Origin of the sequence: Hungatella effluvii, assembly GCF_003201875.1 — a bacterium.
GTDB lineage: Bacteria > Bacillota > Clostridia > Lachnospirales > Lachnospiraceae > Hungatella > Hungatella effluvii.
On sequence record NZ_QJKD01000003.1, the window covers coordinates 403,699 to 607,747 of the forward strand.

General features: G+C 48.4%; 171 protein-coding genes, 1 tRNA gene, 4 pseudogenes and 1 riboswitch. Of the genes and pseudogenes, 37 read left to right on the plus strand and 139 right to left on the minus strand.

The window, feature by feature from the left end; translation table 11 throughout:
* Positions 1–121: 121 nt before the first annotated feature.
* The 6 genes from DFR60_RS07715 to DFR60_RS07740 all read right to left on the minus strand — a co-directional run bounded on the left by DFR60_RS07715 (position 122) and on the right by DFR60_RS07740 (position 4,859).
* Positions 122–610, minus strand: a complete 489-nt coding sequence (locus DFR60_RS07715; RefSeq protein WP_110322372.1) for a dihydrofolate reductase — start codon at positions 608–610, stop codon at positions 122–124.
* Between the two features lie 34 nt (positions 611–644).
* A complete protein-coding gene (locus tag DFR60_RS07720) occupies positions 645–1,277 on the minus strand; it encodes a hypothetical protein (RefSeq protein WP_110322373.1) in 633 nt (210 codons plus the stop codon).
* Between the two features lie 27 nt (positions 1,278–1,304).
* Positions 1,305–1,808 (minus strand): dihydrofolate reductase, encoded by a 504-nt coding sequence (locus tag DFR60_RS07725; RefSeq protein WP_110322374.1) that lies wholly within the window; start codon positions 1,806–1,808, stop codon positions 1,305–1,307.
* A 470-nt stretch (positions 1,809–2,278) separates the two neighbouring features.
* On the minus strand, positions 2,279–3,589 hold the full coding sequence (locus tag DFR60_RS07730) for a M56 family metallopeptidase (RefSeq protein WP_110322375.1): 1,311 nt from the start codon (positions 3,587–3,589) through the stop codon (positions 2,279–2,281).
* A 10-nt stretch (positions 3,590–3,599) separates the two neighbouring features.
* Positions 3,600–3,959: a BlaI/MecI/CopY family transcriptional regulator gene (locus DFR60_RS07735; protein WP_167437545.1), complete on the minus strand. Its 360-nt coding sequence runs from the start codon at positions 3,957–3,959 to the stop codon at positions 3,600–3,602.
* 330 nt (positions 3,960–4,289) lie between these two features.
* The gene (locus DFR60_RS07740; protein WP_110322377.1) at positions 4,290–4,859 is read right to left on the minus strand and encodes a hypothetical protein; all 570 of its coding nucleotides are present in this window, start codon (positions 4,857–4,859) and stop codon (positions 4,290–4,292) included.
* A gap of 573 nt (positions 4,860–5,432) precedes the next feature.
* Here DFR60_RS07740 and thyA point away from each other — a divergent pair.
* On the plus strand, positions 5,433–6,263 hold the full coding sequence (thyA, locus tag DFR60_RS07745; protein WP_110322378.1) for a thymidylate synthase: 831 nt from the start codon (positions 5,433–5,435) through the stop codon (positions 6,261–6,263).
* 105 nt (positions 6,264–6,368) lie between these two features.
* Here thyA and DFR60_RS07750 read toward each other — a convergent pair whose 3' ends face one another.
* Positions 6,369–6,620 carry a hypothetical protein gene (locus DFR60_RS07750; protein WP_110322379.1) on the minus strand — a complete coding sequence of 84 codons (252 nt, stop codon included), beginning with the start codon at positions 6,618–6,620 and terminating at the stop codon, positions 6,369–6,371.
* 87 nt (positions 6,621–6,707) lie between these two features.
* Here DFR60_RS07750 and DFR60_RS07755 point away from each other — a divergent pair, with 87 nt between their 5' ends.
* Positions 6,708–7,703 carry a sensor histidine kinase gene (locus tag DFR60_RS07755; RefSeq protein ID WP_110322380.1) on the plus strand — a complete coding sequence of 332 codons (996 nt, stop codon included), beginning with the start codon at positions 6,708–6,710 and terminating at the stop codon, positions 7,701–7,703.
* Positions 7,704–7,764: 61 nt separating this feature from the next.
* On the opposite strand, the gene DFR60_RS07760 is transcribed toward DFR60_RS07755, so the two are convergent.
* From DFR60_RS07760 to DFR60_RS07775, 4 genes are all read right to left on the minus strand, one after another.
* The gene (locus DFR60_RS07760; RefSeq protein WP_110322381.1) at positions 7,765–9,390 is read right to left on the minus strand and encodes a mannitol dehydrogenase family protein; all 1,626 of its coding nucleotides are present in this window, start codon (positions 9,388–9,390) and stop codon (positions 7,765–7,767) included.
* A gap of 17 nt (positions 9,391–9,407) precedes the next feature.
* Complete coding sequence (locus tag DFR60_RS07765) at positions 9,408–10,148, minus strand: GntR family transcriptional regulator (RefSeq protein ID WP_110322382.1); 741 nt, start codon at positions 10,146–10,148, stop codon at positions 9,408–9,410.
* Positions 10,141–11,205, minus strand: coding sequence for a mannonate dehydratase (gene uxuA, locus DFR60_RS07770; protein ID WP_110322383.1), 1,065 nt, complete (start codon positions 11,203–11,205; stop codon positions 10,141–10,143). Before uxuA ends, DFR60_RS07765 begins: the two co-directional genes overlap by 8 nt.
* 304 nt (positions 11,206–11,509) lie before the next feature.
* Positions 11,510–11,812, minus strand: a complete 303-nt coding sequence (locus DFR60_RS07775) for a hypothetical protein (RefSeq protein WP_110322384.1) — start codon at positions 11,810–11,812, stop codon at positions 11,510–11,512.
* Between the two features lie 365 nt (positions 11,813–12,177).
* Between DFR60_RS07775 and DFR60_RS07780 the strand changes: the two genes are divergently transcribed.
* Both DFR60_RS07780 and DFR60_RS07785 read left to right on the plus strand, forming a co-directional pair.
* Positions 12,178–13,566, plus strand: a complete 1,389-nt coding sequence (locus DFR60_RS07780; protein ID WP_110322385.1) for an MATE family efflux transporter — start codon at positions 12,178–12,180, stop codon at positions 13,564–13,566.
* Positions 13,559–14,182 (plus strand): cytidylate kinase-like family protein, encoded by a 624-nt coding sequence (locus DFR60_RS07785; protein ID WP_110322386.1) that lies wholly within the window; start codon positions 13,559–13,561, stop codon positions 14,180–14,182. The genes DFR60_RS07780 and DFR60_RS07785 overlap by 8 nt, the downstream gene beginning before the upstream one ends.
* Positions 14,183–14,268: 86 nt before the next feature.
* Here DFR60_RS07785 and DFR60_RS07790 read toward each other — a convergent pair whose 3' ends face one another.
* The 14 genes from DFR60_RS07790 to DFR60_RS07855 all read right to left on the minus strand — a co-directional run bounded on the left by DFR60_RS07790 (position 14,269) and on the right by DFR60_RS07855 (position 26,056).
* Positions 14,269–14,805, minus strand: a complete 537-nt coding sequence (locus DFR60_RS07790; protein ID WP_110322387.1) for a flavodoxin family protein — start codon at positions 14,803–14,805, stop codon at positions 14,269–14,271.
* A gap of 76 nt (positions 14,806–14,881) precedes the next feature.
* On the minus strand, positions 14,882–15,085 hold the full coding sequence (locus DFR60_RS07795; RefSeq protein WP_110322388.1) for a hypothetical protein: 204 nt from the start codon (positions 15,083–15,085) through the stop codon (positions 14,882–14,884).
* Positions 15,086–15,121: 36 nt separating this feature from the next.
* Positions 15,122–16,105, minus strand: a complete 984-nt coding sequence (locus DFR60_RS07800; RefSeq protein ID WP_243005002.1) for a sigma-70 family RNA polymerase sigma factor — start codon at positions 16,103–16,105, stop codon at positions 15,122–15,124.
* Positions 16,106–16,147: 42 nt separating this feature from the next.
* A complete protein-coding gene (locus DFR60_RS07805) occupies positions 16,148–16,660 on the minus strand; it encodes a CarD family transcriptional regulator (protein WP_002602812.1) in 513 nt (170 codons plus the stop codon).
* 65 nt (positions 16,661–16,725) lie between these two features.
* Positions 16,726–16,944, minus strand: coding sequence for a protein pyrBI (locus DFR60_RS07810; RefSeq protein WP_110322389.1), 219 nt, complete (start codon positions 16,942–16,944; stop codon positions 16,726–16,728).
* Between the two features lie 138 nt (positions 16,945–17,082).
* The gene (locus tag DFR60_RS07815; protein WP_110322390.1) at positions 17,083–17,823 is read right to left on the minus strand and encodes a MarR family winged helix-turn-helix transcriptional regulator; all 741 of its coding nucleotides are present in this window, start codon (positions 17,821–17,823) and stop codon (positions 17,083–17,085) included.
* A gap of 238 nt (positions 17,824–18,061) precedes the next feature.
* Complete coding sequence (locus tag DFR60_RS07820) at positions 18,062–18,331, minus strand: DUF3781 domain-containing protein (protein WP_110322391.1); 270 nt, start codon at positions 18,329–18,331, stop codon at positions 18,062–18,064.
* A gap of 10 nt (positions 18,332–18,341) precedes the next feature.
* On the minus strand, positions 18,342–18,926 hold the full coding sequence (locus DFR60_RS07825) for a sce7726 family protein (protein WP_110322392.1): 585 nt from the start codon (positions 18,924–18,926) through the stop codon (positions 18,342–18,344).
* Between the two features lie 206 nt (positions 18,927–19,132).
* Positions 19,133–20,182 (minus strand): 16S rRNA (cytosine(1402)-N(4))-methyltransferase RsmH, encoded by a 1,050-nt coding sequence (gene rsmH, locus DFR60_RS07830; protein ID WP_110322393.1) that lies wholly within the window; start codon positions 20,180–20,182, stop codon positions 19,133–19,135.
* A 63-nt stretch (positions 20,183–20,245) separates the two neighbouring features.
* Positions 20,246–21,382, minus strand: a complete 1,137-nt coding sequence (locus DFR60_RS07835; protein ID WP_146218584.1) for a hypothetical protein — start codon at positions 21,380–21,382, stop codon at positions 20,246–20,248.
* Positions 21,383–21,618: 236 nt separating this feature from the next.
* Positions 21,619–22,617, minus strand: coding sequence for an SPL family radical SAM protein (locus DFR60_RS07840; RefSeq protein ID WP_110322395.1), 999 nt, complete (start codon positions 22,615–22,617; stop codon positions 21,619–21,621).
* A 97-nt stretch (positions 22,618–22,714) separates the two neighbouring features.
* Complete coding sequence (locus DFR60_RS07845) at positions 22,715–24,229, minus strand: ABC transporter substrate-binding protein (RefSeq protein WP_110322396.1); 1,515 nt, start codon at positions 24,227–24,229, stop codon at positions 22,715–22,717.
* 27 nt (positions 24,230–24,256) lie between these two features.
* Complete coding sequence (locus DFR60_RS07850; protein ID WP_002602803.1) at positions 24,257–25,099, minus strand: carbohydrate ABC transporter permease; 843 nt, start codon at positions 25,097–25,099, stop codon at positions 24,257–24,259.
* A gap of 9 nt (positions 25,100–25,108) precedes the next feature.
* Entirely contained in the window at positions 25,109–26,056 is a 948-nt protein-coding gene (locus tag DFR60_RS07855) for a carbohydrate ABC transporter permease (RefSeq protein WP_110322397.1), read from the minus strand.
* A 249-nt stretch (positions 26,057–26,305) separates the two neighbouring features.
* Here DFR60_RS07855 and DFR60_RS07860 point away from each other — a divergent pair, with 249 nt between their 5' ends.
* From DFR60_RS07860 to DFR60_RS07870, 3 genes are all read left to right on the plus strand, one after another.
* Entirely contained in the window at positions 26,306–28,222 is a 1,917-nt protein-coding gene (locus tag DFR60_RS07860; protein ID WP_110322398.1) for a DUF4838 domain-containing protein, read from the plus strand.
* Between the two features lie 109 nt (positions 28,223–28,331).
* On the plus strand, positions 28,332–29,537 hold the full coding sequence (locus DFR60_RS07865; protein ID WP_110322399.1) for an ROK family transcriptional regulator: 1,206 nt from the start codon (positions 28,332–28,334) through the stop codon (positions 29,535–29,537).
* 41 nt (positions 29,538–29,578) lie between these two features.
* Positions 29,579–30,616, plus strand: coding sequence for a hypothetical protein (locus tag DFR60_RS07870; RefSeq protein WP_110322400.1), 1,038 nt, complete (start codon positions 29,579–29,581; stop codon positions 30,614–30,616).
* 119 nt (positions 30,617–30,735) lie between these two features.
* On the opposite strand, the gene DFR60_RS07875 is transcribed toward DFR60_RS07870, so the two are convergent.
* Positions 30,736–31,587, minus strand: a complete 852-nt coding sequence (locus tag DFR60_RS07875; protein ID WP_002602798.1) for a YitT family protein — start codon at positions 31,585–31,587, stop codon at positions 30,736–30,738.
* A gap of 47 nt (positions 31,588–31,634) precedes the next feature.
* The gene (locus tag DFR60_RS07880; protein WP_110322401.1) at positions 31,635–33,527 is read right to left on the minus strand and encodes an aryl-sulfate sulfotransferase; all 1,893 of its coding nucleotides are present in this window, start codon (positions 33,525–33,527) and stop codon (positions 31,635–31,637) included.
* Between the two features lie 135 nt (positions 33,528–33,662).
* Between DFR60_RS07880 and DFR60_RS07885 the strand changes: the two genes are divergently transcribed.
* Entirely contained in the window at positions 33,663–34,319 is a 657-nt protein-coding gene (locus DFR60_RS07885; RefSeq protein ID WP_110322402.1) for a Crp/Fnr family transcriptional regulator, read from the plus strand.
* A gap of 811 nt (positions 34,320–35,130) precedes the next feature.
* Here DFR60_RS07885 and nhaC read toward each other — a convergent pair.
* The 7 genes and pseudogenes from nhaC to DFR60_RS07925 form a co-directional block, all read right to left on the minus strand.
* On the minus strand, positions 35,131–36,531 hold the full coding sequence (gene nhaC, locus DFR60_RS07895; RefSeq protein ID WP_110322404.1) for a Na+/H+ antiporter NhaC: 1,401 nt from the start codon (positions 36,529–36,531) through the stop codon (positions 35,131–35,133).
* Between the two features lie 158 nt (positions 36,532–36,689).
* Positions 36,690–38,222, minus strand: a pseudogene (locus DFR60_RS07900) (HRDC domain-containing protein); the annotation flags it as partial.
* A gap of 194 nt (positions 38,223–38,416) precedes the next feature.
* Complete coding sequence (locus tag DFR60_RS07905) at positions 38,417–39,637, minus strand: hypothetical protein (RefSeq protein ID WP_110322405.1); 1,221 nt, start codon at positions 39,635–39,637, stop codon at positions 38,417–38,419.
* Between the two features lie 135 nt (positions 39,638–39,772).
* A pseudogene (gene tnpA / locus DFR60_RS07910) lies at positions 39,773–40,215 on the minus strand (IS200/IS605 family transposase).
* A 44-nt stretch (positions 40,216–40,259) separates the two neighbouring features.
* A pseudogene (locus tag DFR60_RS07915) lies at positions 40,260–41,540 on the minus strand (HRDC domain-containing protein); the annotation flags it as partial.
* Between the two features lie 119 nt (positions 41,541–41,659).
* Entirely contained in the window at positions 41,660–42,235 is a 576-nt protein-coding gene (locus DFR60_RS07920) for an ADP-ribosyltransferase (protein ID WP_110322407.1), read from the minus strand.
* A 149-nt stretch (positions 42,236–42,384) separates the two neighbouring features.
* Positions 42,385–43,047, minus strand: a complete 663-nt coding sequence (locus DFR60_RS07925) for a toll/interleukin-1 receptor domain-containing protein (RefSeq protein WP_110322408.1) — start codon at positions 43,045–43,047, stop codon at positions 42,385–42,387.
* Between the two features lie 341 nt (positions 43,048–43,388).
* Here DFR60_RS07925 and DFR60_RS07930 point away from each other — a divergent pair, with 341 nt between their 5' ends.
* Positions 43,389–44,840 carry a DDE-type integrase/transposase/recombinase gene (locus tag DFR60_RS07930; RefSeq protein ID WP_110322409.1) on the plus strand — a complete coding sequence of 484 codons (1,452 nt, stop codon included), beginning with the start codon at positions 43,389–43,391 and terminating at the stop codon, positions 44,838–44,840.
* 379 nt (positions 44,841–45,219) lie between these two features.
* Here the strand turns inward: DFR60_RS07930 and recQ are convergent, their stop codons facing one another.
* From recQ to DFR60_RS08000, 15 genes are all read right to left on the minus strand, one after another.
* A complete protein-coding gene (recQ, locus tag DFR60_RS07935) occupies positions 45,220–47,721 on the minus strand; it encodes a DNA helicase RecQ (protein WP_110322410.1) in 2,502 nt (833 codons plus the stop codon).
* 84 nt (positions 47,722–47,805) lie between these two features.
* Positions 47,806–48,168: a response regulator gene (locus tag DFR60_RS07940; RefSeq protein WP_110322411.1), complete on the minus strand. Its 363-nt coding sequence runs from the start codon at positions 48,166–48,168 to the stop codon at positions 47,806–47,808.
* A 255-nt stretch (positions 48,169–48,423) separates the two neighbouring features.
* Positions 48,424–48,642: a heparinase II/III family protein gene (locus DFR60_RS31400; protein WP_110322412.1), complete on the minus strand. Its 219-nt coding sequence runs from the start codon at positions 48,640–48,642 to the stop codon at positions 48,424–48,426.
* On the minus strand, positions 48,567–48,791 hold the full coding sequence (locus DFR60_RS30305; RefSeq protein ID WP_167437525.1) for a hypothetical protein: 225 nt from the start codon (positions 48,789–48,791) through the stop codon (positions 48,567–48,569). Before DFR60_RS30305 ends, DFR60_RS31400 begins: the two co-directional genes overlap by 76 nt.
* Before the next feature lie 13 nt (positions 48,792–48,804).
* Positions 48,805–49,050, minus strand: coding sequence for an ABC transporter permease family protein (locus DFR60_RS07950; protein WP_432764104.1), 246 nt, complete (start codon positions 49,048–49,050; stop codon positions 48,805–48,807).
* 189 nt (positions 49,051–49,239) lie between these two features.
* Positions 49,240–50,901, minus strand: coding sequence for a hydroxylamine reductase (gene hcp / locus DFR60_RS07955; RefSeq protein WP_110322413.1), 1,662 nt, complete (start codon positions 50,899–50,901; stop codon positions 49,240–49,242).
* A gap of 161 nt (positions 50,902–51,062) precedes the next feature.
* Entirely contained in the window at positions 51,063–51,443 is a 381-nt protein-coding gene (locus DFR60_RS07960; RefSeq protein WP_110322414.1) for a MerR family transcriptional regulator, read from the minus strand.
* A gap of 18 nt (positions 51,444–51,461) precedes the next feature.
* Entirely contained in the window at positions 51,462–52,367 is a 906-nt protein-coding gene (locus tag DFR60_RS07965; RefSeq protein WP_110322415.1) for a DUF362 domain-containing protein, read from the minus strand.
* A gap of 12 nt (positions 52,368–52,379) precedes the next feature.
* On the minus strand, positions 52,380–52,850 hold the full coding sequence (locus DFR60_RS07970; protein WP_002602782.1) for a flavodoxin: 471 nt from the start codon (positions 52,848–52,850) through the stop codon (positions 52,380–52,382).
* A gap of 420 nt (positions 52,851–53,270) precedes the next feature.
* Entirely contained in the window at positions 53,271–54,881 is a 1,611-nt protein-coding gene (locus tag DFR60_RS07975; protein ID WP_110322416.1) for a mannitol dehydrogenase family protein, read from the minus strand.
* A gap of 333 nt (positions 54,882–55,214) precedes the next feature.
* Positions 55,215–56,477, minus strand: a complete 1,263-nt coding sequence (locus DFR60_RS07980) for an MFS transporter (RefSeq protein WP_110322417.1) — start codon at positions 56,475–56,477, stop codon at positions 55,215–55,217.
* Positions 56,478–56,585: 108 nt separating this feature from the next.
* Entirely contained in the window at positions 56,586–58,670 is a 2,085-nt protein-coding gene (locus DFR60_RS07985; protein WP_110322418.1) for a glycoside hydrolase family 36 protein, read from the minus strand.
* 15 nt (positions 58,671–58,685) lie between these two features.
* On the minus strand, positions 58,686–59,516 hold the full coding sequence (locus tag DFR60_RS07990) for a carbohydrate ABC transporter permease (RefSeq protein WP_002602755.1): 831 nt from the start codon (positions 59,514–59,516) through the stop codon (positions 58,686–58,688).
* Positions 59,517–59,528: 12 nt separating this feature from the next.
* Entirely contained in the window at positions 59,529–60,416 is an 888-nt protein-coding gene (locus DFR60_RS07995; RefSeq protein WP_110322419.1) for a carbohydrate ABC transporter permease, read from the minus strand.
* A gap of 4 nt (positions 60,417–60,420) precedes the next feature.
* Positions 60,421–61,770 (minus strand): ABC transporter substrate-binding protein, encoded by a 1,350-nt coding sequence (locus tag DFR60_RS08000; RefSeq protein ID WP_110322420.1) that lies wholly within the window; start codon positions 61,768–61,770, stop codon positions 60,421–60,423.
* 316 nt (positions 61,771–62,086) lie between these two features.
* Here DFR60_RS08000 and DFR60_RS08005 point away from each other — a divergent pair, with 316 nt between their 5' ends.
* The 5 genes from DFR60_RS08005 (at position 62,087) to DFR60_RS08025 (ending at position 66,601) form a co-directional block, all read left to right on the plus strand.
* A complete protein-coding gene (locus DFR60_RS08005; protein ID WP_002602752.1) occupies positions 62,087–62,926 on the plus strand; it encodes an AraC family transcriptional regulator in 840 nt (279 codons plus the stop codon).
* A 142-nt stretch (positions 62,927–63,068) separates the two neighbouring features.
* Positions 63,069–63,653: a TetR/AcrR family transcriptional regulator gene (locus tag DFR60_RS08010; RefSeq protein WP_110322421.1), complete on the plus strand. Its 585-nt coding sequence runs from the start codon at positions 63,069–63,071 to the stop codon at positions 63,651–63,653.
* 12 nt (positions 63,654–63,665) lie between these two features.
* Complete coding sequence (locus tag DFR60_RS08015; RefSeq protein ID WP_110322422.1) at positions 63,666–64,496, plus strand: class I SAM-dependent methyltransferase; 831 nt, start codon at positions 63,666–63,668, stop codon at positions 64,494–64,496.
* A 73-nt stretch (positions 64,497–64,569) separates the two neighbouring features.
* Positions 64,570–65,220: a response regulator transcription factor gene (locus tag DFR60_RS08020; protein ID WP_110322423.1), complete on the plus strand. Its 651-nt coding sequence runs from the start codon at positions 64,570–64,572 to the stop codon at positions 65,218–65,220.
* A complete protein-coding gene (locus DFR60_RS08025; protein WP_110322424.1) occupies positions 65,213–66,601 on the plus strand; it encodes a sensor histidine kinase in 1,389 nt (462 codons plus the stop codon). Before DFR60_RS08020 ends, DFR60_RS08025 begins: the two co-directional genes overlap by 8 nt.
* On the opposite strand, the gene DFR60_RS08030 is transcribed toward DFR60_RS08025, so the two are convergent.
* Positions 66,591–67,289, minus strand: a complete 699-nt coding sequence (locus DFR60_RS08030; protein WP_110322425.1) for a phosphatase PAP2 family protein — start codon at positions 67,287–67,289, stop codon at positions 66,591–66,593. The genes DFR60_RS08025 and DFR60_RS08030 overlap by 11 nt on opposite strands.
* Positions 67,290–67,440: 151 nt before the next feature.
* Complete coding sequence (locus tag DFR60_RS08035) at positions 67,441–68,076, minus strand: helix-turn-helix domain-containing protein (protein ID WP_110322426.1); 636 nt, start codon at positions 68,074–68,076, stop codon at positions 67,441–67,443.
* Positions 68,077–68,404: 328 nt separating this feature from the next.
* On the opposite strand from DFR60_RS08035, the gene DFR60_RS08040 reads away from it, so the two are divergent.
* Positions 68,405–70,768: a glycoside hydrolase gene (locus DFR60_RS08040; protein WP_110322427.1), complete on the plus strand. Its 2,364-nt coding sequence runs from the start codon at positions 68,405–68,407 to the stop codon at positions 70,766–70,768.
* Positions 70,769–70,911: 143 nt separating this feature from the next.
* Here the strand turns inward: DFR60_RS08040 and DFR60_RS08045 are convergent, their stop codons facing one another.
* The 4 genes from DFR60_RS08045 to DFR60_RS31405 all read right to left on the minus strand — a co-directional run bounded on the left by DFR60_RS08045 (position 70,912) and on the right by DFR60_RS31405 (position 77,654).
* The gene (locus DFR60_RS08045; RefSeq protein ID WP_110322428.1) at positions 70,912–71,856 is read right to left on the minus strand and encodes an N-acetylglucosamine kinase; all 945 of its coding nucleotides are present in this window, start codon (positions 71,854–71,856) and stop codon (positions 70,912–70,914) included.
* 310 nt (positions 71,857–72,166) lie between these two features.
* On the minus strand, positions 72,167–74,356 hold the full coding sequence (locus DFR60_RS08050) for an ATP-dependent helicase (RefSeq protein WP_110322429.1): 2,190 nt from the start codon (positions 74,354–74,356) through the stop codon (positions 72,167–72,169).
* Positions 74,357–77,095 carry a DEAD/DEAH box helicase gene (locus DFR60_RS08055; protein WP_110322430.1) on the minus strand — a complete coding sequence of 913 codons (2,739 nt, stop codon included), beginning with the start codon at positions 77,093–77,095 and terminating at the stop codon, positions 74,357–74,359.
* A gap of 277 nt (positions 77,096–77,372) precedes the next feature.
* The gene (locus tag DFR60_RS31405) at positions 77,373–77,654 is read right to left on the minus strand and encodes a DUF6783 domain-containing protein (RefSeq protein WP_432764105.1); all 282 of its coding nucleotides are present in this window, start codon (positions 77,652–77,654) and stop codon (positions 77,373–77,375) included.
* Positions 77,655–77,762: 108 nt separating this feature from the next.
* Between DFR60_RS31405 and mgtA the strand changes: the two genes are divergently transcribed.
* On the plus strand, positions 77,763–80,417 hold the full coding sequence (gene mgtA / locus DFR60_RS08065) for a magnesium-translocating P-type ATPase (RefSeq protein ID WP_110322432.1): 2,655 nt from the start codon (positions 77,763–77,765) through the stop codon (positions 80,415–80,417).
* Between the two features lie 118 nt (positions 80,418–80,535).
* Here the strand turns inward: mgtA and dgoD (DFR60_RS08070) are convergent, their stop codons facing one another.
* The 10 genes from dgoD (DFR60_RS08070) to DFR60_RS08115 all read right to left on the minus strand — a co-directional run bounded on the left by dgoD (DFR60_RS08070) (position 80,536) and on the right by DFR60_RS08115 (position 92,990).
* Complete coding sequence (gene dgoD, locus DFR60_RS08070) at positions 80,536–81,675, minus strand: galactonate dehydratase (RefSeq protein ID WP_341457929.1); 1,140 nt, start codon at positions 81,673–81,675, stop codon at positions 80,536–80,538.
* Between the two features lie 5 nt (positions 81,676–81,680).
* Positions 81,681–82,322, minus strand: coding sequence for a bifunctional 4-hydroxy-2-oxoglutarate aldolase/2-dehydro-3-deoxy-phosphogluconate aldolase (locus DFR60_RS08075; protein WP_110322434.1), 642 nt, complete (start codon positions 82,320–82,322; stop codon positions 81,681–81,683).
* A 22-nt stretch (positions 82,323–82,344) separates the two neighbouring features.
* The gene (locus DFR60_RS08080; RefSeq protein ID WP_110322435.1) at positions 82,345–83,295 is read right to left on the minus strand and encodes a sugar kinase; all 951 of its coding nucleotides are present in this window, start codon (positions 83,293–83,295) and stop codon (positions 82,345–82,347) included.
* Positions 83,296–83,306: 11 nt separating this feature from the next.
* A complete protein-coding gene (gene dgoD, locus DFR60_RS08085) occupies positions 83,307–84,458 on the minus strand; it encodes a galactonate dehydratase (protein WP_110322436.1) in 1,152 nt (383 codons plus the stop codon).
* A gap of 7 nt (positions 84,459–84,465) precedes the next feature.
* Positions 84,466–85,293, minus strand: coding sequence for a carbohydrate ABC transporter permease (locus DFR60_RS08090; RefSeq protein ID WP_110322437.1), 828 nt, complete (start codon positions 85,291–85,293; stop codon positions 84,466–84,468).
* On the minus strand, positions 85,287–86,168 hold the full coding sequence (locus DFR60_RS08095) for a carbohydrate ABC transporter permease (protein ID WP_110322438.1): 882 nt from the start codon (positions 86,166–86,168) through the stop codon (positions 85,287–85,289). The genes DFR60_RS08090 and DFR60_RS08095 overlap by 7 nt, the downstream gene beginning before the upstream one ends.
* 86 nt (positions 86,169–86,254) lie before the next feature.
* Positions 86,255–87,586: an ABC transporter substrate-binding protein gene (locus DFR60_RS08100; protein WP_167437547.1), complete on the minus strand. Its 1,332-nt coding sequence runs from the start codon at positions 87,584–87,586 to the stop codon at positions 86,255–86,257.
* Between the two features lie 80 nt (positions 87,587–87,666).
* Entirely contained in the window at positions 87,667–89,574 is a 1,908-nt protein-coding gene (locus tag DFR60_RS08105) for a hypothetical protein (protein WP_110322440.1), read from the minus strand.
* 82 nt (positions 89,575–89,656) lie between these two features.
* The gene (locus DFR60_RS08110; protein ID WP_110322441.1) at positions 89,657–91,171 is read right to left on the minus strand and encodes a response regulator transcription factor; all 1,515 of its coding nucleotides are present in this window, start codon (positions 91,169–91,171) and stop codon (positions 89,657–89,659) included.
* 49 nt (positions 91,172–91,220) lie between these two features.
* Positions 91,221–92,990: a cache domain-containing sensor histidine kinase gene (locus DFR60_RS08115; protein WP_167437548.1), complete on the minus strand. Its 1,770-nt coding sequence runs from the start codon at positions 92,988–92,990 to the stop codon at positions 91,221–91,223.
* A gap of 239 nt (positions 92,991–93,229) precedes the next feature.
* Here DFR60_RS08115 and DFR60_RS08120 point away from each other — a divergent pair, with 239 nt between their 5' ends.
* A complete protein-coding gene (locus DFR60_RS08120; protein WP_110322443.1) occupies positions 93,230–93,820 on the plus strand; it encodes a hypothetical protein in 591 nt (196 codons plus the stop codon).
* Between the two features lie 145 nt (positions 93,821–93,965).
* On the opposite strand, the gene DFR60_RS08125 is transcribed toward DFR60_RS08120, so the two are convergent.
* From DFR60_RS08125 to DFR60_RS08230, 21 genes are all read right to left on the minus strand, one after another.
* Positions 93,966–94,889: a transketolase family protein gene (locus DFR60_RS08125; protein ID WP_110322444.1), complete on the minus strand. Its 924-nt coding sequence runs from the start codon at positions 94,887–94,889 to the stop codon at positions 93,966–93,968.
* A gap of 12 nt (positions 94,890–94,901) precedes the next feature.
* Complete coding sequence (locus tag DFR60_RS08130; RefSeq protein WP_110322445.1) at positions 94,902–95,765, minus strand: transketolase; 864 nt, start codon at positions 95,763–95,765, stop codon at positions 94,902–94,904.
* Positions 95,758–96,663, minus strand: coding sequence for a sugar phosphate isomerase/epimerase family protein (locus DFR60_RS08135; protein WP_167437549.1), 906 nt, complete (start codon positions 96,661–96,663; stop codon positions 95,758–95,760). The genes DFR60_RS08130 and DFR60_RS08135 overlap by 8 nt, the downstream gene beginning before the upstream one ends.
* 33 nt (positions 96,664–96,696) lie before the next feature.
* On the minus strand, positions 96,697–97,809 hold the full coding sequence (locus tag DFR60_RS08140; protein WP_110322447.1) for a M42 family metallopeptidase: 1,113 nt from the start codon (positions 97,807–97,809) through the stop codon (positions 96,697–96,699).
* Between the two features lies 1 nt (position 97,810).
* Positions 97,811–98,443 (minus strand): ribulose-phosphate 3-epimerase, encoded by a 633-nt coding sequence (locus tag DFR60_RS08145; protein WP_167437550.1) that lies wholly within the window; start codon positions 98,441–98,443, stop codon positions 97,811–97,813.
* A gap of 35 nt (positions 98,444–98,478) precedes the next feature.
* A complete protein-coding gene (locus DFR60_RS08150; protein WP_055659290.1) occupies positions 98,479–99,222 on the minus strand; it encodes an ABC transporter ATP-binding protein in 744 nt (247 codons plus the stop codon).
* A 16-nt stretch (positions 99,223–99,238) separates the two neighbouring features.
* On the minus strand, positions 99,239–100,006 hold the full coding sequence (locus tag DFR60_RS08155) for an ABC transporter ATP-binding protein (RefSeq protein WP_110322449.1): 768 nt from the start codon (positions 100,004–100,006) through the stop codon (positions 99,239–99,241).
* A complete protein-coding gene (locus DFR60_RS08160) occupies positions 99,979–100,779 on the minus strand; it encodes an ABC transporter permease (protein ID WP_110322450.1) in 801 nt (266 codons plus the stop codon). Before DFR60_RS08160 ends, DFR60_RS08155 begins: the two co-directional genes overlap by 28 nt.
* Positions 100,779–101,555, minus strand: coding sequence for an ABC transporter permease (locus tag DFR60_RS08165; RefSeq protein WP_055659294.1), 777 nt, complete (start codon positions 101,553–101,555; stop codon positions 100,779–100,781). The genes DFR60_RS08160 and DFR60_RS08165 overlap by 1 nt, the downstream gene beginning before the upstream one ends.
* Positions 101,556–101,567: 12 nt before the next feature.
* On the minus strand, positions 101,568–102,764 hold the full coding sequence (locus DFR60_RS08170) for an ABC transporter substrate-binding protein (RefSeq protein ID WP_110322451.1): 1,197 nt from the start codon (positions 102,762–102,764) through the stop codon (positions 101,568–101,570).
* 19 nt (positions 102,765–102,783) lie between these two features.
* Positions 102,784–103,590, minus strand: a complete 807-nt coding sequence (locus tag DFR60_RS08175; protein ID WP_278321376.1) for a BtpA/SgcQ family protein — start codon at positions 103,588–103,590, stop codon at positions 102,784–102,786.
* A 28-nt stretch (positions 103,591–103,618) separates the two neighbouring features.
* Complete coding sequence (locus DFR60_RS08180; protein WP_243005003.1) at positions 103,619–104,407, minus strand: DeoR/GlpR family DNA-binding transcription regulator; 789 nt, start codon at positions 104,405–104,407, stop codon at positions 103,619–103,621.
* Positions 104,408–104,768: 361 nt separating this feature from the next.
* Positions 104,769–105,461, minus strand: a complete 693-nt coding sequence (locus DFR60_RS08185; RefSeq protein ID WP_243005004.1) for an MgtC/SapB family protein — start codon at positions 105,459–105,461, stop codon at positions 104,769–104,771.
* A gap of 202 nt (positions 105,462–105,663) precedes the next feature.
* Positions 105,664–106,341, minus strand: a complete 678-nt coding sequence (locus tag DFR60_RS08190) for an MgtC/SapB family protein (RefSeq protein ID WP_110322454.1) — start codon at positions 106,339–106,341, stop codon at positions 105,664–105,666.
* Between the two features lie 129 nt (positions 106,342–106,470).
* Complete coding sequence (locus DFR60_RS08195) at positions 106,471–108,219, minus strand: ABC transporter permease (RefSeq protein WP_110322455.1); 1,749 nt, start codon at positions 108,217–108,219, stop codon at positions 106,471–106,473.
* A 15-nt stretch (positions 108,220–108,234) separates the two neighbouring features.
* Entirely contained in the window at positions 108,235–109,239 is a 1,005-nt protein-coding gene (locus DFR60_RS08200; RefSeq protein ID WP_002602734.1) for an ABC transporter ATP-binding protein, read from the minus strand.
* Between the two features lie 65 nt (positions 109,240–109,304).
* Positions 109,305–110,444, minus strand: coding sequence for an extracellular solute-binding protein (locus tag DFR60_RS08205; RefSeq protein WP_110322456.1), 1,140 nt, complete (start codon positions 110,442–110,444; stop codon positions 109,305–109,307).
* Positions 110,445–110,454: 10 nt separating this feature from the next.
* Positions 110,455–111,294, minus strand: coding sequence for a glycerophosphodiester phosphodiesterase family protein (locus tag DFR60_RS08210; protein ID WP_110322457.1), 840 nt, complete (start codon positions 111,292–111,294; stop codon positions 110,455–110,457).
* 557 nt (positions 111,295–111,851) lie between these two features.
* On the minus strand, positions 111,852–114,065 hold the full coding sequence (locus DFR60_RS08215) for an extracellular solute-binding protein (protein WP_110322458.1): 2,214 nt from the start codon (positions 114,063–114,065) through the stop codon (positions 111,852–111,854).
* Between the two features lie 129 nt (positions 114,066–114,194).
* The gene (locus DFR60_RS08220; protein WP_110322459.1) at positions 114,195–115,460 is read right to left on the minus strand and encodes an HlyC/CorC family transporter; all 1,266 of its coding nucleotides are present in this window, start codon (positions 115,458–115,460) and stop codon (positions 114,195–114,197) included.
* Positions 115,461–115,807: 347 nt separating this feature from the next.
* Positions 115,808–116,110 carry an HPr family phosphocarrier protein gene (locus DFR60_RS08230; RefSeq protein ID WP_110322461.1) on the minus strand — a complete coding sequence of 101 codons (303 nt, stop codon included), beginning with the start codon at positions 116,108–116,110 and terminating at the stop codon, positions 115,808–115,810.
* Positions 116,111–116,502: 392 nt separating this feature from the next.
* On the opposite strand from DFR60_RS08230, the gene DFR60_RS08235 reads away from it, so the two are divergent.
* Positions 116,503–118,299, plus strand: coding sequence for a bifunctional 3'-5' exonuclease/DNA polymerase (locus tag DFR60_RS08235; RefSeq protein ID WP_110322462.1), 1,797 nt, complete (start codon positions 116,503–116,505; stop codon positions 118,297–118,299).
* A 104-nt stretch (positions 118,300–118,403) separates the two neighbouring features.
* Here the strand turns inward: DFR60_RS08235 and DFR60_RS08240 are convergent, their stop codons facing one another.
* The 18 genes from DFR60_RS08240 to ssnA form a co-directional block, all read right to left on the minus strand.
* Complete coding sequence (locus DFR60_RS08240) at positions 118,404–119,075, minus strand: hypothetical protein (protein WP_110322463.1); 672 nt, start codon at positions 119,073–119,075, stop codon at positions 118,404–118,406.
* 17 nt (positions 119,076–119,092) lie between these two features.
* Complete coding sequence (locus DFR60_RS08245) at positions 119,093–119,668, minus strand: nucleotidyltransferase family protein (protein ID WP_110322464.1); 576 nt, start codon at positions 119,666–119,668, stop codon at positions 119,093–119,095.
* A 17-nt stretch (positions 119,669–119,685) separates the two neighbouring features.
* Positions 119,686–120,732 (minus strand): sulfate/molybdate ABC transporter ATP-binding protein, encoded by a 1,047-nt coding sequence (locus DFR60_RS08250; protein WP_110322465.1) that lies wholly within the window; start codon positions 120,730–120,732, stop codon positions 119,686–119,688.
* Positions 120,733–120,741: 9 nt separating this feature from the next.
* Positions 120,742–121,410 (minus strand): molybdate ABC transporter permease subunit, encoded by a 669-nt coding sequence (gene modB, locus DFR60_RS08255; protein ID WP_110322466.1) that lies wholly within the window; start codon positions 121,408–121,410, stop codon positions 120,742–120,744.
* A gap of 45 nt (positions 121,411–121,455) precedes the next feature.
* Complete coding sequence (gene modA, locus DFR60_RS08260) at positions 121,456–122,274, minus strand: molybdate ABC transporter substrate-binding protein (protein WP_110322467.1); 819 nt, start codon at positions 122,272–122,274, stop codon at positions 121,456–121,458.
* Positions 122,274–123,074: a selenium-dependent molybdenum cofactor biosynthesis protein YqeB gene (gene yqeB / locus DFR60_RS08265; protein WP_110322468.1), complete on the minus strand. Its 801-nt coding sequence runs from the start codon at positions 123,072–123,074 to the stop codon at positions 122,274–122,276. The genes modA and yqeB overlap by 1 nt, the downstream gene beginning before the upstream one ends.
* A 192-nt stretch (positions 123,075–123,266) precedes the next feature.
* The gene (locus DFR60_RS08270; RefSeq protein WP_110322469.1) at positions 123,267–123,758 is read right to left on the minus strand and encodes a MogA/MoaB family molybdenum cofactor biosynthesis protein; all 492 of its coding nucleotides are present in this window, start codon (positions 123,756–123,758) and stop codon (positions 123,267–123,269) included.
* The gene (locus tag DFR60_RS08275) at positions 123,737–124,180 is read right to left on the minus strand and encodes an MOSC domain-containing protein (RefSeq protein WP_110322470.1); all 444 of its coding nucleotides are present in this window, start codon (positions 124,178–124,180) and stop codon (positions 123,737–123,739) included. The genes DFR60_RS08270 and DFR60_RS08275 overlap by 22 nt, the downstream gene beginning before the upstream one ends.
* A 4-nt stretch (positions 124,181–124,184) precedes the next feature.
* Positions 124,185–125,189 (minus strand): GTP 3',8-cyclase MoaA, encoded by a 1,005-nt coding sequence (gene moaA, locus DFR60_RS08280; protein ID WP_110322471.1) that lies wholly within the window; start codon positions 125,187–125,189, stop codon positions 124,185–124,187.
* Positions 125,186–125,674, minus strand: coding sequence for a cyclic pyranopterin monophosphate synthase MoaC (gene moaC / locus DFR60_RS08285; RefSeq protein WP_110322472.1), 489 nt, complete (start codon positions 125,672–125,674; stop codon positions 125,186–125,188). Before moaC ends, moaA begins: the two co-directional genes overlap by 4 nt.
* Before the next feature lies 1 nt (position 125,675).
* Positions 125,676–126,710, minus strand: coding sequence for a molybdopterin-binding protein (locus tag DFR60_RS08290; RefSeq protein ID WP_110322537.1), 1,035 nt, complete (start codon positions 126,708–126,710; stop codon positions 125,676–125,678).
* A gap of 314 nt (positions 126,711–127,024) precedes the next feature.
* Positions 127,025–127,369, minus strand: a complete 345-nt coding sequence (locus DFR60_RS08300; protein ID WP_110322473.1) for a winged helix-turn-helix domain-containing protein — start codon at positions 127,367–127,369, stop codon at positions 127,025–127,027.
* A 21-nt stretch (positions 127,370–127,390) separates the two neighbouring features.
* Positions 127,391–128,167, minus strand: a complete 777-nt coding sequence (yqeC, locus tag DFR60_RS08305; RefSeq protein WP_110322474.1) for a selenium cofactor biosynthesis protein YqeC — start codon at positions 128,165–128,167, stop codon at positions 127,391–127,393.
* Between the two features lie 57 nt (positions 128,168–128,224).
* Positions 128,225–129,601: a dihydropyrimidinase gene (gene hydA / locus DFR60_RS08310; protein ID WP_110322475.1), complete on the minus strand. Its 1,377-nt coding sequence runs from the start codon at positions 129,599–129,601 to the stop codon at positions 128,225–128,227.
* 28 nt (positions 129,602–129,629) lie between these two features.
* Positions 129,630–130,139, minus strand: coding sequence for a pyridoxamine 5'-phosphate oxidase family protein (locus DFR60_RS08315; RefSeq protein WP_110322476.1), 510 nt, complete (start codon positions 130,137–130,139; stop codon positions 129,630–129,632).
* 198 nt (positions 130,140–130,337) lie between these two features.
* Positions 130,338–132,905, minus strand: coding sequence for a selenium-dependent xanthine dehydrogenase (xdh, locus tag DFR60_RS08320; protein WP_110322477.1), 2,568 nt, complete (start codon positions 132,903–132,905; stop codon positions 130,338–130,340).
* 17 nt (positions 132,906–132,922) lie between these two features.
* Positions 132,923–135,913, minus strand: a complete 2,991-nt coding sequence (gene ygfK, locus DFR60_RS08325; RefSeq protein ID WP_110322478.1) for a putative selenate reductase subunit YgfK — start codon at positions 135,911–135,913, stop codon at positions 132,923–132,925.
* Positions 135,914–136,525: 612 nt separating this feature from the next.
* A complete protein-coding gene (gene ssnA, locus DFR60_RS08330) occupies positions 136,526–137,860 on the minus strand; it encodes a putative aminohydrolase SsnA (RefSeq protein ID WP_055659339.1) in 1,335 nt (444 codons plus the stop codon).
* Between the two features lie 333 nt (positions 137,861–138,193).
* On the opposite strand from ssnA, the gene DFR60_RS08335 reads away from it, so the two are divergent.
* The 9 genes and pseudogenes from DFR60_RS08335 to DFR60_RS08375 form a co-directional block, all read left to right on the plus strand.
* Positions 138,194–138,841, plus strand: coding sequence for a helix-turn-helix transcriptional regulator (locus DFR60_RS08335; RefSeq protein ID WP_110322479.1), 648 nt, complete (start codon positions 138,194–138,196; stop codon positions 138,839–138,841).
* A gap of 57 nt (positions 138,842–138,898) precedes the next feature.
* A complete protein-coding gene (dpaL, locus tag DFR60_RS08340; protein ID WP_110322480.1) occupies positions 138,899–140,104 on the plus strand; it encodes a diaminopropionate ammonia-lyase in 1,206 nt (401 codons plus the stop codon).
* A 47-nt stretch (positions 140,105–140,151) separates the two neighbouring features.
* The gene (locus DFR60_RS08345; RefSeq protein WP_055659343.1) at positions 140,152–141,465 is read left to right on the plus strand and encodes a YgeY family selenium metabolism-linked hydrolase; all 1,314 of its coding nucleotides are present in this window, start codon (positions 140,152–140,154) and stop codon (positions 141,463–141,465) included.
* A 192-nt stretch (positions 141,466–141,657) separates the two neighbouring features.
* A complete protein-coding gene (gene ygeW / locus DFR60_RS08350) occupies positions 141,658–142,851 on the plus strand; it encodes a knotted carbamoyltransferase YgeW (RefSeq protein WP_055659345.1) in 1,194 nt (397 codons plus the stop codon).
* Positions 142,852–142,942: 91 nt separating this feature from the next.
* On the plus strand, positions 142,943–143,887 hold the full coding sequence (gene arcC / locus DFR60_RS08355) for a carbamate kinase (protein ID WP_002602705.1): 945 nt from the start codon (positions 142,943–142,945) through the stop codon (positions 143,885–143,887).
* Between the two features lie 226 nt (positions 143,888–144,113).
* Complete coding sequence (locus DFR60_RS08360; protein WP_110322481.1) at positions 144,114–145,454, plus strand: uracil-xanthine permease family protein; 1,341 nt, start codon at positions 144,114–144,116, stop codon at positions 145,452–145,454.
* Positions 145,455–145,565: 111 nt separating this feature from the next.
* On the plus strand, positions 145,566–146,399 hold the full coding sequence (locus DFR60_RS08365; protein WP_110322482.1) for an AraC family transcriptional regulator: 834 nt from the start codon (positions 145,566–145,568) through the stop codon (positions 146,397–146,399).
* 100 nt (positions 146,400–146,499) lie between these two features.
* On the plus strand, positions 146,500–147,045 hold the full coding sequence (locus tag DFR60_RS08370; RefSeq protein WP_110322483.1) for a DUF6144 family protein: 546 nt from the start codon (positions 146,500–146,502) through the stop codon (positions 147,043–147,045).
* A gap of 138 nt (positions 147,046–147,183) precedes the next feature.
* Positions 147,184–147,573 (plus strand): annotated as a pseudogene (locus DFR60_RS08375) (MFS transporter); the annotation flags it as partial.
* A 57-nt stretch (positions 147,574–147,630) separates the two neighbouring features.
* Here DFR60_RS08375 and DFR60_RS08380 read toward each other — a convergent pair.
* Together DFR60_RS08380 and DFR60_RS08385 are read right to left on the minus strand one after the other, a co-directional pair.
* Positions 147,631–148,170 (minus strand): methylated-DNA--[protein]-cysteine S-methyltransferase, encoded by a 540-nt coding sequence (locus tag DFR60_RS08380; RefSeq protein ID WP_110322485.1) that lies wholly within the window; start codon positions 148,168–148,170, stop codon positions 147,631–147,633.
* A 17-nt stretch (positions 148,171–148,187) separates the two neighbouring features.
* Entirely contained in the window at positions 148,188–149,192 is a 1,005-nt protein-coding gene (locus DFR60_RS08385; RefSeq protein ID WP_110322486.1) for a Gfo/Idh/MocA family protein, read from the minus strand.
* Positions 149,193–149,391: 199 nt separating this feature from the next.
* Here DFR60_RS08385 and DFR60_RS08390 point away from each other — a divergent pair, with 199 nt between their 5' ends.
* Positions 149,392–150,135 (plus strand): hypothetical protein, encoded by a 744-nt coding sequence (locus tag DFR60_RS08390; RefSeq protein WP_110322487.1) that lies wholly within the window; start codon positions 149,392–149,394, stop codon positions 150,133–150,135.
* 133 nt (positions 150,136–150,268) lie between these two features.
* A complete protein-coding gene (locus DFR60_RS08395) occupies positions 150,269–150,853 on the plus strand; it encodes a GNAT family N-acetyltransferase (RefSeq protein ID WP_341457924.1) in 585 nt (194 codons plus the stop codon).
* A gap of 55 nt (positions 150,854–150,908) precedes the next feature.
* On the opposite strand, the gene DFR60_RS08400 is transcribed toward DFR60_RS08395, so the two are convergent.
* The 8 genes from DFR60_RS08400 to DFR60_RS08435 form a co-directional block, all read right to left on the minus strand.
* Positions 150,909–151,262 (minus strand): DUF1801 domain-containing protein, encoded by a 354-nt coding sequence (locus DFR60_RS08400; RefSeq protein ID WP_110322489.1) that lies wholly within the window; start codon positions 151,260–151,262, stop codon positions 150,909–150,911.
* Between the two features lie 158 nt (positions 151,263–151,420).
* Complete coding sequence (locus DFR60_RS08405) at positions 151,421–153,046, minus strand: glycoside hydrolase family 13 protein (protein ID WP_110322490.1); 1,626 nt, start codon at positions 153,044–153,046, stop codon at positions 151,421–151,423.
* 69 nt (positions 153,047–153,115) lie between these two features.
* Positions 153,116–155,374: a glycogen/starch/alpha-glucan phosphorylase gene (locus tag DFR60_RS08410; protein ID WP_110322538.1), complete on the minus strand. Its 2,259-nt coding sequence runs from the start codon at positions 155,372–155,374 to the stop codon at positions 153,116–153,118.
* Between the two features lie 20 nt (positions 155,375–155,394).
* On the minus strand, positions 155,395–157,347 hold the full coding sequence (locus tag DFR60_RS08415) for an amylo-alpha-1,6-glucosidase (RefSeq protein WP_110322491.1): 1,953 nt from the start codon (positions 157,345–157,347) through the stop codon (positions 155,395–155,397).
* On the minus strand, positions 157,316–159,388 hold the full coding sequence (gene pulA / locus DFR60_RS08420; RefSeq protein ID WP_243005005.1) for a type I pullulanase: 2,073 nt from the start codon (positions 159,386–159,388) through the stop codon (positions 157,316–157,318). The genes DFR60_RS08415 and pulA overlap by 32 nt, the downstream gene beginning before the upstream one ends.
* A gap of 23 nt (positions 159,389–159,411) precedes the next feature.
* Positions 159,412–160,278 carry a sugar ABC transporter permease gene (locus DFR60_RS08425; protein ID WP_002602691.1) on the minus strand — a complete coding sequence of 289 codons (867 nt, stop codon included), beginning with the start codon at positions 160,276–160,278 and terminating at the stop codon, positions 159,412–159,414.
* A gap of 1 nt (position 160,279) precedes the next feature.
* Positions 160,280–161,656 carry a carbohydrate ABC transporter permease gene (locus tag DFR60_RS08430; protein ID WP_110322492.1) on the minus strand — a complete coding sequence of 459 codons (1,377 nt, stop codon included), beginning with the start codon at positions 161,654–161,656 and terminating at the stop codon, positions 160,280–160,282.
* Positions 161,657–161,668: 12 nt separating this feature from the next.
* Positions 161,669–162,910: an extracellular solute-binding protein gene (locus DFR60_RS08435; protein WP_110322493.1), complete on the minus strand. Its 1,242-nt coding sequence runs from the start codon at positions 162,908–162,910 to the stop codon at positions 161,669–161,671.
* Positions 162,911–163,309: 399 nt separating this feature from the next.
* Between DFR60_RS08435 and DFR60_RS08440 the strand changes: the two genes are divergently transcribed.
* Together DFR60_RS08440 and DFR60_RS08445 are read left to right on the plus strand one after the other, a co-directional pair.
* The gene (locus DFR60_RS08440; RefSeq protein ID WP_110322494.1) at positions 163,310–164,302 is read left to right on the plus strand and encodes a LacI family DNA-binding transcriptional regulator; all 993 of its coding nucleotides are present in this window, start codon (positions 163,310–163,312) and stop codon (positions 164,300–164,302) included.
* Positions 164,303–164,822: 520 nt separating this feature from the next.
* Positions 164,823–165,806, plus strand: a complete 984-nt coding sequence (locus DFR60_RS08445) for a PD-(D/E)XK nuclease family transposase (RefSeq protein ID WP_110322495.1) — start codon at positions 164,823–164,825, stop codon at positions 165,804–165,806.
* A 248-nt stretch (positions 165,807–166,054) separates the two neighbouring features.
* Here DFR60_RS08445 and DFR60_RS08450 read toward each other — a convergent pair whose 3' ends face one another.
* Genes DFR60_RS08450 through DFR60_RS31255 form a run of 3 tightly spaced genes read right to left on the minus strand, consistent with a single transcriptional unit; the run spans position 166,055 to position 169,019 of the window.
* On the minus strand, positions 166,055–167,398 hold the full coding sequence (locus tag DFR60_RS08450) for a uracil-xanthine permease family protein (RefSeq protein WP_110322496.1): 1,344 nt from the start codon (positions 167,396–167,398) through the stop codon (positions 166,055–166,057).
* A 10-nt stretch (positions 167,399–167,408) separates the two neighbouring features.
* Positions 167,409–168,770, minus strand: coding sequence for an 8-oxoguanine deaminase (locus tag DFR60_RS08455; RefSeq protein WP_110322497.1), 1,362 nt, complete (start codon positions 168,768–168,770; stop codon positions 167,409–167,411).
* Positions 168,771–168,812: 42 nt separating this feature from the next.
* The gene (locus DFR60_RS31255; RefSeq protein ID WP_341457925.1) at positions 168,813–169,019 is read right to left on the minus strand and encodes a DUF6783 domain-containing protein; all 207 of its coding nucleotides are present in this window, start codon (positions 169,017–169,019) and stop codon (positions 168,813–168,815) included.
* Here DFR60_RS31255 and DFR60_RS31260 point away from each other — a divergent pair.
* Positions 168,957–169,163 carry a DUF6783 domain-containing protein gene (locus DFR60_RS31260; protein WP_341457932.1) on the plus strand — a complete coding sequence of 69 codons (207 nt, stop codon included), beginning with the start codon at positions 168,957–168,959 and terminating at the stop codon, positions 169,161–169,163. The two genes, DFR60_RS31255 and DFR60_RS31260, sit on opposite strands and share 63 nt — an antisense overlap.
* Before the next feature lie 65 nt (positions 169,164–169,228).
* Here the strand turns inward: DFR60_RS31260 and DFR60_RS08465 are convergent, their stop codons facing one another.
* The 17 genes from DFR60_RS08465 to addB all read right to left on the minus strand — a co-directional run bounded on the left by DFR60_RS08465 (position 169,229) and on the right by addB (position 191,638).
* On the minus strand, positions 169,229–170,182 hold the full coding sequence (locus tag DFR60_RS08465; protein ID WP_110322499.1) for a ketopantoate reductase family protein: 954 nt from the start codon (positions 170,180–170,182) through the stop codon (positions 169,229–169,231).
* On the minus strand, positions 170,179–170,682 hold the full coding sequence (locus DFR60_RS08470) for a DUF6896 domain-containing protein (protein WP_432764106.1): 504 nt from the start codon (positions 170,680–170,682) through the stop codon (positions 170,179–170,181). Before DFR60_RS08470 ends, DFR60_RS08465 begins: the two co-directional genes overlap by 4 nt.
* A 15-nt stretch (positions 170,683–170,697) precedes the next feature.
* A complete protein-coding gene (locus DFR60_RS08475) occupies positions 170,698–171,051 on the minus strand; it encodes a DUF6896 domain-containing protein (protein WP_110322501.1) in 354 nt (117 codons plus the stop codon).
* Between the two features lie 272 nt (positions 171,052–171,323).
* Positions 171,324–171,815, minus strand: a complete 492-nt coding sequence (gene xdhC, locus DFR60_RS08480) for a xanthine dehydrogenase subunit XdhC (protein ID WP_002602682.1) — start codon at positions 171,813–171,815, stop codon at positions 171,324–171,326.
* Positions 171,808–172,695: a xanthine dehydrogenase subunit XdhB gene (xdhB, locus tag DFR60_RS08485; RefSeq protein WP_110322502.1), complete on the minus strand. Its 888-nt coding sequence runs from the start codon at positions 172,693–172,695 to the stop codon at positions 171,808–171,810. Before xdhB ends, xdhC begins: the two co-directional genes overlap by 8 nt.
* An 18-nt stretch (positions 172,696–172,713) precedes the next feature.
* Positions 172,714–175,002 (minus strand): xanthine dehydrogenase subunit XdhA, encoded by a 2,289-nt coding sequence (gene xdhA, locus DFR60_RS08490; RefSeq protein WP_110322503.1) that lies wholly within the window; start codon positions 175,000–175,002, stop codon positions 172,714–172,716.
* A 207-nt stretch (positions 175,003–175,209) separates the two neighbouring features.
* Positions 175,210–176,604, minus strand: coding sequence for an NCS2 family permease (locus tag DFR60_RS08495; protein ID WP_110322504.1), 1,395 nt, complete (start codon positions 176,602–176,604; stop codon positions 175,210–175,212).
* Positions 176,605–176,750: 146 nt separating this feature from the next.
* Positions 176,751–178,031 (minus strand): amidohydrolase family protein, encoded by a 1,281-nt coding sequence (locus tag DFR60_RS08500; protein WP_110322505.1) that lies wholly within the window; start codon positions 178,029–178,031, stop codon positions 176,751–176,753.
* Positions 178,032–178,173: 142 nt separating this feature from the next.
* Positions 178,174–178,269, minus strand: a riboswitch (purine riboswitch).
* Positions 178,270–178,540: 271 nt separating this feature from the next.
* On the minus strand, positions 178,541–178,777 hold the full coding sequence (locus DFR60_RS08505; protein WP_002602677.1) for a putative Se/S carrier protein: 237 nt from the start codon (positions 178,775–178,777) through the stop codon (positions 178,541–178,543).
* Between the two features lie 6 nt (positions 178,778–178,783).
* A complete protein-coding gene (locus DFR60_RS08510; RefSeq protein WP_110322506.1) occupies positions 178,784–178,993 on the minus strand; it encodes a sulfurtransferase TusA family protein in 210 nt (69 codons plus the stop codon).
* 34 nt (positions 178,994–179,027) lie between these two features.
* Positions 179,028–180,125, minus strand: coding sequence for a YedE family putative selenium transporter (gene yedE, locus DFR60_RS08515; RefSeq protein ID WP_110322507.1), 1,098 nt, complete (start codon positions 180,123–180,125; stop codon positions 179,028–179,030).
* Between the two features lie 198 nt (positions 180,126–180,323).
* Positions 180,324–181,229 (minus strand): selenium metabolism-associated LysR family transcriptional regulator, encoded by a 906-nt coding sequence (locus DFR60_RS08520; RefSeq protein ID WP_110322508.1) that lies wholly within the window; start codon positions 181,227–181,229, stop codon positions 180,324–180,326.
* Between the two features lie 76 nt (positions 181,230–181,305).
* Positions 181,306–182,439, minus strand: coding sequence for an aminotransferase class V-fold PLP-dependent enzyme (locus DFR60_RS08525; RefSeq protein WP_110322509.1), 1,134 nt, complete (start codon positions 182,437–182,439; stop codon positions 181,306–181,308).
* Positions 182,440–182,443: 4 nt separating this feature from the next.
* Positions 182,444–183,490, minus strand: a complete 1,047-nt coding sequence (selD, locus tag DFR60_RS08530; protein ID WP_110322510.1) for a selenide, water dikinase SelD — start codon at positions 183,488–183,490, stop codon at positions 182,444–182,446.
* Between the two features lie 125 nt (positions 183,491–183,615).
* Positions 183,616–184,464, minus strand: a complete 849-nt coding sequence (locus tag DFR60_RS08535) for a hypothetical protein (protein ID WP_110322511.1) — start codon at positions 184,462–184,464, stop codon at positions 183,616–183,618.
* 33 nt (positions 184,465–184,497) lie between these two features.
* On the minus strand, positions 184,498–188,190 hold the full coding sequence (gene addA / locus DFR60_RS08540; RefSeq protein WP_110322512.1) for a helicase-exonuclease AddAB subunit AddA: 3,693 nt from the start codon (positions 188,188–188,190) through the stop codon (positions 184,498–184,500).
* Positions 188,180–191,638, minus strand: a complete 3,459-nt coding sequence (gene addB / locus DFR60_RS08545; RefSeq protein WP_110322513.1) for a helicase-exonuclease AddAB subunit AddB — start codon at positions 191,636–191,638, stop codon at positions 188,180–188,182. The genes addA and addB overlap by 11 nt, the downstream gene beginning before the upstream one ends.
* 187 nt (positions 191,639–191,825) lie before the next feature.
* On the opposite strand from addB, the gene DFR60_RS08550 reads away from it, so the two are divergent.
* The gene (locus DFR60_RS08550; RefSeq protein ID WP_002602667.1) at positions 191,826–192,266 is read left to right on the plus strand and encodes an FMN-binding protein; all 441 of its coding nucleotides are present in this window, start codon (positions 191,826–191,828) and stop codon (positions 192,264–192,266) included.
* An 88-nt stretch (positions 192,267–192,354) separates the two neighbouring features.
* Positions 192,355–193,749: an MATE family efflux transporter gene (locus tag DFR60_RS08555; RefSeq protein ID WP_110322514.1), complete on the plus strand. Its 1,395-nt coding sequence runs from the start codon at positions 192,355–192,357 to the stop codon at positions 193,747–193,749.
* Between the two features lie 42 nt (positions 193,750–193,791).
* Here DFR60_RS08555 and DFR60_RS08560 read toward each other — a convergent pair whose 3' ends face one another.
* A complete protein-coding gene (locus tag DFR60_RS08560) occupies positions 193,792–194,664 on the minus strand; it encodes a YitT family protein (protein ID WP_110322515.1) in 873 nt (290 codons plus the stop codon).
* Between the two features lie 185 nt (positions 194,665–194,849).
* Between DFR60_RS08560 and DFR60_RS08565 the strand changes: the two genes are divergently transcribed.
* A tRNA-Val gene (locus DFR60_RS08565) sits at positions 194,850–194,922 on the plus strand.
* Between the two features lie 216 nt (positions 194,923–195,138).
* On the opposite strand, the gene DFR60_RS08570 is transcribed toward DFR60_RS08565, so the two are convergent.
* On the minus strand, positions 195,139–196,104 hold the full coding sequence (locus DFR60_RS08570; protein WP_110322516.1) for a helix-turn-helix transcriptional regulator: 966 nt from the start codon (positions 196,102–196,104) through the stop codon (positions 195,139–195,141).
* A 621-nt stretch (positions 196,105–196,725) separates the two neighbouring features.
* On the opposite strand from DFR60_RS08570, the gene DFR60_RS08575 reads away from it, so the two are divergent.
* On the plus strand, positions 196,726–198,135 hold the full coding sequence (locus tag DFR60_RS08575) for a spore germination protein (RefSeq protein ID WP_029466790.1): 1,410 nt from the start codon (positions 196,726–196,728) through the stop codon (positions 198,133–198,135).
* 352 nt (positions 198,136–198,487) lie between these two features.
* On the opposite strand, the gene DFR60_RS08580 is transcribed toward DFR60_RS08575, so the two are convergent.
* Entirely contained in the window at positions 198,488–198,814 is a 327-nt protein-coding gene (locus DFR60_RS08580) for a cupin domain-containing protein (RefSeq protein WP_110322517.1), read from the minus strand.
* Positions 198,815–199,060: 246 nt separating this feature from the next.
* Between DFR60_RS08580 and DFR60_RS08585 the strand changes: the two genes are divergently transcribed.
* Complete coding sequence (locus DFR60_RS08585; protein ID WP_110322518.1) at positions 199,061–199,471, plus strand: DUF3842 family protein; 411 nt, start codon at positions 199,061–199,063, stop codon at positions 199,469–199,471.
* A gap of 102 nt (positions 199,472–199,573) precedes the next feature.
* On the opposite strand, the gene DFR60_RS30310 is transcribed toward DFR60_RS08585, so the two are convergent.
* Positions 199,574–200,995, minus strand: a complete 1,422-nt coding sequence (locus DFR60_RS30310) for a doubled motif LPXTG anchor domain-containing protein (RefSeq protein WP_167437551.1) — start codon at positions 200,993–200,995, stop codon at positions 199,574–199,576.
* Between the two features lie 621 nt (positions 200,996–201,616).
* Positions 201,617–204,049: doubled motif LPXTG anchor domain-containing protein (locus DFR60_RS08595; protein ID WP_146218586.1), on the minus strand; the 2,433-nt coding region annotated here is incomplete at its 5' end.

Consider the following 204,049-nt stretch of genomic DNA (forward strand, 5'->3'; position numbering starts at 1 on the left):
CTTCCCCAACAATCAGGAGAAATGGTACTCTTATCATCTTACCATCTAATTTCCAACCTGACAATATGAATTCTTAAAAATAAAGGATAAACTTACTGCTGTTCCTGCGGCCTGGTTTGGCTCATTTCTTCTGATACATCCGGAAACTGTAACACAGATTAAAGTAGGTATGCTCATCACTCTCAGCGGTAAGGCTCCACTCCCCGGACTTGTCTAAGTCGGGAAAATGGGTATCGGCGCTGTATTCGTAATCGATAAAGGTTGCGTGGACGGTGTCACAGTAAGGCAGGAATTGATCATAGATACTGCTGCCGCCGATGATGAATACGGAGGCCTGGGGGTACTGCTTCAAAAATTCAAGAGACTCTTCCAGAGAGTGGCAGACGACCGCGCCTTTTACCTGGTAATTCCGGTCTTTTGACAGAATCACGTTGATTCGGCCGTACAGCGGCTGCTTTCCCGGAAGGGTCTCAAAGGTTTTTCGTCCCATCACGATGATTCCCCCTAAAGTCTCCTCCCGCAAAAGGCGCTGGTCCTCCGGGATGGAGACCAGGAGCTGGCCCTGATTTCCGATCGCCCAGTTTTTGTCAACGGTTACTAATATGTTCATGATAACCTCTTTTCCTGTTTTTCCGCGAAGCGGATCATGCTTCTTCGTCTTCTTCCGCCACTATCAGCTCCTTTGCATAAGGAAGCGTCATGATCCAGTCGCAGAAGGTGTGCCACTCGGCAAGCTTGTGGTTTCTTCTCGCAAAGTACATATTAATTAAGGATTCATAGTTCATGGTACACGTCCTCATCTGGTTGTAGCTGGACGGGAGCAGCTGGATCATATCGTACCAGTCGTCCTTGCTCTTCGTCTCCAGATAGCGGTTCCGCACCTTCTCTAAATACTCCACCATCTGATTCATGAATTCCAGGGTCTCCGGAGTCATGTGGTCGTGGCTGAAATCATCTATGGAAAACGGTTTGCTGTGAATCTTGTGCATCGTGCTGGTAGAGTTTGCCACGGTGGCAACTTTATAGGTATCGTACTCCTTCCACCAGTACAGCGGCGCGGTGATATCCACGGATACGAAAATCTGCCGGATGTATTTGCGGTGGTCACTGCCTGCATTTCTTAACCGTCTGGCCAGGTTCTTATCATTGGGTCCCAGCACAAAATTACCGTCTTCGTCGTAGCCACTGTCCATACGCCCCCAACTGTTCATGGGATTTCTCGCGCCCCGGATAGCATTTTCAAAATTCATTACGCTTGTTCTCTCGCAGTTTAACATTCTTTTGTCCTCCGTCCTGGTCTGATTTTATCGATTCAGGCAATTCCTGTTTTTGTAAGTACAGAATGCAAAATGCAGCCCCTCATACTCTTTCTCTTCCCCTGTCTCCGTCTCTTCCCAGCCTTCCTGACTGTCGAGATTCACAAACCAGGTGTCAGCACCGAAATCCCGTTTCATCCTGGTCACATACGCAGTATCACAATATGGAAGAAACTGCTCATAGACGCTCTGACCGCCAATAATATAGACATCGTCGCTGTCATACTCCTTCAGCTGCTTTAAGGCATCATCTACACTGCGGCAGACGATGAGTCCCTCGCCGTTCATGGTATCGTCCGATGTCAGAACGATGTTAATCCTGTTTTTCAATGGCTTCGCATCCGGAAAGCTCTGCAGCGTTTTTCTGCCCATAACGACCACTTTCCCTTTTGTAACCGTTCTGAAAAATTTCATATCTTCGGGAAGATGGGTCAATAATTTTCCGTCTTTCCCAATCCCCCACGCTTCGTCAACTGCAACAATCGCTTTCATGTAGTTTCCTCCTGTCCTGTTTCTAAACATCATTATATACAAATATTTCTTTTTTGCAAATTATTTTCGATGGCTCGTAAATCTCATTTACCAATTGGCGTCCGTCTAAGCAAAAATAAAACCGGGTCCCTCAAGCCCCGGTTTTACATGTAAATCAACGGTCCATTCTACTTCTGTGTAAAACGCTCCAAGTACGCTTCCGCATTTCCTCCTTGATCTGCCTTTTATAGGCTTCGTCTATCAGCTTGTCAGAAAACGTCAAAATACCTGCAAGCGCTTCCACCATAGGCAGGGAGTTTTTGCTTGCTATTCCTCCCTTCTGTTTAGCCCTCCATGCATTTCCGCGCCATCCGTTAATTAATATAGCCTGCTACCTCAAATGCTCATAAAGGAGCCGATCTGACGCATCAAGCTATACCTGTTTAAATATTCTGTTTCTTCTGATAGACTTCCGCTTGAAATAAGGTGATTTAGTGTGGACAATTTGCATATTTTGTTTCGCTGATAAAGGAACCCAAAACAATAGTTCCACATTTTCTGCAACGTTGAGCATCGTAAGCCTTTGTTACGCAGCTTCCATCTTTATTTTTTGTGTGTTTTTCGTATACCCCATCAACCAAGTCATGCTGACAATTTATTTTAGCATCATTGCCAGAGGGAGATACTTTGTAAATATGACCATCAATATCAGTAAATTGAGTATCATATTCCATCTGCTGTTCAACAAGTGTATTGAATTCTTTAAAAGTCACAGACTGATTTGAATTCATCGGGACGTAATCATTCTGAAGCTGTCCTTCAAAAACCAATGTTTTAGGGCTCTGATACGCAAGGGCTGGAATGCTGCTAATAAAAACCATCCCGACTGTAAGTAAAATTGCTAATTGTGATTTTTTGCTATTCCTCATAAGAATATAATTAATCCTTTCTTTAATGGTATTTTTGTTAGTACTGAACGGTGATATATAGGGGTTGATGTGGCTGTCTCCGAGAGACGCTAAATTAACAATTAGATAAGCATATTTTTTTCTATCATTCCCACTTAGTGTACTGGTAACAGACTCATCGCATGCAAGTTCACAAAACCTATTTAAATAGGAATCCAATAGATAAACCAGCGGATTGAACCAAAAAATTCTAACCACTACTACTTGGAGAAATTTGATAAAGGCATCATGCCCTTTAATATGATATAATTCATGTTGAATAATTAATTCCTGTTTATATAAATCGGATATGGTAGGCATGACTATAATCGGATCATCTATAAGTCCCATGGTGAATGGGGAGATCTCCATATTAGTTACATATATTCGTATGTTCTTGTTTATGCTTAGAAGCCGCATATGCTTTTTTAGCATATTTAACGTTTCAGGATCAGTAGACTTCTGTATAGTATTCAGGACACGCTGTCTAAAAATGTATTGCTTCCGCAGGCACACAATGAACATTATTACGCTGATAGAAAACCATACCAACAATATTATTAAATTATTTCTATAAGTTGAATTTATAGAAAATCCTACGGGTGTAACGACAAAGGTTTGTATCTTTCCACTTATCGATAAATCCATCATATTTACGGTTGGAAAATAGTAATTTATCACCGTAAAAATTAATGTTTTTACAGAACCCAATGGGAGGATAGAGAAGAACAGGGCAACTTTTAAAATAAGATATTTGTTCTTCTGGCTAAATGCATCGCCCATAAAGTGTTCGATGACAATAAATAATAATAATAAGCTATTGCTCGATAATAACATAGAAAAGATTAAATTCATATGGCCACCATTAGGCTAAATCGTCAATATACTTTTTGAGATCTTCTGCCTCACATTCTGTAATCTTCTGATTTCCTGTTAATGATGATAGGAATTTTTTTAAGGAACCATCAAACATTTCACTTAAAACTTCTTTAGCCAGTTCCTGTTCATATTCTTTTCTGCTCAAAGCATACATATATTTTTTGTCGTGTTTGACAAGAAGGCCTTTATCGGTCATACGTGTTAAAAAGGTGTTTACAGTCTGGCGTTTGCTAGGTCGGCCATTTTCGTTAAAATATATCCAAAATTCTGCTGCGGATGTCCATTCCCCATTATCCCAAAGATAATTTAAAATTTCTGTTTCTATTTCTGTGAGTTCAAGTTTCATTTTTAATATCCCCTCAAATAATATTACAATTGCTTTTCTACTTCGTATATTACTACGTGAATGTAGTAATGTCAATACGGAGCACTGTAAAGTAATAAGTATTATAATAAAGATTATTGAGGCACAAGGAACCATAATGCAGGCAGTTTCATCGCCTGATTATGGTTCCTTGTATTAAATGAATTTACAATGTTCTTATTTTTTAAATTTGTTTTTTATTATAAATATAATTATAGATAATAAAGTAACAAATGTAAGAATTACTAATAAAATCATAATATTAATATTAGGCATAGAACTTCCCTTCCTAAACTACATTTTAATTCACTATTACCATGTAGTTGTAACGACGCCAGAATGGCTTACGGTAACTTTTAGCGTCATAGTGCCATTAAAAAGTGATACTCCATATGCGTCAAGAAGTGAACATTTTGCACTACCTGTAACGCGCGCAGGCGAAGATGCAGAAGAGGTTGCTCTTCCTATAGTAACAGAAGAACTCTTTATATTAACAACAAATGCATATACTAATAAATCTCCTGCATTTGAGATAGTCCAACCACCATTAGAGCTTTTTGATAAATCAAAAGTAAATGACATACCAAAAGCGCCGTAACTCATATATGATTCCCAAAAACCCTCCACAGCATCTTTTGTTTCACTTCCGCGGGTCTGAGGTTTGGGGGTGTATTTGTTAATAACCTCAACAGTTTGGCCATTACTGTCTGTAAAAGTCTTTTTCTCCGTGAAAGGTTTTGTAAGGTCATATGAATTCAAATCATATGTAATACCTTCGGGGATTGCCGGGGTTGCCGGGGTTGCAGCCAAAGCATTTGAGCATGTCCCGAGCAACATTAAACCAGTAAGAATTAAGCTAACCATTTTTTTAAATTTTTTCATAATAAATTACCTCTTTCCAATACCTTTTTAGGTATCTATATTATTACTCTATCTATGTGTAATAGGTATTTAATTTAATCTTTTATTATTTCACTTCATTATTCAATGGAATCACCTACCTTAATGTATATTATTTGGCTGGAATCACAGATTCGGCGTTATTACTACGCATTGTAGTAATTGCATTGTAACATATTGTCAAAATGATGTCAATATATACATTTCTTAAGTTTCTGCAATCTCAGCCCTTTTTGAAACGGGCACGCCTGCCTGTTCTGTGGCCTCTTACCTTCGCAAAGAGAAGAAATGGACCCCGAAGGATTCCGTTTAGGAAGATTTATTCATTCTGAACTTATATTTTGCGGAAACTCAAGAATACGATTACAACGTAGGAACCACAAACAGAGAAAGAAGCATTTTTTCACACGTCACAAACAGGACTCTGATTATTTTCATGAGATACCTGTTCGAATCGAGCGGTATCTGGTATAATTAAAACGGCCGCAGGCGGATTAAATATACGCCCCCCTGCCGCCGGTTACTGAATTACTTACAGGATCATGGAGGAATATCATGAGTTACGCAGATACTTTATTCATACAGAATTGCAGAGAAATTTTATCAAACGGCGTATGGGATACGGACAGCGAGGTGCGTCCGGTCTGGGAGGATGGCGCTCCCGCCCATACCATAAAGAAATTCGGCATCATCAACCGTTACGATCTGTCAAAGGAGTTTCCCATCCTGACGCTCCGCCGGACCGCGTTTAAATCCGCAATCGGTGAGCTGCTTTGGATCTGGCAGAAAAAATCCAGCAACATTCACGACTTAAGCAGCCACATCTGGGACTCCTGGGCCGATGAGAACGGAAGCATCGGAAAGGCATACGGCTACCAGCTGGGAATTAAGCATAAATACAAAGAGGGCGAGTTCGATCAGGTGGACCGGGTTCTCTATGATCTGAAGCACAACCCACTAAGCCGCAGGATCATTACCAGCCTGTATAATCATCAGGATCTTCACGAGATGAATCTCTATCCCTGCGCCTACAGCATGACATTCAACGTATCCGGGAATGTGCTGAACGGGATTTTAAACCAACGCTCCCAGGACATGCTGACCGCAAACAACTGGAATGTCACTCAGTACGCGGTTCTGCTTCACATGTTCGCCCAGGTCAGCGGCTTAGAGGCCGGAGAACTGGTCCATGTCATCGCGGACGCCCATATTTACGACAGACATGTGCCGATTGTTAAGGAAATAATTGAAAAAGTGCCCTATGAGGCACCGACGTTCCTTATGAACCGGGAGGTTCAGGATTTCTATCAGTTTACGAAAGAGCATTTCCGGCTGGAGGATTATCAATACCATACGTTTACGGATAAGATTCCGGTTGCCATCTAGAATCGCAGAAAAAGAATACCAGAAAGAACAATTCAGAAAGAAGATCAGTATTTCGGTGTCTGTACAGAAAAAAACGACAGGCATCGGAATACTGATCTTCTGTTTTTAAATATACTGGGTCATATTTTCATATTTTCTGTAAGTAATCTCTTCATTCCCTGCCCTTAACCTTCCCTTCTCTCTATCATAAGCAGGCTTCCTCTCTTTGCATGCCAGCAGAAATTCTTCCAGACTTCCATAATCTTTCCGGCTTACGCAGATACAGACGTAAGCAGTATCCCTGCTTTTTCCCCTGTATTCGCATTGAAACATCAGGTCATCATAAGCCGCAAACGGGTCGCTGCACCAAAGTGCCACGTATCCGCCGCCGGCGCTGCCGGCCAGCCACGTCTCTTCTATTTATTTCATATGAAAATCTGGAGGACGGCCAATATACATGGGTAAATGGAATCTGCTATCCGTTTTTGTGATCTTAAGGTAGTACATATCAGCCGAAAATCCGCACTCACCGGCGATATTCAGGAATTCCGGTCTTTCTTTTTTATGGTATGGCTGTTCTGTTCTGCCGCAGCTGCCCTGCTGGCCTTCGGCCTGTCCCATTTCCTGACAAGGGATATTAAAACGCTGGGAGATATTATTGCTCAAATCAACTGCCGTTCCTACCAGACAAAGATCGTATTTCCCCGCTCTGATGAGATCAGCCTGCTGGGAAAACAATTGAACCAGATGTATGATACGATTCAGCTCCAGTTACTGCAGATTAAAGAAGAGGAACAGAAAAAAGCCAGGGCGGAGATTCAGATGATGTCGGAACAGATCAATCCGCACTTTCTGTATAATACACTGGAATGTATTCATTTTCAAATATTAAACGGACACTCCGATACGGCGGGAAGTATGCTGGAAAGCCTGGGACGCTATCTGCGGATCACGTTAAGTGTGGGGCAAACCTTCATTTCTGTCGAAAAGGAGGCAGAACACGTTACCTCTTACATGGAGATCATGAACCGTCATTCCAGGGAGGGCGTTCATTTCGCCTGTCATATCGATACGCATCTGAAAAACTGCAAAATTATGAAGGTACTTCTTCAGCCGCTTGCTGAGAACTGCTTAAAGCACGGCTTTGGAAACATGAATCTGGAGACATGGCCTGTTGCGCCGCAGATCACAATATCCATCACCTTAGATCAGACTCACACCCACATAGTTATCGAGGTGTCCGACAACGGGAAAGGGATTGATATCCCCAGGGCCACAGCCTGTCTGACCGAGGAACAGCCGGAAGGCAGAGAGCATTTTGGTCTGAACAATATTTATCGCAGACTCATGGCGTGCTACGGCACAGAAGCCAATATATCCTTTGTCAGTATTCCCTATTTGAAGAACAGCGTCATCGTTACCATTCCGTATGACAGGAATGAATTTTCAAACACACCTTAATGCACAAAAATCCCCCCTGGTCTGTCGAGACCAGGGGGGATATAGAAGTCTGTTCCTAATTCTAAGATCGTGTGAAATGCTGTAAATATTTTCTAAGTGTCTCTCTCACCGCACCGGCTCCGGCGATTTCCTCCAGGAACATCGCTTCTGTCAGGCTGCCAATCCCGGCGTCATACAAATTAACACCAAAAATATTCTCATTGGAAAGAATCGGCTTCAGCTGCCCTGCATACGTCTCCGGCTTTCCCGCCTCAACGCCCTGCAGCCATCCTTTCAGTTCCGGAATCATCGGATCAGCCGAGAGCTCAAACGGGTTCAGCTCATCATCTACAGCCAACAGATAGCGGCACCATCCGGCAATCGCCAGCGGAATAAAGGTCAGCTTCTTCGCGTCGCCGTACCGTTCCACATACGATTTGATCGTCTCGCCGTACCGGATTCCCACCTTCTGGGAGGTGTCACTTGCGATTCTCTGCGGCGCGTCCGGGATAAATGGATTCGGAAGCCTGTCATAGATGACTTCGTTCACAAAATCCTCCGGGGAAAGAATCTTCGGATCGGTCACCACCGGCATACCTTCTGTCAAACCAATTTTCTCCACCAGCGCCCTGAGCTCGGGATCCTTCATCTCCTCCGCGATCGAGGTGTAACCGAGAATACAGCCGTATACAGCCAGCGCCGTGTGCAGCGGATTTAAGCAGGTGGTTACCTTCATGCGCTCCACCCTGTTTACTGTATCCCTGTCTGTCATATAGACTCCCGCTTTTTCAAGCGCCGGCCTTCCTGCCGGGAACTTATCCTCAATCACCAGATACTGCGGCCCCTCCGCATTGACAAACGGTGCGATATACGTCCTCTTAGACGTGATCACCGGCTGCATGGCGGCGACTCCGTCAGTCTCCAGCTGCTCCGCCAGGGAAACGCTTGGTCTTGGCGTAATCTTATCGATCATGGACCAGGGGAACGCGATCTTTTCTTCGTTCTTTAAATATTCCAGGAAACCATCGTCTGCAAAGCCTTTTTTCTTCCATTCCTCCGCCATGGTGAGAATGGAATTTTGAAGCTTCTCTCCGTTATGGGAGCAGTTGTCCATACTGACAACGGCCAGCGGCGCGGCGCCCTGTCTGTACCGTTCCAGTAAAAGGGCGCAGACGACAGCCATGGCGCCGGCCGGATGCTCCGGTCCATTGTCGATATCGCTCTGAACGAATGGGAAATACGTCCCATCCGCCCCCTTCAGTGCATAGCCCTTTTCCGTGATGGTGAAGGATACCATCTGAAGAGATGGGCTTATAAAGATGGTGCGCAGGCGTTCCCATTCCTGTGCATCAGCGGAATCGGCCTTCACGCCTTCCGCGATCGAGGCGATCACCTTCTTCTCCGTGCTCCCGTCCGCCTTTAAGGTAATTAAAAGGGCCAGATCGTCGAACGGCTCATAGATCTTGTCCATGATGTCAAAATCAAAGGTTTCCGCCGCGATGATCCCCGTGTCGGCAAGACCTTCCTCCAGAAGCGCATCCTGAAGACCCGCGATGAAGCCGCGGAAGATATTACCCGCGCCGAAATGCACCCAGCCCGGCGCCTCCTTTGTCTTTTTCACCATTGCCGCCCGGTCATAGGAAGGAATCTCAATGCCCGCCTTCTTCCATGCCTGTCTTTCCTGTAATCCTGTATGTGTTAAATTCATCTTTACACCTCTCTCATTTATTCCCGCAATGCAGTGCTGACCAGAAAATCCTCGGCAAAGCCGTCGTTCTTCCGTTTTACCTCCGCCTCGCCGCTGGTAAACAGCTCCGCGTATTTCTCCACCAGGAACCGCTCCTCGTTCACCATTTTATTCAAATGAAGGGCCAGCTGCCGGTGCATCCGTTCTTCGTCACGCTCCAGGACGGCCTCCATCAGCTCTTTGTGCTGCTGCACCACTCCGTCGCTGATTCCGGTCTCCGTAAGGGAAAGCAGCCGGATACGGCGGTAATCGCCTGAGTTCGCATGGATGATGTGAGCGCAGGTATCCCGGTTTACTGCCTTGTAAAATACGGAGTGAAACACGATATCCTCCTCCAGAAATCCGCGGCAGTCCCTGTCCTTCACGATTTTTTCCTGCCGGTCCAGAGACGCCTTTAAGGCCGCAGCAGCCTCCGAAGCCCGGTCATGGTCATTCAAAGCCATGAATTCCAGCATGACCTCTTCTTCCACACAGCTTCTCAGAAAGCGTTCATTGTCGGCCCTCTGGAAATCGATCTTCGATACCATCGTTCCCTTCTGCGGCAGAAATGTGATGAGGCCCTCCTTAGAAAGCCGGATCAGCGCTTCCCTGACCGGGGTTCGCCCCGTCCCGTACGCATCACAGACGTCTTTTATGCTGAAAACCAGGCCGGGTCTCAGCTTCAAATCCAGGATATCCGTTCTGAGCACGTCATATATGAGGTCTTCCCGGCTACCCATTCTTTCTGATCGCTTCCCATAAGCCCTGTAAATACATCGCGCCCAATGCACGGTCGTACAGGCCGTAGCCAGGCATCGCATCCTCGCCCCAGATGGCACGGCCGTGATCCGGACGTATACAGCCGTCAAAGCCGGTGTCGTAAAGCGTCTTCATGATTTTATACATATCCATGGAGCCGTCGGAAGACAGATGCGCGGCCTCCTCGAAGTCCCGGTCGGAATTGTATTTTAAGTTCCTGACATGGGCAAAGGCTATTCTTCCCTTTGCGGCCTCGATGATGCCCGGAATATCATTGTTCTGATTGGAGCCCAGGGATCCGGTGCAGAGCGTCAGACCGTTGTACGGCTTATCGACTGCCTTTAAGAATTTTTCAATGTGGGCCTTATCCGTAATGATTCTCGGAAGTCCAAATATCGGCCACGCCGGATCGTCCGGATGGATTCCCATGCGGATGTCGTATTTCTCGCAGACCGGCCCGATAGCTTCCAGGAAATAAACGAGATTGGAGAACAGCTTCTCCTCATCGACATCCCGGTACATCGCAAATAAATCTGCCAGCCTGCCCATACGCTCTGGTTCCCATCCCGGCATGACATAACCGGCTGACATGGCTTCGATGGATTCCCTCATATGCTCCGGATCAATCTTGTCGATGATATCCTGATTGTAAGCGAGAACCGTGGAGCCGTCCGCCCTCTTTCTGGCCAGTTCGGAACGGGTCCAGTCAAACACAGGCATAAAGTTATAACACACCATATGAATGTCTTCCTCGCCCAGGCGTTCCAGCGTCGTGATGTAGTTGTCAATGTAGCGGTCTCTGTCCTTTGCCCCTGTCTTAATGTCGTCATGAACGTTGACCGATTCGATTCCAAGAATGGAAAGCCCCGCATCCTCCACGGTCTTCTTTAAGCTTCTGATCTCTTCCCTATCCCAGACCTCTCCCGGCTGTGTTCCGTAGAGTGTCGTGATGACGCCTCTCACGCCCGGGATCTGACGGATCTGTTCCAGAGTTACGGTGTCATAGCCTGGTCCATACCAGCGAAGTGACATATTCATATGATTTTCCTCCTGATGATAAATAAGATTGGTTTACAGCTTCCACTATACTGATATATTAGTACTAATATATCAGTTTGTACAGAGGATTTTTAACGGAATTCCACCTGTTTTTTTATGAAATATGTCTAATTAGCTTTCGCCAATTGCCCACCGGATATGTATAGAAGCTTGTTTTTCAAGAATTTTATACGTTTTACTGCAAAAGTCGCTCAATGCGGGAGCCGGGCTGCTTATCTCTCACAGCATTTACCGCCTGCAGCTTCCGGCTGCTCCTCCCAGATTCCCGCCGTCTATCAGACGCCTACTGTTTATCCGCAATCTTCGACATCACCATACCTGTGATCCCCATGAAAGCCAGTGCCGGCAGACAGCTGATCACCATCACTAAAAATCCAAACAGCCCCTTAAAATGGCTGATAAAAAGCAGACTCTCCGGCAGTGTTACCTTATCATAGATCCACTGGATCAGTTCCGGCGCCTTTAGTAACGAAATATCCATCAGTCCAATCTCCGCCATCAAAAATGCGGCCGATATCAAAAGAAAAGAGATAACCGCTGCCTTCTCTCCCTTACTTTCATCCTGTTTTACAGCTTCTGTGCTCATGTTTTGTCCTCCTGTCGCAGTCTTTTCTGTTACTGAACTGCATTATAAAGCCGGACTGTGTCTGGTTTGTGAAAATTTTATTATAAAACTGTGTTCTGGTTTTCGTACTTCCTGATATAAGCGCCGGCATTATCATTTCACTATGCGCATTTTTCACAAAATTTCTAAAAAATGAATTTTCTTCTTACATCCGCATTGTCCCATCGGTTATAATGATTCACAGCGGAAAAATCTTACCATTTCCGTTTTATCCATGCGTGTTTAATCAGAATAGATGTAAATCCAGCAATAACTGCGTGTAATCTATAAGCGGGAATCTTCCGCTTTGATTGCGCGCAGTTTTTATTCATAAGGAGTGATTATCTATGACAGAGACAAAACAAGATGCAAATGCCTATCTTGCATCAGAACCCATCGGCAGGCTGCTGCTGAAATTTTCAGTTCCCTGCGTACTTTCCATGCTGGTCAGCGCCCTCTATAACATCGTGGACCAGATTTTTATCGGGCAGAGCGTCGGTTACCTCGGAAATGCGGCAACTAATGTCGTCTATCCGTTCACCGTGGCTGCTCTGGCTCTGGCCCTGCTGGTTGGGGATGGAAGCGCAGCCAAATTAAGCCTCTCCCTCGGAAGCGGCGACAAGGAAACCAGCCACAAATGCATCGGCAATGGAATTCTGGCCACTGTAATCATCGGCCTCCTGCTGACCGTGACCGGCTTTCTGTTTATGGATCAGATTCTCCGCCTGTTTGGAGTGACGGAGGCCAGCTATCCCTATGCCAGAGAATACATGGAGGTCATTCTGCTCGGAATCCCTTTCTATATTATCGCCTCCGGCATGAATGCGGCGATCCGGGCCGACGGCTCCCCCGCTTATTCCATGTTCTCCACCGTAATCGGTGCGGTGCTGAACCTGATTCTTGACCCTGTCGCCATCTTCGTATTTCACATGGGTGTGCGGGGCGCAGCCATCGCTACCGTCATCGGTCAGGTGGTTTCCTGCTTCGTCACCATCCTCTATTTCCGGAAACCGAAATCCTTTCGCTTCTCGAAGGCCAGTTTTCTTCCGGATGGCCGGCTGCTGAGGCAGATCGGCCAGTTGGGCATCTCCAGCTTTATCACGCAGATTGCCATTGTCATCGTCATGAGTGTGTCCAACAACATGATCGGGCTCAAGGGGCCCCAGTCCATTTACGGGGCCGATATTCCCCTTTCCGTTGTAGGGATCGTTATGAAGGTCTTTGGCATCGTCATCGCATTTTCCGTGGGCATCGCGGTCAGCGGCCAGCCTATCGCCGGATATAATTACGGGGCCGGTAATTTTAAACGGGTCTTTGATACGTATCGCCATATCATCGCAGCCAACGCGGTGATCGGCATCATTGCCACACTGCTCTTCGAATTCTGTCCGCAGGTCATTGTCAGCCTGTTCGGCAGCGAGAGCGGTCTGTATAATGAATACGCAAATATGTGCTTCCGTATTTTCCTGGGAGGCATCCTGTTCTGCTGCGTACAGAAGGCCAGCAGTATTTTCCTGCAGTCGATCGGAAAACCGGTGAAGGCGACTGTCCTTTCCCTGTCCAGAGACGTCGTCTTCCTGGTTCCGGGCGTCATCCTGCTCTCGATGGCCTTCGGCGTCACGGGCATGCTGTGGGCGGCCCCCATTGCCGATGTGCTTTCTCTGATTCTTACAATTATTCTTGTCTCACACGAATATAAATGTTTAAAGCGAATGGAGGTCAGAACACATGAATAATCGAATCATCACCATAAGCCGGGAATTCGGCAGCGGCGGACGTACCATAGGAAAAATGGCGGCTGAGAAACTGGGAATCCCCTACTACGACAAGGATCTGGTCAAGAAAGTGGCCGTGGAGACGGGCTTTGATGAATCCTATATCGAGAAACAGGGCGAGGATGCTCCCTCGAAAAGCATCTTCGGATACGCCTTTGCCGCCAGAGGAATGAATGGAGCCATGAACGGGATGTCGGCCGACGATTTCCTTTGGGTAATCCAGAGAAATGTCATTCTGGACCTGGCGGAAAAAGGCCCCTGCGTCATCGTTGGAAGGTGTGCAGACTATATTTTAAAGGAACGGACGGACTGCCTCAATGTCTTCGTTCACGCCGCAGCTGAAACACGGGCCGAACGCATTGTCCGCCTTTACGGGGAAACGGAAAAAAGTCCTGCAAAACGCCTGGAGGAAAAAGATAAGAAGAGGGAAGTCTATTACAAATACTACACCGGGCAGGTATGGGGCATGGCAAAAAATTACGCCATCTCCCTGGACAGTGGAAAGCTGGGCCTAGACCAGTGTGTGGAGCTCATTACCGGGCTCACGAATCTCCGCCCGGAGGACGTAAAAAGGTAATACACCGGAGCGCTTCAACCGGCACAGAACAGAAAAAGCCGCTGTATCAGTATTTTTATCTGCTGATACAGCGGCTTCTTCTTCGGTTAAACTGACCTTCCAAGCACTTCTGCCTGGCTTAAATATTTGCTTTCCTTTATTTCCTCACGGCTTCCGCAGCCGAGCGCCAGGACGCTTCCCGCATTTTCCCAGCGAAGATAGCGGCACATCACATCAAATGTGGCGCTTATTCCTTCCATGGCCCAGTCCTCGCGGTCGGCTCCTGCCGCGAGCAAATAGGCCATTTTGGCTTCCGCCCTCAGTTCGGAATTCATGGCGTAGAAGCGGTCAATCACCTTCTTGATCTGCGAGGTAAAGCCAAAGTAATAGAGCGGCGTCACAAATACAATCGCATCTGCGTCGGAGAGCATCGGGTATGCATCCGCCATATCGTCATTGTGGACGCAGATTCCGTTATTCTTCCTGCAGTAATTACAGCCCAGACAGGATTTAATATCCATATGGGCCGCGTCAATCTCCTGGACAACGTGGCCAGCCGCCCGTGCTCCCTCCTCGAATTTCTTTGCCAGCAGCGATGTGGTGCCTTTTTCATGAGGACTTCCCTTAATGATAAGTACGTTCATGCGATTCCTCCTCCCTCTTTGGTTTGATCACGGAAATTCACGCAATACTTATCTTCATCTTACCGCCGGACAGATGTTAAGTCAATAGATCTTCCATCAGGTCTTCCTGCAGTTCCTCGTCCATCAGCTTCATGTTCCCTTCGGAAAATACCTGGGGATACGGGAAGCTCTTCATACCGAATATCTTTCCGAATTCTATGTATATCTTACCGCCGGACATGGCATAGATCGTTCCCGCTCCAAAACTCGTATGCTCAACCTTTTTATTTATAATCTTCATAAACACATCTCCTTTTTCAGACAGGGCATATTCACCCTACGCTTCCAAATACACCCTGAGATTCCGGATGTCCTGTTTTGCACGAAGCCGCCTCAAGGCCCTGGCTTCGATCTGGCGTATCCGCTCACGCGTCACATGGTACTCCTTCCCCACTTCCTCCAGCGTCCAGATCCGCCCATCCACAAAACCAAAACGCAGCTTTAAAATTTCCTGCTCCCGCTTGCTTAAATGGCCCAGGGCTTTCTCCACCTGGTCGTGAATAATGCCTGCCTCCACCTGCTCATACTGTTCCGGTACAGACTTGTCCGACAGAAAATCGATGACCTGGCCATCCCCCTCCTCTCCCACGGGCGCATCCAAAGAGATGGTATCCCCATAAAGCTGAAGGATATTTTCCACCTTCTTCTCCGGGATTTCCAGCATATCGGCAAGCTCACACGGCTCCGGATTCCTGCCGTTTTCCGATAAGAACTGTCTGGAGGCCTTCGTTAAGCGCCCCATCAGTTCCTTCGTATGGACGGGAAGACGGATGGTGCGCGCCTGGTCGGCGATCGCTCTGGTAATGGACTGACGAATCCACCACATGGCATAGGTGCTGAACTTATAGCCCCTGTGGCAGTCGAATTTCTCCACCGCCTTCACCAGGCCAATGTTCCCTTCCTGAATCAGGTCCAGGAAGGACATACCGCTGCCCTTCACATATCGCCTGGCAACGCTGACCACCAGGCGGAGATTGGCGCGCACCATACGGTCTCTCGCATCGTCATCACCCTGCTCTACCTTCAGGGCGAGTTCCGTCTCCTCCTCCGGACTCAGAAGCCGCACGCCTCCTATTTCTTTTAAATAGATATGGACGGAGTCCTCATAGAGATATTCGTCCTCCTCGCTAAACGCAGGCAGTTCCGATTCTTCCGTGAGTATTTCCCTGAGTTCTGCTGTATATTCTACTGTGCATTCTTCCAGGTGTTCTTTGTGTTTCTCCGCATTTACTGCTTCATCATTTTCAGGACTATCCAACATTCGGCCGCCTCCTCTCTTCTCTGCTACAGTCGTACCCGGTCTTTAAGCGGATTCCATTTCCCTTACTCTCCGGCCGATCAGCTCTTCCACCTGATCTTTTTCCACTCCAAGAGCCGCTGCAAATTCGCCGTATAAGAAATCTTCCGCCAGTTTGAGATATAAGTCGTCGCGCGCCGTATTCTTCCGTCCCTCGGCCAAACGTTTCTGCTTCTTTAAATACAGGGTCTTGATAATCTGCATCCAGCCCATACAGTCATTCTGCTTCATGATTTCCTTATATTTTTCCTCACGCCGTTTTTCATCCAGGACCCAAACAGTTTCTACCTGCGGAATCCTGTCAATCAGTTCCAGCGCGTCTTCCCTTGTAATCGCTCTGCGCAGGGAGCTTTTTTCGTTATCCACCGGCGTATAAATGGTATTTTTCTGTGCATAGAGCGGTTCCAGCGTGTAATAAAGCCGTCCCCGTTCCGCAATGCTGAGATCCAGAGGACCGATCGCTTTTATCACACAGATTCCATGATTTCCAAATACAACATGATCATTTACCGAAAACATAGTTTCCCTCCTGAAATTAAAATAGATGCTTTGGAATCTCATTTATTCCAAAGCATCAACGTTTGTTACTGCAGGTATCCGTCCGTACTGTAGGAGTTATACTGCTTCCTGATCTTCACCACCAGGGAGCCGTCCGCTTCCTTTGTCTTCTCTTCAATGACATATTTGACACTGCTCTTTTCCAGCTTTTTGCAAAAGATGATAAAATCCTGCTCCGGATCAGCCTCCTTCGTCGTATCAAATCTCATGGTCTGCAGTAAACATGCGCTTACAATTCGTCTCATGTTAAAACCTCCCTTTCCTATAGGTTTATTTTAACATCTTGGAAAATAAATTGTCAGCGTTTTTTTACCGTCAGGGAAAAGTTTGTTAAAAATTATCCATTCACAATTGCCTGTATATTGTGCATATTTACTATAGTTTTACGGTGTCTGGCCAGCTTCCCGGCCATGCATCCGCCGACCGTGTCCCCTGCCTCTGCAGCCTCGTTCACGCTCCGGGCCTTCCCAGCCGTCCAACAGCTTATCCAGCAGTTCCGCCAGCGTCTTCTTCTCCTCACCGCTCAAACAGGAAAAAAGTCCGGACGTCACATCTCCTCGTTCCTCTTCCATTCTGGAGGCAGCCTCCGTTCCCGCTTCCGTCAGTTTTACCTCCATCTGCCTCCGGTCATTCTCACTCTGGCTCCTCTCAATGAATCCGTCGGCTTCCACTTTATTTAAAATCTCGCTCAGTGATCCTGACCGCACCTCCAGGATATCCTGAAGCTCCCGCTGGGTAATGGTTCCACTCTCTAAAAGCACAGATAAGATTCTGGCCTGCCCCACTTTCTGCCCCATATTATAATGAAGAAAATGGCCGCAGGCGCGCAGCTGGCCCTGAAGCTTTTCTTCTATTACAAAACCGTGACGGCGCTCTCCCATTTCACAGTTTCTTCCATGGGCTTCCATGGATCTGCCCCTTCTGTGTTCCCCCAGTTTTCTCCTGCCGCCATGATTCTGCCGCCCCTCACCCTGGTGGTGGTTATGCTCACTCTCGTTTTGATTGCTTCGCTCGCTTCTGCCATTTTCTTCATTGCGGAAGTACGCCCTCCCTTTTCCGCACTGCAGCGCTCCGGCCTCACAGTGATTTGGACAGCATGGGCATGTTGTTTTATTTTCATCCATATAGAAATCCTCCTGTTTTGTTTGTTTATTAGTTCGTTACGTTTCAATTTATTAAGTATGTTTCAATTAGCTAGGTACCTTGTAATATCATCTTACACCTTCTCTGATCATTTGTCAAGGTACCTTGTAAATTATTTTTTTAGAATACATTTATTTAAATAAATCTTCTTTGCCGCAAAAAAATACCGCCAATCACATACATGCAATTGACGATAACCATCATCTGACTTTCATACAATCATTGTAATCTGCTGTTCCTGCGCTTATGAGCTGTAATAATCGTATAGCTGAACGCATTGACTGTTATGATACAGGCTTCATTCTCCGCATACCAGTTCTTTCCCTTTCTGGTTATACCAGTGTTTACGTTTTCAATCACCGCTCTGCACCACGCCACCACATCATCCGTATCCAATGTCAGATTCTTCTTAATCCGCACCACCCCCAAATCTGTGGTATGCAGTTTATCTATGTTCACAAGCAGTTCATTTCTATTATCACAATCCATCTTCCCTCTTTCATCCCTCCTCTTCCTCCAGAAGCGTATAATCCCGTTCAAATAATTCCTCACAGACCTCCAGCTTCAGCCGGTTCCACTCCAGCTTCTCCAACAGCTTTTCCCTCACAAACCGTTTGCTCTTCTGCCTGTAATGAGGCAAATGATTCTGTTCGATAATGTTCTGGAGCTCCGCCCGCCACAGAATGGCAAGCTGCAATTCCCGCTTCATTTTAGGATTCTGCAGCGCGGGACGCATTTCCTCAATCACGATCTCTCTGCCGTTCACAGACACGACCAGCACTCCCCAATAGGCCGGAATATGCTCTTCTACGTGTTTCGCGTGCGATCTGCCGATCACGACGTAATTCTCGTCACAGTATTTGTCGTAGTCACGGATCTGCCTCTTCAGACGCTCGTACGTATCCGCATCACTCTTAATCTCCAGCCCCGTGATTCTGCCCTCCGTCACCATCAAGACGTCAGCCCTCGATTTTCCGATGATTTTCTCCTCAAACATCCTTGCTTTCCCGAACCGCTCTTCCAGGTAGTCAAACAGGGGCTCCCTGATATCGCAGTCGTACAGCAGCGCATCCATTCTTTCCATATCCCATAACCTCGTCGTTTTGTCCTACAGAAATTATAGGTTCTGGCTCTTTCCCTGTCAAGAACAGTCGGCTTCTCCCCTCTTCTTCCTGAAAAATGCATAACGGTTCGCGGCCCACGAATCACCTCCTCCGGCAGAGCGGGCCGGGATATCCAGTATTATAACATGCTTTTAAACTTTAGCTGATTCGAATTCAACGGCCTTCCTCACGCCTTTACAGCCCATCTCATCTTCGTCGACCGCGCCCGTCCGTTCCTCAAGCACTCTTCCGCCGACGGCCGTATCACCTCGTCCGCGATCTCACTGTAAACGCCTTCCTTCTTCAGACGTTTAAAGGATTTCTTCACCAGCCTGTCCTCGCCGGAGTGGAAGGTCAGAATCGCCACACGGCCGCCCGGCGCCAGAACGTCCGGAAGCGCCTCTAAGAATGAGTAGAGCACTTCAAACTCGCTGTTCACATCGATCCGCAGCGCCTGAAATGTCCTCTGACACGATTTTTTCACCGCTTCCTTCCGGTCCGCTTCCGGCACTGCAGAGAGAGCCTTCTCAATCACCTGGCGGAGGTGCGTCGTCGTATCGATCGGATTGCCCTTTTTAATCTCCAGGACGACCGCTCTGGCGATCTCCTCCGCGTATGGCTCGTCCGCATTTTCCAGAAGCATCCCCTGCAGCTCTTCCTCGTCGATTGTACGCAGGCGTTCCGCGGCCGTGATTCCCTTCTCCGGATTCAGCCGCAGATCCAGCGGGCCTTCGGTTTTATAAGAAAATCCACGGTCGGGATTGTCGATCTGCATGGAAGATACGCCGAGATCCGCCAGCACAAAATCGAACGGTCCCACCTCCGCCCCCACGCGGCCGATATTCGCAAAATTCTCCTGAATTATCGTCAGTATTTCCGGGCCGAAGCCCTGGCTCTGCAGACGTTCCCGCGTCTTCACAAGCTCGATGGGATCGACATCAAGGGCGTAGAGATGGCCCTCCGACTGCAGGCACTTTAACATTTCCCGGGTATGGCCGCCGTAGCCAAGCGTGGCGTCAAGCCCCTTCTGCCCCGGCTTGATCTGAAGGAAATCAAGGATTTCCTGAACACAGATCGAGATATGCATCCCAGCCGGCGTACTTCCCTTGCTCACCACCTTCGCCACGGTATCGGCGTATTTCTCCGGCTGAAGCTCCTTATATTTTTCCTTATAATTTCTCGGATGAGTCCCTTTATACCGGACCCTGCGTTTATGTGTCTGCTCCTGATTCTCCATTTGTTCCTCTCTCCTCCTGTTCTCTTATCGAGTGCTCTTATCAAAATCGCCGCTTCCGCGCCCTTATCCGGCCTGAATCCCCGTTTCTCCCGGATACAGAACCGTCCGGTCCTCCGCGCTGTTTAACGTTACAATCCACAGGGCGCCGTCGCTTTCATTCAGCCAAATCTCGCCATTTCCCACGGCTACTCCCCTATAGTTCCACCAGATGGAATCCTCATCCATAAACTGACTGAGGCGCTCCTTAAAGTCTTCCGTGAAAATCTCATCGTAATACGTTAAAAATGCCTCCGGACTCTCTACCGTCACTTCCTGGTCCGGCAGAATCACTTTCCTCGGAAATGCAATCATCCGGGAGGCTTCCGCCTTTTCTCCCGCCTTTACATGGCCTGCAAATTTCTTTAGAAAGGCCCTCGCGTCCGTTTCCCGAATTCCGGTTATCTCATACATCTTGTCCTCACCGGCTCCGCTCTCCGGACTGGCGGAGTCCGTTTTTGCGCCGGTTCCGGCTTCCGCCGTTTTATCGGCCCCTTCCCCCTTGACGGGGGCTGTCCGGTTTTTTATAAAATCCATAATCGTGCTGATATTCTCGTTGGCGTGTGCCTCATCGACCGCTTCGGACAGTTCGGTGTCAATCACAAATTTCGTTCCGTCGCCCATAAAGATTCGCGTAGTGGGAAATGGAACCGCCGCCTGCGGACCCGCCCCCGTTATATACGAAAGAATAGCGATTACATCCTCATTTCCATCACCGTCAATGTCACGAAAAGATACCATATCCACCGATTCGAAGGTCCACGGTACACAGCCCTCATCCCATACATGAGGAAATTCATATAATATCTCATCATTTTTCGTCAAATAGAACGCGGCATCATCATGAACACGACCGGCCATGGGCGCATAGGAAACGAAACGGACATCTCCCCAGTTCTTCCATGTGACATCAAAGCTCTGTCCGGCAATAATCCGGCTGCCATTCAGCGTATGTTCTCCGCCCTCTTCCGCTTCTCCACCGGCACCGGCAGCAGCGGCCTCAGACGCAGAGACCGTCAACGGCTCCGTGGTCTGCGTTTCCTCTGCGGCCGACTGCTCCGCTGCAGTGCTATCTGCCGTTTGGCCATGGGAGCAGGCCGACAGAACTGCTGCCGACACTGCGCCTGCCAAAATTACGTATTTTATCTTATTTTTTCGTTTCATCCTTATCAAAATTTCCTTCCAGTCCTGCATCCTGTCATTCGATACGCCCGCCAAAACGGGCTTTCTTTTATCCCATGTAGTATAACACAGCCTAACCATGTCAGCAATCCTGTTGTGAAATCTGTTGTGAAATTTCCCGGGCCTCCGTACCGAAACGCGATTTCTTCAGCAGCAAAGCTTTCGCACCACAAAAACAGCGGAGGCCAGCACGCCTCCGCCATTTCACAAGTTTCATTTTACGCAATATATAGAATCTCCGTATCGCCCAGCGTCCTCTTTATCTCCTCCCGCAGGAATTTCTCTGCGTCCGCCCTCACCTCCGGCCGGTAGCAGTACTTTCCCCGGCCACGCCCCGTCATGAGTTCCTTGTCGTAGAGCTCCGGCGCAGCCGGAAATGCCTCTCCGTTAATCGCCCGATGCACAAAGCTGTATGTCATCAGGATAACCTCCAGAAACATCTCCTGCTTCATTTTCGATGAGAGGTGGTCTCTCAGCGTCTCAAGCAGCGTCCGGTACTCCTCTTTCCAGCCTTCCATGATGATGACCGGGGCAATCAGCAGGCCGCAGGGATAACTGGCGTCACACATCCGGTTTACCGCGTCGATCCGCTGCATCAGAGATGAGGTCCCCAGCTCAATTCTGCTGATGATGGGCTGCGGATTCACACTCATGCGGAAAATCGCTTTCCCCCGGTGATCCAGGTTCAGCAGCGGATCCACCATGTGAAATTTCGTCGGAAATGTAATATGGCCGCGGCCTCTTTCAGCAAACTGTGTGATCGTCCACTCCAGATTCCCCGTAATGGTATTTTCCAGCACAAGGTCGCTGTTGCTGCCGATCTCGAAGGTTTTCTCGGTATCGCTGCTGAAAGACACCTTGATCAGCCGGTCCATCATCTGCTCCCGGTTGACAAAAAGCCGCAGATACGAGCACTTATTGTAATTGCAGACCAGGTAGCAGTACAGGCACATGGCACTGCATCCGGAAGAGGTATAGGGAACCAGATAATCGGATACCTTATGATTCTCCACATACTTATGCGTCTTCCTGATCCCAATAATCAGGTTCCGCTTCATCCGCCCGAATTCCTTATTGGACTTCTCCTGCATCTCGGGAATTCGGTTGTGGCTCTCTATGGGAATCCACGGCAGTTCTTTAAACTGTTCCTTTAACTCCTTTCCCAACTGGTAATTCAATATCTCCGGCTCATAATAAACTTCATTAAAATGCTGCATACCGTCTCCGTTTCCTCCGGCTCACTTCCCACCGGAACGTTTTCTAACAGTATGCAGCAATGGCAAAAAATTATTCTTTTTTTATGGCATCCAGCCCCTATCTGCTCTTATAGAGATCGGCCGTATAATTCTCCATCGGATTCCAGTTTTTAAATTCAAAATCATCGGCGGACACATCGGCCCCCTTCGCCTTGGCGGCATCGATGGCTCTCATCCACTCTTCTTGTGTCTTATCTGAAAGTGTCTTTAACTCCGTCTTATAATCAATGTTCTGCGCCAGAATACCCTGTGCGATTTCCCCGAGTCCCGGAGTGATCGCGGAAACTTCTGCATAAACGTCAGCTGTGGCCGGATTTCCCACGATCGGATCTGGTGCCAGAGCCGCTTCCTCGTTGTTTAAATTGTAATACTGAAGCATAACGTCGTCGGTCATATGAGCCTTGTTGGCCGCGTCGATTACCGAGACAAATCCACCGTCTTCCACGAGACCCGCCTGATAATCCTCAGAATAGAGCGCGGTTAAATACTTGGCCGCCACATCCGGATGCTTGCAGTTTGCGGAAATTCCCATCCATGGCTGCGCTCCGATATAAGGAAGCTTGCCCTTCATTCCATCGTCCGGTGCCGGAAGCGCAATGACACCGAAATCCAGATCCGGGTTATCCTTGCGCCATGTGGAGATACACCATGCGCCCTGAATGATAAACGCCGCCTGATTCTGTGCAAACAGTGCGCGGGCCTCCGGTGCCTTGATGGAAACGGTATCCGGATGGAAGCATCCCTCTTTCACCAGTGTATCATAGAAATCAAATGCACTCTGCATTGCCTCGGAATTCAGCGTATTCTGCCCATCCACCAGAATCATCTGGGAAATGTCGCTGCACTTGCCGCCATCTAAGCTGGCCAGGGAGCGAAGCGCCAGCTCCAGACGGTTCGCCTGTGCGCCGCTGTCGATGATTCCAAAATACTTGCCATTTCCGGCGTCGCTTATCTTCCTGCACACGTCGATAAACTCGCTGCGGGTTTTCGGGAGCTGGCTCTCATCGATGCCTGCCTCTTTTAACACATTCTTATTGTAAAATACAAGGGTATTGATGATATTTGCCGATTCCGGAAGCACATACGTCTTGCCGTCAATGGTCGTGATTCCTTCATTCAGAGCGCCATCCGCGAACGTATTCAGGAAATCATCGGATACGTAATCATTCATTGGCATAAACCAGTTCTCCTTCAGGGCCGCGCTCAGCTTCATGCCGGAGGGAAGCGGGAATAAATCCGGTGCGTTCCCCGCCTTGATGGCGGAAATAACGGTCTCCTTGAACTGATCCGCAGTCAGAACCGTGTACTCGATCGTGACGTTGGGATTCTCCTCCATAAATTTCTTGTGGAAAGCCTCCCTGCGCTCCTTCGTACTGTCACTCCAGTCGATGATCTTTAATGTCACCTTTTCATCTGTCGGCGTATCCACGGCTTCGGTCTCTTCCTTTGCCTCTGTCACGGCTGCCGTCGTATTCGCGTCATCCTTTGTCTGCACCTTGACTCCGCAGGCGCTTAAGGATCCGGCCATAAGCACAGCCAGCACCGCCGCAAGGGCTCTCTTCACTTTTCTCATAAATATATCCTCCTTTATTTGATTTTCTTAACTCTTTACAGCTCCGGCGATACCATCTACAAAATACTTCTGCAGTGCAATGAACACGCAGATAACCGGCACGATTGCAATGCTGGCGCCGGCGGCGATGCCGGTCCAGTCAACGACATTTTCGCCTCGTAAGGCGTAGAGTCCCACAGCGAGCGTCCGCAGGGACGGATTGTTAAGCGTAATGATAAGGGGCAGCAAAAAGGAGTTCCATGTCCAGATAAACTGCATGATCACTACGGTTACCATGATCGGCTTGGCAAGCGGGAACATGACGCTGCCATACGTCTGAACGAAATTAGCGCCGTCAATGGTGGCCGCCTCTTCCATCTCTCCCGGAATGGAAGCATAGAAGCTGGAAAACAGCATCAGAAAGATGACATGGCCGCCGCCCGACTCCGCCAGGATCAGCCCCACCAGACTCTGGGACAGGCCGATGTTTTTTAACAGCTCATAGATCGGGATCACGGTAAATACCAGGGGGATCGTGATGCTGGCCATGAATATCTTCATGATTAAGCCCTTTCCCACAAAGGAGTAGCGGCCCATGACGTATCCGGCCAGGGAGGTGCTTAAGAGTACAATCACCACAACCGATACCGTTACGATGATGGAGTTTTTAAAGTAGATGCCGAAATTCGCGTTATTCCATGCGCGGATAAAATTGTCCAGGTTAAAGGACTGGGGAATCAGATTCAGCCCGCTGGCAAAAAATTCATTCTGCGTCTTGAAGGAAGCCGAAATCATCCAGAGAAACGGGTAGACCCACAGAAATGAAGCCACCGCCAGGACTGCGTAGAGGACCGTCTTCCCCACCTTGTTTAAAATCGATGTTTTTTCCATATGCCCCTCCTATATCGCGTTTTTCTTCTGAAACGCCGTCTTCACCACATTGCCCACTGTTCCGATCACCACGACAATGATTCCAAAGGTCATGGCTGCGGCGCTGGCGTAACCCAGCCGGGGCATTCCGCTGCTGCTGGCATAGGCCGTCCGGTATACGAAGGTAGCCGCCACATCCGTGGAGTAAAACGGTCCGCCATTGGTCATGGTCTGAATCAGATCGAATACCTTTAAGGAGCTGATGATACAGAGTACGGTAATCACGCCGCCGATCGGAATGATCAGAGGAAATACCACATGGAGAAATGTCTGCCACTTGTTCGCACCGTCGATGGTCGCCGCCTCATATACGTCCTGGGATACGCTCTGCAGCGCCGCCAGCCAGTAGATCATAAAGGTACCGGAATCCTTCCAGACACCGATGAGCACTACCACGATCAGCGCCGTGTTGGCATTGCCCAGCCAGTTTAATCCCCTTACTCCGAAGAGGGACAGAAACTGGTTGATGGAGCCTGTTCCTCCGAAAATGAACATCATGATAATTCCCACGATGGAAGCTGTCGTAATGACTGGCAGGAAGAACACAGTTCTGAAAAATGTGGCTCCCTTCTTTAATATACTGTTAAAGATATAGGCCAGGGCCAGAGAAATTACCAGCTGCAGCGGAACGGCCATGATCATGTACTTGAAGCTGTTAGCTACCGCGTTAAAAAAGTATTTGTCCTGTAACAGCTCTTTAAAGTTGTCCAGTCCGACGAACAGGGCGCTTGATGTCATTCCCGACCAATCCAGAGTCGAATAAAAAATACTGGAGAGTATCGGATACCCCTGAAACAATATGTAGAGTATCAGTGTGGGAATCATAAAGATCCAGCACCACATGTTTATGCGCCTTCTCTGCTTCTTTCTGCGGTCCACTGTTCTGGCCGGCGAAGCGGCTGAAAACTGTCCTTTCATGGAAAGCCCTCTCTTTCTTCCTGTTTAATTATTTTTTATAATCAATTAGGCATTGCTTTTGCTGGTTACAATATAACACTTTTCCGTATGGCATGCAATATAAAATCAAAAAATAAAGTGTTTTTGTTTATTGTATCACTTTTAAAGAAATTTTATTGTGCATTTTACACATATATTTTTATTCTTTCTTTTTGTTATAATAGTTATAAAATATAATCAATTAATCAGATACATTACAGGAGGATTTCCATGACGATCAACATTTTATATCCCTCACATTCCGGTTCGCCTGTTGTCTTTGCCGCGCAGGAACTGTCCCGGTGCCTGGCGGAAATAGTTGCGGATTCAATAATTATACTTAATAATCAGAATTGCGGGCCGGATGACGTCACGCTGCGGCTCGAATCGCTGGGAAACCCGAAAAACAGCGAGGACGCTTACTCCATCGACGTCACCTCAGCCGGAGGAATCATCTCGGGAAGCAATGACCGCAGCGTCCTTCTCGGCGTCTACAAATACTTATGGCTCCTTGGCTGCCGTTTTCCCGCTCCCGGTCAGAAGCATGAATACATACCTTCCTTATATAAGAAAGAACAGCTCTCCGCCTGCTGTCGGAAGAAAGCCGCGCTGCGCCACCGTGGCGTCTGTATCGAGGGAGCCAACTCACTGGAGAATATTCTGGACTTCATCGACTGGCTGCCAAAGATGGGATACAACAGCTTCTTTCTCCAGTTTCAGCTTCCCTATACCTTTATGGCCCGCTGGTATCACCACGAGATGAACCCGCTCTTAAAACCGGAGGAATTTACGAGAGAGACTGCCGCCGCCTTCGCGGAAAAGATCGAGGAGGCGCTTCAAACGCGCGGTCTTCTGCTCCATCAGGCGGGCCACGGCTGGACCGGCGATGTGCTCGGCTTCCCTTGTGCTGACTGGAAAGCCATTACCGAACCGCTGCCGCCGGAGACTAGCTCCCTCGCCGCCTGTGTAAATGGAAAGCGGGAATTATTTCACGGAGTGCCCATGAACACCAACCTCTGCTACTCCAACGAAACCGTTATCGAAAGTTTTTCCGACCGAGTTGCGGAATACTGTGTACAGCATCCCACCGTCTCCTGCCTCCATGTATGGCTGGCGGATGAATTTAACAATATCTGTGAATGTGAGGCCTGCCGTGCCCAGCTGCCCACAGACCAGTATATACGGCTGCTGAACCGGATCGACGAGAAGCTGACCAGTCTGCACCTCGACGCCAAAATCGTCTTTCTGCTCTATCAGGAGCTCCTGTGGCCGCCAGTAGAGGAAGCCTTCCGCAATCCGGACCGTTTTCTCCTGATGTTTGCCCCTATCAGCCGTACCTTTGAGCATTCCTACCAGCTGAGGGACAGCTACGGGCCCATTCCGGCCTATGAGCGGAACCGGATCACCCTTCCAGTGGGACTCGATGAGAACATGGTGTTCTTAAGATCGTGGCAGAACTATTTCCACGGGGAAAGCTTCGTATACGATTATCCGCTGGGCCGGGCACACTACGGTGATTTCGGCTATATCCACATTGCCGAAATCATCGGCCAGGACATCCGGAAGCTGAAACAGATGGGCATGGACGGTTATATCAGCTGCCAGGAGCTTCGGGAATGTCTCCCAAACGCATTTCCGGGCTACGTCATGGGCCGTATGCTCTTTGATGAGGACGTGACATTTGAAGAGCTGAAGGAAGAATACTTCAGCGCTGCCTACGGGCCGGGCTGGGAACGGGTTCTTTCCTATTTAACAAAACTGTCTTCCCTGTGCAGCTGCGACTACTTCAACGGAAAAGAAAACCGAAAGGATCCGAACGAGGCGGCAGCCATGAGGGAATTGATCAAATACGTGGATTGTACTCCCGTGTCCGGGACAGACGGTGCAGAGGGCCGCACGGCCGCGCAAAATTTATTTTGGAAATATCTTGACTACCACCGAGAATATAGTTTACGATTAGGGAAAGCGCTGATGAAGCTGGCCGAGGGAAACGAATCGGAAGCACAGGAATGCTGGCGGCAGTTCCAGAATATGGTCTGCGAACGGGAGACGGAATTCCAGGATTGCCTCGATGTTTACCGCGTTACCGAGGTTTCCACCAAATATACCGGTTTCCAGCTGGAAGAACCGCTCGTCAGCACACTTTAGAGCTTGTTTGAAACTAGTACAGCGTTGCATAAGTTCTGGTGAATGCTGTACTAGCTTTCCACATGCTCTGGTAATATTATAACGATGGAAGAATGAGGTTGCTGCAGCCATGTATAAGGGAAAAAAGAAGAAAGCCTCCAACCGGAGCCGGATATTGGAGTGTATTTACCGGAACGCGCCCATTGCCCGAACCGATATCGCAGAAGAGACCGAGATCACGCCCGCAACGGTAACCATGAACGTTACCACGCTGATTTCGGAAGGATTTGTAAAGGAGCTGGGAGAAGTCTCCACAGACGAGGGCTCCTCGGGCCGCAAACGGGTTCTGATCGATATCATACCCGGCAGGGCTTACAGCATCGGTTTGGAGTTTACCCAGAAGGCCCTGGTCATCTGCATTACTGACTTAAAAGGCCGCATCCGTTTCCAGCACGCGGAACCGTTTAACGAGGAGCTGGCCGGCAGGATCACCGACGCCATTATCGATGGTGTAAAGGGCCTGGTCGCAGAGTCCGGCATTTCCTGGGACGAAATCGTTGGAATCGGAGCCGCGGTTCCAGGCCATATGAACGGGAGCGCCTCCAGTCTCGTGACCAACCGGAAGACATGGCAGAATTTCGACCCGAAACGGATTGAGAAGGAGCTTCCGCTTCCCATCGTCTATGAAAACAACGCACGCTGCATGGCTCTTGGCGAATATCTCTTCTCCCCGCAGGAAAGCCCGGACAGCTTCGCCTTTTTCCATGTAGGCATGGGAATGTTCTGCGCCAACGTCGTGGACGGCGAGATGTTCCTCGGCGAGAACTACGTGGCCGGCGAGATCGGCCATACCATCGTCAGCGAGGGCGGCCGCCGCTGTGAGTGCGGCAAATACGGCTGTCTCCAGACGTACGCCAGCGAAAACCACCTGATCCGCAACGCAAGACTGCTGTACAAAAACACGCCGAACACCATATTGAGAAGCCTCGTCCCCGACGATTCCCTGATCACCATCGAGACGATCACCACCGCCTATTCCATGGGTGATCCTGTAATCGGAATGTATATCGCGGAGGCGTTAAAATACCTTGGCATCACCATTTCCAATATCGCCATCATCACCAACCCGGGCAAGATCTTTCTGCACGGCCAACTCTTTGACAACCAGGACATTCAGAACGAACTGATGGATTACATCGAACGCCAGCTGATCTTCGTGGACCGCACCTATGCAGGGAACGTGGAAATCCTGCCGTATGCGGCCGTGGACGGAGCCGTGGGCGCCAGCGCGCTGGCCATTCTGCGGTTCTTCATCCGGCCGGCTATGGGGGAATAAATATGGACCTTTCCCTTGCGTTTTATCTCTAAGGAGGCGCCATGCTGATAAAATCTGAGCCCTGTCCCTGGTGCGGGCAGGAAATAGAGAGTCCGCATTTAACCCGCGGAACCTGCGAACACTGCGGCAAGCCGTACCGCCCGGTCATTCTGCTCTATAACCGGTACCGTACCCGGCGAAGCGAGGTTCCTCTGCTGCAGGCATATGCCTTTTATATCATCACGTTCCTGATGTTTTTGTACATTGCTGTCAGCAACAGCCTTCGCAGATCCGGTATTGATTTTATCAGCATCGTATTTGTCGTCCTTTACGGAACGTTTTTCCTGTTTCGACGGCCGAAGGTCTATCTGGCTAAGGTCTCACTTAAGGAGGCCGAATCCGAAAAAGAGTACGGAGTATCAGAAAATGAAGCGAACCTGGGAAATGGAGAAGTGGGTAGCGTCGGGGCTGATCAGAAGGGGACCTATATATTTCTGGAAGGCCGGGGCACCCCCTCCTTCTATCACAGCAGAATGAAGATACAGCTTCTAAACCAGAAGGACTTTTCTCCCTCTGACGTTCTGGAAGTCACTATTCATATGAGGGAAGACGTTACCGAGGTCTTTATTGAGACCGATGAGAACACACCGGAGTGCCTTAAGAGTCCCGGTACCGAATTTCGGCTGTTTGCCGGGGATTACGAGACAAATGGAGTCACCATGCGGCCGTCGGACCAGAGGGCCGGTCTCTTTCAGGCAGAGTTTACTTTTACAAACGCAGATTTCACACCGGACAAACACGAGTATTACAGGGCCGTTATGATGCTTCCCGAGGGAGATGTACCATTTCACCTGATCCCAAACGCCTCAGACATTCTGGAAAACATGATATCCGGAAAAATGGTTTATGAGGTCATGCTCTTCAGCCCTTTCATGAAAGCAAGGGACCTTCCCATTCCGGCTTATTTTAACCTCTGCCGGAAGGATGGGACGTATCTTGGCGGAGGCACTGTAACGTATCACTTCGCAAACCGTCTTCTCTTCGAGGAGACAGGGACGGGAGTAAATACGGATTATGAATCTCGGAACCGGTGGTTGTAGAATGACAGAGATTGAAAACAGAAGGCAGAAAGCCGGGAGTTTAAGATAACGTCTTAAACTCCCGGCTTTCTGTTTGATTTATGCGTTTTGCTTCTGCTCTCTCTGTTCTCACTGCAATATCACACCAGATGCTTATCCAGCGTAAATCCCCGTCCTCTCACCTCGCGCACGCCGTTGATAATGATAAATGCCTTCGGATCGATCTCCTGCACGCAGTGATTCAAGTGGCTCATTTCCCGGTTCGGGAGCACGCAGAGAACTGCCTTCTGGTCCAGCTTTTCGAATCCGGTCTGGATTGGCAGGAAAGTGGAGCCCCGGTCCAAATCCTTCTGGATAATCTCATTGATCCGTTCATACTCCCGGCTGATAATCAGCACCTGCACATCACCCGCGCCGAATACCAGCACCTGGTTTAATACGATGGAGGTCAGCAGTACGGACATGATGCCGTAAAGGATCTCTTCCGTGTTGGAAAATATCATCTGAGACAGCAAAATAAAAATGTCAAAGAAGTACATGGACACCGCCACCGGAATCCGGAACTTCTTGTTGAGAATCAGCGGTGGAATATCCATACCTCCGGTGGAACCGCCCAGACGCATGACGATCCCCAGGCCCAGTCCGGTCAGCATGCCGCCGAACAGGGCCGCCAGAAGGCGGTCATTCGTCAGATGGCTGAATGCCTCGATCTTCAGAAACTGATTCAGAAACACGGGAAATACAAGTGTGCTGACAATGGTGGTCAGCGCAAACCGCTTTCCCAGAATGTAGAATCCCAGCAAAAACATGACCACATTGAGGGCTGCCACCGTCACCGATACGTCCAGATGTGCAAAATGCTGCACGCTTCTGGCGATTCCCGTGGCGCCTCCCACCAGGAAATGGTTGGGCATGGAAAACGCCGAGAGCCCCAGCGCAAAAATCCCATTTCCCACCACAATTCCAAGTATCTTTCCTATTTTCTTACTCATTGTCAGCTCACATCCCCTTTGTAATTATAGTACGCTGTTTCGTCCGCCTATCGTGCTTGCGGTATTTTCAGTCCGGTCTCATACTTGATGTCGTCGATAATCACGCGCACATCAAATGTGCCGTTCAGTCCTTCCTTGTCCACATTTAAGGTCACTTCCCTGTCGTCCTTTGGCAGGAAGGTACCGGAACACATGGCCAGGAATTTCTGTGCGCTGGTTGAGATGAAGTAACGGTGGATTTCTGCCGGATCATCCTCTTTTTCCAGCTGGAACATAACAAGCTGTCCCTTCTTAAACTTGGCCTTGAAAATGATGCGGTCGTCTTCTTCCGTGAGCACCGCCTCACAGGATTCCGGAAGCAGTTCTCCGGTGCTTTCTGCCGGAACCTCCGTATCAAATTCGCCCGTAACGCCCAGTTTTCCTACGACTCTTCCCTTTCCCAGATCGAGACTCCTTCCCTCCCGGTAAAGGCTCATCTTCTCCGCACGGTAATAGTTGGATGGCAGATGCATTTCATACATCAGCTCTCCGTCCATAATCTCCACAGTAATACTCTTTAATACGCATTCCGGATCCTCCAGATTCATATAAACCGGAAGTTCCTCGCATGTGACACCATGATTATACCCCATTCCACCGGAATGTACCAGATAGTAACCATCACGGTAGTATTCTACATTGGAAATGTAGGAGGAGAAGAAATCATTTTTCCGTTCCTTTCCAAACTGCCATACCTGCTCGATCGTCATCTTCTCGGTATCGATGTGATAGCGGACTCCCCGGGAAAAGTTGTCCCGGTTGAGTCTGTAATGTTCCTTATTCTTGGATCTCCAGTGACCATTATCAAACATCATGATATCGCCATCCGGAAGCATCATACAGGCGTGCTGCTCATACTGCCAGTCGAAATCTCCTTCGCCTGCCGGTGTAAAGAAATAGCGGCTCACCATGTCTTCCGGCCACCCTTCAGGATCTCCGATGATCCAGTTGAGCTCTCCCGTCTCGAAGTCAATATTGATAACCGCGTCCTGGTGTCTGCCGGACAGTGTCAGAGAGTTGGTTCGTTTGTCATACCACACTGCATTGTTGTGGAACCAGTCGTGTTCGGACCAGCTTCCGGATTTCGCCGCTTCCTGTGGAAGTACCTTTTTGTAATCCCAGGACTTGATGATTTCCCCGCTTCCGCGGTCCACCAGCACGCACATATCTTCCGCTGTGGCGGCATTTTTCTCCTGAGTCAGAATCAGGAGATTTCCATCCTCCATCTCGAACTGGTCGTGGTGATAGCCGCCGGGAATGCGGTACTCCGTGTATATTTTACCAACCAGGTCCATTTCGCAGACTCCCGCCGTGTAGTAAGGCATGTTCAAGAGCCGGTTGGAACCTATGAGAATTCGGCCGTTTGCCGCGGGCTTCATATCGAAGATAAACGGCTCCACCAGATGCCAGCGGCAGTCGCCGCGGTAGTCGTAGCCGCCCGCCAGCGAGTCCCCCGCCGGTGTCACGAACATGAGCTGCCCATTCATGTAGTCACTCGTCGTATTGATGTAATCCGCCTGATACGGCATATTTTCAATTTTTTCCGTTGTCACAGTCACGTTATAAGCAGTTCCATCTTCCAGCGTGATCACAACCGTATTGTCATACTCGGGATAAAGCCCCAGCACAGGGAGAATCTGTTCCTTTGCCTTCGGAAATGTATGGGTGATATCGCCCGCAGCTTCCTTTCCCTTAACGGTCAGTGTTACCGCCTCTTCCTTCTCTGTATTGAATAAAAGCAGGGCTGTCAGCGGATTGACAAAATAAGGATTTACCACCACATACGGATGCTCTGCGGTATATTTTCCCCCCTCGAGTTCTTTTCTCATAGCCGTTTCCTGCTCGTACTGACGCTCCACTAAGTGGCTGATTCGCTCATAGCCGATTGTTTTTCGTTCCATAGTAATTCCCCTCCTGTTATTTTGTTAAAATTATAACACTGTCTTCACGGTCAAAAAAATATCAGTTGCTATGATTTTTCTTTTTATTTGCCTGGTGCTGTGGTATAATAGGAATACTTATGAGAGGTACCCATTATGACGGAATCCAATATGAATTACATGAACGCCCTGCGCGGCCTTGGTACTCTGACCCATAAAAAAAAGCACGACTGTCTGTACAATCGTGCCCATATGGACAAATACGTATACTGCCTCGAAGAAGGACTCTGCGCCCTGCACAGCGTCTCTCCAGGCGGCAGAGAACGGATCTATCAGTATTTTCTCCCCGGTGATTTTGTCGGCTTCATACCGGCCTATGCCCGTTCTTATCCCGACGATACCTTTTACGCGTTTTCCATCACGGCCAAATCCGCCTGCACACTCTATCAGATCCCCTATTCTACCTTCCGGGAATTTGTAGAGGCGCATCCTGATTTCTATCGCTGGCTCTTTGAGACGGCGATCGCCCATTATGATAATGCGTTAAAGCATTGCTATGCGCTCCAGGATGGCGATAATTTCGTCAGCCTCTGCTGTGCCCTGACCGAACTGGCCATCTACGAGGACCCGCATTACGTCATACATAAGGATTTTTCCTACAGCGAGCTGGCGGGCTACCTGGGAATCCATACGATCACGGTGACACGGCTCATGGGAAAGTTAAAGGACATGGGGATCGTGAGCAAACGAGGGCATCAGACGGTAATCCAGGACATGGAACAGCTGACAGCGATGGCGCAGGCGCGGTGCTGAGACCGGCCGCTCTCCATCAGAGCGACCTGCCCAATTCGCGCGCCTCTTCCAGTGCGGGATTCCCCTAGATTTCCCCCTTCTCTCTCACTTCCCTTACCAGAACCATCCCCGCGTTCTCCAGTTTATTTCAATCCACATTCTGAGTCCAGAATACAAAACCCAGAATGACATAGTAGCTATGCTACCATTTTATCCGGTTGCCCGGATTGTTTTGACCTCATGTCAGTGGGGGATATCTGCCCGCCACTGCCGCTAAGTTTGTTTTTGTGATTCATCTCCCACCTATAGAGGCTGGGAGAATTCCCGTTAATTTTGTTAAAGAAGTCAAGGATCAGCTGATACTGTACTTTTGTCGAGTAAAAAACGGAGGGCAGAGCAGCACCTGCGACCAAAAGCAGTACCATCTTCTTTCATATAAATTGACAGATGCAGAGATTCTGGTAACTGCATCGCTGGTCTATTTTTACGGAATCAGTGCGCAACTGAAGGCAGTCGTTGAGCGCTTACATACACCGATGAGAAATAAGTTTAAAATAAATCAGCTGCATATCGTCTTCCTGAAAGTATTGATTCCCTTCCCTCGTTTTTGCTTCCTGTCAATATTACGATCTTACTCACTGCACATACTCCAATTCTATTTTATAATTGTTGATTCGATTGTAGCACGCAGAGTATCATTCAGCAACTCCTTTGAGCAACTATCCGTCAGCTGTTCACAGTCATTCCTGCCCCTTAAAAAGCAGAATACGCCAAAAGAAAAGGGTGCGGTTTGCTCCGCACCCTCTTTCCTCCGGCATATTCTGCCTGCGTTCTATTTTTTTTCATCGTTCACATGCTTGATCGAAATCCCCGTAAATCCATACAGAATCGAGAATACCGGCGTCAGCCACAGCAGCGGAACGAATCCGATATACTGCGCCCACGTAACCCCCAGGGTTCCCGCCATGTAAATACCATAGCCATGCCATGGAATCATAGGTCCTGCCAGTGTGCCGCTGTCCTCCAGACACCGGGAAAGAATTCTCGGCGCAACACCGCGCTCTTTAAAGAGGGGCTGCATCAGACGTCCGGTCAGTACATGGGACATCGGGCTGGAGCAGCTGACAATACTGGTTACATATCCGGTTAAAAGCGTTGCCAGCACCAGGGAACCGTCGCTGTTGATCCGCTTGATAAAGACGGAAAGAATATTGTTAAGAACACCCAGGCGGTCCAGCATTCCGCCCATTCCTACTGCAAAAGTGATAATAGCCACATATTGAAGCATGCTCGCCATACCGCCTCTGTTTAAGATGGATTTCAGCACAGTAATGTCTGTATCACTGGTAAATCCGTCATAACAAACCTTAAGGATCGACCGCACATCAACGCCCTGGACGAAAATCGCCACAAGCGCTCCCGCAATCGCACCGATTCCCAGCGCTTCAAACGCGCCTACCCGGAACATCAGGAGTGCAATAATCAAAATAGCCGGGATCAGAGTGGTCCAGCCGATGTGGAACGCGCCCTGTAAGTAATCAATGTAAATATTCAAATCCCCCGGATCATAGCCGCCATTGGTCTGCTGTATCCCCACTACGGTAAAGAAAATAATGCTGATGATCATCGGAGGAAGCGTCGTCCACAGCATACTCTTGATGTGGTCTCCCAGCTTCGCTCCCGCAACGGCAGGAGCCAGATTGGTCGTGTCGGAAAACGGGCTTAACTTATCACCGAACATGGCGCCGCAGATTACCGCTCCAGCGACCATTCCCGGATTGATTCCCATAGCATTGCCGATCGCCATCATGGCCACACCGGCGCTGCCCGCGGAGCCGTATGACGTTCCTGTCACCAGGCTTAATACCGCCGTAAAAATGAGAGTAAATGTCAGTAAAAATGCCGGATTGATGGATTTCAAACCGTACACAATGATGGTAGGAATCGTTCCAGACGCCATCCAGGTTCCGATCAGAACGCCGATCGCCATCAAAATGGTCATCGTAGGCAGAACCACCTTCAACGCGTCAAAAGCTCCTTCTTTTACATGCTCATAGTCAATCTTCAATACAATACAGAATACATAGATAATCAGCCAGCTGAAAAACAGCCCGATCATCGGTCCGCCGACCTTAAAGCGAATACAGACCGCTACCGCCGCCACAATTAACAGCAGAAGCACCGCCGACTGAATCCCGTTAAGCGTCTTTTGCTCCTTCTCTTTTGTTCCCATACAGTGTTGCCCTCCAATAGTTATTTTTTTAACACAGCTCGTATCCTATCATAGCTCAAACACTGTGTTAAAAAAATAACTCACGCTAGGATTTTGTTGAAAAAGATATATTTTTACTGATACCAGAAGAAAGTCTGATTTCAGGACAAATTCTGATTTCAGGATAAGTTCTGATCCCCAGCCAGAAGCCATGTTACGATTCCGCGCTGAGCCTTCTCCGTATAGTACAGGACCTCATATTCATTTCCTTTTTCACTGAGCCGTTTCTCCGCTTCAATTCCGAAGTTACCGCCCTCTTCCGTCAGCTTTTTTCTGCCCATTCCGTTGAAAAACTGTATCTCCCAGCACTTCTCCTCCATCAGCTTCTGCTCCACGGATTTTATAGTCAGACGCTTCATGGCCTCATCGTCCCTTAAATCGTTAATCTGTCCCACAAAATCACTTAGCGTTACCCGGTCCGAATAGTGAATCTGGTCTGCCAGTTCCTCTGTCATTACAAATTCTGATTTTGTTTTTGATGACTTTTTCTTAGTTTCCTTTTCCTCTGCTGAAGACGCCTTCTCCGGTAATGTATCTCCCGGCAGATCCGCTTTTTCCGGACTTCCGTTTTCCCACGCCGTAAGAGCCGCCTCCAGCGAGTAGTCCGGCAAATCCTCTTCCCCGCTGAAAAAGTACAGATCATCACCGTCGTCGTATCCGCTGTAATCGGGAACCGCTGCCGCTGTCCCGGCCGCTGCACCAGCCTCTGAACCAGTCGCTGCCCCAGCCTCTGCCTGGGTCTCCTTCTTCACACATGCAAGGAACCGCTCTCCGTATTTCGTATACTTAAATTCCCCTACCCCGGTCACCTTAAGCATCTCTTCTTTCGTCCCCGGCTTCACCATGCACATATGGGTCAGTGTCTTATCAGAGAAAACGATATACGGCGGAACCTTTTCCTCCTTCGCAATCTCCGCGCGCAGAGTCCGCAGCTTCTCAAACAGCGCTTCCTCGCGCTCTGTAAACTGTGCGCCGCCGAGGCCGGCCGCCAGCCCCTTTCGGCTCTTCTTTCCTTTTTCGCTCTTCACCTTTGCCGGATGTTCCTGTTCCTTTGCCATCTTCATGACAACCGGCTCTTCCTCTTCCAGTACCGCCTTCGACTTCTCCGTCAGCTTTACGATGGCGTATTCGTCATTGGTCACGCCCAGATACTCCTTGAGCTGAAGGTAATTCATCACCTGGCGGAGTTTATAGGTCGGCACTTTGGAAAGCTTTGCATAGTGGGGATTTTCATCCATACGGTACTGACGGATCTTTGCCGTATTGGCGCCGTGGACCGTATCGATAATCACGTTGGTCCCATACCGCTGCCTGCTGCTCTCCACGCATCCGATGAGTTCCACGGCAATCTCCGTCACGTCCACCGTCTCGAACTGACTCAGACAGTTGGAACAGTTTCCGCAGTAATTCTCTCCATATTCTCCGAAATACCGAAGGATATAATCTCTCAGGCACTCATTGGTAAAGCAGTAAAATGTCATCTTACGCAGCCGTTCCCGGTCTCTCTCCTGGACAATGGCACGGGTCACGGCATCCAGTTCCTGATTATCCCGGTTATTATCGATAAACAGCTGGTTTGTAATTACATCCTGGCCGCCATACAGCAGGATACACTCCGCCGGTTCCCCGTCTCTGCCAGCTCTGCCGGATTGTGTCAAGGTAATGACACGAAATAATTTATATTGTACCTCAGTCCAGCAATCAAAATATCAACCATTTTCTCCGCAGCATTATACACTTTGTCTACTCTTTCTCTGTAAATCTTAGTTGCCCATTCTAAGCCCCTACATCGGGTTTTAGCAAACAACTTAGGCATTATAACAGAAAATTAACAAATAATACACTGTCACCTTTTCAAATTTTTCTTAATCATTCTTTGCAATTCTAAACAAAATATCTCTCTTTCTATTTTTTCCATATCTGTCTTCGACTTATAATCTATCATTGCGATTTGATTCAATTCTCTACTAGGGTTCATACCTGTAATATATAACAATACATTCGATTTATCTGCCCACTCAGCATTTCGTAATTCCTCATTAATAACCCACATACGGAATCTAGGTCCTGCACCATTATGTTGCCAAACATGCTTAAAATCTGAAAACATTAAACCTTCCAACGATTCAGTATATACAATAATTGCTGTAATTTTCTCAAAAGCATCTGGTACAATTCCAATATCGGCTGCAACTTCTGGGTGTACTAGAATACCATTTACTGGATTTGTTAATAATGCCCACGCTTCCAAAAAGCTATTCGATGGAAAATCGCGATAGGACCAATTAATATAAAGTAAATTAAACTCATCTTTAAGTGGCACTGAAAATTTACCTGCAGCACTGTTAATAAAATCCCTAATTTTGAGCACACGAGGGTCCATATAGACTACATTGTGTTCAGCACAAAGCTTTTTAATTTCTTTACGTCCATCATTCGTAAGCATCACAGTTGGAATGACAATTTTCTCATTTATATGATTATCATGTGGAAATTCAGGTGACTTAACCTCGATATTAACTGTTACCAACCTTTCAGATTCTGCAGTTATTCCGCTATCACTTTTGCAGTTAATACTTCCTATAAATCTGGCTTCCGGATTCTTGTTATTAATTCCTGCAATAACTGCTGGCTCGTATATAACCTGTTCCCAATGCCATCGTGTAGCGTAAAATGAAAGGATCGAAACTTCTGAAAGTGCTTCGAAAAAAGTATCTTCTTTATAATGCTGTTTTCCAGCTGACATCTGATTTGTAATAAAACTCTTAATATTTTCAACTCCAAATTCTTGTATCAAAAACTGCATACGATTTGAAAAATTTATACAAAAGTTGATATTAAACGAAGAAATATTATTATTACCATTTAAATCTATTATACCTTGTTGATTAATATCATTCTCAATTAGCTGTTCTTTCCCCACAAAAGTCTCTAATCTGTTTTCAATAGCTTTAATCAAAAAGTGATCGTCAGAATACTCATCTAACCAGCCTTGCGTCCATGCGGTATGTAAAAAGCCACAAAGTTTTATATAGCCCTTTAATGGAAACGGTAAATTTCTACGCATAGCATTATCCTTTCTATCTAAAATTCTCTAATACAGTTTAATCTAAATAATATAGAATCAACTGCCCTGGTGCAAGCACAAAAGCGGGGGTATGTAAATTTCCCTGTCTCTACCTCTACTCAGTTTCAAACAAGCTTAATTGTCCCTCAACCCTGTATTTCGTAATAGTTTCTTATACTCATTCCCCTGATTTTTAACATAATTCGTTATTACTTCTTCGTTTCCATGCTCACTCACTGTCGATACATAATATCCCGATGACCAAAAATTCCCTCCCCATAATTTTTTCTTCACCTCTGTGCATCGGCTAAGCACTTCTTTCGCTGTTATGTTTTTTACGATCTTTACGATCTGAGTGGGGCTGTAACTCCGCACGGATTGTATGAGAAAGTGCACATGGTCTTTATCTATTCCTATCTCCAAAAATAAATGTCATAACGCTTGCTTATTTCTATACAGGTTTCTTTTATTACCTGTTCTACTTCGTCATCTACTACCACTCTCCGATATTTTGTTGGAAATACAAAATGATACATAAGCTTTGATACGTTGTGCGATTTGTGTATATTTTCACTCATCTACAACTCTCCTTTCCGCTTACATAGTATCACCTTTTTCTCTTTTAGATAAGCAAGTTACGATGCAAGCATCGGGGAACCAGCTCCTCCGTCATAACAAACTCCGTCTTGCCAGCCTTAGACTTTTTCTTTTTAACAGTGCTAATCTCGACAGGTATTTCCTCTTTTTTCACCGGTTTATTGGCCGCACTTTCCCAGGCAGCCATCGCGTCGTCTATTGACCAATCGTCAAACTCTCTGCTGTCGCTGCTGAAATACAGATCGTCACTGTTAAAATATCCATCGTCCTCTATACCATCTATTCCAATATTACCAGCAACGCTTTTCGCGTTCCCGGCAGCACCATTCCCCTTACTATTGCCAGTTCGATATCCAGCACCATTTCCCTTCTCAATTTCCTTATCCGCTACTGGCACAGCATAACCCTCCCCAACTTCAGCCTTCACACATGCCAAAAATCTCTCCCCATATTTATCAAACTTAAATTTTCCGACGCCGGACACCGTCAGCATATCCGTCTTCGTTCTTGGTTTCACGACACACATATGCACCAAAGTTTTATCAGAGAAAACGATATATGGAGGTACTTTCTCCTCTCTGGCAATCTCGCTGTGGAGCATCCGCAATTTTTCGAATAACGCTTCATCAGCCTCTGCTAACTCGATTCCCGCCATCTTTCCTTTCTTCGGCTTCTTCTCACGCTTAAACTTTGCCGGATGATCCTGTTCTTTTGTCATCTTCATCACTACCGGCTCACCTTCGTTCAGGACCTTTCCAGAATTGGCAGTCAGCTTAACAATTGCATATTCATCGTTCGTTACTGTCAAAAATTCCTGCAGAATGAGGTAATTCATCACCTGCCGCAGCTTAAATGTGGGGACTTTAGCCAGTACCGCATAATATGGATTGCTGTCCATTCGATACTGCCCTATCTTAGCCGTATTCGCCCAATGTACCGTATCTACAATCACATTTACTCCATACCACTGGTGACAGGAAAATACACAGCCAATTAATGCCTTCGCAATCTCCGTTACATCCACCTGCTCAAACTGGCTTAAGCAGTTGGAACAGTTTCCGCAGTAATTACTCCCGTACTCTCCAAAATACCGCAGTATGTAATCCCAAAGACACTCATTTGTAAAACAGTAAAACGTCATCTTCCACAGCCGTTCCCGGTCTCTCTCCTGGTCGATGGCATTGTTTACGCTATCCAGTTCCTGATTATCCCGGTTATTATCGATAAACAGCTGATTGGTAATCAAATTCTGACCGCCGTAAAGCAGGCTGCACTCCGCAGGCTCCCCGTCTCTGCCTACTCTTCCGAATTGTGTCAAGGTAATAACACGAAATTATCAAAATTAATTATTTAGTCACATTATGTTACTAATAGCAGTTCTAGACAATTATCTATCCTGGACACTATTTAATATAAAACAAAATCTCAAACTTTAAGCAATGTTACATATCCTAATTTTCCTAATACTTTAATGACTTTTATTAACTGGAATTGTTGATTTCTGTCTATCAATAATTCTTTCTCATTTCTATATAACCTAGTTAAATTATTTATATAAGCTACATGAGCACCTCTAGGAATGAGTAAAATCATATATCCAGCACTATTGCTTATTGGCCAGGTTTTTCTAATAATTTTTTTAACATGCATCCCTTTAAAATCATTCCTTTTAAAAATTTCTCCTTCTATTCTATTTTTCATATCTTCATTTTCGTGTCTTGCTAAATTCCGATATACAATAATATTATTGGATAATTTAGCTCTACTTAATGCCTGCGATATTATTTTCGCTTCCAATGATTCTTTTCCTTCTCTTAAGTTGGCATTAATGTTATTGCTTAAATTTATCTTTTTACGATATTTCTGAAATGCCTTTTTTTCTTTAAAAGATAGATTTTTACTCCAGGATACATACATCTTTTCTAACTCTTTACAAGACACCGCCCGATAAACAATTCCATTATATGAATAATCATCTATAATATATTTTTCTCTAAACATTTTTATCTACTCTTGTCATTAGTAACGCTAAATTCAACTATTACCAAAATATTTTATATTCAAAATTAAGCTCCGGCTCTTTTATATACCAATGTGAAGGCATATAAGAATTATGTTCTTGTGGTCGTTCAGTTCTCACATTCATAGGGCTACTTGATAATTTTTGAGTATAATATTTTTTCACAGTAGGATCTGAAATGAATAAATGTATATTTAATTGGCGCAATGACCTCAGTAGAAAAGAAATTTGCAAAATGTTGATTCTTGTTTGTCAAAACAGTCTTAATACAGTATTCTATTACTTCATCTTTAGCAAATTCGTGGTCAAAAACAACATTATAGTTCAAGTTCGTATCCCGCAAATCTAAATATTCTATTTCTACCCCACCCGTCATAGATGACAATGATATTTCTTCATCTGCAAACCAAGTGATTCTATTATGTATCTTGTTAAATCCGCTTTGTAGCACTCTACATCTACATAATTTTTGAAAAATAATTTCAGAGTCATTTACATAGTAATCATTATCAATCTGAATATGTTCAATATTATAATAAGCCGGATATCCTTTCACGGATTTTCTCAAATTAATATCTTTAACACCTGCTAAAATCTCGTTTTGAGCATCTTCTGTTTTGTCTACAATATCAATATATACAATGGGTGATAGAAGCCCTTCTAAGTTGACAGGAGCAATTCTAATTGGGATGATGCGTCGTTCATTTAAACGTATTTGTTCTGCCAATTTCACTGTCCATTCAGCTTCACACCATTTCGATTTCAAATAACTATCTGACAAAATAACTATCAATTTTTTTCATTCTTTAAGACTTTCGTTAATTTTTGTAACAAAATTATCTCCTGGCCTAAAATCCCATGCCTGAATGATTACACTATAATTTTCTGACTCCTATACTTCTGCAACCCAAGTTGCAAAATTAATATCTGTTCCTGTGTAGCTCACAAAAAAATCTTTCATAAATATACCTCCATTCATCTAAAGGTAGTGTCAAGTCTGACATCCCGTTTTTTATTAAAAACCTTGTATTTCCAAGGATTACACCACTTTTGAAAATAAAAAAGCAATGACCTCCCCTTTTTTGGTATAATGTAGTCACCACAACCAACATCACCAAAGGATTGATCATTGCTATGGATAACATTATACTCTATTTACTTACTGTAATTCAAGAACAATACAACACTATTTGCTGGCTCCTGAACTTTATCTGCAGATATATCCCTCTCAAGCAGTGGGCCTTCGATGATTCCCATTCACCTAAATACCAGAAGTTTTCCACTGACCGCCTCCCTGTCATCAAGCCCTTCATCAAACAAGACTGGCAGTTCCTCCTGGAATACTACCTCTGGAAGTATGGCAAAACCCTTAGACCGGTCCAGCGGCGCAATGGGAAATCCGTTCCTGAGGATATCGTCTGTCCCCTCTGTGGCGCTCCACACCACTATCTCTATGATAATAATGGTGGCAACGGACAATACCAGTGCAAGGTCTGTGGGCAGACCTTCGTCACCGGGGAGGTGGTTACTTCGCCGCTCCGCTTCGTGTGCCCTTACTGCGGGCACTCACTCGTCCCCAAGAAGGACCGGAAGTTCTTCCGCTTACACAAATGTGTCAATCCAAAGTGCTCCTTCTATCTGCATAGCCTCTCCAGGGTTGATAAACAACATCTGGACGAGGATTATGGTAAAAATAAATACAAGCTCCATTACCTCTACCGGGAATTCACCGTGGATTTCTTCCGCATGGACTTAGACTCCCTGCCAAAGAACGCTTCCTCCCTGAAGTTCTCCAAACATAACGCACACATCATGTCCCTGTGCCTTACCTTGCATGTGAACCTTCAGCTTTCCCTGAGAAAAACCGCTCAGGCTCTCTATGACCTCTATGGGATTAAAATCTCCCACCAGCAGGTTGCCAACTATGCCAGGACAGCCGCCATAGTCATCAAGCCCTTTGTCGATCACTATGAATACCCGAAGTCATCCGTGTTCACCGCTGACGAGACCTATATCAAGGTCCGGGGCATCAAAGGTTACATCTGGTTCATCATGGACGCCGCCTCCCGATCCCTCCTCGGCTATCAGGTTTCAGATAACCGCTCGGTCGGCCCATGTATCCTCGCCATGCGCATGGCTTTCCGGGGCATGAAAAGTCTCCCGGAGAAGTTCCGGTTCATTGCGGATGGCTACAGCGCCTATCCGCTGGCCGCCCTGCAGTTCGCTCGGGAACTGGGGGAAGGCTTCCAATTTGACATCACCCAGGTGATCGGTCTCACAAACGACGATGCCGTCTCCAAGGAGTTCCGTCCCTACAAACAGATGATCGAACGGCTCAACCGCACCTTCAAATCCACTTACCGGGTCAGCTGTGGCTACGATAATTACAATGGCGCCAACTACAACGTGGCGCTCTGGGTCGCCTACTACAACTTCCTGCGCCCTCATAAGCACAACCACTATCAGGTGCTCAATCAAGTCGCCATTCTGGAAGGCCCGGATAATATGCCCGGCAAATGGCAGCTCCTGATCCTGCTCGGACAGCAGACCATCCTCCGTCTGCAAGAACAGCAGGCATCCGGCTAAATCTGTTCTTAGATTCCAAACCGGAGGGACAAAACGCAGCCATCCCAAAGGGACCTGCCCTTGATGGCACGCCAAAACAATGCTATAATGCTGTGACAACGACGGTGAAACTTTATCTGTTCTTGAGTTCTTCGCCGTCGGTAAGACGTTCAGAGCATTGTTTTAGCGTGCCGTCAAGGGTGGCGGGAACGGCCAGTTTCTTACATATCTGCAGTTTTCAAGGTTCTAATGTTGCAGGTTCACTCGGCTTCGGGTTTTCATAAATCATTTGACACTACCCATCTAAATATTTACAACTCCATAAAGATGACATCATCGTGCCCTTGTCATCATCTCATCTTCTTATAGTAATAACGAAATACCCCCACATTTTATCTGCCTATTTTTCCAGCTCCAGCAACCACTCCACAATCCCCCTCTGTGCCTTCTCCGTATAATAAAACACATCATACTCGTTCCCCTTTTCACTCAATCGCTTCTCCGCCACGATCCCAAACGTTTCCCCCATCTCAGTCAAACTCTTCCGCTTCATCCCACTAATGAACCGTTCTTCAAAGCAACCGTCATCGATCAGCTTCTGTTCTACCGATTTAATCGTCAGGCGCTTCATAATCTCATCATCTCTAAGGTCATTGATCTGGCCTATAAAATCACTTAAAGACACCTGTTCTGAATAGTGAAGCTGCTCTGCCAACTCCTCCGTCATAACAAACTCCGTCTTGCCAGCCTTGGACTTTTTCTTTTTAACAGTGCTAATCTCGACAGGCATTTCCTCTTTTTTCACCGGTTCATTGGCCGCACTTTCCCAGGCAGCCATCGCGTCGTCTATTGACCAATCGTCAAACTCTCCACTGTCGCTGCTGAAATACAGATCGTCACTGTCAAAATATCCATCGTCCTCTATACCATCTATCCCAACATTACCAGCAACGCTTTTCGCGTTCCCGGCAGCACCATTTTCCTTACTATCTCCGGTTCGATATCCAACACCATTTCCCTTATCAATTTCCTTATCCGCTACTGGCGCAGCATAAACCTCCCCAACTTCAGCCTTCACACACGCCAAAAATCTTTCCCCATATTTATCAAACTTAAATTCTCCGACACCGGATACCGTCAGCATTTCCGTCTTCGTTCTTGGTTTCACAACACTCATATGCACCAAAGTTTTATCAGAGAAAACGATATATGGAGGTACTTTCTCCTCTCTGGCGATCTCGCTGCGAAGCATCCGCAGCTTATCGAATAACGCTTCATCAGCCTCTGATAACTCGACTCCCGCCATCTTACCTTTCTTCGGCTTCTTCTCACTCTTCACCTTCGCCGGATGATCCTGTTCTTTTGCCATCTTCATCACTACCGACTCACCTTCGTCCAGAACCTTTTCAGAATTGGCAGTCAGTTTGACAATTGCATATTCATCGTTCGTTACTGTCAAAAATTCCTGCAGCATAAGGTAATTCATCACCTGCCGCAGCTTAAATGTGGGGACTTTAGCCAGTACCGCATAATATGGATTACTGTCCATTCGATACTGCCGTATCTTAGCCGTATTCGCTCCGTGAACCGTATCTATAATCACATTTACTCCATACCGCTGGTGACAGGAAAATACACAGCCAATTAATGCCTTTGCAATCTCCGTTACATCCACAGTTTCAAACTGGCTGATACAATTCACACAATTACCGCAGTAATTGGAGCCATACTCACCAAAATATCGCAGTATGTAGTCGCGCAGACACTCATTCGTAAAGCAGTAGAACGTCATTTTGCGCAGCCGCTCCCTATCACGCTCCGCCACGATCTGCCGGGTTACCGGGTCCAACTCCTGATTATCCGTGTTGTTATCAATGAAGAACTGATTTGTAATCACATCCTGACCGTTATAGAATAAGATACACTCACCGGGTTCCTGATCTCTGGCGCAGCGTCCGATTTCCTGATAAAACGCCTCAATACTCTTCGGCATATTATAATGAATTACAAATCTCACATTGGATTTGTCAATTCCCATACCAAACGCATTCGTCGCAACCATAACCTGACAACGGTCATAGATGAAATCGTCCTGATTCTTCCGTCTCTCCGCATCACTCAAGCCCGCATGGTATCTTGTGACGGAAAAACCATCCTCTTTCAGTCTGTCACTTACCTCTTCCACCAATTTTCTGGTCAGACAATATACAATTCCGCATTGATCCGGATGGGTTTCCACAAAATTTTTTAACGCCGCATACCTGTCTTTCGGAGCCTGTACGCCTAAATATAAGTTGGGACGGTCGTAACCGGTAGTTACCACGGTCGGTTCGCGCAGCATAAGAATATCAATGATATCTTCCCTTACTTCCTTCGTAGCCGTAGCCGTGAAAGCGCTGACAATCGGCCTCTCCGGCAGCTTTTTGATAAATTCCACAATTTTCAAGTAGCTGGGACGGAAATCCTGCCCCCACTGCGATACACAGTGAGCCTCATCCACAGCCACCATTGCAATCTTACTATGTAATGCAAAGTCGAGAAACACATCCGTCTCCAGCCGCTCCGGAGCCACATAGATAATAGGATATTTTCCCTCTCTCGCATATTCCAAAGCCTTATAATACTGCCCCGCCGTCAGCGAGCTGTTTAAAAATGCCGCATGAATACCAACCTGGTTCAGCGTCGCCACCTGATCCTTCATCAGTGAGATCAACGGAGAGATGACCAGAGTAATTCCATCCATCATAAGCGCCGGTATCTGGAAACATAACGATTTCCCTGAACCGGTCGGCATAATGCCAAATACGTCCTTTCCCATTATTATACTGTCAATCAAAGTCTCTTGCCCTTCTCGAAAAGTATCGTATCCAAAATACTGTTTCAACACCTGATATTTATCCATTAAGTCCTTATCCTCTTATCGTTCTGTTATTGTTCCTAATGTTTAATATCATACCATTTTCATCATGAATTTACCATGGACTTTTTATATTTTACATTTTAATATCAGATCCAAAATTGCCTTTAGCACATAAAAAAACGGGAGAAAAACCATAACTGATACTTCTTCCGCTTTTAACTGTCTTCTATTCACTCTATAAAAACTATCATTACTTAGTATAATAAATCCAAAGCAGCTATCTAGATTTTGTAATATTTCTTCATTTGAATATTTTTTAAGTATATAATTAGATGGCCGTACCGAAGATATTTTATTAGCCTTTGATTCATAATCAGAATAAAACATAATAATTACTTTTGCATCTCGTTTGCGTATATTTCTGGCTGTCTCAACCCCATTTAATCCCTCACCGATACACATATCCAAAATAATTAGATCAAAATCCATATAGTTGTTTAACAGTTCTTCACCACTTAAATACTCAAAAAGTATTGGTTTTCGGGACAATATTTGCTTTTTTTAATGAGTTTTTCCAATTGCATTATATCATCTCTACAATCATCACATAGAGCTATCTTCATTCCTTTCTTCCCACCTTTCGCACTAACCTTAGCCCTCACAATCTCTAAAATCATTTATTATTGGTAAATGTACAAATAATAAATCTCCTTATCTGAGTGCACAAATCTTTATTTGAAATAATCATCTCATATCCCCTCTTATTTTAACAGTAGTTTTAGAAAGCCTCCAGGTAGTCTGCCTTTTTTCCTGTACATCACTCTGGCTCCGTATAAACTGCTGCACCAGGTCCAGCATACACGCCGCATACATTTCATTCCCTGTCATTAAGTACGCCTGGCCCAGGCAGATGAGAAAACGATGCCGGTTGAACTGCCATGTAAAATCCGGACCATATCCCATTCCATATCGAAGAGGAAAATGTGCCTCCTTACCGCATCGGCGGTCCGAAGTACGTACTCCGCCTCCTCTTGATTCAGCTTCCTGGCAAGCTCTGCCGTTTCCATGGAAGCCGGGCAGTAATAAGTCCGGAAAAATTCTTCTTTTTTCATCGTGTATCTACTTCTATCCCTTAACACACGAGGTTGCGATTCCTTCCACAAAGTATTTTTGCAGCAGCAGGAACATCATCAGTACCGGAATCAGGGATATGACGGTCCCCGCCATAATCAGTCCATATTCGCTGGAATACTGCCCGATTAAACGCTGAAGCCCAATCTGGATTGTTTTTTTCGACTCGCTCTTTAAATAAATCGTCGGTCCCAGGTAATCGTTCCAGGTTGCGACAAACATAAAAATCGTGAGGTCCATTTTTACCGGCAGTTTAAGGCGTATACCGATCTGACGCCGGCTGTATACCGCAGGAAATTCCGAAATCGGTTGTTCTAGAGCATGCATATGGGAGTAATGCATTTTCAAACACACCCTGACACGTCAGATTGAAAAAAAGCCAGGTATTTGATGTCCCTGGCTTTTTCTCTGTATGGTTCACTTTCATGCTTATGATTCAAAAAACAACTTCATATCGTCTTCCACCGTACCAATTCCGGCAATTCCGAACTGCTGAACCAGAACCTTCGCCACATTCGGCGATAAGAAGGCCGGCAGCGTCGGTCCCAGGTGGATATTCTTCACGCCGAGGGAAAGCAGGGCCAGCAGAACGATAACCGCCTTCTGCTCATACCATGCGATGTTGTAGATGATTGGCAGGTCGTTGATATCCTCCAGGTCGAATACCTCCTTTAACTTCAGAGCGATCACGGCCAGTGAGTAGCTGTCGTTGCACTGTCCGGCATCCAAAACGCGGGGAATTCCTCCGATATCGCCAAGATTCAGCTTGTTATACTTATACTTCGCACATCCGGCGGTTAAAATGACCGCGTCCTTTGGAAGCGCTTTGGCAAAATCCGTATAATAATTTCTCGATGGCGCCCGGCCGTCGCATCCTGCCATCACAACGAATTTTTTAATGGCTCCGCTTTTCACGGCTTCTACAATCGGCTCTGCCAGAGCAAGAACCTGATTATGGGCGAATCCGCCGACAATACTGCCTGTTTCCAGTTCCACCGGCGACGGACATTGTTTCGCCTGATTGATAATCTGCGAGAAATCTTTCTTTCCATCTTCGCCCGCTTCTATGTGCCTGCATCCCGGATATCCAACCGCTCCGGTCGTGTAGAGCCGTTCCTTATAGCTGTCTCTCGGCGGAACCAGGCAGTTGGTTGTCAGCAGAATCGGCCCGCCGAACGCCTCAAACTCTTCCTTCTGTTTCCACCATGCATTTCCGTAATTCCCCACAAAATGAGAGTATTTCTTAAAAGCCGGATAATAGTGGGCCGGAAGCATTTCTGAATGAGTGTAAACATCGATGCCGGTTCCGTCCGTCTGCTCCAGAAGCTGTTCCAGATCGTATAAATCATGGCCGGATACGAGAATTCCCGGATTCTTTCTGACCCCGATGCTGACCTCCGTAATCTCCGGATGGCCATATGAGGAGGTATTTGCCTCATCGAGAAGCGCCATGGCTGTCACTCCGTACTCTCCGGTCTCAAGGGCGAGCGCTGTCAGTTCCTCCGCGGTCAGCGCCGGATTCAGAGTCGCCGCCAGCGCCTTCTCTAAAAATGCCGCCGTGTCTCTTTTGCCGTCTGCCATGTTCCTGTTTTCCGCCTTTGCCTCCAGAGCCGCGGCATGCTTTAAGTAGGCTGCCATTCCCTTAAGTCCATAGGTAATCAGTTCCCTGAGACTGCGGATATCTTCATCATCCGTGGATAACACACCGACGCTTTTCGCCTTCTCTTCCATATGCTCCGCGTCATCCCAGAGAGCTGCTGGAGACATGGGTTCCGTTCCTGACAGGCTTTTTGCAAACTCTCTTTTCATTTCCAGCGTTTCTTTTATCTTCCGGATTATCGCCTCATCGTCAAAATTACCATTGGTAATCGTGATAAAGAGGTTTTCCACCACCTGGCTGTTTACCTCATCCGGAACGTTCTGATTCTCCTCCCGCATGCGTACCGCCACTTCTGAAAGCCCTTTCGTCACCCACACCAGCATATCCTGTAAAGCGGCCGTACGGGGCCCCTTTCCGCAGACACCTGATTTTGTACATCCGGCGCATCCCGCCGTCTCCTGGCACTGATAGCAAAACATCTTGTTCTCCATATTGTACTTCCTCCATTCTATATTTCCTGCTTTTTAATATCTACAATCAGCTTCTCTTGAATTCGTAATCAGCTTATCATAAAAAGCGGCCGCAGTATGTTGCAATTGCAACGGACTGCGGCCTTTTTTATTTTTTTAATTTATGAAATTGAAATGAAACTTCACAGCTCCTGCAGCCTTTTCTCCGTCACCATAAGCCCCTTTTCGTAGCGGTCGATCTTGGCGTTCAACCGGTCTAATGAGACCTGCATGGCGTTCATCCGCTCAACCAGCTGTTCTCTCTGTTCAACCAGAAGATTCTTCCTGGCATCAATCGTTAAGTCTCCCTGGCGAAACAGGGCTACATACTCGATCAGCGCCTCAATCTGAACTCCGGCCTTCCTCATACAGATCATTAGCTCAATCCATCCGCAAGAAGCGTCGTCATAATTACGAATTCCGCTTTTCGTCCGCGGAACGGGCGGAATCAGACCAATCCGCTCGTAATAGCGCAGTGTATCCGCAGTGATATCATATTTTTTGCTTACCTCTGCTATGGTCATTTTATCTCTCCTTCTGTTTCACTCATCCAGTGTATACAAAACATAGTTCCTCGTTCCGACTCCGATTGCTTCCGCGTGCTCCACGGTATGGATTCCGTGGCGTGACTCGATTCGCTCGATGAGTGCCGATCCGTCGGGAGCATCATAGACCTGATCCACGCAGGCCTGGTCTAAGGCCACCGGGTCTAAGGAAGCAAAGATTCCGATATCGTTCATTTCCGGCGGAGCCGGGTGGGAATCACAGTCGCAGTCCACCGAGAGATGGTTCATCACATTGATATAGAGGATGGAACCGTTCCTGTAATCGGCCACCGCCTTGGCCGCTTCCGCCATGGACTCCAGGAAATCATCCTGAGGTGTGTCGATTCCAAACCCGGTCGTTTCCTTTCCCGCACTGTGAATCAGACTCTTCCCCATAGCTGATGCAATACCAATGGACATATTTTTAAGCACACCGCCGAAGCCGCCCATGGCATGCCCCTTAAAATGAGCCAGATTTACGATAAAATTATAGTTTGCCAGATGCGAGCCCACCATGTCCTCTTTTAAATGAACACCGCCCGCCACCGGAATAGCGATGGAACCATCTGCATCCATAATATCATAAGGCGCGATGGTTGAAAAGCCATGCTCCTCCATTACTTTACAATGGGATTTGGTATCGGCCCTTCTTCCGCCGTATGCCGTGTTGCATTCCACAATCGTGCCGTTTACCTCTTTTACCAGCGGCTCTATCAGCTTGAATGACAGGAAATGATGGCCTCCCGGCTCTCCGCTGGAAATCTTCACCGCCGTTTTTCCCGCTGCCTTCATGCCTAATGCCCGGTAAGCGCGCATCAGGCCTTCCGGGCTGATATCCTTTGTCATGTATACGGTACCCGTCTCTTTCTTGGTGCTGTGTACCTGATTCATTACTATTTTCATCTGCTGCACCTCTCACACTTTCTTTATCCATTCCAAAATCCTTTTTTCCGGAGTTACAAGCCGCGCGCCGTCGAAACGGACATTTAAAATCTCCCCAATCTCAGAATCCGGACAGGCACCTTTTATGTCCTTCGCGGTATGGCCAATCCAGCCGCCGTTTGTGGCAAATGGCAGAATCGTCTTTCCGGCCAGCTTATACTGTGCCAAAAATGTCTTTACCGCCGGGGCATACGTATACCACCATACCGGCATTCCCAAAAATACGGTGTCATACTCCTCAGGATTCACTTCCAGCGGCAGGATCTCCGGCATAAATCCCCGTTTCACTTCGTCCTGCCCCTGATCCACCACCACATCGTAGTTCTCTGAATAGGGCACCACGGTCCTCAGCTCCGCCGCCCTAAATCCCGTCTCGCGCTGTACCATTTCCGCAATTTTTTTCGTATTTCCACTGTAGGAATAATAGATAATGACTGCTTTCATCGTGTTCTCCTTCCTTTTTGTATTACCACTGTACTACCTGGAGTTAACTCTAAGTCAAGAGGTTTTTTGCAGCTTTTCCCTTTTGCAGCTTTTTGTAAATCAAATAAGCAGTTACCTCAAATCCCCAAAAGATCAAAAAGGCAGCCAGAATTAATCTGACTGCCTCCTCACTTCACAATAACAAAACACCTTACCGCACATACATTATTTCAATACACATTCTGAGTTCAGTATACAAAACCCAGAATGACATAATAGCTATACTGCCATTTTATCCGGTTGTCCGGATTGTTTTGACCTCATGTCAGTGGGGAATATCTGCCCGCCACTGCCGCTAAGTTTGTTTTTGCGATTCATCTCCCACCTATAGAGGCCGGGAGAATTCTCGTTGATTTTGTTAAATTGCTGCAAACAGTACTCTTATTTCAAATACTTTCTCAACACCCCTCTGACCGCCCCCTTACCCGCGATCTCTTCCCGCACCATCTCTACAATATCGTCTCCGATTCCCGCTTCATACAGGTCGATACCGAAAATATTCGCGTTGCCCAGAATTGGCCGGAGCTGATCCTTTAAGCTGTCCGGATCTCCCCATGCGATTCCGGCCATCTGCTCCTGCAGCTCGGGAATCATGGGATCCGGGGAAAGCTCAAACGGTTTGCCGTCGTCATCGACAGCAAGCAGATACCGAAGCCAGCCAGCTATGGCCAGCTGAATCCCTTTCAGCTTTTCCGCGTCGCCGTATTTGTGAACGCAGGCCTTAATATTTTCCCCAAAACGGATTCCAACCATCTGTGAAGTATCCACTGCGATACGCTGCGGTGTATCCCCAAGATACGGATTAGAAAAACGCACATTGATGCACTCGTCAATAAACGCTTTCGGTGAAATAATACCGGGATCCTCTACAAACTCCATGCCTTCCTGCAGCCCCACCTTTTCAGCCAGCTTAACCAGCTCCGGATCACTCATCTGATCCGAAAAGAGCTTAAAGCCCAGCATACACCCGTACGGTGCCAGAGCGGTATGGATCGGGTTTAAGCAGACCGTAACCTTCATCCGCTCCGCCTTGTTCACAGTTTCGCGGCTAGTCATATAGACTCCGGCCTTCTCGAGAGCCGGACGTCCATTGGGGAAATGGTCCTCCACCACCAGATACTGCGGTTCTTCCGCATTTACAAAAGGTGCTATGTACGTCTGCTTATCGGTAACTACAATATCCATGTCCTCCACTCCGGCGTCCTGAAGCATCGCTCTCACCGCTTCACTCGGCCTCGGCGTGATCTTATCTATCATGGACCATGGAAATGCAATCTTCTCCTCGTCACTGATATAGCTTAAAAATTCCTCATCGACAAATCCCTTCTTTATCCATTCCCGGCCGATTTCCAGCACTGCGCTGCGAAGCTTCTCCCCATTATGGGAGCAGTTATCCATGGAAACAAGCGCCAGCGGCTTCGCTCCTGCCCGATACCGCTCAAGGAGCATGGCGGCTATGATCGCAACAGCCCCTGCTGCCCGGTCCGGACCATAGTCAATATCGTCCTGAATAAAGCGGTAATACTGTCCGTCCGCACCGCGCAGCGCATATCCCTTTTCCGTGATCGTAAAGGAAACCATCTGCAGACTCGGATTGGCAAAGATCTCTCTTAAGCGCTGCCTGTCATTCGTCCCGTCAGGCAGCCCCTTCAGTGCTTCCGTGAAACAGCCGAATACCCTTTTTTCTGTCGTTCCGTCGTTATTTAAGATCACCGACAGGGAAAGATTGTCGTAGGGCTTATAGATCCGGTCGATGGTTTCATAGTCAAATGTCTCCGCACAGACGATCCCCCGGTCCATCAATCCGTCTGTGATCAGACGATCCGCAATGCTGCCAATAAAAATACGAAAAATATTCCCAATACCAAAATGAACCCAGACTGGCGCTTCTTTTGTCCGCTGCGCCAGTTCTTCCAAATCATAGGATGGCAGTTCGATTCCTGCCTGACTCCATACTTGTTTGTCTTTTATTCCTTCTAAAGTAAGTTTCATATACGGCTCCTTTTGTAAAAAATGATCACTATCCCCGCTGCCATTTTACCCTCCGAAACAAAAAGCATCTGCAAATACATACTCGATCTACTCGTCCAATTACTCTAAAATGAACACCGCTGCATAAATCAAGTGTATCATAAACGCTGTTATTATTCAATTCATGATCGTATTTATCGGCCACACAGTAACAGTTCAGCCACACACTCAAACAAAGGTTTTACTCCATACCAAAAAGGACCGACTGTATTTGAATGCCACTCATCCAAACACCGATCTGTCCTTTTTCGCTCAAATAAATCAATCCATTGTTACGAAAATTCTTCTTTCTCTTTATCCCGCCGCCCTTACCGCTGTCCTGCACATAAACACCGTTCCAAACTGCGCCAGCGTCAACAGCAGCAGACTGAATATCTGGGCTTTTAAGGCTGCCCCCGACACCGTATTGATAAACGCGAATGCTCCAAGGCCGATACACCGCCCGGTCACCACGAATATCTCGTGAAACGCCAGAAGCTCCGGTGAAAAATCTTCGATCTCCTTCACACTCTGTGAGACATCGAAAAAGGTGGTATAGCAGGATATTTCAATCATACCGGCCAGAAATGCATTCACCGCCGCAAACAGAATCACCACAACCGGATTCAAAAAACAGTAGCAGATCATCGTAATTCCAGTCAGCCCGGTAACAGCCAGAAGCATAAACCTGCGCCGGTTATCCGGCCGGAAGGTATGGCTCATAAACCAGAAGGACAGGATCGACACAAGCCCCGTCAGAAGAGAATTACACCCGATCAGGAACTCGCTCTTAATGAGCTGATACAGAATAATGTTCAGAATGAACATAAAGGTTCCTTCCCTGACCCCCTTAACAGTCTCCCCCAGCAGTCCATAGAGAATCTGACGATTCTCTCCCATCAGCCGGATAAATGCCCCATACCGCACATTTCTCTTTTCCTTTTTTACCTCCCCCGGCAGTTTAAATACAGCGGCCATAGCAAGAAATGCAATGGCAAAAGCCAGTATAAAGATTGCCACATACCCCTTCACGCCGCCGATTGCAGACAGAATGCTGCCTGCCAGAAACGGTACGGTTAAGTTCACTCCCGCGCTCAGCGTGCTGATGATTCCCATTCCGCTGTCGCGGTTGGTGACATCCGTATAATCCAGAATCATATGACCATAGCTGATATAATAAAAGCCATCTGCCATTCCATTAAACAGCCCGAAAAGCATATAGCAGGTTCCCACATAAGGCTGAAACAGGATATAGCAGAGATAAAGGATATTATAACCAATGATTCCGACAGTGGCCGTCACACGGCATCCCGTCTTGTGCATGATCTGCGCTGAGACAGACATCGTCAGCGCACATGCCGCGAAGATCGCTCCATTATAAAACAGGGTGGAGTTTACATCTCCGGTCTGGTTCATCAAAAGGGTATTGATAAAAATAGCAGGTATCCTCGTAAATACCAGGAAAAGCGTATGTACCAGCAAAAACAGATAGTAATTATGGCTGAGCATCGTTCCCCCGAGCATGCACTTTACTTTCCATTTGATACCGCTTTTCCTATTTACCGTCTGTTCAGTCACATCTTCAACCTCACTTAACCTTTCCGGTTATTGACCACTTACTATTGCCTCCCGGCGTAAATACGCCGGGCGGCACCAGTACTGCACTTACGTAACGCTGTACTGACTTTATTCACCATCACGAGTTTCCGTGGCAATCAAAAACAGGCGTGCGCTTTTTGGAGCCAGGCTGACCGTTAAACAGTTTCCATTGACGGTAAATGAGGTCTCCTTCTTTTCCGGATAGATACAGGAGACTTCGGCTGCCGCACCGGATTTTCCTTTCAGGGGGATCTCAAATGATTTCTCCCCTTCACCCCCGGTTCTCCAAACTGCCAGATACTGTTTTCCGCCATTTGTCAGGCCATAGCTTATGTATTCGTCAGACATGGAGGCAAGACCGGTCGGCCAGCAGGGAATTCCTTCCCGGATATCTTTCCGGATCTTTTTATAGCAGGCGATTCCCTCCCGCACATACTGCATGCGCTGCTCCCCGATCTGCCCTAAATAACCGCTCTGGTGAATGCGGAACAGCATGGCATTTACCATGTTAAAGATCGTCTCCTCCTCGGTTCCTTCCACCAGCGGATAGGACCAGATTGCCGCCTGCTCCGGCGCGCATGCCGTCGCACAGTTTGCCGCAATCGCCGCCATTTTGATGTAATCCGTCTGGTCGGTTACAGACTGGATGCTCTGGCGTGCCAACATGGAATACTCCATTCTCATACCGCCGCTGCTGCAGTTTTCAATAATCAGGTCGGGATACGCCTCGAAAATCTCATCCAGCCATCCCAAATACGCCCTGGTATGAGAAAGCAGTCCCTCCCCCGCTGAATCCGCATGGTAATCGGTTCCTACGCCGGTATCAATATTGTAATCCATCTTGATATAGCCAACGCCGTATTCCTCTACCAGCCGTTTGATGACTCCGGTGGCATAGTCCCGTACCTCTTTATTTCTGAAGTCCAGCTGATACCTGCAGTGGTCAATGATGGGCCTGCCGTTTCTCTGGAAGAACCAGTCCCTGCTGACTCTGGAGGCCATAGGACAGTTGATCCCCATCACCTCCAGCTCCAGCCAGAGTCCCGGAACCATACCTTTATCCCGGATATAACGGATCACTTCCTCGATTCCTCCTGGAAAACGCCTGTCGCTGGGCAGCCACTCTCCGACTCCATCCCACCAGTGTCCGTCGGAATACCAGCCGCAGTCCACACAGAAATACTCGCAGCCCGATTCCGCGGCCGAATCGATCAGCGGCTTTAAGACCTCTGTGGTCGGATCACCCATCAGACAGTTCATATAATCGTTAAAGATGACCGGCAGCTTCTCGTTGTCCTCATTTTTCCTGCGGATTCTGCGCCTGTACTTCGTCAGCTCTGCGACTGCCTTCTGAAATTCTCCCTCTGCCGCCGATACCGTACACGGTACTGAGAAAAAGTGCTCATCCGGTTTTAAAAGCTTTAAAAATCCATTTTCCTGGTAAGTCGGTCCCCCTGCCTGGACATAAAGAGTTCCGCGGATATCGCTGACCTCCCAGTGCCACGATCCGCTCGTCTCGATCTGCCACATCACGGACTGATCCAGCTCTGTATTATAGTAGCAGCCCATGGGCAGATGTTCCACACACGCCCAGCTTCCCGTATTGGAGACAGCGATCCGTTTCATGGAAAAGGAATTTACCGCATCATATCCCAGCTCATTTAAGGTGTACTTTTTCCACTGAGCCTCGCCAAACCAGGTATTGTGCGGAATATAGAGAATTCCGGTTTTATCTCTGGCCCCTTCCGCCTGTTCCGTAAGCCCGGTTAAGGCAAACGAAGATACATACTCCAGCGCATACTCCTCCTCAGAATGGTTTACGACCTCATTGACAAAATTGACTGCAGCTATTCCGTCGTAGAACTGGATATGCGTAATCAGCTCCAGTCCTTTGTATTTCTGAATTACTTCCAGTTTTCTTCCGTAATCATTCCGGTAATCCCGGTAGTACTCATACGTCATGAGCAGGGACGGACTGCTGCCTGTGTGCTTCAGACCATGGTGGTCATTCTGATTGAAACCGCTGGCCTGAAGCTCCGCCAGAGTGTACACAGAGACGTCGTCATCTCCGATCTCCATCTCCTGAGGATGAGAGGAAAAATGCAGCAGCCTGACCGCTTCTCCCTTTTTCAACCCCAGATTTAAGTAAATTCCATTTTCAGCAATGTTCATGTCCAATTTTCTCCTTTACCCTTTAATACCGGTCTGCGCAATTCCTTCAATAAACTGTTTCTGGCACGCAATATATAACAGCAGCATGGGAACCGTGGCGATCACGCTGCCAGCCATCAGTGCGCCCTTATTGTTGTTGCAGATTCCCTGCAGGACGGTCAGTCCGGGCGCCAGAGGCATCCGGTTTAAATCATTGTTGGCGATGAGCGGCCACATTAAGTCCTTCCATGCAAACAGGGCGGTAAAAATCGCCAGCGAAGCCAGGCTGGACCGGGTCACCGGCACCATGATCTTAGTAAACACCTGCCACGGATTACACCCGTCAATCACGGCAGCCTCCTCCAGCTCCTTCGGCAGCGCCATATACTGCTGGCGCAGAAGGAACGTGCCAAACGCGCTGACCAGTGCCGGGAATATCAGTGCAAATACCGTATTTAACAGCTTGATCTTCGATAACATCATATACTGAGGTACAATAAAAATCTGTCCCGGTACCATCATCTGCATGAGTACCAGTGTGAACAGCAGCCTCTTAAACGGAAATTCCATCCTGGCAAATCCATATCCGGCCATACTGGAAAATATGACCGCGCAGATCACGCGCCCCAAAATCATCAGAATCGTATTCAGATACAGGCGCAGAAACGGAACTGCCTCCAGTGCCTGCTTATAATTTTCCAGATATCCGAAGCTCCCGGGAAGAATCTTCATGGGAATGGACATCTGCTCACCGACCGTTTTGAAGGAAGATAAAATCATCCACAGGAACGGAAACAGCATCACAATACTGCCCAGAATCAGAAGGAGATGGGTTACCACGTGTTTTTTACTGTTGTTTGCTTCCACTTTACTCCCCTCCTATTCATAATGGACCATTTTCTTCTGCGCCACAAACTGAAGTCCGGTGAAAATCAGAATCAGACACAGTGCGACAATTGAAATTGCCGAGGCATACGGCTTATCCTGTACGACAAACGCCTGCCTGTAATACTGGTACATGATTGTACGGACCGAGTCCATGGCCTTTGACGTATTTGCATTATAAAGCATATAAATCAAGTCAAACTGCGTCAGAGAGCCGATAAAGCCCGTTATCGTCAGGAAGAATACACTGGGAGAAATGAGCGGGACGGTAATCTTAAACAGCTTCACAAAGCCGCCCGCCCCGTCGATCTCCGCCGCCTCATAGTAGACTCTCGGCACATTGGTGATGGCCACGACCAGTATGATAATCTGCTGCCCCAGACCGCCCCATATGGCGATGATAATCACCGACATCAGCGCGTATTTTGGATCGTGCAGCCAGGAATGTGTCGCGCCGCCCAGACTCTTGATCACATAATTTAAAAAGCCGAATTCCGAGTTGTAAAGCCATGCCCATACCATGGTGACGGCCGCAGGCGCAGCCACCATGGGCGTAAAATAAATAACACGGTAAACGCTTCTTCCCCTGATCTCCCTGCTCATGAGCCATGCCAGAAGCAGGCTGATAAAGATACCGCCCGGTACGGAAACAGCGGAGAAAATAAGCGTATTTCTAAGTCCGATCCAGACCTCCCGGTCCTTTAGGACCCGTGTGAAATTATTCAGGCCGCTGAACACATACTCTTCAAAGCCTGTGCTGGTCGAAAAGCTCAGCAGAAGTGTTTTGAAGATCGGATAGATATTGAGAATCAGCAGTCCTATGATTGTCGGCGCAACAAAGAAGTAGCCCCACAGATACTTTTTATATTTTTGTTTGTTCATATTATTACTTCTCCGTTGCCAGAATTTCATTGATCTCTTTCGCAGCCTGGGTAAACGCCTCTTCTACGCTCGCTTCCCCGTTAAATATTTTCGCCACGTAAGTATTCATGACCTCGGACCATTTTGTCTTGCTCTCCGTTCCTACAAACTGTACCCCGTAATCCATGCTCTTCAAAATAGCACCGGTATCATATAAATCGTCATGTGCCTTTGCCCAGTCGGCATCTACCCCCGTAAATGCCGGAATGGCCGGCCCGTTAATGGAATCTAACATCCCCTGTTTGGAGCCTGCATAGGCGACAAACTTCTTTGCTGCTTCCATATTCTTACAGTCGCTGGGAACAGACAGCGCCAGGCCGTTCATCTGTGTGGCCTTGATGCCGGCAGGCCCTGCCGGAAGCTCTGTGATGGCAAACTTATCTTTTACAAGCTCATTTTCCGTGAAATAGCTCAGTTCCCAGTTGCCAAAGGTCTGCATGGCAACCGTACCCGTTGCAAATAACTCAATATAGTTGACTTCCGCCATCATTTCATTGGAAGGTGAATAGTTGGCGTTCATATTCATATACCACTCCATCGCCTCAATGGATTCCGGCTTGTCCAGCCCGGACTGGTGTGTTGTCTCGTCGATGATGCTGCCGCCGTTTTCATACAGGAAGTTTCCCCAGCCTTCCTGATCGTGGTTGTATGCGGCAAATCCATAGACGCCGTTTTCCTTATCGGTCAGCTTCTTCGCGGCTTCCTCCACATCGTTCCAGCTCCAGTCCGCGTTCGGATACTCTACACCCACTTGATCAAACAGCTCTTTATTGTATACAAGCACGACACAGTCCTTGTCCTTCGGCACTCCGTAATGGGCATCGCCAAATGTATACAGCTTCGTTACTCCCTCCGGATAATTATCGTAGCTGAAGGTATCATCGTACTGAGTTAAATCATCGAGCTGCGCCAGCTTGCCGCCGTTTACATACTTAGCGACTACGTTGGTATGCATGGTCACGATATCGGCCATATTTCCGCTGGTTGCCGCGGCCTCCAGTTTCGTCCAGTACTCCCCCCATGGGGTGATCTGTAAATCTACTTTGATATTCGGGTAAAGCTTCTGAAATCCGTCGATGGTATCCTGAATCTGCCCCCGCTGATTCTCATTCCATGTCACATAGGTGAGTGTAACTGCATCTCCCCCGCCGGCCGCTGCCTCTGTCGCTGCCCCCGCTGCTGCCTCTGTCGCTGCCCCCGCTGCCACCTCGCTGGTCTTGTCTGGAGTTGTACTGCCGCTTCCCCCTGACCCGCATGCGCATAAGGATACCACCATTGCCGCTGCAACAAAAAGTCCTGCCAAATTTTTCTTCATAGTAACTGCCCTCCAATTTTTTTATTTATTACCGCGGTCAACGAGCCAGGCAAACATGCCCACATGTCCATCCGCCGGCGGCCGCGAGAGTCAAAATCCCCGCTTCATACGGGTGATTGACTACTTTGGTTCACTGCTTTACATATATTAATATACACGGAATTCATGGATGTTTCTACCGTTTAAAATAAGGTCTTTTTTTATTAAGAAGCTATTATTTATTACATTTTTTTGACAGTGGGGATTTTATGCGGTAGGATAGATTGAGACGGTTATATGGAAGATCGAGAGGAATAAATAAAAAGGAGAAACTGCCATGGCATACGAAAACGCTTATCAAATTACGAATCCGGACTGCGTCCTTCTGCCCGAAGAGATCTGCTATATGAACTGGCAGAAATACTATATGGACTACCATCAGCATCCGGCCGGATCCATCGAGTTTAATTACATTGTAGAGGGAACCTGCTATTACGATATTGCAGGTGAAATTTATAATCTGAAGAAACGAAACCTGATGATCGTCAACGGAAATACGCCGCACAAGCTGATTTCCCCTGATTCCTGCATCAATATGAGTATTAATTACTATCAGTCTGAGCTTACGCCTTCCATCGGCACGCTCTCCGCCCTTGTCAAAGCCTATCCCTGCCTCGGCACATTTTTTCAGCACTTGAATACCGGCCTGGTAATTCAGAATGCGCGAAATATCTTTCACCTGCTGGAGGAGATCTGCAATGAGACCAATAATAAAAAAGACCCTTACTACTTAAATATTCTCGTCAATAAGGCTTTGATCGAGGTCGTCCGCCTTCTTTCCGCCGAAAAAAGCCCCACAGATACTTATGTGGAGCAGATCAAAAACTATATCAATTATCACTTTTTTTCCATTGAGAATATCGATGAGATCGCATCATATGTAGCGCTTAACAAGGTTTATCTTCAAAAAATCTTTCGCGAAAAGACGGGGCTTACGATCTGGAATTATCTGACTAAGTACCGCATGGAAAAGGCCGTATACTTTCTTCTCCACTCCGATACTCCGATCAGCGATATCGATGAGCTTGTGGGGATAAACTCCAGGCAGAACTTTTATCTGTTGTTTAAGAAGCAGTATGGGATGTCGCCCTCGGAGTATCGGAAGAGATTTAAATAAAATACGGCAGCAGTTTTTCCCGCCGCCCTGAACTGTTGCAAAATACAAATAATTTTCTCTCTTGACATTGTCTATCCAATATGTAACAATAGTTACACAACACTTGTGACACATCAATTCTAAAACAGAAAGGCAGACGCTTATGCCGCCAAAAGCAAAGATCACAAAAGAAATGATATTAAACACGGTCCTCAAGATCACGAAAGAAACAGGCTTCGAAGCAGTAAACGCAAGGAGTATTGCCGGCAGACTGCAGTGTTCTACCCGTCCGATCTTCACCTGCTACGAGAATATGGAGGAATTAAAAAAGGAATTTCTTGATTTTGCATACGAATACTATAACCGGTATGTGATCGATTTCAGTCATACTGAAGATGTAAGTCCCCCCTTATTATTGCCTCTTTCGTACCTTGCATTTGCAGAGGAAGAAACAAACTTATTTAAACTGTTATTTATCAACGATATGGATTTGAATATGACCGAGGCAAAGGATTTTTATCATGAATCCGATAATGAAAAAAGGGCGGCACTCTTTTCCAAAACCATTGGTGTAGAGTTAGAACGTGCAAAGGTAATCTTTTTGGATCTGTTCCTTTATACTCACGGCATAGCAGTCTTAACAGCGGCCAAAAAGATCTCATTTGACAGGAACCATGCGGAAAAGATGTTGATGAACCTGTTATCCGCCCTGATCCATCAGGAAAAACCAGACGCACCCCAGCGGTAGAAGGAGTCCCCTATGACAGCAAACCAATACTTAATTGATTTTTACAATCAATATGACGAAGACAGCCGGCTGGCCTTAAAGCATGGATCGGTTGAATTTCTCACCACAATGCGCTACATTGAAAAATATAGAAAGCCCGGTGACCGGGTGCTTGAAATCGGAGCCGGAACCGGCCGGTATTCTCATGCACTGGCACGTCAGGGCTGTGCCGTGGACGCGGTGGAACTGGTCGGCCATAACATCGATGTTTTCCGTAGTAACACCCAGGCAGGGGAGAACATAACGATTACCCAGGGCAACGCCATGGACCTGTCCGCATTTCCGGACAATAAATATGATATCACGCTTCTGCTAGGGCCGCTGTATCACCTTTACACCAAAGAGGATAAGCTGCAGGCTCTGCGCGAGGCGATTCGCGTTACAAAACCGGGCGGCGTGATCTTTGCTGCGTATGTGATATCCGACGGCTGCCTCCTTGATGAGGGCTTCCACCGCGGCAGCATTAACGTCGCCGAATATATAGAAAAAGGCCTGCTTGATTCCCGGACATTCGCCGCCAAGTCAGAGCCAAAGGATTTATTTGAGCTTGTAAGAAAAGAGGACATCGATGATTTGATCTCCGCCCTTCCTGTAACCCGTCTGCATTACGTCGCGGCAGATGGCTGTGCCTTATTTATGCGCGAAGCCGTAGATGCCATGGACCGCGACGCGTTTGAACTGTATTTAAAATACCATTTTGCGGTCTGTGAACGCGAGGATTTAGCGGGCATTACGAGTCATGCCATTGACATAGTAAAAAAGTCAGACACTCCTTGCACAAAATCTCAATCTATATTATCCTAATATAACAGCCATCATGGCCATGGCAGGCTTCCATTCCGGATACGCCAGCCAAATACCGGCAAAGGAGGCCGCCATGAGATTATTAATTGCAGAAGACGATCCTGAAATGCAGAAAATCCTAAAGCTTTATCTCCAGCGTGAAGGCTATCTGGTAAACGTGGTTTCCAACGGCCGTGCCGCCGTTGATTTCCTGACAGAGCACCCGGTTGATCTGGTACTGCTGGACTGGATGATGCCGGTTCAGGATGGAATTCAGACCTTAAAAGAGATCCGTCTTTTAAACATACCCGTAAAGGTTCTCATGCTGACGGCCAAGGGTGAAAACGAAAGCGAGATAGCCGGACTTTCCTGCGGCGCCGATGATTACCTGCGGAAACCATTTGACATACAGGTTCTTTTACTTCGCATAAAAAAACTGTGCAATGCGGCTGATGTCCTGCAGTTCCATGATATCCGCCTGAATCCGGTCACAATGGAAGTGACAAAAGACCATCAGAAGATGGTCCTCACCAAAACAGAGTTTGAACTTTTAAAATATTTTCTCTCCAATCCAAACATCGTATTATCACGGGAACAGCTTTTGAACCACGTGTGGGGGATGGATTTTGAGGGAGACCCCCGCACCGTTGATACGAGTATCCGCCGTCTTCGAAAAAAGATCGGCGAGGACCTCATCCGGACGCGTATCGGCATGGGCTACGTGATGGGAGGCGGCCATGACTAATGGAAAGCGACGCTTCCACCGGCTGTCCACCAAGTTCATCTGCGGTACGGCAGCGATTCTGGCCCTGATCCTGGCCGCCACACTTTTCGTCAACTCGAAGGTGGCGGCGCGGTACTATCTGCGTCAGCAGACAGAGTATGTCAGCCAGGCCGGCAGCCGCATCAGGGAATATTTAGACGCTGGAATGTCACCGGACGAAGCCGTCGCCAGCCTGGAAAGCTCTGATAATGTGCTGATCACGTACGCCGCCAATACTTCCGATTACGATGGGTTAAGCAGCAGTCTGCGGGACAAATTCCGCGAGAAGGGTCTCGGTTTTCAAAAATTCTGGTTATGGGATCAGGATTATCTGTCCGCCGTCCGGAAGGGTTCCCAGTTCCGCCTTTACCAGCAGGACAAGTTAAACTACGGTATTTTAGTCGAGTATATCCCGGTGGGCTCCAATTTGTATGCGGTCGCCGCCATTATTCCCAATACGGCGGACTTCATCGGGATTATCAACCGTTTCAGCATCCTGCTTCATGTCATTTCCCTGATTATCGCCGTGGTACTGCTGTATTTACTGGTAAAACATATCACCAATCCGCTGCGCCGCATGGAGCGTTTCTCGCAGGAGATCGCCCGTCAGGAGTACGGTTCCCTGCGTATCAGCACCCGCGATGAGCTGGAGCACGTTGCGGACAGCATGAACCAGATGAGCATTTCCATACAGCAGTATCAGAAAATGCTTCAGGCCAAAAATCAGCAGATGGAACAGCTTTTAAACGACGTGGCCCACGACTTAAAGACTCCCATCTCCCTGATCGGCATGTATTCCTCCGGAATCCAGGATGGGCTGGATGACGGCACCTTTTTAGAAACCATCATCCAGCAGAACAACCGGATGTCGCAGATGACAGAACGGCTTCTGAACCTGTCGGGAATCGAGCGGAAAGAACATCCGCTGACCACCATCAGGCTGGATCTGCTGCTTTCTGAATGCATCGGGGAGCAGAAGCTCTTTCTTTCCAAGCAGGGTCTTAGCCTAAACACAGCCGTCACACCGAATCTGGAAATCACGGGAAATGCAGAGCTGGTCACAGAACTGTTTTCCAACCTGCTCTCCAACGCGGTAAAATACGCCGCCTCCGGCACCGTACATGCAGAACTCGGCAAAAACGATGGGCAGTGCTGTTTTCGGATCACAAACGAACTTGGAAATGACGATCTGGACACAGAACGGATCTGGGAACCGTTCTATGTCGGAGAGCCCTCCCGCAACAAGGCGCTGTCCGGTACCGGACTCGGTCTGCCGATCGTCAAAAAAATCGCTGATACGTTCGGATATCAGGTCCGCTGTATACGGGAAGGCCATGTTATTACATTTGAAGTCATTTTCTAGAATCTGCCGTTCCTGCTCTGCCGGATCGTTCCTCTGTATATTGCAGAGCCAGACAGAACAGAGCGATCAGCGCCGCCGAAAGGATCACACCGGCCACAATATCAGTAAACCAGTGTACGCCAGAGAGCATTCTCCCGACTACCGTTAATACAAGGATCAGAACAGCCGCGGTATCCGCTGCCATCAGCCACCCTCGCCGCTTTCGCAGATAATCGTGAAATTCGATCATCGCCGTAGCCATAATGCAGATGGAGGCCATCGTATGGGAAGATGGGAAAGACGCCTCCAGTACTGACCCCTGTGTGAAAATGACGGGTCTGTAATTGATAACAACGACCTCGAAGAACACATAACAGGCCGCAAGGATACCGTAAAATGCACCCAGCACCAGAATCGGGACATCGACCTTCCGGATGCTTCTGCGTGTTATAAGCTGGAACAGCCCCACCATGGCAAATCCGAACGCAGTCGCCATGGCGGCGGCGCCCAGCCATTCGCTTACGTTATACCACAGCGGATTCACACCGAACAGTTCAAATACGAATTTGTTGACAGAAGCGAAACCGACGGACGACTGTTCCGGTCCGATCGGTCTTACATCAATCGTTTTAACCATAACCGTAAAAATTATAAAGAGTAAAAACAGACTTGCTGCCATGATGAGAGATTGTTTTGATTTCTTAAGCATTATCATGTATCCTTTCTTTTCATTACGAGATTGCTGCCTGCAGGCTGTATTGAGATTATCTGCTTTCCACTGAGAAAAGACAAGAAACTTACTATCACAATGGTAAAAAGGCCCCGACACGTATCGTGTCAGAGGCCTTTTTATCACGTTTTTACAAAGTTTTCGCCTGATGCTGTTTACGATTCATTATGTAATACAGCAACGTAATCTTCCATATGAAAAACAGAAACATCAGAACTGTCACATATGGTTCCCTCGCCGCAGCAAAAAAACAGATTGCCGCCGCGCTCAATGCGACCGAACCGTTGGTGACCCTGCTCAGCCACGCCTCTTTATCATAATGAGTCAAAATCAGCCTCATGATTCCTAAAACTATCAAAAAACAAAAAATACCCCAGTATATCCAGAGATTTATTTTTGTTGTATCCGTAAAGGACAATAGATTCACATGGTAGATATGTCCGCCCTCCGGCTTTCCGTACAGCGGTAAAAAAATGAAGGCGGCCGCCATTACATCGATAATTCCGCCCATCAGTCCGTATACCTTTTTTATATTGGAACGATTTTCACATTCCGCCAGACTGATCAGTTCGTCACCGGATAACAGATCATCTATGGAAACGGAAAATAGTTTTGAAATGCTCTTCAGCGATTCTATGTTGGGATATCCTTTGCCGCTCTCCCATTTCGATACAGCCGTCCTCGATACGAACAGCTGCTCTGCAAGCTGTTCCTGGGTGAGATTATTCTTTTTTCTGAGCTGCTGCAGCTTTTCGTTAAACTCCATTGTGGTCTCCTGATATGGTAATTGGTCTGTTAGTCTGGTATCGTAATCTTTCTGTATCTGTTGGAATTTGCCTTTACGGCCTGCTGATTTATTATAAGCGGACTCTGGAAGAAAAGCAACCGGCCATTCTGCTTTCCTTTTTCCATATCATTCCAGTCATGTAAATTGTCAATCCATGTCTATTTTGTCACATGAATGTAACAACCGAGCCTTATAATCCCTTTTGTATGAATCAAATGCCCGATATACAGCAATCATCGGCCGGATACGCATTCCTGTCCGCCCGATTCCCTGCGCGCAAAATGAAAAATCAAAAAAGGAGTATACAATGAAAAATTTACTGTCTAAAAAGCTGGGCCTGCTTCTGCCATTGACCCTGGCTTTAACCGGCTGTGCGTCCAACAGCCCGAATCCGGAACCGTCATCTGCGGCCGTCCCGGAGGAAATGGAGGTCTCTGAATCTCAATATACCGGACTTCCCTTTGATTTTGAGGTAGAGCCGGAAGAATTTACCCTGTCCTTTGAGGTGGAACAGACGCTTATAACGGCTGCTGCTAAGGGGGAACGAAGAACCGTACTGGACTACGGAAAAGTCGGCGATACCGTCAGCTGGCGCTATCCCGATGAGCAGATATCCGTTTCCCTGACTCCCGAAAAGGATTATTTAAGCGTGGTGATTACCTCGGAAAATGAGAACGACAATTCCTTTACATGGCCCGTTATCTCCGCAGATACCTACTATTTTCCCTTTGGCGAAGGCAAGAGGGTGCCTGCGGATGATCCGGCCTGGTTCGATTATTTAAATGGCCAGGAATTTCAGGTAATGGAGCAGCTTTCCATGCCGTTCTGGATCTCATCTGCCGGAAGCTACAACCTCCTGTTTGTTATGGAAGATCCTTACCGGACAGAGATGAATTTTACTTCGGATTCCCCCATTGCGTTCTCTGTCTCCCATCAGTATCCGGCGATCGATGATAACCGGACTAATAAATTTCGAATTTACATCACGGACAAAGATCCTGTCAGCGCGGCCAAGCTGTATCGCAATTACGTAATCGAGCAGGGACAGTTTACCACCCTGGAACAGAAAGCGGAGGCAAATCCCAATATCCGTAAGCTGTACGGAGCTCCTTTCATCTATCTTTGGGGTGATTTCGTGGTATCGGCGGATGATATCAACTGGCAGGCATTTCGAACGTCTCTTTCCTCTCCGGTTATGGAGTATTTTCTGTCATTTGCCGGACGCCTGGAAAATGGTCAGGAATTTACAGCTGTCCTGAAGGAAATACAGGGCCAGGACTACGTGGCAGAGTATCAGAAAAATGTAATCTGCAGCTACATCAGCCAGCTTTTGAAACGGGATGATTTCTGGGAGCCATCTACCTTTACGCAGCGCTCTTCAGAGTTAGAGGTTCTCCTGGCAAAAGGATATGGTAATTTAAGTGACACTGACCGGATTCAGGTTCACAAATATGCTGTCGCATCGAATTTACCGGAAGTATTTGCCGATGCCGGACAGTGGATGGATTCCCAGACGGTAACTCTGCTTCAGGAAATGAAGGAAGGCGGAATCGAACACGCATGGATCGGCCTTAACAGCTGGGAACAGGCGTATGGAAAACCGGAGCTGGTCGAAACCGCGGTCAGCCAGGATTATCTTATCGCCAGCTACGACTCCTACCATTCGATTCACGAGCCCGGCAGAGAACAGTGGATTACCGCTCAGTTTGACGATCAATCCCTTTATGGGAACGCTGTCATAACGGATCAGACCGGCAAACCGAAAAGCGGCTTTCAGAACGTCGGCCGCAAATTAAATCCCGCCCTGTCGCTTCCTGCCGTCAAAAACCGTATGGAAACCATCATGTCCAACCAGCTCCCGTTTAACTCCTGGTTTATCGACTGTGACGCAACCGGAGAGATCTATGACGATTACACACCTTCTCATATCACCACACAGGAGGAAGATCTTGCCGCCAGACTGGAACGTATGTCTTACATCAGGGACCAGTACCATCTCGTCATCGGCTCGGAGGGCGGCAATGATTTCGCAGCCTCTGATATTGCATACGCCCATGGAATAGAACTGAAGACATTTGCCTGGATGGATGAGGACATGAAAAAGAATCAGGACAGCAAATATTATATCGGAAAATACTACAATCCTAATGGTGGAGTCGCAGAACATTTCTCCAAACGGATTCCGGTAAAAGAACAGTATTATACCACCTTTGTGGACCCGAAATACGATATTCCGCTGTTCAAGCTCGTCTACAATGATTCTGTCATCACAAGCTACCACTGGGACTGGTCGACCTTCAAAATCAAGGGCGCGACTGCAGACCGTATGATACGGGAAATCCTTTACAACGTCCCTCCGCTCTATCACCTCGATGCGGTGGAATGGTCAGAGTACAAAGAAGACATTCTCCGCCACCAAACCGTCTGGTCGGACTTCAGCCAAGCGGCTGTCACCCGGGAAATGACTGGTTTTGAATATAAAAGCGGGGACGGCAGCGTGCAGAAAACCGTGTTCGGAGGAGATGGGGATGCTGTCGCGGTTGCGGTTGCTAATTTCGGTAATTCCTCTTATCAGTATGAGAATATCGAAATCCCGGCTCACTCTGTGCTTATTGAGATGAATGGGAGCCGGGAGGTCTATACGCCTTCGCTGGATCCAGAACACGTATGAAAATATAAATGATATATTGATGATCGCGAACCACATTTTCAATGTCTTTCGTTAGTACCATAAAAATCGGTTTCCTGCAAAACTACTGCAGGGAACCGATTTTTAACTCGCTGTATTTACGATTGCTGTTCCAATAACAATTTTTATCTGATCTTTCCCGCAAGCATCAAAGCCAGATCAAGCGCACTCGTCTCCGGAACAGCGACATCGATTTCCGGCATGACCTGTCTCACCCTTTTTACCACTTCATCTCTGATTATCTCGTTTTTAACCAGAACACTGCCCCACAGCCACAGATGAGGTTTTTCCTTCCCGCTCGCAAGAGACACCTGGCTCTGTCTGGTCCATCCGGCCTTACGGGCAGTATCTTCAATAAGTTTCCATATTTTCTCCGCACAGTCCTTAAGGATTCCTTCCGCCTGTGAATCTCCCTGTTTGGCGGCCTCACAGGCAATCATGGAAAAGCGGGCGATTTCCGACTTATCAAACAAATGCTCATTCACGAACAAATCAATCTTTTCCAGCGTATCCAGGCCGCTTTTTTCCATAAACATCCGGGTAAGATACGGGCATTTGGTCCTCTCGTCAAGATCCTCTGCTGCAAGTCTCATAGTCTGCATACCCAGATAAAATGCGCTTCCCTCATCGCTTAAGATATGATTCCAGCCCCCAGTCCTGTATATAGTGCGCTTCGCATCGATACCATAGCAGATGGAACCGGTACCGGATACCACTACCATCGACGGCCCCTCCTTCAAATACAGAAAGACCTCACAGTCATTGACTGCCCGGATACAGTCGGGCTTAAATCCCATTTCCTCGAAGATATCCCGGCACATCTTCTCATATCCCGGCGAATCAATTCCGCTTGCCGCCACACAAATTCCCATACAGTCCGATGGATTCAGTTCCAGCTCCTTCAGTGCCGGAAGCACCAGTGCCCGGCAGCGGCTCCGGCTCTTATCGTATCCGTCCGTATTGATGCTGCAGCCCGGCCCGGTGAATTCCCCGAGTATATTCCCGTCTCCGTCTTTCAGTTTTAATCTTCCATTCGTCCCGCCTATGTCCATTCCAGCATAATAGTTCATCAAAATTCCTCCCTTATTGTTGTAGCAGTTCAGCCCTCGCTTCCGGCAGCCACGGTCTGTCCCGGCGGTTTCGTTTCCCGGACCTTTCCAGTTCCGGTTTCGGGCATAAGCATTTCTAAATGTGCAGGATTTTTCTAAAAACCAGTGAAAATCCCCAAACTCGCTGCGCTCAAACAGGTGGGGATTTACCCTGAACGAAAAATTCTGCGCATTAAGAACTGCTAATGCCCTGCAAAGTCACAGGAAAGGTCCGGGAAACGAAACCGCCGGGACAGACCGTGGCTGCCGGAAGCGAGAGCTGAACTGTTATTTATTGTCCATCCAATATTTCCAGGCAGCTAAATGCCTTGATAAATTCTTTTCTTCCGTATCCTTCAAATTCTACGGTAATCATCGTGTCATCTTCTTCAACAACTTTGCCGCATCCGTATGTTTCGTGGCGAACCCGTATTTCAGCAGATGCAGATTCAATGTTTGGCGTTTTCTCCTCCATTTCCTTCATCCCATCTGCTTCCTCCACCTCCTCCGTTTCTGCCATCTTCTCCCCGTTTTCCTTCGCCATCTGTACCTGTCTCCGCAGCTCCTGTAAGCTGGCAGTTCCCGTCCGCCTCTCCGGCTCCTGTCCCTGCACCAGTTCTGACGGAATCATCCGGATATAACGGCTTTCCCCGGCCATCACACCGAAGATGTCAGGATTTGTATACCAGGAAAGCTCCAGATAATTTCTGGCCCGTGTAATTCCCACGAAAAACAGCCGCCTCTCCTCATCTTCCCCGTCTATCCCTTTCGTCCGCAGCGGAATCAGGCCATAATTCACACCAATGATAAAGACATGGGAAAACTCCAGTCCCTTTGAGGCATGGAGTGTCATCATTTTCACGCGGGCCTCTTCGGCGCCGTCCGCCTCAGGAAGCAGTTCCCGAGAAGTTCCATAAAGCGCTGCTGAATTCAGGAATTCCCGAAGCCCTTCCGGAAGCTTAAGGTCTTTTGCATTCATAAATGCAAACATGCGGTCCAGAAAATGCCGGACATTTGCCTTATCGTCCCTATAAGACGCTGCATTGGGTTTCAGTGAACAATCCAGATCAAAATACTCATAAAATGTATTCGTATCCTTTATCTCTGCGCCATTTCGGGCAAACGAAACCATCTTTTCGAAAAGCCCGGGCACCGCAGCTTTTTCTGATCCACTCTCAGAAGCTTCCTTTCGGCCGCCTAATCCCGCACAGCCTTCCTCTGCCAGTTTTTCCGCCTTCTTCGCAGAAATCCCCACTCCGTATTCCCGGCTGCTCAGAACGAAAACTGCTGCAGCGCGGTCGGCCGGGTCCGCCAGGAATCGCAGAAGCCGCAGGAGCCATTCCAGCACCGGGATTTCATGAATCCCCGTCTTTACGGCCACCTCATATGGAATTCCATTCTTTGAAAATACATCCTCCAGCACCTTAGACTGGCTCTGCAAGCGGTAAAATATGGCGATATCGTCAAAAGGGATCCCCTGTTTCTGCAGTTCACGGATCCGGTCAGTCAGATAACACGCTTCCTGAAAGGAGTCGTAGTGGTTCTTCACCACAATCTTTTCCCCGCCGCCTCTTATCCCTTCCAGAGCCCCGCCATTCTGCTGAAAACACCGGGCCGCCTCCAGAATCTCGTTGCAGGACCGGTAATTGACCGGGAGCGAAAGCTCTGCCGCCTGATACCGCGTCTTCAAAGTATAAAACAAGTTAAACGCGCTCCCACGCCAGCTGTAGATCACCTGATTGGGATCTCCAACCGCAAACAGTTTTGCTCCTTCTGCCATAAAGCAATCGATAAATTCCAGCTGTTTTCCATCGCAGTCCTGCACTTCGTCAACAATCACCCATTGAATATTTGCGGATCTCTCTTTCTCCCCTTCCTCTTTCGCCATCAGAAGGCAGGCATTTTTCATCAGATCCGAAAAAGTCATCTTATTTCGCCTGAGTTTTTCCTCCGTGAGAAGCACTGCCAGTATTTCCAGATCGTCCTGGCCGCCGGCCACTCCGGTATCGCCCGCCGCCGATACGCGCTCCGCTTCCGCCAGCCGCTTTCTCAGCCGGTTCTTGTACTTTATCTTCAGCTTCTTCTCCGCTATCAGCGCATGGGCCAGTTCCAGTTCCTCCTCCGGCTCCATCACCATGAAATCCTTCGTATATCCCAGAGTCTCCACTGGGAGCCTTTTTTTCAGAAGTCCCAGGGCCACGCCATGAAACGTCCCGAAGTTTTCCGTCTCCTCCGGCGTCACTGACGGGTCCGCACGCACAAGCCGCTCCCGTATTTCAGAAGCCGCCTTGTTTGTAAATGTAAGCACCACCATATCCCGGTAACTCACAGCCTTCACCTCATGGAGATAGAGAATCTTCGCAGTCAGCACCGTCGTTTTTCCGCTCCCCACATTCGCACTCACGAGGCAGGCTTTATTTTCATCGGTGACCGCTTCCCTCTGATAGGGGTTCAGCCTCTCCCATTCTCTTTCCCAGTCCACCTAATTCTCCTTTTTCTTAAGCTTATCAAGCCTCTGTTCAAGCTTTTTCCGCATATCGCTGTTGTCTCTGCTGTCGTCTCCGCTTCTGTCCCCGCCGTTTTCACCACAGCCATCGTCCCTGTTCTCTCTGTTTTCCCCTTTTTTCCGAACCTCCACCTCCAGTTCAAATTCTTTCGGTGCGTCCGTATAATAGGAAATCAGATTATTAAGGGCCTTTCGGTTTGTCTCTTCCATGATCCACTCCCGGTAAAATGGCTGATCCGTAATCAGAGCGAATCTCCTCCCCTCCGTCCTGACCGCATTCACCGTATTTAAGAAGGACGCAAACGGCTCCCCGTTTTTCAGCAGCATGGCGGTAAATGCCTTCCACTGCGCTTCCAGCTCGTCAAACCGAAATGGCTTCTGTATAAATGTCGATGGACCGTACGGCGCCATTTTCACATGTTTCGGCACTTCAGACTCCTCCAGCATATTCCTAAGCCCCCACAAAACCATACTTTTATCGAGATGGTAGTCACCGACACAGGCGGCGCAGCCGTCCTCGCAGGGACAGCCGCTCACCATGGCGATACCGTTTTCTATAATCTCCGGAATCAGCTCGTACGCTTTCTCGGCATATCCAAGACCGCCGGTATACTGATCGTAGAGAAAGAGAAATACGGACTCCTCAACGCTTTTTTCTGCATACACGGCGTTAGTGCTGACAGTCGTGCCGATGTCCTCCTGCTCCGTCATCGTTACCAGACGCGCTGCGTTTCGAATGGCGCAGCACAGCCCTTCAAAATGATTGTTGCGGATCATCTGCCCGTTTGGGCTCTGCTGCAGCAGACGGCGGTAGGCCGTTACCACATTACCCGGGAGCTTCAGCCAGACGCTCTCCGTTTCAAATTCTCTGGATAACGAAGGGTTAATCTGTTCATAACCCAGATTCTGATGATTATGAAACTGCAGCTTGCGGTACAGGGAAACCTGCGCGTTGACATTTACATCGCCGAACACCGCATCTATTCGTTTCCATGGCTTCTCTTTCCTGCCGTGAATGATCGTGATATCCGTATTCCCCATGGGTGTCGTATAGTAATTTCCATTAAACGGCACGGCACGGGCTGTCCTTGTCTCCAGATCCAGCGTCACCACCTGATACTGAATGCCGCCGTGTAAATAGACGGCTCCGGGATGAATCTCGCGGAACGCCTGCATCTCGTCCATCTCCGTGATCTCTTTTCCGCTGTCCTTTAAGAGCAGCTTGTACCGGTTGGGGTCAATATTGCGCAGGCTGTAATCTCCGGCCGGGAAGGAACCGCCCGACCACACGAATTTACCGTTCTGTCCGGTCAGCTCCTTTGCCCGCATCAGGACTGGAATCGTCTCGCCCAGATCCGGAAAGACAGAGGCGTCATCAAGCGTCAGGGGAATCTCCGCCGCAGCCGCCCTGATGTGGGAAAGTTCAATTAAAAGGTTGTTCTTGTCTACGACGGCGCTCTCACTGCTGTTTTCGAACAGCCATCCCGGGTTCGTTCCAATGTACTGATCGAAAGGCTGGCTGTCAAGAATCAGATAATTTGTGCATGCCCGGCCGCTTCTTCCGGCCCGGCCCGTCTGCTGCCAGAAGGATGCCCTCGTTCCCGGATATCCGGCCAGCACAGTGGCATCAATCTTACCAATATCGATACCAAGCTCCAGCGCATTGGTTGACACCAGCCCGCACAGCGCTCCTGTCACCATCTTGTGCTCGATCTCCTTACGCTCCGCAGGCGTGTAACCGCCCCGGTAACCGGATATTTTATCTGCCTGGGACGCACTGGCCGGACTTTCCGCTTCGAGACGGTCCCTCGCCTCCTTTAGAATTACCTCCACATTTCTTCGGGAGCGGGCAAATGCGATAAAATTCTTTCTCTGTTCCACCAGCTCCGGGATCAGCTCCGCCGCCACCGCCGTGGCCTGCACCTGTCCATAGTACTTTTTATCGTGCCCCAGAATCTTCGGAGGCTTGATCAGAAGGTAGGTCCGCTCTGCCGCAGGAGAGCCATCCCGCTCGATCCGCACGAATTTTCTTCCGCAGATCTCCTCCGCCAGTTCGACGGGATTGGCAATGGTGGCCGAACTGCACAGAAAGACCGGTGATGAACCGTAGTAGCGGCACACCCGGTGAAGCCGGCGGAATACATTGGCCAGATGGGACCCAAACACGCCTCTATAGGTGTGAAGCTCATCGATGACGACAAACTTCAGATTTGTAAAAATGAAATCGAATCCGAATTTACTGTGATTCGGCAAAAATGCACCATTCACCATCTCCGGGTTGGTCAGAATAATATTCGCTTCTTTCCGGATCCGGCTCCTCTCGCCCACGGGTGTGTCGCCGTCGTAAACTCCCGCCGAAATCCGGCTCTTTCCGAAATATTCAATGAATGGCTGGATCGCACGGTACTGATCACTGGCCAGCGCCTTCGTCGGATAGATGAAGACCGCCCGCGCCAGCGGATTCCTTAAAATCTCCTCGATAACAGGAAGCAGAAAGCCCAGCGTCTTTCCGCTGGCCGTAGATGTGGTAATCACCACGTTCTCCCGTTTCAACGACCTTAAAAACATCTCCGCCTGATGGATATAAAGCCCTCTCACCCCGTTTTTCTGCAGATATTCCCGCAGTTCCTCCGGAAGTTCCGCCGGGAAGCCGGCATAATGGGCACTCCGCTCCGGCATGGTTCTTCTGTAAATAATCAGATCATTGATATCCATAGTCATCTTCCTCCTGCATTACCTAAATATCATTATAACGCAAGAACGGATGTTTGGCACCATTTTTCTTATCGGATATTTTATCCTGACACTCGGTTGACACATCACGCCATGAATGCTATGATGGGCGTAGTCACTTCAAAATGTCCAGTCTATGTTACAGGGAGGTGAAACAATGGACGGCACCCCTCGAAGTCGTAAAAACGTCTTCAAAATCTCATATCACAACATGAACCGCGCAGGTACCACGAGATACGACCGGCCGTCTATTGTGCTTTTATAGGAATAGATGGAACTGTCGTTTCTTTTGCGCCGCCTTTCGGGGTGGTTTTTTTTGTGTAATAGGAAAAGTGTTCCTAGAGCGTGTTTGAAAATTGCTTTCTGTCAGATGTGCGTCACATTTTGTGGGAGATTTGTCCCGAATGAGCGCAGCGTAGTGGGCTACGTTAAGTGAATTCGGGGCAAATCTCCCGCGAAATGGGGCGTGCAGATGGCAGGAATGAATTTTCAAACACGCTCTAATACACAAAAAAACCTTCCGGCAGGGTGCGCACTCCACGTTAGGGAAATATGGCCGCTGGCACGGCCGCGTTCCGGTGCGGGAATCCGGCTGGCCGGATTCTATGTTGTTTTATGGGAACTCTATTATGGAAAGGAGTAATTCCCAATGAAACTCAATCAGAACATTTTCAGATTCAGAAAAAGAAACTCTCAGATTCAGCAGAAACAAAATGAAAGCGAAAAACTTCTTCGTAACTTTGCATTTCTCGATTTAAAAGACTTGTTTGACCATTTTTCCGTCTCCGGCTCGGGGCTGACTGCAAAGCAGGCGGAGCAGCTTCAGGAGGCGTATGGAAAAAATATCATTACAACCGGTCAGAGCAATACCACGCTTCACCGTCTGGTAAACGCGGTTGTCAATCCCTTCAATATTGTGCTGCTTATCATCGCCGTTATCACACTGTTTACAGATGTCATTTACTCCCAGCACCCGGATTACGTTACGGTATGCATTATCCTGTTTTTGGTAATCGTCTCCAGCCTGGTCGCATTTATCCAGGGAGAACGCTCCAACTCGGCGGCGGAAAAGCTTTCGAAGATGATTTCCAACAAGGCCGACGTCCTGCGTGATGGCGTGCAGACGGAAATTCCCATCGAGGACGTCGTTCCCGGAGATATGGTACGGCTTTCCGCCGGCGATATGATTCCGGCCGATATCCGCTTTGTTTTCACGAAAGATGCATTTGTCGCTCAAGGCTCACTTACCGGGGAATCGAATCCGGTGGAAAAATATGCGGATATCCGTTCAGACAGGGAAGACGCGCTGACCGACCTTCAAAACATCGGTTTTATGGGTACCAACATGGTAAGCGGCAGTGCAACCGGCATCGTCCTGGCCACAAACAACGAAACCTATTTTGGCTCCATGGCGAAATCCCTGTCCGGAGACCGGGCTAAAAACAGTTTTGAACGGGGCGTTGATTCTGTCAGCAGCCTTTTAATCCGGCTCATGCTGGTCATGGTGCCAGTCGTACTGCTCATTAACGGCTTTACAAAGGGAGATTGGGGCGACGCGCTTCTGTTCTCCATCACGATCGCCGTAGGCCTGACCCCGGAGATGCTGCCGGTCATCATGACCTCCACGCTGGCAAAAGGGGCTGTTCTCATGTCAAAGCATCAGGTTATCGTCAAAACCCTGGGAGCTATACAGACCTTTGGCGAAATGGATGTACTCTGCACCGACAAAACCGGCACCTTAACGGAAGACAGAATTATTCTGGAAAAATACATGAACGTAGTGGGGGATGACGATAACCGGACCCTGCGTCACGCATTTCTCAACAGCTATTTCCAGACGGGCCTTAAAAATCTGCTTGATCTGGCCATCATAAACCGGGCTCACGAAAACGGCATTGAAGCCATCTTAAACAGCTACACCCGGTTGGATGAGATCCCCTTCGACTTCTCCCGACGCAGAATGAGCGTGCTCCTGGAAGACCGGAACGGCAAGCAGCAGCTGGTAACCAAGGGAGCCGTGGAGGAGATGCTGGCAATCTGCACCTACGCAGAATGGAACGGCCAGATCCTTAAGCTGGACGAAACACTTTTACAGAAGGTTCGGGCTGTTTACGAACAGCACAACAGGGACGGACTCCGGATGATTGCGGTGGCGCAGAAAAATGATGTGGCAGGTGGGGAATTGAGCGTGGACGATGAGCGGGACCTGGTACTGATTGGTTTCGTAGGGTTTCTGGACCCGCCCAAGGAAAGTGCAAAGGCGGCGGTCACCGCCCTGGATAACCACGGCGTGCGGACTGTTGTTCTGACAGGCGACAGTGAAGGCGTTGCGGTCAAAGTATGCAGTAAGGTGGGCGTGGAGACTTCCCGCTATCTCACGGGAAAAGAAGTGGAGGCCATGGATGATGGCGCACTGTCAGAGTCTGTGGAACGCTGCAGTATTTTTGCGAAGCTGTCTCCTTCCCAAAAAGAGCGGGTAGTGAAAGCGCTTCAGATCAATGGACACACGGTCGGTTATATGGGTGACGGAATTAATGACGCGCCGCCGCTTCACCAGGCGGACGTAGGCATTTCCGTGGACACCGCTGTAGATATTGCGAAGGAAACCGCGGATATCATCCTGTTGAAGAAAGACCTGATGGTATTGGAGAAAGGCGTGGTGGCCGGCCGGAGAACCTTTGGGAATATCGTCAAATACATTAAAATGGCGGCTTCCGGCAATTTCGGAAATATGATATCGGTGATTGTCGCCTCCCTGTTCCTCCCCTTCCTTCCCATGCTGCCAGTTCAAATACTGACCCAAAACCTGCTTTGTGATTTTTCGCAGATGGGGATTCCGTTTGACAACGTAGATCCTGAATACTTACAAAAGCCGCGGAAATGGGAAACCCGGTCCATCAAATCCTTCATGGCCTTTATGGGGCCGCTGAGCTCTGTCTTCGACATCCTCTGTTTTGCGGTCATGTGGTGGATCATCAAAGCAAATACGCCGGCTATGGCCCCGCTGTTTCAGTGCGGCTGGTTCGTTTTCGGCACCGTATCCCAGGTCCTGGTCATTCACATGATCCGCAGCGGGAAAGTACCATTTGTACAGAGCATGGCCGCGAAGCCGCTGCTCCTGTCAACCACGATCGTCGCCCTGGCAGCCGTTCTGGTTGGATTCTCCGCTCTGGCCTCCGGCCTGGATATGGCTCCCCTGCCGCTTGGATTCCTGCCATGGCTGGTACTTCTACTTGCAGGCTACTGTCTGTCAACGCAGTTTTTTAAAGCAATTTATATTCGGAGGTTTGGGGAGTGGCTGTAAATTTAAAGACATATCTTTATACAGGCAACGTATGAGAAGTGCGGCTCTATGGTTATTTATTTACCAATAGAGCCGCACTCCCTTTTCATCTCTGTTTTCTCTTTGTCCCCAGTATCGGTTACCATTCTGCCACACTGCCATCCTGATGATGCCACACCGGATTTTTCCAATGATGAGGAGCCCCATTTTCTTCCACCACCAGTTCCCGGTTCACCAAAACTCCCAATCCAGGCTTTTGCGGCAGCTTCACATATCCGTTATCAAATGTAAAATCATCCTGATTATGCACATAATCCAGAACACTTTTCCCCACATTATAATGGATGCCTATACTCTGCTCCTGAATCACTGCATTATAACATACCGCATCCACCTGCAGACATGCAGACAGTGCAATAGGCCCAAGCGGACAGTGAGGGGCAAGTGCCACATCATAGGCTTCTGCCATGGACGCTATCTTTTTTACCTCTGTCAGCCCGCCAGCATGTGACAGATCCGGCTGAATGATAGAAATACCGCCGGCCTGAAACAACCGTTTGTAATCCCATCTGCTATAGAGACGTTCACCAGTCGCGATAGGAATACTGCAGCAGGCTGCAATTTCCTTGAAATCCTCCATCTGCTCACAGAGTACTGGCTCCTCTAGAAACATAGGATCGAATTCCTCCAGTTTTTTTGCCAGTACCTTGGCCATAGGTTTATGGACTCTTCCGTGAAAGTCAATAGCAATACCAAAATATTTATCGGTCTGTTCCCGGATAGAAGCTACCCGCTCCAATACTGCATCCACTTTTTTATAGCTGTCAATGTACTGCAGTTCCTCAGTCGCATTCATCTTCACTGCTGTAAATCCCGCTTCTTTACGCTCTCTGGCCGCCTTTCCCACATCCGCAGGCCGGTCTCCTCCAATCCAGGAATACACCTTCATGCTATGGCGGCAGGGACCTCCCATAAGCTCATAAGCAGGAACTCCATGGAATTTTCCTTTGATATCCCATAAAGCCTGGTCTATACCCGCTATGGCGCTCATAAGCACAGGGCCTCCACGGTAGAATGCACCACGGTATAGCAGATTCCAGATATTTTCTATATGCAGAGGATTCAATCCTGTTATATACTCTGCCATTTCCTCGACGCAGGCCTTTACTGTGGCAGCTTTTCCCTCTATTACAGCTTCCCCCCAGCCGGATATTCCTTCATCTGTGAGAACTTCAACAAAACACCACCTTGGCCTTACCAGCCAGGTATGTATCCCCACAATCTTCAAAGCAATCCCTCCTTTTTCAAAACATCAAGCTGCCCTTTTATATCAGTGGTAATCAGCTTCCATTTCTTTTGCAGAAATAACTCTTCCTTCACCAAAGAACTGCCTATTCCAACACCCGCAAAGCCATTTTTTAGATATTCAGCCGCATTTTTTAGACTGACACCTCCCACTGCAACAAAATCTGCCTGTGGAAATGGGCCCCTTAAGCTGTTTCTGTAACCTATGGAGAAAGCATTAGCGGGAAACAGTTTGAGGACATGAAATCCGTAGGACAGGCTCAATCCCACATCAGATGGTGTCAATATACCAGGCATGTATGCGATCTCTTGTTTTGCGCAGTACGCTATAACTTCCTGACAAGCGGAAGGTGACAGCATAAAATCTGCCCCCGCCTCCTCTGCTTCCCTGACCTCTCTCTCGGTCAGCACAGTTCCCGCACCCACTACAGAATCGCCTGGCAGTGTCCTTTTCATAAAGTATATCTGATCCCTTGCATGTTCCGTAGTAAATGATACTTCAAATGCCCGTATACCACCTTCATAAAGGCTCTCTGTATATGCCTGAAGCTCTTTCTCAGGAACATTGCGCAGGATTGCTATGATTTTATGCTTCGATACTATAGCCTTCATAATATCCATATTTTTTCCTCATCCTCTGCCTCTATCTAAGTATACATGTTTCATGATTTAATATCAGTTCCAGATCCTTTGCAGATATAAGTCCTTCAATATCTCCATGGGTCTGTGTAGCCATGGCACCTGCAACAGCGCCCATTTTTCCACATTGTTCAAGACCTTCCCGTTGAAGAATTCCGGCGATAAATCCCGCATTAAAGGCATCTCCTGCCCCAACCGGATCAACAGGACGGCAAGCAAACGGCGAAATATGAGACAGTTGTTTATCGTCACAAACCCAGGCGCCTTCTGCTCCGTTTTTCACAGCCAGATACCGAAGCTTTCCCCCTTTAAAAAGCAGATCAGCCAGCCGCTTCACATCTTCGATTCCATATAAAAATGCTCCTTCTTCCAGTCCCATCATCACGCATGAACTTTTGCTGATCAGATCCTTCATCATAGGCCTGAATTCTTCATCTTTCCAAAGTTTCTTTCTGATATTAGGATCAAAACAGATCAGAGTTTTTCCACCATCCGCCATATCCATGATGTCATATACCATCTGCCTGCAGTTTTTGCTGAGTAGTGGGGTGATACCCGTCAGATGTACGATATCTGCTGTTTGGATCGCCGTCTCATCCACATCTCCGGTGCACAGACAGGAGGCTGCAGAACGATCCCGGTAATAATGAACTGCTGTTTCCAGACCAGGACACATTTCTTTAAACATCACCCCTGTTCTATGGTTCTCATCCACAATAACTCCAGATGTATCCACACCTTCCGCCCTGACCATACGGATCAAAAACTCTCCAAATCCGTCAGCTCCCGTTCTGGTAATAAAAGAAGCGGAATGTCCCAGGCGGCTTATCCCTATGGCAGTATTACTCTCCGCACCTGCAATTCGCATAGAAAAATCGGGACCATAGCGCAAAAGTCCCTGCTCTTTTGGAACCAGAGATACCATAGTCTCTCCAACTGTCACAAATCGGCTCATAGCCCCTCCTTCTACCACTCTCCCATAGAATGGTCATCCTCAAAATAAAGAACCGGATTCGCCCAGTTACCATCATACTGCAGTTCTTTCACAGCATACTCATCCACATCAATTCCAAGTCCGGGACCTTTCGGCACATCGATATACCCCTCCTGTATCACAAATGGATTTTTTAACAGCCCTACTCCTAAGTCCAGCTTTTCTTCATGCGTTGGGTGCTCCTGTGCTGTAAAATTGGATATCGCTGTGTCCAGCTGAAGACATGCTGCGAGAGCTACCGGTCCAAGGGGATTATGGGGTGCTACAGATATATACTGATTAGCCGCCATGGCCGCAATCTTAAGCCCCTGTAAGATTCCTCCGCAATGGCAGAGATCCGGCTGAATAATATGCACTGCCCTTTTGTCAATCAATTCCCGGAAACCAAAGGTGGTAAACAGCCGTTCTCCTGCTGCGATAGGGATAACGGTTTTCTGGCTTACTTCTTTCATTACATCCACATTTTCCGGAAGAACAGGCTCTTCCACAAACATAGGATGATATGGCTCCAGCTCCTTCATCAGCAATGGAGCCATAGCCGGACTGACTCTGCCATGGAAATCAATGGCTATATCCACACAATTTCCGGCGGTCTCTCTCATTACTGCTATTCGGCTGACGATCTCTTCCACCTTCTTCCAGGTATCTACATGTCTGATAGGAGGATTCACCATAGATGTTTTTAATGCTGTAAAACCGTCATCTACTCTTTTTTTCACCCAATACTGCAGTTCCTCTCTTGAGGGATTGTCCTTAAACGGCACTGCATGGGCATACATTCGAACTCGATCCCTGCATCTGCCGCCTAAAAGCTGCCAGATCGGCACTCCCAGTTTTTTCCCCTTTATATCCCAGAGTGCCTGCTCGATCCCACTGATGGCACTGCATAAGACACCGCCTCCCCGATAGAAACCGCCTCTGTACATCCTGTTATAAAGCGCCTCGATATTGTCTGGATCTTCTCCAATCAGCCATGTGGAAAATACATGGATCATTTCCTCCACTACAGTGGCTTTCCCCTCCAGCGTAGGCTCTCCCCACCCGGTGATCCCTTCATCCGTACTGATTTTCACCAGCATCCACCTCGGACGGACCTGATAAATCTCAACATTTGTAATTTTCATTCTTCACTCATCCCTTCACTGCTCCGGCTGTCATACCAGATATAATCTGTTTTTGCATCAGCAGATAGAATACTAACATAGGGAACATAACGATGCACATAATGGCCAGCATCACGGACCAGTCCAGGCTGAATTCCCCGATACACTGGTGAAGCTCCAACAGCAGCGTCAGATTCTTTCTGGAACTTAAGAACAGGCTGGAAAGTACGAAATCATTCCAGATCCACATGGTCTGAAATATGATAAGTGTCGCGCTGGCCGGCTTCAAAAGCGGAAAAACCACCTTCCAGAACATCTGCCACGGCCTGGCCCCGTCGATCAGCGCTGATTCCTCCATATCTACCGGCATAGAACGGATGAAGCCCTGATACATAAATACTGCAAAGGATACCCCTGCCGCATATACCAGGATGAGTCCCGTCTTCGTATTGATCAAATGCATTTTCTTCATAACAGAAAATATCTGAACGATAAGCACCTGGGTGGGTACCATATAACCAATGAGAAAATAAACCGATAAGAATCTGGTGAGCCGGTTATCGAATCTGGTAATTGGATAAGCTGCAAGTCCCCCTAAGACTACGATTAAGAAAACCGATACGATTGTAATAACTGCCGAATTATAAAGGGACTGAAAAAATTTCATCTGCGTAAAAGCTTTTATGTAATTATCTAAAAACAAGGTATCCGGAAGTCCCCAGGGATCCTTTAGCATCTGGCTGTATGGTTTAAAAGAGTTAAGCACCATATAAATCATGGGACTCAAAAACACCAGTGTAAAGAGAACAAGCAGGATCTGCCAAACTGCCGAAGACCATCTTTTCTTATTCAGCATAAATTTTCCTCTCTCTTTCTGGAAACCCGCAGCTGAATCACTGCAACCACAAGAATCACTGCAAAAAAGACAACTGCCATGGCAGAAGATTTTCCTACCATTTTTTCCCCGATTCCTGTCTGGATAATGAGCTGCGTCATAAATGTGGTCCTGTAACCGGGACCGCCTCCTGTCAGTGCATAAGGCAGCGCATAGATTTTCAGCCCATCTATAATAATCAGCATCATACTGATGGTCATTGCAGGAGCCAAAAGCGGAAATGTTACATAACGGAATATGGCAAAGCCTGATGCACCGTCTATCTTTGCCGCCTCATAATACTCTTCTGAAATCCCCTGAAGCCTGGCCAGATAAATGCAGGCGTGCCAGCCGGTAAGCCTCCAGACATTGGCTATAATAATAGATACCATAGGAAGAAGCCCCTTAGATAGCCATTTTACAGGTTCAATACCCAAATTACCCAACAATGCATTCAGTACACCGTTTTTTGTAGGACCGAAAAACAGCTGAAAGATATAACCAATAATCAGTACACTGGGAACTGATGCAAAGAAAAAAGCGGACCGCAGGAAATTTCGGATTCGAAATCCTGCATGAAAAACCAGTGACAACGGTATAGCCAACGCCGTAATGATCACCGCATTAAAGAAACAGAATACAAAGGAATTTCCAAGAGCTGCCATCATAGCCTCTGACTGAAATATCCTGATATAATTTTTCAAACCCACAAAATCAATCTGTTTTGAGTACCCATCCCAGTTTGTAAAAGAATACGCAAAGCTCAGCACAATGGGCACGATGAGAATAACAGTATACAGCAAAAATGCGCCGATAATAAAATAAGTAAATTTCTTAAAAAATCTGGGATTAAGCATATCTATTCCTCCATATTGCAGATAATGCTGCGGCGGAGCATCTTAAACTGCAAAGATTATCTCCATCCGCAGCATTACTACAGCGCTTATTCGTCCTTCAACTCTTTTAACTTGTCCTGCATTTCCTGAATAAAGGTATTGCAGTCAATTTCCTTTAACAACAACTGCTGGCTTCCTGCAATCAGCTGCTGCTGAAGTCCTGTTCCATAGGTATCCCAGTTGCCCTGAGGAATATATACATTGATCTTGCCATCAGAGTATAAACCAGCGACCTCCTTGAGAATCGGATCAACATTTGACTCTACTCCATTCATGCCAATCACATATCCATTCATGTCCTGATACAACTGTACAATATCGTCTCTTGAAATGAAGTTTAAGAACAACTCCGACTGCTCCTGATACTTTGTTTCTGAACTGATGGCCATGGCACAGTCTACTGCACCGTATACCACCTTAATATCTGTGCCAGTTCCAGGCATAGGGAAGAATCCAATCTCAAATTCAGGATTTAACTTCTGTACTTCCTTCAGATGTCCTGCATGTCCCGCCAGCATACCAGCATTTCCAGTAGCAAACTCGCTGAAAAACTCCTGAGAGCTGACACTGACCAGATCTTCGTCGATGTAACCTGGAAGAATCAGATCCTGATACCATTTTTCGATGTAGGGACCCCAGCCGTCAGCAAATGTCTTCGTTCCATCAATTACTTCCTGATGATAATCCAAATCATTTGCCAGATAATCATTCATAAACGGCCCGAGAAAGCTATCCCAGAACCACTCCCCCCGTTCAATGATCGGTCTTGTACCATCTGCCTTTAAAGCTTCGCATACCGTCAGAAACTCATCCCATGTTGCAGGAGCTTTTAACCCAAGCTTCTCAAAAATATCCTTATTGTAAAAATATCCACCTACCCAGGTTGTCGGCGCAAAACCATAAACCTTACCGCCTTCTTCGTAAGTATTCTTATTAACCTCTACCAGTTTGGATACTGCCTCTGTTCCAGATATATCAGCACAATACCCATTTTTAATCATCTCAGATTTGTTCTCTGCTGCAATATAGAACACATCCGGAATCTCACCTGTAGAAGTCAGTACCTGCATCTTTTCCAGATAATCGGCCACAGGAGCCGCATATTGGAATTCCACTTTAATATCAGGATATTCCTTCTCAAAAGCGTCTAAAATCGGCTGGAACTTTTCCTGTGGATACCAGGATAAGAATGTCAGGGTACAGGGGGCCATTTCTGCCTTTTTAGTCTCGGTGTTCTGACTTTCCTTTACAGCCTCTGTCACTGCCTGTGTCGCTTCTGTCCCCTGTGCTGCGGTTGGTTCCCCCTGATTTCCTGCACATCCTGTCAACCCGCCAAGTAAGGATGCCGCCAGCAGTAAACCAAAAAATCTTTTTTTCATAACATACCTTCTTTCTTTTGTTTTCTGATTAAATTTTAGCATAACGATTTCTGTATGAACATGACTGATACTTTAACTCTTTAGCAAATATTCTTTTCCTCTTTGTCATATCCTACTCTCTTTGCTAAAAACTCTTTTCTCAATATTTTCAGCCTGAATGCATGATGCCATACTACCAGCCATTCTGATACGCCAAAGTATTCTCCCTTTTTCGTATGCCATCTGGTCTGTAAAAAGCCCTCATCCTGCGCTCCCCTTGGTCTTCTCTGTCCTTTAATCACCATTCGCCCGTCCGACATGTTATATAAGCTGTTATTCCAAACAGCTTCTGCGCGCTCTCTCCATACCGGATCTCCTGTCAGGCTGCTTAATTTCATCCATATTTCATAGAAAACAAGCCCATAACAATCAATATGGTGGTGCTGTACAGATACTGCGGTCCCACCTCTTGTAAGATAGCCCAGCTGCCCCAGTATAGAATTTTCAGGAAATACCACATCATAATGGTACTGCCAGGTGGCCAGGTAACGGCTCACCACCACCGCACGCTCCAAATCCAGTTCTTTTCCCTCTATTTCATAGAGCCGGACCGCTGTCTCCAGCAGCGGTATCGCTGATTCCTTATCTACGCAGCAGGTATCCAGAGCCCCCGCTGTAGTATATCCATGTTCCATAAACTCCCTGTAATAAAACTCAAATGCCTTTCTTGCCGCTGCCACATATTCCGGCTTCTTAAATTCCATGTAAGCACCGCACAACCCGCTTGCCAGATAACATCCTACGGTTCCATCCTGATCTGAACATGTACCATCATTATACCAGGCCTTCCCCAGCTTTCCGTCCTTTCGCTGTACTGACGTAATGAAATCGCAGAGCCGCTGCACTATTGTCAGATAGCTTTTTCTGTCAATTCCGGCTTCCAAAAGTACATGATAAGCTTCCAGATATTCCTCTATGACACTGTACAAATTAGCTGCATCATGTCTTTCATCCCTGTTTTCCGTATCGTCCTTATATTGTAAAACACGGTCATATCTGCATCGGAACAGCCCATTTGGCAGTACAGCCTTCTCAGCCCAGCAATCCAGTACCTTTAACCCCTTTAGAAGATCGGAGTTGTCCCCGTCAATCAAAGCTTTGCAGATTAGGGATACAGCCAGTGACGCATGCTGTCCCACCCAGCCAATCTCCAGATAATCTCGTTTCTGCTTCCAGCCTCCATTTTGCCAGGTCAGCCCCATAGCGAAACCAGCCAATCCATTCTCTTCAAAATAAGCGCTGTCCTTAATAAAGGAAAATCCCAGATCCCACACACTTCGCCTGTCCATTACAATCTGGCTTTCTCTTTTAAAATACTCCCACGCTTTTTGTACATATACATCATAATCATACCCCTCTGCAGATGAACGTTTTTTCAGTACCACTACCGCACTCACTCTGATGGTACCACTCTTATTTACATAAGGATCGATATAGTTCCGGTCTTCATAAGTATCTCTCGCACAGTAAATGACCGGCCCCTCCTGTTCCGGAAATAACAGCCTGGCAGTCATCTGTCCTTTTTCTTTTGTAAAGGAGCATGAGGCAGTTAAATTACTGGAAGGCTCTGCCCACATTCCAAATGCAGTCTTCTCGCTCTGACAATACAGTCCCGCCGGTATCCCGGCTCTATGCGAGGCAAACACCCACGGCTCTCCTTCATGAACCAGTCCTTTTGGTTCCAGACCATCTCCCCAGGAATTACCGTGATAAAGGACTCCTGGTATCATATAAAATCCCACCGGCTCCACCAGCTTAAGAGCCATATGTATGGTTTCAAAATCCTCCCTGTCACATTCCCCGCTAAATACTGTTCTGGTCCAGCAAAAGACCCCCTCCTCTATTTCTTGCCAGTCCTCCCGATAATGAAATCCGGAAAGCGGCTCTGCCACAGCCACTACCCTTCCCTCACAATAAATCTTCTGTTTTTCCACATAAAATAAGCTCATTTCTGTCTTCCTCCTTTTAAGAAGAGTATAAGAAATGAGCCTTCGGCAGGAAATGATGAAAACAACTTTTTCTTGCCTTATCTTATTGTATATCCATATAAAGTTTTTTATAAGCGGAAGGTGACACACCTACAATCTTGCTGAACGCCCTGGAAAAATGGTACTCACTTGAATAGCCAATGGCCTTAGCGATACCATAATTCGTATTATCCGTGTGTATCAACAGTTCCTTTGCTCTGGCAATCCTGACACGGATCACATAGTTCCATACTGACTCACCTGTCTCGTCCTTGTACAGCCTGGAAAGATAACTTTTCGAAATATTAAGAGAATCGGCCAGCACCTCAATGGAAAATGATTCATCAAAGCAGTTATTTCTGATCAAATTCTGTGCATTCGCAATGAGAAGAGCCGCCTTATTTCTGTGGAGCTCCTCCTCATCCAGTTCGCTTAAGCATCTTTCAAAAAGAGCTGCAAGCTGACTGCTGCGGATGATCTGTTTCTGCTCCTCTATTATTGTTTCTAACAGCTTTTCCTTAGGACTTCCCTGAACATAGGTTTTCATTGTAGAAATACACTGCAAAAAAATGTGTATGACCTCACTGCAGTCAGCATTATTCTTTGCACAGGAATCCAGCCACCCCCGGAACATCTCCTTCAGACGTTCTGTTTCCTGCGCTGCCAGCCATAACAGAATCTGTTCCTGGTTTATCTCCATCCCCCGTGCAGTGTCTCTGCATTCCCTCATAATTCCATGAGAAAGATAAGCCCCTTCTTCAGTATAAAACAACAAATTCAGAAAACCTTTACTGGCTCTGCAGGCTTCTGACAGAGATCCGGCCTCCTCCACGGTGCTGACACCACAAAGCAGCGTCCTGTCGCGTTCACAGTACTTCTGGCGTATTTGCTCCAAAGCCTTTTTCACTGTTTTTCTGTTCTCCAGATCGCCGCAAAGAAAAAGGGCAAAAAGTCCATCTCCTACAAACAGCAGAAAAACCTCTAAATCATCATAAGTCTTCATGTCCTGTTCCAGAAACACGATTTCATTACGAACTACCGCCTGGATACTAACTACCGCCCAGTAAGAATCCTCTTCCAGCTCCTTTCTTGCCGTTTCCCCTCCATGCTCATAGATCCGAATCAGTTGTTCTTCAACATACTTCCGCTGAAGACTGTCAAGTGAATACTTTAAATCCCTGATCTGTTCCTGATACTGGCTTCCTGATTCCAGCTTTTTCTGCAGTTCCAACAAACTGCTTAACAGCTCATCCCTGCTAACAGGCTTCAGTAAATAACCATCCACATCAAGCTTTACAGCCTTTTGTGCATATTCAAATTTATCGTATGCACTGAGAATCATGATTTTCACAGATGCGTTGATCAGACGGATTCTGGTTATAAATTCAATCCCCGATATCTGATCCATACAGATATCCGTAATAATGATATCCGGCTGTTCCCTGTAAAATAAGTTCATACCATCTCTGGCATTTTCCGCAGTTCCTACAATAGAAAAGCCATAAAACTCCCAGTCTATGATCTCCTTTAACATTTCAATCATGTACCGTTCATCATCTACCAGTAATACCTTTGTCACAGTTCCTTCCCCCCCGATTTTCTCTGATGCTGCATTACACAATGCAGTACTAGGGCCTTATAAAAGGCATATGTAACGTCACCGTCGTAAACTGACCCAGTTCACTGTCTATGTCAAGTCCATAACGATCTCCGTAACGCAGTTTCAGAATAGAGTACACATTATTCAGTCCTATATGTTCACTGACTACAGACATCTGCTCCAGATATCTTCGCAGTTCCTCCAAACGCGCTCTATTCATTCCCTTTCCGTTATCCGTTACACGAATATACAGTTCCTGGTTATCCACTGCTGCTTGAACTCTGATGACCGCCTCCATAAGTTCTCCTGCAAATCCATGCTTAATGCAGTTCTCTACCACCGGTTCTAAAATCATTCTGGGAATCTCTGCCTGAAGACTATCTTCATCGGCATCGATCTCATAGGTCAGCCTGTTCTCATATCTTAAACTGTAAATATCTAAGTAACATTTGATATATTGAAGCTCATCTCCAAGCCGCACCGTACTCTCGCTTCGAAAAGAATATCGCAGGATATAGCTGAGTCCGTTGATAATCGTCGTAATATTTTCTGTTTGATGATGATAAGACTGGTACTCGTTCAGCTGTAGTGTATTATACAGGAAATGCGGTGACAGCTGATTTGTCAAAACCTGGATCTGTGCATCCTTAGCTTTCAGTTCATATAAATAATTTTCATTAATCAGAGATTCCAGGCGCGTAATCATCTGTTCAATCTCAATGCTGAGTTCATTCACATTCTGTCCGCCTGCATTGTAGCTGTTCTTTCTGTAATCTCCCTGGTTAATCTTCATCTCTCTGATCATAAATGCAATGTTTTTAAGAGGTTTCAATATCAGTCTGGACAGCTGATTAGAAAAGAATGTGATAACGGCCAGCATTCCTGCGATAATTACGATATGAACCATAAATACCTTCTTTAAAAAACTATTAATGGTTTCATAGGATTCTGCATAATAATAAGTCCATCCTGTCACTTCAGACGTGACACTGGTCACATAATTTCCTCTGGCAAACAGAATCTCAAAGATGTTTTTCTTAGACGCTTCTGTTTCGTTGGACCTGTTTTTATCGTCCACAACCTCCTCTGCCAAAATCTTCTCATTTCCCTCCTCATATAGAATTTCCCCCTTCTCGTCCCGTATGAGTATCTTAGCCTGTTCTTCCTTCAAATTGTTATTCAGGATATTATTGATAGTTTCAGATTTTAAATCACAGATCACATAACCAATCCGGTTCTGTCCGGACCTAATCGGAAGCACCACGGAATAAACCTCGGAAAAGGAAGCAGACATATAATAATCCGTAGGGTGCTGTCCCGTAAAGGTAAGTCCGACTGGTCCTACACTGCTGTCTGCTAAATATCTGCTGTTAAGGAAATCATAATCGCCAATATACTTATCCGGACTTTCCCTATAAATATTATAGAGATAACCATTTACTCCCACCACAATTATATCATTAATAAAAGATTTGAAAGTCGTAATATTCTGCACAAAATCTTCCAGCTGATTTACTGTATCCAGCTTTTCCCGATTAGTCATCCCCTGATAATTCTTCAAAACCCTTTGAATACTGCTGTTTCTGGAAATCATGACCATAGGCGTTTTTACATCATCAAAGTAATAATCGATGGTACTTACCGCATTTACCAGATTGCTGTTCATGTCATCGATGATAATTTTATTATAACGGTTGGACAAATACGCAATCGTTCCGCTGCTGACAGCCAACATAATCATGATAAAGAACAGACTGATCTTTAAACTCAGTTCAAACTGCAGACTGTTTTTTTTCATTTGTGACACCCCCAATTCCATTCCATTGTAAACCAAATTGATGTGTTTCGCAATTTCAAGTCATAATTTCCCATATTATTCCATTATAATAATTTGATAAATATTTTTACCATTTTTTAAGAATTTGTTGATAGAGTATATATGCTATGGTATGGACAGGGAACACGGAAAATCACAAAACATGGCAGTTGTTATAACGATTTGTGATTATACCCTTTCCGCCACGAAAGGATATCCAAATGAATGAAATTTACGAAATTCTGGATCTAATCAAAATAAGGCCTGCAATGTATATCGGGGATCACAGCATTACAGCCCTGTACAGCTTCCTAAACGGGTATTCCATGGCTCTTAACCGGCTGTCTATCGAGGATCATACCGACACCTTGCTGCCGCTGCCGTTTTGGTTTTTTCATGAGTACGCCGCACGCCAATACGGCTATTATGAATCGACCTCCGGCTGGAGAAATATGATATTGGACCAAACCAACCACGATGAGAGCCAGGGGCTGGATGCGTTTTTTGTCATGTATGAACAGTTCAAATCCTTAAAAATAGTCCGTTACATGTATGCCGTGCTGGATATAAAGCACCAGCAGTTTTATGAAAAAGAGCCCCTATATCCCGATCCGGTAAAAGTCCATCTTGTAGAATTGGCGCCAGGGTATTTGCTGCTGATAGAAACAAAGGAGAAATACGTCCTGATCAACTCTCTCTATCCGAATAAACAGGCACCTCTGGACTATGCGGAACAATGTTTTGGCTCTATTACAAAGTGGAAATGTGAAGAAATTGGTAATCTGGTATTTGATAAGGAATTGGAATTTTAGACCATCCATTCATAAAAGAGACCAATACTGCATCATCCTGATAATATGAGAAAAAGCTGTAATTCAGCCAAATTCCATAAACCTGGAGCTTTGGCTGGATTACAGCTTTTTCTCTATTTGCATTCATATTCCATTAACTTTCTGCTTACTCCAATAATTCACGAATCCTGGCAGCAATACTATCTGCTGTCAAGCCATACATCTCAAATAAATCAGCGCTGGAGCCGGATCGTCCAAACTCATCTCTCATTCCCATCTTTAGAACTTTGCACGGACAGTGTTCTGTGACGTATTCGCTGACCGCTCCGCCAAGGCCGCCAATCGTGTTATGATCCTCTACAGTAAGAATACATGCTGTATCTGACACCGCAGCCTCTATCGCTTTCCCGTCAATCGGTTTGATGGAATACATATCAACAACCCTTACCCTGATCCCCTCTTTTATTAGCTGATCTGCTGCACGAACTGCAAAATCCACCATGCGGCCACAAGCCATAACAGTCAAACGGTCCCCATCTCGAAGTAGTCTGCTTCCTCCCAGTGTAAATTCCATATTCTCCGGATAATATTCCTGATTGATTTCCCGTCCGAATATCATATAAAATGGCCCGTCTGTCTCCGCCATCAAACGCGTAAGTTTTGCAGTCATATTTGGAGTGGACGGAGCCAGAACTCTAAGCCCTGGTATTGCGCGCATAATCGCCATATCTTCTATAGCCTGATGTGTCGCGCCGTCAAAGCCAGTTTCGAGCCCTGCATGAGTTCCCACTATTTTTACGCTATAACCATTATAACAAATCATATTTCTTACCTGATCAAGCGCCCTCATACTTGTAAATACTGCAAAGGAGGCCACAAACGGAATCATACCGCAGCTCGCTAATCCAGCAGCTATGGATACCATATTTTGCTCTGCAATCCCACATTCAAAAAAACGATCCGGAAAATCCTTAATGAACTCACCATAATTTAGTACATTTATGCAGTCAGAATCTACAACCGTAATCCGTTCATCCTCCATCGCCAGCTTGTGTACCATATTCCCATAAGCAACTCTGTTAGCTATCATATTTTCACCTCCTTAAGTGCGTAAGTTATTGAAATTAGTTCCTCCCTTTCCCAGTTCAGCCAATGCAGCGTCGTACTGTTCTTCTGTCGGTACAGCTCCGTGCCACTCCGCTTTTCCTTCCATAAAAGAAACTCCTTTTCCCTTAACCGTATTGGCAATAATCATAATCGGTTTATCCGGTTCACTCTTCTCTACTTGGCTTTCTTGTGTAACATGATCCAGTATCTCAATAATTTCAGAAATCGAATGACCGTTTATCTTGTAGGTTTTCCAGCCAAACGAGTCGAACTTATCTTTTATATCCCCCAGGGGCATAATCTCTTCATTTGTACCGCTCATCTGCACCTCATTATGGTCCAGAATCGTAATCAAACGATTTAATCGGTACTTTGAAGCAGCCATAGCAGCTTCCCATATCTGTCCTTCTTCAATTTCACCGTCTCCCAGCATACAATACACAAAAAAATCTTTTTTCATCGTCCTTGCAGCAAGAGCCATACCTACTGCGGCCGACAGTCCCTGTCCCAAAGGCCCCGATGACATATCAATTCCCGGCGTCTTAGGATTGGGGGCTCCCTGAAGATGGCTGTCTGCCTGGCGCAGATGACTCATCTCTTCCACGGAAAAAAATCCTCTTTTTGCCAAAGCAGCGTACAAGATCGGTGCCGAGTGCCCCTTACTCAGTACAAAGCGATCCCGATCCTCCCACCCAGGCCGTTCTGGATCTAACCGCATTTTATAAAAATAGAGAACTGCTATTATTTCGGCAGCAGATAGACAGCCTCCAATATGACCGGATTTCGCCCTGTATACAGATTCAATTGTTTCTATTCTGAGCTGATTTGCAATTGTTTTTAATTTCATTATATCATACATTGCTGTTACTCCTTTCCTCCAGCAATTGCTCTAAAGCCAGTGCACTTGCTTTTGCAGCAAATTCCGGATAATCCCATTTTTCATTTACCTCTGCGGTAATCCAGCCATTATATCCAATCTCGTGTAAGGCCTGCATCACTTTCACAAAATCAATGTCTCCGCTAAGCAAATTCACAAAACCCTGAACCGAGGAGCAGCCTTTTCTAAAATCTTTTATGTGAACCCGTTTAATGCGGGACCCCAGAATCCGGATCCATTGTTCCGGATACCCGGAGGGCTGTACATTGCCAATGTCAAAATACACCTGTACATAGCTGGAACCTATCTCATCAATAAACTGCCGCATTTCTAACGGTGACATTAAAAAATGGTTCCAGACATTTTCAATTCCCACCGTCACTCCCACCCTCTCAGCGATAGGAGCAATCTCCTCAAATGCCCGAAGTGAACGTTCATATGCTGTATTATAATCAATGATTTCCAGCCCCGGATGATAGTCCTCTTCTTCATGAGTTCGGAAGGAGGGATGAATTTCGTCAGAAATAAAGTCTGCTGTTACGAAGCCCGGCAGGGCTAATGCCACCTCGGAATTAAGCTCAGCTGCTATATAAAGCTGTTTTCGCAGCATCTCTCCGGCTTTTTTTCGCATCTGAGCATCATCGCTGGTGAAAGAGCATTTCCAGTTTAAACTGCTGCTTACTGAAATAATTTCTATCCCGGTCTCCTTCGCCGCCTGCCGGATCGTCATCAATTCTTCTTTCCTGCAATCCAGCTGCAGTTCCCCTTTTTCAACAATTACAAGTTCTATTCCCTCAAATCCCAATCTCTTTGCAAATTCCATCTTCTTCCTTAAATTCAACGTATGTGGAAGCGCCCAGTAATGGATACCTTTTTTCATATGCCCCTCCCTATCAGCCATGAATACACTTAATCACGAATCACTGAAGCAATCAATAGAATAGCGATTTATTGAAAACTCCGGCGTTATCGCCTTTGCGGAGGCTGCTGCCAACAAGCCAAGATTCTTAATATCGCTTAAGGAGCACGTCTCCACAGGTGAGTGAGTATATCTGGCCGGGTAGCCGAGATCCAGACAAGCCACTCCCTCATTTTCCATCTGAACGTAGGCTGATTCTGTTATAATTCCAAGAGATGCAAACCGCTGATGGGGGATATTTTCTCTCAAAGCACACTCCTCTGCAAGTCTGGCCAGACCTTCATGGGGAATCAGCCCATTTAAAGTTCCTCTCCCATGAAAATTATAAAAATTAATTGTCGGCCCTTTGCCAAGTGCATTCTGATATTTCGTTTTTAAATCCGGAGTATCTCCTGCAAGAACCACATCCAGCCCCATAGCCACCTCCGGTTTTAACCTTCTGGCTGCAAATGCAGCGCCTCGAATATTAAACTCCTCCCAAACGGTCCCGACGAAATGCACAGTTGAGGACGGCCTGTCTTCCCATAAACTCTCGGCGGCAAGAATCAGTGCGGTCAGCCCGCCACGGTCATCTAAAGCAGTACCACTTACTTTATCTCCTGCAAGAGGTTGAAAAGACGGTTCATAAATGGCAGGACAACCAACATCCACTCCCAGCGCCCTTACGTCCTGCTCTGATGCGGCTCCAATATCGACATAAAGATTCGTCACCATATCGACCTTGTATTTTTCTTCTGCTGAAGCCGCATGATGTGCTTTGTTTCCAATCAAACCAGGTATGAAATCACCATGCACCGTGCGTATCCATAGACGCAGTGCAGGCAACACCTTTTCCGGTATCCCCCCTAATCTGTCCAACTGGATATAGCCATCCGGTTCAATCCTTCTTACAATAAATCCCAGTTGATCTAAGTGGGCGTACATCATCACCGAAGGTGATTCAGGATCTGTACCGTCTAGCGTGGCCATCACATTCCCCATGCGGTCTAACATGATACGGTCAACAAACGGGCGTATTCTACTGGAAAATACCTCTGCAGCTCGTTTTTCGTAACCGGATGGAGCCGGTGCCAGGCAAAGTTCTTTTAATACCTCTTCTGCATTCATTCTATTCCTCCTTAAGTTCCTTAAGCATTTCTAACGGATCAGGGCTCTGAAATACCAGACGGCCTAAGACTGCCCCATGAACACCTGCTCTTTCAAGCTCCTGAAGCGTTTCCCTGGTCACGCCTCCATCTGCATACAATTCTACTCCTGCCGGAATATATCCGGCTAAACGGATTAAGCGTTCCACTGCAGGTCCATATACTTTTTCTTCTAAATAATCAGGCTCCGATGTCATGAGGAGCAGCTGATCCATATTTTCCAGAAAAGGATTTACTGCTTCTACTGGTGTTTTTATATTGACAGCCAGCCCCGTCCCCAATCCAAGGGCACGGCAGTGATTGAGAAAATAAAGTGGATAGTCAAGCGCTTCCAAGTGGGCTATCACAGAATCCACTCCGCAGGCGGCAAGACCGTCTAAATACGATTCTGGATGAGTGACCATTAAATGTACCTGAATATACCTTTTCCCCGCTTCTTTACATATCGCCCTGACAGTCTTCATTCCAAATGTAATATTGGGAACGAAGTTTCCATCCTCGATATCTATATGCAGATAAGGCCATGCCTCCAGATTCTTTAAGACCTCCCCTATTGCCAAAGGATCGGCTGATGCAATTGATGGCATCAGTTTCATTACTTTGTCCTCCTTATTGATATGCCTTTTCCCACTTACCACCATCTGATCTGCTCAGTCACATATTTTCTTAACTCAACAAATTGGGGATCCGTAAAGTCTCTCGGCCTCGCTAAGTCAACAATCAGTTCTTCTTTAATCGCAGCCGGCTTATTGGTCAGGATAATAATCCTGTCTGCAAGATAGACCGCTTCTTCAATATTATGAGTGATAAAAAGAACCGTACTTTCAAATTTTTTCCATAACCTGATCACTTCATCTTCCAGATAATAGCGCATTTTAATATCCATCTGTCCATAAGGCTCGTCCATCAAGAGCAGATCCGGATACAGGGCAAAACTTCGCCCGATTACGATTCGCTGTTCACTACTGGTAGATAATTGATGAGGATATTGTTTTCGGAACTTGGTAAGCCCTACCAATGAAAGAATTTCTTCTGTTCTTCGATAGATTTCCTCTTTAGGGAGCTTTTTCAATTTCATACCAAACATGATATTCTCTTCCACGGTAAGCCAGGGAATAGCAGATGGCTCCTGAAATGCAAAGGAAATATTATGTATCCTTGGATCCGCCGTTTTCCCGTCAATTAAAATTTCTCCCGATGTTGGTTCAATAAGCTGTGTTAGTAAATTTAAAAATGTTGTCTTTCCGCAGCCTGTAGGCCCTACTACACAGATAAATTCTCCTTTCTTTACTTTAAATGAAATATGATCCAGAACCTTTAAATCTCCGAAGTTTTTGGTAAGCTCTTTCACTTCAATTTTATAATTTTCTGTCATATACTGCACCCTTTTTCTATATTGACAAATCCGTGTTTTCTGAAATCTCACGGCGCATCTGCAAAAACCTACAGTCCATCATGTCTCTGGGGCGCGGTAAATCAACTTGATACACCTGCTTCACTCTTGCTGGACACTCCGTAAGAAGGATAATCCGGTCTCCCAGCATCAATGCCTCCTCAATATTATTTGTGACAAATAAAATAGTTCTCTTCTCCTGCTCCCAGATTCGCGCAATTTCCTCTTCCATATTATATCGGGTCTGTGCATCCAACTGTCCAAACGGTTCATCTAAAAGCAATATCTGTGGGTCATTTGCATAAGCTCTCGCAATTCCGACTCTCTGCTTCATACCACCGGATAAATGCTTTGGCAGATGCTCTTCAAAACCATGCAGCCCCACCAGATCAATGTAATGCTGAGCCTTTTTCCGTCGTTCACGCTTCGGTATTCCACGCATTTTAGGTCCCAGTTCTACATTTTCCATAACGTTTTTCCACGGAAGTGTCCCAATCTTTTGAAATACCATTCCCATATCTGGATTTGGTCCCACCACATTCTTACCGTCTAAACAAATATTTCCGTAATCGGGCTGCATTAGACCGGCAATCATATTTAAAATGACCGTCTTCCCGCAGTGACCAGGTCCCAGCAGGATCAGAAACTCATTATCCCGTACCGTAAGCGACAGTTCCCTCACCACCTCATGGTTCTTTCCGTTTTCCATGGAAAAGCATTTGCTTATATTCTGTATATCTAATCTGATTTTATATTCTCGCTCCATGGACATATCCGCCTTTCAAGAAGATCCGTGAAAATAGAAATTACAGTTCCAACAATAGCGATAACAATCATGCCAACCATAATAAGCGGAACATCAAAGGCATCCTGTCCTCTGGTAATCAAAAATCCCAGTCCTGCCTTAGCCCCTATCATCTCAGCCGCAAGAACGACCATTAGTCCGCCACTTGTAGCAGTTCTAAAGCCTGCAAATATCGACTGCATAGCCGATGGCAGCGCAATTTCGGTAAGCAGTTTTCTATCATTCGCATGGAACATTCTTCCTACGTCAAGGTATAATGGCTCCACTAAACGAATCCCGGTCGCGGTATTGACTACCACCGGTGTAAAGGTCCCAATAAATACAATAATAACTTTGGGAAACTCCCCAATACCAAACCACATAACAATCAAAGGAAGCCATGCGATCGGCGGAATGGGGCGAATAAATTCAAAAAGAGTACCGAAAATAGCATTAAAGGTTTTATTCCATCCGATTAATATACCGAACGGTATCCCAATCCCCAGAGAAAATATCAATGCTAAAAAAATACGTTTTAAACTCGCTAAAATATGCCCAAAGATCAGATATCCATTAATTGGCTTTTCGAAAGTTTTAACAAATCGTTTCATTACCAGATCTGGCCCAGGTACAAGATCCGAATTCCCTCTGGAAATCTGAACCCATAAGAGAAATAACAAAACCAATGACAATGCAGGCGCTATCGTATAAAAAATATGTCCGATACTCTTTTTCCAACCTGTAACTTTTTTCATCAGACAGTCCTCCATTTCACAAAAATATGCTCCAGCTTTGTGAATATCCATGAGAACGAAAAACCCAGGATTCCAATTGTAACCATTCCTAATACAATGATATCAACTCGCCCAAACTGCCGTCCCATATTAATCATATAACCAAGTCCAGCATTAGCAGCCAGTAGCTCTGCCGCTACCAATGTGCTCCATGCGGAGTTAAGTGCAATTCGTATTCCTGCAAAAGTCATGGGCAGAGAAGAGGGGATCCCTATTTTCAGAAATATCGTAAAGTCTGATGCCCCATACGTTTTCGCTACATTAATCAAAGTCTGATTAGTACTTTTAATTCCCGCTGTGGCATTAATTACACATGGGACAAAAGATGCAAAGAATATAATCATCGCTTTGGCCTCAAGGCCAATCCCAACCCACAGAATGGTCAGGGGAATCCACGCAATTGGGGGAATTGGGCGCATTATCTCAAATATAGGGCGAACAAAACGGCTGACTGTCCTATACCAGCCCATAAGCCAGCCCAAAGGAACCCCAATCACAATTGCAAGAAGCAGCCCACTGCATGCAACCTTTAAGCTGACCAGGATATTCGTCTGCAACAGAGAACCATCCGGGCTTTTATTATTCAGTTTATCAAACAAAGCCGCAAATACCTTTGTCGGCGCAGGCAGAATTTTATCTGATAGTATCCCGGCAGTAACAAAGCCCTGCCAGATGAGCAAAAAAGTCAGAACGCTGAGTACGGAGATTACCGCATACCGGTCTAAGATTTTTTTCATAATCTGCCACCTTTACTCCTTCATTGCCGCAATTTCATTGATGATATCTGCTTTAAAATAACCGCCCAACAATTTGGTATCATCACCTTTCTGATAGCTGCCGTTCTTGATATAGAATAACAATGGGTCGTTATGCATCGCTTCTATTAACAACATCGATCCATCTTCCGTTTTTTCATTAAAAAGTTTTACGTTGTCTGACAGGCTGTAATGGCGATTGTTTTCAAGAACTGTCCGGTTCTCTTCCAATGTACCTGTAGCTCCCGCTTCCTCATTAATTTCCGTAAACATTTCAACCGCCTTGTCAAAATGTTCCTCACTGCTGTAAATCCAATCAACGGTGGCAAAATAAAGTTCCATCCATTTTTTTATCGCTTTATATTTGGCCGGATCTTCATAACTTCTGGGATTCGCACACATAACCGTAGGCAATTCAATTCCCAGATCATTTGCACTCATAACCACAGTGTAGCTTTCCTTCATTTCATCCGCATATGTAAAACTGCCCCAAAGTGCTCCAATCTCCCCTTTATTTGCCCGAAGCGCCGTATTGATGCCTGGAACATCCATATGAGTCATTGCTACGTCAGTATCAGACAAGCCGAATTTGCTTAGGCCTGTAGATAAAACATAATGAAGTGTAGACCCTGTCGGAATCAAAATTTCTTTTCCTTTCCACGTATCTGCCGTCCCATAGATGCCTGGGTAATCTTTTAGCGTATTTCCTGCTGAAACAACATCTGAATCATTTTTTGCAAAAATGCGCAGGGAATCGTAATCTCTTGCCGCAGCTCCGATCACGACCATATCCTGGCTGATAACACCTGTCAGAACCCCTCCTAACCCAATCGTTCCACAGTCCCAGGAATCAGAAGCCATCGCCTCCACCATGACAGGTCCATTACCAAATGTCTCTATATTGGCTCGTATTCCTGCCTTTTCATATCCCCCCATTTTATCAATCATATAGATAATCATTCCATGATGGGAGCCAGTCAAATATCCGAAATTCAGCTCAGTCTCTGTTTCTAAGGGCTCAATTCCATCATAAATTCCTGCCTCTTCTTTTCCCGTTTCTTCTTTCCCGCTATTTCCTGCAACACCATTATTACCTGTCTTCTCTGCACTTTGGCTACATGCAGTGAGAGTTCCCAGAACTAATAACAGACTTAGTAAAAGACAAAAACATTTCTGTAACCTTCTCCTCATAAGATACACCTTCCCCTTCTTATCGAAATTCCTTAACAAGATCCATAAAAGCCTTCACTCGGTTATAATCAACTCCATTTTCAAATTTTCCATCTTTTTTAAACGTTGTTCCTACAATGGCACCATCTGCCACAGATAACTGAGTTGTAATATTTTCTATTCTGCACCCCGTATTCGCCAGCACCACAGTATTCGGCACAACCGATTTCACTTCACTCAAAATCTGAGTATCTGTACTTTCCCCTGCTGTCAGTCCGGAAACACATAAAGCATCCGGCCTGCAGTTAAACACGGTTGTCTTTGCCACTTCTCTGATATTGCGCTGCTCTACGTAAACAGCCGCTTCCGGAACTATATTAAACAGTAACTTAACATTCTGTGCGCCAACCGCATGTTGGTGGCGCACCGTCTCACCACAATTCGTATTCCATAATCCAAAATCACTGGCATAGACGCCAGTAAAAATCTCTCTCACAAAACAAGCCCCGGTAGCGACTGCCAGATCCAAAGATGCCTTGGCATCCCATAAAACATTTACCCCAAAAGGAACTGTAATTTCTGATTTTATCTCCCCGATTACGCGTCCCATTGCAGCAAGTGTTTCTTTCTTTACATCAGTAAGGTAAGGAAGGCTGAATTCATTAGAAAACATGACTGCATCCACCCCTCCATCCTGAAGCGCGTGCAGATCTTCACGAGCCTTCTCTATCACCCACTCCATTCCCTTTTCCTGGTCATAGCCACTGTCTCCCGGTAACGCCTGAAGATGACACATTGCAATAATAGGCTTTTCAGTTTTGAATACTTCTTTTAACCAATTCATCATAAACCCCTTTCTTTTTCAGGCATACACATTATGCCAAATATACATTCTTTACTTTTTCCTTCATTCTGTGCAGGCTGTTTTCATCGATAGCCTTATCAATAATCACCCCATCGATATCCGTCAGATCACAAACTTTAATTAACGCCATTCTGCCCAACTTACTGTGATCACCAATCAATATCACCTGCTTTCCAGCCTGAACCAGTAATCGCTTAATACTGGCCTCCATCACATTTGTATTGGAAATGCCGAAATCCACATCAATAGCATCTGCTCCCAGAAAAGCCTTGTCCACACGAATATTACGAACGTAATCTTCTACCATACTTCCCAAAAGCACATTATTATACCCCTGACGACGGATTCCTCCTGTTACAATCATAGTGGAGGTTGGGTGGAGAACTAAATTTCCTCCAATAAACAAGTCATAAGTAATTACTGTCAAATTAGGAATATCGGATAATTCACTTGCCAGGTAATAGGTTGTCGTTCCTGAATCCAACAGAATAGTGTCGCCCTCGTGCACAAAGGACGCCGCCAATTTAGCAATTTGCTTTTTTTCGTGCAGCATGATCGTCAGTTTCTCATTATGCTGCCATTCAAATGAAGAAGTATTATCATTCTTTCTGACTGCTCCCCCATGAGTCCTGACTAAAAGCCCCTGAGTGTCTAAATCATCCAGGTCCCGGCGTACCGTCGCATCTGATACGTCGAGGTAGTCTGCCAGTTCCTTAATTTGAACGCTGCCATGTTCCTTCATGTATTCCATTATCTTTTGCAGCCGGCCGGCTGGAATAATAGAAGTTTTTTGTTCCATGTTTCTTTCCTTTCCTGGTCTTTTTTTCTCTTTTGTATTTTTTGATTGTTTTTGAAATATTTTGTAACTTTCTGCTATATTTCACGTTTTTATTATCACATATGTGTCGAATAATGTCAATATTTTTTACAAAATTGACATTTTAACATTTTAGTTTGCAAATTTTGCACAAAGAGTCCGGCTTGCCGGACTCGTGCGCCGGAGCGCGGTTGCTTCAGCAACCAAATTTCCTTAGCGCGGAGTGCGCATCCCCGGAGTTTTTTTATTTCACAGGGCGAACTTTCCTGTGAAATAAAAAATCTTGGTTACAGACAATATAGTCTACAACCAAGATTTTAGTATTTTTTTACAAATCGATTTTTTAAGCCGTATACTTCACAAACTGAATCCCTTCCACCCCCTCCAGAAACTGAAGCACTGCCTCCCGGCTCTTATGTTCCGTATTCTTTAAGCTGATCACCGCCTTCTGGAAGCCTTTTCTCTTCTTTTCAATCTGCACCTCGCCAATCACCAGGCCTGCAGGTGAAAATTCCCGGACCAGATCCGTCATTTTGACCGCGTCGTCCAGTTCCACATACACGCTGAGCCAAACGTCATCAAAAATCAGATGGTACTCCAGCTTCTTCAGTTGCGTCATGGTGAGCGATACGGCCAGGGTGGCAATGATCCCGGCCTCATAGAAACCAATCCCAATGCTCAGCCCAATACACGCAGCAGTCCACAGGCCTGCTGCCGTTGTCAGCCCCTTAATCTTCGTCTTGCCCGAGATAATGATGCTCCCGGCGCCCAGGAAACCGATTCCGCTGACCACCTGTGCGCCCAGCCGCGCCGGATCACCGGTCTGGAAATGATAGTACATATACTGTCCGGTCAGCATGACCATGGCCGCGCCCATGCAGACCAGCATGTACGTCCGCATTCCGGCCGGCTGATGCGCTTTGCCCCTCTCAATTCCGATTACACCGCCGCAGACCATGGACATCACGATCCGCATGGTGATGGAAGCCAGATTGATGCCTTCCAGATACTCCACTGCCGCTGTCACTGTCTCCATGTATTCCCCTCTCATCCTGTGTTGAGCGGTCTCGGAAACTCCCTTGCGCCCATCTTTGTGGCTGATTTCCCGCCATATGCACACAAATTTATTCAACGTACACGCCGTGTACGCCTCGTAAATTTGTGTGCATCTGACGGGAAATCATCTCACAAATCTGAGCACAAGGAGTTTCCGAGACCGCTCGTGTTCTACAACCTGTTCAGACAGATACCCGTTTCACTGATTTTTTCTTTTTGAGTTCCCCTACCAGGAGGGCTGCGTCCAGCTCATCAGGCGCTTTTAAAACCGCACTCAGTACGCAGAGGGAATCCTCGTCGGCCAGCTTTATATTCTCCATTTTGCAGCCTGCGTCCTCTATGGTCTTATTAATATAGAAAAAGATATCTTCTTTGTCGCTGTCCTTATACTCGATCTCCAGCTCCCGCTCTTCTCCTGCCTTTCTGGAAAAATATCCCCGTCTTCCTAAAAACACCTCGGAAACCATCACAATAATCGTGGACACAGCGCCCAGCACATACATGCCGCAGCCCATGGCCATGCCTACTCCCACCGTGGCCCAGATACCGGCGGAGGTGGTGATTCCGCTCACATTGTTGTTGCGGAAAAAGATAATTCCCGAGCCGATAAATCCGACAGCTGTCACGATACCGGCCGCCACCCGGGACGGGTCAAGACGGACGTATTCGCCGAGAACATCATTGAAGCCGTACTTGGAGATGATCATCATAGTCGCGGCCGCAACCGAGATGATGACGTGTGTTCTGACGCCCGCCGTCTTCTTCCGGCTCTGCCGTTCATAACCGATCAGCCCGCCGCAGACAGCCGCCCCGAGGAGCCGGGCTACAAAAATCCATTGTTCCATTATAAATTCATTCAACTAATCCGCCTCCTGAAAAACAGGAATACCGCATGATTTCTTTCATGCGGCGCCCTGTAATGATCTTTTTTTGCCTTTTGATTTCTTTTTTTACCTTATGCTCTTATTCTTACCCTATTGATCTCTTCCTCATCCCTTCGCCACTCTCTTCTCAAACCGTCTCTGCTTCCATCTTCTGATGCGTTCCATTCCATCTCCCTGGCCGAAATACAGTGCCACAGAAGAGAGAATCATCAGAACGACCGTGTATACAAAGCCCATGGCCCTGGCATCGATGGATGCCGACTCATCCGAAGCGGCCTTCACGACGATGCCGAGAGGCTGGAACAGCGGATGGTACAGGAACACAGACAGATCGTAGTCCGATAACATCCCGTTGAAATTCAGGATAATGATGGACATAATCGCCGGGAAAATAACCGGAAGAATTACTTTTATCATCGTATAGAGCGTACCCGCACCCATACATTTCGCCGCTTCTTCCAGATCATTGTCGATGCTGAAGAACGCCGCCTTCACCATCCGGTAAGAGAAAGGCAGTTTGACGACTGTATAGCCCACAAGCATCAGTACCAGCGTTCCTACCATAACATAGTTAAATAGGATCGGCTGCCGCTCCCCGTAGGTCGTGGTCAGTCCCAACGCGATCAGGGTTGCCGGAAGAAGCCACGGAATCAGCATGCCCCATTCGAAGAATACGTCGTATTTATGCTTTGCCGTGCGCACAAACCGGGCGCAGATCACAGCCATCAGTACAGCCAGAACCGCAGCCAGCAGGGAGTATACAATACTGACGATGTACGGCTTGATCGCCTCTGCGCTCGTAAACAGCTTCTGGTAATTCGCCAGAGTGAACGAATTCAGAGTCAGATTGCCCGTCTTAATAGTCAGTGAATCACAGAATGAATATACGATAACCAGGATAATCGGTATCACATAGATGGCAAACATGGCGTAAGCGACCACATGGGCTGCCACGTTGAATACCGGATTGCTGATCTTCTGCTTCTTTAGCTTTGCCTTCGTCTTCGACACGGATATGTAGTTTCCGCCCTTTTCAATCCTGCTGAACACTGCCAGCAGAATCATCGTGGCAATGCCTAAGAGAACCGCAAGAAATGCCGCAACCTCCCTGGAAAAGCTGGATTTTGCAAATGTGATAATCATGGGGTTGATGGTCTGGAAATTCTCTCCGCCAACAATCAGAGGTGCCGACATGGCTCCCAGTCCGGTAAGGAACGTCAGGATGGTGATGGCGAAAAACGTAGGCTTTAACACCGGCATGACGATCTGGAAGAAGATTCTGCTTCCGGATGCCCCCATATTTTTCGCCGCCTCAATGGTATGGTAATCCAGACCGTGAATCGCATTCTTTAAAAACATCATATGATTCTGTGTACAGGAAAATGTCATAACGAACACGACTGCCCCATATCCCACAAACCAGTTCGGATTCATGCCCGGAAATATTGACACCAAAAGCTTTGTCAGCAGTCCGTTGGCCCCGTAGACGTATTTATAGCCGGATACCAGCACGACTCCGCCGTAGATCAGCGAGCTCATATATGCAAGTTTTAATACCCTGGCGCCCTTGATATCCCAGTATTCCGTCAGAAGAACGCTGAGCGTCCCCACGATGTTGACCGTAACCACCAGGGTGAACGCCAGAATGAAGCTGTTCACAAGACTCTTCATGGCTCTGGCGGAGCCGAATACCTTTCCGAACACTTCCGTGGAAAACTGACCATTTTTATAGAAGACACTGACCAGCAGGTTTAAGTTCGGATAGATGACAAATGCAACAATGGCCCATACAATGACAATCTTTAAAATCAGGGTCTGTATACTGAAAGACTTACTCTTGCTTCTCTGTTTCATACAAACTCCCTCCTTTTAAAATTGCATGATATCCCTGGGATTCATATAGATATCCAGTTCCTGGCCGATTTCCATGAACGGCTGTCCGTCATTGACGTGGATCACGCGGATCTCACATCCCATGACTTCAACGCGGTATTTCGTCATGACTCCGTTATAATCGTAATCCCGGATCACTCCATGCATCTTCGCATAGCCTGGAATTTCCTTTAAACTGATTCTCTCCAAACGCACATAGCCGCTCTTATTCCCATCCAGCGCATGGCCGGTCTGGGTCTCGACCTCACTTAAGACAGCAGCGTTCAGCCGGTTAATCTCACCGATAAAATCGCAGACAAATTCCGACCCGGAATGGTTATAGATGTTGTAAGGCTTATCCACCTGCTCCACAAATCCATTGTTAAACACGGCGATCCGGTCGGACAAAGTAAGAGCCTCCTCCTGATCGTGGGTAACGTATAAGGTAGTGATCCCCAGGTTCTTCTGCAGCTTTTTAAGTTCGCTCCGAAGGCCCACTCTCAGCTTGGCATCCAGGTTGGAAAGCGGCTCGTCGAGGCACAGAATCTTCGGTTCCAGAACAATCGCCCTGGCTAACGCCACTCTCTGCTGCTGCCCGCCGGATAATTCGGATACATTTCTCACCAGCTGCTCTGACTTAATCTCGATGACCTTCGCCACATCCTTGACCTTCCGGTCGATCTCCGCCGCTGAAAGCTTCTTCACCTTCAGGCCAAAAGCCAGGTTCTCATAGACGGTCATCGTCGGAAACAGGGCGTAGCTCTGAAATACCATCCCGATATTTCTTTTCTCTACCGGAGTGTGGGTAACATCCTTTCCATCGATCAGGATCTGTCCGGCACTGGGTTCGAGGAAGCCCACGAGAGCCCTCAGTGTCGTTGTCTTGCCACAGCCTGACGGCCCCAGAAATGTAAAGAACTCCCCATCGCCAACCGTTAAATTCAAATCCTTGATGGCTACAAAATCCCCGTATTTAATCTCAATATTTTTAAACTCAATCATCCTTTTCCTCTCCTTACAAAGAGGCGGTATCATTTATATTCATAAACCATACCGCCGTCCGTCATCTACTGTAAGAACTCAAGCTCACATTTTTCAACCCACTGATCTATATTCGCTGCTACGAATGCCCAATCCATATCCTGCGGATGTACCTGATCCATAAATTCCTTGATATCGGCCGGTGCTTCCTCCACTGCCTTAGGCTGGCACGGAATGGTACCGAACTGGTTCATCCACTCTGCCTGAACGTCAGCGGAACCGAACCAGTTGGCGAAATCTACGGCAAGATCGCGCTTCTTGGAACCTGTAATCATGGCCATCTGCTCGGTTACGTAGGGAACGCCAACTTCCGGAACCATGATCTGGAACTTATAATCTCTCTCTGTCTGATTCTGAAGAACGCCGCTTCCCCACATCTCTGTGATCGGAACTGTACCGGAGATCGCATTTCCTACGTAGTCCTCGCCCTGTACTTCCATGTGGCCGTTCTGAATCCAGTTTTTCACGAAATCCCATCCTTCATCGGAAATGCCGTACTCCCCATTATCATCTCTGTACCGAACAAGCAGGCTGGCAAGAATGGTCTTACCGGTGCCGCCGCCGAAGTTTAAGATGGTGTATTGATCCTTCCACTCCGGATTTACCAGGTCGGTGTAGTCCTTTGGCGGATTCTGGAGATCGGCATTCATCATATTGACAAGCGGCTGGATCACGATCGGATAATAGTATCCGTCCTTGTCGCCCAGTGTCATATCCACGTCGCCGGCCCAGGAAGGCTCCCATTGATCCAGAACGCTCTCTGTTTTCAGTTTCTCGTACTCAATGGAGTTCAGTCCAAATACCATATCTGCCTGCGGATTGTTCTTCTCTGCAATAATTCTGTTTGCCAGATCGCCGCCCTGAATCTGTACCACCTCTACATTATATCCGGCCGTTCCCGCCTTCTCCTTCAGCCATGCATCTCTGCCGTTGGAACCGGAGTTTGTGTAAATAATCAGCTTCTGGCTCTTATCCACGTCTCCGCCGGCCGCTGCCTTATCTCCCGCAGCCTCAGTATCTCCTGCCGCTTCTGTTTTCGCAGCTTCCTCCGTCCCTGCGGCTGTCGTGTCCGTCGTCGTATTCTTTGTTCCTGATCCGCAGGCTGCCAGTGACAGTACCATAGCTGCAGATAATCCGAGTGCCGCAAATTTCTTTAAGTTCTTCATAATTCTCCTCCTACTTTTCATTTGATTTATTTGATATGTATCCCTTTAACAACGCCGGCCAATCAGTTTGGATAATCTCGAATCCCAAGTCTATCAGCTTTCCCCATGTCTCATCGAAACCAATCTTAATGGCATTATTATCATCCAACAGCCCGGAGAGAATGATCTCATCATTTAAGGTAATCGCGTTCACCCAGGGAGCGATCCCCGCTTTTTTCAAACGACCCATGAATTCCGGGCTTAAGAATTCACTGTCCAGATCGGTAAAGATAAGCTCTGCCGCGGCCACATTGATATCGTACTTCTGAATGATATCCCATTCCTCCGGGCTCTTCATGATCGGCATATACATGATGCCGGTGCCGCTCTCTTCCAGTTCCTTTAAGAGTTCCTCCTCCACACCGGACTTTAAGAGAATCTGGTCCTTCATATCCATGCGGTCTAAAAGGGCGATGATCTCCTTCCAGTAAAACCAGGATCTGTCGATATTGATCAGGCACTTTCCGCGAAAATGCTCCAGCACATCTTCTAAATGTTCCAGCTTCTGTCCGCATACCTGCCGTAAGGAATTCAGCGTAAAGAGCTTCTCCACTTCCTCCGATGACATGGTTCGGATATCACGGTCAATTCCCAGTTCCAAAGGCTCTTCCCCATTATGGAATGCGTAAAATACTTTGTCCGTAGTCATGGACGCATCCACCTCGATCATATCCGCTCCATGAAGCAGTGCGTTCTTATATGCCAGACAGGTATTCTGCACCACGTTCCCACCGCACGTACCGCGATGAGCCGCAATCAAAATCCGGTTCTTATCGACGAGTTCTCTGATTGACTGATTCTTTGTGTACATTTTCCGTACCTCCTTGTCTCTATATCTATTTTATACACTATTTATTGGAACGTGTCAATAGTATTTCCAAATTATTTTGTTTATTTTACACAGTTATCACATGGATTTTACATTTTTTTGTGCATTTTATTATGTCTCCTTCTGCTTTTCGCAGTTAAAAAGCCCGTTTTATTTGGCACGTTCAAATAAATATATTTGTTTTCTGTGCTACATTTGACTTTAAAAGTTTTTATTTCTGTTTAGCTTTCACCTTTTAACACAAGTCTATCCTTGCCTCATAAAAGCAAAATAAAGAGTCCGGCGAGCCGGACTCTCGCGCCGGAGCGCGGTCGCTTCAGCGGCCATATTTCCTAAGCGCGGAGTGCACATCCCCCGGAGGGTTTTTGTTTCATAGGACGAACTTTCCTATGAAACAAAAAACACCGCGCAACAAATTTCAGGTATCCTATTACTTACCTAAAACTCATTGCGCGGCGCCTTGCATACTTTTTATTTCCATTGCTGCCGGTTATTTCTTTTTATCCACGCTCCGTAATTTCGCAGAGTGCGGCTACATCTCATATCGATGCCCGGTTTGAATTCCCGCTTGTTTCGTTAAATGCCCGATCACATTCCTCCTGCGCCTTCTCCAACGCATCATCCATCTCTTCGATTCCCGATGCGATGGATCGGATCGCCTTCCCCAGGATATCCTCAAACAGGAACTCATTGAAATCAGGATTTCTGTCATGTTTATAAAGCCTCCAGCCAGGTTCGAAGGATTTTTCCATGTTCTCGAGCCACGGATAGCGTTCCAGGATATCCATATTCCTGCTGATCTGGCGGTTGCAGACGTATCCGCCAAGATACGTGATGGTCTCCGCGATATCCTTCCGGTACAGCCACTTTAAGAAGCTCATGCACGCGTCATACTTTTTGCTGAATCTGGAGATTCCCACCGAGCCTCCGCCCGACAAGGGCTGCCCGCCCGGAACGGTGTCGCAGGCGATTCGTCCCAGCACCTTCGATTCCGGATTGTGAATCATCTCGGAGGCATAGTTGGAAAACACGATATGCATCGCCGTATTCCCCTCCGAGAACTGGCGGGTGGGTTCCCCCCACCACTGATAGATATCACTGCCCGCATACTTGCAGGTATCCAGATAATTGCGGATCGCCTGTTTCATCTCGGGGATCAGGATATTTACATTTCCCCGCGCATCGAAGATATCCTTCTTCAGTTCCCGGAAACGCGGCAAAAAATCGCACGCCGCCAGGAATGTTCTTCCGTAAGCGGTCACGGCTCCATACCTGGTTCTGGAATCGGGATTCTCTTTTCTCGTAAAAAATCTGGCCACTTCATTGTATTCTTCAAACGTCTTAGGAATCTCCAGACGCCGTTTGTATTTTTCGAAAAATTCCCTCTTGATCAGTTCATCCTCGAATAAATCCTTCCGGTAGAACAGCATCTGCACGCAGGCATCCAACGGAAACGCGTACTTGACACCATGAACCATGGAATAGTTTTCCGAGAGCGAGGGAAGAATCTGCTGCCGCAGCCACTTAACCGAAGAACTGGAGCTGTCGAAGGGCTGATAAATCTTATCGCCCAGCTCGGTCATCCACGCCATGTCGATGCGAACCAGATCATAGGGGCTGTTCTGCACGCAGGCCTGCGCCATCTTGTAATGCTCATCGTAGGAAACCTCGATCATATTGACCTTAATTCCGGTCTCCCTGGTAAAGGAAGGAAGCAGCATGCCGATGGCCTTGCTGGTCAGATTCTGGATGGTCAAAAAGCAGATGCTGTCTTTCTTACCAGCGGCCGGAAGCGGATTATCGTAGAATCCGTCATTTTCCATGATAATCTGCTGTTTCTGCACAGGTTCCGCCTCTTCCCCGCCGACATTTACGATCTGCTCCGCTATGTTTCTTCCCATCAGCTTATAATTCAGCTCATATCTGCACACGGCCGGATCCATTCCGATGCTCTTGCTGGTCAGCGCATATATAACCGGCATCTTCTTATCCGGATTATACTGATGGGCCACCCTCAAATAATCGGCGTCCTCCTGGCTCATGGCAATCACCGCGTCGAAATCCTCTTTCGATCCCAGGATATCAAAGGCCTTGTTAAACCACATGCTGTCGTCGCTTGGAAATATTTTGCAGGAGCAATTATCGTCCTCCAGTACATCCACCACACCGTTAATAAAGCTTTTATTGTTGGAATAGATGCTGTTCTCACAGAGCAGAGCCACATTCTGATGGCCATCCTCGATACACTTAACCGCGATATCCCGTCCCGCCTGCTCAAATCCAAAGGAAACGTAGACAGACGCGTCCGGCATTCCCTTCACCTTTCTTTCGGCAAAGAAAAACCTGGTATCTGAAGTGTATAATCCCCTGTTCTTAAGAAGCGAGCTGACCACCACCACTGCCATTGGATTTAAGGAGAGAGCCTTCTTTACCGCTTTTTCCTCGTCGCACTCCAGGTTATTGGTGGATATGAGTTCTATGCTGATATCGTACTCCCGCAGGTACTGTTCCAGCCCGTTATATAAATCATTGTAGCATTTTAAGCTGATCTTAGGCACAATGACGCATACTCTCCGTGCCGTACCGGCCCGCAGCTGCTGGGCCTGGACATTCATTTTATATCCCATCTCTTTGGCAATCCGCTCCACCAGCTGGATTTTTTCGGCGCTGACGTTTCCCCTCTTGTTTAACACATTGGAAACTGTGCCGTGGGATACCCCTGCTTTGGCGGCAATATCTTTGATCGTTGGCATAGGCTGCACCTCATTATTGGTTCGTTCAAATTTTATTATTTTCATTATAGCACGAGGGCAGAGAGTTTTCTATCTGTTTTTTGCAGGGACTTTGTGCAGGTCTTTAGAGAGGGACTTTCATGCACGTTTTTAAAACGAGGCCGCGCACGGTTCCATGACTTCCGCCTCCAGCACGATCCTCACCTGCTCCACTCTCCTGTCTTTCATCTTCATGACAGTTATGGTCATATTTTCATAATAGAGCACATCCCCTTCTTCCGGTATCCGCTCCGCCAGCTCCATCACCCATCCGCTTACGGTAAACGATTCAAACTCTTCCTCACCGCCCAGCTCCTCAAACAGCTTTTCCACGCTGGTATTGCCTAAAACCAGGTATTCCTGATCAGATATCTTCTCAATTTCCTGAACCACCACATCGTGTTCATCCCAGATTTCCCCCACCAGCTCCTCCAGAATATCTTCCAGAGTTACAATGCCCATGGTTCCTCCAAACTCATCGATTACCACCGCAATATGCATCTTATTTTTCTGAAGTTCCTTCAGGAGGACGTTAATTTTCTTACTCTTTGCCACATACAGCGCCGGTCGGACAATGGCCTCCACACCGCATACACCGCGATACACCTGATTATAAAAGTCCTTCTGGTAAATGATCCCGATAATATCGTCGATCTTATCCTTATAGACAGGGAGACGGGAGTATCCGGTCTCCCCAAACACCGCCGCTATCTCCTCTTTATCCGCATCGACGGGAATTCCTGTCACATCGACACGCGGGGTTGCGATATCCATGGCTTCCAGCTCTGTAAATTCAATGGCGCTCTTGATCAGGCTTCCTTCCTGTTCATCAATCCCGCCATCCTGTTTCGCCTCCTCCACGATGGCAAGCAGCTCCTCCTCCGTAATGCCGGAATCTCCCGAAGTCCGGATCAGTACTGACAGCAGCTTTTTCCACTGTTTGAATAAGTAATTAGCAGGTGTCAGCAGCACCATAAACGCATTTAAAAACGGGGCGGAGAACATGGCAAACTGCTCCGGGGACTCCTTGGCAATACTCTTCGGGGAGACCTCACCGAAGATCAGCACCACGATCGTCGTCACCACGGTAGATATACTGGCTCCCGCCTCATCGCCCAGGAGCTTCACAAATATGACCGTGGCCAGCGACGCACTTGCAATGTTGACGATGTTATTCCCGATCAGGATCGTAGACAGCAGCCCGTCATAGTTTTCGGACAGCTTTAACACCAGCCCTGCCCTCTTATTTCCCTTTTCCGCCATATTCTTGATCCGAATCCGGTTCAGCGAGGAAAACGCCGTCTCCGTCGCCGAGAAATACGCGGACATAATAATACATCCAATAATAATTATCAATGAGATACTCTGTTCTTCCATAAATTTTTCCTTCCTCTTTCTTCTTTTTTGACATATAGAGTCCGGCTTGACGGACTCTCGCACCAGGGCGCGGCGGCTTTTGCAGCAAAAAAGCATAGCCCGCCTTTCCCGAGGGAAACGCAGGTTATGCTCCTATGTCAACATTTCAATTATCATGTTCTTTTTTATCAACCGGTATGTAACTGTCGTATATGAGTTTGCCCGGTGTGTGTCAGGTTCAGCGTCACTGTCGGCGTCGTCCATGAAATGAGTAAATTCCTTTCTGCATAAAGCTGTGATATGAAAGAAATTATAAAGAACCCCAGCGTCATTGTCAAGAAGCGACCGCATTCCTTAACGCTTTCTTATCACCCTCGTTTCTGCATCTTTTTCGATGGACAGGACTGCACGTCCGGCTGGTTCACTGCACACGGAAATAACCGGTCAAGCGCCTCGATCGCCTCCTTAGCGTCACTGCCGTCTGCCACCACATAAAAACGCTCTCCCTTTTTCAATTCTCCCGCCTTCAGTATGCTCTTTCCATTAAAATGTTTCTCTTCATTTTCAACCGTAATGCTGCTTGTAAAACGGCTGGATATCAAAATCAGTTCCATCATCTGTTCCCTGGCCATTTTCTCTTCTGGCGCCAGATTGTACTCTCTGCTCTTCATTAATCTGTATCCGGTCCTTTCCCTATGATCATTCTATATAATGTCCTGCTCTGTCTGATTCTTTTACGTCTGATCATTTTCTCCAAATCTGTTTCGTTCAATACTGCCTTTCTTCTTCCATTTTATCTTTAAAATTAAATTTTTGTAAGCGAATTTGATCTGCCTTTTAAAACTTTGTCTATTTTACCTTATATCCAGGCTTTCTGCATTTGTATTTTTTTCCAAAGGTTACCGTTCATAGCCCTAGGGCGTGTTTGAAAATTCATTCCCGCCATCTGCACGCCCTAAAATAGTAAAATACCACATTAGCAATTGCATTTCTGTCCAAAATATAGTATACTGGAAAAACAAGAACATATGTTCTATTATAACAAAACAGAGAGGAGCCGTCAATGGAAAATAAAATCACGCTACCCCAGGCCACGCCAACAGACAATACCGGATCATCCATTGACTATCTGGTTATTTCTTCCCCCTCCGACACGCTTCCCTACCAGAAGGCAATAAAAGAAGCGCCGCTCCTCGCCATAGACACAGAGACTACCGGGCTCGACCCGCACCGCGACCGGCTCCGTCTGATCCAGATAAGCGCACCTGGTATTCCTGTGCTTGTCTTTGACTGTGCGGTATTTCTCCCTGATGGAATTTCCTGCTTAAGAGAGCTTCTGGACACCCCTTCGGAAAAGCTGTTCCACAATGCCAAGTTTGACTTACAGTTTCTCATGGGGATTGGAATCGAATGCTTTCCAGTCTTCGATACCATGCTGGCCGCTCAATTGCTCCGGCCATGCGGCGGTCCTTTGCGGGCGGGCCTGGCGGCGGTGGCGGACCACTATCTCGGCATCAGGATGGATAAGACAGAGCAGACAGGCCCCTGGGACAGCACCTCTCTGACCGGATCCCAGCTGGCCTATGCCGCGTTGGATGCAGGGATTCTGCTGAAGCTGTACGGTGTGATGAAGCCGCTCCTGGCTCATCACGGTCTCGACCGGATTGCCTCCATTGAGTTTGCCTGCGCTTCCGCCATCGCCCATACAGAATATGACGGAATCAATCTTGATCTGGAACAGTGGGATTCGCTGCGCAAGAAGACCGAGAAACAGTATAACGATGCTCTGGAGACCCTCTACACCTACAGCGGCACTCCCACGTACCAGCTGACCCTGTGGGGCGGTGAGGAAGCCCTGGACGTAAACTTTGAGAGCAATCCCTATGTGCTCAAACTACTGAACCGGTACGGAATCCCGGTCAACTCCACATCGCGAAGAAGCCTGGCTCCCTACCATAACCAGCCTTTGGTACAGGCGCTGACCGAATACAGAAGGCACTCCAAATCCCTCTCTTCCTTCCTCCATCCCATTCCGGCCCAGATTCATCCCGTGACTGGCCGGCTCCATCCCAAATACATGCAGATCGGCGCCTGGAGCGGAAGAATGAGCTGTTACAATCCCAATATTCAGCAGATTCCGCGGGAAGCCGATTTTCGCGGCTGCTTTACAGCACCCCATGGAAGAAAACTCGTTCTTGCCGATTACTCCCAGATCGAGCTGCGCGTAGCGGCACAGATTTCCGGTGACTCCAGAATGAAAAGTGCCTGTCAGAAAGGCGAGGATCTCCATGCCCTCACCGCCTCCCTGATTTCCAATGTTCCGATCAGTCAGGTAACAAAAGCGCAGCGTCAGGCTGCAAAGGCTGTGAATTTCGGTTTGATATTCGGTATGGGCGCGGAAGGACTCAGACAGTACTCGAGTCAGTCCTATGGCGTAGACATGACATTAGAAGAAGCAGAACAGTTTCGCAGTGCCTTCTTTCAGAATTACCACGGGATCAACTGGTGGCACCATGACTTAAGAGAGAGCCCTCCCCTGGAAGGCCGGACGCTCACAGGACGCAAGTTCCTGTTTTCCCCGAACACAGGTCTGGCCGATCTGGCCAACACTCCGGTTCAGGGCACGGCCGCCGATATTCTGAAATCTGCCCTCGGCCTTCTGGCCTCCCGGATCCGGGAAAGTGACAAGAAAATCGTAGGCATCGTCCACGACGAAATCCTGATGGAAGTCCCGGAGGAGGAAGTGGACGATGCGGTTGTTCTGTTAAAAAATACGATGGAAGAAGCCGCGCGTGCGATACTCCCTGATGTTCCCTGTGAAGCGGATGCAAAGGCCGCTGATTCCTGGGCAGGCAAGTAAAAAACCCCGTAGCAGGCTACGGGGTTTTTTACCCTCGCGGCAGTCGCCAAATGGACGCGCCAGCGTGTCCGTTTGGCTCGTTGCTCGCGGGAATAAAGCCGATCTCACCGGGTACACCGTCCTGTGCCGGGCTGCGCCAGCTTCATAAGACGCCGCGCCCTGGCACACACCTGTTTTCTGTCATTTTCCAGGTTACGTTCTGCGAAGGCTGCCATTTCCTCCCTATAGGCAGAATCCGGGAATTGTTCCAGAAAGCATTCCAGAATATGTCCCTTTGCAACATTCCGGCATTCCAGAGACGGCACACCGTGATGGAGAAACGTATGACCGTCTATATTCAAAAGAAGGGGAATGATCGTCGTTTCCTCTTCCGGACAGACCTTCAGGATCTTCCCAACACACGAGACTGCATTGCCGAATTCCGCAACCTGCTGTGACCGGAACGAGAGGAGATACTTCGCTCTCATTTTCCCCCAGATGTCCCTGCCTCCGGCTTCCAAAAGCCCTGGAAGCGTAAGAAGCATTCCCCACTTTATAAAATTATTCTCGCTGTCCAATAGCCCGATTAAGCGGTCCCCATATGGAAGAAGCATGGCCGGGCGCTCTTCGCTGATTTTCCGCACCGCCTTCTCCGCCTGATACTTAACGGCCGTTTTCTCCGTCTCCATAATCTCAATAAGAAGCGGTATCACCGAGTTGTCACGGTATCCCAGCTCCGCATACACCTTCGAATCTTCTTTTTTTCTCAGTTCCGTCATAAGCTGTTCCCGTTCCATCAATCATGCCCCCTTACTTATACAGGTCTCACATCGATATCCACAAGCTCCAGGCCATCATCCACTTCATGCAGATAGAGATCGTCTATATGCCTGCGCAGAACCCGTTTTCCTCCCACATCGCCTTCCAGCGCCAGAAGCTCATTCCTGTATGATTCTGAAAAAATCGCGGGGTTTCCAAACTCACCCATATTGCACAGACAGCCGATTCCTCTTTTGCTGTTTCTCCAGCCTTCGATCAGGCCCTCTATGGTGGCCGCCTTCAGATACGGCTGGTCACAGACCGCGAAGCAGTACGAGGCTTCTTCACCGTCCGGTGATGCCGCGGCTTCCAGGGCCAGGTGGATCGAATGAGAGATTCCCCGACTGCTCTGAACGTTCTCTACCACCACATACCCTCTTTTTTCCAGGTCTTCCATGATCTCCGGATACTGTGTTACTACGATTTTATCATCGAAAAGGCCATCCGGCAGTTTTTCCACCTCCTCCACGATATACTGATACATTGGCTTCCCGTGAAACGGGGTAAACAGCTTGTTTCCATCAAACCGCCTGCTGTCTCCTGCTGCCAGCAGTATAAGAGTCAGTTTCATCTGCCTAATCCTCCATTCTACCTGTCCTTTAAAAAGAAAATGCTCTCCTCCGGAACTACCAGGCGCTCCGGCACCTGCTCCTTCATATCATCCTTCCAGTGCCCTTTCGGTATCTTCCACCAGAGATCATTTTCCAGAATAAGCGTAACCTCAAAGGGGTCATCCAGAATCTGCTTCAGGCGGCATTCCATCACATTTTCCTTTTCCGACTCATGGGCGGCGGTAAAGTAATGGGCGCGTATTCCGATAAATGGCGTATCCTTTGGGACTTCCCTGTCTCTTATTATAACCTGAATATCCCAATTTGGCACGTAAAATGTGTGGGCATCCACATATTTGATATCCAGAATGTTCTTACATCCAGTCAGTTTAGCCGCCGACACAGTCTCAGGCTCTTTAAAGACAGCCTTTACGGCCCCCGACACCACAATTTCACCCTCGTTGATCACGTGGATTGTACTGCAGAAGCGATAGATCTCATCTCTGCTGTGGGTGACAAGGAGCACGTCACCGTCATAGTTTCTCAGTTCCTCCAGCTGTTCCAGCTGAAGCTTCTCCTTCAGATAGTAGTCCAGAGCGGAAAATGGTTCGTCCAGCATCAGCACCTCCGGCTTCGATGCCATAATCCTGGCCAGGGCGGCTCTCTGCTGCTGGCCGCCCGAAAGCCTGGAAGGATACCGGTCCGCCAGTTCGCCGATATGATACATGTCCAGATACCGCATGGCGGCTTCGCGCCGCTCTGACTTAGGGCAGGATAGGGCCATCTCCACATTTTCCCGTATGGTCATGTGGGGGAACAATGCATAGTTCTGAAACAGATAACCGACTCCCCTGTCCTGAATTTTTACGTTGATCCCTTTTGCCGAATCAAACAGCACACGGCCATTTAACTCGATTCTTCCCTCGTCCGGTGTGAAGATTCCCGCAATACACTTTAAGGTCATGCTCTTGCCGCATCCCGAGGCGCCTAAGATCCCTGTGATTCCGAAATCTCTCTCCGTGTCGAAGGCGACATTTAAAGTCATATCCCTCAATTTTTTCTTGATCTCTACCTTCAGACTCATGGCTCACTCCTACGAAAATTTCTTTTTGCCTGTGGCGGCCACATTCATGCCTGCCACAATGAGAAGGGATATGGCTACGATAATGATCACATATTTTCCCGCTCCCTCCATGTCTCCCGCCGCCACCTCAGAATAGATGGCAAGGGGCAGAGTCCGCGTCTTTCCCGCGATATTTCCAGCGATCATGGCCGTCGCTCCAAATTCTCCCAGTCCTCTGGCAAAGGCCAGAACTCCGCCCGAGAGAACTCCCGGCATAGCCATAGGCATAAGAATCTTCCAGAAAACCTTCCGTTCCGGTATCCCCAGGGTTCTCGCCGCGTTTAAGACATTTTCATCGACCAGTTCGAATGCGCCCCTAGCAGAACGGTACATAAGCGGAAATGATATCACCACCGCCGCAAGCACCGTTGCCTGCCAGGTAAACACGATTTTATAGCTGAATACAGCAAGAAGCAGCTTTCCTATCGGGCGCTTCACTCCAAATATGTAAAGCAGAAAGAACCCGGCCACCGTCGGAGGCAGAACGAGAGGAAGTGTGAGTACTCCGTCCAGTATAGCCTTTGCCCGTTCTGATTTCAGGGCAATCACCGCTCTGGCCGCCCATATCCCCAGAAAAAATGTGAAACTAATCGATATGACTGATGTTTTTAGTGAAATGAGAACCGGTGACAAATCCACTTGCTTCTCCTCCTTATCTCTGGCCCATTATGAACCCCCGGCGTTTTATTCTGCCGTTGCGAATCCGTTCTTTACAAAGATATCCATCGCTTCGCTGCTGGCCAGGAAATCGATAAATTTCTGTGCGCCCTCCGGATTTTCACAGTCTTTGATGATGCCTGCCGGATAAATCGCCTTCTTAACGCTTCCTTCCGGTGCTTCCGCCACGATCGTTACTTTATCGGTCTGCGCCGCGTCTGTTGCATATACGATTCCGGCCTTTGCACTTCCCTCTGCAACCCAGTTTAAAACCTCGGTTACGTTCGTTCCCAGGCTGGCCTTTGCAAGCACTTCGTCCCAGAGTCCCAGGTTGGTCAGCGCTTCCTTCGAATACTGGCCTACCGGCACGCTGTCCGGATCTCCGAGCGCTGCATTTTCGGCCTTTGCAATATCCTCGAAAGAGGAGTAGTTTCCTTCGTCACCGGTCGGTACGATGAAAACGATCTTGTTTTCCAGAAGATTCCTGACGCTTCCCTCCTGAATCATGCCTTCGTCGTTTAAAGCATCCATCTGTTTCGTCGCCGCCGAAAAGAATACGTCGATACCGGCGCCCTCTTCGATCTGGGTCTGAAGTTTTCCAGAACTGTCATACGTTCCCTCGATTGTAAAACCAGGGTTCTGCTTTTCAAATAATGGAATCAGTTCATCTCTCAAACAGGTTTCCAGGCTTGCTGCCGCTGCGATGGTCACAGTCTGTGCTTTTGTTGCTGCCTCTGCAGCTGCCTGTGTTGTCGTCTCCGGTTCAGCCTTTCCTGTTCCTCCACAAGCGGTAAGCGCCGCCATCGCCATTGTTAATGCGCCTGCTAATAAGATTGCTTTTTTCATTACCTTACTCCCCTTTTCTGCTTTATATGAAAGATGCCTTCCAGCACTCCGCCTCCTATGGCGGTTGCCTTATCGGAAATGGTCCAGCAGTGTTCGACGACCCCCCTTGGATCAATATCTCCCGATTTCATTCCCTCTGTCACTGCCACACCGTCCTGAAGCAGCCCTCGTACAACGCCTCCCACCTCTGCGTATATGGGATTTTCTCCGCTGTGTCCTACCACGTCACCCTTTTTAACCAACGTTCCGATCTTCACAGCTCCCGTAAATATACCGTCAGATGCGGCGCGAATGATGCGCTCCTTATCGTATCCTCCGATCATTCCGGGGACACCCGTATTCGGAAATGCACTGCCTTCCCAGATACAGCGTCCCAGATTGTGGCCGCGTTTCGTCTCCACCACCACATGACAGTCCTCACCAGCCGTAAATCCGGGGCCGACACCGATAACAATATCCGCATCCGACATTTTTGATCCCAGATTCACCTTGGCTAAGATAGCATCCACCACGATATCCGGTCTCCAGGATTTTAACGTCTCACACGACGGATCGACGATTACCGCCACCTTGTTCTGATTCACAGTATTATCTATTTCCTTCGTATTCCGGCAAAGTACCCCTTCGATATCTTCCACCAGGGCATTTCCTTCATAAACCGCCCGGGAAAATGCGACCGTTCTCCGCACGGTTGTGGGAACCGCGATTTCGGTCATCGCCACGGAAAAACCACAGCGATGCAGCCGGCAGGCGATTCCCGTTGCCAGATCTCCGGCCCCTTTTATCAAGACTTTTTCCACAACACTCTCTTCCTTTCAATCAATCTCTTTCTAGTATGACCCACACTAAATGCCTTGCTGGTTCGGTGAGGATGATTTTTCGAGAGTACAGGCGCAAAAACGTAGGCGTAATGGGGTTACGCTGAGGCTTTTGCGTCTGTGCTATCGGAAAATCAGACCAGCGAAACAGTAAGGTATTTGGTGTTGGTTATACTAATTCCTGGCGCACTCTCCGCCGCGTCCCGACAGGATGTCCAAACCATGCGGCAGCGTATCCAGCACGTATTCCAGGCTCTCCCGGACCGCCTTCGGGCTTCCCGGAAGATTGATAATCAGCGTGCCTCCGCGGATGACGCTTACCCCGCGGCTCAGCATGGCGCGTTTCGTCACGGTCATGCTGTAAGCGCGAATTGCCTCCGCGATTCCCGGAGCATTCCGCTCTGCTACCGCCATCGTGGCCTCCGGCGTCACATCCCGCCTGGAGAATCCGGTTCCGCCCGTCGTCAGCACCAGATCACACTGCACCTGGTCACTCAGGCGGATGAGCTCTGCCTTCAGCGCCTCTCCCTCATCCGGAAGCAGACTCTGAGCCACCACCTCATAGCCCGCTGACTCCAGAATTTCCTTTATCACGGCTCCGCTCTTATCTTCTCTCTCGCCTGCCGCGCCTTTATCGCTGAGCGTTACGATTCCTGCTCTGTACATACGTTTATTTCATCCCCTTCCTTCATCACGCCTCCGTGCAGCACCCGGGTAAAAATTCCGTTGGCAGGCATAATGCATTCCCCCATCTTCTTGAAAATCTCGCAGTGGCTGTGGCACTCCTTGCCAATCTGCGTCACCTCCAGAAGGATATCACCGCAGGACAGCCTCGTGCCCACAGGAAGGCGGACCAGGTCGATCCCCTTCACAATCACATTTTCACCGAAGGCGCCGTCGCCGATCTCGGCTCCCCGCTCCTTAAATGCCTGGATGGTCTCATAGGACAGCAGGCTCACCTGGCGGTGCCATTTTCCCGCATGCGCATCATTTTCAATGCCGAATTCCTCTATAAAATGTCCCTCTGAAATTCCCTTTTTCTGTGTCCCTTTTTTCTCGCTGATACAGACAGCCATAACCTGACCCATGTTTTTATCCTCCGATTTGATTCATATTTAAACATTTTTCCGTTGTACCGTCGGAAAGCGGCAGTTCTCCCTCACGTCCCTCCGGCGAAAGGAAGTGATGGCTTTCCGGTTTCACTCTGATCCACTGTTCCATCAGACCTCTTAATTCCTCATCGGATACGCCGCTGCGCAGCGGTGTCCGCAAATCGACTCCGGCCGGACTGTCGAGGCAAAGTTTTAAAAACCCATCCGACGTCAGTCTCACCCGGTTGCAGCTTCCGCAGAATTTGTGGTGAACGGCGCTGATCAGTCCGATACATCCCGCTCCCGATGCATAGGTGTAATAGACCGCCGGCCCATTTCCCCTCGGCTCCGTGCTTTCCCTTAAATCGCCGTATTCCTCAGAAAGGATTTTGAGCAGTTCCTCATTATCCATGGCGTGGTACTTTCTTCCCTGTCCGATGGGCATCATCTCGATAAAGCGGACAGGAATCCCGCTTTTCACCGAATATTCGGCGAAGGCGAGCACATCCTCCCTGCTCAAATGCTCCATCACCGCACAGTTTATCTTCACCTTCAGCCCGCTCCTGACAGCGGATTCAATCCCCTTCATGACATCCGCGAACCGGTCCCGCCTGGTAATCTGGCTGAAGCGTTCCGGATCCAGCGTATCCAGGCTGACATTGACGCTGGAAAGCCCTGCCTCCGCAAGCTCCGGAGCCATGTCCCCCAGCAGAAGGCCGTTCGTGGTCAACGTCACATCCTCCATTCCCTCGATCGCATTCAGTTCCCGGATCAGCTGGGAGACACCCTTTCTCACCAGCGGCTCCCCACCTGTCACCTTCACACGTCTGATCCCGAGTCTTGCCCCAGTCTCTGCGATCTTTAAAATCTCCTGGTAGGTGAGAATGTCTTCGTGGCGCATTAAGTCGATGCCTTCCTCCGGCATACAGTAGCGGCAGCGCAAATTGCACCGGTCCGTCACGGAAATGCGGATATAATCGATCTTTCTTCCATTGCCGTCTCTCATAGGCTCTCTCCGTCTTTCTGGTAGAGACCGCTCTTCCCGCCATCCTTCAGCAGGAGAGTGATATCCGTCATGGTCATGCCCCGGTCCATGGCCTTGCACATGTCGTAGATCGTGAGCAGAGCCACATTTACACCGGTCAGGGCTTCCATCTCCACGCCGGTCTTTCCGCTGGTCTTTACGGTACAGACGGCTTCCACCGCCCTCCTGTCATCATGGAGAATAAAATCCACCGTGCACTTCGTCAGCATCAGCACGTGGCAGAGCGGTATAAGATCAGAAGTTCGCTTCGCCCCCATGATTCCGGCCACGCGCGCCACGCCCAGCACGTCTCCTTTTTTGGCTGTTCCCTGTTTTATAGCCTCATAGACCTCACGGTTTACGTGAATAAAGCCATGTGCCGTTGCGATTCTGTCCGTCACGGCCTTCTCTCCAACGTCCACCATGCGGGCGTTGCCGTGTTCATCAAAATGTGTCAGTCCTTCCATCTTACCAGCCCTTTCCAAATCCGCAGTTGGGATAATGACAGACCTCGCAGGACAGACAGAGTCCGCCTCTTCCCAGTTTGTCCAGCTCTGTCTTCGTCACAGGATCATCCGCCATGAGGCGCGGCAGCACCAGGTCAAACACCGTGCGCCTGGCGTACATGACGCAGCCTGGAAGGCCTGCCACCGGTATCTGGCGGCCATCCTTTTCATAGTAGGCGAGCAGGAACATGGCGCCCGGAAGCACAGGCGCTCCGTACGATACAACACGCGCTCCAGTACTGCGGATAGCAAGAGGCGTCTTATCGTCAGGATCCACGCTCATTCCGCCGCTCACCAATACCATATCGGCTCCCTGTGTGATAAATTCCTCTATCGCCTTCCTCGTATGCTCCGGATTGTCATCCGTGATCGTCTGTCCCATCACTTCCCCGCCGAATTCCTTCACCTTTTCCTTCAGGACAGGGCCGAATGCGTCTTTGATTCGTCCGTGATAGACTTCACTTCCCGTCGTCACGATTCCCACCTTCTTGTCCCGATACGGAAGTATGGTAAATATCTTCTTTCCGCCGCAGACCTCCACGGCTTCCTCCATCTTCTCTTTTTCGATGACCAGCGGTATAATCCGGGTTCCGCACAGCTTGTCTCCCGGCTCTACCGGAGTGTTGTTGTGCCTGGAAGCGATCATCATCTCCCCAAGTCCGTTGATTCTGTCCAGCAGTTCTGTATCTATCTTAAGAAGCCCGCGAACCGTGGAGGTCAGTTCAATCTTTCCTTCCTTCACTCCGCTTCGTTCCATATAATCGCCTCTGCACAGGCCGCAAAGAATCTCGGCCGCCTCATTTTCATGGTATTTCGACTCGTCCTTTTCCCAGACGTATAAATGCTCCTTGCCCAGCGAGAGCAGCACCGGAATATCTTCCGACCTTACCACATGACCCTTCCTAAACTTCGCATCTTTGATCACCCCCGGGATGATCTGCGTAATGTCGTGACACAGTACGTGACCAACCGCATCTTCTGTCCTGATTTCCCTCATGACTCCTGCTCCTTTATCCTTTATTTTTATAATCTCGGTTTTTATCCCCACTTTATCGCTGCAGTCAGCGTATCCATGCCGCATCGATATTCTCAAGTGAGAATATCCCTGATAAAATTAAAATGGGTGATTGCCGTCCCCATCCTCCTGTCTAGTACAGCATTGCGTAAGTTTCGGTGAATTGTGTGCTTGATATTTGCGTCAGGGGCGCGTCCGCGGAGCGACGGCGTAGTGGACCCTACGGTTAGCTTCGCGGGCGTGGTCCAGGCGTGAATAGCGAGTGCAGAATTCACTGGAACTTATGCAACGCTGTACTAGCTGTAATACTTTTCAAACAACTCAGCAACCGCATTTTCTGCTTCGTTCACAAACTGTAAATACTTGTTTAAAAACGCTTCTCCCTGTTCGGTCAAAATCGTGGTTCCGCCATTTTCGCCGCCGCGTTTTCCTTCCATAAGCAGGAAGCCTAAGTCCTCCTCCGCCTTGTGTATGATCTTCCAGGCCTTGGAATACGCCATATGCATCTCCTGGCACGCGGCTGATAAGGAACCGCATTCCCGCACAAGCTGCATCAGGCCCGCGACTCCCGGTCCAAAGTTCCGTTCCTCATAGTAAAGCCTGAGTTTCATATGGAAACGCAGTATTTTCTCCTGCTCCATCTTCGCCGCCTTTCTCTTTTGTTACAAATGGTCCCCGCGCAGAAAACAGGACACCGCGCACGGTACCGGATGCAGCCGTTCCATATCTCCTGCTATCCTGACTGCCTTCGCTATAAATTCCTCATTATCCGCCTTGTTCATCACTACCCGGTAGTCTCTTTCTCCCACCAGCTTTCTCGTACCGGATTCACTGGTAAGAATCTTCGCCGCGTCGCCGCATGTGATCCGGTGGCTGTAATGTCCATCCGGTCCTTTCTGCAGTCCCAGCAGTTCGGCAGCCTGTTCTGTGCGGAAACAGAATTCCTCCAGCTCACCGCCGATACAGTCCAGTCCCATACAGCCGATAACAACGTCGGTACATTCCAGTATCACAGGTTCTCCGTCCTTTGGAACCTTTATAGGAAGCCGCTTCGCTCCATCCGCTTCATACAGCAGGACGTCGGCCAGCTCCTTCAGCCTGGCAGCCTCCGTTAAGGGCAGGCTTTTAAGCTTACCGTCGGCCGCAGGAACACCGACCACGAGGACTGAACCATTACTCTCCAACCGCTTCGCCGCGTCCTCTGAGCAGTCAGTCTCCACCACGTTCCGGCCCGGCGGATGAAAGATATGGGTCGTCGTCGTCACAATGACCGTCTTTCCCATATCCGCCAGTTCGTCCGCCAGCCGGAACATGACGCTCGTCTTTCCTCCTCCGCCGGTCAGGGCAATCGCCTTGTGGCGTTCCGTGGAAAGCTTTAACGCCTCCCACAGAGTGGGGCGCTTCCGAAGTCCGTCATGTTCCCAACTGTAAGCTATCATACTTTTTTCCTTTCGATTCAGCAGCCGGAAGTGAGGGCTGAACTGTTACTCGATTCCCTAATCCAGTTCCATCCGGCGCTGTCTCGGAACGTAGCTTCCCTTCTTCTCCAGTACCACATTTCCGTCCCTGGCGGCCAGTTCGCCTTTCAAGTAAACCTGCTCCGCCTTTCCCTTCACCTTCGTGCCTTCAAACGGGCAGTAGTCCACATTGGCAACCTGGTTCTTCACGGACATGGTCCATTCGGTATCCGGGTTCCAGACGACGATATCCGCGTCGCTTCCGGGAGCGATGGCCCCCTTCTGCGGGTATACCCCGTAAAGCTTCGCCGGGTTCTCAGAGAGCAGACGGCACATCTGCTCCAGCTTCAAATCGCGTTCCAGAACGCCGAAGCTGTAGATCAGAGCCGGCCTCGACTCCACTCCGGGCATGCCGCAGGGGATCTTCGTAAAGTCGTCTTTTCCCGCCGCCTTCTGGCCGGTGGTGAAGCTGCAGTGATCGGTCGAAATCGTCTGAATATGGTCTTTTCTGATGGCGTTCCACAGCCTTGTGCTGTCTGTCTCCTTTTTGATGGTAGGAGCAATCACGTACTTGCTTCCCTCAAAATCGGGTAAGCTGTAGACGCTTTCATTCAGAACGAGGTACTGCGGACACGTCTCCAGAATCACTTCCTGGCCCCGTTCCCTGGCATACTTCACTTCCTGATAGCCGGCTCCCGAGCTTAAGTGCACGATAATAACCGGCGTATGTACCAGATCCGCGATCTTGAGCAGACGGCTGATCGCCTCCGCCTCCACCACGGCAGGTCTCGTCTTCGGATGCGCGTCGGTGGTGAGGTGGCCTTTCGCCTTCTCTTCCTCTATCAAAGCTTCGATGATTCCCTTATTTTCGCAGTGAACGCCGGCGATTCCGCCGATCTCCTTCAGCCGCTTTAAGACCTGGTAGATGGATTTGTCATCCAGCACCATGTCGTCATAGGTCATATAAATCTTAAAGGAAGTCACTCCCTCGTCCACGATCTGTTTCAGTTCCTCGCTGATTTCGGCATTCCAGTCGGATATGGCCAGATGGAAGCCGTAGTCACAGGATGCGTTGCCGTCGGCCTTTTCATGCCAGTGCTCCAGCGCCTTATGTAAGCTTTCTCCTTTGTACTGCGTCGCGAAGTCAATAATCATGGTTGTGCCGCCGGATAAGGCCGCCTTCGTTCCAGTCTCAAAATTATCTGCAGTGACCGTTCCCGATACATGCAGATCGAAATGGGTATGAGCGTCGATAAATCCGGGAAATAAAAGCTTCCCCGACACATCGACCACTTCCGCTTCCTCGTCCGTAATCTCCGGAGCCACGGCTCCGATCTTCCCATCCTCTACCAGAACGTCAGCTTTTTTACAGCCTTCACCCGATACCACGGTACCGCCTTTTAATACTTTTTTCATGGGACAATTCCTTCCTTTCTGCTGTCTGCTACAGGAAAGAAGCGTATCGGGCTTCCTCCCGCTTAATCTGCTCCCTGCCAGCTTTTCCCACCGCATGTTCGATATTCAGCCTAACGATACAGACATCATTCCAGCTGCTGCGGATCGCTGCCTCTCCCTCTTCCCCGAACTCCGGGGAAAATCGTTCCGCCAGAAGCCTTAAAGCCTCCCGCTTCTCTTTCTCATCCGCCACAATCTCGGCTCTGCCAAACGCGATCACGCTGGTATAAGCGGTCGAAAATGCTTCCGGTATCACCTCATCTTCTCCCACGACACAGAAGGAAACCTTATCGGAGCGCCGAACCCCCTCCAACTTATGGCCTTCCTTTGCACAGTGGAAATAGATTGCGTCGTCTCCGTACACATAGTTCATCGGAACACCGTACGGATAACCGTCGTCCCCCTGGACAGACAGCACTCCATGGGTTCCGTTCTTCAAAATACTCCTGGCTTCCGTTTCCGATAACTGCTGATTTTTTCTTCTCAATTCTCTGAACATGACGGCCTCCATTCTCCGCTCGTATGCATAAGCACAACACACATAAGTTTCTGTGAATATTCACTAAAATAACTTATTTTCAGTATACCTTATTTTTCTTTTGCATACAACCGTTTCAGGCGGAGAAACGTATTTTTACTTTAAGGGCGCAGGACCATACTGCTCGGCCCTCTGCGCCCTTATCAAGGTTTTTGCTTTTTACTTTTTACTCTTTCTGTATGCTGTGTCTTCCAGAGGCAGTGACGTACGGAATTTTCCGTCGAGTTTGTAGTAGGCGCCCTGGACTGCCGGTGCCGTTGGGATGGAGGTAATTTCTCCGATTCCCACTGCTCCGTAAGCCAGCGGATCCTTATTTTCCTCTACAATGATGCTCTCAACCGGCGGAGTCTTATCCGCGCGGAATAAGCCGAGCGTGCCGAATTTAGCCAGAGGTTTTCCGTGATCCAGTGGGAAATCCTCTGTCAGAGCGTATCCCAGGGACATCACTACGCCGCCCTCGATCTGCCCTTCTACGGACAGCGGATTAATGGCTTTTCCAACGTCGTGGGCCGCAACCACTTTTTCAATGGTGCCGTCTTCATTCAGGCACACCACCTGGGTCGCGTAGCCGTAGGCCACGTGGGATACCGGATTCTTCTTGCCGCATCCCATGGGATCAGTAGCGGCTAAGTATTCGCCGTAATACTCTTTTCCATTTAAATCCTCCAGGGTCTTTCCGCCCTTTAAATCTTCCAGAATATCCATACAGGCTCTTCTGGCCGCCTCGCCTGTCACCAGGGTCTGGCGGGAACCGGAGGTCGTACCGGAATCGGGCGCCAGGTTCGTCTCAGCTGCCACATAGACCACACGGTCTCCCGTGACGCCCAGCGCCTCACAGACCACCTGCTCCAGCACGGTTCCCAGTCCCTGACCGATACACGATGCACCGGAGCGGACATGAACCTTTCCATCCTCGATGGTCATACGGCAGCGGCCCCAGTCCGGGATACCAACGCCGACGCCGGCATTCTTCATGGCGCAGCCGATTCCCACATACGGGTGGCTGTCGTAGATTTCTTTCACCGCCTCCAGCGTCTCTGCAAGGGCTGTGCCCGGAGAGGCGATCTGGCCGTTGGGAAGTTCCTGACCCGGCCGTATGGCGTTGCGGTAGCGGATTTCCCACGGGGTAATCCCCACCATCTCTGCCAGGAGGTTTAAGTTGCACTCCGTAGCAAAGCAGCTCTGGGTTACGCCGAACCCGCGGAACGCACCTGCAGGGGGATTATTCGTATAGACGGCGGTGCCGTCGATGTCGATGTTCTGATAGTTATAGGGGCCTGCCGCATGGGTACAGAGCCTCTGAAGCACCGGTCCTCCCAGGGAAGCGTACGCGCCGGTATCCGTGATCACCTTTGCCGCCATGCCGGTTAAGTATCCGTTCTCATCACAGGCTGTGGTGAATTCCATCCACGCCGGATGGCGTTTCGGATGAATCATAATGCTTTCTTTTCTCGTCAGCCTCACCTTGACCGGCTTACCCGTATGGTAAGCGAGAAGGGCCGCATGATGCTGTACCGCCATATCTTCTTTGCCGCCGAAGCCGCCGCCTACCAGTTTGTTGATAACATGAACCCTGGAAAGCTCCCAGCCCAGCATTCCGGCGCATTCGCGCTGCGTATCATACGTTCCCTGGTCGGACGAATAGATCAGAGCCTCTTCCTTCTCCCTGTCTACGATAGCGACGGAGCATTCCGGCTCCAGGAACGCATGCTCTGTAAATGGAGTGCGGTATTCCTTTCTCACCACATATTTGGAGTTCTCAATGGCCTTCTTCGCGTCGCCCCGCACCAGGTGCTCGTGAGCCAGCACGTTGCCTGTCTCATGAACCAGCGGCGCATCCGGTTTTAAAGCTTCCTGCGGGCTGAATACCCCCGGCAGCTCCTCATATTCTATTTTCACCAGCTTTTTGGCTTCTTCCAGAATCTCCGGCGTATCGGCCGCCACCAGGCAGACCGCATCTCCCACGTAACGGGTGATCTCGCCCACCGGGATCATGGTGTCCCAGTCCTTCTTTAAATGACCTACTTTATTGCCTCCGGGAACGTCATCGGCGGTTAGGACCGCACGGACTCCCGGCAGCGCAAGCGCTTCGGATTTATCGATGGACAGGACCCTTGCCCTCGGATACGGTGTGCGGATGGCGCTTCCGTAGATCATACCCTCCACTTCCATATCATCCACGTACTCCCCGTAACCGAGCACCTTTTCCGGTACATCCACACGATGCGCACGCTGTCCGATATGATCTACCACCGGGGCTTTTAAATTCTTCGCGTCCTCACGGAACAGCTTTGCCGCCAGCAGAATCGCGTCGATGATCTTCTTATATCCTGTGCAGCGGCAGATATTGCCGCGGATTGCGAAGGCCGCCTCATCGCGGGTCGGATCCGGATTCTGGTCGATCAGTCCCTTTGCGCACATAACCATGCCGGGGATGCAGAAGCCGCACTGCACGGCTCCCGCTTCTCCAAAGGCATAGACAAATACTTCTTTTTCTCTGTCACTGAGTCCTTCTACTGTTACGATGGATTTTCCTTCCATCTTTGAAACCTTCTGGACACAGGCCTTTGTGGCCTTTCCATCAATCAAAACCGTACACGTTCCGCAGGCGCCTTCGCTGCAGCCGTCCTTGACAGATTTGAGTCCCAGGTTATTTCTCAGCACATCGATCAGCTTTAAGTCCTCTTCCACGGTAACGCTCGTTCCATTCACCAGTAAGGTATACATAAGTTCACCTGCTTTCCCTATGCTAATAGGTAATCATAATCTTTGCAGACAGTTTCCATTACTTTGCGCAAGCCTTCCGGAATTACGCTGTCGCTGTCCGCGGCATTCCAGGTATACATGTTTCCAAGATAACGCACCTTACAGGAAACCGCAGCCTGATCGAGGACAACAAAGCCCTGATTCTTACTGTTTTCCATGTCCTCTTCATTGGCAAACAGGGTAAATTTATCTAAGTACGGAGCGCTGTCGTATGGACAGAAGCTCTTACAGTTACCGCACTCATTACACATATAATCCACATGGATAATCTGGTGTTTCGCCATTCCAGGTACATGGATCGCGATGTTGGCACGGTTCGGACATACCTCTGCACAGTTCTCGCAGATATTGGAGCAGCCAAGGCAGCGTGTGCTGTCTTCCTTAAATTCCTTTGTTTCAGCCAGCACTCCACGTCTGTCGTAGAGTTTTCCAAGATCCTCCACCGTATCATCAAAGTCTCTTGCCGCCTTTGCACCGAGGATTGCCTCCGCAGCCATTCTGGCGTCACGCATAGCTTCTACAACTGTCTTTGGTCCGTATAAACCGTCACCGATTGCATAAACGCCGGATACGCTGGTCTCCAGTGTCTCCTCGTTTACCATAGCTCTTCCTCTGTCGTTCACATTGATTCCGTTAGCCTTTAAGAAATCAGTCGGAACCTGCTCGCCGACAGCTGCAATCACGGTATCCGCCGGGATTTCCACCGTCTCACCTGTCTCGGACACGCCTCTTCTGCCGGAAGCATCGTAATCAGACAGCTTCATCACACTGCAGATCAGCTTTCCATTTTCCAGCTTCACAGGAGATAAGAGTTCTTTGAACTCCACGCCGTCTTCCACCGCCATTACGAGTTCTTCCTCGTCGGCCGGCATGAAGCGTTTCGTTCTTCTGTATACCAGATAGGAGTGTTCCACCCCTTTTGTTTTCTTTACGGCTCTGGCCGTATCCATCGCGGTATTTCCACCGCCGATGACAACGACATTTTTGCCGATATTTACATTTCCGTCAGTGGCCTTAAACTGTGCCAGGAAATCGAGTGCGTTCATAGCCTCTCCTGCTTCCAGTTTTAAAACTCCCGGCTTTGAAGCGCCAGTCGCCAGAATGATACAGTCATATCCCGCCTTCTTTAAGTCTTCCAGACTCTCCACTCTCGTGTTCAGCTTCACCTCTGCGCCGTAAGCCGTAGCCAGAGCCACATCCTTTGCAATCGCTTCATCAGAAATACGGAATCCCGGAATCACATGCTTTACTACGCCGCCAAGGCTGTCGCCCGCCTCATAGATCGTCGCCGGACAGCCGTTCTTTGTCAGGAAATACGCAGCCGCCAGACCAGCCGGGCCGCCGCCGACAACAGCAGTCTTCTTTCCTTTTAACTCCCCAGCCTTGATTTCCTTCATCAGAGCGTCGTAGCCGCCTTCCGCACACACCAGCTTGACACCGCGGATGTTGACCGGATCCTCATAGAAGTTACGGTTACATTTGCTCATACAGTTATGAGCACAGATGGTACCCGTAATAAATGGAAGCGGATTTTTCTCTGCGATCACCTTCATGGCTTCCTCATACTTGCCTGCTCCGGAAAGCTGTAAATACGTGGTCACATCCTGGTGGATCGGACATCCTTCCTTACACGGCGCCACATAGCAGTCTGTAAGCGGAACCGGTTTGTTCATCTTTCTGGATGGAAGCGGCTTTACTGCCTTTACATGGTGTTCGTCTGTAATCGCAGTTTCCGCCAGCTTCGCGGCCTTCTCTGCATCCACTCCGGCAAACTCCACGCTTCCACATTCCAGTTCACTCGCCATCTGATCCAGTCTCTGATATCCGCCCGGCTTTAACAGGGTGGTAGCCACCGTTACCGGCCAGATTCCCGCATCTACAATGCTCTTGATATTATGGTAATCAGCACCGCCCGAGTAAGAGATTCTTAACTGTCCGTCAAATTCCTTCGCCAGCTTCGCAGCCAGTGAAATAGACAGCGGATACAACGATTTTCCTGACATGTACATCTCTTCGCTTGGAAGTTCATTCTGCTTCACATCAACCGGGAACGTATTGGTGATCTTCACGCCAAACTCCAGATTCTTCTCTCCGGCCAGCTTTTTAAGCCTCTGAAGCATCGGAATCGCGTCTTTATACTGTAAATCATCGAGGAAATGGAAATCGCCGAAAGCGACGTAATCGTATCCCATCTCATCCATGGTCTTTCTTGCAAATTCATATCCCAGAAGTGTCGGATTGCACTTGATAAAGGTATGAAGTCCCTTCACCTCGATCAAATACGTAGCGATCCGCTCGATCTCCTGGGGCGGGCATCCATGCAGCGTGGAGAGTGTGACGGAATTACAGATATTAGAAGAAATCCCTTCGATATCCTCCTTCGTCAAATTCTTAAACATGGAAACGTTCTCCAGCAGATACTCCCTGCAGTTCTTATAGGTATCCGTATCTTTTGCGTCCTTCATGGACTCGATAAACAAATCAATCTTCGGAGACTTGATTCCCTCCAGATCGTATCCCACGCTCATATTGAACTGGAATCCGTCCATGGCGCCGAGTCCATACTCTTTCGCCATAACGCTCAGTAAAAACCATGCCTTTATGTACTCCTCCTGTGCCTGCGGAACGTAAAGCTCTGTTGACCACTCACAGTTATAGCACTCATCATCAGCTTTGATACAGGGCTTACTCACCGGAAGATCCTCGCCGTCGATGATCTGAACCGTCTTAAGCTCAAAGAACCGGCTTCCCGCATAGTAAGCCGCTGCAATATTCTGGGTCAGCTGGGTATGAGGGCCCGCCGCCGGACCAACCGGTGTCTCCAGAGTCCTTCCAAAGATTTTCCTGTCATTCTCCGCCTTCGCCTGATAAGGTCTGTAAACCCCAAACACAGTCCCCTTATCGTCATGTTCCTTTATTACCCACTCCACTAACTGCGGAAATGGCATTGGTGTCATTCTGTCTCCCATCATTAACCTCCTGATTCGCGGGTGTTTATCTTTTTTTGAATTTGTTGGCTGCCGGGTCCGCGGATTTTGGAGGGAAGACGAAATTTTATATAAATCTAAACCATGATTTAATAAAATTTGTTTCCCTCCAAAACCCGCTGCTTCCCTGGCTGCCGCTGAAAAAAGAAAACACCTCGCTGTGAATTTTCTAATATTTTCTTTCTGCTTTATTGGTATTGTGATTGCTGCTTATTTATCCTTGCTGCTTTTTATCTTTGCTGCTTATTTATATTTCTTTCCTGTTGCTTTATTACCATATTTCATTACTTCAAAACTCTGTATCATAAAAACTCTTTCACATTACAATTGCTGCCTTCATTTTACATCAAACAAAAGACTTTCTCTCTGGAATCTTCTACCTGCATTTTCTGCATTCATTCCGCCAATCCCATCGGCCAGCCCCTCTATTCCACCAGCAACTTTTGCGAGGAGAGTCTCCAGCCTGCCCGTACACAGTCCTTTCTGCGGGAACAAATTTTATTAAATCATGCTTTAGATTTATATAAAATTTCGTCTCCCGCAGAAAGGACGTAACCGCCAGCCCATTCCTAACTCCCTCTTCAAAATTTCCCTCTATCTACTATTGATGCGGTCCGCCAGTTCCTTCGCTGCCTGCCTGCAGTCAGCCATGACTTTCTCTTCATCAATATTCGTAAGAATTCTGTCTTTCATCAGGACTTTTCCGTTTCCGACTGTCGTTGTCACGCTTCTGCCGGTCATGCCGAAAAGAATATGGCTGTTTACGTTGCCTGCGTTCATCGGGGTCAGCGGGATATAATCGGTAACGATGACATCGGCGGCTGCGCCTTCTTTTAATACGCCGAGAGGCTTCTTAAAGTAACGGTTGGCGATTTTTGCATTTCCTTCGAACAGCATCTGCGGAACCTCGCCCCAGGCGGCGTTCGGATCGCAGAGATGGTGTTTGTGAAGTACATTGGCAACCTTGTAGGATTCCGTCATGTCGTGTGTGTATCCGTCGGTGCCGAGACCGGTTAAGATTCCTCTGTGAACGATCTCCATGGTTGGAGGACATCCGCAGGCGTTGCCCATGTTGGACTCCGGATTATGTACAACCATGGTATCTGTTTCCTTAATTAATTCCATCTCGTGAGGATTTACGTATATACAGTGGCCAAGCAGTGTCTTCGGGCCTAGGATATTGCAGTCCATCAGACGGTCTACGATGCGCTTGCCGTATTTCTTTAAGCAGTCATGAAGATCTTCGATGCCTTCGGCCACATGAATGTGGTAGCCGACTTCCGCCGGCTTGTTGGCCGCGGCCAGTTCCATGGTCTCGTCAGAGATTGTGAACTGGGCATGCATGCCCATCATTCCGGCGATCATATCACTGTCGTCCGCCAGCGCGTGTTTGATAAAGGCCGCGTTCTCCATTACCGCTTCCCTGGCCTTATCCATGCCGTCACGATCGGAAATCTCATAACATAAGCAGGAGCGAACACCGGTTTCTTTTGCCGCTTCTTCTATTTTAAACAGGGAATCGCGTATGTGGCCGAAGCTTGCATGGTGATCGAAGGTAGTGGTAATACCATTTTTAATGGAATCGATATAGGTTGCCATGGCGGAAAGCCTTGTCTCCTCCAGTGTTAAGTTGCGGTCGATCGTCCACCACATTCCGTCCAGGATCTCCAGGAAACCGTGGGGATCGTAGCCATTGATGCTTAAGCCTCTTGCAAATGCGCTGTAGATGTGCTCATGCGCGTTGATAAACGCCGGCATGATGACGCCGCCTTTGGCGTCGATATATTCTGCATCGGGATATGCCTCTTTTATCTCTTTTGTCGTTCCTACTTTCATAATAGTGGATCCATCCATCGCCACTGCTCCATCTTCCAAAAACGGAGCCTCCGGGTTTCTTGTGATCATTCTTCCATTACCGATAATCAGCATGTCTCCATCTCCTTTTCTCTCTTTTTCCTAATTTCTCGTCAAAATCTTAAAAATTTTGAGTATACAGTGTGCACATGGGACCTTCCCCGCCTCCCGTGCGTTGTTCTTGCATATTGTCCTTGAGAACTTTTCCCTTCTCATCATTTTTATGCAGTTTGTACCATAAATATCTTTATAGGTACAGTGTATCATCTAAAAGTAAGAAATGCAAGATGAAAATACAAAAAAAATTAGTTTGCCTAAAAAATTTTTAGAAAAAGTATTGATTTTTCATTTTTTTATGTTATGATGGGTGTATAAGAAATTCATTTTTCAAGTAAGGGGGGTTACAAGATGGATTCAAAGCTCGAACAACTGACACAGATTGCACACGGTGTGGCATCCCATTTTGGAAACGCCTGTGAGGTGGTCATCCACGACTTAAAAAAGCAGGATATAGAGAGTTCCATCGTCTATATCGAAAACGGTCACGTAAGCAACCGAAAACTGGGAGACGGACCTTCGGAAATCGTTCTTGAAACGCTGAACCGGAATCCTGAATGCTTAAAAGACCGGCTGTCTTATTTAACGAAGACAGATGACGGAAGGATTTTGAAATCCAGTACCATGTATATAAGAGGAAAGGACGGTACCATCGATTATATCTTTTCCTTAAATTATGACATCACAGGATTGCTCACTGTTGACAACTCGATCCGCTCTCTCATCTCCACCGCGGAGATGTCCGGAGAAGACCGGCAGCCAAGAAAGATCACGCACAACGTCAACGACCTTTTAGATACGCTCATCGAACAGTCCGTACAGCTGGTCGGAAAACCGGTGGCGCTGATGAGCAAGGATGACAAGATCACAGCGATTCAGTATTTAAACGATGCCGGGGCATTCCTGATTACAAAATCCGGCGACAAAGTTTCCAACTTTTTCGGAATATCCAAGTTCACGCTTTACAGCTACATGGATGCCGGAAAAGAAAGCAAATAAGTTTTCAATTACATTTCCATTTTAAATCATTTTAAATAAGAAGGAGAATCAAACATCATGAATCCAATCGAATGGGTGGTTAACACCATGCCGAAGACAGACGACAAGAATTTACAGATCATGGCGCTGGACGAAATCGGAAAGGCAAGGAAATTCCATGAGAGCTTCCCGCAGTACAGCAAGACACCGCTTGCGAAGCTCGACCATATGGCTGAATACTTAGGTCTGGGCCAGGTTTATGTAAAGGACGAATCCTACCGCTTCGGTTTAAACGCTTTCAAGGTTTTGGGCGGTTCCTTCGCGATTGCGAAGTACATAGCACAGCAGACAGGTAAAGACGTCTCCGATCTTCCATACAGTGTTCTGACTTCCGAAGCACTCCGCGAGGAATTCGGCCAGGCTACCTTCTTTACAGCCACAGACGGAAACCATGGACGAGGCGTTGCATGGGCGGCCAACCGGTTAGGACAAAGGTCTGTTGTCTTCATGCCGAAGGGCTCCACCATCACCCGTTTCAATAACATCAAGGCGGAAGGCGCTGACGTTACCATCGAGGAAGTCAACTACGACGAATGCGTCCGCATGGCAGCCGATGCCGCTTCTAAGACAGAACACGGCGTTGTCGTACAGGATACCGCATGGGACGGCTACGAAGAGATTCCGGCATGGATCATGCAGGGATACGGAACCATGGCGATGGAAGCCGGCGAGCAGTTAGAGGAATACGGATGCGACAGACCGACTCACGTATTCATTCAGGCAGGCGTTGGTTCTCTTGCAGGAGCTGTACAGGGCTACTTCGCAAACCGTTATCCGGAAAACCCGCCTAAGGTTGTCGTTGTGGAAGCTGATGTTGCAGCCTGCCTCTACAAGGGTGCGAAAGCCGGCGACGGACGTCTTCAGATCGTGGACGGTGATATGCAGACCATCATGGCCGGTTTAGCCTGCGGCGAGCCGAACACCATCTCCTGGGATATCTTAAAGAACCACGTTGACACCTTCGTCTCCGCTCCTGACTGGGCAGCAGCAAAAGGCATGAGAATGCTGGCGGCTCCGATTAAGGGAGACGTACAGGTAACGTCCGGTGAGTCCGGTGCAGCTCCATTCGGTATTCTGGCCTGCATCATGACCATGGATGAGTACAAGGATTTAAGAGAGCATTTAGGACTGAATCAGGATTCAAAAGTTCTCCTCTTCTCTACGGAGGGCGACACCGACCCGGAACGCTACAAAGCGATCGTTTGGGAAGGAAAAGAACGTTAGGCAATTGAACTTCATTATAAAATAAAAAAACGGAGGGTATTAAAATCATGGATTACGCAAAAATCAAAGAGGCAGCAAAAAATTACGAAGCTGATATGACCAGATTTTTAAGAGACATCGTAAAATTCCCAGGCGAAAGCTGTGACGAGAAAGCTCATATCGACCGCATCGCAGAAGAGATGAGAAAGCTTGAATTTGATAAGGTTGTTATCGATGATATGGGCAACGTTCTTGGTTACATGGGAACCGGCGCAACCTTAATCGGTTTCGACGCTCATATCGATACCGTTGGTATCGGCAATAAGAACAACTGGAACTTCGATCCATACGAAGGCTACGAGAATGACACCGAAATCGGCGGCCGCGGCGTTTCCGATCAGTGCGGCGGTATCGTATCAGCCGTTTACGGAGCCAGAATCATGAAGGATTTAGGACTTTTAAGCGACAAGTACACCGTTCTGGTAACCGGTACTGTTCAGGAAGAAGACTGTGACGGTCTCTGCTGGCAGTACATCATCAACGAAGACAAGGTTCGTCCGGAATTCGTTGTATCTACAGAGCCTACTGACGGCGGAATCTACCGCGGCCAGAGAGGACGTATGGAAATCCGTGTAGACGTAAAGGGTGTTTCCTGCCACGGTTCCGCTCCGGAGCGCGGTGACAACGCGATCTACAAGATGGCCGATATCCTTCAGGATGTACGCGCCTTAAACGAAAACGACGCAGCCGATGACAAAGAAGTAAAAGGTCTCGTTAAGATGTTAGACGAGAGCTACAACGCAGAATGGAAAGAAGCAAACTTCTTAGGCCGCGGCACTGTCACTGTTTCTGAGATCTTCTTCACATCACCAAGCCGCTGTGCGGTTGCTGACTCCTGCGCGGTATCCTTAGACCGTCGTATGACAGCCGGTGAGACCTGGGAAAGCTGCTTAGAAGAAATCCGCAACTTACCGAGCGTAAAGAAGTACGGCGGAGACGTAACCGTATCCATGTATGAATATTCCCGTCCTTCCTATAAAGGACTTACTTATCCGATCGAGTGCTACTTCCCGACCTGGGTTATTCCGGAGGATCACAAAGTAACCGCATCTCTGGAAGAAGCTTACAAGAACTTATACGGCGATGCCCGTATCGGCGCAGAAGAAACACTTGCCATGAGAACCGCCCGTCCGTTGACAGACAAATGGACATTCTCCACCAACGGCGTTTCCATCATGGGACGCAACGGAATTCCGTGCATCGGCTTCGGACCAGGCGCAGAAGCTCAGGCTCACGCTCCGAACGAGAAGACATGGAAGCAGGATTTAGTAACATGTGCAGCCGTTTACGCAGCACTTCCTTCTATCTACTGCGAGAAATAATTATTTAGCCAATCAGTTGCCATTTTGTAACCATATATGCCGGCTGCAGGTCTCCTTAAAGCCTGCAGCCACCCCAAAATAATCACTCTTGCCGATGGCCCTCATTCCTTCCCCAAATCTATGACAGGCCGGACAGCATGCAGGATAGATACCAAATAACATTACATTTATTTCAGGAGGCTTTATACCAATATGAAAACCTTACAGGATTACATCGACAAATTAAACGCTTTAAATTTCAAGGAAATGTACAACAATGATTTCTTCTTAACATGGGAAAAGACAGACGAAGAACTGGAAGCTGTCTGGACCGTAGCTGACGCTCTCCGTTTCATGAGAGAAAACAACATTTCCACAAAGGTATTCGAGAGCGGCCTCGGAATCTCCTTATTCCGTGACAACTCCACACGTACCCGTTTCTCCTTCGCTTCCGCATGTAACTTACTCGGCCTGGAAGTTCAGGACTTAGACGAGGGCAAGTCTCAGGTTGCTCACGGCGAGACCGTTCGTGAAACAGCCAACATGATCTCCTTCATGGCTGATGTGATCGGTATCCGTGATGACATGTACATCGGCAAGGGCAACGCTTATATGCACGAAGTTGTTGACTCTGTAACACAGGGCCACAAGGACGGAATCTTAGAGCAGAAGCCAACCTTAGTAAACTTACAGTGCGATATCGACCATCCGACACAGTGTATGGCTGATATGTTACATATTATCCATGAGTTCGGCGGCCTCGAGAACTTAAAGGGCAAAAAACTGGCTATGACATGGGCTTACTCTCCTTCCTACGGAAAGCCATTATCCGTTCCTCAGGGTGTAATCGGCCTGATGACACGTATGGGTATGGAAGTTGTCCTGGCTCATCCGGAAGGCTACGAAGTAATGCCTGAGGTTGAAGAAGTTGCCAGAAAGAACGCTGAGAAGTCCGGCGGTTCCTTCCGTGTATCTCACGACATGGCTGACGCATTTAAAGACGCTGACATCGTTTACCCGAAGAGCTGGGCTCCATTCGCAGCAATGGAAAAGAGAACGAACCTTTACGGCGAAGGCGATACAGAGGGCATCAAGGCTCTGGAGAAAGAATTACTGGCTCAGAACGCAGACCACAAAGACTGGTGCTGTACCGAAGAGCTTATGAAGACCACAAAGGATGGCAAGGCCCTGTACTTACACTGCTTACCGGCAGATATCAACGACGTAAGCTGTGTAGATGGTGAAGTAGAAGCTTCCGTATTCGATCGTTACCGCGATCCGTTATATAAAGAAGCAAGCTTCAAGCCATACGTAATCGCCGCTATGATCTTCCTTGCCAAATTTGAGAATCCACAGGAAATCTTAAAGAAGCTGGAAGAAAGAAACACGCCACGCGTATTCAAATAAGAAGAATATGAATCCGGGCGCACCCGCTGCCAGCGAGTAGCAGGTGCGTCCTTTTTTGGATTTTTTATAAAACCGGTGGAGGGTTTATTCAATGGATAAGAAGAAAAGAATTGTCATTGCCCTGGGCGGCAACGCCTTAGGCAACACACTGCCAGAACAGATGACGGCAGTTAAAATCACTGCGAAAGCGATCGTAGACCTGATCGAGGAAGGCTGCGAGGTCGTCGTTGCACACGGCAACGGACCTCAGGTCGGCATGATCAACAACGCTATGAGCGCGCTGAGCCGTGAAGATCCGTCTCAGCCTAATACTCCTCTCTCCGTCTGTGTTGCCATGAGCCAGGCTTACATCGGCTATGACCTGCAAAACGCACTGAGAGAAGAGCTGTTAAACAGAAACATCACGGATATTCCGGTCACTACCATGATCACACAGATCCGAGTCGATGCGGAAGATCCTGCATTTAACGCACCTTCCAAACCGATCGGCCATTTCATGACAGAGGAACAGGCTAAGATTGCGGAAGAAAAGTACGGATATATCATGAAGGAAGACGCAGGCCGCGGCTACCGCCGTGTCGTTGCATCTCCAAAGCCCGCCGAAATCATTGAGATCGGTGCGATCCGCTCCCTCGTGGACTCCGGACAGCTGGTCATCGCCTGCGGCGGAGGCGGTATCCCGGTTACTTTAATCGGAAACCATTTAAAAGGCGCAAGCGCCGTAATTGACAAAGACTTTGCAAGTGAACTGCTGGCGGAAGAACTGAACGCTGATTTCTTAATCATCTTAACCGCAGTAGAAAAGGTCGCTATCAACTTCGGAAAACCGGAAGAGAAATGGTTGGACGATATCACAACAGACGATGCCAGAAAGTATATGGACGAAGGCCATTTTGCGCCGGGCTCCATGCTTCCGAAAGTGCAGGCTGCTGTGAAATTCGCAGATTCCAAAGATGGGCGCAACGCACTCATCACTCTGCTTGAAAAAGCAAAAGAGGGAATCCTGGGGAAAACCGGTACTCGCATTCATCAGTAATTGTTAATAACAGTTCAGACGGCGGGAAAATCGGTGCTGGAAGCAGCGTCAAGCTTGCTTGTAAGCGGCTTTATGCACCAATTTTCACATCGGATGAATATCCGATGCTTTTTGACCGGCTTTTTCGGTCAAGAAGATAAGCCGCCTGAACTGTTACAATTTTAGCCGGGGAACCTTAATCCGGTTTCCCGGAGTACTTCCAATAACCTAAGGAGGAACTCTCTCTATGAAACAGTCAAGTAAAGAATACGCTTCTATATTTCAGTTGGACGGCATCCCAAAATTCTCCCAGGCACTGCCGTTAGCACTTCAGCACGTGGTAGCCATGATCGTTGGCTGCGTTACTCCAGCCATTATCGTATCCAACGTTGCAAACCTTTCCACCGCAGACCGGGTTATCTTAATCCAGGCTGCTCTTGTCGTATCCGCACTTTCCACATTACTGCAGCTTTTCCCCATCGGTAAAAAGAACGGGATCCATCTCGGAGCCGCTCTGCCGGTTATCATGGGCATCAGCTTCGCTTACGTGCCCAGCATGCAGTCGATCGCAGCGGACTACGGCGTTCCTGCTATTTTAGGCGCTCAGATCGTCGGCGGCGTTGTCGCCTTCATTGTGGGTGCTTTTGTCATGCAGATCCGTAAGTTTTTCCCGCCGCTTATTACGGGTACCGTCGTCTTCACCATCGGCTTATCCTTATATCCGACGGCAATCAATTACATGGCCGGAGGTACCTCCAGCCCTACATACGGTTCCTGGCAGAACTGGGCGATAGCATTTTTAACACTTGCCGTGGTTACTGTACTGAACCATTTCGGCAAAGGAATCTTTAAGCTCGCTTCGATCCTGATCGGCATCATCGTCGGCTATGTTGTCTCACTCTTCTTTGGCATGGTCGATTTCGCCAGCATCGGTTCCGCGGCAGCCTTCCAGGTTCCCCAGCCTCTTCATTTTGGAATCATGTTTGAACCGTCTTCCTGTATTGCCATTGCAATCCTGTTCGCCATCAACTCCATACAGGCGATCGGCGACTTTACGGCAACTACCAGCGGTTCTATCGACCGTGAACCAACCGATAAGGAACTTCAGGGCGGTATCATGGGCTACGGCGTCACCAATATTCTCGGCGCCCTGCTCGGCGGCCTCCCCACCGCAACCTACAGCCAGAACGTCGGTATCGTTACGACGACAAAGGTTGTCAACCGCTGTGTCCTGGGTCTTACCGCTGTCATTCTCCTTGCAGCCGGTTTAATTCCGAAGTTCTCCGCACTGCTCACCACCATTCCCCAATGTGTTCTGGGCGGCGCAACCGTATCGGTTTTTGCTTCTATCGCTATGACCGGTATGAAGCTCGTTATGTCAGAAGAGATGACTTACCGCAACTCTTCTATCGTAGGACTTGCCGCAGCGCTCGGCATGGGGATCTCCCAGGCCACCGCAGCACTTTCCACATTCCCCAGCTGGGTAGTCACCATCTTCGGCCGTTCACCGGTCGTAGTCGCTACCATCGTGGCGGTCCTGCTGAATATTATCCTTCCAAGAGAAGGTAAAAAAGCGAACCAGAAATAAAATCATTGATATCAGCCCCCCTGTGACCAGTAAATGGCCACAGGGGGTTTTCGTCACTGAAACATGCATTTACAGCATTATACAGGTAATTGAAACAAAGACCGGAGACCTATGGATAGAAAAAAAATTATCAATCAAAGCATTGACTATATCATACAGCATTTAGACGAGGATTTATCGCTTGATACCATAGCAGCTCATTTCTTTCTGTCAAAATACCATTTCAGCCGGATATTCAAGGAAGAAACCGGTGAAAGCGTTTACGCATTTATCAAACGCTGTAAGGTGGACCAGAGTGCTGTCGATATGAAATTGAATCCAAAGAAAGCAATTACGGACATCGGCTTAGATTACGGATACAGTTCATCCAATTACAGCACTGTATTTAGAAAGCGCCATCATACCTCCCCCACAATATTTAAACAGTCCACATCAGTTCACAGTATGCCCGTTCCTTTTTCCCCAGAACGGGTTGTACAGTTCAAAACTGCGGAAGAATATGACGCACAAATTGAACTTCAAGAGTTACATGACTGTTTTGTGATCTATCGCCGTTTTATAGGAAACTATGCGGACATTGAAAACAACTGGTACCAATTTTTAGACCAAAATAAAACGTTTATGAATGAAAAAACTGTTATGATGGAGCGTTTTTTCAATGATCCGGCTGTAACAATCTCATCCCAGTGTATCTGTGATCTTTGTATCACGGCAGATCCGGACTGCGGCCTGGACAATACCATGTGGATTAAAGGAGGCAAATGGATTGTTTATCATTTCAACGGGGAAATTCAGGATATTTTCGAGACCCTGCAGGGGATTTTCACAGTATGGCTTCCTCAAAGCGGCTTTCACATGGTCCAGCGATATGGTTTAAATCGATATTACCATATTGATCGTGACACTCACAGTGTAGTTATGGATCTATGCATTCCCATTTCATAAAAGCAAGAATTCAGAAGTCAACCGTATGACTTTTACCCTATAATAAGAGACAGCTTAAGCAAATATACTTAATCAGCCTGTCAGGAATAGGGAGGATACAATGTTTGATATTCGGAAAATACAAGAGAAAGTCATCTACGAATCCATCAAAGCGGAAAGCAGTGCGGATATCGCCAACGAAGTGGTATATGGTAAGAACGGGGAGGCAAAAGCAGAAAATAATTGTGATTGGGTAAAATCTGCAATGAACCGCCTGGAAAACAGATTTGAAGCTGAAGCCGTAAAGAACATAAGAATGAACTGTCAATGCGGATATGGGATGGACGAGAAAATCGCGCTTGTTAAGGAGCTGAAGGCAGACGCCGCAAATATAGAAGAATTTACAGCTTCAGAGAAGGCAGAGGCCGCCGGACTTTTCTGCAAAGACGGCGAACTGTTTCTGCAATTTCATTTTTGTCCCTGTCCCATGCTTGCGGAAGTGGATAGGTTAGAAACAAATACATGGTGCCAGTGTACGACAGGGTACAGCAAAATCCTTTTTGAACGAGCGTTTGCCTGTAAGGCTGACGTGGAATTACTGAAAAGTATTAAAATGGGCGATAACATATGCCTTATGAAAATCATTCTCCATGACCCCGTCTTTTAATATCGCAGGTGCGCTTTTCTAGTGATATCTAAATAACGATACGCCGAATGGAAGCCCTACCGTATAATAGTTGGCTGGTTTCCGTCCGGCGTACCGCTGTTTTCAATTATTTGTTTCAATTAAACGGCTGTTTTCGCAGCCATGAGTCTCTTCACCACAACCGGACTGACCTTTTCAAATATCTGCTGCTTCGCAATGATTCCCGACTGCACTGACTATACCGAACTCCATTTTGGCTGCGCGCAGGCCGGTTTTATCAATGCTTCCAGCACCTTTGTACGGAAATTCTGCGGTTCCTTCTCCACCCTGATCGTCGGCGGCCTGCTGGCGTTCACAGGATATGCCGCCAACGTTTCTGTTTCAGCCAAAAGTATCCATATGATTCTTGCCATTAAAATAGCCATCCCCATACTGACTCTGCTGGCTATCCTGGTTCTGTCCTGTTTCTACCCCATAACAGCCGGATATGCCGTTAAAATGAGTAAAGTGCTGAAGAAAAAGTACAGCCGCGAAAACAGACGCGGATAAAAATAAGGGTTTTGCAGATAATGCTGCAAAACCCTTATTTTACTGATTCTGTCAAGTTCAGAGTGCGCTCCCCTTAGACGGAACAAACAGTGAAGACATGTCTGCGCCTTCCAGCTCCAGCAGTTTTATCTTCGCATCAATTCCGCCCGCATACCCCGTCAGACTTCCATTCGAGCCCACGACACGGTGGCACGGGATGATAATCGAGATGGGATTGTGCCCGACCGCACCGCCCACTGCCTGTCCCGACATGGTGGGCCTGTTTAACATCACAGCCATACGTTTTGCGATATCACCGTAGGTAATCACGCTGCCATACGGAATTTCGCAGAGAATCTCCCATACCTTTTGTCGGAATTCACTTCCCACGGGAGCAAGCGGCAGCTCCGAAGCCGACGGTTTCTCCCCTGAAAAATACCGGTTCAGCCACTGCTTCGCGGCATTAAACACCGGCACATCATCTTTTTCCATCATACTGCCGGCAATTGTGCCACCATGATACTTCTGTCCCTCCAGCCACAGACCGGACAGCTTCTCTCCGTCGGAGGCCAGGGTTATCACTCCCACCGGTGACGGACAGGTCGTCGAATAATACATAGATATCCCCCTTTGCTTTAATTTAATCCACACCCGGTAATTTTGCGGAGATCAGCCGGGAAGACGATTCCCGCCTGGCGTCTCGCCTCATCCATCACACGCAGTTCCATCAGGGAGCATTCGTTGTCTTCCCCAACTCCTTCCCCGGTCTCAATCATGCGGAGCCAGTCCTTTACTTCTCCATCCAGGCTGTGCTCTGGAGGAAGATCAATAACCGTTTCCGCATTGCCTTCTCTGTCATAGAAAACCACGCTGCAGATATTCGTAATATTGTCGATCACCAGAGTCCCGTCTTCGCCCTGAATCTGACTTGGAAGGCGGTTATTGGTGATTTTGGAGTAGAGAAGTTCCGCCTGCATGCCATCATAGGAGGCCAGGATGGTACCCGCTCCTTCCACACCGTTGGAGAGAAGCAGGGAATCTGCGATAATCTTCTTCGGCATACCAAACAGCCGTACCAGCGGATGGACGCAGTAGACTCCGATGTCCATCAGAGCGCCATTGGAAAACTCCGGGTTGAACGCATTTTCAATGATTCCTGCCTTAAACTTATCGTATCGCGAGGAATACTTCGCGTACTGGAAACTGATCCTCCGGATCGTCCCCACCCTCGGAAGCACCTCTCTCAGCCGCAAAAAACCTTCCTCATGGACCGAACGCATGGCTTCCATAAGGACTGCGCGGTTCTCTCCCGCGATCCGGACCAGTTCCTTTAGCTCCGCCTCATTCGAGGTTATGGTCTTCTCACAGAGCACATGTTTTCCATGGGACAGCATCAGCGCCGCCTGTTCGTAATGAAGGCTGTTAGGGCTGGCGATATAGACCGCGTCTACATCCTCTGCTTCCGCAACCTCCATTAAATCCGTACACCACCGCCCCGCTCCGTGTTTCTCGCAAAACGTCTCCGCCGTCTCCCTGTTTCTGGAATAAACCAGGCTGCAGGTGATCCCGTCACACGCCTGGACCGCCTTCATAAACCAGTCCGCCACAAAATTTGTTCCTATGGTTGCACATCGTATCATACGTCACTTCCTCCTGCCACTTCTATTCATCCATTATAGCGAAAGAGAGGGACAATTGCAATGCGAACGGATTACAATAACCGCACGGCAAAGTCTTTCCTGAATCTTTGGCCTATGGTACAATGGATTCAAAGGATTACAGCAGGAGAGCTTCTTCCGGCTGTATGAAGTCTAATAGAAAGAAAAAGAGAGGGATATCATGTGGCATAGTTCGGATATTTCCATGGAATCACTGCTGGAGACCTGTGAATTTCCCGCTGTCTGTCCAGTCTGCGGGCACAGGGACAGCCATATCTATCTGAGAAGCGACAGGCCCGGGCGGGGCGGCCTGTGGATCTGGTGCAGCGCCTGCCATTCCTTCGAGCACGCTTCTATAATTCCGCCTTCCTACTGGGTAAATGACGCCTTGATTGACATTTTAAAGCTTCACGCCATCCCCGATCTTCTGGAGGAACAGAAAGACGCCATTGACGCCTATATGACACAGAACTACAGAGGGTTGGACAGCGATTTTTGCGCCTGCTGCATACGAAATGTGGACTTATCCAGCCTGGTATGCACGCAGTGCCACGGAAAAAACACGAAGGCATCTCTGGAAGGCCACAGTCTGGTGCTGGAATGCCAAAGCTGCGGCTATCGGGTCGTCGGAGCCAGCTTCTACAGCCCCTGTGAGCAGGACAGGAAGCCCTACTGCCTTTGGATCAGAGAAGACCGCATACCGGCGGCAGTGCTCGTAAAACTGGGCTCGATGCTGCATATAGGGGTTCTGGAGATGAAAAGGCAGATAGAAAATCGTGAAAAACTGAGCAGCAGTCTGTCGCTAAAGGAAATTATGGAAGCCGCCCGTTTTCTGAATGAGGAGGGAATTTCCCACGATATTTTACCCGCGATCCGGTACTCCCGGTATTATGAATGCGAAAAGAAAATACTATCATTTGATTGATATGCTTCACTTTGAGGAGATTATTTATGACAAATAAGGAAATACTGGAAATAGCATTGGAACAATCCGCATTCGACTGCAGCTGCCGCTGGAATGCGATCTGGTATCCTACGGCAATAACATTGTAGCTCAGGTGAGTGAACGGCTGGCCGGCATTGTCAGCACCTACATAGAAAAATATCCGGTCGAGCATTGTTTTGAGACACCCAACATAAACGCATTAAACGACGCTCTGGCCGCTTACGATTTGAAGGTATGTTTTATGGCGGAATACTTTCTGCCTGATCTGACACAGTTGAAGGAACTGCCCTGTGAATTCGAGACAAGAGTCCTGCATAAAGGCGATTTTTCAGATCTGTATACAAAGGAATGGAGCAACGCCCTATCCAGCGAGAACAGAGAACGCGATGTTCTTGGCGTGGGGGCCTATGATCACGGCAGGCTAATCGGACTCGCCGGCTGCTCTGCCGACTGTGAAACCATGTATCAGATCGGGATCGACGTTCTTCCCGCTTACAGACGAAAAGGGATCGCGGCCGCATTGACCAGCAAACTGGCGCTGGAAATCATCGCTTTGGGGAAAGTTCCCTTTTATTGTGCCGCATGGTCCAACTTAAAGTCCGTCCGCAACGCAATCAAATGCGGTTTTCGGCCGGCCTGGGTAGAACCGACTGCCAGAAACAGCGAATTCGTGGACAACATAAACGGCCTGAAATAAACCATGGGGACCGTGTGCGCCGGAACACTCCGGCGGGCACAGTCCCCATGAGCCGTTACTGGCGCAGCAAAAAATCCCTGACGTGATCCTTCACGATCTGATAGGACTCGTCATCTCCATATTTGATATTGATACACTGTTTTCCGGTTTTACAGGCAGGTACCATTCTGGCTATGTTGGTTACATATCCTTCCTCTGAAAAATGGATGGAAAAATGATTTTTGGCCGCGGAGACAGCGATATATCCGTCCTTCATTTTTTCTCCCGCCAGCCACATCGGCATTGAAAAGCATATTTTAGAATCGATCTGCGGATACTGTTTGCGCATGAATCCGATGAAATCGCTGACATACTTTTTTCCGTCCTCACTTAAGTTATCTGTGTATTCTGTTACCGAACTGGCGCTCATGGGCAGACCTCCGTTTTAGAATGTATTTTTATGATTATAATTTCCCCATTATATCCCCTCTCGCCGACCTCCGTATCTCTTCGGTTTTCCCAGGCAAAAAACGCCCTGCCCCGGCGCCTCCCCCGCAGGTTCAGCCGCCGAGCCAAAGCGTTCCTTCCTTAAAGCAGAATCATCCGGGCCTCATACGGCCTTAAAATCTCCTCATTCTCTGCATCCTGGTAATTGCACAGGAGCCATTTTTTTCCTTCCCACATCTCCTTCAGAGAGCACCAGGTTTCACTGCCGAAGAAATTGCAGAGTACCAGCAGGCGGACGCCTTCCCATTCTCTTACGTATGCAAAAATATTCGGATCGTCCTCCAGAAGCAGTTGGAAGCTTCCATGTACAAAGACAGGATACTCTTTCCTTAAATGGATCAGTCTCTTATAATAATGGAAGACCGATTGAGGATCCGCCAGTTCTCTTTCCGCGTTGATTTCCCCGTAATTCCCATTGATCCGGATCCAGGGAGTTCCATCTGTAAATCCGGCTCCCTCGCCGCAGTTCCACTGCATCGGCGTTCTGGCATTGTCCCGCCCTTTGGCGTGGATGGACCGCATGATCTCCTCCTTGGAATACCCGGCTTCCAGACGTTCCTCATACATATGAAGCGTCTCGATGTCCCGATACTCTCCGATCTCATAGTCCGTGTTCGTCATGCCCAGTTCCTCTCCCTGGTAGATATAGGGCGTTCCCTGCATGCCGTGGAGAACCGTGGCCAGCATCTTAGCCGACTCCGTACGGTACTCCTTGTCATTGCCCCACCGCGATACGATCCGCGGCAGATCGTGATTGTCCCAGAAGAGGCTGTTCCAGCCGCTCCCCTGCAGCTCACACTGCCATTTGTTTAAAACTTCCTTGAGTTTTACGAAAGGAAGGGGGGCCAGATCCCATTTCTCCCTGCCCGGTACGGAATCCAGCATGATGTGTTCAAACTGGAACACCATGGAGAACTCGCTTCCATCCGGCGCACTGTAGAGCTTTGCACGCTCCGTATCGGCGCCCCAGCATTCGCCTACGGTGACGATATCGCCCTTCTGGAACGTCTCGCGGCTCAGTTCGCGGATAAATTCATGAAGACGCGGTCCATTACCCGTTATCTTTAAGTCCGGTTCCTTGGCAATCTGATCGATGACGTCCAGGCGGAAGCCGCCCACGCCTTTGTCCATCCACCAGAGGATCATCTCGTAGATTTCCCTCCGTACAGCTTCATTTTCCCAGTTTAAATCCGGCTGTTTGACGGAGAACTGATGAAAATAGTACTGTGACAGTTCCGGTACCCACTCCCATGCCGGGCCGCCGAAACAGGCTCTCATGTCATTGGGAAGAACACCCTCCTCACCGTCGCGCCAGACGTAGTAGTCATGGTAGGGATTATCCTTACTCTTCTTCGCTTCTAAAAACCACCGGTGTTCATCCGACGTATGGTTTAAGACCAGATCCATGATGATCTTAATCCCATGCTCTCCCGCCTCTTTAATCAGGCGTTCCATGTCCTGGAGGCTGCCGAACAGCGGATCGATATCCTGATAATCCGAGATATCATATCCGTTGTCGTCCTGAGGTGACTTACACACAGGTGAAAGCCAGACGGCGTCGATCCCCAGTTCCTCCAGATAATCCAGTTTTTCTATGATTCCGTTCAAGTCTCCGATTCCGTCGCCGTCGCTGTCCTTAAAGCTTCTGGGATAAATCTGATAGATCACCGATGTTTTCCACCATTTTTGCTCATTTCTGTCTGCCATAGTCTTTCCATTTCCTCCAGCGTATTATCGCTCCCGTTCACGCTCACTTTGCAGCGTAAACCTTCCGTTTTACAGGTGCCAGATATCCTTATTGTACTCCTCAATGGTTCTGTCTGAAGAGAAGTATCCGGCCTTCGCAATATTAACCAGGGACTTGCGGGCCCAGGAACGCTCATCCTCGTAATCCGCCAGCATCTGCTCTTTCACCGCGATGTACTCTCTCACATCCAGAAGTGTCATAAACCAGTCTTTGGAAACCAGTTCTTTATAAAGTCTTCCTAAATTAACCGGATCGCCGGTTAAGATCATCTTCTTGCTGATAATAAAGTCCACCAGCTCCTCCACGAGGCTGTCGCTCTCATAAATCTTTCTGGAGCAGTAACCGCTGGTTTCATAGAGCTTAATAACCTCATCGGAGGATTTTCCGAAAATATAGATGTTATCGTCGCCCACAAGCTGATGAATCTCCACATTGGCGCCATCCTCGGTTCCCAGAGTCACCGCGCCGTTTAACATAAACTTCATGTTGCCGGTTCCGGACGCCTCCTTGGAAGCCAGGGAAATCTGCTCGGAAATGTCGCAGGCCGGAATCAGCTTCGCAGCCTTGCTCACATTGTAATTCTCCACCATCACGACCTTTAAGTACGGACTCACTTCCGGATCGCTGTCGATCAGCTCCTGCAGACAGAGAATTAAATGGATAATATCCTTGGCAATCGTATAGGCCGGGGCCGCCTTAGCTCCGAAAATCATGGTAATGGGACGCTTCGGCAGATTGCCCTTCTTGATCTCCAGATACTTATAAATGGCGTAAAGCGCATTCATCTGCTGGCGCTTGTATTCGTGGAGACGCTTCACCTGGATATCGTAAACGGAAGTTTCGTCAATCTCGACTCCCTGGGTGCTCTTCAAATACTTCTTTAAGTCCAGCTTTGCATTCTGCTTGATCTGGCGGAGACGGTCCAGAACTGCCTCGTCATCCTGAAAGTCAAGGAGTTTTTCCAGCTCCTCCGCGTGAATCTTATAGCCGGATCCGATCAGCTCCTCAATATAGGAAGCCAGCTCATGGTTGCAGTGCAGAAGCCATCTGCGGAATGTGATGCCATTCGTCTTATTATTGAATTTTCCCGGGTAAATATCGTAAAACGGCTTCAACTCTGATTCCTCGAGAATCTGTGTATGGAGGGCCGCAACGCCGTTGACGCTCTGTCCGTAATGGATATCGATATGAGCCATATGAACACGTTCCTGCTCGTCGATGATATAGACCTTCTCATCATGGAAATCGCGCCTCACCCTCTTATCCAGCTCCCGGATAATCGGCATCAGCTGCGGAACCACCTTTTCCAAATAAGAAGCCGGCCATTTTTCCAGGGCCTCTGCCAGGATGGTGTGGTTGGTGTACGCACACGTCTTTCTCACCACATCGATGGCTGTGTCGATGTTAAAGCCTCTTGCCATCAGGAGGCGGACCAGTTCCGGGATCACCATGGTCGGATGGGTATCGTTGATCTGAATGACTACATGCTCGTGGAGATGGTACAGATCAAATCCACGCTCTTCCGTCTCTTTTAAAATCAGCTGAGCCGCGTTGCTTACCATGAAATACTGCTGGTAGATGCGCAGAAGCTGTCCCTTCTCGTCGCTGTCGTCCGGATAGAGGAAGAGAGTCAGACCGCGCCGGATATCTTCTTTATCGAACTCGATTCCATCATGGATGATGGATTCATCCACCGAGTCTAAATCGAATAAATGGAGGGAATTCTTTCCGCCTTCGTAGCCTGGTACATCAATGTCATACATGGTGGAAGTCACGGTAAGATCCTTAAACGGCACTTCAAACCGTACGTCCGTCCTTGTAAGCCAGTCGTCCCCTGTCATCCACGGGTTCTTCTCTTCCCTCTGCTTATGGTCTGCAAAGGTCTGTTTAAAGAGGCCGTCATGGTAATTTAAGCCCACGCCGTCGCCTGGCAGCTTCAGCGTCGCAATCGAGTCGAGGAAGCAGGCCGCCAGCCTTCCGAGGCCGCCGTTTCCCAGAGATGGCTCTGTCTCCGCCTCTTCGATATCCGCAATATCGATTCCATGCTTCTTTAAGACTTCCGCCGTCTCATCAAAAAGGCCGAGGTTGATCAAGTTGTTGGAAAGCAGCTTTCCAATTAAAAATTCTGCCGAAATATAGTAGAGCTTCCTGCTGCCAGTATTCTTTTCGAGGTCCTTCATCTTACCCTTTACGATGGTAAGAAGCGCATGGTAGATTTCCTCCATACAGGCTTCCTCAAGAGTTTTTCCAAATCTTTCGCCCAGAACTTTATTTAATTCCTGTTCCATCATCATCGATTCTCCTTTACTTATACTTTTTCCAAAGCTTCATATACACGGAGGATTTCTCCCACACTCCACGCCTGGGCAAAACAGCCCTTCGAAGAAACGGGATTTTTTCCGTCATAAATCTCAGGCAGCTGCCCTGCGCATCCTTCCCGCATGGCGCCTTCCAAAACCTCCAGCTGGCGGCATACTTCCGCTTTCGCCTCCCTGCTGTATCCATGTACTTTCAGATATGCGAGGTAATATCCGCCCAGCGGAAACACCCAGACCGTCCCCTGATGGTACGCCAAATCCCTGTCAAGCTGGCTGCCTCCGTAAAATGGCTTGAACTCCTTCTCATCCTCTGAGAGAGTTCTCAGTCCATAAGGAGTATACAACTTTTCCGCCACAGTTTCCACCACCTGTTTCTCTTTTTCCGGTGAAAGCATGGAAAAAGCCATGGAGACCGCCCAGATCTGGTTACAGCGGATTTGATTGTCAGCGTCCGTTTTGCCGCCGTCCTCTGTCCCGGAGATCACATCTTTTAAGCAGTGTTTTTCCTCCAGCCAGAATTTTTCATTGAAAGACTGTTTTACAAGCTCCGCCAGACGGCCGTAGTGAGCGGCGGAGTCGATCCCGCCCAATCTCTCCATTATCCGCAGCGCGTTATACCAGTAAGCGTTAATCTCCACCGGTTTCCCGTGGCGCGGTGTGGGGAGTATGTCGCCAATCCGCACATCCATCCAGGTTACCTGGTCAAAGCCATGTCCCGCTGCGATCAGTCCGTCTTCGTCCATGTGAATACCAAAATCCGTCCCTTCCTCGTACCGCTTCACGATATGCTCCATGACCGGATAGCACTCTCTTACAAAGGATATGTCATTTGTCCTCTCAAAATACAGATAAACGCTGTTGATAAAAAGAAGCGCCGCATCCACCGTGTTGTACATGGGCTCGCTGCCGCCTTCGGGAAAGAGATTCGGCATCAGCCCGTTCTTCTCCGCCTTCAAAAATGTCTTTAAAATGCTCTTTACCGTCTCGAACCGCCCAGTCGCCAGAGCGCATCCGCCCAGAGCAATCATAGTATCCCGGCCCCAGTCCTCGAAAAACGGATATCCTGCCAGAATTGTATCTCCCCCGGTGGATTCCCGGAGGGCGATGAACTGTGCCGCGCTCTTAGCCAGCATGGAAGCTGCCTCAGACTGAAACCCCGCCTGCTTCTCCAGCTCCCGGCGATATCGGACTGCGCCTTCCAGTATGGCTTCCGCAGTTTCCGTCACCGGTTCCAAGGAGTATACGATTTCCAGACTGGAACAGGCCCCGGCTCCAGCCGTCAGACTGACCGCATGGTTGGCCAGCGCCCTGCCGGTCTCCCTCCGTCCGTCGCAGGCGTCATAAGCGTAGTAGTACCTCTCATAAACCGGTTTGAAGGCAGTCACCATACCGTCTGTTGAAAAATAGAGGTCCATTCCCGCCGAACGGATCCGGCCGTCAGAGCAGGAAAACGCCTGATCCATGTCCAGATCTTCCCCCTTCTTTACAAACTGCAGGAAAGGAGTCACCTCAAGAGTACACGCCTCTCTCCTGTGATTCTGAATCTCATACCGAACGGCAATTGTATTCTCCCCCTGTTTCATGGCCGCTGTCTTTCTAACTTCGACTCCGGCCGTGTGGTACATCCACGCAGGACAATCCTCGAACTGAAAGGAGGACAGACGAAGGTATCCGTCTTCCGGTTCCTTTCCGTCTGCGAACTCCTGGCTGGAGAGATATACCGCGCCCTCTGCCGTGACCAGCCGCTCACGCAGTCTGTGAATCATGTGATACCTGTGATTCGGCGCTTTCGTGCAGGCCATGAAAAATGCATGGTCGTTGCGGGCGGCTGAGCCGATCACGGTTTCCGACGAGAAGCCTCCGAGCCCGTTGGTCAGCAGATAACAGTTCTCCTGACCGCGCTTCAGTGTTTTAAAATCCTGTTTCCCGTATACAAACTTCATCGCGCTGCCTCCTTTTGACCTCTGTTTTCTGTCCCATGATAACTGCGGAAACCGGCGGCAGAATCAGAAGGCCCGAATACGTCTCTCTCTGCGTCCGTCTCCACATCCCGCTGTCTCCATCCTTTAAAAATGCTTCCCACTCCCCTTCCGGAAGTGTCACCTTCACCGGGCGGCGGCGGCTGTTGTAGGCGATAAAGAGCGTGTCGCAGAGCCCCTCTCCCCTGCATCGGTTATCCACCTGGAAGCTGACGATGCCCTTTCGGTTTGCATTCTTCCTAAAAATACGTTTTCCGGCTTCCTCCGATTTATCGCAGAGGCCCGGAAGGCATTTTCTCAGTGCAATCAGGTCTTTATAAAATTGAACCAGCTCTTCGAATTCATACGCCCGTTTATAGTCCAGGCGGTTCAGGGAAATGGGAGCTTCAAAGCTGTTGTCATCTCCCTCTTTCGTCCGCGCAAACTCTTCGCCCGAAAGGAAGAATAAGCGTCCCTGGCATGTAAAATACACAGAAACCGCCAGCTTATACGCCCGCATGACCTCCTCCGGTCTTTCATAAAAGCCTTTCCTGTCACAGCGGCTCATGTGCAGTGCCAGCGAGTGATCGTTACGGGTCATGGAAAGGATCAGTTTATCCCAGAGCGTCAGGTTATCGTGGGCCGAAACGTAGCTTAAGACCCGTTCCGGCGAACCAGCGTGGAATGCCCCGCCCCTGTCACACCAGGCTGAAGCCGCGTGCATGATCTCCCGCTCCAGTCCTTCCCCGCCATTTACAAAACCGGGTTCCATAGCTTCGAACACGTGGCCCTTAACCGCATCCCTCGTGTTGTCGCAGAACATGGCGACGCGGGGATTCAGTCTCTTTTCATTTTCTTTCAAAGCCTGATGAAATCCGGGTTCCATGGGCGTCTCGCTGGCAGCCCACGGCTCCCCGTAGATCAGCTTCTCACCCATGCCGTACCGCTTATCCAGCTCTTCCTGAATCCGGTTCATCAGCTCCGTCGGAAGCAGTCCCATCAGATCAAATCGGAAGCCGTCCATATGGTATTCCTCTGTCCAGTAAAGGACCGAGTCCAGTATAAATGACGCGGCCATCTCCCTCTCGGCGGCAAAATCATTGCCGCATCCAGAGCCGTCGGAGAGCGTTCCGTCTTCCTCCTGGCGGTAGTAATACCATGGCACAACCCGTTGGAAGGAAGAGTCCGCCGAGTAGGTGTGGTTGTAAACCACGTCCATGATGACCCGAAAACCGTTCCGGTGCAGCGTCTGCACCAGCTCCTTCAGTTCCTTTATCCGCACCTCCCCGTGGGCGGGATCGGTGGAATAGGAGCCTTCCGGCACATTGTAGCAGACCGGATCATAGCCCCAGTTAAACTGGTCCCTGTCTCCGGCCTCATCTACGGAGCCGAAATCATAGACCGGCATCAGCTGGATATGGGTAACGCCCAGCTCCTTTAAATACCGGATTCCGGTTGGATGGATGCCATCCCCGAACAGAGTGGTATCCTCCACCGTAAATGCCCGGTACGTTCCCCTTAATTCCTCCGGAAATCCAGCGCTCCCGTCCCAGGAAAACTCCTTCACATGAAGCTCGTAGATAATATCCTCACGCTGCTTTTTCGGAGCCTGGTCCGATTCCCAGCCTTCCGGGTCTGTCTTTCCAAGCTCCACCGCCATACTGCGTCTGCTGTTGATTCCGCAGGCTTTCGCATACGGGTCAGCGGTCCGGCGCGTCTCATGGCCGATGCTCACATCGTAATCGTAATACGTACCGTGAAGACGTTCCTCCGTCCGGTACATCCATACGCCTTTCTCTCCCTGTTCCATGGAAACGGAACGAATACAGCCGCTCTCTTCCCCATCCGGGTAGAGATGGAGTTCCACCCGGTCCGCGACCGGACTCCACAGCTTGAACACAGTCCCGTCACTGCCGCAGGCAGCGCCCAGGTCATGGCCGTCATAGATGTAATTTTTCTTAAATGTGCTGTCCGCATAGAAGCGTTTCAGCTCTCTTGCTGTCATTTTCTTCGTCGTCATAGTCATTCCTCAGCCTTCCTGATGCTGCGTTACCCTTTCACTGCGCCGGACATGCCATTTACATAATACTTCTGCATACACAGAAACAGGATCGCAATCGGTATGGATATCAGTACCGCGCTGGCCGCAAAGCTGGTATACCAGTTGTCAATATATTCCTTTTCCAGCATTCTCCATAAGCCGATCGCTATCGTATACTGGTCTGAATTGGCGCGGCAGATTACCTTTGCGAAGATAAAATCCACCCATGGTGAGATAAAGGAGGTCAGCACCGTGTAGATGATAATGGGTTTGCTTAGCGGAAGCGTAATCTTCGAAAAGATCTGCCAGCGGTTGCAGCCGTCGATCAAAGCCGCCTCGTCGATGGCGCGTGGAACCGTGTCAAAGAAGCCCTTTGCAATCTGAAATGTCAGTCCCGCACCTCCGGAATAACAGAGTATGAGCGCCAGGCGGATCAGATTGCCTTCTGTCAATCCAAGAGCCTTCAGGATAAAATACACCGCCACCATGGACATGAAGCCCGGAAACAGCCCCAGAATCATTGCCATGTTCATGTACGGCTTTCTCATACGGAACTTAAGCCGGGAGAGACAGTAGGATACCGCCAGCACATAGAACGTGGACAGAATACAGGAGCACACCGCAATGAACAGTGTATTGGCAAACATACGGGGGAAGTTTAAAATTGTCGTATCTGTGAAAAGCTTGGTATAGTTTGCCAGCGTATACGCCTTCGGAAAGAAGGTGGACACATAGGAGCCCTTTTCCGCACGGAAGCTGGTGAGCACCACCCAGATGATGGGAAACACCCAGACTGCCGCCAGAATGGCAAGAGCCGTGTGAACCAGGATATTATTTACCGTCTTAACCTGTTTTGCCGATCTCATTTTTTTCATACTAGAATGCCTCCTCATCTTTATAGGATTTGCTGTTGCGGTACGTGAGCAGCGCTCCCACGGCCAGAATGATAAACGTCAGGATACCGATGACTGCGCCGATGTTGTAATACTGTTTATCAATCGTCAGCTTATAGAGCCAGGTGACGAGAAGGTCCGTCTTGCCCGCCGTAGAGGCTAAATCCGTCACCGGATCGCCGCCGGATAATAAGTAGATGACATTGAAATTATTGACATTGCCGGTAAAGGTGGCAATCAGGTACGGTGTGGTAATGTAAAGCATATACGGAAGAGTGATCTTAAAGAAGGTCTGGAAAGCATTGGCGCCGTCCACTCTGGCTGCCTCGTATACGTCGGCCGGGATGCTCTGAAGGACGCCGGTCAGCTGAAGCAGCGTGTAGGGAACTCCGACCCAGATATTGATGACGATAATGGTTACGCGGGCCCAGGTTGGATTGGTAAAAAACGGAAGGCTGGCATCGACTCCGATCAGCCCGATATTTCTCAGGAGCACATTAACGGCACCGTTAGGCTGCAGCATCGTTCTCATAATCAGCAGCGATACGAACATGGGAACCGCGCAGGAAAGGACGAAACAGAACCGCCAGAAGCCTTTGGCCTTCGTCTCCTTCCGGTTGATGGCAATCGCGAGGATCATACCGAAGATATAGTTGGTGAAGGTGGCAAAAAACGCCCACACCAGAGTCCATGACAGGACTGACCAGAAGGTACTTCCCAGGATACTGCTGGAATCAAACAACGCCCGGAAATTATCGAGGCCGACCCAGTCAAACAGAACCAGGTGGTTGTCGATTTTGCTGTAATTGGTAAACGCCATACAGATCATGAAGATCAGCGGCAGCACGGTAAACCCGAAGATAAAGGTCAGCGGCGGCGTCATGAAGAGGCGGTATAAATTCTCATGGAGCAGACTCTTTAAATCTTCCGCGAAATTGTTTACATGCTTTCCCGCCTTATCGAGGCACTCGGCCTTATAGGCGCTCTTCACTGCGCCGTGCCATGCGGCCGCCATGAGTACGGTCAGAAACAGTACTGCCACTCCATACAGCAGGATCAGCACAGACTGGTCTCCCTTCGTATATAAGTAGACCTGGTTCACCTCGTCCCAGACTACCTGCTGCCCCACGGTGCCGAGACTTCCCAGCATGGAGATACAGTGAAAGCCGGTCATAATCATAAAAACCACGTAAGCCGCTTCGATTGCCATGTAGATCAGGCCCTTGGCGACCTGTTTATGTACAATATTTCCAAGTCCCATCAAAACCATGGAGAGTTTCGTCTCTGCACCGCCGTTTCTAAGCGCCTCCCGGAAGGACCAGGCTGCTGCAAATTCTAATTTACCCGTTAACTTTCCCATTGATCTGTCCCCCTAAATTCCATTACTGTTCATCGCAGCATTCATGGCTTCCGTCTGTTCCCCTGCATTCTCGTGGGTTACGTTCCCATTCCGGATCCCCTTACCCATGTTCTCCACCGGAACCCAGCAGTTATTCATGGCCGCTACGAACGGCTGAAGGATCGACGTACGGTTGAAGGTGTCATTCTGTGCCGCCACCAGCGCATCACTGGCAATGGCTGGTTCCTCCATCAGCTCTAAGTTACACGGAACCACATTTCTCAGTTCATAGTGAAGTTTCTGTGCCTCCGCAGAGCCTAAGTACACGGCAAGCTGGACCGCTGGAACCATATTGGACGACTCCGGATTCACTCCGATCGCCTTGGAACCGGCATACGCCGTCATCTGCCGCTCTTCGCCGTTTAACGTATAGGCGGGAAGGGCTGACACGCCCATGTTGTCCCCGAGGATCTCTTTCACCGACGCCATATCCCAGGAGCCGGAGAAAATGGCCTGTATGCTTCCGTCCCGGAGACCGGCCATTCCCGAGCCATCCGCGTCCACCCGGAAATTCGGATTGGCAATTAAGTCAACTAAGTAGTTGGTTACTTCCAGTGCCTTCTCTCCGCCGAAATCGACCCCCTGCGACTCATCGGTTCCGTCCCCGAACAGGGAGCAGCCGTTTCCTATATAAAAGGAAGGTAAATACCAGGAGTTGGTAAATGGAAAGGAAACCACGCCTTTTGTCAGCATCTGATCCAGGTTCTTAATGTCTTCCTCAGAAAATACGCTCTTGTCGTAATACATAAACCAGGTGTTGGTGGTAAACGGAACACCATACAAATCACCGTCCATGGTCACGGAATTGATGACTTCCTTCGAGTTTGTCGATTCGATCTCTTCCCGGTACTTTCCGCCGAACTTCACCAATGCTCCGGCGTCTGTCATGATCGTTAAGGTGTCGTTGGCATACATGAACACGTCTGCGCTGGCCTCCGCGTCCTGCGCCACCTGATTGGCGGCCGTAGCCTCGTCAGCGACTCCATACACGAACGTGATATCCCATTCCGGATGCAGCTTCGCAAACTGTTCGCAGCTCGTCTGCAGCCACTGGCCGCTGTCCTTCGACTGGTCCTCGGAAGGCGACCACACCATCAGTCTGACCTCTTCCCTTCCTCCCTGTCCCGATGATGCCTTTCCACAGCCGCCAAGCATTCCGGCGGTCATCACGGCTGCCGCCGCCAGGGTGAGCGTTAATCCCAACTCTCTCTTCATTCCCATCTTCCTCCTTGTTATAAGCACGCAGAGACCGTTCTTTCTGTCTTCTGCATGTGATACATGTCACCGGCATATGTCGAGATTATTTCAAGCTGAGGTGCAGTGACTCTCTTTAAAAGTTTCGTTTAGTTTCGTATATTTGTATCATACTCCATCTTTTTCTGTTCGTCAAGACTATTTTAAGGAATTTTATCTAATTTTCTTCTCTTCCTCCTTCTATTTTTCAACGAAAGAACGGTTCATTTGTTTTAGCATTTTGGCATTCAGACGAAACAAGTCGAAAATTCTTATTTTAATTTTGTATCTTTTATTGCATTTTTTCATTATTTTATATATAATGGACTGGAAAGCAGCCGGAATGACTGACTGAATTATCGGGAAGAACTGGAGAAGAATATGGTAACGATAGCGGATATTGCTGATAAACTGGGGATTTCCAAGGGTACAGTATCCAAAGCCCTGAGTGACGCCCCCGACATTAGCGAAACTTTACGAAAAACAATTTTAGAGACGGCAGTCGAGATGGGATACACAAAACTTCGCAGAAAAAGAAATGTTTCCAAGAAGGTCTGCGTCCTTATTTATAATATGGAATACACCTCGCCCGGTCACTTCGGCTACGACATCATTATGGGGTTTCGCCAGATGGCCGAGCCGGCCGGCTTAACCGTGGACGTAATTCCCATCACCAAAAGCCTGCAGAAGACCACGCCCTACGACGTGTTCATGCTGGAAAACGATTATATCGGCTCCCTGGTCATGGGTATCTCCTTAAGCGAACCCTGGATCGCGGATTTTAAGACAAGCCGCACTCCCGCGGTTCTGTTTGACAACTATGTCATGGGGAATCCCTCCGTCGCCAGCGTCGCCGTGGATAATGACGAGGGGATGGAGCTGGCGGTGAACCATTTAAAGAGCCTGGGTCACAAGAAGATCGGGTACTTAAGCGGGGCGCTGGGCTCCCACGTCTTTTTAGTACGCCACCGGGCCTTCTTCGCAGCGCTTAAGGCAAACGGCCTTCCAACCGATCCTCAGCTGTCCGGAAGCTCCTATTACATTTCCGAATGCATTCAGAAGCATTTGCCGCGGCTTCTGGAACGCGGTGCAACCGCCATCATCTGCAGCCACGACCAGTTGGCCAACGCGGCCATGGTTCAGTGCCAGGAGCTGGGAAAGAAGATTCCCGAGGACTTAAGCATCATCGGTTTCGATGATCTGCCGATGAGCCCCTACACGGCGCCCCCCTTAACCACGATCCGCCAGGACCGCCCTCAGCTGGGAAAGTGCGGATACTACGCGCTGGACAGCCTGTTGAACGGCGTTCCCATCGGTACGATCCTGCTGCATCCGCAGTTGATATTGAGAAGCTCCTGCGGCGAAAGGAAATAGGGCAGACAGTACGCAGCCCCATGCATTCCAATTGTTCCTCCTGTTTACCGGGGCAGTTGGATTACAGTTCACTCCCCACCAGGGGCACCGCAGTCCGGTTCGGCCGGGCAGGCTTCCTCAGCCTTTCCTGTGACTTTGCAGGGTATTAGAAGTTCTTAACGCGCAAAATTTTTCGTTCAGGTGAAATTCCCACTTGTCTGAGCGCAGCGAGTTTGGGAATTTCACCCGGTTTTTAGAAAAATTCTGCACGTTTAGAACTTCTTATGCCCGAAACCGGAACTGGAAATGCTGAGGAAGCCTGCCTGGCCGAACCGGACTGCGGTGCCCCTGGTGGGGAGTGAACTGTAACGCAGTTGGATTGTATGGGGCATTATTTCTAATCTTTCTGTTCCATTTTCCCTGTTACTCTGCTATAATAAATACATTCACTTTATGAGCGGAACCTCTTCCGTTCATTCTGATTATCTGGCATTTCGCCAATCTATTCACTCAAACACATCTGAAAAAGGAGATCATGCGTATGAAAAACACAGAGTATCTGTCAAACGGTATGGGCGGTATTGTGCTGCCCGAAAAGGAGGCTCGGAGAATTCTGGAGACGTCGCCGGCCTATGAAGCGTATTTAAACCTGACCGAAGACTACAAAAGGGAGATTTTTGACATTGTCAGGGGCGCAAAAGGGGTAAAGATCACATATGACCCGTTTTTTAAACACATATTTGATCCCGTACTTCACGGGGAACGATTGTCCCGCCTGCTGACGGTTATTATTGGACAGAAAGTAACGGTAAAACAGGTTCTTCCTTCCCAGTCCAGACGTCTGGCGGCCGAGGCGTCGTTAATTATCATGGATATCGTTGTGGAACTGGAAAATGGTGCGTTGGCCAATGTGGAGATTCAGAAGGTGGGATACCGCTTTCCTGGACAGAGAAGCGCCTGCTATTCCTCGGATCTGGTCATTCGTCAATATGACCGGCAAAAGAGCAGGAAGAAGAAAAAGTTTTCATACCGCGACCTCCGGAAGGTCTATACGATCGTATTGGTGGAGAACAGTTCGTCTGAATTTCATAAGGTTCCGGACCAGTACATCCATCGCTCCAGTCAAAAATTTGACACAGGACTGGAGCTGAATCTGCTGCAGGAATATATCTTTATAGCGCTTGACATTTTTAAGGAAATCACTCACAATATAGATAAAGAGCTGGATGCGTGGCTGTATTTTTTGAGCACGGATGAACCAGAAGACATAAAACGAGTGATTGAGACGTATCCCGCTTTTCTGGAACTATATAAAGAAATAGCTGCATTTCAAAGGGAACCGGAGGAGTTGATTGCGATGTACAATGAGACGCTGGCCATGTATGATAAGAATACAGTGGAACTGATGATTGAGGAACAGCAGGAAGAGATCAGAAGACTTGCAGAAGCGTTGGAGCGGAAAGATGATGAGCTGGAGCGCCTGCGTCAGGAAATCATCAGACTGAATGGTAATATCGAGAAGTAAAGGAATCTCTATCGATTGCAGATAAGCTTACTGCATTGGGGCATACCAGTACAGCATTGCGTAAGTTTCGGTGAATTATGCAACGCTGTACTAGGCCCTCGAATCCACGTTTGCTGCCGATGAGAACTGTATAAAGCCGCCTTGTCAATACAAGACGGCTTTATACATTATGTCCTATTCGTTATATAAAAGGCGTTTTTTATGCTACGCCACCCAAAGAAAAATCACATTTTCCAAACGAAAGCTTCTTAAGCCCTCTCCGCCTCATACACCCGCGCTTCCGCTTCCGCCTCTTCCCTCGGAAGGATCAAATTCAGTGCAATCGACATGATACTGGACATCACGACCGCCGATTCCCCAAATATGGTTCTGGCCCAGTCCGGGAACAGTCCCAGACAGCCCGGCGCCTGGATCACACCGATACCGACGGCAACGGACAGGCCCACGATCGAGATGGTGCGGGCGGTCAGCTCTTCCTTCACGATCAGCTTAATTCCTGTCATAGCGATCATGGCGAAGACAGACACCGTCGCGCCGCCCAGCACGCAGGAGGGGATGGTCGTCAGCAGCGAGGCGAACTTCGGAATAAATCCGGCCAGAAGGATGATGACAGCCGCCATACCGATCACAAACCGGTTTACCACCTTTGTCATAATGACAATTCCCACGTTCTGGCTGAATGTCGCTGTGGGGATTCCGCCAAACAGACCGCCAAGAATGCAGGCGATTCCATTCCCGATAATCCCTCCGCACATCTCATTCTCCGTAGCCTCCCGGTCCAGGCCGCATCCCGCGGTGGAGGTAAAGTCCCCGATTGCCTCTACCGATCCCACAATACACATAATTGTCATCGATATGATCGAGGTAAGTTCAAATTTAATGCCAAAGTGCAGCGGTGTCGTGATCTGAAACCAGCCCGCCTCCGCAACGGGCGCGAAGGAAACCTTTCCCAGCACAAGGGCCAGAACGTAGCCGCAGGCCATCCCGATCAGGATCGATGCCATTTTCGTGATTCCTTTTGTAAAGTGATTGCAGAAAAGTACGACGCCCAGCGTAAAAAGGGCGATTGCCCAGTTAAGAGGGCTTCCAAAGTCCGCCGCTCCCGTGCCGCCGGCCATGTAATTCACCGCCGTCGGATACAGGGAAAGACCAATCGTAAAGACCACAGTCCCCGTCACTATGGGTGGAAACAGCGCGTTGATCTTCTTATAGAAGACACCGACCAGGATCGCAACCGCGCCGCCCACCAGCTGCGCGCCGAAAATGGTGGGCAGGTCAAACCTGCTTCCCAGCGATATCAGCATGGGTATGTATGCAAAGCTGGCGCCCATAATGACGGGAAGGCCGGAGCCGCAGTATTTATGGACAGGAAACACCTGGATCAGCGTCGCAACCGCGGATATGAGCAGCGCCGCCTGGATCAGGATAATCTGGTCCTCCCGGCTGGCACCTGTCACTCCCGCGACGATGATGGCCGGCGTCACACAGCCTACGATCATGGCAACCACATGCTGGAGCGCCAGGGGCAGTGTCTGGGACATTTTGGGTATTCCATTTAAATCAAAAACCGAAGCATTTCTTTTCTCATTCATCTCACGATCCTCACTTTATATTCAGAAGTTTTTCCACAGCCGCGTTGGCCTTCGATACGATCTTTTCCTCTTCCACATTTACGAGACGGCCCTGCTCTACCACGACCTTCCCGTTCACAACCGTATAATCCACAGCACCTTTGAATCCGATACAGGACAGCAGTGATTTCGGGTCGTATTGTCCGCCGACCAACTCGATGCGGTCCAGGGCTATGGCAAAGAAATCCGCCGCCATCCCCACGGCTAAATGTCCCAGTTCCTCTCGCCCGAGAATCGATGCGCTCCCTCTCGAAGCCATCTTTAAGATATCGTAACCGGATGGAGCCCCACTGCTGGAATTCAGGCGGTGAAGCAGATAGGCCACCCGCATCTCCTCCAGCATATTGGAGCCGTCGTTACTGGCGCTTCCGTCTACGGCCAGTCCGGTTTTTACTCCCATCCGCAGCATTTCCGGGATTCTGGCAATGCCTGAGGAAAGCTTCATGTTGGAGACAGGGCAGTGGGCCACTCCAGTCCCCGTCGCTGCCAGAAGTTCCAGTTCCTCTGTGTTAAAATGGATTCCATGAGCATACCAGACATCGTCTCCGATCCATCCCAGGCTCTCCATATAGGCCAGCGGACGCATGCCGTAATGCTCCAGGGTGAACGCCTCCTCGTCCTTCGTCTCCGCCAGGTGCGTATGGAGGCGGACTCCCAGGCTGCGGGCCAAGGCCGCTGATTCTCTTAAGAGACCGCCGGTCACGCTGAACGGCGAACAAGGCGCCAGCGCAACGGTATGCATGGAATACCTGGAAGAATCATGATACTTCTCAACCACCGCCTGCGAATCCCTTAAAATCTCATCGATCGTCTGAACCACGCTGTCCGGAGGCAGTCCCCCGTCCTTCACGCTCAAATCCATGCTGCCCCGCGTGGCCGCCATCCGGATTCCCAGGGCGTCCGCCGCCGCAAACTGCGCGTCAAGAAGTGCTCCGGCGCTGTGCTCCGGAAACACGTAGTGATGGTCTAAGCACGTCGTGCAGCCAGTCTTTAACAGCTCCCCCATTCCAGTTAAGGAGCTGTAATAGACACTGTCGCCGTCGATGCCCTTCCATATCTCATATAAAGTTTTCAGCCATGGAAAGAGTTCCATGTTTTGTACCTGTGGAAGATTTCTTGTGAAGGTTTGATATAAATGATGATGGGAATTAATAAGTCCCGGATAGACAACCATCCGGGACGCATCCATTATTTTATCAGCTGTTTTTTCTTCTGTTCCAATGTAGGTAATTACCCCATCTGTCACCAGCATGTTAATATCCGTCATAAACCTGTCGTTGTCGTCACATGTCACAAGATACTTTACGTTTTTCATCAATAGAGTTTCTGCCATTTCAATTCCTCCTGAATTTTTTACGTAAAAATATGCATTGTTTCATACAACTATACTTCTGGTATACTGCTGGCGGACAGGGACGCTCACGATTCGTCCCTTCATATCGTCAAGACCAGAGCGTGTTTGAAAATTCATTTCTGCCATCTGCACGCCCCACTTTGCGGTATATTTACCCCTCACTCGATCAACGTAGCCCACTACGCTTCCCTCATTCGGGGCAAATCTCCCGCAAACTGTGACGCACATCTGGCAGAAAGCAATTTTCAAACACACTCTAATGCCGCCGAATATAAATTGGGAGAAAATATGCCGCGTGAACCCAGCTATGTTTTAAACAGCCATATAGAGATGTACTTATCAAGGTGCAATTCTTACTGTGTGTTAGTATAGCAGACAGTCACATTTCCTGCAATCTGTATAATCTAATAAAAAATCGTCCGCTTTTTTGTGCATTTTTAACATTTCAATGTCTGTTCCAGGCAGTACTTTTCCACCGCCTCATCGTACGATCTCCATACCGTCATAGGCAGTCCGCAGCATGTTCCGGCGTTTAAGATCTCCTGATAGCCTGCCGCCCATTCCGGGAGCCCCTTCTTCATATGGTTTTCCACCATCTCCCTGGTGTTGGCCTCTAAAAACATGTTCTGCATGATATGGGCTGCCACAAATGTCGGGAGTTTGAACAGACCGGCCGGAAATGTCTTATTCGTATCGACTCCCTGCATCCGGCACACACCAATCCCCTCCCGAAACGCCTTGACCACCTTCTTGACGGCCCGATAGTCACTCGCAAATGAGCCGTAATCCCCGCTCTCCAGCACAGCGCCCGCCGTAATAGACTGCTGCAAATAGTGGACCTTCATCCAGTCAAAGATATTTTTATCGAACACCGTACGAATCCCGGACTGATTCAGCGCTGTCTGTATGTCGCCAAGCCCGGTCCGGCATTTTCCGCCCAGCCTTACTGCCTCATCGAAGAGGATGACTTTTAAGCCGGCTTCATCGCGGCCGCCTCCCGTGCTGGAAGGGAACGCAATCAGATACTGATCCGCCGATAAGTACGCCTCGATCTCCGCCTGAATGTTCCAGTTATTCTGCATAAATGCAAAATATTTTGTATATTCAGTCAGCTCTGAAAGACGGGGCAGAACGCCAGCCAGCTGGCACCGGTTAACAGTTACAAGGATCCCGTCGTAATGGTCTGTCACTTCCGTCACACAGCTCGGATAAAAAGTCACGCTCTCGTAAGAGGATGCCTTTTTCCTCAAGTCCTTAATGGATAAAATCACGCCTGCCGACAGTTCTTCATAGTGCTCCGGCTTCACCAGCAGGTCGATCTCGTGATTCTGAGACAGCAGCCATCCATAGGTTATTCCGATCGTTCCTGCTCCGTATATTAAATATTTCATCTGTTCTCCATTCTCTGTGGTTTGTCTGTATCGCTCCCGAGGTTTATCAGAATTTCTCTCATAATCGTCACCGCACGCTCCGGATAACAGACATCATCGTACAGAAATGTACCTGTCTCTTTCCCGTCCAGCATGAATCTCAGTGTATATTTATTCAGGCTGCTGCCAATTTCCTTATACACCCTTCTGCTCTTTCTCAAGAAGCGCTCAACCAGCCGGTTCCTCGGGATCACCCACCGGTCCTCAAAATGTTCCACGATCAGAGTATCAAATTCTTTGGGAAACTGTGGTTCAAAGGTTTCGCTGGCAGGAATTGTGAAGTAATAGAGATTGTGCTTCTGATACATTTCGCCAAGCGATACCGCCTGTTCACATTCCGCTTTCACTCGGTTTCCGTCGTAGTATTCTGTATGCGGATCCCGGTTATGTTCCAGCGTCCTGGCGAGAAGCCACGGGTCTATTCCACACCATCTGCTTCCATAGCCAAAGTTCCAGTCCAGTACTGCATTGCGTAATTAATTGTGAATAAAATGCCTGATATCTGCGTCAGAGGCGTGTCTGCAAAGCGACGGCGTAGCGGATCCTACAGCTAGCTTTGCAGGCGCGGCTCTGGCGTAGATAGCGGGTGTTTTATCACAGTTAATTACGCAATGCAGTACTGGATACCGTTCCCCGTCACAGGCCCGGCATCCGGCCCCATGAAGCAGATACTTCGTTCCGTTGATCTCATACTCGATGCCCCAGCGCAGCTTTCTGCTACACAGAAAATCCGCTTTGGATTTCAGGCAGAGGCCAGCCAGCAAACGGAGGCAAACGTCGTTTACCTGATCGATGTATTCTTTCATCACGGTTCTCAGCCCGTCTTCCATACGCTCTGTCCTCGTTTTCTTAGATGTGTCACTTTAGTTTCATCTATCATACCATAGAAATGCCGTGTCTGACAGTCTGCTTCCGCATCATTTTTCCGAAACCTGTCTAAACATCACACCAGCCGTCCATTCTTCCCCTTCTCCGCACCTCACCTCACAAAAAAAGCCGGAGCGGCGACACTCTCCCAAATGTCGCCGCTCCGGCTTTTTCTCTCTTCGAAACAATCAAAAACATAATGAAGCTCTATGAAAACAGTAACACGCTTCTCCCTTTAATCCTCTTTGCCAACCACCTTATAAGTCTCTTCCACGATTCTCTCCATGGCGTTTAAGATATTTTCATATCCCGTACACCGGCAGAGATGGCCGGATATCATCTTTCTCAATTCCTCGCGGTTGTACCGTTTTCCGGTTCCCACGATCTCCACCGCGGTCATGATCAGACCCGGCGTACAGAAGCCGCACTGTACGGCCGCTTCTTCCACAAATGCCTTCTGGATCGTGCTCAGCTCGCCGTTAGGACCTTTTAAGCCCTCTACCGTCATGATCCGGCGTCCTTCCGCCCACATGGTTAAGTAGATACAGCTGTCGATGGCCTCGCCGTCCACCAAGACGGTACAGGCGCCGCACTCTCCAACCTCACAGCCTTTCTTCACGCTGGTAAGGCCCAGACGGTCCCTCAGCGTCTCCAGTAAGGATTCCCTGTCGTCTACCGCCACCTCGACCTCTTTGTCGTTGACAATCATATGAACAATCTTAAGCATCGCATTCACCCCCTGCATTTATAATCGCCTGTTTCAGGGCACGTTTTGCCATCTCTTCAATGAGCTGTAAACGGAATTCCTTGGAAGCTCTCCAGCTGGTACGCGGATTCACTTCCTCCAGGACACTCTTGCCCAGAGTCTCAAACAGCTCGTTTCCGATTTCCATGCCTTTCACCTTTTCCTCTGCCTTGAAACAGCGGATCGGGGTCGGAGCGGCGACTCCGTAGCCGATGTGTATTTCTTCAATGTGCATCTTATCTTCGGTCAGCTTTACTGTAACCGCGCAGCCCATGGTGGCGATCTCCATGGCGTTTCTCTTGCCGTATTTGATGTAATGGCCGCCAAAGCCCTCGTAGGACTCCTTCCGAATCCGGATGGCTGTCAGTATCTCGTCGTGCTGCCTTACCGTCTTTCCAGGACCGGTATACCACTCGCGGATCGGAATCTCCCGCACTCCCTCCGGTCCTTCGACGACTAAGACCGCGTCGAGGCAGCAGAAGGATGAGGCGCTGTCCGCACTGGTCACACCGTTACAGACATTGCCGCCCACCGTACCGATGTTGCGCAGCTGCGGTCCGCCAGCCTGGTCCACGGCATCCCCTAAAATCGGGATATATTTCTGAATAATCCTGTTATTGGTTACATGGGAAAATGTGGTCGCCGGACCGATGACGATGGTGCCGTCCTCTTCCATTCTCACACCTTCCAGTTCTTTGATTCCGTGAATGCTGACCAGGGAACATCCGGCAAGCTTGCCTTCCCTTACCTTAATGAGCACGTCGCTGCCGCCGGAAATGACGACGGCCTCGGGGTCTTCCTTTAAGGCACGGATCGCATCCCCTATATCTTTTGCCTGGTATAATTTTTCAATATCATACATGGAATATCACCGTCCCTTCTAGATCAGTTCCGCTGCCTTAAAATGAGCCACAAGCTTCTGCGGGTCAAGAGGCAGGGAATCTACCGCTACACCAGTTGCGTTTAACACTGCGTTCCGGATGGCCGGTGCGACCGGAATAGCCGGCGGCTCACCTAACGCTTTATTTCCAAATGGACCCGTCGGATCGTCCAGTTCCACAAATTGCACGTGGAGATCCGGCGTGTCCATGGAGGTAGGCAGTTTGTAATCCAGCAGGTTGTCATTTAACGGCCTGCCGCTCTTATCAAAGAGGAGTTCTTCACTGAGCGCGTATCCAAGTCCCATGCTCATGCCGCCGTGAACCTGTGCTTCAGCCAGCTTCGGGTTGATCAGCACGCCGCTGTCGTGAACGTTGACAATGTTGGTCACCTTCACCTTGCCAAGAGGCATATCCACTTCCACCTCTGCGAAACAGGCGCCCGTTGCAAAGGTATTATCCTTGCAGTGGCTGGTCGCCTCCGCAGTGATGTGGATCGAGCGGTCGAGGCTGTAGAACGCCGTCGTCGCAAGCTCCGCCATATCGAGAAGCTTCTCCCTGCTCTCCTTATCGACAACCACGTTATTCTGGATATCCATGGTGTCTTTCTCTTTATCCAGCATATATGCCGCATAATCCAGGATTCTGTCCTTGAAAATGAGTCCGGCCTTCTTCACCGCCATACCGCTGACATACGTCTGTCGGGATGCGTAAGCGCCCGTATCAAACGGTGTAATATCGGTATCCTGCGTGGAGAGAATATGAACTTTGTCCTCCGTAATACCGGTGGTCTCCGCGGCCATCTGGGTAAATACGGTATCCGCGCCCTGTCCGATCTCCGTAGCGCCCATCTGCAGCTGCATGGAGCCGTCCTGATTTAAAACCATACGGCAGGAAGCAGTCTCCAGAGAGATCGGGTAAACGCCTGTCTTATAGCAGAAGATCGCCATACCGATTCCTTTTCTGACGGGACCGGTCTGGTTCTCATACTCTTTCCGTTTTTCGTCCCAATGAATATAGTTCCGGCCTTTTTCCATACATTCCTTTAAGCCGTATGTATTACATGCAACGTGGGTATGAGGATCCACATAGCCCTCCGGCATGCAGTTTTTCATTCTGAATTCCAGTGGGTCCATATGAACAGCCACAGCCAGATCATCGGCCATACACTCCGCCGCAAATGCAGCCTGCGGAATTCCGTAGCCTCTCATGGCGCCGCCCGTGGCAATATTCGTATAGACGGTGTAAGCGTCGGATTCCAGCGTCTTCTCGTCGTGGTAAATCTGCTTGAACTCATTGGATGTGTTTGCCACAATGGCGTGAGCGTGAGAAGCGTAACCGCCCTGGTTGGAGTATGCCTCAAATTTTCTCGCCACCAGCGTGCCATCCTTTTTGACAGCCGCCTTAACGTGGCACTTAATCGCATGACGCACTCTCGTGCAGGCCAGCGTCTCTTCCCTGGATATCTCCATGCGTACGCCTCTTCCGCCCACCTGGGTGCAGAGGAACGCATTTAACGGTTCATAAAGGACATCCTGCTTGTTGCCGAATCCGCCGCCGATGTACGGCTTGATCACGCGGATTTCACCGGCCGGAATTCCCAGCGCCTGGCTGATGACACGGCGTACAATATGAGGAATCTGCGTAGAAGTCGTCACAACAATCCTTCCTTTTTCCATGTAAGCAAAGGAAATTGGAGTCTCGATATGGCAGTGCTGAACGCTCTGCGTCGCATAGACATGATCGATCTCTACCACGTCCTCGCCTTCCACAGCCTCCTGATAGGTTCCTTCCCCTACTACAAAGCTGGAATGGGCGATTACATTGCCCGGCTTCTCCTCATGAAGAACCGTGGCTCCTTCCGCAATGGCAGCCTCGACGGTAAGCATGGGTTCGTACTCCTCATACTCCACCTTCACCAGACGCGCCGCACGGCTTGCCGCGATCTCATCCTCTGCGATTACCGCAGCGATGTCGTCACCGTAGACGCGGACTCTGGTGTTTAACAGCTTTCTGTCTGCAATATCCTGGTGCGCGGTCTCCACAGACCAGGGATGTCCCGGTGTCGGGAACTGAATATCCGGAACGTCAAAACACGTAACAATCTTGACGACTCCCGGCACAGCCAGAGCTGCCTCCAAATCAAAGCTTTTTACTACACCATTGGCAATTGTGCTTCTTACGACCTTAGCCACAAGAAGTCCTTTTGGTTCCAAATCCGCCGTATATTTGGCGCCGCCGGTCACTTTCTCGATGGCGTCAACGCGGACCATGTTATTACCAACTCCCATGGTATCCTACCTCCTGTTTCTTTTATTTTCCTGCTAATCAGGCTCCGGCCCCTGTTCTTAAAAAATAAGAAAGGCTGGCAGCGACGAGACTTTTTCAGGACAATTTCATCCATCAAAGTGATGTCGCCGCCAGCCCGTTTGACAATGTCTACATGACCGGTTCTCCTGATTTGCTCAGGTTGCTATTTTTAGTTGCTCTATATATTATTAAATCAATATATATTTTAGTACAAACAGTACCGCCAGAACATACATCAGCGTACTGATCTTCTTCTCCTTTGCGTGACCCGTAACCAGATTGATGACGACATAGGAGATAACGCCCATGGCAATACCTTCAGAAATGCTGTACATAAACGGCATGGCGATGATTGCAATGTAGCATGGAATTGCTTCTGTAAAATCGTTGAAGTCGATCTTCGTAATGGAAGTAAGCATTAAGAATCCTACTACTACCAGAGCCGGTGCCGTTGCAAAGGACGGAATCGCTAAGAAGATCGGGGACAGGAATAAGGATAAGCCGAATAAAATGGCTGCTACTACTGCCGTTAAACCTGTTCTGCCGCCTTCGGAAACGCCGGAAGCGCTCTCTACGAAGGTTGTGGTGGTGGAAGTACCGAATAATGCGCCTACGGATGTACCAACAGCGTCTGCCATCAAAGCGCCCTTGATATGCGGAAGCTTTCCGTCTTTATCAAGCATGTCGGCCTTGGAAGCTACACCGATTAACGTTCCCAGCGTATCGAACATATCGACGAATAAGAACGCGAACATAACTACCAGGAAGTCAAGAGATAATACTCTTGAGAAGTCCAGTTTGAAGAACGTCGGAGCCATGCTCTTGATACCGAAACCGGAGGATAAATCCGGGAATACGCTGTACATGCCAAGTTCCGGATTCGGCTGATATAAGCCGACCGCCTGGCAGATCATGCCAAGAATCCAGGTTGCCAGGATTCCCCATAAGATATTGCCCTTTACATTCTTAACAACTAAAATTGCGGTAATAAGAATACCGATGATTGCTAATAAAACTGTAATTCCTACGGAATTGAAGGTTCCATCCGTTAAAGCACCTTTGAAGGAGTAAACAGAAACAAGTGTGGCGCCGTCCACAACGATTTTCGCGTTCTGAAGGCCGATAAATGCGATGAACAGACCGATACCTACGGATACCGCGTGTTTTAAGTTCATCGGGATTGCGTTGAAGATCGCTTCCCGCACATTGGTCAGTGACAGAAGAATGAAGATAAGACCTTCTACGAATACAGCTGCCAGAGCCATCTCCCAGGTGTAACCCATGTTCAAAACAACGGTGTATGCAAAGTACGCATTTAATCCCATACCTGGTGCAAGTACAAACGGATAGTTTGCAAATGCTGCCATTAACAGAGTCGCTACCAGTGCCGCCAGTGCAGTCGCCGTGAATATGGCGCCGCTGTCCATACCAGTCGCACTTAAGATGCTCGGGTTTACTGCAAGTATGTATGCCATGGTCATAAATGTGGTAATACCGGCTACAACTTCGGTTTTGACGTCCGTGTGGTTTTCCGACAAGTGGAACACTTTCTCAAAAAAGTTCTCGTTTCCCTTCGTTTCCATACTTCCTACCTCCTTGATAGTTGAATGATTTTCGTTTATATAGCAGAGCAGCCCCACGCAGCTCAGTATATATTGGTTTCTTTCGTATATGGTAACTTCTCGAAATTCTATATTCAGTTTTAAATTTACACTTTGCTTTAATTATATCAGAAAATTCTGTTTCCCGCTACGATCTTTCCTTTTATATGCCTCTCATCAGACAAATAGATGAAACGCTCCAGTCTCTCCTTCAGGGAAAGCGGCTGCGGATGGCGGATATCGCTGTCGTCGAGAATCAATGCGTCAAACTCATAACCTTCCATGAAACTTCCAACCTTTCCGAAAAATGAGCCGCCGCCCATGGTTCCCAAATAGAATGCTTCTTCCACAGTAAGCGGTTTTAAGCTGGTATCCTGTAATCTCCATCTCAGCTTGGATACCTGGACTGCGTGTGCCATGGCGTAAAATATGGATTCCTTGCTTCCGCCGGCTACGTCAGAGCCCAGCCCCACGTTGACCCCTTTGTCCAGATAGGTTCTCACCGGAGCAACACCGGATGACAGGTTCGTATTGGATTCCGGGCAGTGGGCGACGTATACGCCGCGTTCTCTCATTAACTCGATTTCCTCTTCAGTCGAGGATACACAGTGAGCCATAATGGTCTTCACATCTCCGCCGAACAGGCCAAACTGATCGTAAGCATCTCCGTAGAAGCGTGACTCCGGGCACAACTCCTGTACCCATGCGATCTCGCCCTGATTTTCAGACAAATGAGACTGAACCGGAAGGTCATACTTCTTCTGAACCTCTTTCAGCTTCCTCATCAGCTCATCCGTACAGGATGGAATGAACCTTGGTGTCAGGATCGGACGGACGTTCTCATACTGATCCGCCGTGTCCTCCAGCCACTTCACCGTGTCGGCCGCGGACTGCTCCGCACTCTCTTCACATAAGTACTCCGGTGAGTTCCGGTCCATGTTGACCTTGCCGATCATGGTCTTTAATCCGGTTTCCTCCATGAGATCCATGAGAAGCTCTGTCGCCTGATTATGGATGGTTGCGAAAATACAGGCTCTCGTAGTCGCACTGCTCCTCATGGAATCAGCAAAAATTCCATAGGCTCTCTTCGCGTACTCTAAATCCCGGTACTTGGACTCCTCCGGAAATGTGTTGGTATTCAGCCAGTCCAGAAGCTCTAAATCCATTCCCAGACCGCGGAACGCATACTGCGGTGCATGGACATGTAAATCCACAAGTCCTGGTGTGATGATCTGATCGCCGCAGTCCGTCACCGGATACGATGCGTATTCCTCCGGCAGTGTCTCAAAAACTCCGGCACACAGCCCCTCCCTGCAGACGAGCCATCCGGCTTCTACCAGTTTTAAGTTCTTTGCATCTTCGCTGTAACAGATATTTCCCTTCAGTACAAAATTCTTATCTCCGGCCATTTTCCCTCCTATTCCGTATTCCTGTTATAGGAGAGACAGCTGTAAAATCGCGTCCGGACGACTTCCATCTCAAAAAAAAACCACCGTCACCCCTATAATTTTCACATGACTGGTGTCTTTTGCAGTCTTTACTGATCGTGCTGACAGTCATGCAAAAACTTATAGACAACTATTACGGTAGTTGGTAGAAACGCTCAACCAATTATGAGCATATATAAGTTTCTTTGAATACTTATCTCTATTAAATTTTCTGACCTCTGACAGTTTGAGTCTACCATATTGTACAACTATTTGTCAATACCATTTTCATTTTTGTGCACTTTTCTTCATTTCTGTCTTTTGGGTGGATATTTTGAATACAATTCGGAAAGGATACTTATAGTTTTTTTCTATAAATCTAAAAAATTATTAGTAATAAAGAGTCCGGCGGGCCGGACTCTCGCGCCGGAGCACGGTCGCTTCAGCGGCCATATTTCCTTAGCGCGGAGTGCGCATACCCAATAAAGCGGTCAGATCAAATACACTCCAACCGCTTCATAATGCATATCATTTTGCTTCATATATTTTAAAACCATTTCCTCCAGCTCTGCGGCGGCACAGTAGGCCAATCCGCATCCGGAGGAAATCTGGCGCGGAACCGGAATAAGACGTCCCGGGATTCCGCCGTTTAAACAGGCTTTCTCCATCGCAATCGCTTCTGCCGTTGTGTGGAAAGTCACGATCACTTTATTTTCCTTTTGCCTCATTAATTTCTATCCTTCTATCGTCAGTTCGAACTCCGAACCAGTCTCTTTTACCAGCACGATGAGTCCTCTGCTCTTAACAAACTTCTCTACATTCGTCCTGGAATGCGGCTCGCTCACCAGAACTTTCAATTTCTCTCCCGGATGGGATTTCAATGCGTCCGACACCAGCATTAACGGTTCCGGACACGATAAGCCTCTTGCATCTACTTCGTACATGTGGGTTTCCTCCTGATCTCTGATTTCTGTTCTTCTATTTTTTCTCCCGCTGAATTCCCGGAAGAAAACCAATCACAAACAGCACCGCGATACATATGATAACCGCTGCTTTTCCAGCCATTCCCGGGCCTCCGGCTACCGCTGGTGAAGCGTCCGTCGCTGCCGCTGCTGCCGCGCCGGCAAGTCCAAAGTTATGGCAGAGAGCCGCGCCTATGAACATTCCCAGGAAGGTAACAGCGGAATCGGAAGATCCCTGTCCCGCCAGTACCAGCTGTCTTAAGGGACACCCGCTTGCAAGGACGGCTGCAAATCCAACCACATACATACCGAGTATATTCCACAAATGCTGTGCATGGGCTACCGGCTGACCGTCAAAGGAAAGCCTAAACCCTCCGGTTGCAATATTAAAGATAAGCATTATTACGAAAAATGCTCCGATGACCGTAATCAAATCAAAGTTTTTCATTAAAATCACATCTCGAAAGCTTCCTGCAAAGCAGGTCCGGCATTTCTGTGAGACCGCTCCGAATACCAGCCCGCCCACAAGTGCTATGAGAACCGGCGCGTGCATGCTTCCCGGCCCCTTCTCGCTGACTGCCATCAGAGTCGTCGTCACGCTCAAGATCAGTACAATAACCAAAAGTACCGGCAGAACGTATCCGCTGACGCTTCTTGACTCATAAGATCTTCCCAGGCTGAAGCCCTTCTTAAGTGCGGCTGTTCCGGTAAAGACTCCGCCCACAAAGCCAACCAGAGCTACGTAGGCGTTCAAATCGCCTGCCGACATACGGATCAGCATACGCAGCGGACATCCCAGAAATACAAGGGCGCCGATCATCATAATCATCCCCAGCACAAACCGTATCATCGGTGAAGAGCCTGCCGTGGAGCGGTATTCTTTTGTGATCAGAGATATTAAAAACGCTCCCACCACAATTCCTACAATCTCAGGCCGCACATACTGCACCACCGCCGCCTGGTGTAATTTCATGGCCCCCGCCGTGTCACGGATAAAGCAGGCGATGCAGATCGCCATATTCTTCGGGTTTCCGAAGAAGGCCAGCGCCGCCGCAACGACACCCAGCGCTGCCCCTGATAACGCCAGTGTTTTTTTCGATTCCGTCAAGTTCATATTGTCCCCCTTTTCTCATAAATAACAGTTTCGCCCTATGTCAGTTTGTACAGAAAAGCGCTTATACAAGCCAGCTTGTAACACACTTTTCTGTACAAACTGCCGCATGGCTGAACTGTCACAGATTTTATGAAATCAGTGTAGCAAAGAAAGGGACCTCTGTCTAATTGATAATCGTATTACGCTTATAGATTTTATCTATAAGTAAGCATACAGTTCCCTAACAAACTGTATGAACAGCCGGGCCGCCTTGCCAGGCTTATTGCTCTTACTCCAGACCATGTAAAGTTTTCGGTAAATATCGCCCTCTGCCAGAGGAAAACGCAGAAGCTGACCCTGAGCCACATAATCTTCCACCGCGGCACTGGATATAATGGCAATTCCCATGGCGGTGCTGACCGATTTTTTAATGGTCTCCTGATTGCTTATTGTGGCTACCACGTTCATGCGTTTTAAATCTACGCCGTGTTCCTTCAAATACTGTTCCGTTTCCTTTCGCGTTCCGGATCCGTCCTCCCGGACAATCCATTTCTCCTCATAGAAACGTTCCATGGGAAAGCCAGTCTTCTCATATTGCCGGTATGTCTCCACATTTGGTGTAATCACCACGAGACGGTCGTAATAAAATGGCTCAAACACACAGGTCGGATCCTCCAGCCGCGTGCCGGTAAAGCCGATCTCCACCTTCCCATCCAACACCATGCGGACTACTTCCAGGCTGTCCGCCTCCATTAATTCCAGCTGATTACCGGGATACGTCCTGGAAAACAGGGAAAGGATCTGGGGAAGAATATACTGTCCTGGAACAGTGGAAGCACCCACTGTTATCTTTTGAACGCCCGGCGTATCGGTCCTCGTAAAATCGCGGAGAATATTTTTCTCCAGCTGCAGCATTTTTCTGGCATTGTCGTACAGGAGTTCCCCGGACGGTGATAATTCCACGTCCTTCGTCGTGCGGATAAACAGCCTGGCACCCAGCTCCTTTTCCAGCGAATGGATGTGGGCGCTGACCGTTGGCTGGGTCAGATACAGTTTCCCCGCGGCCTGAGAAAAGCTTTTTACCTCTGCCACGCAGACAAAGGCCTCCAGTTGTTTCAGATTCATAGACATTTCCCCCTGTCAGAAGCTGGAATTCTATTACTTCATTGCATGAATAACGTGGTAATAGTGCAATGCAGTACTAGCCTTCTGCAATTTCATGTACTGCACGGACGGCCTCGCCGATCTCGGCTTCCGTATTAAAGTGTGACATGGAAAAACGGACGGCTCCGGTGCTCTCCGTCCCCAGTGCCCGATGCATCAGGGGCGCACAATGGGCGCCTGCCCTGGTATAGATCTCGTAGTGATACGCCAGCTCGTCCGCCACCTCACCGGAATCGTAATCCCGGATATTCAATGACACGATAGGCGCCCTCTGTCCCGTAAAATCACCGTAAATGGTCACTCCCGGAATGGTTCTCACCCCATCGTAAAACTGCCTCATCAGAGAAAGTTCTCTTTCCCTGATCTGCTCCATGCCAATTTCCTGAATATAGCGTAAAGCCGCGTAAAGTCCGGCAATTCCATGACCATTTAAAGTTCCGGCCTCCAAAGCAGTCGGCATATCCTCCGGATGGGCCTTTGAATAGCTGTGGACTCCGCTTCCTCCCACGATAAGAGGTCTCACAGCAACTCCCTGGCGCACGCAGATTCCTCCAGTTCCCTGGGGGCCGAGCAGGCCTTTGTGTCCGGTGAAGCAGAGAACATCAATTCCCATTTCTTCCATATTAATATCGAACACGCCTGCGGTCTGGGAAGCATCCACAACGAAAAGCAGGCCTTTCTTGCTGCAAAAGCGCCCAATTCGTCCGATATCCACCATATTTCCGGTAAGGTTGGAGGCATGGGTACAGATGATTCCTTTCGTATTGGGCCTGATTGCCTTTTCAATATCCTCGTAGCAGATGCAGCCATTTTGATCAGCGGGAAGAATCGTCAGCTCCAGTCCGGCTTCTTCCAGAAGATAGAGCGGACGCAGAACGGAGTTATGTTCCAGCATTGTGGTGATTACGTGATCTCCCGGTCCGAACAGGCCGAAGACTGCCATATTCAGGCTTTCGGTGGAATTGGCCGTAAATGCCACCCGGGATGGGTCACCCGCATGGAACAGCTCCGCCAGCAGCTCTCTGGCAGAATAGATCTGCCTGGACGCATCCAGAGATGCGCCGTGAGCCCCTCTGCCGGAGTTTCCCATATGGTGCATGGCCTCCTGTACCGCCTGATACACCGCCTCCGGCTTTTGGTACGAGGTGGCGGCATTATCGAGATAGATCATAATCTCACCTCAGTTTCACAAATTTATCTTCCAGTTCCTTCACACAGCCAATCACTGCAAATGCAGTCTCCAAACCGGCTTCCCGCAGCCCGGCCGTTATCTTTTCTCCATCCTCCGGCGTTACACTGACTAAAAGTCCCCCCGATGTCTGAGGATCACAGAAAATATCACACAGAAACTCCTCTGTATCCCCGAAATCAACCTTATTCTCAACAAACGAACGGTTTCTGTAAGCTCCCGCCGGAATCAGTCCCATCTTTGCCAGATCCGGAGCTTCCTTCTGAAGCGGTAAATCCGACATATGGATTTCCAGAGTCACACCGCTTCCTTCCGCCATCTCGACGCTGTGACCGGCCAGGCCGAACCCTGTCACATCCGTACAGCTGTGCACGTCAAACTGTTCGATCACGCGCTTGGCCGTCTTGTTTAAGGAGGTCATAACCCGGATCACCTCCGCCTTCGCCTCCTCGGAAGCCATATCCGCCTTCACCGCCGTATTGACGATACCTGTTCCCAGTGGTTTCGTCAGAATCAGCACATCGCCTGGTCTTGCGCCGCAGTTTTTAAAAATCCGGTCCGGATGGACGAATCCCGTCACGCTTAAGCCGTACTTCGGCTCATCATCCTGAACGGAATGGCCGCCTGCCAGGACCGCTCCCGCTTCCGCGACCTTTGAAGCGCCGCCCTCCAGAATCTTACCGAGAAATGCCGGATTGACGCAGTTAGGCCAGGCCACGATATTGAGCGCCACCTTCGGTTCTCCGCCCATGGCATAAATATCGCTTAATGCGTTGGCCGCCGCTACCTGGCCGAACGTATAGGGGTCGTCCACCACCGGTGTGAAAAAATCCAGCGTCTGTATGAACGCCAGCTCATCGTTCACCCGGTATACGGCTCCATCATCGGAGGTCTCGATTCCCACCAGCAGATTCGGATCATCGGCCTTTGGAAGATTCTCCAGCACTCCCGCCAGAGTCCCCGGACCAATCTTGGCAGCACAGCCCGCTGTCTTTGTCATTTGTGTCAGCCTTACTTCGTTGTCTGGTATCATGTTTTCCCCGCTCCCTTATTTATAGATTTTATCTATTATCATTGTAGCACATAAAAATATTTTAGCAATACTAATTCTTTTTCAGCAAAACGGTTATAAATGGGCAGAGGGATTAAATGTGTCATTTATTGAATAAGCCCCATACACCGCTTCGTTATCTCTGTGGTATCAATATATGGAATCGCTTCGAGAAAGTCGTCTGTCTTCACATGTTCGTAATAGGCTCTGATAACCATGTTCAACAGCTCCAGAGGCACCACCTCCCGTTCTGTAGGTGTAAACTGTCCATAAGGCGTGGCAAACTGAACCCGCCGGATCCGCTGCTCTTTAGCCTTATCAATGACAGAGTATGTATGGAAATCGCCGTCCGGCAGATTTACACGCACCTCGCAAACGTATTGGTTGTCCACACCGTAAAACTGAAGGAAACCGTCCTGGGACTCCAGAATCAGGAAATCCTCCCTGCCCTGTTCAACCATCATAACATAAGAATCAATATCCCGATGTAATACATTTTCTATAATCTGACCGGAGGGCAGCTGCACATTAATGGCCCGATAAACGCTTTCTGTAGGTAATTTCCCTTCCGCAAACAGAAATGCCACATCACAGAAACTCTTTACATTGTCCTCCGGCCCATTTAAAATCCGCTTGTGGGCCTTTGTGATGGGAGAAATCTGAGCACTTGTCTGGTTTTTCAGGATCGGCAAGCCCTCATCTACGAACCACGCAAACCCCTTTTCCTTCATCCCAAGACGCAGCATAGTTTCCCCCAGATAAATACCGTAGTGAACTGCGACATTCCACAACGTATCTGCCCCTTCCTTTCCGTCATACTCTGTAAGATGGTCATAATACGTGCCTAAGATTGACTCAACTTCCGCAATACTCTTTTCTGAGTAGTCAAGTATAATATTGCTTTTTAAAGCATGGACAGCAGTCCTGTCCACAATTTCCTGATAGTTTATATCCATATGTTCCTCCTGATTTTGTTCAAAATGCCTCTCCTACTCAAGCACAATCTCCTCCTGCAGTGTCAGCGAATAAATAATCTTCTCCGTCACCTTTTTCCCCGTCATCTGTTCCAGCGCACGCTTATAGTACTCCAGCTGGATCCCGTACCGCTCTGTCAGCAGGGATTCGCGGCCTCTCACCACGTGGTCGGTCTTGTAATCGATCAGGACGAGGCCATCTTCCTCTTCCATATATGCATCGATAATTCCCTGAATCAGGACGAGCTCGTCGGAATTGCAGACCTCCATCTCGCGGGCCGGAATTCCGATGACGAATTGCTGTTCCTTATAAAGGAGGCCTTTGGCCTGCGCGGCACTCATGCGCCGGCCAAGGGGGGAGCTTAAGAAATTCCATAAAATCCCGGCATCCAGAAGGGACAGGCTCTCTTCGTCCATGTACTTCTCCCTGCGGAACGTATCCAGTGCCATCTCCACATCGGAAATGGTTTTCATACCGGGGAAGTTTAACAGTTCCAGTGCACGGTGATAGGCGGTTCCGCGGAATGCGCCGCCGCCCTGATCCTTTTTCCCGCTTTCTTCCAGCAGAAAGGCCGGAATCGTAGGCAGGAAGGTGCTCTCCTCGTCATCGATCAGCTGGCCCTGTTTCTTAAGCTCCGATACGGAAAGCTTCGTGTGGAGGCCGATGTCCGCGGTATGGGGATAACGGTATGCAAAGGCCGCGGATATGCCTGCGGCATACGCTTCATCGTAAATACGGGCGCAGTCAAAGTTCAGCAGTTCTTCCTTAGACAGCTTCTTTTCCGCCTGATGTTCGATCTCCACGCCTACCAGATCGGCCACGGAATAAGACCTTACCGTCATCAGGCCTGTTTCCGCTCCCGCGTCCGACAGAAGCGCCGACTCCGACAGTTTTCCAGATAGGCTCATGAGCAGCCAGTCCAAAAACGAATCCGCCGTTGACAGGATGGTAAACGGAATCTGCCCGGCCGTTCTCTTAATATCGGAAAAGCGCTCCAGTTTTTTATCCAGATAGCGGTCCGTGCCCGTCATAATCAGCTTTTCCTTCGCTCTGGTCATAGCCACGTAGAGAACACGCAGTTCTTCTCCCAATGCTTCCAGCTCCAGGCGCCGTCTGAGGACATTCTTCTTTAATGTCGGTGTCTTGACTCGCAGCTCTAAGTCCAGATAATCCGTGGCAATTCCCAGATCCGGGTCAATGAGGATCTTTCCATATAAATCCTGTTTATTAAACTTCTTGCCCATGCCCGCCAGAAAGACTATCGGGAATTCCAGTCCCTTGCTCTTATGAATGCTCAAAATCCGCACGGTATTCTCGTCTCCGGCCAGGGCGGCCTCTCCGAAGTCCGTGTCATATTTTTTTAAGTTCTCGATATAGCGGATAAAATGAAACAGCCCGGAATAGCTGGTCTTATCATAGGCTGACGCCTTTTCCACCAGCATGTCCAAATTCGCCTGTCTCGCCTCTCCCGCTGGCATGGCCGCGATATAATCGTAATATCCGGTATTTTCATAGATGATATACAGAAGCTCATGGATGGACAGATAGCCGGCTATGCGGCGGTACTCTGCCAGTTCATTGGAAAACGCCGCGAGCTTTCCGTAAAGCGCTCCCTCCCGTTCATCCTCCGGACAGTTTTCCAGATAATACATCCACGCTCCGTAGATTCCCCTGTCCTGTCCCTTTTTCGCCGTTCTCTTGAACACGGCCATAAGGCGGGCCAATTCTTCGTCCGTGGCTCCCACGATGGGGGACTTTAAGACCGCAGCCAGCGGAATATCCTGCATCGGATTATCGATGATGCTTAAGAAGCACAGCACCGTTTCGACCTCAATCGCCGTAAAGTAGCCGGTTCTCCGCTCCGCATAGGCCGGTATTCCCTCATTCATTAAGATATTGACGAAATCCTCAGCAAATCCGCTTAAGCTGCGCAGAAGGATAACCATATCGCCGTAACAGGCGGTCCTGTAGCGCTTTTCCTTCTTATCCCAGACCTTTAACCCGGTCTCAGGGTTTATCAGTTCCTTCATCCGGGCAGCGATCAGCTTGGCCTCCATCTCGCGGGCCGTATAATCGTCCGCAGGATCCGCCTCCAGCTGTTTTAACAGGCCGCCTCCCGAGTTGACCATATGAAGTTCCAGTTTTCCTCCAACCATCTCTTCCGTCGGTTCAAATACCGCGCCGGGATGGAGAGCCGCGTCTTCCGTATAGAGAATTCCGCCCAGACCTTTCGTCATGATCTGATAAAATACCTCATTGATACCGGAAAGCACACTGTCCCGGCTTCGGAAATTCTGGTGCAGCTCAATCGTCTGATACAGGCCGTCCTCTCTGGGATAAGACTCGTATTTCTTTAAGAATAATTCCGGCCTGGCCAGACGGAATTTGTAGATACTCTGTTTCACGTCGCCCACCATAAACACGTTGGGCCTCCCGAACCGTTCCCTGGAAATGGCGTGGATCAGCGCCTCCTGCACGTCGTTGCTGTCCTGGTACTCATCCACCAGAATCTCTTCAAACTGGCGGCTCAGCTCGTCGGCTGCGGCAGACGGAGTTCGTTCTCCCTCGTCCGTCTCTTCCAGAAGCACCTCCAGCGCGTAATGCTCCAGATCCCCGAAATCCACCAGGTTCTTTTCCTGCTTGGCTTCCTGGTAGCGGTCGTGAAATTCTCCGGCCAGTCTCAGCAGCATCCGCACCGCGCCCGCAGTCCCCTTTAAGTCACGCACCACGGTATCAATGGATTCAAAACAGTATAAATCACGGAGTTTTCCGACCGCCTTCTTTACCCGGTCCCTGCATCCGGTCACAAACGATTTCTTATCCGCGTCGATCTCCTTACTCCGGATGGAGGCCAGACGGTCGAAGGAGGCGCTGCCTAACAGTTCATTAAGGCAGCCGTAATCCTTTGCGTTCCCGATGGCCTGCAGCATGCGCAAATCCGATGTCAGCATGGGAATATAGGCCGCAGGCCCGTTTTCCTCGTCACAGACGGCAAGCGCCTCCTTCAGCTGGGCGCAGAATTCCCCTGTCTGCATGGCGACATCCCACATCAGGAAACGCATCCACTCCGTCTCCATAAGCCTGTCGCCGCTTCCCTCCTCGTAGTCCTCCAGCTCCCTTTCGCAGGCCTCCAGCCATTTTTCCGGCCACGGATTGCTTCCGGAAAAGTTGTAGACAGCCATAATATGATCCTCAATGCCCCGGTCCGATTTGCCGGTGGCATACGTCTCCACAAACCGGGAAAATTCCTCATCCCCGGCTTCGTAGTAGTCCTCCAGCAGCCGTTCCATCACGGAGCCGCGAAGCAGGAGGAGTTCCCCTTCATCGCCCACACGAAAAGCCGGATCGATGTCCAGCCGGTTATAGTGCTCCCGGATGATTCCCAGACAGAAGCTGTCAATAGTCGTAATCCGGGCGTAGGGTATCATGGCCGCCTGCATCTGCAGATGACCGTTTTCAGGGTCCTCCTTCAATTTTTCATCGACGGCCAGAAGTACACGCTCCCGCATCTCATCCGCCGCCGCCTTCGTAAATGTCATAACCAGAAGCTGATCGATGTCCAGGGGATTCTCTCCCTCCGTGATCATGCGGATAATCCGCTCCACCAGAACCGCTGTCTTTCCGCTGCCCGCCGCCGCGGAAACGAGAAGATTGCGGTTTCTGCTTTCAATGACCGCTTTCTGTTCTTTTGTCCAGTTAATCGCCATCCTGCTGCTCTCCTTCTATCTCCGGCCATATTTCATCTGATTTCAGTGGTTTGAATTTGCGGAAGCCAAACCCGGAGGTTTTTAAATCGAAGCCGCACACCGCATGGTACGGGCAGTAATCGCAGGCCGTCTTATTTCCCTGCTTGTACGGGTTCACCGCCACGGCTCCTTCCAGGATCTCGCGTCCTTCGGTCTTCAGCTTCTCGTTGACATAGCGTTTTAAGGCCGAGAACCGTTTTCCCCCCGCTACGGACGACTTCGCCTCCTGGATCAGGCCGTTCTTCATCGCCACCGGGATGACATCGGATTCCGTCTCAATCTCGTGATCCAGATGGCTGATGACCTCCAGCTCGCTGTTTACCAGACCGTTCATGCGCAGTTCCTTTAGAATCCGTCTGTCGATGGCCTCCGGGGTCATGTCTCCTTCCCGGTCGATCACCGGATCGTTGATATTATAATAGAAAATACCGGCCGGGATCACTGCCTTGTCCGGATTGCGACGTTCCTCCATCTCCATGGCCGCGTCCATATAGACCACCAGCTGCAGCTGCAGTCCGTAATAAAGCGCAGTCAGATCGAAGGAAGTCCCGCCGGATTTATAATCGATGATCTTCACATATACGTGTTCCTCATCCTCGCACAAGTCCATACGGTCGATACGTCCCCTCAAATGAAGCGCTTCCTCCTCGGAGAGAGCGATTTTCATGGCCTTCAGATTATCGGCGGCCGAGAAGGACACCTCGAATCCTACCGGCGTGAAATCGCCTTTCTTCAGCTGTTCTGCCAGGGCCCATATGGTACGGTCCGTGATCTTCTCCACCTTGCGGGCCAGATAGGCATTTCTGGCAGAGCTCTTTAAAATCGTATTCCCATATTCCTCGGTCACCTCGGTCACGGCGGTATGCACCAGAGCCTTTCTCTCGTCTTCCCCGATCGTCTTCCAGTCGCCTCCCTGTTCCTTCATCTTCTTAAAACAGAGGTCGATGGAATCGTGAAACAGATTACCGATGTCCATAGCCGCCAGCTCATGCTGCTGGCGCTCTGCCAGCTCCAGACCGTAATTCAGGAAGTGGGCATAGGCACAGGACGCGTACTGTTCCAGCCTCGTGACACTGCCGCCCAGCACCGTGCCGTACAGCGCCTTCGCCGCCATTTTCCCGATTCCGCGCTCCTCATAGGCGTAAAATGCCGCATCTACCAGTCTTTTTACGTTCTCTCTCTGCTCCTCATCCATCATAAAATGGCGGAACAGCTCCAAGAATTCCGAATCCTCCCGGGTCATCTCGAAGTTCCGAAGGCCGTGGGTCAACTTATCCCTGGCTTCCCGGATGGAGAGCGGCACGCCGGCCGCTTCATCCGATGCGGCCACAACGGTCAGCTGCGGAAACAGCTTTCTTAACTCTCCCAGCAATATCGATGGCCGCAGGCTCTTTCCCGACGCATCCATGGCCGAGAAGGAGAGATAAAGCCGTTCCGCCGGCTTCGTTAAAGCGAGATACAGATAGAACCGCTGACGGAAGCTCTCCACACGCACGGTGGGCGCCAGCTCAATATGATGGCTTCCTAAAAATTCCCGCTCCTTATCCGTAAACAGGCTGCTGTTTTCCTTCTTCTGCGGCACGATTCCATCGTTTACACCAATAAAAAAAAGAATTTTGATATGGTCGAGACGCGTTCTCGTAATATCGCCCACCACGATCCGGTCCACGGCCGCCGGGATCAGGCCTACCTTGATTTCGGAAAAGCCCGCGTCCAGAATCTCCGCGTACTCCCTGCGGCTCACCTTCTCGTCCCCTAAGAGCCTGGCGAGACGGTCCATCAGATCGACGACGAGGCCGTACACCTGACCGTATTCTTTGGCAAGCCCAAACTCTCCCTGTTCCCGAAATGAGGCCTCTCTGGTCAGCATCTTCTCCTCCACCGAGAGCGCCTCCAGAAGCCGGACCACGGCTTCCGTCATGGTGCGCACCGTTCTTCCCTCTTCCCGAAACGCCTCGATAAACGCCGTGAGAGGCGCCATAATCTCTTCCCGGAGCTGGTTTAACTCCTCTAAATTTAAGTCCTTGCCGCCGCGGTACCAGCCCTCCCAGGTGGTATTCCACCGCTTTAATCCCCGGATTCCCATGGCGATCACGTAGTTCTCCAGGCGGTCCAGCCTGCGCTCATCCTCCGGCTTCGTCACAAGACCGGTTCTTAAGTAGCGGAACACGGTTTCGTAGGAAAAATCCTTCTGAATCGTCTCCAGCGCCGCGCGCACCAGCTCGACCATGGGATTTTTCAGGATGCTCTTTTTGTCATCCAGGAAATATGGAATCTCCGACGCATCAAACTGATGGATCAGCTCTCCTGCAAAGCTTCCGATGTCGCCGGTGATAACGGCCATATCACGGTACCGGTATCCCTCGCGCAGCAGTTTTCCGATCTGACGGACCACGTGGGAGATCTCCCCGGCTGGATTCACCGCCTGCACCAGGCGGATCTCATCCGCTTTGCCGGAATACACACGGCCGCTGTAGCGGTATAAGTTCTGCTCCAGAAAATCAAGCGCCGAATGGGACGGCGTGTCTGCTGCCGGCTGCTCCATCTGCTGCTCTACTCCGCTGCGGTACCGGACAGCCGGATGGTCGTCGAGAACGATATCCGGTTCCCGTTTTACGTGATTCTGGCGGGCCAGTGCGTTTAACTTATCCATCATCTCACTGCTCATGTGAAATAAGTCCTGTACTCCCCTATTCCCCCGCTCCGCCACGGATGGATCGATGGTCACGGTCACGGTCACCCGGCGGCTGTAACGGAGAAAAAGGTCCAGCAGGCGGTACTGGACCGGAGTAAAGCCCGTGTAGCCGTCCAGAGTGATCACACTGTCTTTGATCAGCCTCGATTCCGGCAGATGCTTGCAAAGCACATCCAGAATCTCCTCCGTCGTAATATAGCGGTCCTTGATATACTCCTTAAACGCCTTATAAATGACGGAAATATCCTCCAGCTTCTGGCGGAGCATGGGGCTGGTGGTCTCCGGGATCTTCGCGTCCAGCATTTCCGGCGTAATGCCGTACTGGTAAAGCTCTGAAAGCATGGATTTTAACTGGCCGATAAAGCCGTTTTGATTCAGATGAGACTGGTACAGCGGCAGTTCCTTCTGTTTGCCTCCTGTCACCTTTCTCAAAATCATGGATTTTCCCATATCGTCCAGGACGTCCGGGTTTACGATGGCAAGCTCCTCGAAAACACGGTACGCCAGACGCTGGAAGCTGACAATATCAATATTCATCACGCCATGGTTCGGATGCAGCGTCACAATCTCCTTCTGTGTCTGCATGGTAAACTGCTCCGGTACAATGGCAAAATACTTCGTGTCCGGATTCTCAATGGAATCCCTGATCAAATCGGTATACAGGCGGTGTGTCTTTCCGGAACCGGAACCGCCTGTTAATAACTGTATGGACATATCTTTCGTGTTGCTCCTTCCCTCTCAAGCCTTTCACATTTTAATGGCTATCCAACTATATTTTACTATATGTTGATGTACAAGTCCATCGTTTTCAGAACAACAGTTCTCTTTTGCCGTCTATTCATAAACCGCCCCCAAGCAGAATACATTATATCAAAACCCGTTCGGAGGACCTTATTTTAATATGAGCTCTAAAACAAAAATTGTTGTACTGCGGATGAAAGAAATCATCTACACCGCCATCTTTGTCGGCCTCGGAATACTGTTAATCACCCTGTTTCTCATCATGTTCCGGCCGAAAAAAGATACCGTTCCCACTTCCGGAGAAGTGGCCACCTATGTGCCCGGAGTTTACTCTTCCGCGATCACGCTGAATAACCAGGATGTCAACGTACAGGTAACCGTGGATGCGGATAAGATTACATCGGTCACCCTCGTTCCCTTAAGCGAAGCGGTCACCACCATGTATCCGCTGATGCAGCCGGCCATGGACACACTCTCGGAGCAGATTGTAAAAAATCAGTCCACCAAAAACATCTCCTACTCCGATGAGACACGATACACATCCACCGTCCTCTTAAAAGCAGTCGACACGGCGCTGACTAAAGCCGAAATTGCAAAATAAGAATATGGTATGGGGATTGTGTTTTCTCTTTTCTCCCTGTATAATGAGATCAGAATACATAATTATTTTACAGTAAGAGGAACGGGATATGAGTCAGAAAAGCAGGACACAGAGTGTCATGGGGCAGAATCAAATTACAGAAGGAGTGATCTGGAAACAGCTTCTTCTGTTTTTCTTTCCAATTTTATTCGGAACATTTTTCCAGCAGCTCTATAACACCGCCGATGCCGTGATTGTAGGGCGGTTCGTTGGAAAGGAAGCGCTGGCAGCCGTAGGAGGTCCTACGGGAACCCTGATCAATCTTCTTGTGGGGTTCTTCGTAGGACTTTCTTCCGGTGCCACCGTAATTATCTCCCAATTTTACGGTGCGAAACAACCGGACCGGGTGAGCAGGGCGGTACATACGTCGATTGCATTTTCCATTGCCGGAGGCATCGTGCTTATGGTCATCGGTGTGGCAGGCGCGCCGTGGGCCTTATCTGCCATGGGTACGCCGGATGATATATTGAATCACGCGGTTCTGTATATGCGAATCTATTTCCTGGGAGTCATCGGCAACCTGATCTATAACATGGGCGCCGGTATCCTGCGGGCGATCGGGGACTCGAAACGGCCGCTGTACTTCCTGATTGCCAGCTGTTTTACCAACATTGTACTGGATATCGTTTTCGTCGTCTACCTGCATATGGGCGTCATGGGAGCCGCGCTGGCTACCATCATCTCCCAGCTGGTCAGCGCCGTACTGGTCATCATCGTGCTGATGAAGACGAAGGAGTCATACCATCTGATCCCCCGGTCTATTCGGCTGGATCTGGACATGCTGAAGCGGATTATCCAGATCGGATTCCCCGCGGGTCTTCAGTCTGTCATGTACTCCGCCTCCAACGTGATAATCCAGTCCAGTGTCAATGCGCTCGGAACTGACACTATAGCCGCCTGGACCGCATACGGAAAAATCGACAGCGTGTTCTGGATGATCATCAACGCCTTCGGCATCTCCGTTACCACATTCGTTGGACAGAACTACGGTGCCGGGAAAAAGGACAGGGTTCACAAGGGAGTTCGCGTGTGTCTGGCCATGAGCTTTGCCGCCACCTTCCTGTTAAGCGTCCTGCTGTACTGCGGCGGCAGCTATATCTATCTGCTGTTTACCACGGACGCGGCGGTTATCGAAAAAGGAACCGAGATCCTGCAGTATCTGGTTCCGACCTTCTTCACCTACGTCTGCATCGAGATTTATTCCGGTTCTCTGCGAGGCGTCGGCGACTGCTGGATTCCCATGATTATCACCTGTCTGGGCGTCTGTGCACTCCGTGTCGTCTGGATCTGGGCTGCGGTACCGCTTCGTCCGACGATTCAGACCGTTATTTTCAGCTATCCGCTGACATGGGTCATCACTTCGATCCTGTTCTTCTTCTATTTTAACTGGTTTTCCAAGCTGAAGAAACACCACTGGTATGGGTTTCGGAGTCGGAACCGTTAGAGTGTGTCAGAAAGCAATTTTTAAACACGCTCCAGGCCTTGCCTACTCCATTGGAGCACGGTAAAAGCCGCCGTAGAACTGCTGGGTCCGGAACATATTGACGATCACATGCTCATCCACCTCATGAAGCAGGGTGATGATATCCGCCACCTCGTAGGAAGACACCACGGTGTGAAGCAGGTACATGTGTTTTTTGCTGTATCCGCCGATGGCATCCACACAGGATATTCCGTGCCGGAAGATCTTTACATAGGCGTCCGTCATCTCCAGGCCTTTGGAGGTCGTAATCTGCAGTGTCACCCGCTCATAGCGGTGATGGAAGGTGGATACGATCATCGTGGACACAAACTGAAACAGAATCGAATATCCCGCGTAATCCCATCCGAAGATAGCTCCGAAGATACATAAAAGCACCACATTTCCCACAAATACAGACGTCCAGATGGAATTTCCCGTCTTATTGGATACGTAGAGGGCGATAAAGTCCGTACCGCCTGTAGAGGCATTGCCTCTCAGCGCCAGGACAATGCAGAAACCATACAGCACGCCTCCGTAGATCACATTCAGGATCACGTCCTCGAAGATCGGTGAAAAGTGAAAGATTTTCAAAAATAAACTGGCCAGAAATACCTGGAGCAGGGAAAAAAATGTAAACCGCCGGCTGATACTCTTACTGCAGGCCCAGGCCACCGGAATATTCAAAATCACCATGGCCAGGGAAGTTGACAGATTGATTCCGAACAGGGACGTCACGCGGTCAATCAGGATCGCAATTCCGGTAAACCCGCCGGACAGCAGCCCCGCGGGCCTTATGAACGCCTGAATAACAAATGTCTGAAGCAGCGCCGAACCGATGACCGCCACTGTCGTCATAAATATCCGAAAACGCCTGTTCTTTCTTAACTTCCTCCACATAGTAAAAAACTCCTCTCCTTGTCTGTTCTGAAGCAGTCCAGAGCGTGTTTGGAAATGAATTTTTAAGCACGCACTAATGTTATTATATGTAAAATTGTCACTTCCATCAATATAAATTAAGACAACTTAAAAAATTTTATTCTAGCTATTGATTTTTTTGCTCCTTTCGATTAAAATAGCGATATGGAGATATAGCTCAGCTGGGAGAGCATCTGCTTGACGTGTAGAAGGTCGCAGGTTCGAGCCCTGTTGTCTCCATGGCGAAACCGCCGGAATCCTTATTCGATTAGGTTCCGGCGGTTTTTTTGAATTTCTGAAGGCACACCGCCATTAGGCTCTGCGAACTTCACTGCACCCTGATCTGAATATTATCTTTTTCATTCAGTTCATCTTTGAAAATCCCGATCTCTTTGTATATGGTAATTCTTTTACGTACGATGGGATCCGGTTTGCCGCACTGATGTAGACATTCCTCTACCTTTTCACCGGTCTGATATACTTAAAATACTGTTCCGGATTGAAGTAAAAGTATGTGATTCTGCCCGGTGTGGTATCAAAGCTGCAGCCGGTGCCGGAATAATCAAAAGAAGCCATTGCCGCTTCAATCTTTTCCTCAACACTGCGGTTTTCCTGTTCATAATCGAAGGGGCCGTGTTCAAAGACGACATACTCGGCTTCAGGAACATCAATGAACAGCATCTGCGGCGGTATCTCACCTTTATAATCATAAGGAAGCCGTACGCCGTGACACTCGGTGCGCGGGATTCCCCAGTCGCAGAGTCTGCCTTCCGGGTCGTTAATATAAGCCATGATCTGGCCGCTTCCGCAGTTAGGTTCGCTTCCGCCCTCATCGTCTAATTTCCCCTTGATGCTGTCGAGTAAACCGCAAATGGTTTCGTAATCCTGGCCCGGAATCAGATTCTGTTTCTGCCAGAAATCCCAATACCCATTACTCTCATAATTTTTAATGTGCAGAAATTTGTGTGCAGGTATAGTTACAAAATAAATTTTAATATCATCGGTAGATTTCATCATGCCAATTTCTCCTAATCCTAATAAGTAGCGGTCGAAAGGGTTTATTTTTGTACGCAAAATAACAGGCTTCGGTTTTTTGCGGTATTCACTGGGCGTCATGCCATAAGTCCCTTTAAAAGCCCTGGTAAAGGCTTCATTTGACGAAAAACCATAATCCAGCGCAATATCCAAAAAGCTTTTATCACTGTCCCGGACCTCTTTTAGTGCAAAGGCTAATTTCCTCAGCCTTAAGTAATCCCGAAACTGCATACCCGATATCTCTTTAAATTTTCTCGTCGTATAAAATTCGGAATAACCGAGACTGCGGGAAAGAAAGCTCAGTGTCAAAGCTTCATCGTTATAATTTTTGATGCATTTGTCAATTTCATCGACAAAGATTTGAATCTGTTTCTGCCACTCGTACATTCGTCTGTTCTCCTTGTTTCAACCACCCTACCGTTATTATAAAGCCGAGGAGCAATTCATGCTTGATTTTACTTGCTGTGATTCCTTGATCATAAACTTTCCAGGGACCAGGAAAGAGTCCGGCAAGCCGAGCTCGCGCGCCGGAGCGCGGTCGCTTCAGCAGCCATATTTTCTTGGCGCACAGTGCGCCTCCTGCCCAGAGGGCTTTTTATGTAATAGGAGTACTTTTCCACTACAAAAAAAGGACTGCTTATCCCCCACAGAAAGCAGTCCTTCGTCACGATCTAAAACCGTCACATTATTAAGTTCTTATAATTTTGGCATCCCCATGCCTGAAATCATACACGCAAGGCACCCCTTTGTGCTTCTCACATGGACAATCATAACATCAATAATGGAAAAAGTCAATCATTTTAGTGTATTTCACCAAAAAAGGGCCGGGCTGGAAGAATCATTATCGCAATTTTTTCTACAATGTATGCAAAAACGTCTTTGTCATGCGTACATGTTTTCATGAAACATATTTTCATCAAAAATGCGCATACTTTCTATATCGCTAATTCCCTTTCATTGCCGCATAATCCGCGGACTACCAAAACAGTAAAAAAAGGAGACCATAATATGGACTTTTCCAGTAAGCTTTCTGATAACATGTCTTATCTGAAAGAAAAATTAAATGTGGACACGAATTTCGACGTAGTCTACCGAGTCATCCATGTGGGTGGGCGGGAGGCCTGTCTCTATTTTATAGATGGCTTCACCAAAGATGAGGTATGGCTCAAAATACTCCAGGCATTTTCGACGCTGAAGGAAGACTCCATGCCGGAAGACGCTCACGCATTTTCCAAGAAATACCTTCCCTACGGAGAGGTTGGACTGGTAAAGAGTGATTCCGAAATGATCGGCCAGCTCCTCATGGGCGTGTCGTGCCTGTTCATCGACGGGTATGACAGCTGCTTCACCATTGACTGCCGCACCTATCCGGCCCGCGGCGTGTCTGAGCCTGAAAAAGACAAGGTACTTCGCGGTTCCCGTGACGGGTTTGTGGAAACCCTTATTTTCAACACAGCCCTGATCCGCCGCCGAATCCGTGATCCAAAGCTCACCATGGAGATCACCAGCGCCGGGGAAAGTTCCCACACAGACATCGCCCTATGTTACATGCAGGGCCGGATCGATGAAAATCTCCTGGCCATGATCAAAGACCGGATCAACAAGCTGGAGGTCGACGCTTTGACTATGAACCAGGAAAGCCTTGCGGAGTGCCTTTATCCACATAAATGGTACAATCCATTTCCGAAGTTTAAATTTTCCGAGCGTCCCGACACTGCGGCCGCCTCGATCCTGGAGGGAAACATCATCATTCTGGTAGATAACTCTCCTGCCGCCATGATCCTGCCATCGTCTGTCTTCGATATTATTGAAGAAGCCGACGATTACTATTTCCCGCCGGTAACGGGATCATACCTGCGTCTTTCGCGTATGGCAATCTCTGTACTGACGCTTTATTTAACGCCGCTGTGGCTTCTGCTGATGCAGAATCCCAATGTCATCCCTTCCTGGCTGGAGTTCATTCAATTGTCAGAACCGCCTCACGTACCGCTCATCTTCCAGCTTCTCATACTGGAATTTGCCATCGATGGTCTGAGGCTGGCCGCTGTCAATACGCCCAGCATGCTGACCACACCGCTCAGTGTTATCGCCGGTATCGTCCTGGGTGAATACTCCGTAAAATCCGGCTGGTTTAACAGTGAAACCATGCTCTATATGGCCTTCGTGACCATTGCCAACTACTCCCAGGCCAGCTTCGAGCTGGGATATGCATTTAAATTCATGCGAATGATCCTGCTGGTGCTCACCGCCCTCTTTAATTACTGGGGATTTGCCATCGGAGTCATACTATCCGTCTGCGCTGTCGTATTTAACAAGACGATCGCAGGCAAGAGCTATATCTATCCAGTGATACCGTTTAACTGGAGTAAATTAAAGAAACGCTTCTTGCGCGGCAGACTGCCTCATAAGGAAAAATAAGGTAGAAGTCCGGGAAATGAAACTGTTTCCCGGACTTCTACCTTGTTATGGTTCTTTATTCGTAACAGTTCAGCCTTCGATTCCGGCTGCCGCTGTCCGGCCCCGCGTTTTCGTTTCCCGGACCTTTTCTGTGACTTTGCAGGGCATTAGCAGTTCTTAATGCGCAGAATTTTTCGTTCAGGGGAAATCCCCACCTGTCTGAGCCCAGCGAGTTTGGGGATTTTCACTGGTTTTTAGAAAAATCCTGCACATTTAGAAATGCTTATGCCCGAAACCGGAACTGGAAAGGTCCGGGAAACGAAAGCGCGGGGCCGGACAGCGGCAGCCGGAATCGAAGGCTGAACTGTTACCTTTATTCCACGAAATCTTTTCTCATTGGTGTAAAGATATCCAGCAGCATGGTCTCTTCCAACGCTACCACGCCGTGCACCACATCCGGTTCGACGTAATAGCTGTCTCCTGTTACCAGAACTTTGTCTTCTTTGCCTTCCTCCTGAAACAACAGGGAACCGGATATGATATAACCGATCTGCTCATGGGGATGGCTGTGTTTTGCACCGATCGCTCCCTTTTCAAACTTCAGCTCCACATTCATTAAATTCTCGCTGTAAGCCAGTACCTTCCGTACAACACCGCCGCCTAAGTCTGTAAGCGGAACATTTTTGTTTTCTACATACATGATGTATTCCTCCTGTTTTTTGTAATTGTTGGTCTATGTACATTATTATTGGTTATCAGATTACCGGATCTGCGATTCCGGGTAATTTTTATCGGATTTATAATTCCATATTATACTACAAAGTAAGCCCTTCCGTAAACAGGGAAAAGGGAGCCACTTCAAAATTCATACCCTTTTCTTGTAAACCGGGCAGGAATGTTTTATAATAAAAAAGAAAATCGTATATCATTGAAAAGGAACCTACAAATGAAAATTATCGTAATCGACGGGCAGGGCGGCAAGATGGGACACGCCGTTATTGTCCAGTTAAAAAAGTACCATCCGGAACTTGAAATAACCGCAATCGGAACCAACTCCATTGCCACCTCCTCCATGCTGAAAGCCGGTGCGGACGCCGGTGCAACCGGTGAAAATCCCGTGGTCGTGGCCAGCCGCAGCGCAGACATTATTATCGGGCCCATCGGCATCGTAATCCCGAACTCCCTGCTCGGCGAGATCACTCCGGTCATGGCGGAAGCCATCGGCTCCAGCCAGGCTAAGAAAATCCTGATTCCGGTGAACAAATGCAATCACTACGTGGTTGGCTGTGAGGAGCTGCCGCTGAGCGTGTACATCGGACAGGTAGTAGCGCAGGTGGAGCTTTTAACGGGAAAATAAGAAGCTCGGCAATCAATTCCTACAAACGGCGGCGGCCTGGCAGATTATAACATCTGCCAGGCCGCCGCCATTTGCATAACAACACATTTCGTATCGAAATCTTTACTTCTCTTCTTCCCTCTTCTTACTGCTCAGCGCTGTAAATGCCGCCAGCAGGAATCCGGACAGCAGTGCTGCTAATCCTGCGTGTGCACCTGCACGATCACCGGTCTTCGGAAGACCTGCAAGCGGTACATTGCCGTCATCAATCAGCACTAAGTTATCAGCCGGACTGCTTTCAGGTAAGTTTGCCAACGGTACGTCGCCCGGTTCAATCGTTACTGTTCCAGGATCACTTCCAGGCCCCTCCGGCACGTACGGCTTATCAGGATTCGGAGTATTGCCGCCTCCGCCTCCACCGCCTCCGCTGCTGCCTGAGGTTACTCTAAGAGTGCCTGCTAAATAAGTGATATTATAGTTGGAGGTTACTTCTGCATGATCTGCCATGATAACTGCATCACTGGCTATATTCTCGCTGCTTCCAACTGAGGTCTGTGAACCTGTCACTTTAACTGCCGTCAGTGTCTGGCCGTCTGCAAGAGTTCCGTCTGTGATCGATGCGGTCGGTGCGGTTAATTCTGTTCCGTTGTATTTTCTTTCCGCACTGGCTGCTGTAATGGATAATGCACGCTTTTGAATGATTACAATACCTGTTACAACGGCTGTGTCGTGATAATTCGGATTAACAGCCTTCACATAGACGGTGTGACTGCCCGCTTCTGTAAAGACAGGCACTGTCTCACTAAAGTTCTGATTATCCACGGAGTAAAGAATCGTGGAGCCTTCCTTCAGTGCGGTTACTTCTCTCAGTCCATGTGTTTTTCCATCATACGTTACAGTTTCTCCGGTTACATTAACGGTATTCGTATTTAATGCAATGATATCCAGCTTACCGTTCTTCACCTCTACCTTATAGTTGGAATTATCGCTGTAGCTTGCAGTCAGTGTAATGTCAGCGCCAACCGCCTCTTTGTTCTTATCCGCGTCAAGTCTGTGGTAAACTACAGTCCCTAAATCTCCGTCGGATATCAATCCCTGAATCTGGCCCGTAAATAATGGGTCAATGTCACTATAAGATTTGGATTTGTTATCTACAACAATGGTTGCCGGCCTTGCTGTTATGCGAATCGTTACATCTTCAGCCGTTAAGTCCTCATAACCGGTTTTAGTCGCCTTCACAGATACCGTTACGGTTCCATCCGCTACATTGGTGACGCTTGGTGCTTCGGTAGTCCATTCACCGTTTCCAGCCTTATAATAAATCGTATACCCAGGTGCATGCTCAAGCTTAGCGGCTGCCTCGTGGGCAGCTCCGTCATAGACCCAGCTTCCTCCGACGATCTTAAGCTCTACCTCCGGGCCCTTCGCTTCCTTAATCTTAAAGTCGCCGAGTTTTACGGTTACTTCATAGTTTGTATTGTTTGTGTAAACTGCATCCAGCACCTTCTCATACGTTTCCACGCGTGCTGCGTCATTGGTTCTCACATAGGTTTATGGTTCCTAGACCGCCGTCTGTCTGTTTAGTAAATTCACACCTTACAATGTGAACTCCTTTCCATAATCGTGCGTGCGGCTTTCCCGCACACGGCTCTTCATAATAACTTTCGCAGTTCCTTACTACTCGTAGAGATTAAAGCAAAAAACTACTGCCTACCATAAGAACTACCATCCGAAATTTAGGCGCTTACCTATCTACCATTTACATTTAAACGCTTACTTTGCTAAGAATCATGACCACCCGTCAAACGGGTGATTTGCTCTGCGGCTAAAAGCCTTTGCTACTAGCCACGTCTCAGGGTGCTTTATATTGTTATCTAATTTATTGGCTATTCAACATTATGATTGCAGTTATTACTTTTATGGCAATCAGGTATATTTACCTCTAGCTAAATAATTGATAAAAAACAGGATTGATACACATTTTCACATTATTTATATGCTGTTCTTTGCCACACCAACTGTTGATCTATCACCGCGTACCCGCATAGTGAGTGGTTTATATTTCGCGCCTTGGGCACTCATCTGGCTAAAGCCACAATAAAAAGGAGATGGTCTGGCAACTTAACGCTACCAGACCATCTCTTTTTATCGATTGCCCTTCTGTTGTTACTTATTTTCTTCTTCCCTTCTCTTATTATTCAGCGCTGCAAATGCTGCTAACAAGAACCCGGTAAGTAAAGCTACTAAACCTGTATTTGTTCCAAAACGGTCGCCAGTCTTAGGCAAACCTGCAAGCGGTACATTACCATCATCAATCAGCATCAAATTATCTGCATGACCACTTTCCGGCACATTTGCTAATGGTACATCACCTGGTTCGATAGTCACTGTATCACCAGGTCCATTCGGAACATATGGCTTGTTATCGCTCGGTGTATTTCCACCACCACCGGTGTCTCCGCCACTACTTCCCGTATATCGCCACTGTGCTACATAAATTGCATTTCCTGTTACTTTTTCAGCGATAACTGGCAACCAGCCATTGAATACATAATTGCCTCTTATATTCATCTCTCCGGTAAATACTGGTGTCTTATCACCATAAGAATTCTCGCCAATTACCTGTTCTTCAAAGAAATCATGATTACCTGACTGATACGTTACTGTAAACTGTTGTTTAAAGTACAGTCTTAAGACCAGACTATTATCACCTTTAACAACTCCGCTCACAACGTTAGCGGCCTCAGTGTCATACTTATATCCAGCTTTTATTTTGTCATTATCGGTCGCAGACACGGTTGTATCAGTCTTACCGGTTCTGACTTCGTAGTTATTTGTAGTTGCTGGATACTGTCCCTGAACTTCATAATAATACTCAATTCTGTATGAAGTATCTTCTTTCGCATTGAAGTGTGCAGTAAACACTGTATCTGTAATAAACCCTGCCTCTCTAATACCTGCTTCATCAGCAAATGTACTTACTGGCTTTCCTGCCATCATCCCCACTTCATCCGATGTCCAGTTTTGGAAGCTATAACCGTTATTTGCATTTGCTTTTATTAATGCGCCTGGATAAGCTGGATTTATTGAACTAAAACTTCCATCAGCATCCAGATCTCTGGTAATTACTTCCTCTTTTTGGCCATCCACATTACCATTTTCACCCGCAACATACGTAAAAGTTATCTGATATTTATCTGGAATATTATCCGGCTTATTTGGATCTGTACCAGTCCCCTTCTCGTCAAGTGCATAGTAAATATTAACAATATTCTCAGTCGGGTTAACTGTTACTTTTTTGTCCTTGCCTTCGATTCTGTCCAAAACATAATGTTTGCCATCAATATGAGTGACTTCCGTCTCTACCTTAACACCATCAAGTATACCAGTATCAAATACTGCATTATTGTTTTTTTGGGTATCTGTCTTTCTGTCATCATAATAATAATTTATTTCTGAGTACAAATCAGTTCTGGCTCTGTAGTACACTTTTATAATATCTCCATCATGTACTATTTTTGCCGGTAATAGTGGCTCTACTTTATCCCTGACATATCCCGTCGAAACAAGTGCACTATCTTTTACATATAAGACGTAAGGATCGGCTACTAATACTTCCTGATTCTCAATCTTATCAAAGGCCGTAGCACTTCCATTTATATAGTACTCTACGTTGTATTTCAATTTCTGCGTCTCATCTACACTGTAATATACTTTAATGATGTTGTTAGACTCGCTGATCATTGTCGGAAGTTTCGGCAATACACTGTTTCTTGTATAGCCAGCAGGCACTTTACTGCTATCCGCCACTGTATTGACTACAGGATTGGCCACCAGTACTTCCTGATTTTCCAGCTTATCAAATGCTGTGTCATTTTCAGTTACATAGTACTCGACACTATATTTCAGCTTCTGCGTCTCGTCTACTTTGTAGTATACCCTGATGACGTTGTTGGAACTGCTGATGGCTGTTGGAAGCTTCGGAGATACATAATCTCTTGTATAACCAGCTGGTACTTTACTACTGTCCGCTACTGCTTTGACTACCGGATCCGCTATCAGCACTTCCTGATTCTCAATTTTATCAAATGCTGTATTATTTCCGGTTACATAGTACTCGACGCTGTATTTCAGCTTCTGTGTTTCATCTACTCTGTAGTATACCTTAATGACGTTAGCTGTCTCGCTGATCGTTGCCGGCAGCTCCGGTAATACGCTGTCTCTTGTATAGCCGGCCGGCAACTTGCTGCTGTCCGCTACTGCTTTGACTACCGGATCCGCTACCAGTACTTCCTGGTTCTCAAGCTTATCGAATGCTGTATCATTTCCTTTTACATAGTACTCAACACTGTATCTCAGCTTCTGTGTCTCGTCTACTTTGTAGTATACCCTGATAACGTTGTTGGAACTGCTGATCGCTGTTGGAAGCTTCGGAGATACATAATCTCTTGTATAACCAGCCGGTACTTTACTGCTGTCCGCTACTACTTTGACTACCGGATCCGCTACTAACACTTCCTGGTTCTCAAGCTTGTCAAATGCTGTATTATTTCCAGTTACATAGTACTCAACGCTGTATTTCAGCTTCTGTGTTTCATC

Excerpts from the sequence above, each read along its gene's own strand:
- DFR60_RS08495 (WP_110322504.1), bottom strand. The coding sequence starts at position 176,604 with ATGGAAACGAAGGGAAACGAGAACTTTTTTGAGAAAGTGTTCCACTTG.
- DFR60_RS08030 (WP_110322425.1), bottom strand. The coding sequence starts at position 67,289 with ATGCTTAAGAAATCAAAACAATCTCTCATCATGGCAGCAAGTCTGTTT.
- DFR60_RS08165 (WP_055659294.1), bottom strand. The coding sequence starts at position 101,555 with ATGAAAAAAATCTTAGACCGGTATGCGGTAATCTCCGTACTCAGCGTT.
- DFR60_RS08510 (WP_110322506.1), bottom strand. The coding sequence starts at position 178,993 with ATGTACGAAGTAGATGCAAGAGGCTTATCGTGTCCGGAACCGTTAATG.
- DFR60_RS07855 (WP_110322397.1), bottom strand. The coding sequence starts at position 26,056 with ATGAAAGGACAGTTTTCAGCCGCTTCGCCGGCCAGAACAGTGGACCGC.
- recQ (WP_110322410.1), bottom strand. The coding sequence starts at position 47,721 with ATGGATAAATATCAGGTGTTGAAACAGTATTTTGGATACGATACTTTT.
- DFR60_RS08230 (WP_110322461.1), bottom strand. The coding sequence starts at position 116,110 with ATGAAGAGCAGAGAGTACAATCTGGCGCCAGAAGAGAAAATGGCCAGG.
- DFR60_RS08185 (WP_243005004.1), bottom strand. The coding sequence starts at position 105,461 with ATGGAGACAGTGACAGCGGCAGTGGAGTATCTGGAAGGCATCAATCTG.
- DFR60_RS08175 (WP_278321376.1), bottom strand. The coding sequence starts at position 103,590 with ATGATGAATTGGTTAAAAGAAGTATTCAAAACTGAAAAGCCTATTATT.
- thyA (WP_110322378.1), top strand. The coding sequence starts at position 5,433 with ATGAGTTACGCAGATACTTTATTCATACAGAATTGCAGAGAAATTTTA.
- DFR60_RS08405 (WP_110322490.1), bottom strand. The coding sequence starts at position 153,046 with ATGGCAGACAGAAATGAGCAAAAATGGTGGAAAACATCGGTGATCTAT.
- DFR60_RS07850 (WP_002602803.1), bottom strand. The coding sequence starts at position 25,099 with ATGGAAAAAACATCGATTTTAAACAAGGTGGGGAAGACGGTCCTCTAC.
- hydA (WP_110322475.1), bottom strand. The coding sequence starts at position 129,601 with ATGAAAAAAGTATTAAAAGGCGGTACCGTGGTATCGGGTGAAGGCTGT.
- xdhA (WP_110322503.1), bottom strand. The coding sequence starts at position 175,002 with ATGGGAGTTGGTAATAACATGGTCCGCGTTGACGCCATCGAGAAAGTG.
- DFR60_RS08135 (WP_167437549.1), bottom strand. The coding sequence starts at position 96,663 with ATGAAAAAAGGTATCCATTACTGGGCGCTTCCACATACGTTGAATTTA.
- yedE (WP_110322507.1), bottom strand. The coding sequence starts at position 180,125 with ATGAACTTGACGGAATCGAAAAAAACACTGGCGTTATCAGGGGCAGCG.
- DFR60_RS08195 (WP_110322455.1), bottom strand. The coding sequence starts at position 108,219 with ATGAAACAGAGAAGCAAGAGTAAGTCTTTCAGTATACAGACCCTGATT.
- DFR60_RS08520 (WP_110322508.1), bottom strand. The coding sequence starts at position 181,229 with ATGAATCTGAAACAACTGGAGGCCTTTGTCTGCGTGGCAGAGGTAAAA.
- xdhC (WP_002602682.1), bottom strand. The coding sequence starts at position 171,815 with ATGCTTAAGATTGTTCATATGATTGTCAACGACAAAGAGGTCGAGGTG.
- DFR60_RS08390 (WP_110322487.1), top strand. The coding sequence starts at position 149,392 with ATGTGGCATAGTTCGGATATTTCCATGGAATCACTGCTGGAGACCTGT.
- DFR60_RS08550 (WP_002602667.1), top strand. The coding sequence starts at position 191,826 with ATGAGCTCTAAAACAAAAATTGTTGTACTGCGGATGAAAGAAATCATC.
- xdhB (WP_110322502.1), bottom strand. The coding sequence starts at position 172,695 with ATGTATGATATTGAAAAATTATACCAGGCAAAAGATATAGGGGATGCG.
- DFR60_RS07820 (WP_110322391.1), bottom strand. The coding sequence starts at position 18,331 with ATGGATTGTGATAATAGAAATGAACTGCTTGTGAACATAGATAAACTG.
- DFR60_RS08360 (WP_110322481.1), top strand. The coding sequence starts at position 144,114 with ATGAAACAGTCAAGTAAAGAATACGCTTCTATATTTCAGTTGGACGGC.
- hcp (WP_110322413.1), bottom strand. The coding sequence starts at position 50,901 with ATGGAGAACAAGATGTTTTGCTATCAGTGCCAGGAGACGGCGGGATGC.
- DFR60_RS08445 (WP_110322495.1), top strand. The coding sequence starts at position 164,823 with ATGAAAAACACAGAGTATCTGTCAAACGGTATGGGCGGTATTGTGCTG.
- DFR60_RS08430 (WP_110322492.1), bottom strand. The coding sequence starts at position 161,656 with ATGGGAAAGTTAACGGGTAAATTAGAATTTGCAGCAGCCTGGTCCTTC.
- DFR60_RS07995 (WP_110322419.1), bottom strand. The coding sequence starts at position 60,416 with ATGAACAAACAAAAATATAAAAAGTATCTGTGGGGCTACTTCTTTGTT.
- DFR60_RS07835 (WP_146218584.1), bottom strand. The coding sequence starts at position 21,382 with ATGAAACGAAAAAATAAGATAAAATACGTAATTTTGGCAGGCGCAGTG.
- DFR60_RS07790 (WP_110322387.1), bottom strand. The coding sequence starts at position 14,805 with ATGAACGTACTTATCATTAAGGGAAGTCCTCATGAAAAAGGCACCACA.
- DFR60_RS08105 (WP_110322440.1), bottom strand. The coding sequence starts at position 89,574 with ATGAGCTTATTTTATGTGGAAAAACAGAAGATTTATTGTGAGGGAAGG.
- DFR60_RS08475 (WP_110322501.1), bottom strand. The coding sequence starts at position 171,051 with ATGGAAGACGGGCTGAGAACCGTGATGAAAGAATACATCGATCAGGTA.
- DFR60_RS08020 (WP_110322423.1), top strand. The coding sequence starts at position 64,570 with ATGAGATTATTAATTGCAGAAGACGATCCTGAAATGCAGAAAATCCTA.
- DFR60_RS07775 (WP_110322384.1), bottom strand. The coding sequence starts at position 11,812 with ATGAGCACAGAAGCTGTAAAACAGGATGAAAGTAAGGGAGAGAAGGCA.
- DFR60_RS08290 (WP_110322537.1), bottom strand. The coding sequence starts at position 126,710 with ATGAGGGAAATCAGGACAGAAGATGCGGTTGGTCACGTACTGTGTCAC.
- DFR60_RS08130 (WP_110322445.1), bottom strand. The coding sequence starts at position 95,765 with ATGTATGATATAATGAAATTAAAAACAATTGCAAATCAGCTCAGAATA.
- xdh (WP_110322477.1), bottom strand. The coding sequence starts at position 132,905 with ATGTATACCTTACTGGTGAATGGAACGAGCGTTACCGTGGAAGAGGAC.
- DFR60_RS08160 (WP_110322450.1), bottom strand. The coding sequence starts at position 100,779 with ATGAAAAAAGTTACAGGTTGGAAAAAGAGTATCGGACATATTTTTTAT.
- DFR60_RS08235 (WP_110322462.1), top strand. The coding sequence starts at position 116,503 with ATGGAAAATAAAATCACGCTACCCCAGGCCACGCCAACAGACAATACC.
- DFR60_RS08370 (WP_110322483.1), top strand. The coding sequence starts at position 146,500 with ATGTTTGATATTCGGAAAATACAAGAGAAAGTCATCTACGAATCCATC.
- DFR60_RS07840 (WP_110322395.1), bottom strand. The coding sequence starts at position 22,617 with ATGCAGCATTTTAATGAAGTTTATTATGAGCCGGAGATATTGAATTAC.
- DFR60_RS08425 (WP_002602691.1), bottom strand. The coding sequence starts at position 160,278 with ATGAAAAAAATGAGATCGGCAAAACAGGTTAAGACGGTAAATAATATC.
- DFR60_RS07805 (WP_002602812.1), bottom strand. The coding sequence starts at position 16,660 with ATGTTTTCGGTAAATGATCATGTTGTATTTGGAAATCATGGAATCTGT.
- DFR60_RS07815 (WP_110322390.1), bottom strand. The coding sequence starts at position 17,823 with ATGGATGAAAATAAAACAACATGCCCATGCTGTCCAAATCACTGTGAG.
- ssnA (WP_055659339.1), bottom strand. The coding sequence starts at position 137,860 with ATGCTGATTATCGGTAATGGAAGAATGATCACAAGAAACCCGGAGGCT.
- DFR60_RS07780 (WP_110322385.1), top strand. The coding sequence starts at position 12,178 with ATGACAGAGACAAAACAAGATGCAAATGCCTATCTTGCATCAGAACCC.
- DFR60_RS07735 (WP_167437545.1), bottom strand. The coding sequence starts at position 3,959 with ATGAAACTTGAACTCACAGAAATAGAAACAGAAATTTTAAATTATCTT.
- DFR60_RS31255 (WP_341457925.1), bottom strand. The coding sequence starts at position 169,019 with ATGTGCGTCACAGTTTGCGGGAGATTTGCCCCGAATGAGGGAAGCGTA.
- DFR60_RS08240 (WP_110322463.1), bottom strand. The coding sequence starts at position 119,075 with ATGGAACGGGAACAGCTTATGACGGAACTGAGAAAAAAAGAAGATTCG.
- DFR60_RS07930 (WP_110322409.1), top strand. The coding sequence starts at position 43,389 with ATGGATAACATTATACTCTATTTACTTACTGTAATTCAAGAACAATAC.
- DFR60_RS07795 (WP_110322388.1), bottom strand. The coding sequence starts at position 15,085 with ATGAAGATTATAAATAAAAAGGTTGAGCATACGAGTTTTGGAGCGGGA.
- DFR60_RS08210 (WP_110322457.1), bottom strand. The coding sequence starts at position 111,294 with ATGTACACAAAGAATCAGTCAATCAGAGAACTCGTCGATAAGAACCGG.
- dpaL (WP_110322480.1), top strand. The coding sequence starts at position 138,899 with ATGAATCCAATCGAATGGGTGGTTAACACCATGCCGAAGACAGACGAC.
- DFR60_RS08155 (WP_110322449.1), bottom strand. The coding sequence starts at position 100,006 with ATGGAGCGAGAATATAAAATCAGATTAGATATACAGAATATAAGCAAA.
- DFR60_RS07975 (WP_110322416.1), bottom strand. The coding sequence starts at position 54,881 with ATGAAACTTACTTTAGAAGGAATAAAAGACAAACAAGTATGGAGTCAG.
- DFR60_RS08115 (WP_167437548.1), bottom strand. The coding sequence starts at position 92,990 with ATGAAAAAAAACAGTCTGCAGTTTGAACTGAGTTTAAAGATCAGTCTG.
- DFR60_RS07755 (WP_110322380.1), top strand. The coding sequence starts at position 6,708 with ATGGAATCTGCTATCCGTTTTTGTGATCTTAAGGTAGTACATATCAGC.
- DFR60_RS07760 (WP_110322381.1), bottom strand. The coding sequence starts at position 9,390 with ATGAATTTAACACATACAGGATTACAGGAAAGACAGGCATGGAAGAAG.
- moaA (WP_110322471.1), bottom strand. The coding sequence starts at position 125,189 with ATGAGAGACGGCAATGGAAGAAAGATCGATTATATCCGCATTTCCGTG.
- DFR60_RS08585 (WP_110322518.1), top strand. The coding sequence starts at position 199,061 with ATGAAAATTATCGTAATCGACGGGCAGGGCGGCAAGATGGGACACGCC.
- DFR60_RS30305 (WP_167437525.1), bottom strand. The coding sequence starts at position 48,791 with ATGAAAAAAGAAGAATTTTTCCGGACTTATTACTGCCCGGCTTCCATG.
- DFR60_RS08435 (WP_110322493.1), bottom strand. The coding sequence starts at position 162,910 with ATGAAGAGAGAGTTGGGATTAACGCTCACCCTGGCGGCGGCAGCCGTG.
- moaC (WP_110322472.1), bottom strand. The coding sequence starts at position 125,674 with ATGGAAGGACTGACACATTTTGATGAACACGGCAACGCCCGCATGGTG.
- DFR60_RS08040 (WP_110322427.1), top strand. The coding sequence starts at position 68,405 with ATGAAAAATTTACTGTCTAAAAAGCTGGGCCTGCTTCTGCCATTGACC.
- DFR60_RS08535 (WP_110322511.1), bottom strand. The coding sequence starts at position 184,464 with ATGGATATAAACTATCAGGAAATTGTGGACAGGACTGCTGTCCATGCT.
- DFR60_RS08205 (WP_110322456.1), bottom strand. The coding sequence starts at position 110,444 with ATGAAGAACTTAAAGAAATTTGCGGCACTCGGATTATCTGCAGCTATG.
- DFR60_RS08385 (WP_110322486.1), bottom strand. The coding sequence starts at position 149,192 with ATGATACGATGTGCAACCATAGGAACAAATTTTGTGGCGGACTGGTTT.
- DFR60_RS08075 (WP_110322434.1), bottom strand. The coding sequence starts at position 82,322 with ATGGATATTATGAAGGCTATAGTATCGAAGCATAAAATCATAGCAATC.
- DFR60_RS07880 (WP_110322401.1), bottom strand. The coding sequence starts at position 33,527 with ATGGAACGAAAAACAATCGGCTATGAGCGAATCAGCCACTTAGTGGAG.
- DFR60_RS07730 (WP_110322375.1), bottom strand. The coding sequence starts at position 3,589 with ATGAATTTAATCTTTTCTATGTTATTATCGAGCAATAGCTTATTATTA.
- DFR60_RS07970 (WP_002602782.1), bottom strand. The coding sequence starts at position 52,850 with ATGAAAGCAGTCATTATCTATTATTCCTACAGTGGAAATACGAAAAAA.
- DFR60_RS08045 (WP_110322428.1), bottom strand. The coding sequence starts at position 71,856 with ATGAACTATTATGCTGGAATGGACATAGGCGGGACGAATGGAAGATTA.
- DFR60_RS08125 (WP_110322444.1), bottom strand. The coding sequence starts at position 94,889 with ATGATAGCTAACAGAGTTGCTTATGGGAATATGGTACACAAGCTGGCG.
- DFR60_RS08580 (WP_110322517.1), bottom strand. The coding sequence starts at position 198,814 with ATGTATGTAGAAAACAAAAATGTTCCGCTTACAGACTTAGGCGGCGGT.
- DFR60_RS08180 (WP_243005003.1), bottom strand. The coding sequence starts at position 104,407 with ATGGAACAAAAAACTTCTATTATTCCAGCCGGCCGGCTGCAAAAGATA.
- DFR60_RS07870 (WP_110322400.1), top strand. The coding sequence starts at position 29,579 with ATGCTGATAAAATCTGAGCCCTGTCCCTGGTGCGGGCAGGAAATAGAG.
- DFR60_RS08275 (WP_110322470.1), bottom strand. The coding sequence starts at position 124,180 with ATGGGTCAGGTTATGGCTGTCTGTATCAGCGAGAAAAAAGGGACACAG.
- DFR60_RS08345 (WP_055659343.1), top strand. The coding sequence starts at position 140,152 with ATGGATTACGCAAAAATCAAAGAGGCAGCAAAAAATTACGAAGCTGAT.
- addB (WP_110322513.1), bottom strand. The coding sequence starts at position 191,638 with ATGTCCATACAGTTATTAACAGGCGGTTCCGGTTCCGGAAAGACACAC.
- DFR60_RS08450 (WP_110322496.1), bottom strand. The coding sequence starts at position 167,398 with ATGAATGAGAAAAGAAATGCTTCGGTTTTTGATTTAAATGGAATACCC.
- DFR60_RS08080 (WP_110322435.1), bottom strand. The coding sequence starts at position 83,295 with ATGAGCCGATTTGTGACAGTTGGAGAGACTATGGTATCTCTGGTTCCA.
- DFR60_RS08335 (WP_110322479.1), top strand. The coding sequence starts at position 138,194 with ATGGATTCAAAGCTCGAACAACTGACACAGATTGCACACGGTGTGGCA.
- DFR60_RS08365 (WP_110322482.1), top strand. The coding sequence starts at position 145,566 with ATGGATAGAAAAAAAATTATCAATCAAAGCATTGACTATATCATACAG.
- DFR60_RS08465 (WP_110322499.1), bottom strand. The coding sequence starts at position 170,182 with ATGAAATATTTAATATACGGAGCAGGAACGATCGGAATAACCTATGGA.
- DFR60_RS07885 (WP_110322402.1), top strand. The coding sequence starts at position 33,663 with ATGACGGAATCCAATATGAATTACATGAACGCCCTGCGCGGCCTTGGT.
- DFR60_RS07950 (WP_432764104.1), bottom strand. The coding sequence starts at position 49,050 with ATGGACCTCACGATTTTTATGTTTGTCGCAACCTGGAACGATTACCTG.
- DFR60_RS08455 (WP_110322497.1), bottom strand. The coding sequence starts at position 168,770 with ATGGCAGAAACTCTATTGATGAAAAACGTAAAGTATCTTGTGACATGT.
- dgoD (WP_110322436.1), bottom strand. The coding sequence starts at position 84,458 with ATGAAAATTACAAATGTTGAGATTTATCAGGTCCGTCCGAGGTGGATG.
- DFR60_RS08555 (WP_110322514.1), top strand. The coding sequence starts at position 192,355 with ATGAGTCAGAAAAGCAGGACACAGAGTGTCATGGGGCAGAATCAAATT.
- yqeC (WP_110322474.1), bottom strand. The coding sequence starts at position 128,167 with ATGATAGCTTACAGTTGGGAACATGACGGACTTCGGAAGCGCCCCACT.
- DFR60_RS07865 (WP_110322399.1), top strand. The coding sequence starts at position 28,332 with ATGTATAAGGGAAAAAAGAAGAAAGCCTCCAACCGGAGCCGGATATTG.
- DFR60_RS07720 (WP_110322373.1), bottom strand. The coding sequence starts at position 1,277 with ATGTTAAACTGCGAGAGAACAAGCGTAATGAATTTTGAAAATGCTATC.
- ygfK (WP_110322478.1), bottom strand. The coding sequence starts at position 135,913 with ATGGGAGACAGAATGACACCAATGCCATTTCCGCAGTTAGTGGAGTGG.
- DFR60_RS08090 (WP_110322437.1), bottom strand. The coding sequence starts at position 85,293 with ATGCTGAATAAGAAAAGATGGTCTTCGGCAGTTTGGCAGATCCTGCTT.
- DFR60_RS08250 (WP_110322465.1), bottom strand. The coding sequence starts at position 120,732 with ATGAGTCTGAAGGTAGAGATCAAGAAAAAATTGAGGGATATGACTTTA.
- DFR60_RS07940 (WP_110322411.1), bottom strand. The coding sequence starts at position 48,168 with ATGGATTTTGATCTAATTATTTTGGATATGTGTATCGGTGAGGGATTA.
- DFR60_RS07965 (WP_110322415.1), bottom strand. The coding sequence starts at position 52,367 with ATGAAAATAGTAATGAATCAGGTACACAGCACCAAGAAAGAGACGGGT.
- DFR60_RS08315 (WP_110322476.1), bottom strand. The coding sequence starts at position 130,139 with ATGTTCAGAGAATTGAGAAGAAAAAATCAGCAGTTATCGGAAACGGAA.
- DFR60_RS07985 (WP_110322418.1), bottom strand. The coding sequence starts at position 58,670 with ATGAACATTGCTGAAAATGGAATTTACTTAAATCTGGGGTTGAAAAAG.
- DFR60_RS08505 (WP_002602677.1), bottom strand. The coding sequence starts at position 178,777 with ATGAGGCAAAAGGAAAATAAAGTGATCGTGACTTTCCACACAACGGCA.
- DFR60_RS08300 (WP_110322473.1), bottom strand. The coding sequence starts at position 127,369 with ATGGAGCAGGAGAAAATACTGCGTTTCCATATGAAACTCAGGCTTTAC.
- addA (WP_110322512.1), bottom strand. The coding sequence starts at position 188,190 with ATGGCGATTAACTGGACAAAAGAACAGAAAGCGGTCATTGAAAGCAGA.
- DFR60_RS08015 (WP_110322422.1), top strand. The coding sequence starts at position 63,666 with ATGACAGCAAACCAATACTTAATTGATTTTTACAATCAATATGACGAA.
- DFR60_RS08500 (WP_110322505.1), bottom strand. The coding sequence starts at position 178,031 with ATGGCCGGAGATAAGAATTTTGTACTGAAGGGAAATATCTGTTACAGC.
- uxuA (WP_110322383.1), bottom strand. The coding sequence starts at position 11,205 with ATGAATATGTCACTTCGCTGGTATGGACCAGGCTATGACACCGTAACT.
- DFR60_RS07960 (WP_110322414.1), bottom strand. The coding sequence starts at position 51,443 with ATGACCATAGCAGAGGTAAGCAAAAAATATGATATCACTGCGGATACA.
- DFR60_RS07785 (WP_110322386.1), top strand. The coding sequence starts at position 13,559 with ATGAATAATCGAATCATCACCATAAGCCGGGAATTCGGCAGCGGCGGA.
- DFR60_RS07875 (WP_002602798.1), bottom strand. The coding sequence starts at position 31,587 with ATGAGTAAGAAAATAGGAAAGATACTTGGAATTGTGGTGGGAAATGGG.
- rsmH (WP_110322393.1), bottom strand. The coding sequence starts at position 20,182 with ATGGAGAATCAGGAGCAGACACATAAACGCAGGGTCCGGTATAAAGGG.
- mgtA (WP_110322432.1), top strand. The coding sequence starts at position 77,763 with ATGAAACTCAATCAGAACATTTTCAGATTCAGAAAAAGAAACTCTCAG.
- DFR60_RS07765 (WP_110322382.1), bottom strand. The coding sequence starts at position 10,148 with ATGGGTAGCCGGGAAGACCTCATATATGACGTGCTCAGAACGGATATC.
- DFR60_RS08025 (WP_110322424.1), top strand. The coding sequence starts at position 65,213 with ATGACTAATGGAAAGCGACGCTTCCACCGGCTGTCCACCAAGTTCATC.
- DFR60_RS07845 (WP_110322396.1), bottom strand. The coding sequence starts at position 24,229 with ATGAGAAAAGTGAAGAGAGCCCTTGCGGCGGTGCTGGCTGTGCTTATG.
- DFR60_RS07800 (WP_243005002.1), bottom strand. The coding sequence starts at position 16,105 with ATGTTGGATAGTCCTGAAAATGATGAAGCAGTAAATGCGGAGAAACAC.
- DFR60_RS08245 (WP_110322464.1), bottom strand. The coding sequence starts at position 119,668 with ATGAAACTGACTCTTATACTGCTGGCAGCAGGAGACAGCAGGCGGTTT.
- DFR60_RS08055 (WP_110322430.1), bottom strand. The coding sequence starts at position 77,095 with ATGGATATCAATGATCTGATTATTTACAGAAGAACCATGCCGGAGCGG.
- DFR60_RS08145 (WP_167437550.1), bottom strand. The coding sequence starts at position 98,443 with ATGAAACTGATGCCATCAATTGCATCAGCCGATCCTTTGGCAATAGGG.
- DFR60_RS08270 (WP_110322469.1), bottom strand. The coding sequence starts at position 123,758 with ATGTACAGAGCAGGAATCGTAACGCTCAGCGATAAAGGCGCGGCAGGC.
- DFR60_RS08440 (WP_110322494.1), top strand. The coding sequence starts at position 163,310 with ATGGTAACGATAGCGGATATTGCTGATAAACTGGGGATTTCCAAGGGT.
- modA (WP_110322467.1), bottom strand. The coding sequence starts at position 122,274 with ATGAAAAAAGCAATCTTATTAGCAGGCGCATTAACAATGGCGATGGCG.
- DFR60_RS08410 (WP_110322538.1), bottom strand. The coding sequence starts at position 155,374 with ATGGAACAGGAATTAAATAAAGTTCTGGGCGAAAGATTTGGAAAAACT.
- DFR60_RS08035 (WP_110322426.1), bottom strand. The coding sequence starts at position 68,076 with ATGGAGTTTAACGAAAAGCTGCAGCAGCTCAGAAAAAAGAATAATCTC.
- DFR60_RS08005 (WP_002602752.1), top strand. The coding sequence starts at position 62,087 with ATGGCATACGAAAACGCTTATCAAATTACGAATCCGGACTGCGTCCTT.
- DFR60_RS08215 (WP_110322458.1), bottom strand. The coding sequence starts at position 114,065 with ATGCCAACGATCAAAGATATTGCCGCCAAAGCAGGGGTATCCCACGGC.
- DFR60_RS08000 (WP_110322420.1), bottom strand. The coding sequence starts at position 61,770 with ATGAAGAAAAATTTGGCAGGACTTTTTGTTGCAGCGGCAATGGTGGTA.
- DFR60_RS08170 (WP_110322451.1), bottom strand. The coding sequence starts at position 102,764 with ATGAGGAGAAGGTTACAGAAATGTTTTTGTCTTTTACTAAGTCTGTTA.
- DFR60_RS31400 (WP_110322412.1), bottom strand. The coding sequence starts at position 48,642 with ATGGGATATGGTCCGGATTTTACATGGCAGTTCAACCGGCATCGTTTT.
- pulA (WP_243005005.1), bottom strand. The coding sequence starts at position 159,388 with ATGACTATGACGACGAAGAAAATGACAGCAAGAGAGCTGAAACGCTTC.
- DFR60_RS08380 (WP_110322485.1), bottom strand. The coding sequence starts at position 148,170 with ATGTATTATTCGACGACCTGTCCGTCACCGGTGGGAGTGATAACCCTG.
- DFR60_RS08560 (WP_110322515.1), bottom strand. The coding sequence starts at position 194,664 with ATGTGGAGGAAGTTAAGAAAGAACAGGCGTTTTCGGATATTTATGACG.
- DFR60_RS08400 (WP_110322489.1), bottom strand. The coding sequence starts at position 151,262 with ATGAGCGCCAGTTCGGTAACAGAATACACAGATAACTTAAGTGAGGAC.
- DFR60_RS08100 (WP_167437547.1), bottom strand. The coding sequence starts at position 87,586 with ATGAAAAAAAGATTTTTTGGTTTACTGCTGGCGGCATCCTTACTTGGC.
- DFR60_RS07740 (WP_110322377.1), bottom strand. The coding sequence starts at position 4,859 with ATGAAAAAATTTAAAAAAATGGTTAGCTTAATTCTTACTGGTTTAATG.
- DFR60_RS08095 (WP_110322438.1), bottom strand. The coding sequence starts at position 86,168 with ATGCTTAATCCCAGATTTTTTAAGAAATTTACTTATTTTATTATCGGC.
- DFR60_RS07860 (WP_110322398.1), top strand. The coding sequence starts at position 26,306 with ATGACGATCAACATTTTATATCCCTCACATTCCGGTTCGCCTGTTGTC.
- DFR60_RS07725 (WP_110322374.1), bottom strand. The coding sequence starts at position 1,808 with ATGAAAGCGATTGTTGCAGTTGACGAAGCGTGGGGGATTGGGAAAGAC.
- DFR60_RS08200 (WP_002602734.1), bottom strand. The coding sequence starts at position 109,239 with ATGATTGAGTTTAAAAATATTGAGATTAAATACGGGGATTTTGTAGCC.
- DFR60_RS07715 (WP_110322372.1), bottom strand. The coding sequence starts at position 610 with ATGAACATATTAGTAACCGTTGACAAAAACTGGGCGATCGGAAATCAG.
- DFR60_RS08575 (WP_029466790.1), top strand. The coding sequence starts at position 196,726 with ATGGACTTTTCCAGTAAGCTTTCTGATAACATGTCTTATCTGAAAGAA.
- DFR60_RS07905 (WP_110322405.1), bottom strand. The coding sequence starts at position 39,637 with ATGCGTAGAAATTTACCGTTTCCATTAAAGGGCTATATAAAACTTTGT.
- DFR60_RS07810 (WP_110322389.1), bottom strand. The coding sequence starts at position 16,944 with ATGAGACGAATTGTAAGCGCATGTTTACTGCAGACCATGAGATTTGAT.
- DFR60_RS08570 (WP_110322516.1), bottom strand. The coding sequence starts at position 196,104 with ATGTACGAGTGGCAGAAACAGATTCAAATCTTTGTCGATGAAATTGAC.
- DFR60_RS08220 (WP_110322459.1), bottom strand. The coding sequence starts at position 115,460 with ATGGAAGAACAGAGTATCTCATTGATAATTATTATTGGATGTATTATT.
- nhaC (WP_110322404.1), bottom strand. The coding sequence starts at position 36,531 with ATGGGAACAAAAGAGAAGGAGCAAAAGACGCTTAACGGGATTCAGTCG.
- ygeW (WP_055659345.1), top strand. The coding sequence starts at position 141,658 with ATGAAAACCTTACAGGATTACATCGACAAATTAAACGCTTTAAATTTC.
- DFR60_RS08010 (WP_110322421.1), top strand. The coding sequence starts at position 63,069 with ATGCCGCCAAAAGCAAAGATCACAAAAGAAATGATATTAAACACGGTC.
- DFR60_RS08525 (WP_110322509.1), bottom strand. The coding sequence starts at position 182,439 with ATGATCTATCTCGATAATGCCGCCACCTCGTACCAAAAGCCGGAGGCG.
- DFR60_RS08140 (WP_110322447.1), bottom strand. The coding sequence starts at position 97,809 with ATGAATGCAGAAGAGGTATTAAAAGAACTTTGCCTGGCACCGGCTCCA.
- DFR60_RS08415 (WP_110322491.1), bottom strand. The coding sequence starts at position 157,347 with ATGAAGTTTGTATACGGGAAACAGGATTTTAAAACACTGAAGCGCGGT.
- DFR60_RS08150 (WP_055659290.1), bottom strand. The coding sequence starts at position 99,222 with ATGACAGAAAATTATAAAATTGAAGTGAAAGAGCTTACCAAAAACTTC.
- selD (WP_110322510.1), bottom strand. The coding sequence starts at position 183,490 with ATGATACCAGACAACGAAGTAAGGCTGACACAAATGACAAAGACAGCG.
- DFR60_RS07920 (WP_110322407.1), bottom strand. The coding sequence starts at position 42,235 with ATGTTTAGAGAAAAATATATTATAGATGATTATTCATATAATGGAATT.
- DFR60_RS08120 (WP_110322443.1), top strand. The coding sequence starts at position 93,230 with ATGAATGAAATTTACGAAATTCTGGATCTAATCAAAATAAGGCCTGCA.
- arcC (WP_002602705.1), top strand. The coding sequence starts at position 142,943 with ATGGATAAGAAGAAAAGAATTGTCATTGCCCTGGGCGGCAACGCCTTA.
- DFR60_RS07825 (WP_110322392.1), bottom strand. The coding sequence starts at position 18,926 with ATGGAAAGAATGGATGCGCTGCTGTACGACTGCGATATCAGGGAGCCC.